The organism is Pseudomonas sp. DY-1 (assembly GCF_003626975.1).
GTDB lineage: Bacteria > Pseudomonadota > Gammaproteobacteria > Pseudomonadales > Pseudomonadaceae > Metapseudomonas.
Map to the genome: position 1 here is coordinate 3275786 of NZ_CP032616.1, position 221771 is coordinate 3497556.

Below are 221771 nucleotides of genomic sequence, written 5' to 3' on the forward strand. Positions count from 1 at the left end.
GGGGGTGCGAGCGGCGAATAGAACTGGATGCCTGAGGTGAAGAACACCTGTAGGGGCAAATTCATTCGCATCTACAGGCCGGAGGTCTGCCCTGCGAAGCCGGTGAGGGGCAGCGGAGCTGCCCTTGGCGATTGAAATCGCCCCTCCAAGCTATTCATCCGCCACACACTACCTACCAGTAGTTCTCCACCGCCACCTGCCCCGGCCGGCGGGTCAGGCTCAGGTTCATGTCGCGCTTTTTCAGCACCGCGCGAGTGTCGTCGATCATCTGCGGGTTACCGCAGAGCATCACGCGGGAGTGCTCCGGGGTGAGTTCCAGGCCGGCGGCGCGTTCCAGCTCGCCGTTCTCGATCAACGTAGTGATACGCCCATGCAGCGCGCCGGGCACTTCCTCGCGGGTCACCACAGGGATGTACAGCAGCTTGTCGGCCACGCCTTCCAGGTAATCGCGGTTCTTCAGGTCGTCAATCAGCGGCTGATAAGCCAGCTCCGCAGCCTGGCGCACGCTGTAGACGAGGATGATCCGTTCGAAACGCTGCCAGACCTCCAGGTCCTGGAGGATCGACAGGAACGGCGCCAGCCCAGTGCCGGTAGCCAGCAGCCAGAGGTCGCGACCATCGACGAAACGGTCGAGGGTGAGGAAGCCGAAGGACGTCTTGTCCACCATCAGGGTGTCGCCTACCGCGAGGCGCGACAGCTCGCTGGTGAATTCGCCCCCCGGTACGACGATGGAGAAGAACTCCAGGTGCTCGTCATGGGGCGCCGAAACCATGGAATAGGCGCGCCAGACGGTGCTGCCGTCGGCCTTGGTCACGCCCAGGCGGGCAAACTGCCCGGCTCTGAAGCGATACCCCGCGTCACGGGTCGTGCGCAGGGTGAACAGGCTGGGCGTCAGGGTCTCGACATCCAGCAGGGTCTGACGGGTGAACTTCTCTTCGCTGGCGGTCATACTCCGCTCCCACTCTTTCCGATTCGTTCAAAGGCCGCTTCAGTGTCTCGCAAAGCGGCCTTCAGAAACACCGCCGGTTCTTATGCCTATATTTGCTACGCCCTTTGCCCAGCTCGATCTCGTTCGCCAGCCCGAACAGCAGGACGACCCGCTGCAGGCCTTCGATGCCGCCGATGAGTACCTGCTCAACCACCTGCACGAACAGGGCATCGCCAGCGATACGCGCATCCTGGTACTGAATGACAGCTTCGGCGCGCTGGCCGCCAGCCTGGCCACCCACGCGCACGTCACCAGCAGCGGCGACTCCCACCTCGGCCACATCGCCCTGCAACGCAATCTGGCACGCAACGAACTGGATGCCGGGCGCGTGCGCTTCGTGGCCGCCAGTGAACTGGCCGAAGGCCCGTTCGACCGGGTACTGGTGCGCGTTCCCAAAACCCTGGCACTGCTGGAGGAACAACTGATCCGCCTGCATGGCCAACTCGCCCCCGGCGCCACGGTGGTAGCCGCGGGTATGGTCAAGCACCTGCCCCACGCCGCTGGCGACCTGCTGGAGAAATACATCGGCCCGATGCAGCCATCTCTGGCGGTGAAGAAGGCACGCCTGCTGATCGCCACGGCCGAACAGAAGCCGGCACCTGCTTCGCCCTACCCCACCCGCTACCAACTGGACCAGCCACGCCTGACGCTGATCAACCACGCCAACGTGTTCTGCCGCGAAGGCCTGGACATTGGCACCCGTGCCTTTCTTCCGCACCTGCCGCGCAGCCTGGCGGATATCCGTGCGGCAGACCTGGGCTGTGGCAATGGCGTTCTCGGCATCGTTTATGCGCTGGCCAACCCGCAGGCGCAGATGACCCTGGTGGACGAGTCCTACATGGCCGTGCAGTCGGCGAAGGAGAATTGGCGCGCGGCCCTGGGCGAACGCCCTGCGGATATCCGTGCAGGCGACGGTCTGGCAGAGCAGCCGGGGGACTCGCTGGACCTGGTGCTGTGCAATCCGCCGTTCCACCAGCAGCAGGTTGTAGGCGATTTCCTCGCCTGGCGCATGTTCGTGCAAGCGCGCAATGCACTGGTGAAAGGTGGCGAGCTATGGATCGTGGGCAACCGCCACCTGGGCTACCACGCCAAGCTCAAGCGTCTGTTCCGGGGCGTGGAGCAGGTGGCGGCGACACCGAAGTTCGTGGTGTTGAAGGCGAGCAAATAGCTGCACCAGGCCACTGAAACCCTGTAGGGGCGAATTCATTCGCCCCTACAAGTAATGAGAGAGCACGCCTAGTGCGTACTCAACCCCGCCGCCGTCATGAACATCCGCAGCACGTAGGCCACAGCGCCAAGCGCCAACACGCTGAGGGCCCAGATACCCACCAGCCAGCCGAGGCGCTGCCAAAGCGGTTTCTTCTCTGACTTATCCACAGGCCGCTCCTAGTGGTAGCCGTCTTCCTGGGTCACCTTGCCGCGGAACACGTAGTAGCTCCAGGCGGTGTACATCAGGATGAAGGGGATGATGAACAGCGCGCCCACCAACATGAACCCCTGGCTCTGCGGCGGTGCCGCTGCTTCCCAGATGGAAATGGACGGTGGGATTACGTTGGGCCAGAGGCTGATGCCCAGGCCGCTGTAGCCGAGGAAGATCAGCACCAGCGTCAGCACGAAGGGCGAGTGGTGGGCGTTGTTCGCCACGGCGCGCAGCAACGCCCAGGTGCACACCAGCACCAGGATCGGTACCGGCATGAACCAGAACAGGTTGGGCAGACTGAACCAGCGGGTAGCGATTTCCTCGTGGGCCAGCGGCGTCCAGATGCTGACGAGGCCGGTAATCGCCAGCATCACCAGCACCAGCGGTCGCGCCAGGTCGTGCATCTGCTGCTGCAAGCGGCCTTCGGTCTTCATGATCAGCCAGGTGCAGCCGAGCAACGCGTAAGCGGCGATCAGACCCAGGCCGCAGAACATCGGGAAAGGCGCCAGCCAGTCCAGCGAGCCACCGGCAAAGGTGCGGTTCACCACCGGGATGCCCTCGATGAACGCGCCCAGCGCAACACCCTGGAAGAACGTGGCGGCGATGGAACCGCCGATGAACGCCTTGTCCCACAGGTGGCGCTTGGCCGGCTTGGCCTTGAAGCGGAACTCGAAGGCCACGCCACGGAAGATCAACCCCAGCAGCATCAGGATCAGCGGCAGGTAGAGCGCCGAAAGCACCACCGAGTACGCCAGCGGGAAAGCGCCGAACAGGCCGGCGCCCCCCAGGATCAGCCACGTCTCGTTGCCGTCCCAGACCGGCGCGACGGTGTTCATCATCACGTCGCGCTCGCCGTCATCCTTGACGAAGGGGAAGAGGATGCCGATTCCGAGATCGAAACCATCCATCACCACGTACATCATCACGCCGAAGATGATGATGATCGCCCAGATCAGTGAAAGATCGACGCCCATGGTTCAGCTCCTTACCTCGGTAACATTGTCGTCATCGTCCATACCCTCTTCGGTCGCCGAGAGCGGGCGTGCAGGCGTGCGGTGCTGGCCGGGGCCGCCGATACCCTGTTCCTTGCCCTCGTGGGTGACCGGGCCCTTGCGCACCAGGCGCATCATGTAGCCCAGGCCCGCGCCGAAGAGCACGAAGTACACCACCACGAAGCTCACCAGGGTCAGGCTCATCTGCGTCACGCTGTGGTTGGACACCGCATCGGCCGTGCGCATCAAGCCATAGACCACCCAGGGCTGGCGGCCCATCTCGGTGGTGAACCAGCCGGCGAGGATCGCGATCAACCCGGACGGGCCCATCCACAAGCACAGGTAGAGGAACGGCCGGGACTGGAACAGCCCGCCGCGCCAGCGCAGCCACAGACTCCAGATGCCGGTGAGGATCATCAGCATGCCCAGGCCCGCCATGATGCGGAATGACCAGAACACCACAGTGGAGTTGGGCCGGTCTTCCTTGGGGAACTCCTTCAGCGCCGGTACCTGCTTGTCCAGGCTGTGGGTCAGGATCAGGCTGCCGAGATAGGGAACCTCGACCTTGAAGCGGGTTTCCTCACGCTCCATGTCCGGCCAGCCGAAGAGGATCAGCGGGGTGGCTTCGCCACTGCTGTTGTCCCAGTGGCCTTCCATCGCGGCGATCTTCGCCGGCTGGTGCTTGAGGGTATTGAGGCCGTGCAGGTCACCGATGAACGCCTGTACCGGGGCCACGATCAGCGCCATCCACATGGCCATGGAGAGCATCTTGCGGATCGCCGGGTTGTCGCGGCCGCGCAGCAGGTGCCAGGCCGCCGAGGCGCCGACGAAGAAGGCGGTGGCGAGGAAGGCGGCGGTGGCCATGTGCAGCAGGCGATAGGGGAAGGACGGGTTGAAGATCACCGCCAGCCAGTCCACCGGTACCACGCGGCCGTAGATGATCTCGAAGCCCTGCGGGGTCTGCATCCAGCTGTTGGAGGCGAGGATCCAGAAGGTGGAAATGATGGTGCCGATGGCCACCATCACCGTGGAGAAGAAGTGCAGGCTCGGACCCACGCGATTCCATCCGAACAGCATGACGCCGAGGAAGCCGGCCTCGAGGAAGAACGCGGTGAGCACCTCATAGGTCAGCAGCGGCCCGGTGACCGCGCCGGCGAAGTCGGAGAAGGCGCTCCAGTTGGTACCGAACTGGTAGGCCATGACCAGGCCCGAGACCACGCCCATGCCGAAGTTCACGGCGAATATCTTCGACCAGAAGTGATAGAGGTCGCGGTAGACCTCCTCGCGGGTCTTCAGCCACAACCCTTCCAGGACGGCGAGGTAGCTCGCCAGGCCGATGGTGATGGCCGGGAAGATGATGTGGAAGGACACGGTGAAGGCGAACTGCATTCGGGCGAGATCGAGAGCCTCCAATCCGAACATGGCGAATCCTCTAATCAGATTGATACGGGTACAGGTCCCGAACGACTCCATCGGATAGAGGAGCCGGGCCGGACCGAATTGTTCTTGTGGGGTCTGCTGCGACTGGATGCGGGCCAGGTCGGCCCTTCACAAACCCGCGCCGGGGGTTTTGACGCGGATCAAGCAATGCATAGAGAGTAGCCGGTCAAGGCATTTTGGAAGCTGTGGTTCGTTGCCGCGCGACAGGTTGCCGCGCGGCCGCGCGCCGCGTGGAGTGCGGGGGACTGTAGGTTGTGGCAGAGCGCAGCGAAGCCCAACGACGCGCTTGTTTCGGATTTGCTGGGTTTCGCTGCGCTCTACGCCAACCTACGGTAGAAGTGCCTCGGGGCTGTCCACATCCCGCAGCACCCCCGGATCGTCCACCCCAACCGCCACCCAGGCGGCCGCATGGGCACGCAGAACCCGGCGCGCCCCTTCATCGCCGGTCAAGGCGCAGAGTTCCGGCCAGAATTCCCGGCCGAACAGCACGGGATGACCACGCTCATCGTGATGGACAGGGAAAACGATACGGCCCGGCGCAGCCTTGCCCAGTAGCGCGCGGAGGCTGGATTCAGCGATCCAGGGCATGTCCCCGAGCAATACGGCGATGGCGTCGGCCTCGCCATTGGCAAGTGCCCGCGCACCGGCCGCGAGGCTGTGGCCCATGCCCCGCCCGGCATCTTCACAAAGGATGATGTTGCAGCCCTCCGGCAACCCCAACACCGTCGGGTCGTCCTCCGGGCGCAGCACCACTTGCACCTCGTCGAACACCGTCCTGGCCCGCTCAAGACTGGCTGCCAGCAGCGTGCGGCCGTCGGCCAGGGTGGCGCGACGCTTGTCGCTGCCAAAGCGGGTACCGAAGCCAGCGGCGAGGATCAGGGCGGGGACATTGGACATCCTTCATCTCCCGGGGCGATGGAACTGTAGGGGATTGGTGCGACTGACTTCGTTTGATCAAACCCTTTCCCGCGCAATCCCATTACGAACCCGCAGGATATCCGCGAGCACCGCCAGGGCGATTTCGGACGGGGTCTTGCTGCCCAGGTTGAGGCCGATGGGAGCAATGATGCGGTCGAGTTCCGCCTCGTTCAGGCCGCCGATCCGCCGCAGGCGCTCCATACGCTTGGCGCTGGTGGCCATCGAGCCCATCACGCCGATGTAGAAAGCCTCGGTGCGCACCGCTTCGATCATCGCCAGATCGTCGATCTTAGGATCGTGGGTCAGGGCGACCACGGCGGTATCGGCATGACAACCGCCCAGGCGGATGAACTCCGAGGGCAGTTCGCGGCGGATTTCCACGCCCGGCAGCTCGACGCCCTGCAGCGCCTCGTCACGCGGGTCGCAGAGCACCACTTCAAAGCCCAGGCTCTGGCCAAACTCGGCGCATACCTGGGCCACCGTGGAGTAACCCGCCAGCAGCAGGCGCTGGGCGGCACCGACGCGCAGGTGCAGCAGGTCGCCCAGGCGCTCCACCCGCGGGCCATGTTCGCGGTCCGGCAACAACCGACGCGCGCCCTCGGGCAGGGCGACCTCGCGGATCAAGCGGCGCTGGCCGGCCAAGGCCGTTTCCAGCTCTCGCAGGTGCGCCTGGACATCACAATCGGAGGGCAGGTTTTCCACCAGCACGTCGAGAATGCCGCCGCAGGGCAGACGGATCGACGAATGGGTATCGCTGCCGTCGCCATAACGCACCAGCTGAACTGGCTCGGCGAAGGCACCGGCGACCAGGCGTTCGAGGAAGTCATCCTCGACACAACCGCCCGACAGCGAGCCGATCCAGTGCCCGTCGGCGGTGGCCGCCAGCAGGGAACCCGGCGCGCGAGGCGCCGAGCCATAGGTCGCGAGGACCGTGCAGAGCCACACGCGCTGGCCAGAAGCGGACCACTCCAGCGCCTTGCGCACCACCAGCAGATCGAGGTGTTGCATCGTGGGAAATACCCTAATCAGTGAGACGACAGGACCTCGCCGCGCAGCTCCGACACCCGCTCAGGGCTCACCTTTCCCTCAAGTCCGCCCCAGGTCTGGCGCAGGTAATTGAGCAGGTCGCGCATCTGGCCGTCGTCGAGTTTATCCCTGAAGCCGGGCATTGGCTGCATCCGTTCGAAACCGGTGAACTGCTGTTCGCGAATGCCGTCGTCGATCACCCGTAGCAGGTTGCGGGAATCCGCCAGGCGCAGGGTGGTGTTGCCGTTCATGGCAACCGCCACGTGCGGCACGCCCTCTCCTGCCGCGCCATGGCAACCGGCACAGACGTTGAGGTAGTCCTGGCGACCGCGAGCGGCGCTTTCGCCCAGTTTCGCCTCGGCCACGGCGGCTATCTTGCGCGGCGCCGGCGGCTCTTCGCCCAGCAGGTAGGTGGCCATGGCGCGGTGATCATCCTGAGGCAGGTACTGAGTGCTGTGGTGCAGCACCGGGTACATCTCGTTGAATACCGAACCCTGATCGCTGATGCCGTGCTTGAGGAAGGTGGACAAGTCGTCCGTGGTCCAGCCGCGCTCGGCCAGGTCCTTGGCCAACAGGCTCGGTGCCTCGTAGCCGAGGATCACGCCGCCGGTCATGCGCAGGTCCTGCTGCAGGGCACCCAGCGCGTTACGCGGGGTATGGCACTCGCCGCAGTGGCCGAGCACTTCCACCAGGTACTGCCCGCGCTGCCACTCCTCGCCCTTGCCATCAGCCGCTTCGAGCTGCACCCGGTTCTTATAAAGCATGTTCCAGAAGGTCATGCCGAAGCGGACGTTGAACGGGAAGGCCAGGTCGGTCTTCGGGCTCGGTTTGGCAATGGGCTCCAGGCTCATCAGGTAGGCGTAGATGGCGTCGGAGTCTTCACGCTTGAGCAGGTGGTACGAGGTGTAGGGCATGGCGGGGTAGAGCTTGCCACCGTCCTTGCGCTCACCCTGGGTCACCGCCTTGAAGAACTCGTCGGCACTGTACTGACCGATGCCGTGCTCCTTGTCCGGCGTGATGTTGGTGCCGTAGATGGTGCCGAACGGCGACACCAGCGGCAGACCGCCCGCGTACTCGGCACCGCCTTCGATGCTGTGGCAGGCCACGCAGTCGGCGGCGCGGGCCAGGTACTTGCCGCGCTCGATCAGCGCCTTGTCCGCGGGCTGTTCAGCGGCAGGGGCAGTCAGGGGCAGCAGCAGCGCCGCGAGGAGAATTGCACGCATCCTTAACCCTCCTTGACCAGGCCGAGGCCTTCCACCACTTCGCGCGCGGCGTTGTAGTAGCGGACATAGCCGGTGCAACGGCAGATGTGGTTGCCCAGGGCGTGTTCGATCTCCCCTTCCAGTTCGCTGCGTTTGACCGGCTGGCGCTGGAGCTTTTCCACCAGCACGGTGGCAGCGTTGACGTAGCCGGGGGTGCAGTAGCTGCACTGGAAGGCGAACTGGTCGATGAACTTCTGCTGGATCGGGTTCAGCTCGGTGACTTCACCCTTGGCATCGCGCTTGGCGTGGCCTTCGATGGTGCGCACCTTCTTGCCATCGAAGAAATGCGCGCCAGTAATGCAGGTGCGGATCTCCTCGCTGGTGCCATCGGGCTTGTCGAGGATCGCCACGCAGGCGTGGCAGATACCCTGGCCGCAGCCCAGGCGCGAACCGGTCAGGTTCAGGTGTTCGTGGAGGAACTCGATCATCATCAGGTCGTCATCCACGGTGAACGGACCGATGGCCTGGCCGTTGAGGGTCATGCTGAGGGCGCGCTTAGCCATGGAGGGCCTCCTTGATGCGGGCGGGAGTCAGGGGAAGGTCGCGCAGGCGCTTGCCGGTGGCGTGTGCCACGGCGTTCACGATGGCTCCGACGACGGGGATCATCACCACTTCGGCGATGCCCTTGGCCGGATCGCTGGGCGACAGCGGCGGAAGGATTTCGGCGGTCTGCTTCCAGACCGCACAGTCCTTGGCGCGAGGCAGCTGGTAACGGTTGAAGTTCCAGGTGCCCTCACCGGGGCCGCCCTCGTACAACGGCATTTCTTCCAGCAATGCGTGACCAATGCCCATGGCGATACCGCCTTCGAGCTGGCCGCGCACCAGCTCCGGCACGATGACCCGGCCGCACTCGAGCCAGGAGTGATGATTGATCACTCGCGCTTCGCCACTGCCCTTGTTCACCTTCAATTCGACCAGGGTCGCCACCGGGCTGTAGTAGGTGACCATGGCGTTGTTCAACTGGGTTGGCGGATAGGTGATGGCGGTACGGTCCAGCAGGTGGTAGCCGTGGCTGGTCATCTTCGCCTTCTTCTCCTTGGCGGCACCGTCACCGTACTTAACGGCCACTGCGTCCAGCGGGAAGGTGTCGCGCTTGCCGTCGATCTCGAACTCGCCCTCGGCCCAGGCCCAGCGGTTGAAGCCGTGGACGCTGACACCCGTGACCAGGCCAAGTTCATGGGCCTTGTGCGCCAGCAACTCGAACGGAATGGGCGGCAGGCCATTGGCGGTCAGCTTGCCTTCGACCCAGTTGGCGTCTTCGCGGCGCACCACGTAAGGGTTGGCCAGGCCGCCGAACTCGCCACGGCCCCAAATGCTCAGCGCGGCCGGCCACAGGCCGTGGTTGAAGAGGATGCGTGCCGCTTCGCGGGTGCCGTGTCCTGAGTAGTAGGCCGAGTTGGTGGCCGAGGACGGCGAGGCCAGCTTGCCGACCCAGCGCGGGTTCTTCAGCGCGGCGTCCTGTTCGGACTGGCTTATCAGGTAGGGGTTGCCGCTGGTGGTCAGGTCCAGTTCGGCCCACTCGGTGACGCCGGTGCGGATTTCATGCGCCGGACGGCCCAGGTAGTCAGCCACCAGCAGCGCCTGGGAGGTGGCCATGCCGGTGCCCATGTCGATGGCGATCTGGCGCAGCGTCACGCGGCCATCGGCAGTGAACTCGATGCTGGCCATCGGCGCCTCGGAGCCGGTGCCGAAGTCCTTCTGGCAGATGGCGAAGCCGACGCCGTAGTAGTTGTCCGGGTCTTTCGCCTCTTCCTCGCGCTTGCGTGCATCGCGGTACTTCCAGACCTCGTGCTGCGCGACCTTGTCGAGGATTTCCTCCAGGCGCAAGGCACCGGCGGGAATGGCGCCCTGGGTGTTCTTCATGCCGGACTTAAAGACGTTCTTGCGGCGCAACTCAATGGGGTCGACGCCCAGGCGCGCGGCGATCTCGTCCACCATCATCTCGGTGGCGGCCATGGTCTGCAGGGTGCCGTAGCCGCGCATGGAGCCCGCTTCGACGCCACGTGAGTGATAGGCGGTGGCGGCCAGGTCGCTCTGCGGCAGGTAGTAGATGGACTGAGCGGCGGTGGCGCCCACGGCGGCTACCGAGGGGCTGTAGTTGATGCGGCCGCCGCCGTCGACGTCCATGTGGGCGCGGAAGATCTGGAACGACAGGTCGTCCTTCTTCACCGCCAACTGGTAGTGCATGTCGAAGGGGTGACGCTTGATGCCGCTCTGGAACTGCTCGTAGCGGTCATTGGCCAGGCGCACCGGCACGCCGTCGCCATAGATGGCGGCCAGGGCGGCGTAGAACACGAAGATGTTGTTGTCCTTGGAGCCGTAGCCCACGGTGTAGCCGGGGTGCATATTCAGTTTTTGCACCTTGAAGCGCGACGGCGCCAACATGTGCGCGGTCTGCTCGGCCACTTCGAAGGGGCACTGGGTGGCGACGACGAAATGCAGGGTGCCGGTAGCCGGGTCGTACCAGCCGTTGCCGTTGTCCGCTTCCAGGGCGGCCGGCTCGATGGACTGGGTCTTGAAGCGCTCGTCGAAGACCATCCAGCCTTCCGGCGGATTGGCCAGCTTCGACTGCATCTGCTCGGCGTGGTAGATGCCCTGGGCGGTCAGGTCGCCCGCCGGGTTGCCGGCGCCCCAGGTGGGTTTGCGCTCACGGATCAGCGGGAACAGCATGCTGTCCTTCAGGCTGGAGAAGGTGTCCGGCTCGAAAGGCGTGGCCCCGCCAACGCGCACGAAGCGGAAACTGCCGTAGGGGTCGCGCTGGTACAGCGGAGCCTGGGCGCCGTAGCGCACCACCTTCTCGTTGAACTTGAGGATGTTCTTCGCGCGGCGGTAGCGGTCGAAATCCTTCCAGATCAGCAGCGCGACCGGGTGGCCGATGAACATGGGCACTTGGCCTTCCGGCAGGAAGGGGTCCGGGCTGTGGCCTTCGGGGAAGGCGATGCCGTCGCGCGCCAGATCGGCGGCGGTCACCACGCGATCCGGTTTCAGCTCTTCGCCCAGCATCGACAGGTCGAAACCTTGATAGAGGTGATCGGCACGGGTGGCCTTGAGCAGCAGCGCGTGGCCTTGCTGCTGCGGCCAGCCCGGCATGTCCTTGGCGCGGATATCACGGGCGAACACCTTGCCGCCGCAGACCTTGCTGACACCGTCAATTCGCCCACGGGCCTGGCCACCCGCGGTGTACCAGGGCTCGGGCGTGCGGGTGACCTGTTCTTCGAACAGAGCGGCGAAGGCCTTGCTGCCCAAGGGTGCAAGGGTGATGCCGATGCCGGCGACGACGCTGCCTTGCAGGAAGGCGCGACGGGATAACTCAGGAGTGGACATGCCCGTTCCTCATCGACCGGCGTTGGCCGGCGCTTTTCTTTGTGCAAACACGGTTGTCGGCCCTTTCGGGGAGAAGGGTCGTAGATATGAGAGTAGTCGGAGGGATTAACCTGACTTGAAAGTCAAATTCTAACGAAATCACTGACAGAGACAAAGGGTAAATCTGTCTCTTTGGTCAGAAATTTCCGAAGAGCAGGCGCTGATCGAACGCTCTGTTCGGCAAATGCAACCGCATGTTTCCGCCGCCGTGCTAGGCTGCGCCATCGATAGCAGCCTAAGCTTTTTCCGGATATGTCTCAGGCCCTCCTCCTACGCCACCATCGTCCTTTCCTGGCTTTCTGGTTCGCCCGCGTCTGCACGGCAAGCGGTTTCCAGATGATCACAGTCGCCATCGGCTGGCATATCTACGAACTCACCGGCAACGTGCTCGACCTGGGCCTGGTGGGTCTGGTGGAGTTCCTGCCGCGCGTGCTGTTCATGCTGCACACCGGGCATGTGGCCGACCGCTTCGACCGTCGCCGCGTCGCCGCGATCTGCCAGGTTCTCCAGGCCCTGGTGGCAGGCGTGCTGGTATTCGCCAGCGCCACCGACAGCGCCAGCCGCGAACTGATCTTCCTGATGGCCTTCGTCCTCGGCGCCGCCCGGGCGTTCGAGATGCCGGCTACCCAGGCGTTGCTGCCGAACGTAGTGCCCAAGGAACTCTTCCCCCGCGCGGTGGCGGCCTCGGCTTCGGCCATGCAGGCGGCCACCATCGTCGCGCCGGCCCTTGGTGGCCTGCTCTACGCCTTCGGCAGCCTGTGGGTCTACGGTCCCACGGCGGTCCTCTATATAGCCGCCTGCGTCCTGATGCTGGGCCTCTCCAGCAGGCAGCAGCCGGCCAACAAGGCTCCGGCCAACCTGGAAAACCTGCTGGCGGGCATCCGTTTCATCCGCAGCCGCCCGGACATCCTCGGCGCCATTTCCCTGGACCTCTTCGCCGTGCTGCTGGGTGGTGCCACCGCCCTGCTCCCGGTGTTCGCCAAGGACATCCTGCTCACCGGCCCCTGGGGCCTGGGCCTGCTGCGTTCGGCACCGGCGGTCGGTGCATTGCTGATGTCCTTCTGGCTGGCGCGATTCCCCATCGAACGCAACGTGGGCCGGATCATGTTCACCTCGGTCGGGATCTTCGGCGTAGCGACCATCGCCTTCGGGCTATCCACCTCCTTCTGGTTCTCCCTGGCGGTGCTGGCGGTGCTCGGCGCGGCGGACATGATCAGCATGGTGATTCGCGGCGCCTTCGTGCAGCTGCATACCCCGGACGAGATGCGCGGCCGCGTCAGTGCGGTGAACGGGCTGTTCATCGGCGCTTCCAACCAGTTGGGTGAGTTCGAGTCCGGCGTTACCGCCGCCTGGTTCGGCACCGTTCCGGCGGTGGTCATGGGCGGCGTTGGCACACTGATCGTGACCGGGCTGTGGATGAAGCTGTTCCCCGGCCTGGCCAAGCGGGACAAGCTGCACTGACACCCCGAGTTCCGTAAACGGGCTGGGCGGTGCTCCGTCCCAGCTCACCAACGCATGCATGGATTAACGTCTGGAGAAGGTGAGTTTTCCGCCTTCCGGCTCCAGCAATCGCTTTAGTTGACACCGCAACGCACTCCCACGCTTCCGACACGACGACGCTTGTTTTCCAGCAATCATTCCGAACCGGTCTGATAGCGGGGGGGCCGGTGTGAGCGGCAACCTTCGGCGTTTGTTTCTGACGACGGAAGGTTCAACCGCATGCTCGCTGCAATCCGCCCCTTCTTCGATCACAGCCGCCACCAGCTCAAGGTCCGCAACCTCGACGCCACGCTCGACGTGCTCGCCTTCCAGGGCGAGGAGGCGCTCAGCGAGCCGTTCCGCTACCGCATCGAGTTCACCTCCAGCCAGCGCGATCTGCCGGTTGACCAGCTCCTGGGGCAGGACGCCGCGTTCAGCCTCTACCCGTCGCCCATGCCGCTCCCCATCATCGGCCTCAGCCCGCCGGTGAACCGGCCGCTGCGCACCTTGCATGGCGTCCTCACCGGCTTTCGGCGCCTGTCCGGCTCCAACGACGAAGCCCGCTACGAAGTGACGCTGCAGCCGCGCCTGGCGTTGCTCGGCCTGGGCCGGCAATACCGCATCTACCAGCACCAGAGCGTGCCGGAAATCGTCGAGGGCATCCTGCGCGGCCGGCATCTGCTTGAAGGGCAGGACTTCTTCTTCGACCTCAAGCGCGACTACCCCAAGCGCGAGCAAGTGCTGCAATACGCCGAGAGCGACCTGGCCTTCGTCGAGCGCCTGCTCGCCGACGTCGGCATCTGGTACCGCTTCACCACCGACGAGCGCCTGCACATCGACGTGGTGGAATTCCACGACGACCCGCGCAACTACCAGTTCGACGTCCGCCTGCCGTACCGGCCGCCCTCCGGTACCAGCAGCGGCGAGGACGCCGTGTGGCAGCTGCAGGCCAGCCATGGCCTGGTCGAGCAGCAGGTCAACATCCGTGCCTACGACCCGCGCGATGCCGGCGCCTACCTCGACGGCGAGGTCGACCAGACCCGCGGTGCCCGTACCACCTATGGCGAGGCCTACCACTACGGCGAGCCCTACACCGTGCTCGGTGACGCCCACAGCCAGGACGAGGACCTGCCGAGCGAAAGCGGCTACTTCTATGCGCGCCTGCGCCACGAACGCTACCTCAACCAGCGGACCCGCCTCGGCGGCCGCACCAGCAGCGCCACCCTGGCCCCCGGCCAGGTCCTGCGCATCGACGGCGGCGCGCCCGAGGCCTTCGCCCCGGGCGCCGTGATTACCCGGCTGACCACCCGTGCCGCGCGGGATCGCAGCTTCGACGCCCGCTTCGACGCCATGCCCTACTCGGAACGCGTCTGCTTCCGTCCGCCGCTGCGCACCAAGCCGGTGATCGCCGGCACCCTCCCGGCGCGCATCAGCAGCCCGCAGGCCAACGACCTGTACGGCCACATCGATCTCGACGGGCGCTACAAGGTTCACTTCCTCTTCGACCGCGACAGCTGGCCCGCCGGCCAGGAAAGCCTGTGGCTGCGCCTGGCGCGGCCCTACGCCGGCGACACCTACGGCCTGCACCTGCCGCTGCTGCAGGGCACCGAAGTGGCCGTGGCCTTCGAGCAGGGCGACCCGGACAAGCCCTACATCGCCCACGCCCTGCACGACAGCCAGCACCCCGACCCCGTCACCCTGCGCAACTACCAGCGCAACGTCCTGCGCACCCCGGCCAACAACAAGCTGCGCCTGGACGACCGCCGTGGCCAGGAACACATCAAGCTCAGCACCGAGCACAGCGGCAAGAGCCAGCTCAACCTCGGTCATCTGGTGGATGCGCAACGGCAGAAGCGCGGCGAAGGTTTTGAATTGCGCACCGACGGCTGGGGCGCGATTCGGGCGGGCAAGGGCGTCTTCATCAGCGCCGACGAGCAACCCCGCGCCCAGGGGCAGGTCCTGGCCATGCAGGAAGCCGTCACTCGCCTGCAGGAGGCCAGCGAGGAGATGCAGCAGCTGTCCCGCGATGCCGAGCACGCCCAGGCCGATCCGGCCGACGTAAACGCCCAGCTTGCCCTGCTGCGCGAGCGGCTTGACCAGTTGAAGGCCGCGGTGGCCCTGCTCAGCGCCCCGCAGGGCATCGCCCTGACCAGCGGCGAGCACCTGCAACTGGCTGCCCGGCACAACCTGATGCTCAACGCCGGCGGGGAGGCCGACATCAGCGTGGTCAAGCGCCTGTTCATTGGCGTGGGCGAGGGCCTGAGCCTGTTCGTGCGCAAGCTCGGTATGAAGCTGATCGCCAACCAGGGCGCGGTGCAGATCCAGGCACAGAACGACCGCCTGGAACTGCTCGCCCGGCATGGGCTGGACATCACCAGCACCGAAGACGAAATCCGCATCAGCGCCAAGCAGAAGATCACCCTCAATGCCGGCGGCAGCTACATCACCCTCGATCCGTGCGGCATCGAGTCCGGCACCCAGGGTGAGCACCTGATCAAGGCGGTGCATTTCGACTACCGAGGGCCCGCCAGCATGACCGCCGCCCACCCGCAGTATCCGAAGCTTGAGTCCGCGCCACGGCTACGCCTGCGCATGCCGCAAGTGCCCAATGCCCCGCAGGCCACCTGGGCCGGTATGCCCTACACGCTCTACGCCGACGACGCGGAGCTGCAGTGGGGCGTGATGGACGAGAGCGGCTACCTGGCCCTCGAGCACCAGGTGGTGACGCGGAACTACCGACTGGAGCTGGCCAACGGCCTGTCCTTCCAGTTGCCGGTACCCGCCGACTACCGCAACCCCGAGCAGGGCGAGCTGGCCAATCGCGGCCTGCACAACCACAGCGCCACCGCCGGGGACGATATCCAGCACACGGAGCATCGCCTCTGGTATTCGGCACTGCTCGCCAAACCCAAGGGCCAGGAAGGAGACGCCCCATGAGACCCGCCAACGCCCGTCACCCTGAAATCGTCGTGCCCATCGCGCTGCAGCACACCCACGAGGCGGTCTGCAGCGCCCCCTGGTTCGTCTGCGATACCGCGTACCGGCCCTGGCCGGCCAGCTACAAGCCCCTGATCAATGGCGAGGAGGCCTTTCGTGCGGTGCACCAGGCCATCGCCAATGCCGAGCGCTCGGTCGACATCATCTGCTGGGGCTTCCAGCCCTCGATGCACTTCATCCGCGACGGCAGCGACGACCGCTGCATCGGCGTAATGCTGGAAGAGAAGGCCCGGCAAGGCGTGCAGGTGCGCATCCTGGGGTGGGAGATGCCGCTCAATGCAGCCGGGGTGGTGGGTGAAGCCAACTTGCCCGGTAAGGGCGGCCTCGCCGACCGGGCAGGGCAGACCTCCAGCGATGAGCAGTACGCCTACGACCGCCAGTGGTTCAAGCAATACGCGGTCGCCGATAACAAGGCCGCCGGGTTGGCGGATGCCCATATCCCGCTGTTCGTCAGCCGTGACTTCAGCTGGTCCGAACGCGCGGAAATCGCCTATCAGCTCAAGCTCAAGCGCCTTGACCCGGAGCTGGCCAAACGCTCCGCCCTAACCATGCGCCACACGGTGACCCACCACCAGAAGTCCGTGCTGGTCGACTTCGAATTGCCGGAGCGGGCCATCGGTTTCGTCATGGGCCACAACATGCTCGACGAGTACTGGGACACCGACCACCACTCGGCCCTCTGGCGGCCGGATCCCAAACGGCCCGACGCGAAGACCCACGCCCCCAATCGCGGCCCTCGCGGCGCCTTGCCGCGCCAGGACATTTCCTGCCAGATCACCGGCCGGATCCTCAGGGACCTGCACCACAACTTCGCCACCGCCTGGGCCAAGGAAACCGGTGAGGACCTGCTGCATGCGCGCAATGCCAATGAACTGGCCAAGCAGTTACAACCGCGCCCGGAGCACGGCAACACGCTGATGGCCCAGCTCCTGCGCACCCAGGCGCAAGAAACGGAGGCCGTGCGCGACATCCAGGCCGGCTACCTGAAGGCCATCAACAACGCCACCCAGTTCATCTACATCGAGAACCAGTACTTCCGCTGGCCGCCCCTGGCCGAGGCGATCAAACAGGCGGCCCAGGACCAGACCCGCGCCGGGCGGGACCCGGGCAAACATGGCGCCCTGCACCTGTTCGTGATCACCAATGTCACGAAGGAGGGCCTCGGCGCCGGCACCGTCAACACCCAGCGCATGCTGGAAAGCCTGGGCCGGGCCGACACCATTCCAGCGGTCACCAAGCTGTTGCGCATCGAGAGGGTCAAACGGGACATGCCGCCCCAGCCCAGGCCCGATGGCGCCAATGACCGACACGGGCACCGAGAACTAGCCCAATGGCAAGCCGAGCTCGACCGGCAGGTCAAACAGATTGAAGACGACGATGTGATTCCTGAAGAGCGCCCCGGCCTGAAAGTGCACGTCTGCTCCCTGGTCGCGCCCGACTCGCCGGCCGGCCAACCCTGGGTGCCGGTGTACATCCACTCCAAGCTGATGATCGTCAACGACGTCCTCACCACCCATGGCTCGGCCAACATCAACACCCGCAGCATGCAGGTGGACAGCGAGCTGAACATCCTCCACGAGTGGCACAGCGTGACCCAGGCCATGCGCCGGCGGCTGTGGGATCTGCATACCGACGGGAGGGGTGCGCAGGATGATCCGGAACAGGCCTTCGATGCTTGGCAAGAACTCATCAAAGGAAATAGAGAGCGTCAATCGAAAGGATTAACCCCAGACACCCCTCTGGTGGAGTTCCTGTATGACAAGGCCATCCTGAGGAACCTCGACTGATGCGTTTCCTGCTCCTGCTCACGACCCTGCTGCTGGCCGCCTGTGGCAGCCATGGACCCAAACTGAAAAAGGACCCGACCGTGGACCCGCTCCCCCAGATCAAGGCCAACCTGGCCTTCACCTGCCAGCATGAACGCATCCCCGAACCCTCGGCCGACAGCGACCTGCTGTTCCTGTACGCCCGCTGGCTGCAGAAGAACAACCAGCTCAAGGAGGACCCGGCCGTGGACGCCGAGGTCGAGCGGCTCTACCGCATCGCCGCCGCGCACCAGCACTACAAGGCCACTATCAACCTGGTGAACGGTGCCTTTCGTAGTCATTTCCAGGTACGCGGTGCCGAGCGCCTGCGCTTGAGCCAGGAGCTGATCGACGCCGGCGTGGCCACCGGCTACTACTTCGTCGGTCTCTTCCTGCAGCGCGGCTCAGCCGGCTTGCGGGAGGACCCGGCCATGGCCCTGCGGTACTACCGCAAGGCCGCCGACGAGGGCAGCGCCCTGGGGCAGGCGCGGGTGGCCGATAAGCTGGCGCCCATCGATATCGCCCCGGACATCGCCCGGCAGATGCGCCGTTGTGCGGCCGAACAGGGCCATGGTGATGCCGCTACAGACCTAGGCGTTGATCTAGCAGGTGACGGACTCTATGAGGAGGCCCTGGAGGCTTATCAACTTGGGGCAGCAGCAGGTTACAGCACCTCGGCTTCATTTTTGATGAAAGGCTTCCGTGGTCCAAAGCCGGAAGATCGGTTGTATTACCTGGCCCAAGAAAAAGACCCCGAACGCGCTGAGCGCTACAAAACAATCTGGCGCATTCTTGCCAGATACTCCTACGCCCAACCCTCAGTCCCCGAAATCAACGACATCGTGCCCTTGCCGCCAGCCAAGCTGCCGCCCTGGGACGGCAAGCTCCAGTGGCTGGAGGAGCGCAAGGCCAATGTCCCGCCGCCCAAGCCCAGCGAAGCCCTGATTAGCCAACTGGCCAAGGACAAAAACCTCGACCCCGCCACCGGCCGGCCAACACCCGAGTCCCCCAACTTCGTCCACCTTCCTTCGCCGCCCATCTGCGTCAGCGGTGAGCCTTGCCCACGTGCGGGCTATTGGGAGGCGATGGATGTGCACTTCTTCTGGATCACCGTGAAGGACAAGGCGCGCCGCCACTTCCAGCAAGGCGAGATCCTGCCCACGCTGACGCTAGAGCGCCGCACGGCCCGCCTGTGGCCACTGCCAGAAAAAGTCACAGTGGGTCCGGAGCAGGTCAGGTGGAGGATGCTCGGTGAAGCCTAGGGTACTTCTGCTGGGAGCGCTGGGTCTGCTGTTGGCCGCCTGCGGCGGCCATGGACTCAAACTGAAAAAGGACCCGACCGTGGACCCGATCCCCCAGATCAAGGCCAACCTGGCCTTCACCTGCCAGCATGAACTCATCCCCGAACCCTCGGCCGACAGCGACCGGCTGTTCCAGTACGCCCGCTGGCTGCAGAAGAACAACCAGCTCAAGGAAGACCCGGCCGTGGGTGCCGAGGTCGAGCGCCTCTACCGCATCGCCGCTGCGCACCAGCACTACAAGGCCAACATCAACCTGCAAAACGGCAGCATGCGTGGCCACTTCAAGCTGCGCGGCGACGAACACCTGCGCTTGAGCCAGGAACTGATCGAGGCCGGCGTGGCCACCGGCTACTACTTCGTCGGTATCTTTCTGCAACAGGGTGCGGCCGGCCTGCGGGAGGACCCGGCCATGGCCCTACGGTACTACCGCAAGGCCGCCGACGAGGGCAGCGCACTGGGGCAGGCGCGGGTGGCCAAGAAGCTGGCCCCCATTAGAATCGCACCGGACATTGCCCGACAGATGCGCCGTTGTGCTGCCGAACAGGGCCATGGTGATGCCGCTACAGACCTAGGCGTTGATCTAGCAGGTGACGGACTCTATGAGGAGGCCCTGGAGGCTTATCAACTTGGGACAGCAGCAGGTTACAGCACCTCGGCTTCATTTTTGATGAAAGGCTTCCGTGGTCCAAAGCCGGAAGATCGGTTGTATTACCTGGCCCAAGAAAAAGACCCCGAACGCGCTGCACGTTACGAAAGAATCTGGAGCATCCTGGCAGATTACTCCTACGCCCAACCCTCAGTCCCCGAAATCAACGACATCGTGCCCTTGCCGCCAGCCAAGCTGCCGCCCTGGGACGGCACGCTCAAGTGGCTGGAAGCGCGCGAAGCCAACATTCCACCGCCCAAACCCAGCGCGGCGCTGATCCAACAACTGGCCAAGGCCCGGCAACTCGACCCCGCCACCGGCCGGCCGCTGCCGGGGTCACCCCACTTCATCAAGGCTGGTACCTGACGTAACTAGGCTTTGCCGCAGACGCTCAGCTGGGCTCGGAGAGCGTGGGGAATCATGTTTCAGCCCAACCTGCAGGCTCGCAGCCGCCTCTGCCCCCCATGTAGGCTGCGCCATATGAGCAGCCGGTGACTCCGAGCTACGAGCGCCCAACCTGGGCCTGAATCCTTGTAGGGGCGATTTCAATCGCCAAGCAGGCCGAAGGTCTGCTCTTCGAGGTCACGGGCAGAAGACCATCGTTGGGCTTCGCTGCGCTCTGCACCAACCTACGGGGCAGCTGCGCTGCCCTTGGCGAATGAATTCGCCCCTACAGATCCGCCACTCGGAGGCCTACATAGCGACGATGGTGGATGGAAGAGCGCCACCCACCCTACAAGGCGATCGGCCCTCGTAGGACGGGTTGAGCGAAGCGATACCCATCGGTCCGCCATCGCGAATGAATTCGCTCCCACAGGAAAAGTGCCAACTAGCCCGCCGTCAGGACACCAGCATCGCCTTGGCAATTTCATTGCGCTTGGCCTTGCCGCATAGCTGCTCCACCAACGTCAGGGCGAAGGCCAGGGCGCTACCGGGGCCTTGTGCGGTGATGCAATTGCCGTCCACCACCACCGGCTGGTCGACGAAGGTGCAGCCGGAAAGGCGGTCGCTGAAGCTCGGGTAACAGGTCATGCGCCGCTGGCGCAGGACGCCGAAGGGCTGCAGGGCCATCGCAGGAGAAGCACAGATGGCGGCGAAGAAGCGGCCGGCCTTCGCCTGCTCGCGGACCTTCTCGCCCAATGGTTCGTGTTCGCCAAGACGCTGCGCGCCCGGCATACCACCGGGCAGCACGATCAGGTCGTAATCCTGAGCCAGTACGTCGAGGAGCATGGTATCGGCGGTCAGACGCGTGCCACGGGCCAGCGTGATCATGCGGCGGGTTTCGATGCTGGCCACCACCGTCTTGATTTCGGCGCGCCGCAGCACGTCGATGAGAGTCACGGTCTCCAGGTCTTCTACGCCTTCGGCGACGGCGATCAGGGCCTGGAGTTGGGGTTGGGTATGCATGGCAATCTCCTGTTCCTGGAAACCGAAGCTGTCCGTCCGGTCATAAATTCACCGCTCACGGGTGAGCTGGTATGATGCGCGCCTTTTTTCAGACTGGCAGAGAAAAGTCCATGGCGCCCGCGTGTGCCGTGCATTTGTGCTTTGCTTTTCGCCAGCTGAATGACAACGACGCAGTGCGTCACGGGGAGCCCACACATGCTGGAAAAGCTGTTCCAACTCAAGGCGCACGACACCAACGTGCGCACCGAGATCCTGGCCGGTCTGACGACCTTCCTGACGATGGCCTACATCCTCTTCGTCAACCCGGCCATCCTCGGCGAGACCGGCATGGACAAGGGCGCGGTGTTCGTCGCCACTTGCCTGGCAGCAGCCATCGGCTCGACGGTGATGGGACTGATCGCCAACTATCCGATTGCCCTGGCTCCCGGCATGGGGCTGAACGCTTTCTTCACCTACACCGTGGTCCTGCACATGGGCCACACCTGGCAGGTAGCCCTGGGCGCGGTGTTCATTTCGGCGTGCATGTTCTTCCTGCTGTCGATCTTCCGAATCCGTGAATGGATCATCAACAGCATTCCGCTGGAACTGCGCTCGGCCATCGCTGCGGGGATCGGCCTGTTCCTGGCGCTGATCGCCCTGCAGAAGGCCGGCATCGTCGCGGCCCATCCGGTGACCATGCTGACCCTGGGTGACCTGACCAAGCCCGAGCCGATCCTCGCCGTGCTCGGTTTCTTCCTGATCGTTGCCCTGGAAGCCCGCAAGGTGACCGGCGCCGTGCTGATCGGCATCCTCGTGGTGACCATCGCCGGTATCGCCCTTGGCGTGTCCCAGTTCGGTGGCATCTTCTCCATGCCGCCGTCGCTGGCGCCTACCTTCCTCCAGCTGGACATCAAGGGCGCGCTGGAAATCGGTCTGGTGAGCGTGATCTTCGCCTTCCTCTTCGTCGATCTGTTCGACAACTCCGGTACCCTCATCGCCGTGGCCAAGAAAGCCGGCCTGATGCGGGCCGATGGCTACATGCCGAAGATGGGCCGCGCGCTGATCGCCGACTCCACCGCAGCCATGGGCGGTTCCCTGCTGGGTACCTCCACCACCACCAGCTACATCGAATCCGCTGCAGGCGTCAGTGCCGGCGGTCGTACCGGTCTCACCGCCCTGACGGTGGCGGTACTCTTCCTGCTGGCGCTGTTCCTCTCGCCGTTGGCGGGCAGCGTGCCGGCCTTCGCCACCGCCCCGGCGCTGTTCTTCGTTGCCGTGCTGATGGCCTCGGGCCTGGCTGAAATCGACTGGGACGACCTGACCACCGCCGCGCCGGTACTGATCACCACCCTGGCGATGCCGTTCACCTATTCCATTGCCGACGGCATCGCCTTCGGCTTCATTGCCTGGGCCGCGATCAAGACCCTGGCCGGCCGCTACAAGGAACTCAGCCCAGCGCTGGTGATCCTCGCCGTGCTCTTCGTTATCAAGATGGGTTTCTTCCACTGATGAGTCGTCCCCAGTTCGATCCGGCGGCCTACGCCGCCCAACTCACCGAGAAGACACAGCGCCTGAAGGCGCTGCTGGCGCCCTTTGACGCGCCGGAGCCGGAAGTCTTCGAATCCCCCCGCGAACACTACCGCCTGCGCGCCGAGTTCCGCCTTTGGCGCGAAACCGGCAACGAAACCCGCCATTACGCGATGTTCGAGGCCGGCGACAAGTTCACCCCGATACTGATCGAGGACTTCCCTATCGCCAGCCGCCGCATCAATGAGCTGATGCCGCGCCTCAAGGCGGGCTGGCAGGCGAGCCAGGTGCTGTCGTTCAAGCTGTTCCAGGTTGAGTTCCTCACCACCCTGGCCGGCGATGCGCTGATTACTCTCTGCTACCACCGTCCGCTGGACGAGGCCTGGCAAGCCGAGGCCGAGAAGCTCGCTGCCGATTTGGGCGTAAGCCTGGTGGGCCGTTCCAAGGGCAAGCGCATCGTCATCGGCCGCGACTATGTCGAGGAAGAACTGACCGTCGCCGGCCGGGCATTCCGCTATCGCCAACCGGAGGGTGCCTTCACCCAGCCGAACGGCGAGGTGAACCAGAAGATGCTCGGCTGGGCTTTCGATGTGCTGGGCGAGCGCCAGGACGACCTGCTGGAGCTGTACTGCGGCAACGGCAACTTCACGCTCCCGCTGGCCACTCGCGTGCGCAAGGTTCTGGCCACCGAGATCAGCAAGACCTCGGTGAACGCAGCCCTGGCCAATCTGGCCGATAACGCTGTGGATAACGTCACCCTGGTACGCCTGTCCGCCGAGGAATTGACCGAAGCATTGAACGAGGTCCGTCCATTCCGCCGTCTGGCCGGCATCGACCTCAAGGGCTATGAGTTCGGCAACGTCTTCGTCGATCCGCCCCGTGCCGGCATGGACCCGGACACCTGCGAACTGACCCGCCGCTTCGACCGCATCCTCTACATTTCCTGCAATCCGGAAACCCTGGCCGCGAACATCCAGCAGCTCAGCGACACCCACAAGGTGGTGCGTTGCGCGCTGTTCGACCAGTTCCCCTACACCCACCACATGGAATCGGGTGTGTTGCTGGAGCGGCGCTGAGTTTCCTGCCCACCCTCACCCCCTGCCCCTTTCCCAAGGGGAGAGGGGCAGGGGGTGAGGGCAGCAGAGCGCAACTTGGTGTTCCCGGAATCGTTGGGCTTCGCTGCGCTCTATAGCATCCTACAAGAGCGCTTACCTACGAGAAGGCACGCGCCAGATCGATCACCAGCGCCCGATAGCCCACGCTGCCCGGCTGGCGGCTGCTGACCTTGAGTTCCACCTGAACATCCTGGGTGCCGTACTTCACTTCGTTGAGCACGGTGGTGGTGAGTTTCTCCGGGGTCAGGAAGCCGACCGAGGCCGAGTAGATGAACTGGGTGTCCCTGTCAGCGCGGTATTCGACTACCGAGGTCACCGGGCTGTACCACTCGTCCCCGCGTTCCTTGCCGTACTCCCAGAGCTGCTCGACAGTGCCCTTCGCCTCGTCGATGCGGTACTCCACCGCGCGACTGTAGTTGCCGGCAAGCTTCGTTGGCGAAAAGTTGCGCCCCCAGCCATTGTCGAACACGCTCAGCGTGCCTTTGCCGGTGAGCCAGGCCGTGTGCTGGGTCCAGGACCAGTCGAAGCCTTCGGCGTAGAGCCCGCCCTCCTCTGCGAGCGCTTCACCCTTGGCGTTCACCGGGGTCAGCACCTTGGCCTTGAGGCGCTCCGGCCAGCCCTGGGGCGAGGCGAGAATCCATTTCACCTCCTTGTTGCGACCGATCTTCACCACGCCCTGATGGCGGGCGGAAATGATGATGCTGTCATCGCTGGCGTCGTAGTCGATGGCGTTGACGTGAGCCCAGTTGCGGCCAGTGCCGACACCGGGGGTATCGCCAAAGGGCAGGTCGCCTTCGAGCAGTTCGTTCGCGGCAGTACTCTCCTGCTTCTGAACGCCCTCGGGGAGCTGGATCGCGGCCTTGCCCAGGGTTTCCAGCAGCTCGCCACGATAGGGATCGAGGATCTGGTTAAGGTCCCAGAAGTCCAGCACGTCGCCGGCTTCGTTGACTTCGATGATGTGGTCGCGGATGGAGCGCACGCGCTTGTTGTCCGGACGGCGGTAGTCGCTGGTGCCGACGCGCAGCAGGTAGGTGCCGTTGGGGGTCTCACGGATTTCGTGGGAGAAGTCGGCGAACTTGTCCGGTAGAGCGCGTTGCCACACGCGACGCCCAAGCAGGTCGTACTTGGAATAGGTCTGGCCCTGCCCCCAGATCAGTTTGCCGTCGCGGGTCTGCTGGAAGCCCATGGTGCCGCCCAGACCGTCCCTGCGACCAGAATCGTGGATCTGCTCGATGTCCAGGTACCAGCGCACGTCGCCGTTACTGTCGGCGATCCAGTTGTTGCCCACCTGGTCCCACTCGGCGGCACCGCCCAGGGCATTCCACTTGAAGGCACGTCCGCCGGGAATCTCCCCCAGCAGGTGGTTGAACAGGTACAGGCGGTGTTCGAAGCCGGGCGCCACCTTGATCGGTTCCACCAGCGGCAGTGCGGCGGTCTGGTTGGCCACCACCGGTAGGCGCACGGCCGGCGCGTATACCTGATAGCGCTCGCGGATGCGTTCGCCATCCAGCTTGTAGGTCACTTCCACCTGGTTGACGTGGTCCGGGTAGAGGCCGAAGACCGGGATTCCGCCATAGGTCCACAGCGAGCGCTCGGAGACCTCATAGGCGATGTCTACGCCACGCTCGCCACGACCCAGCACGCGCACATGGGCCGCGCTGATGGCCTGGCCACCGTCGCGGATGATGGCGGTCAGCGGCGCCAGCTTGTAGGGGTTGACCACCACGTCGCCGAGCAGCGCGGTGCCACGCTCGGGGACCTTGGCGGTGATGCAGGCGCCTTCGGGGATGGCAGGGGTTTCGGTTTTGGCGTTCATCTTGTGTGTCCTTCAATGAGATCCTGCGGGGCGATTCGCGAATGAATTCGCTCCCACAGGAAGCAATGGCAATCAGGGGTTGGTGGATACGCGGAACTGGTCGATGGCGGGCGGCGTGACGGCCTGCTCGGAACGTGGCGTGCCCTCGGGTACCCAGTCGTAGGGCACCGGTAGCGCGCGGTAGATCCAGTTACTGCGCGCGTTGCCCACAGGGGCCTTGCCGAAGTACGGGCTGACGTACTCCCAGACGATCTCGCCTGCGGGGGTGACCTGGAACACCCGGCCGAACTTGCCTTCGTCGATCAGGGTGTTGCCGTTGGGCAGGCGCCGGGCGCTGCTGATGAAGGCGCTGAAGAAGGCCCAGCCCGGCTGGCCGCTGTCCGCGGCGCTGTACTGCCAGACGATCTCGCCCTTCACCGGGTCGATCTCCAGAACCCGCGAACCGCCTAGCAGGCTCAACGGTACGCGCGGGTAGCCGGCCTCGCCCTGGTTGTCGAACACCAGCAGGTTGCCGGCACCGGGCAGGCCTTCGGGAATGATGTGGGCGTCGTGCTGGCCGGAGAACTGGTCCACCGGGCGCGGCACCGTGGCCGGTGCGTAGGCATTGAGCTTCGGCAGGTTCGGGCCGAGGTGCCAGGCGACCTTGCCGGTGGCCTTGTCGATGATGGCGATGAAGTTGCCTTCGCGCGAATCGATCAGCAGGTTGTCCGGGTGGAAGCGCTTGTCGCCGGCGTCGAACCACTTGTTCGGCCCGACCACGCTGAGGTTGTTGATGTGCAGCACGTCAGGATTCTTGCTGGCGCGTACCAGCTTGAGCTGCTCAGCGGAGAAGCCGAACTCCTCCAGGTGCCGCGAGGCCATCCAGCTCCAGGCCACCTTGCCGGCCGGCGTGACCTCGTAGATCACGTCGTCGATCACCTGCGGCACGGTAAAGCCCTTCACCGCATGCAGCTGGTTGGCCAGCACCAGGGTGTTGCCGTTGGCCAACCGGCGCTGGTCATGGTGTTGATGGGCCGCCCCACCCGGCGCCTTGTCACCCCACTGCCAGACCACCTCGCCACTCCAGTCCAGCTCAGCCACCGTCTTGTTGCGCAGGCCATTGCCGGCGGAAGCCAACTTGCTCGGTTCCTTCACCTCTTCGAGCTGCACGAAGAGGTGGCCGCGCTTGCCGCCATTGTTCTTCGGGTCGATCAGCGCGGCGGGAAAGCCGGCGTTGTTCCAGTGCCGCACCTCGTTGCCATTCATGTCGATCAGGCGCGTCTGCTTATCCGGCGAGCTGAAGATCACATAGCCGTTCCAGGCCTTGGCCGGGTCATAAAGGGTCACGCCGGTGGGGTAGACGCTGGGGGCGCCGACAGCTTGGCCGGCGACCAGGGTGGCCGCGAGGCCGAGGGTCTTGAGTTTCATTGCAGGTTCCTTGTGCTCAGAAGTCGTAGCGGGCGGTGGCGCCCACGGTCCTAGGCGTACCCAATACGCCGGCGTAGCCACCGTTGGCGGAGTTCCACAGGCTGGTGAAGTAGGTCTTGTCACCGGCGTTCTTCACCCAGAGGGACAGGTCGAGGACGCCATCGCCCTGGTCCAGGCGCACGCCGCCGGAGAGGTTGACCACGGCGTAGCTGGGGATCTGGCCGAAGTCGGAGTCGTCGATGGTGCCCACGGCCTTGGAGCGGAAGGCGTAGCTCGCGGTGACATAAGGCTCGACGCGATCGGCCAGTTGCCACTTGTATTCGCCGTTCAGGTTGGCGATGTACTTGGAGGCTCCCACCACCTGGTGCCCGGTCAGGTCGCAAGTGGCGGCAGGGTTGGCCAGACTCACTTCCGGCGGGCACGGCGCGTCCTTGTAGTCGGTGTAGCGAACGTCGTTCCAGGAGCCGTTGAAGTTCAGGGTCAGGCCACGGACCGGCAGCGCGGTGGCCTCGAACTCCAGGCCACGGGAGCGTACGGAGCCGGCGTTGGCGAGGAATTGCACGCGGTTGACCTGGTCGTAGACATTGGCCTGGTAGCCATGTACCTCAGCCCAGAACAGGTTGGCGTTGAGCAGCAGGCGGTGGTCAAGCAGGGTGCTCTTGATGCCGAGTTCGGCGTTATTGACCCGCTCGGTGCCCACCAGCAGCGAGTCGGTGCCCAGGCGCGGTGCGGCGCCCACCGTCAGGTTGACGCCGCCGGACTTCTCACCGTGGGACAGCGAGGCGTAGCCCAGCACGTCGGGATTGAACTGATAGCTCAGGGACAGCAGGCCCGACGGACTGAAGCTGTACTGGTTGAGGTCACCGGAGTCGAAGGCGCCGACCCGGCCCTGGCGCGCGGCTGCGGCGGCACCGGTAGCGGCGGCGCCACCGACTGGCGCGTCGCGATCGACCCAGGCGCTCTTCTCTTCGTAGGTGCCGCGGATACCGACGGTGAAGTCCAGGCGCTCGGTCAGGTGCCAGGTGCCTTGGGCGAAGAGCGCGTAGCTGTCGGTGTCGATGTGGCCATCGCCCTCGCTGGTGACATTGGCCAGGGCGCCGGCGGGCGTGGAGTTCCAGATGTCCGCCTGGGGGCCGTAGAAGTTGAAGGAGTGGTTATCCAGATCCTGCTTGAAGTAGTAGGCGCCCAGTACATAGTCGAAGGCACCGCCGGTGGGCGAGGCCAGGCGGAATTCCTGGGAGTACTGCTTGTCACGCACCAAGACGCCGGCGTTGATCGACGCGGAGACGTTGAGACCGTCGTCATTGCGCGGGGTGAAATCCCACCAGCGGTAGGCAGTGATCGAAGTCAGGGTGAAGTCATTCGGCAGGGTCCAGTTGGCCTCCACCGAAGTGCCACCCTGGAACACCGTCACCTGCTGGTCGGAGTCGAAGTTGACCTTGCGGTCCTTGCCGGACACCAGCGTGGCACCGGCCTGCGCGGCAAGGCGTTCGTAACGGTTGACCCCGTTCACGGTCGGGCCGGTGCTGTAGAGGGTAAGGATGCCGTTGTTGGAGTCCTCCTCGTTGTACTCGCCAATCCAGCGCAGGTTGAAGGTTTCGCTCGGTTCGAACAGCAGCTGGCTGCGGAAGCCCTGGCGCTTGCCGCCGTTGAGGTCTTCACCGTTGAAGACGTTCTTCACATAGCCATCGTCTTCGGTGTGATAGGCGGTCAGACGGCCGGCCAGGGTTTCGGTCAAACCACCGGAAACACTGCCCAGGGTCTGCCAGTAACCGTCCTCGCCCACCGAGGCCTGGAGGCTGCGCTCGGTGGTGAAAGTGGGCTTGCGGGTGCTGATGTTGATTACCCCGGCGGTGGTGTTCTTGCCGAACAGGGTGCCTTGGGGGCCGCGCAGGACCTCGAGCTGCTCCACATCGAGCAAGTCGAACACCGCCATGCCGGGGCGGCCGAGATAGACGTTGTCCAGATAGACACCGACGCTGCCCTCCAGACCATCGCTGGCCGGATTGTTGCCCAAGCCTCGGATAGAAATGCTCGACTGGCGGGCATGCACGTAGGAGACGTTGGTGCTGGGCACCAGTTGCTGCAGGTCCTGCACACGGTAGACACGCTGGTGCTCCAGGGTCTCGCCACCGAGCACGCTGATGGGCGTGGGCACGCTCTGGGCGGTCTCCTCGCGGCGGCGGGCATTGACGGTGACGGTGCCGAGCTGGGTGTCCTGCTCGGCTTTCGCCCGGGTGCTGGTGGTTTCTTCGGCCTGGGCAGTCAGGGCCAGGCCGCCGCCGGCGAGCAATACCGCCAGGGCGAGGGGTTTCAGGGGGTGCGTCGACGTTCGCGTCGGACTCTGGATAAGTCGGGACATGCAGTGCTCCTAAGGTCGATGGCCTTGGCGAGCACTTCCGTTGTCGGAACCGAATCGCGATCGGGCGGCAAATCACATATATCTTTTAAGAATATAAATAGTTTTATTTCTTAGTTTTAGAAATAAGTAATTGCCTTTATAAGGATCGGGACCCCAAGCAGCAATTGCATTTCACCGAATCTTTCCATGTAGAAAATGCATATCGACCTTCGCCAACTCCGCCACTTCATCGCGCTAGCCGAGCACCGCAGCTTCATCGCTGCCGCGGCTGCGGTGAACCTGTCGCAATCTGCCTTCAGCCGCAGCATCCAGACGCTGGAACACAACGTCGGTTGCCGCCTGGTGGACCGCGCCAGCAAGGACCTGGACCCGACCCGGCAGGGTCTGCTGGTACTGGAACACGCTCGCCGCCTGGTGCATGGCGCGCACAATCTGGTCAACGAGATCAGCCAGTTCAATGGCCTTGCCGCAGGGCTGGTGCGCTTCGGCTGCGGCCCGGCACCGGCCGCCCAATTGATCCCTCGCGCCGTAGGGCGTTTCGTCAACGACTACCCCGGCGTTCGGGTGAAGTTCCAGGTGGATAGCTGGCAGGAGCTGAACCGCCGGCTGATCAGCGAAGAAATCGAATTTTTCGTTGCCGATACCCGCCATTTCGAGGCAGATCCTGATTACCGGGTACACAAGCTCAAACCCCAGCGCTGGCACTTCTGCTGCCGCGCCGGCCACCCCCTGACCGAGCACGAGGAGGTTCGCGTCGCGGATGTATTTCAGTACCCGCTGGCCACGACCTTCCGCCCGCCGAACATCCGCAAGGTGCTGGTGGACTACAGCGGCCGCCAGGATTTCACGCCCAATGTGGAATGCGAGCATGGCTACGCCCTGCTCAACGTAGTGCTGAACTCCAATGCCATCGGCATCGCCGGCCAGGGCAACCTGGCCCCGTACCTGGACGCCGCGGCACTGGTGCGACTGGACGTGGTCGACCTGCCCGAGGACCTGGAGGAATGCCACACGCGCTATGGCATCGTCAGCCGTGTGGGCTACGACCTGTCCGCCCATGCGCGGGCACTGGTAGAGCGGGTGATCGAATGCGACGAAATCCCAGGCGCAACACAGGGGCTTGTGTAGGAGCGAGCTTGCTCGCGAAAGATCGGGTTAAGGAGGTTCGCGAGCAAGCTCGCAACGCCAGGTCCCTAAGCGCCATCCAGCTTGCGCAGGGCGGCGAAGGCGAGCCCCGCGGACACCACCTCGAATAGCAGCGCGTACAGGTTGAAGGTCTGCCCGAGGCTACCGTCGAGCCAGAGTCCGCTGACCCGCCCCAACGCCAGGGCGACGTAGACCAGCACCAGCAGGTCCAGCGCGGCCCGCGCCAGTTGCAGGCGCAACTGCGCCAGCAGGAGGAACGCGGCAATGCCCAGCGGCAGGCAACCGTACCAGGCACGCACGTCGGTGACCGCCGACGGGTCCATCAGCAGCATGCCACTGAGGCTGGCCATTTCCTCCGGACGAATGAAGTAGGCCAGGCCGAAGACGGCAAGGATCAGGGCCTGCAGGCCCAACAGGATGCGGGTGAAGAGCATCGACGGGTCTCGCAACGCGGTCAGGAAAAAGCATAGGCGCTTGGGAATAGTCTGATACAGAGCTGTGCTTGGGAGCGGGAAGTCGCGGCGCTATCCTGCCTTTCTTTGTCTCCGGCCTGCCTGGCCGCAAGGAGTCCACATGCGTTCCCTTCTCCTGCTCACCACCCTGTTCGCTGGTATCGCCCAGGCCGCCGAGCCCATCGCCATGGACGTCTACCGCGACCCGAACTGCGGTTGCTGCAAGGCCTGGATCAGCCACCTGCGGGATAACGGCATCCAGGTCCGCGACCACGAAGAAACCAACATGGCTTCCGTGAAGATGCGCCTGGGCGTGCCCTACCAACTCGGTTCGTGTCACACCGGGGTGGTGGACGGCAAGTTCGTCGAAGGCCATGTGCCGGCCAGCGATGTGCTCAAGCTGCGCGAGCGGCCCGACCTGCTGGGCGCCGCCGTGCCCGGCATGCCCGTCGGTTCGCCCGGTATGGAAATGGGCGACCGGCAGGACGCCTACCAGGTGGTGGGTGTCTCCCAGGGCGGTAAGCTCAGCGTACTCAGCGAGTATCCTGCACACTGAAGCGCAGCATCTCGTCGACGGCCGCCTGATGCGGCCGTTTTCATTTTCTGGAGCCTGAAATGGAATATTGGCAAGTCGATGTGTTCGCCGAACGTGTATTGTCCGGAAACGGCCTGGCGGTTTTCCCTGATGCCAGCGAGCTCACCGCCACAGCGATGCAGGAGCTGACCCGCGAACTGCGGCAATTCGAATCCATCTTCCTCGCACCGCTGGATGCCCCCAATGCCTTCTCCGCCCGGGTGTTCACCGTGGAAGAGGAACTGCCATTCGCCGGCCACCCGATCCTCGGCGCCGCCGCCCTGTTGCACCACCTGCATGGCGGCAAGTCCGACGCCAGCTGGTTGCTGCACCTGCCGGAGAAGCAGGTGCGTATTGCCACGCGCCGCCAGAACAAGGGCTTCTACGCCGAGATGGACCAGGGGCCCGCAGTGTTCGGCAAGGTGCTGGATGAGGCCGCCGCCGATACCTTCGCGGCGGCTTTCAGCAGCGAGCGTGACCGCCGCTATCCCGCTCAGGTGGTCAGCAACGGGTTGCCCTATCTGCTGCTGCCGGTGACCTCCGGGGGGTTGGCCGCCGCGAAACAGCGCGAATCCCTGGACGACGCCCTGGCCGGCATTGGTGCCGCATTCGCCTTCCTGATGGACGTGGACGCCCGCGAAGGCCGCACCTGGGACCCGCTTGGCGTGGTGGAGGACATCGCCACCGGCAGCGCCGCTGGTCCGGTGGCGGCCTGGCGTGTAGCACAGGGGCTGGACCCCGCTGACAAGCCGTTCGCCCTGGCCCAGGGCCGCTTCCTTGGCCGCCCGAGCCGGCTCGACGTCTGCGTCACAGCGGCCGGTAACGTATTGGTGGGTGGCGAGGTCCAGCTGCTGGCCCATGCCCGTCTGCTGCCCACTCCGGCGGATCTGGGCTGACGACCGGGCTGGCGGTGACTGGCGCCAGCGTCAACACTGATTAACTCGCATACGAACGGAGAGCGATCATGCGCTGGCAACGTGCGCGACGCAGCGACAACGTGCAAGACGGCGGAAGCGCAGGTGGCGGCGGCATGCGCCTGGGCGGAGGCAGGGGCCTGGGCCTGGGCGGGATCGCCATCGTCGTCGTCGTGGCGCTGCTGATGGGTGAGGACCCGTTGCAGATCCTGGGTCAGATCACCCAACAGAACGCCTCGGTCAATCCCCAGCAGCAGTCGGCCAACCCTACCGGCACACCGGAGGAGCGCGAGTTCGTCCGTGCCATCCTCGGCGATACCGAAGACACCTGGCGCGCCATCTTCCAATCCGCCGGCCGCCAGTATCAGGATCCGACCCTCGTGCTGTTCAACGGCGGCGTGCAATCGGCCTGCGGCTTCGCCTCGTCGGCGGTTGGCCCGTTCTATTGTCCAGGGGACCGCAAGGTGTACCTGGACCTGGACTTCTTCGAGGAAATGGCCAGCCGCTTCAAGGCCGCCGGCGACTTCGCCCAGGCCTACGTCATCGCCCATGAAGTGGGCCATCACGTGCAGACCCTGTTGGGTGTGTCCGCCAAGGTCAACGCCGCCCGCCAACGCGGCGAGCGGGTGGAAGGCGACAACGGCCTGCTGGTGCGCCAGGAACTCCAGGCCGACTGCCTGGCCGGCGTCTGGGCCTTCCATGCCCAGCAACGCCTGAACTGGCTGGAGCCCGGCGACCTGGAAGAAGCCCTCAATGCCGCCAACGCCATCGGCGACGACCGCCTGCAACGCCAGGCTCGCGGCCAGGTGGTCCCGGACTCCTTCACCCACGGCACGTCGGAACAGCGGGTGCGCTGGTTCAAGATGGGATTCGAGAAGGGTGAAGTGGGCAAGTGCGATACGTTTTCGACGGCGAGGCTTTAGCGGATTGTCACTTACCCTCTCCCCGCCCTCTCCCGCAGGCGGGAGAGGGCCGGGGAGAGGGTCAGAGCTTACCGAACGCACGTGCTATCGCCTCAAGCACAGCGTCCGTATCCCCCAGCACTTCATGATTCCAGAATCGCAACACCTGATGGCCCTGCTCTGACAGCCAGCGATCGCGTTCGCCATCTCGGCCAGCCTGTTCCTGATGCTGGCCACCATCCAGTTCGATCACCAGCCGCTGCTCCAGGCAAACGAAGTCGACTATGTAGCGCCCCATTGGCATCGGTCGTTTGAACTCAGTCCGAACAACCGATGTCCACGCAGGTAGTACCAAAGGTGACGCTCAGCATCCGTCATGTTGCTGCGCAATTCCCTGGCAAATTTCTTGAGTTCCATTGAGCCTCCTTGCTCGCAATCACCTGCCCCTTACCCCCTCACCATCCCCAGCAACTCCCCACAATCCCGCGCAAACCAGTCCGCCAGTTCCGGCCATGGGTTATCCGGCAGGTTCACCAGCACGGTGCTCGTCCCCGCAGCGCGGCCGCTGTCGAGGTCGAAGCGGTAGTCGCCCACCATCACCAGTTCGCGCGGTTCGACCTGCCAGCGCTCGGCCAGGTGCAGCAGCCCGCCCGGGTGCGGCTTGGGCGGCGCCTCGCCGCGGCCGAGGATGTCGTCGGTGGCGAAACAATCGCCCAGTCCGATCGCCTGCAAGGTGAGGAGCGCCAGTTCGTGAGCGTTGCGGGTGAGGATGCCGAGCCGGCAGTCACGCCGGTGCAGTTCACGCACCAGTTCGACGGCGCCTGTAGCGGGTTTGGCGTTCAGCGCCAGTTCCCGCTCGTGCTCCAGCAACCAGGCGTGCTTGGCGGCGGCTTCGTCTTCGGGCAAGGCGGCCAGGTGGTGGAGGATGTCGTCCTCCGGGGGGATGTCCAGGGCCACGCGAATGGCAGCGAAGTCATGCACGGCGATAGTCAGGGTGCCGTCCATGTCGAACACCCAGTGGCGGTAGTGCGCCAGGCTCATCTGTCTCTCCAACGGCGGGTTTCACAGGGCCGAAGGGTACACCGGTCGGGACGTTCAGTAGTTGATGATCAGCGTGACGTTGTCGTTGTAGGTGCCGGCGGGAACGTTGGGCTGCGTGGGGTCGAGGGTGGTATCGAACTGGTAGTTCTGTTGCGCGCCGCTACCGGTCGCGGACTGGGTCTGCGAGGTGGTCCAGACCGTACTGGTTGAGGGGAAGTAGAGGTTGTAGTTGATCCGGTCGGTTCCGCTGGCCAGTCGCCGCCAGGGGGCCTGGTAGTTCTGCCCGCTGTCGAAACCGATGGTGTAGCCCTCGGTGTTGGTGCAGGTGACGCCGACGGTGGTCGTCGTCGTGCCGAACTGGCTGATCAGCGCATGATTGCCGAGGCTCACAGGTGGCGTGCTGTTGATGATGCAGGCCTTGCTGACCACCAGGGTCAGTTGGATGGACGCCACGGAACCTGTGCCCCAGTTGGTGGGTGCGGTGCAGATGTTCGCCGGGCAGTTCTGGGTGAGGCCCGGGCTACGCTGCCAGCCGCAGAGCACGAGGACGCCGTTCTCGCAGATCGCGTACTGCCAGTTCAGGTTCACTGTGGCCGTATAGGTGCCGGCGGGGACGTTGGGGCCAGCCGGCACCTGGAAGTACAGCGGCAGCCCTGTGGCGCCGGCCAGCAGGCCGAGGATGGTGAGGTCGCTTAGCTCCAGGGCGACATTGGGCTGCAGCTCGGTACCGCCGTTACGGGTGAACACCTTGAAGGGAATGCCATGGCCGGCGCCGTCGCTCAGCACCAGCGGCGTGGTCTGCAGGGTCACACGGATGTAGTTGTTGGCCAGCAGCACGATCACACTGGCGCACTTGAGCCCGGCGCCACCGATATTGCCCTGGGCGGTGGTGATCAGCGCCAGCGAGCTGACGTTGCCCAGACTGACTGCTGGGGCGGCCGTCACGGCACAGGTGGCGGCTGCCCGCCCCGCCCCCAACAGGCAGATCGACAACAGTATCCAGCGCAGCAGCTTCCGGCCCATTCCCTCTCCTTCTCAGCGACAGGTCAGCGGACCGACCAGCGCCAGCTCCTGGTTGGCATTCTCGAGTTCGAAGGCCACCTCGCAGTCCCCGCCGTCCGGCCGTACCACCCGCAACCGGTTGAACTCGCCGAGCCCCTCGAAATACACCAGACCGTCCCAACCCACATAGCTGCTGATGTCGCTGCCGATGAGTTCGGCCTTGCTGCCACGGGGCAACACCTCACCGCGACTGTCGATCAGCACGATGCTGGCCGCCGCTACCCGCTGCATCCCGAACTCCAGCAAGGCGCCACTACCCTGGTGCACGGCAATGTTCCGCGCCACTTCAGGCACCCGCACATTGGCCGGAAGGTTCAGCGGATCGATCTCGTACTGGCCCCGGTAATACGAAGGCACCCAGGGCACCAACAGGTGGCCGTCACCATCGGTGCGGCCGATGGGCTGATGCTCGAAGCTCACAGGCACGTCGGAGAAACCGCTGGTGCTGACCAGCACGAACGCATCATTGATGCGATTGGCGGCGAACAGTCCGTCATCCATGGCCACTACCGAACCACTCAGGTCGCCCCAGTGGGTGGTGCGGCCTTCATCCTCGTAGACCCCAGCCTGGAGCTGGTTGTAGCGATTGCGCCAGGTCAGGTCGGCCTGGCGGTACTGGCCGTTGCCCGTGGCATAGGCCAGGTTGTAGCCGACGCCGCCATCGGTGGGCGGCGTGCGCCCGAAGTTGACGCGCTGGCGATAGTCGCCCTGATTGTCCCGCTCGAGGGAGGCGCTGAAGGTGGAGTTGAGGTCGAACGGCACGATGAGTTGCAACAGCGCCGAATAGCCGGAATCACCGATTTCCCTATTGAGCGAGAGGTAGAGGCTGCTGTTGCCCCAGAGGCTGCGCGACCACGACAGGTTGAGCAGTCGGGTGCGCTCGCCGTCCATGCTCTCACTGGCGAAGTAGCCGATGCCAAAGCTGCCCAGCGCGGGTGGGTTGACGGAGAAGGTGAGCTGGTCGACCCGCCGTGCCAATGCGCTGTCCAGAAGGTCGTCCTCCAGTGCCCCTACGCGCCCGAGGTCGGCGTAGCCGGACGTGCGCTGCAGCCGCTGCATGCCAATGCCGAACAACGGTGAGTAGTAGCTGTAGCCCAGGCTGTACTGATGCCCGCGCTCGCTGTCGTACTCGCTCTGCGACCAGGAGGTGCCGAGGGTGCCCCAGCGCCCCACCGCGAAAGTCCCTCCCAGGCCTCCGAGACGCAGCTCCTCGCCGAACTCGGCGTGGCTCTCCAGGGTGAAGGCGTCGCTGATGCCGTAACGGAAGGTGCCGCTGGTTGCGCGGCTACCGTAGGAGAAGTTCTTCAGCCCGTAGTCTTCGCGCAAGCGGCCGATGGACAGCGAGTAGTCGTAGAGCCCGTTCTGCAACAGGCTGTTGGTCACGTAGAAGGGCACGGTGGTGGCGACCTGGCGGCCAAGGGCGTCAGTGGTGATCACGGTGGCGGTACCGGCACCACTGATATAGGGCACGTTGCTCAGGGTGAAGGGGCCGGTGTTGATCTGGTCGCTGCTGACCCGCGCGTTGTTGATGAACAGGTCCACCGAGGTGGGCACCTGGGCATCGCCGCTGAAGCGCGGCAACGGGTAGGTGACCAGGTCCGGACGCAGGCCGAAGTTGCGCGATACCTGCACACCGCCTAGTCGAACCGCGCTGTTCCAGGTCAGGGCGCCGGTGACCAGGTCGCCGGCCTGGTAGCTGGTCATGCGGGGCTGGTCGTTGTAGCGCCAGAAGCTGTCGAAGCGGCGGTAACCGTCGTCCTCGGTCGCAAAGTCATCGAAGGAATGGCGGTAGACCCCGGTATTGTCGAGCACGCCGAAACCGCCAAATGCGCGCTGCTCGAGGAGGCCGCTGAGGTAGTGCGCGCCGTCTTCGCTGTGGTTGTAGAAGAGGTCGTAGTTGAACAGCAGACCGAGGTCGCTCTGTGCCGGGGTCATGTCGTAGACGCTGGTCTGCCCCAGCTGCTGGCGCGGCAGCCAGTCACTGGGCAGGGTCAGTTCCAGTTGCTGCTGCGCTTCGTTGTAATGGCTGCCCAGGCCGGGAATCCCGTCCAGCGCAGTAGGTCCTTGGACGCCATCCGGAACTCGCACGCCGACGCTGCGCAATTCCTCCGCATCGACCAGGTAGCGGCCGCCTTGCACGGTCACCGGGATGATCCTCTGGGTCGGCATCTGGTTGACCTGAAGTTGCAGGTAGAGCTGATAGGACTGCTCCTGCGCCAGCACGAGTTCGGCCCCCAGCAGCAGCGCCAGCGCCGGAGCGCGCAAGCACCCGCCGCCGCTCCTGACGGACTGTCGCCTGCGCCGGATTGCCATGCTCCCACCCTGCCCCGGCCGGGGTCACAGGCCAGGAATCGGTTGGAGCTCGCGCCGCTCATTGATTCTCGCCTGCAGACCGAGGTCGTTGTCCGCCACACTTGCCGGAAGTTCCCAACGCATCCGCGCGCCCGGCAGTACATAACCGAGCAGGCCCTCGGCCAGGGTGGTGGTACGACCGCCCTGGCTGAGGCTCACCTCGGACAATCGCGCGTGGGCCGGCCCCTGGTTGTGCAGCAGCAGAAAGCGCCGCCCGCCCTCGCGCTGCACAGTGAAGCTCAGCCTCGGTTCCAGCGGCTGGATGCCGACCCTGGGCTTGTCAGCGCTGGCCGGCCCGGCGCCACTGCCGAACACGAACAGCGGCACCGAGTAACGCATCTGGAATTTCACCCCCAGGCGCACATCCGGCTCGGCGTCCGGCTGAAGCATCTCGTCCACCAGCACCCGGTAGGCCTGCTCGGTACCCGCTGGCGCCGGTTGCAGGCCTATCAGGCGAATCAGCTGGCGCTTGCCGGGGGCGATGTTGGCCACCGGCGGACTGCCCACCACGGTTTTCTGCGGGGTCAGTTGATCGTCATAGTCGGTCTGGCTCCAGGCCATCACCCGTACCTGCATGCTCACGGGTGCCTGTCCGCGATTCTCCAGCCAGAGCGCGGTCGCCTTCTGATCAGCCTCGATCACCGGATTGATCGGCCAGATCAAGATGGAACTGGCTGCCCGCGCCTCAGGAATGCCCGCCAGCAGACCGAGCAGCCCGAACACGACCAGAGCGCGGCCACCACGCTTCGCTGCTTGTCGAACATCCATGTTGTCCCCCCTCGTTCCGTCTAGTAGGTGATGGTCACCGTAACCGTGTCGGTGTAGATCCCGGCCGACGGCATCACTGCCGTGCTGAACAAGCGCGCATAGACCGGAAAGGTCTGGCTGGTGCCGCCTACGGGAAAGGTCAGGCTCATCGCGGTGGCGCCGTTACTGCCGTCACCCCAGACGGCGCTGTAGCCGGCGTCCTTGTACAACTGGTAGCGCAGGGTCTCGGCGCCCTTGGCCAGCAGGCGCCCGCTGCTGACATTGCTGGTGTTGGCCCCGGCGCTGAGGGCGATGGTCAACGCCAAACCCGGCGTGCATTGCAGGATGATCGAGCCGCCGCCCGGCGTGGTCACCTGGTTGACGTCGGCGGGCAGTGTGGCGAACTGGCCGAAGGACAACGAGCCGAAGCTGGTGACATCGCTGGCACCGCTCCCCAGGAGGCAACCCGAGCTGATCACGGCCTGGATCTGGAAGCTCTGCTGCACGGTGAGTTCATTGGTACCGGTATCCGCCGCCAGGGGTGGTGCCAGCGCCAGCAGGGCGAACAGGAAAATGCCACGCATCACCAGCTCACCGTGACGATGACAGTGTCGCTGTAGACACCGGCAGCGGGTGTCGCCTGGGCCGGCACCCGGCCATAGACGGGCAGGTACTGGTCGCTGCCGTTGCCGACACCGGTCACGCCGACGCTGTTGTCCCAGACGGTCAGGTAGTTGGCAGCGGTGTACAGGTTGTAGGCGACCTGCTCGGTGCCTGGCCCGGTCATGCGTCGGGCGCTGACGTTGCCGCTGCCACCGGCGCTGATCAGCACCCGGTAAGGCGTGCTGCTCAGGCAGTTCACCCGCAGCGCTCCGTTGCCGACAGTGCCGGCCATGTTGATCACGCTACTGAGAGAGAAATGGGTGCCGAAGTCCAGGGTGCCGAACTGCCCCAGGTTTCCGGGGTTGGTGCTACCGACGCTGCAGGCCGACAGTACCTCCGCGGCGAATCCGATGGTGGCGCTCTTGGTGGCGCCAAGGCCGCTGGCCGGCTCGGCCAACAGGACCATCAGCACCAGTTGGCTCAATCTGCTGTAGCGGGGGCAAACCATGGCTCGTTCCTGGCTTCTGGCTGGTCTTCCTTGATTGCCCGCAGGCAGGCGAAAGCGGTTTACCAGGTAACGGTGACCAGCACGGTATCGGTGTAAGTGCCGGACGTCGGCGTCGTCTGCGCGGGGACGCGGCCATAGACCACGATGTCCTGGTTGTTGCCGTTGCCGGTGCCCGAATAGGCGTTTGCACCGTTACTGCCATTCCCCCAGGGCGTGGTGCGGGCGGCGTCCTGGTAGAGGTTGTAAGTGATGAACTCGCTGGCGCCGCCGCTCATCCGCCGTTGATTGCCGGAGGGTGCGAGGCCGCTATTCAACGCAACGGTGTAGGCGGTGTTGTTGGCGCACTGGATGCCGAACGAGCTGCCGGCGCCGGCCCCCACGGACTGGCCTTCGACGATATTGGCCAGGCTTGGGTAGGTACCGAAGCTGATGCTGCCGAAGCTGTTGGTACTGCCGTTGTTGGAGCTGTTGTTCACCGTGCACCCGGCACCGATGGTGATCTGGATGCCCAGGTTGCCCTGGAGAGTCCCGGCGGCCTGGGCCTGGTGTATCGGAGTGAGCAGCAGCAGGAAGGGAAGCAGCCAGCGCAAGACTTTCATCGGACGACTCCTACGGTTCCTTGTCTTTACATGCACCTCTGTCTGGACCGTAGTTCAAAAACGATGTGGAGCAAAAAACCTCTACAAACGGTTCATGAGTGGCATTTGGCCGCCATGCTGCATAGTTCGTCTAAACGTCTGAATTCTCGGAATGTGCAGCGAAGGAGTAAGCAGGTGCCCCTCTACAGGTAGGCAAAACGCTTACAAAAAAATGAGATTTCCGCCATTAACTGGCTATAGAGCCATAGTTTGTGGAATTCGTACGGTTCTAGTTCGAGCAGAGATAAGGGCGGCCAGGTGACCGCCCGGAGACATCAGCGCCAGTCTTCGCGCAGGCGGGTCAGACCCTCCTGGGCCACCGAGGCAACCAGCTGGCCGGCGCGATTGAAGATGCTGCCACGGGAGAAGCCACGGGCATTGCCGGCCCAGGGGCTGTCCATGGAGTAGAGCAGCCAGTCATCTGCGCGCAGGTCGCGATGGAACCACAGGGCGTGGTCGAGGCTGGCCACCTGCATGAACTTCTGCCAAACCGACACGCCATGGGGGAGCATGGAAGTGGTCAGCAGGCCGAAGTCCGACGCGTAGGCGAGGATGTACTTGTGGATCGCAGGAATGTCCGGGAGGCTGCCATCGGCGCGGAACCAGACGTGCTTGACCGGCTCGCCACGACGCGGATTGAAGGGGTTTTCCGCGGTGACCGGGCGGATCTCGATGGGCTTGGCGCAGAGGAACTTGTCGCGCACGCGCTCGGACAGCAGGTGGGTGCTCTGGCGGGCAAGTTCCAGCTCGCTGGGCAGGTTCTCCGGCCCTGGCACGTCGGGCATGGTGAGCTGGTGGTCGAAGCCGCCCTCGTCCTGCTGGAAGGAAGCGCTGCAGGTGAAGATCTGCTGGCCCTTCTGGATGGCGGTCACGCGGCGGGTGCTGAAGCTACCGCCATCGCGCACCCGCTCTACCGAGTAGACCACCGGCAGGGAGGCGTCACCCGGACGCAGGAAGTAACCGTGCAGGGAATGCACATGGCGCTCGGATTCCACCGTCTGGCTGGCGGCAGAAAGCGACTGGCCGAGTACCTGGCCACCGAACAGCTGGCGGAAACCCAGGTCCTGGCTGACGCCACGGAACAGGTTTTCTTCGATGGATTCGAGGCTCAGCAGCGCGACCAGCTCGTCGAGCACCTGGGTCATGGAATTCTCCTCTGCAAGGCTGCCGCCCCGGTCATTGCCGAGGCGGTCTTCGTAGTTCGGGATAGGCCGGCAACGTCGTCAGGCGCTCGTCCCACTGCGCGCGGCCAATGGTGAAATGGTAAAGGCTTTGCCAACGACTGTCGGCCATTTCCAGCAATTCATGTACCGAATCATCGAAGTAGCAGCCGATGCCGGTTCCCGATAACCCGGCGGCCTCGGCTTCCAGGTAGAGCAACTGGCCGATCTGCCCGCACTCCCAGTAAAGCCTCGGGTAGAGCCAGGCGCCCTCTTCCAGGGCGGCGTCGAAGCGGGCGAGCATGGCCAGCGCAACGCATCCGTCGGAAGCGATGTCCTGGCCGCAGGAGAGGAAGCCCGCCAGGCCGCGGGCATCGCCATCAAGCAGGCGGTACAGCGGCAGTTCGTCATCGGCCCGTTCCCAAACGAAATCTTCGCGCATGCCTGCCGCCAGTTCCGCCTCGGGCACTGCGCCGCGTGCCAGCCAATAGAGACCGGGCGCCATGCCTTGCACGCGATGCACGAACAGCAGCAGGTCCACCCGAACCTCACCGAGGCTGGCGAAGGGAACCGGCGAGTTCGCTGGCATCAGCCGGCGCAGCCAGGCCAGCAGCAGTTCCGCCTGGACACCGCTGCGGCCGTCCAGGGATTGGGCGCTGCGCCGCCGGTGCAGCAGCGGACGCAGCGGCAGGCCAGGGTTATCCACAACAGCACGGGCCTCGACCTTGGGCCATTCCGCCAACGGCTGGCGCGGTGCGCGGCACAGGCCGTGGACCCGCTCCAGCTCAGGCCAATGGCGCTGCTCGCGAGACAGTCGATTGGGCGAGCCACGCAGCTCCAGCGCGGCGAGGCCGTCCTGCAGCGATTGCCCCAAGGCGAATTCGCACGCTTGGGCCGGGCCGATCCACAGCAGCACATCGGAGCATTCACGTTCGACAAAGCCGGGACGATCCAGCCCCAGCATGCCGTCAAGCGACTCTTCGGCAACGCCGCCCATGACCCGCACCTGCCAGCCCAAGGCCGACGCGGCGATCGCCAGAGCTGCCAGTGCGTGTCCCAGGTCGTGCTGGCAATAGCGGTAGGCGCGCTCGCCATACTTCCAGGCTTCGCGCCACGGAATGCTGGAAAGTCCCAGCAGGAAGCCACCTGGAGGCAACGCCGCTGACAGTTGTGTGGCCAGGGGTGCCGGCAGTTCGGCGCGGACTTCCAGTACATGAACGTCCGGTGCGTAGTGAGCAAGCAACCCAGCCTCCTCCACTGCGCCGGGTGGCAGCAGCAAGTAGGCCTCGGTGGGATGCAGGTTGCCCGAGGAGGGATTGACCCGCAGCGCCCACTTGCTGGCCCCAGCTTGCTTCCAGGCGGAAATCGCCAGGCTGTCGTAGAGCAGTTGGGAAATGCTGTCGAGGTTCAACGGTGCAGGCTCGCCGACCGGAGCTGCGAACACCACGTCGTAGGGCGGCGTTTCTTCCAGCGGGCGGTGAAACAGTTCGACCAGGCGCGCCCCACTGTAGCGACGGAAGGGAGCCGGCTGGGTCGCCCAATCGAGCTGCCCCGGACCGGGAGCGAAGCCATCCGGTCGATGCTTGCTGAGTGCGTGATAGCCGCGCACGGCGTCGTTCATCGCAACGCTTCCCACTCGGCGCGCCCCAGCCGGTAGAGCACATGACGGCGCAACGGGTGCCCCTCGGGCAAGAGCGGGTGCTCGAAGTCGCCATCCGGATCGTGCTGCATGCCGATGCGCTGCATCACCGCTTGCGAACGCAGGTTGCCGGGTACGGTGAAGGCCACGACCTCAGCCAGTTGCAAGGGCTCGAAAGCGAATGCCAGCGTCGCTTGCGCTGCCTCGCTGGCCAGGCCCTGCCTCCAGTAGCGATGCATCAGTCGCCAGCCAATCTCCACAGCCGGGGTGAAGTGTTCCTCGAAGTTCACGTTCTGCAGCCCCAGGACACCCACAAAGCCGCCGTCGCCACGATGCTCGATTACCCACTGGCCAAAGTTGTACCGCTGGAAATGCTGACGAATGCGCGCCGCCAGGGCATCGCTTTCTGCTCGATCCAGGCAGGCAGGGAAGTGACGCATCACCTCCGGGTCGGCGTTGAGCTCGGCGAAAGCCGGCAGGTCGTCGTCGCGCCAGCTACGCAAGCGCAGTCGTGGAGTGATGAGTTCGATCGGATGCACGGGCGCGTCTCTTGAGGTGGGCTCGAAGGCCCAATCATACTGCCGTACGTACCACCCCGAGTGCCTATCGATGTTCCTGCCGCTGGTCTACCACGACGACTACAGCCCGCCCTTCCCGGCGGAGCACCGCTTCCCCATGGAGAAGTTCCGCCTGCTCTATGAGCATCTGCTGGAAAGCGGCCTGACCACCGACGAGCGCCTGCACCGACCGGAGACCTGCCCGCCCGAAGTGCTGGCGCTGGCCCATTGCCCGTCGTACATCCAGCGGTTCCTCAATGGTGACCTGGGCCGCGAGGAACAACGTCGCCTCGGCCTGCCCTGGAGCGAACCGCTGGCGCGACGCACCGTGCGCGCGGTGGGCGGTTCGCTGCTGGCCGCCGACCTGGCCCTGAAGCATGGCCTTGCCTGTCACCTGGCCGGAGGCACCCATCACGCTCACTTCGACCATGCGGCGGGCTTCTGCATCTTCAACGACCTCGCGGTGATCAGCCGCTACCTGCTGGAGGCCGGCAAGGTGCAGCGAGTACTGATCTTCGACTGCGACGTACACCAGGGCGACGGCACCGCCCGGTTGCTGGCCGATACTCCGGAGGCCATTACCGTTTCCCTGCATTGCGAAAAGAACTTCCCGGCCCGCAAGGCCGATAGCGACTGGGACATTCCCCTGCCGATGGGCATGGGAGATGCTGACTATCTCCGGGTGGTGGAGGATGCGCTGAACTATCTGCTGCCGCTCTACCAGCCGGACATCGTGCTCTACGACGCGGGCGTGGACGTGCACAAGGACGATGCCCTCGGCTATCTGCAACTCACTGACGCTGGTGTGGCTCAGCGCGACGAGCAGGTGATCCGTCATTGCCTCGGCCGGGATATCCCCGTGGTGGGCTTGATCGGTGGCGGTTACAGCAAGGACCGCGCGGCGCTGGCAAGGCGGCATGGCATCCTGCACCACAGCGCGGATCGGGTGTGGCGGGAGATGGGCTTGGGAGGCTCGCCATCCTTGTTGTAGGAGCGAATTCATTCGCGAACGCAGGTCACCGGCCTGCCCGGTTGAACGTATCGGGGCAGTTCCACACCCATCGCGAATGAATTCGCCCCCACAACATGCCGTGTCCGCCCAGCCTTGTGCAGTAGAATGCGCCCCTTCCCAACTCCTTCTCTTCTATTCCCATGAACGACTCCTCCCCCTTCGTCGCCGTCATCGGCGGTGGCCCCGCTGGCCTGATGGCCGCCGAAGTGCTCGCCCAGGGTGGTGCGCGGGTGGAGCTGTTCGATGCCATGCCGTCGGTGGGGCGCAAGTTCCTGCTGGCCGGCGTGGGCGGGATGAACATCACCCATTCCGAACCCAGGGCGCCTTTCATCGGCCGTTACGGTGCGCGTCGAGAAGAGCTGGCGGCGCTGCTGGAAGAATTTGGCGCCGACGAGCTGCGCGCATGGATTCATGGCCTGGGCATCGAGACTTTCGTCGGCAGTTCCGGGCGGGTCTTCCCCACTGACATGAAGGCCGCTCCACTGTTGCGCGCCTGGCTCAAGCGCCTGCGCGAGCAGGGTGTGGTCATCCACACACGCAGCCGTTGGCTGGGTTGGAACGCCGACGGCGCCCTGCGCATTGCCACGCCCGATGGCGAGAAAGCCGTCAATGCCGATGGCTGCCTGCTCGCTCTGGGTGGCGGCAGCTGGGCGCGGCTGGGCTCGGACGGCGCGTGGGTTCCACTGCTGGAACAGCGGGGCGTGTCCGTTGCGCCGTTGCAGCCCTCCAATTGCGGCTTCGAAGTGGAAGGCTGGAGCCCGCTGCTCGAGGAGAAGTTCGCCGGGGCGCCGGTAAAGCCGGTGGCCATTCGCCTGGACGACGAGCCTCCGCGCCAAGGCGAATTCGTACTCACCAGCTACGGCGTCGAAGGCAGCCTGATCTATGCCTACTCTGCCGCCATCCGTGAGCGGATAAACGCGAGTGGCAGCGCCACCATTCATCTGGATCTGCTGCCCGGCCAGCCTGTGGACAAAGTCGCCAAGGCCCTCGCCCGTCCGCGCGGGTCGCGTTCCATGGCCAAGCACCTGCACAGCCAGTTGGGCATCGATGGCGCCCGCGCCGGCTTGCTGCGCGAGCTGGCGAGCAAGGACGACTTCCTCGATACCGCGCAGCTGGCGACGGTCATCAAAGCCCTGCCGCTGACGCTGGTGCGTCCGCGTCCGCTGGACGAAGCCATCAGCACCGCCGGCGGAATTCCCTTCGAGGCAATGGACAAGGGGTTGATGCTCAAACAGTTGCCGGGGGTCTTCTGCGCCGGGGAGATGCTCGATTGGGAAGCACCTACCGGCGGCTATCTGCTCACCGCCTGCTTCGCCAGCGGGCGGGTCGCTGCACAAGGCGTATTGCACTGGCTTTCACGCCCTGTCGCGCTGGAGTAGCATCGCTCGCCAGGCCCCGCCAGAGGGCCGCCTGCCACCGTGATGGCTCGTTTTCCAGCCACTGTCATGGAACGCCCAATGAGCACACTGGACACCATCGAGATCAAAGCCTTCGTTCCAGCGAAGGATTACGCACAGAGCAAGGATTTCTACCGTGAACTCGGCTTCGAAATGTGCAGCACTTCGGACGAGGTCAGCTACTTCCGATACGGCCACAGTGCCTTCCTCCTGCAGAACTTCTATAGCAAGGAGTTTGCGGAGAACCTGATGATGCATTTGCAAGTGAAGGACGTTGAATCCTGGTGGCAGCACGTGCAGACCTCGGGTGTGATCGAGCGCTACGGCCTGCGGGTGGTGCCACCCCAGGACCAGCCCTGGCGGATGCGCGATTTTGTCCTCATCGATCCCAGTGGCGTCCTTTGGCGCATCGGACAGAACATCTGATCGGAAGCTGGCCGCGAGGTGTCGGCTGGCACGCGGCCAGCGTCTATTCTTGCCCTGAGCCCAGCTTTCTTCATGCGGTGCCCCCAAGGTGATTCCCCTCCTCGTCTGCGACGACTCGATGATGGCGCGCAAGCAGTTGATTCGCGCGCTACCGCTGGACTGGCCGGTGCATATCACCCAGGCCAGTAACGGTGAAGAAGCTCTTGAGGCCATACGCCAGGGTCATGGCCAGATCGTCCTATTGGACCTGACCATGCCGGTGATGGATGGCTATCAGGTCCTCAGCCGGATTCGCGCTGAAGGTTTGAAAGCCAGGGTGGTGGTGGTCTCCGGCGACATCCAGGAAGAAGCCCAGCGCCGCGTCCACGAACTCGGTGCCCTGGCCTTCATCCGCAAGCCTGCCGATCCGGACGAACTGCGGGAAACCCTGATCCGCCTCGGCCTGCTGCGCCCGGCGCCATCCACGAGCCCGGTCACCGGCGTACCCGGACGCCACGATCCGGACCTGCGGGTGAACTTCCGCGACGCCCTGCGCGAGGTCAGCAACGTCGCCATGGGCCGCGCGGCCGCCTTGCTGGCGCGCGTGCTCGGGGTGTTCGTGCAACTGCCGGTGCCCAACGTCAACCTGTTCGAAGTCAGCGAACTGCACATGGCCCTGGCCGATGCCCAGCGCGGCGAGCGGCTGTCGGCGGTGTGCCAGGGCTTCATCGGCGAATCCATCGCCGGCGAGGCGCTGCTGTTGTTCCATGACGCCGAGAGCGCCGAGGTGGCGCGCCTGCTCGGCTGGCAGCCACAGGGCGAAAACGATGAGGCAGAGATGCAACTCGACCTCGCGAGCATCCTGATCGGCGCTTGCCTGGCCGGCATCGCCGAGCAGATCGACGTGCGTTTCTCCCAGGGCCATCCGCAACTGCTCGGCCGGCACAGCTCCATAGAACGCCTGTTCCAGCTCAACAACCGGCGCTGGCGCAAGACGCTGGCAGTGGAGATCAGCTACGCCATCGAAGATCACAACCTGCACTTCGATCTGCTGCTGCTCTTCACCGAAACCTCCATCGCGCGCCTGACCCAGAAGATCCACTACCTGATGGACTGATCCATGCCGGCACAAATCGATTTCAAGGAACTCCACTGGCTGCTGGACATCGTCCAGTGCCTGGATGTCGGCGTGGTGGTCCTGGACCGCCAGTACCGCATCGAGGTGTGGAACAGCTTCATGGAGAACCACTCCGGCCTCGGTCCCGACCGGGTACACGGCAAGAACATCTTCGAGCTGTTCCCGGAGATCGAGCGCAACTGGCTGCGCCGCAAGGTGGACAGCGTGCTGCAACTCGGTACGCGCGCCTTCAGCCTGTGGGAGCAGCGACCCTACCTGATCCGCTTCGAGAACTACCGGCCGATCACCGGCGAAGAAGATTTCATGTACCAGAACCTCACCATCCTGCCGCTGGCCGCTGCTGGCGGAAAGGTGGAGCGCGTTTGCCTGGTGATCACCGACATGACCGAGGTGGCGCGGTTGAAGCGGCAATTGGCGGAAAAGTGACGACGCGCCTGTGGGAGCGATTTCAATCGCGAAGCAGGCCACAGGCCTGCCAATCAGACTTGTAGGGACCGCTGCGCGTCCCTTTCGCGAATAAATTCGCTCCCACAATGATCTCCCGTCGCCCTATTTGATGTACCACCCCCACGGCTCGGTACTTCTGTACTCGGTGACCTGTTTTACCTCCAGGTAGTTGTCCAGGCCCCAGCGGCCCAGCTCGCGGCCGATGCCACTCTGTTTCATGCCGCCCCAGGGTGCCTGGGTGAAGGTCGGCTGCGAGCAGTTGACCCAGACAATGCCGGCGCGCAGGCCATTGGCCACCCGCGCGGCGCGGTCGAGGTCGGCGCTCATCACGGCGGCGGCCAGGCCGAAGCGGCTGTCATTGGCCATGCGCAGGGCATCGGCCTCGGTCTTGAAGCGCTTCACGCAAAGCACCGGACCGAAGATTTCCTCGCGCCAGATGCGGCTGTTGTCCGCCGGCTCGTCGAACACCGCCGGCTCGACGAAGTAGCCATGGGACAGATGCGCCGGGCGCTTGCCCCCGGTGAGCAGACTGGCCTCCTGCCGGCCCTGTTCGATCATGCCCATGACCTTCTGGTACTGCCCGGCGCTGACCAGAGGCCCAAGCAGCACGCCACGTTCCAGGCCGGGGCCGATGGTGATGCGCCGCGTCTCTTCCACCAGGCGTTCGATCAGACGGTTGGCGACGCCCTCCTGCACCAGCAGCCGCGAGGTGGCACTGCACACCTGCCCCTGGTTCCAGAAGATGCCGAACATGATCCATTCCACGGCGGCTTCCACATCGGCGTCATCGAAGACGATGAACGCCGACTTCCCGCCCAGTTCGAGGCTGATGTTCTTGATGTCGGCTGCCGCCGCCGACATGATCTTCGCCCCCGTCGGTACGCTGCCGGTAAAGGCCAGCTTGTCCACGCCGGGGTGCTGGCTGAGCGGGCCACCAGCCTCGCCGCCCAGTCCCGTCACCACGTTGAGCACACCGGAAGGCAGGCCTATGCGCTCGGCGGCGCCAGCCAGTTCCAGCGCGGTCAGCGGCGTCAGCTCGGACGGTTTGAGTACGCAGGTGGCGCCCGCTGCGAGAGCCGGGGCGACCTTCCAGGAGGCCATCAGCAGCGGGTAATTCCAGGGGATGATCTGCCCCGCAACCCCCACCGGCTCATGGCGGATACGGCAACTGAAGCGATCATCCGGCAGCGCCAACGGCTCGTCCTGGCGGGCGTCCAGCTCCCGCGCCAGTTCGGCGTAGTAGCGGAAGCAGCCGATGGCGTCGGCGATGTCCCATTGCGCTTCCGGCAGGGGCTTGCCGTTGTCGCGCACCTCCAGTACTGCCAAGGCGTCCTGGCGACCTTCCAGCTCGCTGGCCAGGGCATCAAGCCAATCGGCGCGCTCGGCCCCGCTGCTTTGGCCCCAGCCACGGTTGAAGGCCTGGCGGGCGGCGTGCACGGCGTGGTCGACATCTTCCTCGGTGGCCGCCGGCACCCGCTGGATCAGGTCGCCGCTGCTGGGGTCCAGCACTTCGAAATATCCGCCCAGGTCGGGACGGACCCATTGCCCGTTGATGTACAACTGGTCACGCATGGCTCTGCTCCATGGGCGCTCAGGCGCCGCTGTGGCGGTTCTGCAGGTAGCGGGAGGTGAACAGCAGCGCCAGGGAGACGCAGATGATCACCGTCGAAATGGCATTGATCTCCGGTGTGATGCCCCGGCGGATCGACGAGAAGATGTAGATCGGCAAGGTGGTTTCCGACCCGGCGACGAAGAAGGCGACGATGAAGTCGTCAAAGCTGAAGGTGAACGCGAGCAGGAAGCCGGCCAGGATGGCCGGGGCGATCTGCGGCAAGGTCACCCGGCGGAAGGTTTCCAGGGGCGGTGCATAGAGGTCGGCGGAGGCTTCCAGCAAAGCCCTGTCCAGAGACTCCACGCGGGTGCGGACGATCACGATCACCAGCGCCATGGTGAATAGTGAGTGCGCGGCGATCACCGTGAAAAACCCCATGCGCAAGCGCGGCAGCCCGGCGCCCAGCAGCAGGTCGAGCAGCGGGTTGACCACTTCGAACAGGCTGATGAACGCAATCAGGGTGGCGATGCCGATGACGATGCCGGGAATGATGATCGCGCAGTAGGTCATGGCGTCGAAGAACAGCCGCACGCGTTTGCCCGCCCGCTCCAGGCCGAATACCGCAAGGGTGCCGAACAGCGTGGCGATCAGCGCCGAGCAGAAGGCGATCAGCGCGCTGGTGCCGAGGGCTTCCATGATGAAGGGGTTACTGAACGCGCGGCCGAACCACTGTACCGAGCAGCACTCGAAGGACAGCCCACTGCGCCCGGCATTGAAGGAGAACAACACGATCAGCGCGATGGGCGCGTAGAGGAACAGGTAGAGCGAGGTGGAATAGCTGCGCAGCCACATCAGAGCATCCCCTCAGTGCCGCGCTTGCCGTAGCGCGCCACCAGTTTCAGGTAGAGGGCGATGATCACCAGCATCATCGCCACCAGGGTCATGGCCACCGCACTGCCGAACGGCCAGTTGCGTGATTGCAGGAAGAGATCCACCAGGGCGTTGCCGACGAAGAACACCTTGCCGCCGCCGAGGATCGCCGGGATCAGGAACTCGCCCATGAGCAGGATGAACACCAGCATGCTGCCGGTAATGACACCGGGCGCCGAGAGCGGCAGGGTTATCCGGCGGAACGTCTCGAAGGCCCCCGCGCCGAGGTCCGACGACGCCTCCAGCAGGCGCTTGTCCAGCTTCTCCAGGCTGACGTAGATGGGGAACACCATCAGCGGCAGGTAGCCGTAGACGATGCCGATCAGCACCGCGGTCGGGGTGTTGATCAGCCGCACATCCTCCAGCCCGACCATCGCCAGCAGCGCCGGGATGCCCTTGCCGCCGAGAATGAAGATCCAGGCGTAGGTACGGATCAGGAAGCTGGTCCAGAACGGTACGATCACCAGGGTCAGCAACAACGACCGGCTGCGCTGCACCTTCACCGCCAGGAAATAGGCCAGCGGGTAGGCCGCCACCAGGCACACCAGGGTACCCAGGGGCGCCAGCACCAGCGTGTTGTAGAAAGCCTTCGCCCGCGAGCCAAGGTTCAGGTAGTTCTCCAGGGTCAGGGCCGCGCTGTAGCCCCCCACGGGGCTGCGTTCACCGAGGCTGAAGACCAGGATGATCACCAGTGGCATCAGAAGCAGCAGCAGGAACCACAGCGTGGACGGCAACAGCAGGAGCAGCGTGACACGCCGGCCGAGGCTGCGGCTTTCCACCGGCGCGGCCTGGCCCGCATCGGCCAGCGCGGGGGCGCTGAGAGCGACGTTCATGGAAGATTCCTTGCGATTCATTACTGCGGTTTTCGTAGGAGCGAGCTTGCTCGCGAATGCTCGCAGCGAGGTTCGCGGGCAAGCTCGCTCCTACCAGTCAGGCTGCCTTGAAGCGCGCCATCAGTTCCGCCCGCGCCGGGCTGGTCAGGGTGGCTGCGGCGCCGAACTCCAGCGCGCTGAGCAGATCGGCTGCCGGATACATGATCGGGTCGTCGAGCATGTCCTTGGGCAGCAGCGCATCTACACGCTTGTCACCGGTGGGATAACCGTGGGCCTCGACTTCCAGCTTGTTCACCCGCGGGTCGAGCAGGAAGTTGATCAACGCGTAGGCCGCATCCGGCCGCTCGGCACTCTTCGGAATGGCGAAGAAATCGCTCCACAGCTCGCCACCCTCGCGACCCAGTACGTAGGTCATCTGCGGCATGTCGCGATGCAGTTGCGAGGCGTCGCCGGTCCAGCACATGGACATCCAGGCATCGCCATTGCGCATGGACGGCTGGTAGTCGGAGTTGATCGCGAAGAGGTGCGGCTTGACCTCCAGCAGCAACTTCTCGGCTTCGGCCAGCTCCTTCGGATCCAGAGAATTGAAGCTGTAGCCGAAGGACTTCAACGCATTGCCGATCACCGTGAGCTGGTAGTCGTGGACCATCACCCGGCCAGTGGCGTCCCCTTTTGTCAGCGCCCAGAACTCCTTCCAGGTCGTGGGCCTGGCCTTGATCTTGTCGCCGTCATAGACGAAGCCGGTGGTGCCCCAGTTCTTCGGTACCGCGTAGGTCTTGCCGTTGATGACGCCCTGTTCCATGAAGCGCTTTTCATACGAAGCCGGATCGAAATTGGGCAGGCGCGACAGGTCCAGCGGCTCGATCAGGCCCAATTCAGCGTAGGTGCTGATGGTGTAGTTGGTGGGCACGAAGACGTCCCAGCCGCTGCCGCCCGCCTGGAGCTTGGCGAGCATCTCTTCGTTAGAGCCGAACACGTTCATCTGTACCTGGGCGCCGGTCTGTTCGGCGAAGGCGGCGAAGTTGTTGGCGTTGTGATAGTTCGGCCAGGTGGCCAGGACCACGCGGTCGCCAAGGGCGCCCTTTTCGGCGGCGAAGGCGCGGTTGCTGGTGAGCAGACCCGGCATATTGGCGGCCATCACCGCCATGGCTACGCCAAGCCCCGTACGGCCGAGGAACTCGCGACGGCTGATGGAACCGTTCTGCCAACTACGCAGTTGCTTGATGAAGTCTTTCCGATCCATTGCTGCTACCTGCCTGTAAGGGTTGGTTGTTCTTGTCCGTACCGTACTGCGTTATCACAACGTCATGGCCAGGCCACTGGCCTGGTCCCAGCCGATCCGCACTGGCGATCCGTGCTCGAAGGCCGAGCGCTCGTGCTGGCCATGGCGCTGCACGCGCACGCAGACGATGCCGAAAGGCTCGGTGCGCACGCGGTATTCAGTGAGGTTGCCGAGGTAGATGCGGTCCACCACCTGGCCCGGCAGGCTGATCTCGCGGGGTAGCGCGACCTCGCTGGCGCCAATGGCGATCAACTCCGGGCGCACCGCGATGCAGCCGGGCTCGGCCGCCTTGAGGGCGGGGCCAGTGGGCGTCTGCGGGCTGGCCAGTTGCAGGCCGTGGGTGGTTTCCAGAAGCACGCGGCCATTGTCGATGCGCCGCACCGTGCCATCGAACAGGTTGGATTCGCCGATGAAGTCCGCTACGTAGCGACTCGCCGGGGTTTCATAGAGTTGCTCGGGGCTGGCGCTCTGGAGGATCTGGCCGTCCTGCATGACGCTGATGCTGTCGCTCATGGACAACGCCTCTTCCTGGTCGTGGGTGACCAGCACGAAGGTAATGCCCACTTCGCGCTGCAGGCGCAGCAGTTCGGACTGCATTTCCTTGCGCAGCTTGCGATCGAGCGCGGCCAGAGGTTCGTCCAGCAACAGCACGGTGGGCTTGTTCACCAGCGCACGGGCCAAGGCCACCCGCTGCTGCTGGCCGCCGGAAAGCTCGTGCGGCTTGCGCTGGCCAAAGCCGGACAGCCGCACCATTTCCAAGGCTTCGTCCGCCAGGCGGCGTTGCTCGGCACGGCCTGGGCGTGGCTGGTGGTAGCGCAGGCCATAGGCGATGTTCTCCGCCACCGACAGGTGCGGGAACAGCGCATAACTCTGGAACACCATGTTCACCGGCCGCTGGTGCGCCGGGACTCCCGCAACCGAATGCCCGGCCAGCAGTACCTCGCCCTCGCTGGGTTGTTCGAAGCCGGCGATCATCCGCAGGGTGGTGGTCTTGCCGCAGCCAGAGCTGCCGAGGAAAGAATGGAAAGCACCACGCCGCACCTTGAAGTTCAGGCCGTTGACCGCCGTGACCGCGCCATAGCGCTTGACCACATTGCGGAACTCGATATCGCAGAACTCGCTTGCATCGCTCACGACCGGCCCCTTTTTGCAGGTGTTCTTGGCATATGGCCACACGCTAGCAATGGCGATTCCGGGCTGTATATATCCCTCGGGGGATAGACGCTCATTCCACAGAAACTGTGGAATCCATTGTGGATAAGTTATGGATGGTGGGCTGCAGGCCACAGGGGGCTAGGCCTTGAGCCTTGCGATCTTTTTTTGATCAGCCTCTCTTTGTCGGGGCGATTTCAAGCGCCAAGCAGGCCGAAGGCTTGCCCTATGGATTCCAACGGGGCAACAGCGTTGCCCTTGGCGAATGAATTCGCCCCCACAGGGGCAGCTTCATCGTCCCCCGCTGCTCACAATTTCTGTGCAAATCGTTGTGGATAACTCGTGGGCATCCGCGTCGGATGCCGATGTCTGCTGGGCCAGACCAGACTGGCTGGTTATTGATCAGTCGCTTGTTAATCACCAATGGCGATAAGGCTAGACCGCCTTCTGTAACGGCTCGGGCTCATCACGCTGGCCACCCAACTCCCGCACAAACAAGCCCAGCAACTCCGACTGGCTGCCTATACCGAGCTTGGCGTAGATGTTCTTGCGGTGGATTTTCACCGTGCCGGGGCTGATTGCCAGGTGCTCGGCTACCGATGCACTGGAGTGGCCACGCAAAAGCATCTGCACCACTTCCTGCTCCCGCGCCGTCAGCACATGGGCGCCGAACTGATCGAAGGCTTCGCGGATCTTGTAGTCCAGGTCCTGGACCGGGCGCGGCGCGTGGGCACGGGCCTGCTCCCAGGCTTCGTTCACCACCTGTTCCACCACTGGCTGGGCGCAATCCAGCAACTGCATTTCATCGCGGCTGTAGGCCGGGCTGCAGGTGCTGCGCATCAGCGAGAATACCGCCTTGGCACCATCGGCCAGGTCGATGAAGAAGGCGATCTCTTCGGTCAGGCCGGTCTGCTGGTAATAGGTGACGTAGTACTCACCGAGGTAGAAGTGGTCCGGGGCGAACTGGCGCAAGCGCCAGAGGCCGGGGGCCTGGTTTCGGGTGCAGGCGAGATAGAAGGGGTCGAGCAGGTAGGGACCGACCTGGTAATCCTCGACGTACACATGGCGCTTGTCCGGCGGAAAGGTATCGAACAGGGCCAGCGGCCTGTGGTTGCCTTCATAGACGAAGAGCACGAAATGGTCGACATGGCAGACCTGCTGCAGCCACTGGCTGAGGCCAAGCAGACGGGCCCGCCCGGCGGGCTGGGCAAGCAGATGGGCAACACCGGTGGTCCAGTGTTTGAGTTCCTTGTGGCGCATGTGGGAAATGCCTGAGGTTGGGCTGCGCTTCAATCACTATAGGCGTTCAGCATTTCGCACAGAAATGCAGGAAGTGCGCCAATATCCTGAAAGCTCGCCAGCCCCTCTGGCACGGGGGTGTCGGTCACCTGCCCTGCCCCGTTCCGGTTCCCGTTGCCCCATCAGGCGTCACCCATCACCACAGTACGGTGACGCCTGGAGCCGGATTCAGCCCTTCTTCGCCTTACCGAATCCCGGCGCCTTGCGCACGGATTTCACCTTGGGCTTCTCGCTGTCGACCCAGCGGCCCAGTGCTGCACCCTTGCCCGGCTTGCCGGCGACGGCCTGGGATTCCTTCGGCTTCTTGGGTTTCTTCGGCTTCTTGATCACCTGGCCAGTAGCGTCAGTCATGGGCACCCGGTGATCAGGGTAGAAGTCTGGTTCGTCACGACGCTGGATGGTCTGGCGGATCAGCACCTCGATAGCCGCCAGCAGTTGCACCTCATCGGCGCAGACCAGCGAAACCGCCTCACCAGTGGCACCGGCGCGGCCGGTACGGCCGATACGGTGTACGTAATCCTCAGCAACGATGGGCAGGTCGAAATTGACCACCAGCGGCAAGTCGTCGATATCCAGGCCACGAGCAGCCACATCGGTGGCGACCAGGATTTGTACTTCGCCGGCCTTGAAGCGCTGCAGCGCGCGCAGGCGCGACGGCTGTGGCTTGTCGCCGTGGATGGAATCGGCACTGACGCCACTGGCCTGGAGTTCGTCCACCAGTTGGTCGACACCCTTGCGGGTCTTGACGAAGACCAGCACCTGGCCCCAGCCGCGATCTGCCAGCAGGTGCAGGAACAGCTCGCTCTTGCGCTTCTTGTCCACCGGGATCAGCCACTGGCGCACGCTTTTCGCAGCCGCATTGCGCGGACTGACCTCGATGGACAGCGGGTCACGCAGCAGTTCGCGGGCCATCTGGCGAATGGCATCGGAGAAAGTGGCGGAGAACAGCAGGGTTTGCCGGCGTTTCGGCAGCGCAGTGAAGAGCTCGTCCAGTTCACGGGCGAAACCCAGGTCAAGCATGCGGTCGGCCTCGTCCAGCACCAGCACCTGGAGCTGGTTGAACTTCACGGCGTTCTGCCGATAAAGGTCAAGCAACCGGCCAGGGGTGGCGACCAGGACGTCGATACCCTTGCGCAGCTTCATCATCTGCGGATTGATGCTCACGCCACCGTAGACCGCGTAGTTGCGCAGCGGCAGGTGCTGGCCGTAGACGTGGAAGCTTTCGTTGACCTGCTCGGCCAGCTCACGGGTGGGCACCAGCACCAGGGCGCGAACCGAGTTGCTGGCCACTTCCGGGCCTTCCAGGGTCAACTTCTGCAACAGCGGCAGGGCGAAGCCGGCAGTCTTGCCAGTGCCGGTCTGGGCCGCGGCCATCAGGTCACGACCTTTGAGGACGGCGGGAATCGCCTCGGCCTGCACCGGCGACGGGGTCTGGTAGCCAAGCGCCTCGGTGGCGCGCAGCAGGGGTTCGATCAGGCCGAGGGAAGCGAAGGTCATTGGGGCAGCCATAGTGTGCGGAAAAGGCGCAATTCTATCAGGCTGCCCACGATTTCCGGGATCAACTGGTCTGCTGTTCCAGCCCTTCTGCCTTCTGCGCCTTCATGTCCTTGCGCTCACGCCATTGCGGCAGGCCGATCAGCACCACGGCGCCGATGATCACCAGCATGGCCAGGCCCTCTTCCGCACCGAAGGTCTCGCCCGCAAAGCCGATTCCCAGCAGCACCGCCACCACCGGGTTGACGTAGGCGTAGCTGGTGGCCGCGGCCGGGCGCACGTTCTTCAGCAGGTAGAGGTAGGAACTGAAGGCGATGATGGAGCCGAACACGATCAGGTAGGCCAATGCCCCCCAACCGGCGAGCGTCGGCGCGGCGGCCATGCGCTCACCGCTCAGCAGGCTGCCGGCCAGCAACGCGACGCCACCGGCGAGCATTTCCGCCGCGCTGGCCATGGGGCCGGCAGGCAACTTGAGGTTCTTGCTCCACATGGAGCCGAAGGACCAGGCCGCCGCCGCGAAGATGATCAAGACTGCGCCCAGAGGACTTGCCTGAAGGTTGGAGCCGAGATTGAGCAGGCCGATACCGATCAACCCGAGGAGGATGCCAGCCCATTCCAGGCGGGTGGTGCGTTGTCCCCAGATCAACCCGAACAGCAGGGCGAACAACGGCACCGTGGCCACTGCCAGGGCCGCGACACCGGATGCCACGCCAAGGTCTTCGGCCAGGGTGACTCCACCGTTTCCGCAACTGAGCAGCAGGAAACCGATGGCGGCAGCGGACTTCCACTCCTGCCAGGTCGGGTTGGGCACGCCGCGCCAGCGCAGGAAGCCGTACATCAGCGCGCCTGCGACCACGAAGCGGACACCGGCCATCAGCATGGGCGGCCAGGATTCCACGCCGATCCGAATCGCCAGGTAAGTGGAACCCCAGATCAGGTAGAGAGCGATGAAGGCTCCTATGAGCAGGAGCGGAAAGCGGCGCGCAGGCATGATCGGAACTCGACACAGGCGGGGATGAGGTGTCTATTCTAAGTAAGGTAAGGATGGCGAAATAAGGACGAAAACCTTATTCATGGCGCCATACCCCTTGGAAAGAACTGTTTTCATCAGCTTCTACCGTTGATTCGACAGAAGCAGATTTCGGAGGTCCCTGTGGACAAGTACGACCGCTTGCTGATTGCAGCACTTATCGAGAATGGCCGTGCGTCGTTCGCCGACCTCGCACGCCGGGTCAACCTTTCACCACCCGCAGTGGCCGACCGGGTGGCCAAGCTGGAAGCCGGTGGGCTGATTACCGGTTACCACGCCAGCGTGGACCTGGCGAAGCTGGGCCTGCCCATCGAGTGCGTGATCGAATTGCGCATCACCGACCGTGACTACAAGCGAACCCAGGAAGCTCTGGAGAATATCCCGCAGCTGAACCTCTGCCACCGCGTCACCGGCGATGCCTGTCTGCTGATCAAGGCTGCCGTGGCATCGATGCCGGAATTGCAGGATCTGATCGACCAGATCGGCAAGTTCGGCGCGACCAAGACTTCGCTGATCCTCTCGACGCCCTTCGAGCAGCGGATTCCTGGCGTGCTTCAGGAGCGCGGCAAGGTGGAAACCCTGCGCACGGTAAAAGGCTGAGTCGTGCTTGTAGGTTGGTCCGAGCTCCGCAAGGCCCAACGATTCCGGGTCGACCCAGCCGTTGGGCTTCGCTCTGCACCAACCTACGGGTTGACTACCCCTCCCGATGCCGCCTCAGGGCTTCAGGAATCTTCGCCGCTGGCACCTTCTGCAAGCTGCAGAACAACTGGTGCGACACTGCGTTGATCCCATGCTTTTCCCGCAGGCGCCCAGCCAGATGCAAAGTGAGGTTCGCGGCCATTTCGGCGTCGGCCAATGCCCGGTGCGCCTTGCCGGTGTCAGGCAGATTCGCCCAGGCGTTCAAGGTGCCGAGCTTGTGGTTGGGTGCCTCGGGCAACAGGCGGCGAGCGAGCAGCAAGGAACAGGCGAACGCCTGGCGACGGGAGCGACCAATGCGCGCCAGTTCGAAGTCCCAGAACTTCTGATCGAAAGACGCGTTGTGCGCCAGCAGTGGCAGGTCGCCGATGAAGTCGGCTGCTTCGCCCATCACCTGCTCCGCCGGTGGCGCTTCGCGCACCATGGCGTTGGTGATGCCGGTGAGGCCCTGGATAAACGGAGGAATCGGTACGCCTGCGTTCATCAGGCTCTGGTAGCGATCGACGATGCGACCGCCCTCAAGGATGACGACGCCAATCTCGGTGGCGCGGCAGTCGTTGCCCGGCGTGATGCCGGTGGTTTCGAAGTCGATGACAGCTATGGGGTCCACAAGATGTTCCAGGTTGGAGGCGGTTCAGTTGCGCTTCAGCAGGAGGTCTTCGATGGGCTGGTAGCGGCTGGCTGCACGAATCAGCGATTGCGCGGTCAGGCCGGGCACCCCATACACCAGGGTTTCCACACCATGGGCCTGGGCCACCCGCTCCAGTAGCAGGTCGAAGTCGCCGTCCCCCGAGGCCAGCACTATCAGGTCAACCCGAGGCGCGGCGTCGAGCACATCGATGGTGATGCCGACGTCCCAGTCACCCTTGGCCGATCCGTCGCTGCGCTGGATGAACGGTTTGAGCTTCACGTTGAAGCCCAGATTGCGAAGGATCTGCTGGAACTGCTGCTGCTTCGGGTCCCCGCGGTCGATGGCGTAAGCGTTGGCTTCGACGATATCGCCTTCGGCACTGACACTCTGCCAGAAGGCGCCATAGTGGAAGTGGCAACCATAGGCATGGCGCACCGTGTAATAGAGGTTCTGCACGTCGGCGAATACGGCGATTTTCTTCAATGCAGCTCCTCGCCGCTGGCTGGCGGCGACTCGATGGGGGTAGATTGCGGCCAGTATGCCAGCCTCAGGGAACGGAAAGTGGATACGACCTTGCAGAACACTCCCGGTGCCCTGCTGATCATCGATCAGCAGCAAGGTATCCGCAGCCTGGACAAGCCGCGCAACAACCCCGATGCCGAAGTCCGCATCGCCGCCCTGCTGGCACGCTGGCGTGACGCCGGGTGGCCGCTGGTACATATCCGCCATATATCGAGAGAGTCGGCTTCGGTGTTTGCTCCCGGGCAATCCGGCGCCCTGTTCCAGCCGGAGTTCATGCCTCGGGAGCGCGAGCAGGTGCTGGAGAAGAATGTTCCCGATGCCTTCATCAACAGCGGCCTGGAGCACTGGCTGCGAGTGCGCGGCATCGATGGGCTGGTGATTGTCGGTGTAGCCAGCGAGAACTCGGTGGAAGCTACGGCTCGCAGCGCCGGCAACCTGGGCTTTGCCACTACCGTGGTAGCGGACGCCTGCTACACCTTCGCCAAGACCGACTTTGCCGGCCGCCCGCGCAGCGCCGACGAAGTCCACGACATGGCCATGGCCAATCTGCAAGGCGAGTACGCCCGGGTGCTGTACACGGACGAACTACTCGCGAACTCGCCAACACCCTGAGGACGGACGTCTATAGTTTCAACTAACCCCGCAAGCATCGAGAACGGGGAAGACGCCGCGACCCACCGCATGGGTCTGTTGCAGGGAGCAAGGCGCTCGCCATGGCAGGCGGCGCTGTCTGGCAGTCACTCCAGCCGCAGGCCGTGTTCCAGGGCTATTGTGCAATGCGAGTTCATGGATGCTGCCTGCTTGCCCTGCTGCTCCTGTCCACCCCCAGCCATGCCGAGGCGCGCCTGGTATTCAGTGCGTTTCCCGATCAAGGCCTGCCGCTGTTCCAGATCTGCAAGCGCATCCTCGTGGAAGCCTACGGCGAACTCGGCATCAGCATCGAGACCCGCGCCGCGCCGGCCGCACGCGCCCTGCAGTATGCCGAGCGTGGACTGAACGACGGCGAGTTGTGCCGTACCAGACTGGTAGCCGAACAGCGTAGTGACCTGCTGCTGATCCGCACGCCCCTGTTCGAGTCCTATGCGGTCGCCTTCGCCAATCGCCCGTTACAGCTGCGCGGCTGGTCCAGTCTCAAGCCCTACCTCGTGGGTTTCGAGCGCGGCAAGGCGGCCCTGGAACTGCGACTCAAGGGGGTGCGGATGTCACCCTCCAACGGGGTGGAGAACGGCATGCGCAAGCTGGCCGGTGGTCGGGTGGACGTGCATGTGGAGGACTACTACTCAGGCATGTGCATCCTGCGCCAGAGCGGCATGCGCGGTATCCAGCCGTTGCATCCGGTGCTGGAGCGTTTCTCCATGCACCACTACCTGAACCCACGCCATCGCGATCTGGCGCCACGCCTGGAGGAAGTGCTGCGGCACATGGCGCAGAGGGGTCGCCTGCAGGAGATCGAGCGACAGGTCCTGCATGAAGCAGGACTGGATGACCTCAGCCCACCCTGAGCGATTATCATGGCGCTCCCGTTTCTCGCCTCCCGGATTTCCGATGTCGCTCCACGCCCGCAATCTGGCCCTGCTCGACGAACATGCCATCCGTTACCGAGAAGTCGTTCACGAACCCGTACTCGACTATCCGACCGCGCATGCGGTGCGCGAACGCTTCGGCCTCCTCGGGGTGGAAAGCAAGAGCCTGTTCCTGCGCCTGAAGAATGGCGGCTACGCAATGCTGGTGACCATGGAAGGTGCGCGCGCCGATTGGGCCCAGCTCAAGACGCTGCTGGGCGCTCGGCCGAGCATCGCCAGCGACGACGAGTTGGTGGCAATGACTGGCTGCGTGCCCCAGTGCGCTTGCCCCCTGGGCCACGCCGGGGAAATCGCGCTGGTGTTCGACGAGGCGATCTTCCGGCACGACTACCTGATCTATTCGCCCGGCCCACCGGAGTACACCCTGGAAGTGCCCACCGCCGACCTCGCCCGTCTGTTGCCGCAATTACCGAACCGGGTGCTGCGCTATCGTTCTGAGTGAGACGGCCTTTGGAGGCTGCCCTGGCTTGGGCTAAAGTGCCCAAGACCAACTGCCGCAAGATGTGAATGCCCGCTGATGAATCCGTTCGAGCTGCTGCGCGCCTCCTGGTATTTCTTCTCCCGAAACGTCGGCGAAATCGCCTTGCTCTGCCTGCCTGCCATCCTCACCGAGGCGATTGCGCAGCAGGGTCTGATCGCGTGGCTCGGCCCGGATAAGTCCCAGGGTGCCTCGATCATCGTCAGCATGCTGTTCTATCCGCTGTACGTCGGTGCGCTGATCATCTTCGTCGACAGCCGCAGCCACCGCATCCGCCTGAAACCCCGGCAGGTTCTGGAGATGGCCATTTTCCGCTGGCCGTCCTTCGCGGTACTGGCTGCCATCAGCACCCTGCTGATCATGGTCGGCGCCTGGATGCTGATCATTCCCGGACTCTACGTGATGATCAAACTGGCCTTTGCCGAGTACCTGTTGGTGCTCGAGGGCAAGTCCCCGCTGGATGCCATCAAGGAGAGCTTCACCCTGACCGGTGGGCATTTCTGGACCATCCTCGCCTGCGTGCTGCTGGTGATGGGGCCGATCTGGCTGGTGGACTGGTTCGCCTATCGTGAGCTCGGAGAAAATCCCGACCCGGTCGGCACGGTGATCCTGGAAACCTTCAATAGCTTCTTCCAGCTGTTCGTCAGCGTTGCCCTGTACCGGATGTTCACCCTCGTGACGGAACGAGCGGTCGAGCAGTGATTCCCTATAGGGAAATCTTCTGAAAACACCCCACACGCATCGCGCAGAGTAGTTTTTCAACGGACTGCTAGGCTTTTCAGGCCACTCAAGGAGGATCCCTTCATGGCTGAGAATCCCAGCATCCTGTCCCACATCTCGTTGGGCACCAACGACTTCGACCGCGCTGTCGCCTTCTACGACAAGGTGCTGCCCACCCTGGGCTGCAAGCGCATCATGGAACACCCCGGCGCCGTGGCGTACGGTCGCGAGTACCCGGAGTTCTGGGTGCAGTCACCCATCGACGGCCGACCGGCCAGTGTCGGCAACGGCACCCACATCGGCTTCTTCGCTCCCAGTAAGGAAGCGGTGCTGGCCTTCTTCGAAGCGGCACTGGATGCCGGCGCCACAGGCGACGGCCAGCCCGGACCGCGCCCGGAGTATGGCGAGCCCTACTACGGCTGCTTCGTCCGCGACCTGGACGGCCACAAGATCGAAGCGGCGTTCTGGGACATGGAGCTGGATCCGGGCTACGAGATTTACGTCGAGCCCCACGCTCACTGAGCGCCGGGGCGATAGCGTCGCGCGGCGTCCAGCACCCAACCCTCGTCGATCATCTGCCCAAGTGCCTGGGCAATGGCCGCGCGCTGGGCCTGCAGCGGACGCTGGCGCGAGAAACCGAGAAAGAGTTCGGTCCGGGCCGGAGGCCGATAGGCGAGTTTGACGATACGTCCGGCCAGTGCCGGATCCCGCAGTAATTCGTAGTCCACCTGGCAGTCGGTGCCAATCACCAGCGGCAACCGCTTGTGGCGCAGCATGTCCAGTAATTGCCCTTCATTACCGACCCCGACCTTGCGCAGTGCCTGGTCGGAGTCGAAGGGTTCGAAATAGGCCGAGCCCCGCACGAAACCGATGTCGTACTGCCCCAACTGCGGATAGCCGGAGACCCGCTGGGCCAGCTCGGGGCGGCTGTAGAAGCGCGGCGCGCAGGTGAAGTAGGGGCGCTCCAGGTAGTCGATATAGCGCACGCGCTCGGCCGTACGGGCGAGCCCGGTCATCAGATCCGCCGAGCCCTTTTCCAGCGCGGCCAGCCCTCGCGACCAGGGCGCACGCTGCACCTCGAAGCGCAGCCCGGTGCGGCGCTCGAGTTCGGCCAACAGGTCCATATCCAGGCCACGCAGCTGACCCCCTTCGCTGGCGATGCGAAAGGGCGGCCAGACGTCGGTCATCACACGCAGCGGGGGATGGTCGTCGGCAGCGACCAGGCCAGGCAGCAACAGCAAGCTTGCGAGCCAGAAGCGAAAACGCCCCGCTTTGTAAATCAAGGCCAGGAATGACCAGAGGACTGCGCCCAGCTGCATGCCGGCTCCCGGATCAGTCTTGAAGTTCGTTATGGGTGCCATCACAGCAAGGTGGCGATTGGCTATGTTTGCAGCCACAGAAATACAGGGTTTCGCTGACATCTGCATGGAATTTGAGTGGCGCCAGGCCTGTGCCTTTGTGAGACCCGTCACAGAATGGCTGTTGCTGGCTGCGGCCGCAGCGACACCAGAAGTAGTCCTTGCCTGCCACCACCTCGACCTCATAGGGGCCCTTCTGGGCGATCCTCACTTCGCTGCTCATGGCATTTCTCCGGGGCGCGCCTCGGCTTGGGCCGCAGCGGCGGCTCGGTTATGCTCGCCCTCTTCCAGCATAGATGCCAGCCCCCGACGATGCCCCGAGTCCTGCGTTTCGCCCTGCTCAGCCTGTCGATCTTCGCCATCGGCTTGGTCGCCCTGATCTATGCGCTGACCTGGCATCCCGCAGCCCGCGAACCGGCCATCCTGGCCTGCCAGGCCGAAGCACCACAACTGCAACCCGGGCAGGCGCTCAAGGTGATGACCTGGAACCTGCAGTACCTGGCCGGCAAGCGCTATGTCTTCTACTACGACCTGCCCGATGGCAATGGCCCGGACGAGCGCCCCACTCCGGAAGACCTCGCATACAGCCTTGACGAGGTCGTCCGGGTGATACGCGAAGAGCAGCCGGATATCGTCAATCTCCAGGAGCTGCACGAAGGCGCTCGCGCCACCGACTACCAGGACCAACTGACCCTGCTCCAGGAGCGCCTGACCGACCTCTACCCGTGTGCCAGCCAGGCCTTCTACTGGAAAGCGGCATTCGTGCCTCACCCGCATATCCTCGGCAGCGTCGGCATGAAGCTGGCCACCCTCAGCCGTTTCCGCATCGAGAGCGCCGAACGCCTGCAACTGCCGCTGGAAGAAAACGACCCGGTCAGTCGCCAGTTCGACAAGAAACGAGCGCTGCTGGTGAGCTATCTACCGATTCGTGGTGGTGGACGCCTGGCCGCGATCAACACCCACCTGGATGCATTGGCCGCGGACCAGGAAACCCTCAAGCGCCAGGTAGCCATGACCCGCGGTCTGCTCGATCAACTGCAGAGCGAAGGAATGCCCTGGGTATTGGCGGGCGACTTCAACCAGCTACCACCCGGGCAGTACGAGCAGCTGTCCGCAGCCCAACGTAGCCGTTACGCCCACGACAGCGAGCTGAAAGCGCTGTGGAGCCGCTACCCGATGATCCCCAGCATCGAAGAAACCAGCAGCGCGCAGCAGGCCCAGTGGTTCACGCACTACCCCAACGATCCACGGGTGAAAGGACCGGACCGCACGCTGGATTACGTGTTCCACAGTGCCAACCTGACCCGCATCGAAGCGCGGGTGCGCCAGCAAGACACCCTGCGCATCTCCGATCACCTGCCGCTGACGGCAAGGTTCTTCCTGCCATCGGGGCATTGAGGATCGACTCGGCATGACGCTGCACGCGTTGGAGCGCGCTTGCTCGCGAACCTCCTGTGCAAATCTTCACGAGCAAGCTCGCTCCTACTCAAAGCCTCGATTCGTATCCGTTTCGAGTGCCCCAACCAGCCAATCGCAGAAACTGCGGGTGAGCGGGTCGCCTTCGCTATCGCGATGCACCAGCCAGCTCCAGTTCGGTCCACGTACCGTCTGCTCCACCAACGGCACCAGCAGGTCCTGATCTCGCGCGCGTCCGGCCAGCAGCTGGCTGACCAGAGCAATTCCCAATCCTTGGCTGGCTGCGTCCAGAAGCAGGCCGGGATCGGAGAAGTTAAGTCCCTGGCTTTGCTGGCCGACTTCAGCGCCGCCCTGCACTTCCCAGTGGCTCCAGTCCATCTCGCGCTCGCCGTGCAGGGTGGTGCGTTCAGCCACTGCCAGATCCAGAAGTCCAGGGTGGCAGGCGGGATACAGGCGATCCTCCAGCAGCACGCGAAAACTGCACTCGGCCTGTGCGCTCAGGTCGTCACGTACGGCAATGTCGATGGTCTGGGTCGCCATGTCCGGTGTTTCATCGGTGGTCAGCAGCCAGAGGTCGACTTGCGGATGGCGCTGGTGGAAGTCCGCCAGCCTCGGTACCAGCCAGTGGCGGGCGAACGCCGGTGTGGTGTTGACCACCAGTTGATTGGGCTTGCGGTACTGGTCCAGGCGGCGAATACCCACGGCCAACTGCTGCAACAGTGACTGGGTAGTGCTCAGCAGGTCGAAGCCGGCGTCGGTCAGTGCGACGCTGCGGCCGCTGCGGAAGAACAGCGGCTGTTCGAGAAAACTTTCCAGGCTGCGAATCTGTTGGCTGATGGCGGACTGGGTGAGGTGCAGTTCTTCGGCTGCCTTATGGAAGCTGCCCAGGCGCGCGGCCGCCTCAAAGCCACGCAGGGCATTCAGGGGGGGCCAGTGTTTGAGCATCATCAATAAGCCTTGCTAATCAGTAATCAGCAAAATCTATCGTTTGTTCGCGCGTTTTTACAGGCCTAGCATGCAAGCCATCACCGCATTCGCGGTTCATCAGTGATAACAAAATCTTAACTGAAGGCTCTTGTATGCAATTCACCGATTTGCAGAACGGCTGGGTCATGCCCGCCGAATGGGTACCGCACGCCGCCACCTGGATGGCCTTTCCCCATAACCAGGCACTGTGGGAGAACGGCTGGGGCGTAACCCTCGCAGAAGTCCAGGTCGACTTCGCCCGTGTGGCTAACGCAATTGCCCGCTTCGAACCTGTGAGGATGGTGGTGGACCCTTCCGCCGTGGCGCGGGCGAAGGAGCTCTGCGGGCCGAACGTCGAACTGATCGAGCTGGCGATCAACGACAGCTGGTGCCGTGATTCCGGCCCCAGCTTCGTCTGCCATCCGCGACTGGGCACGTCCGGCGTCAACTGGCGCTTCAACGCCTGGGGCGGCAAGTCCGCCTTCGATCTGGACGAAAGCCTCGCCCGACGCATCCTCGGCCACCTGGGCCTGGAATGCTTCGATACCGTTCTGACCAACGAAGGCGGTGCCATCCACGTCGACGGCCAGGGCACGCTGATCACCACCGAATCCGTGCTGCTCAATGGCAACCGCAACCCAGGCATGAGCAAGGTGGAGATGGAAGAAATCTTCGCTCGCCTGCTGGGCGTGAAGAAAACCATCTGGCTGCCGGGCGACCCCGAGTACATCACTGGTGACATGACCGATGGCCATGTCGATGGTGTGTGCGCCTTCGCTCGTCCGGGTGCGCTACTGGTAGATGCCACCCGCGATCAGTCCTCGGACTACGCCCGGGTGGCACGCGAAAACCGCCGTGCCCTGGAGCTTTCCACTGACGCTCAGGGGCGTCGCTTCGAAATGCTCGAACTCTTTGAAGCCAGCGATGCGGTGGACCAGGACGCCGAGGTGTTCTGCGCCTCCTACACCAATTTCTACATCGCCAATGGCGCGATCATCATGCCCGCCTATGGCATTGCCGCCGACGACGAAGCAGCCGCGACCCTGCGCCTGGCCTTCCCGGGACACGAAGTGGTTCCGGTGCAGATCAACCAACTGGCCCATGGCGGTGGCGGCGTGCACTGCATCACCCAACAACAGCCGGCCTGGCCGCTGAAGGGGTAATGCGATGACCATGCTCACCGTCGCCACCACCCAGTTCGCCTGTAGCTGGGACCTGGAAAGCAATCTCGACCAGGCCGAGAAACTCGTGCGGGAAGCTGCTGCCAAGGGGGCGCAGCTGATCCTCCTGCAGGAGCTGTTCGCCACTCCGTACTTCTGCATCGAGCAGGACCACAAGCACCTCGCCCTGGCACAGGAATATGGCCACAGCCCCGTGCTCGAGCGCTTCGCCGACCTCGCTCGCGAACTGGGAGTGGTGCTGCCGCTGAGCTGGTTCGAGCGCGCCGGCAACGCCTGTTTCAATTCCCTGGCGGTGGCCGATGCCGACGGCCAACTGCTCGGCGTGTACCGCAAGACCCACATCCCCAACGCCATCGGCTACCAGGAGAAGGAGTACTTCAGCCCCGGCGATACCGGCTTCCGCGTCTGGGATACCGCGTTCGGCCGCATCGGCGTCGGCATCTGCTGGGACCAGTGGTTCCCCGAGACCGCGCGCTGCCTGGCGCTGATGGGTGCCGAAGTGCTGCTCTATCCCACTGCCATCGGCTCGGAGCCGGGAGCTGCCGGACTGGACTCCCGCGACCACTGGCAACTGGCCCAGCGCGGTCATGCCGCTGCCAACATCCTCCCGGTGATCGCCGCCAACCGCGTTGGCGAAGAAGTGGCGACGACTGATCCGGAACTGCGGATGCGTTTCTATGGTTCGTCCTTCATTACCGATCACAAGGGCAAGCTGCTGGCAGAGGCCGACCGCGACAGCAGTGGTGTGCTGGTGCAGCGGCTGGACCTCGCCGCCATGCGCGAGGAGCGCCTGAACTGGGGCATCTACCGGGATCGCCGCCCGGAAATGTACGGCCCGCTGCTGGGGCTGGACGGTCGTCAAACCCACGAACGCTGGCAGCGCCAGGGAGCCTGAAGATGAACGTCATCAAGAAGCTGTTGATCGTCTCGCTGGGCCTTGGCCTGGGCTGCGCGCAACTTTCCGCCCAAGCGGAGGAGAAGGTCTTGCGTCTGTACAACTGGGCGGACTATTTCGCCCCGGACACCATCAGCGACTTCACACGGGAGACTGGTATCCAGGTCATCTACGACGTGATGGACAGCAGCGAAACGCTGGAAGCCAAGATGATGTCCGGCAACAGCGGCTACGACCTGATCTTCCCCGGTGACACCGTGGCCGAGCGCCTGATGCGCGCCGGAGCCCTGCAGAAGCTGGACAAGAGCAAGCTCGAGCACCTGGATGACGTCGAGCCCGGCCTGCGCACGCTGCAGACCCGCTACCCGTACTCGCGCCACGCGACGGTTCCCTACACCTGGGGCACCATCGGCATTACCTACAACCAGGAGATGATCGACAAGCGCCTGGCCGGTGCACCGGTCAACAGCCTGGACCTGATCTTCAAGCCCGAGCTTGCAGCGAAGTTCGCAGACTGCGGCATTTCGATGATCGACTCGCCCGACGAGGTGCTGGCCGTGGTGCTCAACTACCTCGGCCACGACCCCCGCAGCGCAAGACCGAACGAACTGGCCGACGCGGTCGCGCTGCTCAAGGGCATCAAACCCTACATCCGCAAGTTCCAGTCGCAGCCGGTCACCCAGCTGGTCAACGGCGATATCTGCCTGTCGCTCGGCTACAGCGGCGACATGACCCAAGCCCAGCGCACGGCGGACGAAGCCCGCAAGCCGACCCACTTCCAGTACCGCATCCCGCAGGAAGGCACCACGGTCTGGATGGACACCATGGCTATCCCCGCCGACGCCCGCCACCCGGAATACGCCTATGCGCTGATCAACTTCATCATGCGTCCCGAGAACATGGCAGCGATCAGCAATGCCACCGGGTACCCGACCTCCAGTGCCAAGGCCAGGCCGATGGTGGCTGCCGACATGCGCAACAACCCGGACATTTATGTCGATGAAGCCACCTACGCCCGACTGATCCCCGGCAAGGACATCCCGCAGCGCGACATGCGGGCACGAATGCGCGCCTGGACCACGTTCAAGACCGCCATTCACGACTGATCCAACACGCACCGCGGCGACAACGGGCCCACCCCATCCAACAGAGGAAAATCCATGTCTACACGTCGTGACTTCATCAAGCAGCTGATGACTGCCAGCGGAATCGGCGCAGTTGCTTCCCTAGGCCTAGGATTCGGCGCGGCCCGTGTGCCCGCGGCACTGGCCGGCAGCTGGTACATGCCCGACGAACAAGGCCCGCAGGAGCGGGTGATCGTGGCGTTCGCCGCTTCTTCCCGCGTCTGGGAGGGCTGGGAGACCGCAGTCAACAACACCATCGCCCTGTTGGCCAAGACCATCGCCAGGTACCAGCCGGTGACAGTGCTGTGCCGCGCCAATCAGCTGTCGCAGGCCAAGAGCAAATGCGGCACCACCAACATCGAATTCCTGACCATGCCGCTGGATGATGTCTGGGTGCGCGATTACGGCGGCTGCTTCGTGGTCGATGGAGCCGGCGGCCTGGGCCTGGTGGACTTCAACTTCAACGGCTGGGGCGCCAAGCAGACTGCGGCCAACGACACCCGCGTGGCCGACACCCTCAGCTATGAGATGGAAGCCAGCTACATCCGCAGCGCACTGGTCGGCGAAGGCGGCGGCATCGAGGTGGACGGCCATGGCACCGCAATCATGACCGAAAGCTGCTGGGTCAACAGCAACCGCAACCCGGGGATGAGCCGGGGGCAGATCGAAGCCGAGCTGAAGGCCAACCTCGGCCTGCGCAAGATCATCTGGCTGCCAGGCATCAAGGACAAGGACATCACCGACGCCCACGTCGACTTCTATGCGCGCTTCGTCAAACCCGGCGTGGTGATTGCCAACCTGGACAACGACCCCAAGTCCTACGACTACGCGGTGACCCGCAAGCACCTGGAAATCCTCAACGCTGCCACGGATGCCGATGGCCGCAAGCTGGTGATCCATACCCTGCCGCCGCCCCTGAAGGTGCGCAGCAACCAGTACACCAGCAACAACCCGGATTTCGCGCCGGGCTACATCAACTTCCTGCCCGTCAACGGCGCAGTAATCGCCCCGCAGTTCGGTGACGCGGCGGCGGACAAGTACTGCAAGGACCTGCTAACCAAGCTCTATCCGGGCCGCGTCGTGGAGCAGATCAACATCGACCCGATCGCCGCCGGCGGTGGCGGCATTCATTGCGTGACCAAGAACCTTCCACTCATTTGAGCTCAGGTCGAGATCCTATAGGGCGGCACCCTGCCGCCCTTCTCCTCTGCCTCGGATAAGGACAGGTCGTAGCGCTACGACTTGCGCGGCTTGGCCCGAGCGGTTGGCTCTGCCACAAGGGGGTCATCCGGCCAGTAGTGTTTCGGGTACCGCCCTTTCAGGTCTTTTTTCACATCCGCATAGGTATTGCGCCAGAAGCTGCCCAGGTCCTGGGTGACCTGTACCGGCCGCTGGGCCGGTGAGAGCAGGTGCAGCTTCACCGCCAGACGCCCCCCGGCGATTCGAGGGGTGTCAGCCAGCCCGAACAGTTCCTGCAGGCGCACCGCCAACACGGGCGGGAACTCGTGATAGTCCAGGCGAATGCTCGACTGCGAGGGCACTTGCAGGGTGCGCGGCGCCAGCTCATCCAGGCGCTGCGGCAGCGGCCAGGGCAACAGCCCCTGGAGGATGCCGGACAGTTCCAGGTTGGCGAAATGCGATAGCCGCGAGACCTTGCCCAAATAGGGCAGCAGCCAGTTTTCCAGTGTCGCCAGTAGCGCCGCGTCACTGACATCCGGCCACTCGCTCTTACCCTTGTCTTCCAGGTCAAGCCGACGCAGCAGGTTCACCCGCGCCTGCCATTGGCGGAGCTCAGGCGTCCACGGCAGGAGCTCCAGACCCTTGCGACGCACCAGCCCGAGCAGGGCGCGCGAACGCGCCTCGCCGTCAAGTTCGGTCAGTGCTTCACGGGCCAGCACCAGCTCGCCGACCCGGACCTGCCGTTCGGCACGCAACACACCTTCGCGCTCGTCCCAGTCCAGCAGGTCCTGGCGGCTCACTTGTTCGCTCAGGGCTCCGTCAAACAGTGCCGGGTCGAGGTCGGCCGCCAGGTAAATGCGTTCTTCGCGCTGCCCCTGGCGACTGCCTAGGTCGGCAATCACCAACCACGGCTCCTTCATCAAGGCGTCCGGCTCGCCGAAGGTGGCAGCACGCCCATTGGCGAGACGGTAATCAGCGCCCCCGGAACGGCGTTGCTGGGCGATCCGGTCCGGATAGGCGAATGCCAGCAGGCAGCCGAGCCAACGCGAATGCTCCGGGTCGTTCACCGGCTCGCTGGCCGGGCCACGCAGGTAGGAGCGGAATTGCCGCGCCAGCTGACGGGCGCGCTGGACGCCGCCGCGAGAGCCGCGAGCCGTGCGCTCTTCGCCTGCCAGCAGCGCGAGGCGGCTATGCAGGTCGGCACCGCCGCCGCGCAGGATGTCGCGCTCCCCTAGTAGCGCGGCGAGGTCGCAGGCCAAAGCACCAAGCCCCAGCGCCTGTCCACGCAACAGCAAGTGGGCAATGCGCGGATGGGCCGGCAGCTCGGCCATGGCCTGGCCGTGCCGGGTCAGGCCACCGCCTTCGTCCAGGGCGCCCAGGCGTTGCAGCAGGTCGCGACCTTGGGCGTAAGCGGCAGCGGGAGGTGGATCGAGCCAGGCCAATTCGTTGGGATCGGCAATGCCCCAGCGCGCCAATTGCAGAGCCAGACCCGCGAGGTCGGCCTGGAGGATTTCCGCACTGCCGTGGGCAGCCAGCTGTTCATGCTGAGCCTCGGACCAGAGCCTGTAACAGGCACCCGCTTGCAAACGGCCCGCCCGGCCGGCGCGCTGGGTTGCCGAGGCCCGAGAGATGCGCTGGGTATCCAGCCGGGTCATGCCGCTGGCGGGGTCGAAGCGCGGCACCCGCTCCAACCCGGCGTCCACTACGACGCGTACGCCGTCGATGGTCAGGCTGGTTTCGGCGATGTTGGTGGCCAGCACTATCTTGCGCTTGCCAGCCGGAGCCGGCTCGATGGCCGCACGCTGGGCGGCCAGATCCAAATCGCCATGTAGCGGACAGAGCAGGATGTCGGGGCGGCCGTCGAGGCGCTCTCCCAACTGCTCTGCAACACGACGTATCTCCGCCTGGCCGGGGAGGAACACCAACAGGCTGCCGGGTTCGTCGGCAAGTGCCTGGAGCACGGCCTGCACCACCTTGGGTTCAAGCGCATCGCCCGGTTGACTGGCGCGCCCCCAGCGCTGCTCCACCGGGAACATGCGACCTTCGCTGCGCACCACCGGCGCCTCGTCGAGCAGACGCGACAAACGCTCGCCTTCCAGCGTGGCGGACATCAGCAGCACCTTCAGCGCCGGCTCGTCGCGCAGCAAGGCGCGGCCGTTCAGGCAGAGGGCCAGAGCCAGATCGGCATCGAGGCTTCGCTCGTGGAACTCGTCGAAAATCACCAGCCCAACGCCCTCGAGCGCCGGGTCTTCCTGGAGGCGGCGAGCCAGGATGCCCTCGGTCACCACTTCGATGCGTGTGCGCGGGCCGACCTTCGATTCCAGGCGGATGCGGTAGCCAACGGTTTCCCCTACCGACTCCCCCAGTTCGCTGGCCAGGCGCTCGGCGGCCGCCCGGGCGGCCAGGCGACGCGGTTCCAGCATCAGGATGCTCTGTCCGGCGAGCCACGGTTCGTCCAGCAGCGCCAACGGCACGCGGGTGGTCTTGCCAGCGCCGGGCGGCGCCTCCAGCACAGCTTCGTGGCGAGATTGCAGGGCGGCCCGCAGGTCGGGCAGGACGGCATCGATGGGTAGGGGATTCATGGGTACTCCAGGCAGGCGCAAAGTATACCGGCGAACTGCCAGTTCGTTGCCGGGGTCTTAGATGAACCAGGCGGTTTTGAAACGAACGCCTTGGTATAGTTGCGATCTTTCGACCAGGAGATGCATATGCGCATTGCTTCCCGTTGGATCGGCGGCGCCGTCGCCGCTGCTCTGTTCACCCAGCTCACCGCCTGCGGCACGCTCTTCTATCCGGATCGTCGTGGCCAGATCGAAGGCAAGATCGACCCCGTGGTCGCCGCGCTGGATGCTATCGGCATTCTTTTCTATGTGATCCCCGGCCTGATCGCCTTCGCCGTCGATTTCGCCACCGGCGCGATCTACCTGCCCGATGGCCAGACCGCACAAGTCGCCCCTGAAACCCTGCGCGAGGCCATCGGCGCCGATGGCAAGGTCGACCCGGTGCGCCTGAAGTCGATCATCGCCCGTGAAACCGGCCATGACCTGCCGCTGGACAACCCGCAACTGCTGCAGCGCAGCGGCAACCTGCAGCAGTTGGCTGCATACGGTCTGCACCCGGCGGCCTGAAATGGGCGAGCTGGCGCGGCATTTCCAACATCTGCTGGCTTACCACGCCTGGGCGTACCAACGTCTGCTGGATAGCCTGCGGCAAGTGGATGACGCGGCGTACCGCGCCCCGTGCGGGCTGTTCTTTGGCAGCCTGCACGGCACCCTGAATCATCTGGCTGCAGTGGACCGCATCTGGCTGGCAAGGGTTCGCCAGGAACCCCAGCCCTATGATCGACTGGATGTGGAAGTGGCCAGCGGCCGTGACGAACTCGCCACCTGCCTGGCGGCAGGCGTCCAGGCCTGGCAGGCACAACTGGTCGGCCTGGATGACGCGACCCTGTTGCGCCCGCTGGATTACCGCAACATGCGCGGCGATCCACAGCAGCGTTCGCTGAGCGATATCGTCACCCACCTGGTCAACCATGGCACCCATCACCGGGGCCAGGCCTCCGCCGCAATCTCGGCAATGGGCCTGGAGACGCCAGCCATGGACTTCATCTACTTCAAGCCGGAGTCGGCATGACCTCATCCCGCCAGCACGCGCAGTTGCTGCGCCTGGCCACTCGCGCCTCACTCGTTGTCGCCATCACCCTGGTCATTGCCAAAGCCATTGCCTGGGCCATGAGTGGCTCGGTCAGCTTGCTGGCCGGCCTCACCGACTCTCTGATGGACAGCGCAGCGTCATTGCTCAACCTGCTGGCGGTGCATTACGCACTGAAGCCGGCAGACGACGATCACCGCTACGGGCATGGCAAGGCCGAGGCCCTGGCAGGCCTGGCCCAGGCGCTGTTCATCAGCGTCAGCGCCGTACTGGTGGCCGCCCAGGCGTATGAACGGCTGAACGACCCGGAACCGCTCGGCGCGCAGGCGCTCGGCATAGGCGTGATGATCCTGTCGCTGGCGCTTACCGCCGGCTTGCTGATGCTCCAGCGCCGGGTGATCCGCGCCACCGGTTCCTCTGCGATCCGTGCCGACTCGCTGCACTATCGCTCCGACCTGCTGCTCAACGGCAGCATCCTCCTCGCACTCATCCTGGCGAGCTTCGGCTGGCAGCGGGCCGACGGGCTGTTCGGCATGGGTATTGCCGGATACATCCTCTGGAGCGCGATCGGCATCGCCCGGGAATCGATCTCGGTATTGATGGACGAGGAGCTGACGCCCGCCATCAGCGCCGACATGCACCGGCTTGCCTGCTCCGTCCCGGGTGTACTCGGCGCTCATGACCTGCGCACGCGAATCTCCGGCAACCATTGGTACGTGCAATTGCACCTGGAACTACCGGGCGAACTGACGCTATCCCGCGCCCATGTACTCTGCGAGGAGGCGGCGCAGGCCATCACCGACCAGTACCCGCGCGCCGAAGTGCTGGTGCACGCCGACCCCAGTGAAGTGGTGAAACACGACTAGAGTAATTACTCTAAAACTTCTAGACTCGCTCGCTCCATAACAAGAACGAGGAGTCCGCAATGCCCCTGTCCCTTTCCGCCACCACCCTGCTCGGCCTGGTCGCCTGGAGTCTGCTGCTGGTTTTCCTGATGGTGAACCAGCGTGGCCTGCTGGTGCTGACCGGGCGGATGAGGGTCAACGCCTTCGCCGCTGATGGCAGCAACACCCCCGGCGCCTTCGGGCAGCGCCTGGTGCGCGCCCATGCCAACACCCTGGAAAACCTGCCGATGCAGGCCGCGCTGTTGCTCTATGCCATCACCACCGAGCAGACCGCCGTCACCGATCCACTCGCCGGTTTGTTGCTGGGCGCCCGCTTGTTCCAGAGCCTCGTGCACCTCATCAGCACCAGCGCGCTGTTCGTCTGGCTGAGATTTGCCGGGTTCTTCGTGCAGCTGGCAATCATGGCCTGGTGGCTGCTAAAGCTGGCCGGGGTGATCTGACGCCTCAGGAAGCTAATAAAAAAGGGGGCCCCGTACAGCGGGCCCCCTTCGGGAAATTCGTCCTGTGCTGGCGATTTTGTCGCCGCTTTCATCGCCTGCCTGATTGGGCAGTGCGGACCCGGGGGCCTGCTCGATCCGGTTGGGTCGGCGGCGCCGACACACCTGATTGGGCGGGTCGGGTGGACTTGCTGTCCGGGCCGTGAAACTGAGAGAAATATTACGGCGACGAACGCGACGAATGATTGCGAATATTGCTCACAAAAGTACTGCTTGCGCAATTAATCACCAAAGAAGCAATATTCACAGCAATCAGAACAAAGAGATGGCTCTGCAATGGAAAAACTCGATCGATACGACCTCAAGATCCTCGCCGAATTGCAGCGCGACGCGCGCATCTCGAATCAAGAGCTGGCCGAACGGATCGGACTGTCACCTTCCCCCTGCTCTCGGCGGGTAAAGCAGCTGGAGGACGACGGCTACATCGTCCGCCAGGTCGCGCTGCTTGACCGCAAGAAGCTCGGCCTCAGCCTCACCGCCTATGTGTTGATCGGCATGGATCGCCACACACCGGAACGCTTCGAGCATTTCCAGGAAGTCATCCGTCAGTGTCCCGAGGTGCTGGAGTGCAGCCTGGTGACCGGAATGGAGGCGGACTACCAGCTGAAAGTGGTGGTACCAGACATGGACCATTACCAGCAATTCCTGCTGGGCCAGTTGACCCGGATCGAAGGCGTGACCAGCGTGCGTTCGAGCTTCGTGCTCAATCAGGTGTTGAGCAGCACCGAGCTGCCCCTGGGTCATCTGCGCGGCTGAACGGACCTCGCGCGACGGACGGCTTGGCGTATAATCGCCGCGCTTTGCTGCACCCCTCGCGTGGCCCCGCCTCACAAGAGCCTTCCGGCTCACGGAATCACAAGTGCACCGCCCCGCTTTCCGCCCGGCCCTCGGCCCTGCGGGTGCAGCCTGTATTCAGCCCAAGAGGTGTGAGATGAGTCCGGAGAAGTTCGAAGAATTGATGATGACAGCGATGATCGCCGTTCTGGTGGCCTTCATGGCCTTCATCGTCTGGGACCTGGCCAAGAAGTCCAAGGCGGGTCGCTTCGGCACCATGATCCTGTTTCTTGCCCTCGGCCTTGGCGTGCTGGGCTTTGTCATCAAGACGCTGGTGATCGGCAGTATCGAAGGTCTTTGAGCAGCCCGAAAACCCAGGCGGTGCCGACTTAGAGCATCGCCGGCACGTCCCGGTATTCTCCTGGCTCCAGCCCATCGAGGCTCCAGGGACCAATGCGTACCCGCACCAGCCGCAACGTAGGCAAGCCAACTGCAGCGGTCATGCGCCGCACCTGACGGTTACGTCCTTCACGAATCACCAGTTCCAGCCAGGTGGTAGGTACGCTCTTGCGAAAACGCACCGGCGGATTGCGCTCCCACAGCGCAGGCTCTTCGATCTGCCGGGCCTCGGCGGGCAGGGTCGGACCGTCATTCAGCTCCACGCCTTCACGCAGCCGTTTCAGTTGCTCGTCACTGGGCTCCCCCTCCACCTGCACCCAATAGGTCTTGGCGAGTTTGTGCTTCGGATCGGCGATTCGCGCCTGCAGCTGGCCATCGTTGGTCAGCAGCAGGAGGCCTTCGCTGTCGCGGTCGAGGCGACCGGCGGGGTAGATGCCGGGGATCGGGATGTAGTCCTTGAGGGTCGCGCGGCCGTCGCCGTCGCTGAACTGAGTCAGCACGTCGAAGGGCTTGTTGAACAGCACCAGGCGCGGCTCCACCGGGGGCGACTTGGCCACACGACGGGGCGCAGCAGGGCGACGGGAAGCAGGGCGAGAGGGACGAGTTGGGCGCGACATGCCTGGAAACGGGTTGGCGGTCTGGGAATGGGAGAGGCATGCTAGGTTGACTGCCTCCCCGCCGCAAGAGAGAACGCCATGCCGCGTGCCCTGCGCCCCACCTGGCTGATCAACCTGATGACCCTCGCAGGCTATCACCGCTCGCCCTATCGCGGTCCGGCGACGACCAACTTTGACGGCCGTCGATTCCGCAACCTCGAACCCAAGCCGCACAAGGACCTGCGGTCCTTCCTGCGCTGGCAGTTCAGTCGCGAGAAGCAGGCGGACTGGCTCGACCAGCCCGGCCCGGCCGTGCCGCCCGAGGTTCCCGCGCGCGTGCAAGGCAACGAACTCCGGGTCACCTACATCAATCACGCCACCCTGCTGCTGCAACATCGCGGACTGAACATCCTCACGGACCCGGTCTGGTCGCAGCGGGTCAGCCCGTTCAGCTTCGTCGGCCCCAAACGCCATCACCCGCCGGGCCTGCAACTGGACCAGTTACCGCCCATCGACCTGATCCTGGTCAGCCACAACCATTACGACCACCTTGACCTGGAAAGCCTGCGCGGGCTGGTAGAGCGCTTTCCGCAGGCCACCGTCGTCAGCGGCCTGGGCAATGGGATGCTGATCCGGGAGGCCGGCTTCAAACAGGTGGTCGAACTGGACTGGTGGCAGGAGATGCCGCTGGCCGGCGACCTGAAGCTCCACTCGGTGCCGGTCCAGCATTGGTCGGCGCGGACCCGTAGCGATACCAACGAAACGCTGTGGATGGGCTTCGTCATCGAGTCGCCCGACGGTCCGTTCCTGTTCCCCGGTGATACCGGTCTGGGGCCAGAATTCCGCCTCATTCGCGAACGCTTCGGGCCGATGCGCTTCGCCGCGCTGCCCATCGGAGCCTACGCACCGCGCTGGTTCATGCGCGACAACCACATGAACCCGGACGATGCGGTCCAGGCGCACCAGCAACTGGAATCCCGCAACAGCCTGGCCATCCACTTCGGCACCTTCAACCTGACCGATGAAGGCCAGTTCGCCCCACCCCGCGACCTCGGCAAGGCCCTGGCCGATTGGAAGGTGGAAGCAGAGGTGTTCCGCGTGCCGACGCCGGGGTATCAGTGGCTGATTCCCCCCATGAGCCATGAATGAAAAAGGGCCACGAGATGCGGCCCTTTTGCTTGTCGATCTTTAGCGGAACGGCGGCTCGTCGAAGCTGCGCAGCTTGCGCGAGTGCAGTGAGTTGAGCTGGGTACGCAGCAGGTCGAGTGCGGCAATGCCGATGCGCAGGTGCTGGCTGACGGCGCGCTGGTAGAAGGCGCTGGCCGAACCGGGCAGCTTGATCTCGCTATGCAGCGGTTTGTCGGAAACGCACAGCAAGGTTCCGTAAGGCACCCGCAGGCGGTAGCCCTGGGCCGCAACCGTGCCGCTTTCCATGTCCACGGCAACCGCCCGTGACAGGTTGATCAGCGGCCGTTCCTGGGCCCAACGCAGCTCCCAGTTGCGGTCGTCGTAGGTGAGTACGGTGCCGGTACGCAGGCGGCGCTTGAGGTCTTCGCCGCGCTCGCCAGTGACCTGCGCCGCCGCCTCCTGCAACGCCTGCTGCACTTCGGCCAGCGCCGGCAACGGGATGTTGGGCGGCAGCACGCGGTCGAGAATGCCGTCGCGACGCATGTAGGCATGGGCCAGCACATAGTCACCGATGGTCTGCGACTGCCGCAGCCCGCCACAGTGGCCGATCATTAGCCAGCAGTGCGGACGCAGTACGGCCAGGTGGTCGGTGATGTTCTTAGCGTTGGACGGACCGACGCCGATATTCACCAGGGTTACGCCATGGCCGTCGTTGGCGATGAGGTGGTAGGCCGGCATCTGGTAACGGTGCCAGACCACGCCGTCGACGATGGCCTGCATCTCGCCTTCGTCCATGTCGCGCTCCACCACCACATTGCCCGGCAGGACCATGCGCACGAAGCGTGGATCCTCTCGCAGCTGGTCGATGCCATGACGGATGAACTGGTCGACGTAGCGGTGATAGTTGGTCAGCAGGATCCACGGCTGAACGTGCCGCCAATCGCTGCCGGTGTAATGCACCAGTCGGCGAAGGGAGAAGTCCACCCGCGCTGCGTCGAACAGGGCCAGCGGCAGCGGATCGGTGTTCTCCCAATCGTAGAGTCCGTCGGCCACGCCATCGGTAGCGGCAGAAAGGTCCGTACTGGGGAAGACCCGCGCCAGTTCGGCGGCGGTCACACCGGACCCTGCCAGCTCATCACCATGCTCCACTACATAGGGATACGGGATGTTCTGCTGGCTGGTACCCACTTCCACCTGCACGGTGAAGTCGTGCATCAGCGGTCGCAGTTGTTCAAGGAGATAGGTGCGGAAGGCGTCCGGGTGGGTGACGGTGACACTGTAGTTGCCCGGTACCTGGATCTTGGCGAAGGCGCGGGTCGTGGAAGGGACTTCGCCCTGGCAGCGGTACGTGATGCGCAGCAACGGATAGCGGAACGACGCACGCTGCGCGGCATTCGGCTCGACGCGTTCCTTGATGTAGTGTTTCAACGCCTGACTAAGGGCACCAGTGGCCTGCCTGTGCAGCTCGGAGAGGCGGTCAACGGCTTCCTCGGCGGTTTCGGCAATCACAAAATCGTTCGGTTCGAGGCTCACGGTCGGCATCCTGTCTATTCGCTCTGGACCTATCTTGCCTGCTTGGACAGATAAAGGCATAGAACGATTCGGCAGGATGCCGCGCCGCAGCCGCCACCCGCTGCAAGAGCGGATGGCCAAGCCGCAGATCACGCCAGGTGAGGCGTCGATCGAGCTACCAGGGCCTCGACGTCGGCACCGCGAGGCAACGTGCCATAGACACGCCCATGCTCGCCCAGACGACTACCGATGAAGGCATCGGCAACCGTGGCATTGCCGGCTTCCAGGAGCAGCTTGGCCTGCAAGGCCACGGCCACGTCTTCGGTCAGCTGGCGGGCCCGATACTGGATGTCAGCGGTGTCGGCAAAGCCCTTCTTCAGCTTGCCGATGAAGGACGCCAGGCGCGCATCGCCATGACCATTCCCCAGTTCGGCGAAGAGTGCATCGAGCACGCCCGGCTCCTTGGACAGGGCACGCAGCACGTCCAGGCACTGCACGTTGCCGGAGCCTTCCCAGGTCGAGTTCACCGGCGCTTCGCGGTACAAACGCGGCAGGATGGTGTCCTCCACGTAGCCTGCACCACCCAGGCACTCGGCGGCCTCGTTGATCATCGCGGGCGCCCGTTTGCAGATCCAGTACTTGCCCACGGCGGTCACCAGTCGGGCGAACTTGTCTTCCTGCTCGTCGTGGACCTTGTCCAGGGCGCGCCCCATGCGCATGGTCAGGGCCAGCGCGGCTTCGCTTTCCAGGGCCAGGTCGGCCAACACGTTCTGCATAAGTGGCTGCTCGGCCAGCACGCGGCCACCGACCTTGCGGTAGGCGCAGTGGTGCGCGGCCTGGGTCAGTGCCTGACGCATCAGGGCGCTGGAACCGATCATGCAGTCGAAGCGGGTCAGGGACACCATCTCGATGATGGTCGGCACGCCACGCCCCTCCTCGCCCACCATCCAGGCCAGGGCACCACGGTACTCCACCTCGCTGGAGGCGTTGGACCAGTTACCCAGCTTGTTCTTCAGCCGCTGGATGTAGAACTCGTTGCGGCTGCCGTCCGGCCGGTGGCGCGGCAGCAGGAAGCAGGACAGGCCCTTGTCGGTGTAGGCCAGGGTAAGGAAGGCATCACACATGGGTGCCGAGCAGAACCACTTGTGGCCCACGAGTTCGTATGCCTGGCCAGGCCCGGGGATGCCCACGGGATGGGCGCGGGTCGTGTTGGCACGAACGTCGGTGCCCCCCTGTTTCTCGGTCATGGCCATGCCGATGGTGACGCCGGCCTTCTGCTCCATGGGCAAGTTGCGCGGGTCGTACTCACGGGAAAGGATCTTCGGCAGCCACTGCTCGGCGATTTCCGGCTGCAGTCGCAGCGCGGGCACACTGGCGAAGGTCATGGTCAACGGGCAGCCGGTGCCGGCTTCGGCCTGGCTGTGAAGGTAACTCAAGCCGGCACGGGCAACCTGGGCGCCGGCGCGCGGGTCGGTCCAGGGCATCGAGGGGATGCCATGCTCGATGGAGGCGCGCATCAGCTCGTGGTAGGCCGGGTGGAACTCCACCAGGTCCACACGGTGCCCGTAGCGATCATGGCTCTTGAACACCGGTTTGTTCTCGTTGGCGAGGAATCCCGCGCTCATCAGCGGACCTCCGGCCAGGGCGCCATAGGCATCGAGGCGCTCTTCGGCCCAGCCACCCTGGTAGCGGCGGACCCACTCCTGCAGCGGCAGGTCGACGCGATAGAGGTTGGCGCCATCCAGCGGCGGTACCTGGTTGAAGACTTCGTGGGTTTCGGCGAATTCGTGCAGGCTCATCGCAGGTTCTCCTGGACAGGTTGGCTGGCGCCCAGGGCGCGCAGGCAGAAGGTAACGAGGTTGGCGCAGACGGTCTCGAGATCGTCCGAATCATGACCGGCGTCGCGCATCGCGCGCCCCGGGGGCGACAACGGACCAACCAGTGATTCGGCGATGGCGCCAACCAGGCAGGCTGCAGTGAGAGGAATCGAGGGCACCTGGAATTCACCACGCGCCAGGCCTTCCTCCAACAATTGGCAGAACAGATCGGCATAGGCCTCGCGATAGAGCAGGCGCTGTTCGTCCACTTCGGGGTCCACCGGTTCAGCGATCAGCGCGAAAGCCAGTCGCCGGCTATGCCAGGCTCGCGCAGCGAACTGGCGCAGCCCGTGCGCCAACCGATCCGCGGCCGAGCCTTCGCCACGCAGCACCACGGCGAGGCTGTCCACTTCCACCTGGCTCGCCTGGGCGAAGACCTCTGCGGCCAGCTCGCCCTTGTTGGAGAAGTGCCGGTAAAGGCTGCCGGTGGCAATGCCCACGTCCTCGGCCAGCGCCTGCATGGTCAATGCCGCAAAACCGCCCTCCACCACCCGCGCATGGGCGCAGGCCAGGATGCGGCCGCGTAGCGCCTGGTCACGGTCGATTCGGGATGTGGTGGTGCGATAGGCCATGATCTGAATCCTGATTCACTTCTTTCAGTGAATCAGGATTCAGACCTTGCAGGAAGTGGGAGAAATGCCGCGATTGGTGACATAAATGCCGTGCTCTTGCCGAGTCAACCGAGCGACTTTGCAGTCTCGACCGGCTTGCATAGCAGCCAGTCGTGGAGCAGAGAGCGCAGTTCCTCGAACTTGACCGGTTTGGCCATGTAGTCGCTCATCCCGGCGGCCAGGCAGCGCTCGCGGTCGCCACTGTGACTGTGCGCGGTAATCGCCAGCACTGGCAGGTCGGTGCACCCCGGCATGGCGCGCAGGGCCCGGCAGGTGGCGAAGCCATCCATCACCGGCATCTGGCAGTCCAACAGCACGGCATCGACGGATTCACGGCGAATCTGTTCCAGCGCTTCGGCGCCGTTGTCCGCGGTGAGCACACGATAGCCAAGCTTGAGCAGCATGCCGCGGGTCACCAACTGGTTGATGGCGTTGTCCTCCACCACCAGTACGGTGCACTGCTCCGGCCTGCGCAGCGGCTGGCCGCCAGGGCGTCGCGCAGGCAGGACCTGGCTCTGAGCCGGCAATGAAAGGTTCAGTTCCAGGCTGAAGGTGCTGCCGCGTCCGGGTTGAGACTGATGAGAAAGCTTGCCGCCGAGGAGCGTCACCAGTTGCTGGCTCAGGGCGAGGCCGATTCCGAGTCCGCCGTACTCACGGGTCAAGGAGCCATCGAGTTGGTAGAAACGCCGGTAGATCAGGCCATCCGGCGGGGTGGAAAAACCGATGCCGGTATCCATGACGTCGATGTGCAATGCCAGATCGCCGTCGGCCGACTCATGACCGCTGACTCGCAAACCAACGCTACCGCGGCTGGTGAACTTGATGGCGTTGTCCAACAGATAGCCCAGGGCCTGGCCAAGCTTGCCGGCGTCGCCTTCGAGGGTATCCGGGAGCCGGTGATCGAGATCCAGCTCGAAGACCAGCCCTTTTTCCACCGCGCGCAGGCCGTACTGCACCCGCAGGCTGTCCATCAGCCCGCGCAGGCTGAACGGTTCGCGTCGCGGGTAGAGCTTGCCGGCCTGCAGTTCGGTCATGGCGAGGATGTCGTTGACCAAGCGCATCATGTCCCGCGCCGAGCCGGAAGCGGTGCGTTGATACTGCTCGAGTTCTTCGTGCAACGGCAGCGTCTGCATCAGCTCCAGGGAGCCGATGACGCCATTCATCGGCGTGCGCAGCTCATGGGTGACCGTGGCGAGGAACTCATCCTTCAATCGGTTGCTGTTGGCCAGTTCCTGGTTCAGCGCCTCCAGCTTGCGGCCGGCGTCCTGGAGGATGCGCGTGCGTTCTTCTTTCATGGCATTGATACGGTCGGCCAGGGCGAGGGACAGCAGCCCCACTTCCAGCGCCGAACCAATTTGGCTGGCGTACATGGTGAAGAAGGCGTTGGGCAGATAACCCAGCACCATGAGGGTGTTGATGGCGCCGCCGAGGAGGAACGCACTCCAGGCGATGATGAAATAGCGCGCTACGCGCATACCGCGCAGCCAGGCCAGCACGCCGGCAGAGAAGATCACCACGGTGAAGATCAGCGCCAGGGATGTGGCCAGACGCAGGGCCAGGCCGTAGCTGGCGGTCAGCGCCAGGACCATCGCAAGTCCGCCCAGGGCCATCAGCGCGAGCAGCGCCCGGTCGACCCAGGGACTGTGGTCAGCCGTGTGCAGGAAGCTGCGCGCGAACTGGCAGCCGAACAGCGCCGCCGAACCAATCAGGAAGGGGGTCGCCGCATTGGCCCACCAGGGATTGTCCGGCCAGAAGTACTGGATGCCCGCACCATTGACGGATATCTGGTAGAGCCCGAACGAGCCTATATAAAGGATGTAATAGAGGTAGCTGGTGTCGCGAACGCTGAGATAGATGAACAGGTTGTAGAAGAGCATCACCAGCAGCACGCCGTAGATGATGCCGAGCACATAGATACGTTCCGGCTGCTCTTCGACGAAGGCCTGGGGCGACCAGAGCGTCAACGGTGCCTGGATAGAGCCTTCGCTCTGCAGGCGCATGTAAATGCGTCTGGGTTGGTCAGGTTTCAGGGGAATGCTGAAGACGTAGTTGTTCTGCCTGATCTGCCGGCTATCGAACGGCAGCGCGTCACCGGTGCGCTGGGCGAGACGGTAGCCGCCCTGGTCGTCCGGAAGGTAGAGGTCCAGGTGGTCCAGCGGCGGATAGGCCAGCTCCAGCAACCAGTTCTGTTGGTCACGCCCCGCATGCGGTCGGTAGTCCAGGTCGATACGCAACCAGAAGACCGAGTGTGAATACCCGGCATTGAGCACAGGCTTCTCATGGCGGCGGAAGCTGCTGTCCAGAGCGGGGGACGTGATGTCGTCAATCTTGGCATCGCCACGAACGTCTTCGAACACGTCCATGTGCTGGCCCAGCGGGAGACTGCGCAACTGCTCGTCGAATTGCACGGCATTGGCCAGGCCGGCGAACAGGCAAAGGCAGAGGAAAAAGAGGATACGCATGCAGCCCCGCAATGGCCTACTGACCGCGTCCGGGAGCCCCACCTCCTTATCCGACGCGCCACCCTGGGCCAGGTTGTTCGAAAAGTGCACTCTAGCACAGCGCAAGGCGGCTGAAAGCTGCACATTGCCATCACAGTCAGACAGCTCTATCTCGGTACTTTCAGCTGCACCAACAAAGCCATACGCGCACTCCCTGAGGCATAGCGCCGCCGGTGCGGCCCGGCGAAGTGTTTAGTGGTAAGCTCGCCGACCATGAAAACGACCAACTCTCGCCCCGTAGTCCTCTGCCTTTCCGGCCACGACCCAAGTGGTGGCGCCGGCCTTCAGGCGGATATCGAAGCCCTGATCGCACAGGGCTGTCACGCCGCCCCGGCGGTGACAGCCCTGACCGTGCAGGATACCGTCAACGTTTCCGACTTCCGCGTCCTCGACCGCGAATGGGTGCTGGCCCAGGCCAATGCCGTGATCGCCGACCTGCCGGTGGCTGCCGTCAAGCTGGGCATGCTCGGCTCGGTGCAGATGGTCGAGACGGTCCTGGAGATCATGCAGTCCCTGCCGGGCATACCGCTGGTCTGCGACCCGGTACTGCGTGCCGGCGGTGGCGGCGCCCTGGGCAAGGACGAAGTGGGTTACGCGATCCGCGAGCGCCTGCTCCCGATAGCAGCCATCGCCACTCCGAACCTGCCGGAAGCGCGCATCCTCGCCGAGCTGCCCGAAGGCACCCCGGACGAGTGCGCCGAGAAACTCCTGCCTTTCTGCCGCAACCTGCTGATCACAGGCGGCCACGGCGACGAGACCGAAGTGCACAACCGCCTCTACACCCAGGACGGCCGGTGCCTTACCTATACCTGCCAGCGCTTGCCCGGCAGCTACCACGGTTCGGGCTGCACCTTGGCGAGCGCCCTGTCCGGTCGCCTTGCCCTGGGCGAGGAACTGTCCAGCGCGGTACGCAGCGCCCTCGACTACACTTGGCGCACCTTGCGCGACGCAGAACAACCCGGCCACGGCCAGTACGTGCCACGCCGCCTGCCGCTGGACTTCTGCCAATGAAACTGCGCGGCCTCTATGCCATCACCGACAGCCAGCTGCTGGCCGGCGGCAAGTTGCTGCCCTACGTCGAAGCGGCCCTGAAGGGCGGCGCCAAGCTGCTTCAATACCGCGACAAGTCCAGCGACGAGACTCGACGCCTGCGCGAAGCCGAAGCCCTTGGCGAGTTGTGCACCCGCTACGGCGCCCAACTGATCATCAACGATGACGCCGAACTGGCCGCACGCCTGGGTGTCGGCCTGCACCTTGGCCAGGGCGACGGCTCCCTGGCCGCAGCCCGCGCGCTGCTGGGTCGTCAGGCCATCATCGGCGGCACGTGCCACGCCAGTCTCGACCTGGCAGCAACCGCAGTGAGAGAAGGCGCCAGCTATATCGCCTTCGGCCGCTTCTACAATTCCCAGACCAAGCCGGGCGCACCCGCCGCCACCCTGGACCTGCTGGACCAGGCGCGGCAGCGCTTCCAGGCTCCGATCGTCGCCATTGGCGGCGTGACCCTGGAAAATGCCCCCGAGCTGATCACCCGCGGCGCCAGCATGGTTGCGGTGATCCACGCGCTGTTCGGTGCCGATTCCGCCACCGAGGTGGAACGCCGAGCACGTGCCTTCAGCGCCCTGTTCGACGCCGCCTGACCCCGAATTCGCTTGAAAGAGAGACCTGCCATGTCCCGTTCCGAAACCCTGTTCGCCAACGCCCAGAAACACATCCCCGGCGGCGTCAACTCGCCGGTCCGCGCCTTCAAGAGCGTCGGCGGTACGCCGCTGTTCTTCAAGCACGCGGAAGGCGCCTACGTGACGGACGAGGATGACAAGCGCTACGTGGACTACGTCGGTTCCTGGGGCCCGATGATCCTTGGCCACAGCCACCCGGACGTGCTGGGTGCGGTACGCAAGCAACTGGAGCACGGCCTGTCCTACGGCGCGCCGACTGCGCTGGAAGTGGAAATGGCCGACCTCGTCTGCTCCCTCGTGCCGTCCATGGAGATGGTGCGCATGGTCAGCTCCGGCACTGAAGCCACAATGAGCGCCATTCGCCTGGCCCGTGGCTTCACCGGCCGCGACAGCATCATCAAGTTCGAAGGCTGCTACCACGGCCACTCCGACTCCCTGTTGGTGAAAGCCGGTTCCGGCGCCCTGACCCTGGGCGTACCGAGTTCCCCCGGCGTGCCCGCGGCATTCGCCCAGCACACCCTGACCCTGCCGTTCAACGACATCGACGCCGTTGAGAAGACCCTCGCCGACGTGGGCAACGAAGTCGCCTGCATCATCGTCGAGCCGGTTGCCGGCAACATGAACTGCGTACCGCCGGCGCCGGGCTTCCTCGAAGGCCTGCGCAGCCTGTGCGACAAGCACAGCGTGGTGCTGATCTTCGACGAAGTGATGACCGGCTTCCGCGTCGCCCTCGGCGGCGCCCAGGCCCACTACGGCATCACTCCGGACCTGTCCACCTTCGGCAAGATCATCGGTGGCGGCATGCCGGTCGGCTGCTTTGGCGGCAAGCGCGAGATCATGTCTCACATCGCCCCGCTGGGCCCGGTCTACCAGGCCGGCACGCTGTCCGGAAACCCACTGGCCATGGCCGCCGGCCTGACCACCCTGAAGCTGATCAGCCGCCCCGGCTTCCACGCTGAGCTGACCGACTACACCACCCGCATGCTCGACGGTCTGCAGCAGCGCGCCGATGCTGCCGGCATTCCCTTCGTCACCACCCAGGCAGGCGGCATGTTCGGCCTCTACTTCAGTGGCGCTGACGATATCGTCACCTTCCAGGACGTGATGACCAGCGATGCCGAGCGCTTCAAGCGCTTCTTCCACCTGATGCTGGATGGCGGCGTCTACCTGGCACCGAGCGCCTTTGAAGCGGGCTTCACCTCCATTGCCCACGGTGACAAGGAACTGGCCATTACCCTGGACGCCGCTGAGCGCGCCTTCGCCAAACTGAAACAGGCCTGATGCAATACAGCACCGCCCTTTCCGACGGCGTACTCGCCTTCGCTTGCCTGTCCAGCGTCATTGCGCTGAGCCAGCTGGGCAAGGGGTTCGCCGAGACGGAGCGGCCGGCTTGGTTCTGCGCCCTGCTCGGGTTGCTGATCCCGGCCGCAGCAGCCCTATGCGGGGTGGTGCGCTTCTCCGTCGATCCGTCCTGGCGCGAGGCTCACAGCCTGCTCAGCCAGGCTGGGACCTTCCTCGCCTTACCGCTGGTCGCACTGGCGATCTTCGCCTTGTCCCGCAGCGCGACCTGGAGCCGGGCCTTCTGGGGGCGCCTGGTGATCGGTCTGTGCGTGGTGTTCGAACTGGCCCGGAGAGCTGGGTTGCTTGCCGAGTATCGTCTGCTGCTCAGTTTCGCGGCTTTCGCCCTGATCCTTCTAGCGGGCCTTGGCAGGCTGCCGCAGCGGGCCTCGCCAGCGCTGGCAGCGCTCGCCATCGTCGGTTTGTTCCTGGTAGCCGGATTGCTGGTGGGGACCGAAGGCTTCATGGGTTCTTTACGCCGGGTCGACCTGTTCCACGCCCTGCTCACGCCCGCCTATCCGCTGATGACGTGGTTGCTCCTGCAGTTTCGCGACACAGTGCCAAGCGCAAACAAAGTAAAGGCTTTGTAAGATCGCCCTCGCTTATTTCATAATGTGACCGTTGGCGCGTTTCTCGCCGGCCGGGCATGATGCCCGCACTGCTTCCGAGGCACTGTGATCCCCATGAACCGCACCGGCCGCACCCTGATCTTGGGCTGCCTGTTGCTTTTCCAACCACTGCTGGCCAATGCCGGCGGTAACTCCCTGCTGATCCCAGCCACCGGGCGCTGCAATCTGAACAGCCTGCCGGAAAACCTTTCGGAAGCCATTTCCGCCTGCCAGCAGGCCGCCAAGGGCGGCGACGCCGAAGCGCAGTACGAGCTCGGCGAGTTCTATTACGACGGCAAACGCACCCCGCGCGACCTCGCCCAGTCCCTGCAGTGGTTCGAACAGGCTTCCCTCAAGGGGCACGCACAAGCCCAACTGCGTCTGGGCAACATGTTCTTCCGGGGAGAAGGGGTACCGGCCAACAATGTGCAGGCCTACATCGTGCTCAAGATGGCAGCGGTGAACGGTTCGGACGAAGCCATGGACAGTGCCGACCTGGTGGCCGCGCAGATGCGTACTGACGAGCTGGAAATCGCGACGCAGGTGCTGGGACAGATCTTCCGCAACTACCTGCTGGAACTACAGGCCGCTGACGGCGGCTCGCCCTTCTCGCCTCTTCCCTGAGCCCGGAGCTGAGGCAGCAATCAGGACTATCCGCCCTACTTCTCCGGCATTGGCATGGGGAATGGCATCACGTTGCCACCCCCTTTCGCCTCGCTGATCTTCGGCGTGCCAAGGCGCTCCACTTCGTCGATTCGGATGATCGAGTGCATCGGCAGGAAACTGCGGACCACGCCTTCGAACTGGGCCTTGAGCTTCTCCTCGCTGGGATCGACCACCACCTGGGTGCGCTCGCCGAAGACGAACTCCTCCACTTCCAGGAATCCCCATAGATCGCTCTGGTAGATCTGCTTGGCGTACATCTCGTACACCTGGCCCTGGTTCAGGAAGATCACCTTGTAGATGGGGGCGGGCTTGCTCATGAGAAGTCGGCGGGTCGTCGCGGGGGAATTTCGGGGGCGCAGATCATAGCATAGCCGCCAAGCAGCCGGCGCTAGGAACACAAGGGGCATGGCGATTATAATGCTCGGTTCTTCGAACCACCTGATTCAAAAGCGCATGGCCAAGAAGCTCTACATCGAAACCCACGGCTGCCAGATGAACGAGTACGACAGTTCGCGCATGGTCGATCTGCTCGGCGAACATCAGGCGCTGGAAGTCACCGAACACGCCGAAGAAGCCGACGTGATTCTGCTCAACACCTGCTCGATCCGCGAGAAGGCGCAGGAGAAGGTGTTCTCGAAACTTGGCCAGTGGCGTGAGTTGAAGCGGCAGAACCCGGAGCTGGTCATCGGCGTGGGTGGCTGCGTAGCCAGCCAGGAAGGTGCCGCCATCCGTGAGCGCGCACCCTATGTGGACGTCGTGTTTGGCCCGCAAACGTTGCACCGATTGCCGGAAATGATCGACGCCGCACGCGTCACCCGCAAACCCCAGGTGGACATCAGCTTCCCGGAAATCGAGAAGTTCGACCGACTGCCCGAACCCCGCGTCGATGGCCCCAGTGCGTTCGTCTCGATCATGGAAGGCTGCAGCAAGTACTGCACTTTCTGTGTGGTGCCCTACACCCGCGGCGAGGAAGTCAGCCGTCCGTTTGACGACGTACTGGCCGAAGTCATCCACCTGGCAGAGAACGGCGTGCGTGAAATAACCCTGCTGGGCCAGAACGTCAACGGCTACCGCGGTCTGACTCATGATGGCCGCATCGCCGACTTCGCCGAGCTGATCCGTGTGGTGGCCGCCGTCGATGGTATCGAGCGCATTCGCTACACCACTTCGCACCCGCTGGAGTTCTCCGACGCGCTGATCCAGGCCCACGCAGAAGTGCCGGAACTGGTGAAGTTTGTCCACTTGCCAGTGCAGGCGGGCTCCGATCGCATCCTCGCGGCCATGAAGCGCAATCACACCACACTGGAATACAAGTCACGCATCCGCAAGCTGAAGGCGGCGGTGCCGGACATCTGCATCAGCTCGGACTTCATCGTTGGTTTCCCCGGCGAGACCGACAAGGATTTCGAGGCCACCATGAAGCTGGTGGAAGAAGTCGGCTTCGACTTCTCCTTCTCCTTCATCTACAGCTCGCGCCCCGGCACCCCCGCAGCCGATCTGCTAGACGACACACCGGAAGACGTGAAGAAACAGCGCCTGCAGATCCTGCAGACGCGCATTCACCAGCAGGGCTACGAAATCAGCCGACGAATGGTCGGCAACGTCCAGCGCATCCTCGTCAGCGACTTCTCCAAGAAGGACCCGGGCATGCTCCAGGGCCGCACGGAGAACAATCGCATCGTCAACTTCCGCAGCGCCAACCCGCGCCTGATCGGCCAGTTCGTCGATGTCCACATCGACGATGCCCTGCCCCATTCCCTGCGCGGCAGCCTGCTCGAAGAAAGCCCGCACTGATAGACCGTGGGGCCCGTGCTTTTCCAGCCGGGCCCTCGGGGTTATTCTGCATGTCATCCCACTCCTACCGCCCAAGGGCGAACACACGACATTGAACGCCTCCCTGGATCTGCACCGCTTCACCCTGGAACCTTTTGAAGCCCGCCGCTTCGCCAATCTGTGCGGCCAATTCGACGAGCACCTGCGCTTGATCGAACAACGCATGGACATCGAAATCCGCAATCGCGGTAACCAGTTCGAACTGGTCGGCGACCCTCAACGCACCCGCGCTACGGAAAATCTCCTGCGCCGCCTCTATCGCGAAACCGAGGCCATCGAGCTGTCGCCCGACATGGTGCACCTCTTCCTGCGCGAAACCGGCATGGAAGAGGCGGCCAATCCCAAGACCGAGGCTGTGAGCCTGCGCACCCGCAAGGGCAACATTCGTCCACGCGGCGCCAACCAGCAGCGCTACGTGAAGTCGATCCTCGATCACGACATCAACTTCGGCATCGGACCGGCCGGTACCGGCAAGACCTACCTGGCCGTGGCCTGCGCCGTGGACGCCCTGGAGCGCGAGCAAATCCGCCGTATCCTGCTGGTGCGTCCGGCGGTCGAGGCTGGCGAGAAGCTCGGCTTCCTCCCCGGCGACCTTTCCCAGAAGATCGACCCTTATCTGCGCCCACTCTACGACGCCCTTTACGAGATGCTCGGCTTCGACCACGTGGCCAAGCTGATCGAGAAGCAGGTGATCGAGGTCGCACCGTTGGCCTACATGCGCGGTCGCACCCTTAACAACAGCTTCATCATTCTCGACGAGAGTCAGAACACTACCCTCGAGCAGATGAAGATGTTCCTGACCCGTATTGGTTTCGGCTCCACCGCTGTCATCACTGGTGACATCACCCAGATCGACCTGCCGCGCGGCACGAAGTCCGGCCTGACCCATGTGATCGATGTGCTGCGTGACGTGCCGGGAATCAGCTTCACCCACTTCAAGTCCCAGGACGTGGTGCGCCATCCGCTGGTCCAGCGCATCGTGGAAGCCTATGACCGCTTCGACAGCCGTCAGCAGCCTGCCAAGACCAAACCAGCCGACAACGATCCGGGCGCTATAGACGACAATGCTTGAACTCGACCTGCAACTCGCAAGCGAGGCCCAGGGCCTGCCGAGCGAGGTGGATTTCCGTCGCTGGTGCGAACTGGCCCTGCGCCAACGCAGCGCCGATTCCGAACTGACCATCCGACTGGTGGACGAGCCCGAGGGGCGCGAACTCAATCGCACCTGGCGCCACAAGGACTACGCTACCAACGTACTCTCCTTCCCTGCGGACGTGCCGGACGAGTTGCTGGATATCCCGCTGCTCGGCGACCTGGTCATCTGCGCGCCAGTGGTGGCCCGGGAAGCCTCCGAACAGGGCAAGGCCCTGGAGGCTCACTGGGCGCACCTGGTGATCCACGGCTGCCTGCACCTGCTCGGCTACGATCACATCGAGGATGAGGAAGCCGAGGAAATGGAAGCACTGGAACGGGAATTGCTGGCTGAACTTGGCCACCCCGACCCTTACCGCGATGACGAAGACCAATAAGAAGCACCGAGCAAAGGACATATGAGCGAAGATCGATCGAGCAACGGGCACAGGTCCTGGCTGGAAAAGCTGACCCAGGCCTTTGCCCATGAACCCAAAAGCCGCCAGGAACTCCTCGAGCTGCTGCGCGAGGCCCACCAGAACAAGCTGCTCGACAGCGAAGCGCTGTCGATCGTCGAAGGGGCCATCCAGGTCGCCGACCTGCAAGTACGCGACATCATGGTGCCGCGCTCGCAAATGATCAGCATCAAGGCCAACCAGACGCCGAAGGAGTTCCTCCCGGCGATCATCGACGCCGCCCACTCCCGCTACCCGGTCATCGGCGAAAGCCTCGATGACGTCATGGGCATTCTCCTGGCCAAGGACCTGCTACCGCTGATCCTCCTGGACAACGGCCAGCCGTTCAACATCAAGGATCTGCTGCGCCCGGCCACCTTCGTGCCCGAATCCAAGCGCCTCAACGTGCTGCTGCGCGAATTCCGCGCCAATCACAACCACATGGCGGTGGTCATCGACGAGTACGGTGGCGTGGCGGGCTTGGTGACGATCGAGGACGTGCTGGAGCAGATCGTCGGCGACATCGAGGACGAGCACGATGTCGAGGAAGACAGCTATATCAAGCCACTGCCCAGCGGCGACTTCATCGTCAAGGCCCTGACCCCGGTGGATGCCTTCAACGAGTTCTTCGAAACCGACTTCTCCGAGGACGAGTTCGATACCGTTGGCGGCCTGGTCATGGGCGCCTTCGGCCACTTGCCCAAGCGCAACGAAACCACCGAGATCGGTGAGTTCCGCTTCCGCGTGCTCAACGCCGACAGCCGCCGCATCCATCTGCTGCGCCTCTCTCCGCTGTCCCATTGATTCGCGCACGCCCCTCCACAGCGGAGGGGCGCCCGTGGATAATCGCGCCCCGAGCCGGCAACAAAAGGCTCGCTCTGGATTTCTTCCAGCTCCCCATCCGCCCAAGGACCGAGCATGAACTGGATCACCCGCCCCGGCTGGCCGGGCAACCTGCTGGCCCTGGCCGCTGGCGCCCTTACGCCCCTGGCTTTCGCCCCCTTCGATATCTGGCCCCTTGAACTGTTGTCGCTCGCCCTCTTCTACCTGGGTTTGCGCGACCTGGCGCCCAAGGCCGCGTTCTGGCGCGGCTGGTGGTACGGCCTCGGCCTGTTCCTGAGCGGCACCAGTTGGATCTACGTCAGCATTCACGACTACGGTGCGGCCTCTGTACCCCTGGCTGCGTTCCTCACCGTCGGCTTCAGTGCCGGCGTAGCGCTGTTCTTCGCCCTGCCCGCGGCAATCTGGGCGCGCTGGCTGCGCCGCAGCGAGGCCGCCCTCGCCGATACCCTGGCCTTCGCCGCGCTCTGGCTGGTCCAGGAAGCGTTTCGTGGCTGGTTCCTCACCGGCTTCCCGTGGCTCTATGCCGGCTACAGCCAACTGGACGGCCCGCTGTCGGGGCTGGCACCGATCGGCGGCGTCTGGCTGGTGTCCTTCGCCCTGGCATTGACCGCTGCCCTGCTGGTGAACCTGGCTCGCCTGCGCAGCCGTCCGGCGTTCCTGGGCACCGGCATCGCCCTGCTGCTCGCTCCATGGGTAATCGGCCTGGCACTCAAGGGCCACGCCTGGACCCAGCCCGCCGGCGCGCCGCTGAAGGTCGCGGCCATGCAGGGCAACATCGAACAGAACCTGAAGTGGGACCCGGAGCAGCTCAACGCCCAGCTGGCGCTTTATCGCGACATGACCTTCAGCTCGCAGAAGGCCGACCTGATCATCTGGCCGGAAACCGCAGTACCGGTGCTCAAGGAGTTCGTCGACGGTTATCTCGGCGTGATGAACCGTTTCGCCAATGATCGGCAATCCGCGCTCATCACCGGCGTCCCGATCCGCCAGAACAATGATCGCGGCGAGAAACGCTACTACAACGGCATCACCGTGGTCGGCCAAGGTGAAGGTACCTACCTCAAGCAGAAGCTGGTGCCCTTCGGCGAGTACGTGCCACTGCAGGACGTGCTGCGCGGACTGATCGCCTTCTTTGACCTGCCGATGTCCGACTTCGCCCGCGGCGACTCCGATCAGGGCCCGCTGATGGCCAAGGGATACCGCATCGCACCTTACATCTGCTACGAAGTGGTCTATCCCGAGTTCGCCGCCGGCCTGGCCGCGCAGAGCGACATCCTGCTGACCGTCAGCAACGACACCTGGTTCGGCACCTCCATCGGCCCGCTGCAGCATCTGCAGATGGCGCAGATGCGCGCCCTGGAAGCAGGACGCTGGATGATCCGTGCGACGAACAACGGCGTGACCGTGCTGATCGACCCCTTCGGCCAGATCACTGAAGGCATCCCGCAGTTCCAGCAAGGCGTTCTCTACGGGGAAGTCCTGCCCATGCACGGCCTGACTCCCTACCTGCAGTGGCGCGCCTGGCCGCTGGTGATTCTCTGCGGCCTGCTCTTCGCCTGGGCGCTGATGGCCAGTCGGATCGCCAAGACGGTGTAACCCCCATGTAGGAGCGAGCTTGCTCGCGATCGTTCGCGAGCAAGCTCGCTCCTACAGGAAAACGGTCCGGCGATTAGTTGTAGGCCAACGGGTAGGCCAGCAACCCCACGGCCTCGTTGAGCAGCATCCCGCTCTGCCAGACCGCCTTGCTTTCCGGTAGCCAACCGCCCAACGGACGGCCATTGGGTACCCCCAGATAGCCTACAGGCGCCGCCACCACCTCGAAGCCGGCGCGTTCGAAACACCAGCGCGCCCGCGGCATATGCGCAGCCTGGGTAACCAATAGCACTCGGCTGATCCCGTCGGCCCGGAGCAGCTTCGCGCTGTGGGTGGCGTTTTCCCAGGTGGTACGGCTCTCCCCTTCCTGCCAGCGCACTTCCAGCCCGAAGTCGCGCCGCAAGGTTTCGGCCATGATCCATGCCTCGCTTGGAGGCTCTCCATAGTGCAGGCCGCCACTGGTCAACAGCGGCAAGCCACTTGCGCGAGCCAGGCGAGCGGCGTAGCGCAATCTTTCCAGGGCCATCGGGGCCGGCTGGTCCGCCCCCCAGGCAGGATCATCACGCTCGCGCCCGCCCCCCAGCACGACGATCGCGTCCACTTTCCCGGACAATTGCGCCCAATCGGATTCGGCCAGTGGCGCTTCGCGCTCGAGCACCTTGGCCGACCACTCGACCATGATCGGCAGACTCATCAGCCAAAGCCCGCCAAAGCCCGTGACGAAGCAGGCCAGTGACAGACGCGGCATTCGCCGTCGCAACCACCAGGCAAACAGAAGCAATAGGAGAAGGCCGCCAGGGGGCAGCAGGAATTGCTTGATGATGTAACGAATCGGCATGGGCACCTCCAGGGTGCCCGGAGACTAGCGGGGATTGGATGTCCGGAAAAGCTGCGAACCGCAGGACATGCAAGCCTGCACACCCTGGCCGCGTTGCCAGATGGCGGGCGTACCGCACATCGCGCAGCAAAGCTGCTGGCGGCGCTTGAACATGGGTTTGGGTTTGAGGGCGAAGCTCTTGGGCGGCCCATTCTCGCCACGCGGCGATCGACCGGGTAGTTGCTCGATGGCCGCCAGCTCCTCGGCAGCCGCGTGCCAGCCTCGCAGCCAGCGCATATCCCGATCCAGGTAAGCGCGGATGAGCTCCATTTCGGCAGGTGTCAGTCCCTTTAGCTCAAGCTCAAGCGGTTCCTCGTCGCGCAGACGAACCGCCGTATCTGCTTCATCCAGCGCCAGGGCCAGCCGGTGCAACAACCGCTCGTAGGGCCCGTTCCCTGCTTCCGTCCGCCGCAACTCACCCATCCCAACACCTCGAAACACGTAAACACTTGCCTTGCTTATGAAAAGCTTAGCGTTCGGTTCCTTGCTGCAAGGTGCCCGCGACAAACGGCGCCGGCATTGGCGACGGACGTCCACCCGTGCATTCAGGGTTTCCCTCGGTCGGCGGGGGTCATGTATGCTACGGCGCTTGAATTTCCTTTTCCTCCAGGGTCCGGCACCGCGGCCACGGCCAGCGCAACCGGCCCCAGGGAACTCCATCCTCCAGCGCCAGTAGCCATGCACGAACAGTATCAGCCCCGCGAAATCGAAGCCGCCGCGCAAGCCCACTGGGACGCGCATAAATCCTTTGAAGTGAGTGAGCAGCCCGGCAAGGACACCTTCTATTGCCTGTCGATGTTCCCCTACCCGAGCGGCAAGCTACACATGGGGCACGTGCGCAACTACACCATTGGTGACGTGATCGCCCGCTACCAGCGCATGCTGGGCAAGAACGTGCTGCAGCCCATGGGCTGGGACGCCTTCGGTATGCCGGCGGAAAACGCCGCGATGAAGAACAACGTCGCGCCGGCAAAGTGGACCTACGAGAACATCGACTACATGAAGACCCAGCTGAAGAGCCTGGGCCTCGCCATCGACTGGTCCCGTGAAGTCACCACCTGCAAGCCTGACTACTATCGCTGGGAACAATGGCTGTTCACCAAGCTGTTCGAAAAAGGCGTGATCTACCGCAAGAACGGTACCGTCAACTGGGACCCGGCAGACCAGACGGTCCTCGCCAACGAGCAGGTCATCGACGGTCGCGGCTGGCGCTCCGGTGCGCTGGTAGAGAAGCGCGAGATCCCGATGTACTACTTCAAGATCACCGCGTACGCGGATGAACTCTTGAGCAGCCTCGACGACCTGGATGGCTGGCCCGAGCAGGTCAAGACCATGCAGCGCAACTGGATCGGCAAGTCCCGCGGCATGGAAGTCAGCTTCCCCTACGACCAGGCCAGCATTGGCCAGGCCGGCGCAATGAAAGTCTTCACCACCCGTCCGGATACCCTGCTGGGCGCCACCTACGTGGCCGTTGCAGCCGAGCACCCGCTGGCGACCCTCGCCGTGCAGAAGCTGCCGGCCGCCCAGGCCGCTGAACTGCAAGCCTTCATCGATGAGTGCAAGCGCGGCGGCGTTGCCGAAGCCGACATCGCCACCCAGGAGAAGAAGGGCCTGCCCACGCCCCTGTTCGTCGAGCATCCGCTGACTGGCGAGAAGCTCCCGGTCTGGGTTGCCAACTACGTCCTGATGAACTACGGCGAAGGCGCCGTGATGGCCGTACCGGCCCACGATGAGCGCGATTTCGCCTTCGCGCACAAGTACAACCTGCCGATCAAATCGGTAGTTCGCACATCTTCCGGCGACGAAAACCCGGCCCCGTGGCAAGACGCCTATGGCGAGCATGGCCAACTGATCAACTCCGGCGAGTTCGACGGCCTGGACTACCAAGGCGCCTTCGACGCCATCGAAGTTGCCCTGCAGAAGAAAGGCCTGGGCCAGGCCCGCACCCAGTTCCGCCTGCGCGACTGGGGCATCAGCCGTCAGCGCTACTGGGGCTGCCCGATCCCGATCATCCATTGCCCGAGCTGTGGCGACGTTCCAGTGCCGGAAGACCAACTGCCGGTCGTCCTTCCCGAAGACGTGGTACCGGACGGCGCTGGCAGCCCGCTGGCGAAGATGCCCGAGTTCTACGCGTGCAGCTGCCCCAAATGCGGCACTGCGGCCAAGCGCGAAACGGACACCATGGACACCTTCGTGGAAAGCTCCTGGTACTTCGCCCGCTATGCCTCCCCGAACTACGACAAAGGCATGGTCGACCCGGCCGCAGCCAACCACTGGCTGCCGGTGGACCAGTACATCGGCGGCATCGAACACGCCATCCTGCACCTGCTCTACGCACGCTTCTTCCACAAGCTGATGCGTGACCAAGGCCTGGTCAGCTCCGACGAGCCGTTCAAGAACCTGCTCACCCAGGGCATGGTCGTCGCAGAAACCTACTATCGCGTTGCAGCCAATGGCGGCAAGGACTGGTTTAACCCGGCTGATGTCGAAGTCGAGCGCGACGCCAAGGCCAAGATCATCGGCGCCCGCTTGAAAACCGACGGCCTGCCGGTGGAAATCGGCGGCACCGAGAAGATGTCCAAGTCGAAGAACAACGGCGTGGACCCGCAGGCAATGATCGATGCTTACGGCGCCGACACCTGCCGCCTGTTCATGATGTTCGCCTCGCCGCCGGACATGAGCCTGGAATGGTCCGACTCCGGCGTCGAAGGCGCCAGCCGCTTCCTGCGTCGCGTCTGGCGACTGGCCCAGTCCCACGTCGCTGCCGGCCTGCCGTCCGCGCTGGATCGCAGCGTCCTGAACGATGAGCAGAAAGGCGTGCATCGCGCCATCCACCTGGCCATCAAGCAGGCCAGCCAGGATATTGGCCAGCACCACAAATTCAACACCGCCATCGCCGCCGTGATGACCCTGATGAACGTCCTGGAAAAGGCTCCCCAGGCCAGCGCCGAAGACCGCGCCCTGCTGCAGGAGGGCCTGGAAACCATCGCCCTGCTGCTGGCGCCCATCACTCCGCATATCAGCCACGAGCTCTGGCGCGAACTGGGCCACACCGGTGCAGTCATCGACGCCGCCTGGCCAACCGTGGACGAAGCCGCCCTGGTGCAGGACAGCCTGCAACTGGTGGTACAGGTCAACGGCAAGCTGCGCGGCCATATCGAAGTGCCGGCAGACGCCAGCCGCGAAGCGGTTGAAGCCGCCGCGCGCGCCAACGAGAACGTGCTGCGCTTCACCGACGGCCTCACCATCCGCAAGGTCATCGTGGTGCCTGGCAAACTGGTCAATATCGTCGCCAACTGATCGAAGCCGGCGCCCTCCTCCGGGAGTGGTGCCGGACTGCTCGCAAGGGGAAAGCAAGAAATGAAGAAACGGAATCTGCTGGTCCTGGGCCTTACCGTGCTGCTGAGTGCGTGCGGTTTTCAACTGCGCGGCACAGGCGACGCCAAGTTCGCCCTGGACGAACTGGACGTAACCGCTCGCAACCAATACGGCCAGACCATCAAGGAAATGCGTGAGGCGCTGGAAAACAACGGCGTGAACGTCCACGCCGGTGCTCCCTACACTCTGGTGCTGGCCCGCGAAGACGAGACCCAGCGCACCGCCACCTACACCTCTGGCGCGCGCAGTGCAGAGTACGAACTGACCAAGACCCTGCAGTACGAAATTCGCGGCAACAACGACCTGCTGCTGATGAACGACAAGCTGACCGTACAAAAGTACTACGTATTCGACAGCAACAACCTGATCGGCTCCGACCAGGAAGCCGCCCAGCTGCGTGTGGAAATGCGCCAGGAAATGATTCAGCAGATGCTCATGCGCCTGCAGTTGATCACCCCGGCTCAACTCGACCAGCTGCAGCAGACTGCAGAAGCCAAGGCCCAGGCCGAAGCGGAAGCAATGGAAGCCGCACGCCAGGCCGAGAAGGCCCGGCAACCGCAGCAATCTCCGCTGCAACTGCCCATCCAGTGAGTAAATGGGGCCGCATAGCGGCCCCAGTCATTTGCGCCTATGAAACTCAATCCCGCACAACTGGGCAAACACCTGCAGGGCCAACTGGCGCCTGTTTACGTCGTCAGCGGCGATGAGCCGCTGCTCTGCCAGGAGGCCTGCGACGCGATCCGCGCCAGCGTCCGTGCGCAGGATTTCAGCGAGCGCCAGGTGTTCAACGCCGAGGCGAACTTTGACTGGGGCCTGCTGCTCGAAGCCGGCGCCAGCCTGTCGCTGTTCGCCGAGAAACGCCTGCTGGAATTGCGCCTTCCCTCAGGCAAGCCGGGAGACAAGGGCGCTTCTGCGCTTCTGGAATACCTCTCCCGCCCGCCGGAAGACACCGTGCTGCTGCTCAGTCTGCCCAAACTCGACGGCAGCACTCAGAAGACCAAATGGGCCAAGGCCCTGATCGACGGCCCCGACGCCCAGTTCATCCAGATCTGGCCTATCGAGGCCCACAACCTGCCGCAGTGGATACGCCAACGCCTATCCCAGGCCGGTCTGGCCGCCAACCAGGAAGCGGTCGACCTGATCGCCGCACGGGTAGAGGGCAACCTGTTGGCCGCCGCCCAGGAGATCGAAAAACTCAAACTGTTGGCCGACGGTGGCCAGGTGGATGCCGCCACGGTCCAGGCCGCGGTAGCTGACAGCGCCCGTTTCGATGTTTTTGGCCTGATCGACGCAGCCCTCAACGGCGAGCCCGCCCACACCCTACGTTCGCTGGAAGGCCTGCGCGGCGAAGGCGTAGAGCCTCCGGTGATACTCTGGGCGCTCGCGCGGGAACTGCGCCTGCTGGGTGGACTGGCCCAGCAATACAGCCAGGGCGTGCCGCTGGAGAAAGCCTTTGCCGCTGCCCGGCCGCCGGTCTGGGATAAGCGCCGCCCATTGGTCACCCGCGCCCTGCAACGTCACCCGGCATCACGCTGGAACCAGTTGCTGCAGGATGCCCAACGCATCGACGCGCAGATCAAGGGGCAGGCTCCGGGCGATCCCTGGAACGGTCTCGCTCGACTTGCTCTGCTGCTGGCCGGCCAACGCCTGCCGCTGGCGGCCGAATAGCTGGACATTTTCTGACCAGCAGCCGATGATGCGCGCGCCCGCACTGATGCGTGCCCCATCGAGGATCGGCCATGGCCAAGAAACGCAAGCCAGGCGCACCTGACCGCGCCAAATCCCTGGTAGCCCAGCCACTCTTCCGCTGCCGCCAGGAAAAGCCCATGAAAGGCAAAGGAAGTTACCGCCGCGAAGCCTCCCAGGATTGGGAGGCTTCGTCGCTTATAGCGGTCTGAAAAGGCTCGGACATGTTAAGGTCGCGGCTTGATTCGTCTGCCTCGAGACTTGCGTATGTTCGATGCCCCCGTCCCCGGCCTGATGTTCCGCAGCCTGGCCGTGGCTTCTGCCCTCACCCTGCTCAGCTCCTGCGCCGATGCACCGGCCCAGAAATCCGCTACTACGCCCCTGCCCCAGGCGAGCCAGCCTGCCAGCAAACCCGCCGCAACGCCCGCACAGATTCCGGTGCAAATGCCCGCCATCAGCTTCAACGCGTGGCGCGACGGCTTCCGCCGCCAGGCCTTGGCCCAAGGCATTGATGCCAGCACCTTCGACCGAGCCTTTGCCGGTATTACCCCGGACCCGAGCGTAATCACCGCTGACCGCAGCCAGCCCGAATTCACACGGCCGGTCTGGGAGTATCTGGAAGGCGCCATCTCTCCCTATCGCGTGCGCAAGGGACAGGCACTGATTACCGAGCACGCTGCGACGCTGGACGCCATCGAGCAACGATTCGGCGTGGATCGCGAGCCATTGGTGGCCATCTGGGGCATGGAAAGCAGCTTTGGCCAGTTCATGGGCGACAAGTCGGTGATCCGCTCCCTGGCCACCCTGGCCTACGAAGGCCGTCGTCCCGAATTCGCCCACGCGCAACTGCTGGCTGCCCTGCAGATCCTCCAACACGGCGACATTCAGCCCGGCAGCATGCTTGGGTCCTGGGCCGGCGCCATGGGTCAGACCCAGTTCATCCCGACAACCTACAACAGCCATGCGGTGGACTTCGATGGTGATGGTCGCCGCGACATCTGGAGTTCCTCGGCCGATGCCCTGGCCTCCGCCGCCCACTACCTCCAGGCCTCAGGCTGGCACAAAGGCCAACCCGCAGCACTGCAGGTTCAATTGCCGCAGGGCTTCGACTACGCCCACGCGGACGGAGACATCCGTAAACCCGTGGCGCAATGGCAAGCGATGGGCGTGCAAGTCGGCCCGCAAGGCGCGGGCCTCGGCAACGACAGCGCTTCTTTGCTTTTGCCAGCCGGCCACCGCGGACCGGCCTTCCTCGTGCTGGATAACTTCCGCGCCATCCTCAAGTACAACAATTCCTCGTCCTACGCCCTGGCGGTCAGCCTGCTGGGCGAGCGCTTCGATGGCCGTGGCCAGCTCACTGGTAGTTGGCCTCGCGACGAGCGTCCGCTGAGCCGCAGCGAACGAGTGGAGTTGCAGGAGTCCCTGGCCGGTGCCGGCTTCAACCCGGGTGCTGCGGACGGCATCATTGGCGCCAATACCCGCAAGGCGATCCGCGGCTACCAGCAACGCCTGGGCTGGCCGGCAGACGGCTACCCAAACCTGGATCTGCTCAAGCAGTTACGTGAAGGGCGCTGAGGCGCCCAGCCCTTTTTCGCGATAGCACGCGCTCCCGTCTCCAGACGGCTGCGAGCTCGTGCAAACGCCTTTGTGATAAACTGCGCCACCCCTTTTTGCCCCTGCGGCAGCCAACGGAGCCACCAGCGGAGCCAGATTTCCGATGTCCGATACAGACTCGTCCAAACACGTCGCCAGCGGCGAAAAGTTCCGTACTGCTCAGGGCATCACCGCAATCAAGGATGGCCAGAAGCGTCGCGCCTCGGCCGAACCCCAGGTGTTCGAGCCCAAGCCCAAGTGGTTGCGGGTAAAGGCACCGGGCGGCAGCCGCTTCGAGGCGGTCAAGCGCAATGTTGGCGAACATCGCCTCAGCACCGTGTGCCAGGAATCGCATTGCCCGAACATGGGTGAGTGCTGGTCCAACGGCACAGCCACCATCATGCTGATGGGCTCGGTATGCACTCGCGCCTGCCGATTCTGTGCCGTGGACACTGGCAATCCGAATGGCTGGCTGGATCTGGAAGAACCGCAGAACACTGCCAAGTCGGTCGAGCTTATGGCGCTGCGCTACATCGTGCTGACCTCGGTGGACCGCGATGATCTCGATGACGGCGGCGCCAGCCATTACACTGCCTGTGTGCGCGCCATCAAGGAGCGTACGCCGAAGGTGGTCGTGGAAGCCCTGACCCCCGACTTCAATGGCGACTCCAAGGCCATCGAACGAGTGGTGGACTCTGGCTTGGAGGTATTCGCGCAGAACGTCGAGACCGTCAAGCGCCTGACCCACGTGGTGCGCGACCCGCGTGCCGGCTACGAGAAAACCCTGCGCGTACTGGAGCATGCCAAGCGCCATCGTCCGGACGTGCTGACCAAGACCAGCCTGATGCTCGGGCTTGGTGAGACGGACGAAGAAGTCATCGAGACCATGGATGACCTGCGTGCAATTGGCGTGGACATCCTGACCCTCGGGCAATACCTGCAACCCACTCGCAACCACCTGCCGGTCAAGCGTTGGGTCAGCCCCGAGGAATTCAACCGCTTCCGCGATATCGGCCTGGAGAAGGGTTTCATGGAAGTCGCAGCCGGTCCGCTGGTGCGCTCCAGCTACAGGGCCGACCGGGTGTTCGAGAAGAACAACCTGGGCTTGGCTGCACCGGTACCGGTACCGGGCCAGGCCTTGGACCCGAGTATCATTCCCGCGCTCAATCTGGGCTGAGCAGGAACTGCCCAGCCCGGCGATGCGTTCAGCGAGGTTGAATAAACGAAAAGGCCCCCTCTCCCGATGGGAGAAGGGGCCTTCTTTCTTCCGGGAAGTGCCTCTACTGCGTGTAACCCAGCCGCCGGCGCAGTGCCTGCTCAAGGTGCTGTGCCACCTCATCGAGCTGCGGCGGCGTCTCGATCAGGTCCTTGAGCTGCACCATCTTCAACCCGGCGTAACCGCAAGGGTTGATCCGCCAGAAGGGCGACAGGTCCATGTCTACGTTAAGCGCCAGGCCGTGGAAGGAGCAGCCGCGGCTGACACGCAGCCCCAGTGAGGCGATCTTGTCGCCGTTGACATAGACGCCAGGGGCATCAGCCTTAGGCGCTGCCTCGACACCGTAGATCGCCATTACATCGACCAGGCTCTGCTCAAGAGCCGTCACCAGCTCGCGCACACCCAGCCCCAGCCTACGCAGATCCAGCATCACGTAAGCCACCAGTTGGCCGGGGCCATGGTAGGTAACCTGACCGCCGCGCTCGACCTGGATCACCGGGATGTCGCCCGTCTCCAGCAGATGCTCAGCCTTGCCGGCCTGGCCCTGGGTGAACACCTGGGGATGCTGCAGCAGCCAGATTTCGTCGGGAGTTCGCTCGTCACGCTCGGTAGTCAGACGGCGCATCGCTTCCAAGGTCGGCAGGTAGTCCACCAACCCCAGATATCGCACGATGAGTTCGGCAGAAGTCACTAGAGGACCATATGCACGCGGCCAGTGGCACGCAGGTCGACATGGATCGCCTGCAACTGGTCTACGCCAGTGGCGGTGATCAACACTTGCACCGAGAGGAATCGCCCATTACGGCTATCGCGAATCACCAAGGTGGCAGCGTCGAAGTCAGGAGCGTGGCGCTGGATGATTTCGATCACCAGGTCGGCAAAGCCTTCCCCAGAGTCGCCGATCACCTTGATAGGGTAGCGCTCGCAGGGAAACTCGATTTTCGGGGGTTGTACGTCAGGAGTATCGGTCATGGCGGCGGCGGACTCGTGGTCCGCGATGCGGACGCCCCGTCCCCCTTCAGGGTGAGAGGCGTCGGCTCAGAAGGTCAGTTGAACAGGCCGTAGAAGAACAGGCGGATGCTATCCCACAGGCGGCGGAAGAAGCCACCTTCCTCAACGGTTTCCAGGGCGATCAAATCGGCACTGTGGACAACCTGGTCTTCCATCTTGACCTCCACCTTGCCGATTACATCACCCTGCTTGATGGGGGCGACCAGTTGCGGATTCAAGGTCATGCTGGCCTGCAGTTTCTTGATCTGGCCCTTCGGCAGGGTCAGGGTCAGGTCCTGGGCCAGGCCAGCCTTGGCTTCGCGGACGGCGCCTTTCCACACCTGGGCTTTCGCCAGCTCGGCACCCTTCTGGTAGAAGGTCTGGGTTTCGAAGAAGCGGAAGCCGTAGGTCAGCAGCTTCTGGGTTTCGGCTGCACGGGCCTGCTCGCTGTTGGTGCCGAACACCACGGCGATCAGGCGCATGTTGTCACGTACGGCGGAAGCCACCAGGCAGTAGCCGGCCTCGTCAGTGTGGCCGGTCTTCAGGCCGTCGACGGTCTTGTCACGCCACAGAAGCAGGTTGCGGTTGGGTTGCTTGATGTTGTTCCAGAAGAATTCCTTCTGGGAGTAGATGGCGTAGTGGACAGGATCTTCGTAGATGATCGCGCGGGCCAAGGTCGCCATATCGTGAGCAGTGGAGTAGTGCTCAGGGTTGGGCAGACCGGTGGCGTTCATGAAGTGGCTGTTGCTCATGCCGAGCTTCTCGGCAGTGGTGTTCATCATGTCGGCAAAAGCGTCTTCGCTGCCGGCGATATGCTCGGCTACGGCCACGCTGGCGTCGTTGCCAGACTGGATGATGATGCCGTGCAGCAGGTCACTCAGGGTTACCTGGGTGTTCACCTGGACGAACATGCGCGAGCCGCCGGTGCGCCAGGCGTGCTCACTGATGGTGACAGGGTCGGACTCGCCAATCTGGCCCTTGCGGATCTCCAGGGTGGCGATGTAGGCGGTCATCAGCTTGGTCAGACTCGCCGGAGGCAGGCGCTGGTCGCCGTTGTTCTCGACCAGGACCTGACCACTCTGGGCGTCCATCAGCACATAGGATTTGGCGGCCAGTTGCGGCGGCGACGGGATGATCTGCTGGGCCGCCATGGAGACCGGCGCGACGATGAGCAGGGCTGCGGGCAGAAGTAAGCGTTTGGCAAAGCTGAAGATGTTCATCCGTCTCTCTGAGAAGTAGCTAATGGTCTAACAGGCCCTTGCGGGCAAAAGAAGAAGCCGTCAGTCCGGCTTCACCAGGGTGGGTTGGCCGAGGTTGGCCAGGCGCACGGAGTTCTGCACGTCTTGTGCTTCACCCTGAGTTCCGATCGGCCCCAGGCGTACCCGGTGCAGTATCTGCTGGTTGCGCACGACCGAGCTGATGAAGACTGGCGCACTCACCGTCTCGCTCAGCTTGGCCTTGAGGAGTTCCGCAGCGTCCGGATTGGCGAAGGCGCCCACCTGGAGATACAGGCCAGACGCTGCGAGTGAATCGTTTTTTTTTGCGTCGATCTGCACGGGCAGGACGGCGGCGGCATGCTGCTGCGGCGGCGGGGTGTACTGCTCGATTGGCGCGCTGGCAATCTGGGCGACAGGCTGGGGCTGGACCTGTGGTTTCGCCTGAGCGGCCATCTTCGGCTGGGCGAGGACCATGGGCACCGGGCGACCTTGGGCAGCCCACCACTCATGAGGATCAATGCCCTCGACCTTGACGCGGGCGGTGCCGGTTTCGGCATAGCCGAGCTTCTTCGCCGCAGCGAAGGACAGGTCGATGATGCGGTCGGAGTAGAACGGACCACGGTCGTTGACCCGCAGAATCACACTGCGGCCGTTATCGAGGTTGGTCACCCGGACATAGCTTGGCAACGGCAAGGTCTTGTGTGCGGCGGTCATGCCGTATAGATCATAGGCCTCGCCGTTGGCAGTGGCCTGACCGTGGAACTTGGTGCCGTACCAGGACGCCGTGCCAACCGCCTGATAACGACGCGCGTCGTTCATCGGGTAGTAGGTCTTGCCCAGCACGGTATAAGGGTTGGCCTTGATCGAGCCGTAATGCGGCATGGGCACGGCATCGGGAATGCGCGAGACGTCGACGTCCCACCATGGCGCGCCGTCCCTGTGTGGACGCGCGTAATCGCCGGGACCGGAAATCTGCCCGCCGGGTTGGACCGGTTCCGGCGCTCGGCTGCTCGAGCAGCTAGCCAGCAACAATGCTACGGCGCCATAGACGGCGACTCTTATCGGTTGTGGCATCGGTTAACGCCCGCCCCTTGCGTTGACCAGCAGTTCGGATAGCTGATGCACTGCCATGGAGTACATCACGCTGCGATTGTAGCGGGTAATGACGTAGAAGTTCGGAAGTCCCATCCAGTACTCCGCCCCCTCGTCACCCTCCAGCTTGAAAGCCGTAACCGGCACATCATCGCGCAGTGCGTCGCTGCTTGCCCAGCCCAGCGCCCTAAGATCGCCGACGTTCTTCACCGGGTCCAGCCCCTGGGTCAACCCTTCGTCGATTCGATCCCCACGAACCTTGGCGCGGGTGACCACCGGTGCACCAGCGACCCAGCCGTGGCGCTTGAAATAGCTGGCAACGCTGCCGATGGCATCCACCGGGTTATTCCAGATATCGATGTGGCCGTCGCCGTCGAAGTCCACGGCGTAGGCGCGGAAGCTGCTCGGCATGAACTGTGGCAAGCCCATGGCGCCAGCGTAGGAGCCCTTGAGCATCAGCGGATCGACCTGCTCTTCGCGAGCCAGCAGGAGAAACTCCTTGAGCTGCTTGCGGAAGAAGTCGGCACGCGGTGGGTAATCGAAGCCGAGGGTGGACAGCGCGTCGATCACGCGGAAGTTGCCGGTATTGCCACCATAGAAAGTCTCGACGCCGATGATCGCGACGATGACCTGGGCCGGTACGCCGTATTCCTTCTCGGCACGAGCCAGGGCCTCGGCATGCTGGCTCCAGAAGGTCACGCCTTTCTGGATTCGCGCCGGGGTGATGAAGATCGGGCGGTATTCCTTCCAAGGCTTGACCCGCTCGGCAGGCCGGGAGATGGCGTCGAGGATGGACTGCTTGCGCTCCACTTCACGGAACAGCTCCACCAGTTGCTCACCGGCGAAACCGTAGTCACGGGTCATCTCGGCGACGAACTCGGCCACCTGCGGCGATCCCTCGTAGTCCCCGGAAAATGCAGGTGCGGCTGCCCCCAGCAGTCCCACCAGGGCGGCCCCGGAGGCTGCCAACTGCATCCATTTGCGCAGTGCTTTCAAATCATTCACTCGTTTCAAACCTGGGCGATCCATTTGCGATGGGTATGAATCGCCATCAACACCCCAAACCCTGACAGCAGCGTCACCAGATGGGTTCCGCCGTAGCTAATGAAGGGCAGGGGCACCCCCACGACCGGCAGCAGTCCACTGACCATGCCGATGTTGACGAACACGTATACGAAGAAGGTCATGGTAAGACTGCCTGCCAGCAGCTTGCCGAACAGGGTCTGCGCCTGGGCGGTGATCACCAGGCCACGGCCAATCAGGAGCAGGTAGACCAGAAGCAGCAGGCAGGCGCCCACAAGGCCGAACTCTTCGCCGAGGACTGCAATGATAAAGTCCGTGTGACTTTCGGGCAAAAAATCCAGGTGCGACTGGGTGCCCAGCAGCCAGCCCTTGCCGAACACTCCACCCGATCCGATGGCGGCCTTGGACTGGATGATGTTCCAACCAGTACCCAGCGGATCGCTCTCCGGATCGAGGAAGGTCAGTACGCGCTGTTTCTGGTAATCGTGCAGGACGAAGTACCACATGGCCACCGCCACTGGCACCACCGCAGCCACAGCCCCGACGATCCAGCGCCATTGCAGACCGGCCATGAACAGCACGAAGGCGCCAGAAGCCAGGATCAGCAAGGCGGTGCCGAGGTCGGGTTGCTTCAGGATCAGCACGAAGGGCATCAGGATCAGCACCAGACTGATGGCGATGTGCTTGAGCTTCGGCGGCAGGTTGTGCCGCGACAGGTACCAGGCGATGGTCGCCGGCATGATGATCTTCATGAATTCCGAGGGCTGGAAGCGGATCACGCCGGGAATGTTGATCCATCGAGTGGCCCCCATCGCCGTGTGCCCCATGATTTCCACCACCACCAGCAACGCTACGCCGATCACATAGGCCAGGGGCACCCAACGTGCCATGAAGCGTGGTTCGAACTGGGCGATGACGATCATCGCGCCGATACCCAGACCGAAGGAGCTGGCCTGCTTCATCAGCAAGTCCCAATGCTTGCCGCTTGCCGAATAGAGGACGAACAGGCTACCGGCCGCCAGCATCAGGATGATCAGCAGCAGCCAGCCATCAATGTGCAGACGCTGCAGGAGCGTGGCGCGGCGCTTGAGCACGTCCTCCTGGGAGATGGTGCGGTCGAAGTTGCTGTTCATCGAATGGCGCTCTGCTGTTCAGCCAGCGGCTGCGGTGGTCTGAACTCGGGTTTCAACTGGCCATCCTCACCGAGGAGCCAGGCATCCATCACCTGCTTGACCACAGGTGCGGCAACGCCGGAACCGGACTCACCGTTCTCCACCATCACCGCCACGGCGATCTTCGGATCCTCGGCCGGGGCAAATGCGACGAACAGGGCATGGTCGCGATGGCGTTCCTGCACCTTGGAGCGGTCGTACTTCTCGCCCTGCTTGATGGCCACCACCTGGGCGGTACCGGACTTGCCGGCGATACGGTAGACGGAGGAAGCGCCGACCTTGTGCGCCGTACCTCGGGCACCGTGGACCACCTGTTCCATGCCGTTGCGGCCTGCATCCCAGTATTTCGGATCGCGCAGGATGATATCCGGCATCGGATTCGGGTCGATCGGCGGTTGCCCCTCGATGGTCTTGGCCAGGTGCGGACGAATCCATTTTCCCCGGTTGGCCATGAGCGCCACGGCTTGCGCAAGCTGAAGCGGCGTGGACTGCATGTAACCCTGGCCAATGCCGAGAATGAGGGTTTCACCCGGATACCAGGCCTGGCGATAGCGCGCACGTTTCCAGTCACGCGACGGCATCAGGCCCGGAGACTCCTCGAACATATCGAGGGCCACGCGCTGCCCGAAGCCGAAGCGGCTCATGTAGTCATGAAGGCGATCGATGCCCATTTTATGAGCAAGATCGTAGAAGTAGGTGTCATTTGACCGCATGATCGCGGTTTCCATGTTCACCCAGCCGTCACCGCTGCGGTTCCAGTTCCGGTATTTGTGGTCGTAGTTCGGCAGTTGGTAGAAGCCCGGATCGAACACACGCGAGGCCGGAGTAACCACGCCCGCGTCCAGGCCGGACACAGCCACCATCGGCTTGATGGTCGACCCTGGCGGATACAGGCCGCGCAGCACACGGTTGTAGAGCGGCCGGTCGATGGAATCACGCAATTCGGCATAGGCCTTGAAGCTGATGCCGGTGACGAAAGGGTTGGGGTCGAAGCTCGGCTGGCTGACCATGGCCAGCACGTCACCGCTGGAAGGCTCGATCGCGACGATGGCGCCACGCCGACCGGCCAAAGCTTGTTCGGCCGCTTCCTGCAGACGCACATCGAGGGTCAGGACCAAGTCCTTGCCGGGCTTCGGGTCAGTTCGCTTGAGCACGCGCAACACGCGGCCACGGGCGTTGGTCTCGACTTCCTCGTAGCCCACCTCTCCGTGCAACTGGTCTTCGTAGAAGCGCTCGATGCCGGTCTTGCCGATGTGGTGCGTACCGCTGTAGTTCACCGGATCGAGCTGCTTGAGCTCCTTCTCGTTGATCCGCCCGACATAGCCCACGGAGTGCGCGAAATGCGCGCCCTGCGGGTAATGGCGCACCAACTGCGCAACAACATCCACGCCGGGCAGGCGGAATTGGTTCACCGCCACGCGAGCGATCTGTTCTTCAGTCAGCTCGAACAGGATGGGAACCGGCTCGAAGGGCCGCCGCCCCTGCCGCATGCGCTTCTCGAACAGTGCGCGATCATCTGGCGTCAGCTGCAGCACCTCGACTATCACATCGAGGGTCTTCTCCCAGTCGGCAGCCCGCTCACGAGTGACGCTGAGACTGAAGCTGGGCCGGTTGTCGGCGATGATCACGCCATTGCGGTCGAAGATCAGCCCGCGCGTGGGCGGAATCGGCTGCACATGGACGCGATTGTTCTCGGACAGCGTCGAGTGGTACTCGTACTGGATCACCTGCAGGTAATAGAGACGGGCAATCAGTACGCAGGTCAGCAGCACCACCGCCACCGCGCCCACGACCACGCGCTGACGCACCAAACGGGCGTCTCTTTCATGGTCCTTCAGGCGAATCGGTTGCGGCATGGACTGGGCTTACTTGTGATAGGGGTGGCCGGACAGCACGGTCCAGGCACGATAGATCTGTTCGCCGATGAGGATGCGAACCAGCGGATGCGGCAACGTCAGCGGCGACAACGACCAACGCTGCTCGCTGCGCGCGCAAACCTCCGGGGCCAGCCCTTCCGGGCCACCGACCATGAGGTTGACGGTGCGCGAATCGAGGCGCCAGCGGTCCAGTTCAGCGGCCAGTTGCTCGGTGCTCCAGGGCCGACCTTGGACTTCCAGGGTAACGATGCGTTCCCCCGGTTGAACCTTGGCCAGCATGGCCTCGCCCTCCTGGCGGATCATTCGCGCCACGTCGGCATTCTTGCCACGCGTGGTCAGCGGGATCTCCACCAGTTCCAGGCTGAGCTCGGAAGGCAGGCGCTTGACGTACTCGTGCCAGCCCTCTTCCACCCAGCGCGGCATCCGCGTGCCAACGGCGATCAGACGTAGACGCAAAGGACGCCCCGCTTACTCGTGGCTGTGATGGGCGCGGCTCTGCTCGGCGCCCTGCCACAGGCGCTCCAGGTCGTAGAACTGCCGGGTGGCGACCTGCATCACATGCACCACGACATCGCCCAGGTCCAGCAGGGCCCACTCGCCGCCGTCCAGGCCTTCGCTGCCCAGGGGACGCACGCCTTGCTCCTTGACCTTCTCCAGCACGTTTTCGGCCAGGGACTTGACGTGACGGCCGGAGGTACCGCTGGCGATCACCATGAAATCAGTGATGCTGGTCTTGCCACGCACGTCGATAGTGGTGATTTCCTGACCTTTCAGGTCTTCCAGGGCCGCGATTGCGACCTTGACGAGTTCTTCGTTTTGCATCGGGTTCAACTACCTCAGTGAATCAGTTCGTCGCACGGTAAAGGTCGTGCGCATGGATATAGGCCAATACGGCGTCGGGCACGAGATAGCGCACCGAGCGCCCCTCCCCCAGCAATTGGCGAATCTGGGTGGCGGAAATTGCCAAGGGGGTCTGCCAGACAAAAGCTATCTGCCCGGCTGCCCCCTGCAGGGATTGAGGATCGACAGCGCTACGCGCCGCCAACAGGTCACGCAGGTCTTCCGGGGCCTCGCTGTCGGCATCCGGTCGTTGCAGGACCAGGATGTGGCAATGGTCGAGCAGCTCGCTCCAGCGATGCCAGCTCGGCAGTCCACAGAAAGCATCCCAGCCGACCAGCAGGAACAGCTGGTCATCGGTGCCCAACTCGGCACGCAGGGACTCCAGCGTCTCGATCGTCCAGGATGGGCGCTCGCGCTTGAGCTCACGATCATCCACCACCAGCGGCGCGACACCGCCCACCGCCAGTTGCACCATTTCCAGTCGCTGGGTCGCGGACACCCGCGGGCTGTCGCGGTGCGGCGGCCGAGCACTGGGAATCAGACGCAGCTCATCGAAGCCGAACTGCTCGGCCACCTCTACGGCGCTGCGCAGATGACCGATGTGCACAGGATCGAAAGTGCCGCCGAAGAGACCGATGCGCTTACCCATCAGGTGCGTACGTGACCGTCGCCGAAGACCACGTACTTCTCGCTGGTCAGACCTTCCAGACCGACCGGCCCGCGGGCGTGCAGCTTGTCGGTGGAAATGCCGATCTCCGCGCCCAGGCCGTACTCGAAGCCATCGGCGAATCGGGTCGAGGCGTTGACCATCACCGAAGCGGAGTCCACCTCGGTGAGGAAGCGCCGGGCATCACTGAAGTTCTCGGTGATGATGGCGTCGGTGTGCTGCGAGCCGTAGGCATTGATGTGCTGGATGGCCTGGTCGAGGCCGTCGACGATACGGATCGAAAGGATTGGCGCGTTGTACTCGGTGCGCCAGTCTTCTTCGGTCGCCTCCAGCACGTCATTGCCCAGCAAGGCACGAGTGGCCGTGTCGCCACGCAGCTCCACGCCCTTGTCGCGGTAGATGGCGGCCAGCGGTGGCAACACGCGGGCGGCAATGCCCTCGTGAACCAGCAGGGTTTCCATCGTATTGCACGGCGCGTAGCGCTGGGTCTTGGCGTTGTCGGCCACGCGAATCGCCTTGTCCAGGTCGGCGGCAATGTCGATGTAGACGTGGCAGATGCCGTCCAGGTGCTTGATCACAGGCACCTTGGCCTCACGGCTTATGCGCTCGATCAGGCCCTTGCCGCCGCGCGGGACGATCACGTCCACGAACTCCGGCATGCTGATCAGCGCGCCCACGGCAGCACGGTCGGTGGTTTCCACCACTTGAACCAGCTCGCTCGGCAGACCGGCTTCGGCCAGCCCCTTCTGAATGCAGATGGCGATTGCCTGGTTGGAATGGATGGCCTCGGAACCGCCGCGCAGGATGGTGGCGTTGCCGGATTTCAGGCAAAGGCTGGCGGCATCGATGGTCACGTTCGGCCGCGACTCGTAGATGATCCCGATCACACCCAGCGGCACGCGCATCTTGCCCACCTGGATACCGGACGGCAGATAGCGCATGTCACGGATCTCGCCGATGGGGTCCGGCAAGGTGGCGACCTGGCGCAAGCCCTCGATCATGTCGTCGATGCGTGCCGGGGTCAGCGCCAGGCGATCGAGCATGGCTGGCTCGAGACCGTTGGCCCGGCCGTTGGCCAGGTCCTGCTCGTTGGCGGCGGACAGCTCGGCACGGGCTGCATCCAGGGCATCGGCGGCAGCCAGCAGGGCGCGGTTCTTCTGCGCGGTGCTGGCACGGGCGGCCACGCGCGAGGCAGCGCGCGCGGCGCGGCCAAGGCGGGTCATGTAATCGAGAACGGACTCGGTCATGGTCTCGGGTTCTGGCGAAAGGAAAGCGGCTGATTATAGCGGCCACGCTCGCCCGCGCCCAGCGGCGCCGGGCGGATGGTAGACAGGCCATTCCATGGGGCTTGCCGGTAACGACACAAGCCTCGGCCCAGGCGGGCTGCGGACGGGACGGTGACACCCGGCCAGCGCGCCCACCCGAAGGTTGGGTAAACAAAAGTGTCTCCGCTGTTTACCTTCCAATCGCAGTCGTCGCACAAGAACAAGAAGCGCCCCGGCGCCGGAGAACCCGCCATGCGTTACCAGACCGACTTCGTCCCGCAGTACCTGAACGATGCGCCACGCATCCTCCAGATCGGCCCCTGGACACTGCATTACCAGGCTTTCTCCGAGCACGCCCAAGACGGTCGCGAGCCGATCCTGATGCTCGGCGGCGCCTTTCAGAGCTTCCGCTCCTTTGTCGCCGAGGTGCAGGAACTGCTGCCCCACCATCCGGTGATCCTGCTTGATCTCCCGAGCCAGGGCGGCAACCTGCAACTGGCGCCCGAGCTTTCGCTCGAACAACTGGCCGACCTGATCTCTGCCTTCGCCGACGAACTCCGGCTACCACCACTGATGCCAATCGGCCTGTCCTACGGCTCCGCCCTGGCAGCCCTGTTCGCCGTGCGCCATCCCCGGCATTGCGCGCGCCTACTGCTGGCTGGAATCACAGCATTCGGCCGCCCCGGTGCCCGGCGACTGCTGGAAGAAGGCCTGGATTTACTTGCCGAAGGCCAGGTCCAGCGCTTCGCCCAGGGTGCCCTGACCGGCCTGATCAACCCACTGCGCCTGGAAGAAACCGGTATCTCACTGGTCTTCCGCAAGGCACTTTTGCGACAGATGCAGCGTCTTTCCCCGCAAGAACTTGAACGATACCGGCAGAATAGCCAGCGCCTGCTTACATTCCCCGGATTCGAACGCCACCCGGCGTGCCCAACCCTGGTGCTGGCCGGTGAATTCGATCACTTCACCCAACCCTGGGAGCACGCAGGCTTTGCCGCCGCCTGCGCCGACGCCGACTGCGCCCTTATCCACAATGGCGATCACCTCGCCCAGTTCGAACAGCGCGAAGCCTGCGCCAGCTTCTATCGTCCGTTCCTGCTAGGTAGCGCCCTGCCCTTTGCCAGTTCCGGCGCCACGCGCCTGGCCCGCAATCGCCTGGAGCGCCTGGAGCGACGCCAGGAACCGCGAGTGGCCCCGTTGAACCGGCGCGGCCGGTTGCTGCACGACGAAGGGGGCGACTGGCCAGTAGAGATTAACGAACTGGGGTTCTTCGGTGGCCTGGTGGCCGGCAATCTGCCGAGCGCACTGCCCTCGCGTGGATGGCGCCTGCAGGCTGGTGATTTGCCGGAACTGGATGTATTGCCCCTGCGCCATGAAGGCGACGCCCTCGCCCTGGTCTTCCCGCACACCGACGCAGCGGCCAGCGAGGCGCTGGCAGCCCAGGTTGTGCACGCGGAGCCGCGAGCCGTGGCTTATGCCTGATCAACAACTGCCACGTCATCGCGGGAGCGAATTCATTCGCGAATAAATTCGCCCCCACATCAAAAACCCATCGTCACGTACGCGCCTCCACCACCCTCACCAATGCCGGCCAGGCATCCTGCGGAGTCGTCGCCAGCTCTTTCGGGTCATGCACCCGAGTTTCGTTAAAACCGCAAGCCTCGAAGCCGCTGGTTATGGCGGCATCGTCCCGATAATGGAGGTAGTAGCGGCCACGGGTCAGCCGGCCAACAAGATCGATCCCCCAGCGCAGCTGGCGATAACGCGGATGCTCGCGCAGGTCAGGATAGAGATCGGTGAGGTAGGTGGCAGACGGAAACTGCTTCAGCTCGCCCGCCAGGCGGCACCAGAAGGCTTCTATCACCGGCAGATCGAAGTAATTCACCAAGCCTTCGGTGATCACCAGCACCGGCTCTTCATGATCCAGCCCGGAAAACAGCGCCTGCAGGTCATTCACACCCTGCTCGGCAAGGATATCCACAGGGCGCACCTGGTGCCGCGCATCCAGCCAGCCCTCTTCATGGAGCAGCAGACGCTTGCGTGCAGCCATGGGCGGCAGGTCGGCCTCCAGGTATCGCAGCTCCGGATAGCGGGAGCAGAAACGCCGCCCCCGGGGCGACAGGCCGCAGGCAATCTCCACCACCTGGCGCACACCGCGCCGCTCGATAGCTTCGTGCAGCAGGGCGTCGATCAATAGATGGCGTTGCAGCAGGAAGCGCTCGACATCCAGCCCAAAAGCCACTCGCGCGCCCCAGCTCACCGGCGCCAGAGCCGCGTGGGCGAAGCGTCCGAAAGGCGTAACGAAGGGTTCTTCGGCAAGCTGGTGGCGATACCAGACGTAACCGGTGTAATGCGCACTGGGCGTGATGTGCGCACTGTCGAGACGGGCAGCTCGGGACATGGCAACGGGCTCTTGTTATTTTGCGTGACGATTCCGACGCTGGCGTTCAGCTTCGGCTCAGCATGCTTCCGTATAATCGCGAGCCTATTCCGACCCGTAACCCTGCGACAGCCCCATGTCCTGCGATCCCATCCTTAGTTTGCCCTGGCCTGGCGCCCGCCCGCTGACCGACGCCTTTTTCGACCGCGATGCCCAACGGGTGGCCCGCGAGCTGCTGGGCAAGGTGATACGCCATCGGGCAGGCGATCGCTGGCTATCCGCCCGCATCATCGAGACCGAGGCCTACTATCTGGTGGACAAGGGCAGCCACGCGTCCCTTGGCTACACGCACAAGCGTCGTGCCCTGTTTCTCGATGGCGGGCACATCTATATGTATTACTCCCGCGGCGGCGACTCACTGAACTTCAGCGCCCATGGCGCCGGCAACGCGGTGCTGATCAAGTCCGGATACCCCTGGGTAGACGCCATATCCCCCGACGATGCCCTGGCTGCCATGCAACGCAACAACCCCGACGCCCAGGGCCTGCCCCGCCCCGCCGAGCGCCTCTGCGCCGGCCAGACGCTGCTGTGCAAATCCCTTGGCCTGAAGGTGCCCGACTGGGACGGCCAGCGCTTCGACTGGCAGCGTCTGTTCGTTGAAGACGTCGACCAACGTCCCGCCTGCATCATCCAGAGCGCGCGCCTGGGAATCCCCCACGGCCGCGACGAGCACCTGCCCTATCGCTTCGTCGATGCCGCCTACGCTCGCCATTGCACGCGCAACCCGCTGCGCCGCGGGCAGGTCGAAGGACGCGACTACACGCTGATCGAGGACACACACGCATGAGCCAATGGTTCGACCAGGTCACCGCCTGGCTTGGCGCCAACCCGGAATGGTTGGGACTGGCCATTTTCCTGATCGCCTGCATCGAATGCCTGGCCATCGCCGGCATCGTCGTCCCTGGCGTCGCACTGCTGTTCGCAGTCGGTGTGATGGCGGGCAGCGGCGCCCTGGAACTCTGGGAAACCCTGCTCCTGGCCTACACGGGCGGCCTGGTGGGCGACATGATCTCCTACGGCCTGGGTCGACGCTTCCACCAGAACATTCGCCGCCTGCCACTGCTGCGCGACCATCCCGAATGGATCAGCGGCGCGGAGAGCTACTTCCAGCGCTACGGCATCGCCAGCCTGCTGGTGGGCCGCTACATTGGCCCGCTGCGCCCCATGCTGCCGATGGTCGCAGGCATGCTCGACATGCCTTTCCCGCGCTTCGTCGCCGTGAGCATGCTGGCGGCAGCCGGATGGGCCGTGGCCTACCTGGTTCCTGGCTGGGCCACCGGCGCGGCATTGCGCCTGCCGCTGCCGGAAGGTTTCTGGAGTGAGGCCGGGGTCGTGATAGTCGCGATCATCGCCATGCTCGGCCTTATCGTTCACAGCACGCTACGCGAGAAACGCTCGGCTAACCCGCTGGCAGCCGGCCTGTGTCTGGCGGCCCTGGGCGCACTATTGATCGGCTGGCCGCACCTGCAGGCGCTGGACCAGGGACTGATGGCACTGGTTCAGGAACAGCGCGGAGCCAGCCTCGATCATTTGATGGTGCTGGTCACCCGCGTTGGCGACTTCAACACCCAGTTGCTCGCCGGTGCCATGCTCGGCGCCCTCCTGTTGCTGCTGCGCCAGTGGCGCCCAGCCTGCTTCGCCATTGGCACCCTGTTGATCACTGGGCTGGCCAACACCGGCCTCAAACACTTCTTCGCGCGGGCACGGCCCGAGGTACTCGTCGAACCGCTAACCACGTTCAGCTTCCCCAGCGGCCATAGCTCGGCGGCCTTCGCGTTCTTCCTGGTACTGGGGATTCTCGCCGGTCGCGGCCAGCCGGGGCGCCTGCGCCTGACCTGGCTGCTGCTGGCCTGCCTGTCGGCGCTACCCATCGCCCTGTCGCGGGTCTACCTCGGTGTGCACTGGCCCACGGACGTCATCGCCGGCGCCCTACTGGCTGGCGGCATCTCGGCAGCCGGCCTTGCGCTGATGCAGCGTGCAGCGCCATTGACGGCCATGAGCCCAAGGGTGTGGGTACTGATCCTGCCGGCCTGCCTGGCCCTGCTCGGAGGCATCGCCACCTGGGCCCTGCCGGAAGCGCTGGCGCGATACCGCTACTAGTGGCTGTCCCAATCAGGCATGGCGGGGTTCCTTCAGGCGATGGACTCGCCCTGCATCTGATCGAGCAGGCCCTGAAGAAAATCCAGGCGCTCATCGGGATCACCCAGGGTCAGCAGGTGAATCTTTTCCTTGATGTGGAACGGCAGCAGGTAGGAAAGCTGATTGGCCAGCGCCTGTTGCCCTTCCACTACGCCGCCCATGCCCAGGCCCTGGACCATCGGGTGCTCGGCCAGGGCATTGAGCAGCGCCGCCAGGTCGGCGTGCTCCGCGCGCAGCGGGCGCTCGGGCTCCTCGGCCAGCCATTCGACTTCGGCGAGCGTCAGCTGATCGCGCAGCACTTCCGCCTTGCTGACATGAAAGCGCCGCCCGCCCTGCACGCGAATACCTAGCAGACCGTTGGGGCGCTGTTGCCAGTCGCGGATCACCGCCTCACAACCGACAGCGGCGAACCGACTGGCCGCCTCACCCACTTCCTGGCCTTCGAGAATGCAGACAACGCCGAAGCCTTCACTCTGCTTCATGCAGCGCCCCAGCATGTCCAGATAGCGCGCCTCGAATATCTGCAAGTCCAGCGTGCAGCCCGGAAACAGCACGGTGTTGAGCGGAAACAACGGCAACTTCATGCGTCGACCTCAAGCAATCATGGCAACAGCGAGCGGCAACAGGACCGCCGTGGCGACCCCCATGAGGCTCATCGCCAGGGCGGCAAAGGCACCACACTCCTCGCCTTCCTGCAAAGCCCGCGCGGTACCAACCGCGTGGGCGGTGAGCCCCAGGGCAATGCCCTGCGCCGCGGGGTGACGCACACCACAACGGCGCAGCAACTCCGGCCCGAGAATGGCGCCGAGAACACCGGTAATCAGCACGAACACCGCCGCCAGGGCCGCCACCCCGCCAAGCTGCTCGGCCACGAGCATGGCGATGGGCGAGGTCACCGACTTCGGCAGCAACGTCATCAGCACCATGCGCTCAGTGCCGAACCACCAGCCCAGCACAGCTACCGACAGCGTAGCGAAGAGCCCACCGAACACCAGCGTCAGCAAGGTCGGCCAGAACAGCTGGCGAATGCGCCGCAGGTTGAGAAAGAGCGGCACAGCCAAAGCAACCGTGGCCGGACCGAGGAAGACCGTCAGGAGCTGGGTGCTCTGGCGATACTCCTGATAGCTGATGCCGAAGGCCAGCAGCACACCGATCAGCAGCAGCATGGACAGCAGCACCGGTTGCAGGAATACCCAGCGGGTCTTCTCGTACGCCGCCACGGCCAATTGATAGGCCGCCAGGGTCATGCCGAAGCCGAACAACGGGTGATGCACCACCGCCTGAACGGCGGCTTGCCAGTCGAGGCTCATATGTCCTCCCGGCGATTTGCCTGGCGATCGATGAGCTTCTGCATCAGCCAGCCACAGAAAAGGAAGGCAGCCAGCAGCGACAGCACCAGCGCACCGACGATGGCCCAGAAGTCCGCCCAGATTGCCTGCGCATAGACCATCACGCCCACCGCCGGCGGCACCAGCAGCAGCGGCAGGTAGCGCAACAGGCTGCTGGCGGCCAGGCTCAGCGGCTCGCTCACCTCCCCACGCACCAGCAGATAGAGGAACAGCAGCACCAGGCCAATGATGGGCCCGGGAAGCATCGACAGGAACAGGGCATTGAGCCCGCTACCGATCAGCTGGAACAGCACCAGCCAGGTCAGTCCGCGCAACAGCATGAAATTCTCCACCGGTCAGGTCCGGCCAGGCAGGGCCTCGGCCGGGGGCATTATAGGCTTGCCGGCTGTCCCGCTATAACCCGCCATTCGCAGGGGGCATGGCGTCTTGACCCGCCGGGGCCGGCATGATGATCTAAGCGCTGCACGCAAGAAGGGGCCCACCCCGAATCATAAGAATTACAACACTGCATCCACGGAGGATGACGTATGGCGTTCGTACCAGTAGCGGAACTGAAGAACTACGTTGGCAAGGAACTCGGCCACTCGGAATGGGTGACGATCGACCAGAATCGCATTAACCAGTTCGCCGAATGCACCGGCGACCACCAGTTCATCCACGTCGACCCGGAGCGCGCCAAGCAGACCCCCTTCGGCTCCACCATCGCCCACGGTTTCCTCAGCCTGTCGCTGATTCCCAAGCTGATCGAAGGCCTGCTGATCATGCCCGAAGGCCTGAAAATGGTCGTCAACTACGGCCTCGACAGCGTGCGTTTCATCCAGCCGGTGAAAGTCGACGCCCGCGTGCGCCTGGCGGTGAAAGTGTCTGACATTACAGAGAAGAACCCGGGCCAGTGGCTGATCAAGGCTCTCTGCACCCTGGAGATCGAAGGCCAGCAGAAGCCCGCCTACGTCGCTGAGTCCATCAGCCTCTGCTTCGTCTGAGCCCTTCCTCGTCACCAAAAAAGCCCGCAATCGCGGGCTTTTTTGCGCCACACTGAAAGGCAGATGCAAGGAAAAGGACACCCGATGAAGCCGCTTCTGCCCCTCAGCCTCGCCATCCTGCTTGCAGCCTGCGGCGAGGGCGAACCCCTCACGCCGCCGGATGCCCGCCTGCCGGACGGTTCCCGCTACCGCGGCGAACTGGTCGACGGCCTGCTGCAGGGACCGGGCCGCCTGGACTACAACAACGGCACCAGGTTCGAAGGCCAGTTCAAGGATGGTCAGCCCGAGGGCCAGGGCGAATGGCACGGCCCCAACGGCCTGGTCTACGTCGGCGAATTCAAGTCGGGCCTGTTCCATGGCCGGGGCCGCCTCGCCTACGGCAATGGCACAACCTACGAAGGCGGCTTCGCCCACAACCAGTTCGACGGCGAAGGCACCCTGCGCCAGGGCGAGGTCACCTATCGCGGCCAGTTCCGCAACGACAAGTACCAGGGCTTCGGCATCCTCGAATGGTCCGACGGAAGCAATTACCAGGGACACTTCAAAGCCGGCCAGCCGGATGGCGAAGGCGTTCGTACCGATGAAGCGGGCAATCGTTTCAGCGGGCGATTCAAGCGTGGCCAACTGGAGGGCCAAGGGGCCTATCAGGGGCAGGACGGTTCCAGTTACATCGGCGAGTTCCGCAACAGCCTGTTCGACGGCAAGGGGCGCTTCACCAGCGGTGACGGCGATGTCTGGAGCGGCACCTTCAAGGAGGGCAACCTCGTTGGTGAGGGCGAATTCACCGGGGCCGATGGCAGCCACTACGAGGGCCACTTCCGGCACTGGCGCTACCAAGGCGAGGGCAAGCTGTCGCTGGCCGACGGCAGTCGCTACCAGGGGCACTTCAACGACGGTCTCTACGGTGGCACCGGCAGCCTGACACTGCCCGATGGAAAGCGTGAAACCGGCATCTGGCAGGAGGGCACGCGCATCCGCGACGAAAAGGGCAAGGCCCTGCCCGATCCACTGGAAATCGGCCTGCTGGCCCAGGGGCACCTGCTCGAACAAGCAATCGATGCCCTGCCGGTGTCCACCCCGGAAGTGGAGCTTTACTCCATCAGCCTCGCCGGTGACGGCCGCCAGAGCGTTTTCCTGCGCGAAGCAGACTACGTCTCCAGGCTACTGGCCGAGCGTTTTGGCGCCCACGGCCAGATCACCCTGGTCAACCACCGCGAACATATGACCGACCGTCCCCTGGCCACCCGGGAAAGTCTGTCCCGCGCCATCCGGGCCGTTGCCAGGCGCAGCGGACCAGAAGACCTGGTGTTCATCTACCTCACCAGCCACGGCTCGCCGACCCATGAACTGGCCCTGGAGCAACCCGGCCTTCAGTTGGGCCACCTGCCCGCGCAGGAGCTTGCAGACCTGCTCGTTCCTCTCAAGGACAGATACAAGGTACTGGTGATCTCCGCCTGCTACTCCGGCGGATTCATTCCTCCCCTGAAGGACGACAGGACCCTGATCATGACTGCGGCCCGTACCGATCGCGTATCCTTCGGATGCTCCGAGGAGAACGACTTCACCTACTTCGGCCGCGCGCTATTCGCCGACGCCTTCAGCGAGACAGACGACCTGGAGCGGGCCTTTGGCATCGCCAGGGAGAAAGTCGCCGAGCGCGAGAAGGCCGACGACTTCGAAGCCTCGGAACCGCAGATCTGGGCGCCCAAGTCCGTCACCGCGCGCTGGCGTGCGCTTCGTGAGCACCAGGCGGAGCAGGCACTGACCGCGCAAAGCGCCACGAACCCCGACAAAACCGCTCGTAGCCACTAAGCTCAGCTTGTATCAGCGGAGAAACAACATGCATCTGACGCCCCAGCACATACTGCTCGCCGGCGCCACTGGATTGACCGGCGAGCATTTGCTCGACCGCCTGCTCAACGAACCCACGGTTGCTCGCGTCCTGGCCCCCACACGGCGCCCGCTGGCCGGACACCCACACCTGCTGAACCCCGTCGGCCCGCTGGCCGATCTGTTGCCGCAGCTGCAGGGACAGGTGGACGTCGCCTTCTGCTGCCTGGGCAGCACCATCCGCCAGGCCGGAACCCAGGAAATCTTCCGCTCCGTGGACCTGGACCTGGTCCTGGCCTTCGCCCAGCGCGCCCGCGAACTGGGTGCCCGGCACTTCATCGTGATCAGCGCCCTCGGAGCCAATCGCGCGTCCTCGATCTTCTACAACAAGGTCAAGGGCGAGATGGAGGAAGCTCTCAAGGCCATGGACTGGCCGCAACTGACCATCGCCCGCCCATCCCTGTTGATAGGGCCGCGCAGCGAGTTCCGTTTCGGCGAACGCCTGGCCGCGACCTTCATGCGCTGGCTGCCCGGCAAGTACCGTGGCATCGATGTCTGCACCCTGGCCCGCGCGCTCTGGCGCCTGGCGCTGGAAGAGGAAGACGGTATTCGCATCATCGAGTCGGACGATCTGCGTCGCCTCGGTCGCTGACAACGGCGGGAGCACGCCCGCCGTTGGCCGAAATCCCCGCGCCCTTGCGATTCGCCCCCTGCTAAGGTGAACGACGTCTTTTGCCGGAGACAGCCAGCATGGGCTTCTACGATCGCCACATCCTGCCCCACCTGATCGACTTCGCCTGCGGCATGGGGCACGTGATGAAGACCCGTTCCCTGGTCGTGCCCCAGGCCGAGGGCCAGGTGCTGGAGATCGGCATCGGGACCGGCCTGAATCTCGCTTTCTACGATCCCACCCGCGTCAGTCGCGTCACCGGCGTCGACCCCGCTGCGCAGATGCAGGCACTGGCACGCAGGCGCGCTGACGCCATCGCGATCCCGGTAGAGACCATCGCCCTGGAACTCGGCGAGATCCAGGCCGCCGACGCCAGCTTCGACAGCATCGTCTGCACCTTCACCCTCTGCACCATTCCGGACGCAATTGCCGCCCTGCGTGAAATGCGCCGCGTGCTCAAGCCTGGCGGGCGCCTGCACTTCGCCGAGCACGGCCTGGCGCCGGACCTCGCCGTGGTGCGCTGGCAGCACCGCCTCACCCCGTTATGGAAACCGCTGGCCGGCGGCTGTCACCTCGACCGTGACATCCCGCGCCTGATCGAATCCGGTGGTTTCAACATCGGCGAGCTGCACAGTGGCTACCTGCCCGGCCCAAAACCCATGACGTTCGTCCACCGTGGATGGGCGGATTGACGCCGTCCTGCCGAAGTACAAGGATTCGTCCTTCACCCCAGAGGGATCGCTTATGAGTCTCGAATCGGTCCGTGCCTTCTTCGCCGGGAAGGCGCCCGAAATCGACATTATCGAACTGCAGACCAGCACCGCCACCGTGGCCCTGGCGGCGGAAGCCCATGGCGTTGAGCCCGGCCGAATCGCCAAGACCCTGGCCTTTCGCATAGGCGAGGACGCCGTGCTGGTGGTGGCACGCGGCGACGCACGCATCGACAACCGCAAGTTCAAGGAAACCTTTGGCGCCAAGGCCAAGATGCTGGATGCCGAAACGGTGGAAGCCCTGACCAGCCATCCAGTGGGCGGAGTTTGTCCGTTCGGTCTGGCCACACCGCTAGCCGTCTATTGCGACCGGTCCCTGCAGGCCTTCGATGAAGTGGTGCCAGCGGCGGGCGCCGTGCACAGCGCAGTGCGCATAACCCCGGCCTACATGGCCGAGTTGGTGGAAGCGAAATGGGTGGACGTCTGCCAGGAGCCGGCTTGAGTCACGAGCGGCCATCACTTCTTGTAGGGGTGAATTCATTCGCCAAGGGATGCGCAGCATCCCCCCGCAAACCCGAGGGCCGAGCCTACGCCCCGGTTGGCGAATGAATTCGCCCCTACAGGTTCAATACCCGCCGGTAACGCCCAGCGTCACACCCAATTCCGCCGCTACCGCAAAGGGCAGCAGCAGCGTATCCAGCAAGGCGCTGGCGGGCAGGTCGAGCGCTGGGTAGGCCGGCGGCTCGACGCCGAAGCGATCCGTGGGGCAGCAGCCGCCATTGAGCGAATACCAGTCCAGACGGGTGCCGGAATAGATGATCGGCGCCCCCGGCTTGGCGGCGTTGAGGGTCGCGACGCTGGCGCAGCCCTGCATCAGGACGAATGCCAGCAAGGGTGCCGCAAGGCGACTAGTCATCGACGCCCTGATGGTGTTCGCCCCAACGCGGCAGCATGTCCTGGGGAATGTCCAGCAGGTTGAGGATGCGCGCCACCACGAAGTCCACCAGGTCATCGATGGTCTGCGGCTGGTGATAGAAACCCGGCGAGGCAGGCACGATCACCGCGCCAAGGTTGGACAGCTTGAGCATGTTTTCCAGGTGGATACTGGAATAAGGCGCCTCGCGCGGCACCAGGACCAGTTGGCGGCGCTCCTTCAGGGTCACGTCGGCGGCACGCTCGATCAAGTTGTTGCAAGCGCCAGTAGCGATGGCCGAGAGCGTCCCGGTGGAACAGGGCACCACCACCATCGCTGCTGGTGCGCCGGAACCGGACGCCACCGGGGACATCCAGTCTTCCTTGCCGTAGCAACGAATCTGTCCCGGTGCGGCACCGGTGTACTCGCTGAGGAATGCCTGCATGGCCTGGGGCTTGGCCGGCAAGGTGACGTCGGTTTCAGTGGCCATCACCAGCTGCGCTGCCTTGGAAATCAGGAAATGCACCTCGCGGTCTTCCTGGATCAGGCAGTCCAGCAGGCGCAGGCCGTACTGCGCGCCAGAGGCGCCGGTCATTGCCAGCGTGATGCGGGAAGGTCCGTTCATGGCCTCACTCCGCCAGGGCCGAGGCCAGCTTGCCGTGCAGGCCGCCGAAACCACCGTTGCTCATGATCACTACCTGGGTGCCGGGTGCGGCAATGGCCTTCACGCCCTCGATGATGGACTCCAGGGATTCACACACCTGGGTCGGCACGCTGGAGCCGGCAACGGTGGCCGCAAGGTCCCAGCCGAGGTTCGGCGGTGCGTACCAGAACACCTGGTCGGCCAGCTTCACCGAGTCGGGCAGGCCGTCGCGGTGGGCGCCGAGCTTCATGGAGTTGGAACGCGGCTCGATCACCGCGACCACTGGAGCATCGCCAACGCGCTTGCGCAGGCCGTCGAGGGTGGTGGCGATAGCGGTCGGGTGGTGGGCAAAGTCGTCGTAGATGGTTACGCCCTTCACTTCCGCCACCTTCTCCATGCGCCGCTTGACGCTCTTGAAGACGGACAGCGCAGCGACTCCCAGCTCCGGCACCACGCCGACATGGCGGGCCGCAGCCAGCGTCGCGAGCGCATTGGCGACGTTGTGTTGGCCGGTCAGTTCCCAGTCCACGGTGCCGGCGACCTGGCCTTCGAACAGCACTTCGAAACGCGAGCCGTCTTCGGCCAGCAAGCGTGCCTGCCATTGGCCGCCTTCACCGGTGGTCTGCACCGGGGTCCAGCAGCCCATGTCCAGCACGCGCTTGAGGGCGCTTTCGGAAGTCGGATGAATGACCAGCCCCTCGCCAGGGATGGTACGCACCAGGTGATGGAACTGACGCTCGATGGCCGCGAGATCGGGGAAGATGTCAGCGTGATCGAATTCGAGATTGTTGAGGATGGCGGTGCGCGGGCGGTAGTGGACGAACTTGGAGCGCTTGTCGAAGAAGGCGCTGTCGTACTCGTCGGCCTCGACAACGAAGAAGGGTGTGCCGCCCAGGCGCGCGGAAACGCCGAAGTTCTGCGGAACGCCGCCGATCAGGAAGCCCGGGCTCATGCCGGCATGCTCCAGTACCCAGGCCAGCATGCTGGTGGTGGTGGTCTTGCCGTGGGTACCGGCGACCGCGAGCACCCAGCGCCCCTGCAACACATGGTCGGCCAGCCACTGCGGGCCAGAGACGTAGGGCAGGCCCTTGTTCAGTACGTACTCCACGGCCGGGTTGCCGCGGGACAGGGCATTGCCGACCACGACCAGGTCCGGAGCGGGTTCCAGATGGGCGGGCTCGTACCCCTGCATCAGCTCGATTCCCTGGGCCTCCAGCTGGGTGCTCATGGGCGGGTAGACGTTGGCGTCGGAGCCGGTGACACGATGGCCAAGTTCCTTGGCCAGCACCGCCAGCGAACCCATGAAGGTGCCGCAGATGCCGAGGATGTGGATATGCATGGATGACCTCTGAAACGGGCCGCCCCGGCCCGGAAAAAACTTGTCGCAGGTTAGCACAGCGGCCTCCCCTGGGGCCTAGGAGGCTGGTGTATGGGCGAATGAATTCGCCGAGCAGGCCGACGGTCTGCCATGCGCTCCCTTCGGACCGCTACGCGATCCTTGGCGAATGAATTCGCCCCTACAAGGATGAAGCGAACCGGCTAGCCGCGATTCGACCGCACGATGTCGAAAAAGGTCTCGATGATGCGCCGCGAACCCTGCTCGCGCAGGCACACCAGCGTCTCCGTCATGCGCTGCAGGCAGTCGCGGATCGGCAGCACATGCACGTTGGCACTGGCCCCCACCTCGGCCGCCGAAACAAGGCCCACGCCAAGGCCCGCAGCGACCATCTCGAAGGTAGCCTCGCGACCCTCAACCTCGATGGCCGGACGGATGGCGATGCCTGCTCGGCGCATCTCTTCCTCGAGTATTTGCCGGGTCATGGAGCCACGCTCGCGCAACACCATCGGCATGTCCTCCAGGTCGGCAAGGACGATCGACTCACGCGCAGCCCATGGGTGCGAGTGGGCCACGAACGCCACCAGCGGATCAGCACTGAGCACATGTGTGATCAGGCTGTCGTCTTCGACAACGCGACCAAGCAGGGCAAAGTCCGCCTTGTACTCCTGCAGCCGGCGCAGGCATTCGTCGCTGTTTCCCGTGACCAGGCTGACGCGGATGCCCGGGTAACGCTCGCAGAAGCGCGCTATGTGCCCCAGCAGGTGCACGGGCGAATCCACCGCCAGGGTCAGGCTGCCTGTCTCCAATGCGCGTGAGGTGGAAAGCAGTTCCTGCGCTTCGGCTTCGGCTGCGAATAGCCGCTGGGTGATGGTCAGCAGACGTTCGCCGAGGTCGGTCAATTGCACCGAGCGCTTGTTGCGGTGGAACAGCAGGATGCCGAAACGTTCCTCCAGCTTGCGCACCTGGTCGGAAACCGCCGGTTGGCTGAGGAACAGGGCCTCGGCCGCACGGGTGAAATTGCCCTGCACCGCCACGGCGTGGAAGGCCTTGAGCTGTGCCTGGGAAACCGCCATTCGCCTGCTCCTCGATAAATAAGCTCAACTTATATTTGAAATACTATAAATCGATTTTTTTTATTTTTATGGAATTGGTTTTATCTCTCCATCGCAACGCGCCCTCACCAGAACAACGCTGGAGACGACCATGACCAAAGCCGAATTCCCCACCAACGCCCAACCGCTGGCAGCCCCCGCCCTCGGCGAGCCCTACCTGCTGACTCCCGGTCCGCTGACCACTTCCAAGGCCACCAAGGAAGCCATGCTGCGTGACTGGGGCTCGTGGGATGGCGCCTTTAACCTGGTAACCGCAGAAGTGCGCCAGGAACTGCTCTCCATGGCTGGCGTGCAGGACGACAGCTTCGCCTGCGTTCCCCTGCAGGGCAGCGGCAGCTTCTCGGTAGAAGCCGCCCTGGCCACTGCCATCCCCCGCGATGGCAAGTGCCTGATCCTGATGAACGGCGCCTACGGCCAGCGTGCCGCCAAGACCCTCGACTACCTCGGCCGCGCCTACATCACCCTGGACAAGGGTGACTACCTGCCGCCGCAACCGGATGAAGTCGACGCCCTGCTGCAGGCCAACCCGGACGTTACCAACGTCTTCCTGGTCCACTGCGAAACCAGCTCCGGCATCCTCAACCCGCTGCGCGAAGTCGCCGACGTGGTGAAGGCACACGGCAAGAGCCTGATCGTCGACGCCATGAGCTCCTTTGGCGCGGTGCCGCTGACCGTCAATGAAGTCGCCTTCGACGTGCTGGTGTCTTCCGCCAACAAATGCATCGAGGGCATCCCCGGCTTCGGCTTCGTGATCATCCGCCGCTCGGTGCTGGAAGCCGCCAAGGGCCGCGCCCATTCCCTCGCCCTGGATATCTATGAGCAATGGCTCTACATGGAGCGCACCGGCCAGTGGCGCTTCACCCCGCCGACCCACAGCGTGGTGGCCTTCCGCGCGGCGTTGGAACAGCACGCTGCCGAAGGAGGCGTAGCTGGCCGACTGGCGCGCTATAGCCGCAACCGCGACGTGCTGGTCGCCGGCATGCGCGAAATCGGATTCAAGACCCTGCTGGACGACCAGTGGCTGTCGCCGATCATCACCACCTTCTTCAGCCCGGAACACCCGAACTTCGAGTTCAAGCGCTTCTACGAGGAGCTGAAGGCCCGCAGTTTCATCATCTACCCCGGCAAGCTGACCGTCGCCGAGAGCTTCCGCATCGGCTGCATCGGGCAGATCGACGAACACATCGTCCGCCAACTGCTGCGCGCCATCGCCGACACCCTCGAGGCGATGGGCGTGGACATGAAATGACCCGCAGTTGAAACGGCCACCCACGTCGAAGGGCTGGCCCATTCCAGGTCACCCACCGTCCTGAGACGGTTCCCGCTGCGGGTAGCGGGGCCGTGGTGCGGTGACCTTTTTCTGAAACATATCCGTAGTAAACCAGCCGCTCGGCCGCGCCGGGCAGGAGCCAAGACTAACGCCGAATCCCATTCACCAGCCTGACGCCACGACCGCTGCCATCTGACCAAGGTCGTGCGTTTAGACAGCCCAGCAGCAAAACAACAACAACCTCCCTATTTGCACTGTCCGGCATACCCACACGGGGTCAGAAAACCATGAACAACAACGCAGGTGCCTTGCACAGCGGCTGGAAGTCCCTCCAGCGCTGGCGTGTCCAGATATTCCTCATCACCTGGCTGGCCTACGCCGCCTTCTACTTCACCCGGAAAGCCTTCTCCGTCGCCAAGCTCGGCATTGGCGAAGACCCAAGTTTCGAACTCGACAAATCCGCGATGGCCAACCTCGATGCCCTCTACCTGGCCGCCTACGCCGTGGGCCAGTTCACCTGGGGCATCTTCGCCGACCGCTTCGGCCCACGCGTGGTGGTACTCGGCGGCCTGGTGATTTCGGCCGTGGTGGCCGTTGTCATGGGCACTTTCGCCACCCTGCCGATCTTCGCTACCTGCATGGTGGTCCAGGGTCTGGCGCAGTCCACCGGCTGGTCGGGCCTGTGCAAGAACATCGGCAGCTTCTTCGCCACCGGCGAACGCGGCCGCGTCCTGGGTTACTGGAGCACCTGCTACGCCTTCGGCGGCCTGGTCGCCACTCCCTTCGCCGGCTGGTGGGCCTACGAAGTGTTCCATGACTGGCGCATGGCGTTCATCTCCAGTGCCCTGGTGGTGGGCGTGGTCGCGGTGCTGTTCTACTTCCTGCAGCGCAACAAACCGGAAGACGTCGGCCACGCGCCGGTGGAAGTGGAAATCGCCACCAGCGGGCCGCGTGAAGGCCACTGGAGCGCCCTGCGCAAGGTGCTGAAGAACCGCACCGTGCTTGTCCTCGGCCTCGCCTACTTCCTGTTGAAGCCGGCGCGCTACGCCATCCTGCTGTGGGGTCCGGTCATCGTCTACGAGCGTATGCCCGCCATCGGCAAGGTCGCCTCGGCCATCGTCCCCACCGCCTTCGAACTGGCTGGCCTGGTAGGCCCGATCCTGATCGGCCTCGCGTCGGACAAGCTCTTCGGTGCCCGCCGCATGCCAGCCTGCGTGTTCAGCCTGATCGCCCTCACCGTGTGCCTGGCGCTGTTCGTCCCGGCCATGCAGAGCGGCAGCCTGTACCTGGTGGTCGGCCTGCTGTTCATGATGGGCATGACCCTCTACGGACCGGATTCGATGATCAGCAGCTCCGCCGCCATCGACTTCGGCACCCAGGAAGCAGCCGGCACCGCCGCGGGCTTCGTCAACGGTTGCGGCTCGGTGGGCGCCATCCTCGGAGGCCTGCTGCCGGGCTACTTCGACACCAGCACCGTATTCGTGGTGTTCACCGCCGCGGCACTGCTGGCCAGCCTGATGCTGGTGCCTTTCTGGAACAGCCGCCCGCAAACCCTGAACGCGCCGGAAAGCTTCCCGGCAACCGGTCAACCGGCCCTGGTCGGGGCCAAGACCTGAATTCCCTTAGCCAACCTGCAATCCGCTGGAGTCATCACCATGCATTACAAGCAACCCACCCAACTGCAAGCCGTCATCCTCGACTGGGCCGGCACCGTCGTCGACTTCGGTTCCTTCGCGCCGACCCAGATCTTCGTCGAGGCCTTCGCCGAATTCGGTGTCGCGGTCTCCCTGGAAGAAGCCCGCGGCCCGATGGGTATGGGTAAGTGGGACCACATCCGCACCCTCTGCGACATCCCGGCCATCGCCGAACGCTACCGCGCCGCCTTCGGCCGCCTGCCCACGGACGATGACGTCACCGCCATCTACGAGCGCTTCATGCCGCTGCAGATCGAGAAGATCGGCCTGCACTCCGCGCTGATCCCCGGCGCCCTCGACGCCATCGCCACCCTGCGCGAAAAGGGCCTGAAGATCGGCACCTGCTCCGGCTACCCGGCGGTAGTGATGGCCAAGGTGGTGGAGCTGGCCCGCGAGAACGGCTACACGCCGGACTACGTGGTGGCCACCGACGAAGTGCCCAACGGCCGCCCGCACCCGGCGCAGTCCCTGGCCAACGTCATCGCCCTCGGCATCAACGACGTCGCCGCCTGCGTGAAGGTGGACGACACCTGGCCGGGCATCCTCGAAGGCCGCAGCGCCGGCATGTGGACCGTGGCGCTGACCTGCTCGGGCAACGCCCTGGGCCTGACGTACGAGCAGTTCAAGGCGCTGCCGAAGGACAAGCTGGACCAGGAGCGCGCGCGCATCGGCCAGATGTTCGAAGGCTCCCGCCCACACTACCTGATCGACACCATCGCCGACCTGCCGGCGGTGATCGACGACATCAACAAGCGCCTGGCCCGTGGCGAGATGCCCCAGGCCAACTGATTGGAAGCGGGGTCAGCCGTCGGCCCCTCCCCCGGCGGACAAGGATGCCCGCACCTCTCGTGAAAAGGCCCAGCCCCATTTAAGGGCCGGGCTTTTTGGCGCGTGGGAAGCCGAATCCTGTGGTGGGAAATTTGTTCGCGAGGGATGCATCGAGTCCTGAACAACCAATCAGGACTGGTGCCAAGTTTTGGACATTTTCAAGTGCCATTCGCAATGGATTACAACAAACCCTGTCAAACAAGCTACTGTGCAGCAACCAGATTTGGATTTATTTTTATGCACCCCAGTCATGCACTTCCATACGAAACCGACGCTAATCACACTAAAAATCGCTTATCTCTTCTTCAAGACTAATAAAAAAATTAAGCTTCAAGTCGCGCACAGGAGGAAGAGTTGTAACACTAAGGATAAATTCTAGTTTTTTACCAACAAACGAAAAACCCTCAAAACCAGCATATGCGTAGTCTCTATCAAATTTTTCCACCTTATAGCCGCAACATGCCTTTTGCCTAGCGACAACCCACTCAGCCTCAGGATCAAGCTTCTGCACAAATAAACATACCCCCATACACCCTCATATATCTAAACACCTTCCCACCGATACGAGAAAAACCAGATTCCGCAACCAATTTGTAGTTCGACTCAACATAACTTTCAGCGCCACTCCTGCAGGTCACAAACAATAATACGAGCATAATCCCACACTTCATTTAACCCTCCCCCTCAAATACGAAACCCTTCTATTTAACCTATCCACGGGAACTCCAGGCCAGTTATTATAGTTATAAACTCCTCTGGAAAAATTCAAATAATCGTTATCCACAAATGGCTTTTGTATAATTCGCCTAGTCGCACCCGTGTAGTCACCTCTATATATTAGATCAACAACAACATCTCTAACCTTCCAGTTTGTCTCTTCCCAGCACAAAACTCCATATACCTCTCGGGTATCTTTCTTACTTGAAATCTCCACAACCCTCTCTTTCATGTATGTATATACAGGCAAAAATAGGTCGTGCTGCTTTCTTGTTATTCTTTGCTTGCAAACATTAGCAGGAGCACTATTCAAATAGATCCTCGCCGCCTCTCCCTTAAGCCCCTCAGCCCCCATCAACCAAGACAACAAAGGTTCCTGTATTCCAGCCGCTCGCAAATCAGCAGCGGGAGTTGGCCGCTGCCCAAGATCATACCCCCGTCCAATCGTCACTCCCGACACTCCACCAGGCCAATGGGCAACACGACTAAAGTATCTATACAAGGGGTGCGTTCCATCTTCTATGTCATTACCTTCAACATCAAAAGTTAGCTGACCATATGGAACCTTAAGCCATCCAATATCATTCTCATCAACCATTTCCGAAAGACTTGTCATTACTCCAACCGGGTGCAAATGATAAATCCTCCCTACTTCTGGAAGTTCAACCTTGATCGCCACCTCCTTCCACCAACTCAACTGTTTGATTCGCTCTTTTTCCACCACCCAGTTCAGAATTGGTGCGGAAGTGGTGTGCCCCAACACTTTATCCAGCGCATCCCACTTTCTTTCCTGGTAATACCATTCACTTTCGTAATGAATAACCAGTTGAGAAATAGACTGGGCATGCGCCGGTATACGCAGTGCCGCCTGCAACACTTCGGCGGTCATTCTGCCGTCGCGGTTGGTATCGATGATCTCGTAGAGGCGGGATCTGACTGGCCCCCTATCAGACTTGTCGGCCCTGGCGCGGCTGGATTCGATAGCCTCGTCAGCCAACGAAGCGGACATCGACTGAAGGAAATATGCCAAGGCATTGTGCGGTGGGTCGTCGTTGTAGATGACGTCAAAGCCCTCCCAGGACCACGTACTGAGCCAAGGCGAAACCCCAAGTTCTTCACGCACTCAGCTGTCGGGTAATGCGGCTCGATAGGGACAACCAAGCCCTTCCACGGCAACACTGATCCAGTTCGATCAGGAACAACTCCTCGCGGGTTTGCTTGTACTTGCCTGCGTACTCGGCATCAGCGATGGTCATCTGTTTAATCGGAAAGCTCGGCGGGTGCACTTCAGGTATTTTCCAAAATCTGAATGTCTTCTTCAGAGCTTCCCCCGGAAGCACGCCCTGTCGATGGAAATCAGAATTCCTCCCTCATGCACTCAAGTAAGTTTTTATTTTTTTTTGTTAACGGAAACTTAAGACCATCAACATCCGCATGCGCTCCACATATCCCAAGACCTAATGCCGTAGGATCTACCCCTTGAGACCTTATTATAATATCGTCCCCATTTCTGACCAAGCGTATTGCACCTTCGCCTGTACCCCTAAACAGCTCTCCGGCCACAAATTGCATATCAAATGAAAATGAGCACACGTGCTGACTGGCTTGAGTACTGTATAAACTCACCCTATATCCAAAAATAGATTTACCTATGCTTAAGTAATCATGAAACTCATCAGAACAAGATGCACCATCAATTGGAGAAGTGCATAAATAGCTTTCATTTTCATAGCACCCACTCCAGTCGCCGCTCCAAAGCACCTCCCCCTCTTCCCTGCTACTTACCGAAGAATTATCATTTTCTTCAGAAGAACATACAGATACGGCAGTAATCATTAGCAAAATAACGGACAAATGTTTCATTTAGCCTTCCTGCCAGTTAAGTACTTGGCACGCCCTCTTCCTGCCTCATACTGCGTAAGCTCAGGGGTCTCGCGTATGTAGGCAGCAAGCTTCTCAGAGTTATTTTCTGATATATATGGAATTTGCCTATCCCATATACGCCCTTGTTGATAAGTTAAGTCTACCGCTATGTCCTGAATACGTGAATCAAGAGAATCCCAAGAAGCTTCTCCAGCACCTACGGCATTGGAATACCGCTCCATTGCTGCAGACAGATACCCTGGATAAACCACAGCTTCAAATAGTACGCGCTGCGCCTCTCTAGAAATAGCTCCAAACGCATCCCTATTTGTGCTTACAAAGTCTCTTGCTACTTGCCCGTACAAACCTGCTCCAGTAGAAAAACGCTTGGCAGCAACTGGCTCAACCCCCGCGACAATAAGATCTGCATAGACTGATGCTGAGGTACGATGACGCATGTCATAACCGCGCCCCAAAGTTACTCCAGATGCCCCACCCGGCCAATGCAAGCGCCTACTAAAGTAGAAGCTTGCTGGATCGTCATTTCCTTCAGCATCAAAAGTCACTTGACCTGTTTCAACTACCAAATCGTTAGCACGCGGCATCATATTTAACTGAGTTAATAGTCTGATTGGATGTAAGTGACAAACCCTCCCACTTTTTGGAAATATTCCTTTCGCAGCCACTTCTCCCCACCAAGCAAGTTTCTTGACTCGTTCTTTCTCCGCAATCCAATTAAGCATTGGTGCCGAGAACGTGTGCCCCAACACTTTATCCAGCGCATCCCACTTTCTTTCCTGGTAATACCATTCACTTTCGTAATGAATAACCAGTTGAGAAACAGACTGAGCATGCGCCGGTATACGCAGTGCCGCCTGCAACTCTTTGGCGGTCATTCTGCCGTCGCGGTTGGTATCGATGATCTCGTAGAGGCGGGATCTGACTGGCCCCCTATCAGACTTGTCGGCCCTGGCGCGGTTGGATTCGATAGCCTCGTCAGTCTCGGTCCTCAGCAGTTCGATCTTCTGCTCAGACGACAGACCATCGAGGATGACGCGAAGCACAAGAAAATCTGCGCTGCGTGGCGTGCCGGGGTGAGCTTGGTTTTGCGGCGACGTCTTGTTGTAGCAGGGCTGGTGAGTAATTACCGGCGTGTCTTTGGTGAGCTTCAGCCATGTTTTGTTTTTGGCCGATAGATGTTCTGCCCACGCCCGGCTCGCGCCTCCCCTATTTACCTCAAAATTTCACTGCACAAGCAGCAAAAGCATACAGACTACATATTTTGAACCTTCATCCTGAAGAAGCACGAGTCAAAATCTTCTTCATATAGGATTTTTGCCAAGGCACAATTTTCCCTAAAATATGCATCTCCCTCCGCCCCAAAAGAAGCGCTCATTACTGCCTCATAAACACTTGACATTCGCCCCTTATCTCCCATAATCGCCAACTCTGAAATCCTTTTTATTTCCCCCCCACCCCAACCGGTTTCTATATAAACAAGCTCTAAAAATCTAAAATAAGTCATGGAAGAAACACAACTATCCCTCTCTATTCCGGCCTCCTCCCCAGGATAAACGGAATAGTAAATATGCTTGCACCGTGAATCCCTGAATTTAACCCATAGGCGTTGACCATCAACAAGCTGTTTCCTATAAATAAAATTCTCATCTCCCAGCACTTCCTTATAGCGGTCATTGAGTAATTTATCGACTGCCACATAGGACCTATTTATGCATTTCAATATTTCACTAGTAGCAATGCTTGATGGCAGGCAGCGCTCATTTGAAAGTACTCTCCCCGAAAACACCGACCCGAATATGAAAAACACTATTGCCAGCAGTTGCATTTCAAACCTCTCTCAAATAATTTTGCCTCTTGTTCCCTGCGAACGATCACCCCGCCAAGACCAGGCTTCCCCTCCCAGAGCCTTTTCATCGACCGAATTCTTCCCGGAACGCGCTCTTCTTGGCCAGTCGCTAGGTCCTCAGCTATCTGCTTCATCTCTACACGCGACGCGGGATTGGGGTTATAGAAATCGCTCCCTCTATTGATGACCAGCGACAGTATTGATCCTTGGCAATGGGGGTGAAGCTTAGTCAGCTCAGGGTATGCATCAAGAACAAGCCTTGCGTAGCGCTTCTTCATTTTCACAGCAAGGACACCAGCTTTTTCTTTAGATATTGAAATATCAGAAACAGAGCACAAAGCAGTACGAGCACTTTCGCCTTTTCTACCCACCACAGCCAAAAGTCTTTCGAGGCTTTGTGGTGTGTATATCTCACCCAATTCATCCCGCACTTGCCCCACTGTCTGCTGACCTAAATCGTAGCCATACCCTACAGTCACTCCACTTATCCCGGCCGGCACATACGGATATTCCTCGTACCCTTCCATTTCCAAAATAAAATCAAACGACTCCTTCGAGACTATTAGGATTCCAACAGGAGTTTCCATGCTATAAGAGTCTACAATGCATTCTTGAGGGCAAATGCCACTACCAAAAGCCATAAGCTCTATAGGATGCAAGTGGTACACCCCACCCTCTTTTGGAAGTTTTACCTTCTCTGCAACACCCTCCCACCAACTCAACTGTTTGATTCGCTCTTTTTCCACCACCCAGTTCAGAATTGGTGCGGAAGTGGTGTGCCCCAACACTTTATCTAGTGCATCCCACTTTCTTTCCTGGTAATACCATTCACTTTCGTAATGAATAACCAGTTGAGAAATAGACTGGGCATGCGCCGGTATACGCAGTGCCGCCTGCAACTCTTCGGCGGTCATTCTGCCGTCGCGGTTGGTATCGATGATCTCGTAGAGGCGGGATCTGACTGGCCCCCTATCCGACTTGTCGGCCCTGGCGCGGTTGGATTCGATAGCCTCGTCAGCCAACGAAGCGGACATCGACTGAAGGAAATATGCCAAGGCATTGTGCGGTGGGTCGTCGTTGTAGATGACGTCAAAGCCCTCCCAGGACCACGGGCTGACCCAGGGCGTAACTCCCACCTCTTCACGCACCCAGCCGTCCAGCAGGTTGCCTTGGTCGTCATTGAGCAGTCCGTCCAGGCGATACCAGTTGAAGGCGTTGCGGTCATCGGTTCTCGGTAGTTCGATCTTTTGTTCAGACGCCAGGCCATCGAGGATGACGCGAGGCACGAGCAGATCTGCGCCGCTTGGCGTGCCGGGGTGAGCCTGGCTCGGCGGCGACGTTTTGCAGTACTGGGACTGGTGGGTAATGACCAGCGTGCCCTTGGCGAGCTTCAGCCATGTTTTCTCTTTAGACGGCAGGTGTTCTGCCCACGCGCGGCAGGCGGCGAAGAACGTCGCCACGTCGTCTGCGGTGAAGACTTCCAGATGAAGCTTCTTTTGCGGCGCGGTTTCGGTGCCTTCCTGGTAGGGGCCAAGGTGCCCAATCAGTTCGCTGGCTTTGATTGGAACGGGCTGATCAAGCACCACGGCGCTGTTGCTGACCTGGGGCACCCGCTCACTTTCCAGTGAGTCGAGGTGCACGTATTGCGCAACGCTCTCCAGCTTACGGAAGTCACCATCGCCGCTGATGGTCACTTCGCTGCCCCTGGGCAGCCCACCGATCTTATGGGACCGGGCGTGAGGTGCTGCACGTACGGTGAGGTGATCCTGTTGTGTGTCGACTCGATAGACGCCACCGCCGATGTCCTTCAGCAGGTCGAAGAACACATAGCCCTGCATGGTGCCGTCCGAAGCTATAAGGTCGCTCGGGCCCCGAACGTTCTCCAGCTTGCGGTAGTTGCCCTCACCACTGACCGTGACCGTCGCTCCGCATGGCAAGAGGTCAATGACCGCGCCTCTGTGCGCCATGCTTCGCACGTTCAGGCCTCGCTGGCCGGGGCGACCGGCACGAGTATCGTTGGCCGTCTGCTTTACACGGCGTTCCGCTCCTTCAGGCCAGAACGCTGGTCGTGCCAGGCTGGGATCGCTCTTGTAGCTCTCCCAATCGTGCAGGTGCATGTAGAGGCTGTAGAACACCAGACTGGGCGGTGTGTCCAGATTGCCCTCAATGGTGGGTGCCTCCAGCCGATGGCGCACCAGCACAAAACCCGACGCAAATGGGGCCTGGACAGTGACCCCAGGAGCGGGGAAGTACGTAGTCGTCGGAGTTCGCTCGGGAATGCGGTAGGCAACGACTTCGCCATCGGCCAGGCAACGTACCTCGGACTGCCCACCAGTTCCCACCGTACCGGCAGTGCCGGAATCAAAGTGCACCCCACCATGCCACATGCCATTGCGGCCCAACGGGAAATAGCCCGCCTGCGCTTTGGCCAGGTTGGTCAGTTGGACAAGCGGGTTGGATTTATCACCAAAGGGATGGCTCCAGCTTTTAAGTGCGGGCAATCGCGGCGCCGCGTGCACAGATGCCGCGTCTGGTAGCTGCGGGGAAGGCGTTGGCGTTTGTGAAGGCGTGCGATGGTGGCGGACAGGAGGCGGTCCCTTACGCCAGCGGTGATACCCATCCTTGAGGCCATCGTAAACATCCAGCAGATAGTTGAGCATACGCGATACGTTCCTTGTGACTGGCTGACCACTGTTTGGTATTGGGGATATCGCCAGATCATCCCGAGAAGCTCGCGACCTGCTGATGCTTCCGGGGATATCCATCGAGCGGCGGCAATTCAGGGGTTTTCAGGGGCTTGGTCGCAGGCCCCCGATAGTCGAAATGCACCGCCTTGATCAGGTGCTCACCCTGGGTGCCGGACTCGATGCCGCACGGATCGAGGGTGATGTAGCTGCCGCCGGCATTGAGGGTGATCTTCTGCATGGCGCTGATGCGGATTTCGTCTTCGGTGCTGGTGATGTCCAGCCCATGCCGGGCGAGCAGTTCCAAGCGGTCGTTCTGTGCCTGGATCTGCACCGCGCCCTGGTTGGCGATCAGCTTCATACCGAGCTTGCGCACGAACAGGCTCAGGCCCTCGCCCACGCCAATGAACAGACGCTTGACCACGCTGATGTCGGCCTCCCCGCCGGCGTTGAGCATCAGGTTGTGCCGGGCCGCCAGTTGCAGGTGCTCGCCGCTGGTCAGAACGATGCCCTGTGGGGCGCTGAGCAGGGCCACTGCGGCCTGCAACTGGTCAAGCCGCTCGCGCAGCAGGGCAAGCTGGGCGTTTACGTCGGCCGGATCGGCCTGGGCGTGCTCGGCATCGCGGGACAGCTGCTGCATCTCCTCGCTGGCCTCCTGCAGGCGAGTGACGGCTTCCTGCATGGCCAGGACCTGCCCCTGGGCGCGGGGTTGTTCGTCGGCGCTGATGAAGACGCCCTTGCCCGCCCGAATCGCGCCCCAGCCGTCGGTGCGCAATTCAAAACCTTCGCCGCGCTTCTGCCGTTGCGCATCCACCAGATGACCGAGGTTGAGCTGGCTCTTGCCGCTGTGCTCGGTGCTGAGCTTGATGTGTTCCTGGCCACGGCGGTCGTCCAGGCGCAGCTTGTTGTTGGCCGGGGTGCGCAGGACGTTGCGCTGGTAGTTGCGCAGGGTGACGGGGTCGGGGTGCTGGCTGTCGTGCAGGGCGTGGGCGATGTAGGGCTTGTCCGGGTCGCCCTGCTCGAAGGCCACGGCCACTTCGGTGCCCTGCAGCAGCGGCAGGTGCAGGCCGTAGGTGTCGCCGGCGTAGGGCCGCGCCAGGCGCAGCCACAGGCTTTCCTGGCCGGCGGGCCAGCTGTCGCGGTCGAAGAGGAAGTGAACCTTGTAGCGCCCGTCGAGATCGATGTGGCCGTACAGGTCGTTGGCCTGCGGGCTGCTGATGCGCGCCGGGAGGGTGCCGGCGATCACCGGCTTGGTGCGCAGCGGCGGACGGAAGCAGACGCGTTCCGAGTAGGGCATGGCGTCGAAGCGGGCGTCGAAGCTGCGATCCCGCGCGGCACGGGTGGTCAGCCGGGTAATCACGGCGCCCGGGGCGAAGGCCTCGGGCGCGCCGCCGTCGATGCGCAGGACCTGGCCGGGGGCCAGGGTGGCGCTGCTGGTGCGGCCGCCGAGGCGGGTCCGCTGGTTGAGGTAGCGTTCGTGGCGCAGGCGCGCATAGAAGTAGCCGCTTTCGCTCGGCAGGTCCTCGTCCTGGCTGTGGGCGTCACCGAGCACGGTGTAGGGCTCGCCGTAGTGGTAGGCCTCGCCATAGGTGGTACGGGCACCGCGGGTCTGGTCGACCTCGCCGTCGAGGTAGGCGCCGGCATCGCGCGGGTCGTAGGCACGGATGTTGACCTGCTGCTCGACCAGGCCATGGCTGGCCTGCAGCTGCCACACGGCGTCCTCGCCGCTGCTGGTACCGGAGGGCGGCCGGTACGGCAGGCGGACGTCGAACTGGTAGTTGCGCGGGTCGTCGTGGAATTCCACCACGTCGATGTGCAGGCGCTCGTCGGTGGTGAAGCGGTACCAGATGCCGACGTCGGCGAGCAGGCGCTCGACGAAGGCCAGGTCGCTCTCGGCGTATTGCAGCACTTGCTCGCGCTTGGGGTAGTCGCGCTTGAGGTCGAAGAAGAAGTCCTGCCCTTCAAGCAGATGCCGGCCGCGCAGGATGCCCTCGACGATTTCCGGCACGCTCTGGTGCTGGTAGATGCGGTATTGCCGGCCCAGGCCGAGCAACGCCAGGCGCGGCTGCAGCGTCACTTCGTAGCGGGCTTCGTCGTTGGAGCCGGACAGGCGCCGAAAGCCGGTGAGGACGCCATGCAAGGTGCGCAGCGGCCGGTTCACCGGCGGGCTGAGGCCGATGATGGGGAGCGGCATGGGCGACGGGTAGAGGCTGAACGCGGCGTCCTGCCCCAGGAGCTGGTCAACCGGCAGATCGCGCTGGCTGGAGGTGAACTCGATGCGGTAGCGGAACGGCTCGCTGAGCGCCTCCTCGCCCTGGAAGGCGAGCACGTCGAGCGTGGCGTCGAGGTTGCGGACCTTGAGCTGGTGGCGGCTGTGATCGAAGAAGGGGCGGATTGCAGCGAGCATGCGGTTGAACCTTCCGTCGTCAGAAACAAACGCCGAAGGTTGCCGCTCACACCGGCCCGCCGCTATCAGACCGGTTCGGAAAGATCGCGGGGAAAATGGGGTTTTCGTGCAGGGAGAATGGTCAGTGGGAGGTAGGGATTTCCGCGGGTCGTCTGAACACTGGCAGCGAAGCGCCTGGCCCGTGCCCGCCACGCTGGGAGCGAATCAGCAGGCCGGCCCTACGGCCCGGTCAGCGATTGAAATCGCCCCCACAGGGGAAAACAGCCCGCCCTCTACCCCCGCGTCGCAATCGCGTGCTTGCGCAGCTTGCGATAGAGGGTGTTGCGGCTGATGCCGAGTTGCTCGGCGGTGCGGGTCATGTGCCAGCGCTGGCTATCCAGCGCATTGAGCAATGCGCTGCGTTCGGCGTCGTCCAGCGGGCTCGCTACCGGCTCGGGCACGGTCGCTGAGGGTGCCGCGCGCAATACCTCGCGAGGCAGGTCGGCAATTCGAATGATGCCGTCCTCGCACAGCGCCGCAAGGGTACGCAGCACGTTGCGCATCTGCCGCACATTGCCCGGCCAGTGGTAGTCGAGCAAGGCCTGGCGAGACTCTTCGGTAAGCACGATACGCATCCCTCGAGCCTCTTCCGCCAGCAGGTAATGCAAGAGCTCCGGCTTGTCACTGCGATCACGCAGGGGCGGCAGGTCGAGGACCAGGCCGTTCAGGCGATAGAACAGGTCCTCACGGAAGCCCCCGCTGCGCACTCGTTCCTCCAGCTCGCGGTGGGTGGCGCTGATGATGCGCACATCAACCGACAGCGGCTCGCCGCCGATGGGTACGACCTGGCGCTCCTCCAGCACCCGCAGCAGGCGGGTCTGCAGTGCCAGCGGCATATCGCCGATTTCATCGAGGAACAGGGTGCCGCCATCGGCCTGCTGCAGCTTGCCGCGCATGCCTTCCTTGCGGGCGCCGGTGAAGCTGCCGCCGCGATAGCCGAACAGTTCACTCTCGATCAGGGTTTCCGGAATGGCCGCGCAGTTCAGCGCAACGAAGGGTCGCTCGGCACGGGAACTGGCCTGGTGCAGCGCACGGGCGAAGGCTTCCTTGCCGGAGCCGGTTTCGCCGTTGATCAACAGCGGTACGTCGCGCTCGTACACGCGCAGCGCGCGACGGAAATCGTTCTGCAGCGCCGCGTCCCCGAGGCAGATGCCCGGGCGTGTCGGTTTTGGCGGTTCCAGTGGAATGGGTTGTGCAATGGTGCGTGGCTGACCGCGCAGGGCGGCGAACAGGGACCGACCATTGCGTGTGCGCAACGGCCAGCTGGTCACTGGCTGTGGGGTGGCGCGGCCGAGCAGATCGTCGAGACGGCAATCGAAGAAGGCCTCCACCGACTGATCGATCAAGCGTTCGCGGGGCAGCCCCAGCAGGTTGATCGCGCTCTGGTTCACCGCGCTGATCCGCCCTTCCCCATCGAATGCCAGCAAGCCTTCGCTGAACAGTCCGACGTACTCGGCCTGCAAATGGAAGCGCAGCAGCCATTTGCCTTCGAAGCGACGCAAGAAATAGCAGCTCTCGATCATCTTCGCCGAGAGGTTGACCAGCGCCATGGTGTGGAACTGGCTCTGGCGCGAGACATCGTGCCGAGCGGATGACACGTCCAGCACTGCCATCAACTCACCCTGTGGGTCGAACACCGGGCTGGCAGAACAGGTGAGGCCGGTATGGCGGCTGCGGAAATGTTCGTCCTGGTGGATGGTCAGTGCCTGGCGCTCCACCACGCAGGTGCCGATGCCATTGGTGCCCTCGCTGGACTCGCTCCAGTCGGCGCCGAGCCAGAGCCCGGCACGCTCGAAGGCGGGTCTTTCGGCATGGGCAGTAACGCAGTTGAGGATCACCCCGCGGGCGTCGGTCAGCAGCACCGCATGGCCGGCCCCGGAGAGCTGTCGGTAGAGGTTGTTCATCTCGCCATTGGCCACCTCGAGCACCTGCTGCATACGCTCGCGGCATTCGAGCATGCGCCCGTGCTCCAGCACCGTGGGTGCCACCGGCTGGGCCGGATCGAGGTGGTAGTCCTCCAGGCAGCGCAGCCAGGAGCGAGCAATCGAAGGGTCGGCAGCCGGCCCGCTGGCCTGTGCCTTCCCTTGTGCCAGGGTCATCACCTGCTGGGCGTGACGGCTGAGAGAATTCTGCATTGTTGTTGTTCTCCTGCGCGCTTCCGGGAGGCAGCCCGGGCCGTGGAACGGCATTCGCGTCGACGCAGCATCCTCCAGCATCGATGCCTTTGCAATGGCCCCCTGACCCGCTGGTCACCTGCTGTGCCAGATGCGTGACAAAGTGTCACCCTCAACTGTGGCAGGCATGTCACAAGCGCCCACCTTCGCCCTATAGGTGCGGCGCAAGAACCGCTCTGGGACGGTGCTTTCCACGCCATGGCCCAGCACTTGCTCTGTGGAAGACATACGCCACCCTGCGTTATCTCCAACAAAACAAGAGACAGGAGAAACACCATGCGTTACGCCCAACCCGGTACCCCCGGCGCTGTCGTTTCCTTCAAGTCCCGCTACGGCAACTACATCGGTGGCGAGTTCGTCGCCCCGGTCAAAGGCCAGTACTTCACCAATACCTCGCCGGTGAATGGCCAGCCGATCGCCGAATTCCCCCGCTCTACTGCCGAAGACGTCGAGAAGGCCCTGGATGCTGCCCACGCCGCGGCCGATGCCTGGGGTCGCACCTCTGTGCAGGACCGTTCGAACGTCCTGCTGAAGATCGCCGACCGCATCGAGCAGAACCTGGAAGTCCTGGCCGTCACCGAAACCTGGGACAACGGCAAGGCCGTGCGTGAAACCTTGAATGCTGACATCCCGCTGGCTGTCGACCACTTCCGCTACTTCGCCGGCTGCATCCGCGCCCAGGAAGGCGGCGCGGCCGAGATCAACGAGAACACCGTCGCCTATCACATCCACGAACCGCTGGGCGTGGTCGGCCAGATCATCCCGTGGAACTTCCCGCTGCTGATGGCCGCCTGGAAGCTGGCCCCGGCCCTGGCCGCCGGCAACTGCGTGGTACTGAAACCCGCCGAGCAAACACCGCTGGGCATTACCGTGCTGATGGAGCTCATCGGCGACCTGCTGCCAGCCGGTGTGCTCAACGTGGTGCAAGGCTTCGGCAAGGAAGCGGGCGAGGCCCTGGCCACCAGCAAGCGCATCGCCAAGATCGCCTTCACCGGCTCCACCCCGGTGGGTTCGCACATCCTCAAGTGCGCCGCCGAGAACATCATCCCCTCCACCGTGGAGCTGGGTGGCAAGAGCCCGAACATCTACTTCGAAGACATCATGCAGGCCGAGCCGGCCTTCATCGAAAAGGCCGCCGAAGGCCTGGTCCTGGCCTTCTTCAACCAGGGTGAAGTCTGCACTTGCCCGTCCCGCGCCCTGGTGCAGGAATCCATCTACCCGGCGTTCATGGCCGAGGTGATGAAGAAGGTCAAAGCCATCAAGCGTGGCGACCCGCTGGACACCGACACCATGGTCGGCGCCCAGGCTTCGCAACAGCAGTTCGAGAAGATCCTCTCCTACCTCGACATCGCCCAGCAGGAAGGCGCGGAAGTGCTCACTGGCGGCGCGGTGGAAAAACTGGAAGGCAACCTGTCCACCGGTTACTACATCCAGCCGACGCTGCTGAAAGGCCACAACAAGATGCGTGTGTTCCAGGAGGAAATCTTCGGCCCGGTGGTGGGCGTCACCACCTTCAAGGACGAAGCCGAAGCCCTGGCGATCGCCAACGACACCGAGTTCGGCCTGGGTGCCGGTCTCTGGACCCGCGACATCAACCGCGCCTACCGCATGGGCCGTGGCATCAAGGCTGGCCGCGTGTGGACCAACTGCTACCACCTGTACCCGGCACACGCCGCGTTCGGTGGCTACAAGAAGTCCGGCGTTGGCCGTGAAACCCACAAGATGATGCTCGACCACTACCAGCAGACCAAGAACCTGCTGGTGAGCTACGACATCAATCCGCTGGGCTTCTTCTGATCCTCGGCAAGTAACCAAAAAACGCGGCCCCGGCCGCGTTTTTTTATGGGCGCCTCACAGAGCTTCCCTGTAGGGACGAATTCATTCGCCAAACAGGTCGAAGGTCTGCCGTTCGAACTCCGCGCAAAGATTCGCCCTCACCCCTAGCCCTCGCCCTGAAGAGAAGAGGGGTGACTCATGCCTGCTCCGCCCTGCCCCAATGACCAGCGCCTGTGGGAGCGAATTTATTCGCGAATGAGTTCGCCCCCACACAAGGCAGCCCCAAGCACCGACCTCAGCGCTCATCCCCGCGCCACTGCCTCGGGCTCACGCCGAACCAGCGGCGGAAGGCGCGGGAGAAGGCGCTGGTTTCGGAGTAGCCGAGCAAGGGGGCCAGCTCGGAGATGGGCCGCTGCCGTTGACGCAGGTAATGCAGCGCCAGCTCGCGGCGGGTCTGTTCCACCAGTTGGCTGAAGCTGAGGCCGTCTTCGCGCAGGCGACGCTGCAGACCCGCCGGGGTCAGTTCCAGACATTCGGCGATCTGTTCCAGGCAGGGTTCACCCAACGCCAGGGCCAGGCGAATTTGCGTGCTGGCTTCTTCCAGCAGGTTCGGCCCAGCGCCCTGCTCACCCAACCTGCGAATCACGTCCTGGAACAGGAACAACAGATTGGGATCTCGCTCGGGCATCAGCCTGCCCTGCACATCGCCCTTGGGTACCAGCAGGAAATTGCAGGGCCGGCCGAACTGCACGGGCGCACCGAATGCCTCGGCATGTTCCTGCCAGCCCTCGGGACGTTCATGTTCGAAGGCCACCGCGCGCGGCGACCAGTCACGGCCCAGCGCATGCCGGACCAGGTTGAGCGCCATGCCCATGGTCAGTTCGGCGTCCTGGCGGCGGTCGAGAATCGCGCCATGGCGGACCTGGTAATCGAAGCGATAGCACTCACCACAATCCACCAGGCGGATCAGGGTGCTGTGCTGGTGATAGGGGAAGGCCGCGGCGAAGTTCTTCAATGCCTCTTCCAAGGTGTTCGAGAACAGCCCGACATAGCCCAGCAAGCCCAGGTCGCGGGGCTGGAATTGCTGGCCATAGCGCAGGCCGAAGTTGTCGCAACCGGACTGTCGTGCGGCCTCTTCCAGCACCTGGCAGTAGTTGGTCAGGGCCAGGCTCAGTGTCGGGTGCCGCAACTGCTCCGGGTCGATACCGGCGCGGCCGAAGATGCGGTCCAGGTCTCCGCCCTGCCCGGTGATGAAGCGGTCGAGACCGCTGGCGGCAGCCGAGAGCACACCGACATTGCTCGTGGTGGATGCTTGCAGGCTGGCACTGGAAAACAGGGACGGATTCATCACGGTCCACCGAATCTTTTTTGAACGGACATTCAAGCAAAACCCATGCCCTCGCCCCGGCTTCCTGCCAACGCCGCCACAGGCCCTCCAGCTGGGCGTTTGCGGGCCATTTCCGGGCATTTTCCATAGACCCGCCCCGTGCTGGGGCACGACGCGTGGGGCGATGGGTAACAGTGCCACACGACTTGACCGCAGAGGCCGCACACGACCTTCCACGGTCAAGTCCTGGGGAGGGTCGCTGGATAAGATCGAGCCTGGTCATCCACCAACGACGCCCCCACGGGCGAGGAGTCCTGATGAGCACAACACAACTAAAACCAACGCTCGGCACCTTGCATCTCTGGGGTATCGCCGTCGGCCTGGTGATCTCCGGTGAATACTTCGGCTGGAGCTACGGCTGGGGCACTGCCGGCACCCTCGGTTTCCTGGTCACCGCGCTGCTGGTGGCCACCATGTACACCTGCTTCATCTTCAGTTTCACCGAACTGACCACCGCCATTCCCCACGCAGGCGGCCCCTTCGCGTATAGCCGCCGCGCCTTCGGCGAGAAGGGCGGACTGATCGCCGGGATCGCCACCCTGATCGAATTCGTCTTCGCCCCGCCAGCCATCGCCATGGCCATCGGCGCCTACCTCAACGTGCAGTACCCCGAGCTGGACCCGAAGCACGCAGCCGTTGGGGCGTACCTCATCTTCATGACCCTGAACATTCTCGGCGTCAGCATCGCCGCCACCTTCGAGCTGGTGGTCACCGTATTGGCCGTGGCCGAGTTGCTGGTGTTCATGGGCGTCGTCGCACCGGGCTTCAGCTTCAGCAACTTCGTGGTCAACGGCTGGGCAGGCACCAATGAGTTCGGCAGCCACGCCATCTCCGGCATCTTCGCCGCCATTCCCTTCGCCATCTGGTTCTTCCTCGCCATCGAGGGCGCGGCCATGGCGGCGGAGGAAGCCAAGGACCCGAAACGCACCATCCCGCGCGCTTACATTGCCGGCATCCTGACCCTGGTGTTCCTTGCCATCGGCGTGATGATCATGGCCGGCGGCGTGGGTGACTGGCGTGAGCTTTCCAACATCAACGACCCACTACCCCAGGCCATGAAGGCCGTGGTCGGAAACGATTCCACCTGGATGCACATGCTGGTGTGGATCGGCCTGTTCGGCCTGGTGGCCAGCTTCCACGGCATCATCCTCGGCTACTCCCGGCAGTTCTTCGCCCTGGCGCGTGCTGGCTACCTGCCGCGCGGCCTGGCCAAGCTGTCGCGCTTCCAGACCCCGCACCGCGCCATCATCGCCGGTGGCGTGGTGGGTATCGCAGCCATCTACAGCGACGGCCTGGTGAACCTGCAGGGCATGACGCTGACCGCCGCGATGATCACCATGAGCGTGTTCGGCGCCATCGTGATGTACATCATCAGCATGCTCAGCCTGTTCAAGCTGCGCGTCAGTGAGCCCAATCTGGAACGTACCTTCCGTGCGCCGGGCTATCCGGTGGTACCGGCGATCGCCCTGGTGCTGGCCGTGGTCTGCCTGTTGGCGATGGCGTGGTTCAATACCTTGATCGGATTCATCTTCCTTGGCTTCATGGCGGCGGGGTATATCTACTTCCAGTTCACCGCCCACCATCGCGCCAGCGCACCGGTCGATGCCCTGCTGAACCGCGCCTGATCCTCCCGCGCCCCAGTGCAAGAAGACTGGGGCGCCTCACCAAGGAGAGCTTCGAGTGAGTAGTTTTTCCCACAGCGTCGGCGGAGAGACCTGGCGTTTCGAGAGCCTCCGGGAAGTCATGGCCAAGGCCAGCCCGGCCCGCTCCGGTGACTACCTGGCCGGCGTAGCCGCTGCCAGCGACGGCGAGCGCGTCGCTGCGCAGATGGCCCTGGCGGACATCCCCTTGAAACACTTCCTCGACGAGGCGCTGATTCCCTATGAAGAAGACGAAGTAACCCGGCTGATCATCGACAGCCACGACCGCGTCGCCTTCGAACCGGTCAGCCACCTCACCGTCGGCGGTTTCCGCGACTGGCTGCTCAGCGAGCATGCCGACGAGTCCAGCCTCCGCGTCCTGGCCAAGGGACTGACGCCGGAGATGGCCGCCGCCGTGTCGAAGATCATGCGTGTGCAGGATCTGGTGCTGGTGGCGCAAAAGATTCGTGTCGTGACGCGCTTTCGCAACACCATGGGCCTGCGCGGCCGACTCTCCACCCGCCTGCAACCCAACCACCCGACCGACGAACCCGCGGGGATCGCCGCGAGCATTCTCGACGGCCTGCTCTATGGCAACGGCGATGCCATGCTCGGCATCAATCCGGCCACCGACAGCATCTCCTCCATCTGCGCCATGCTGGAAATGCTCGACGCGATCATCCAACGCTACGAGATTCCCACCCAGGCCTGCGTGCTGACCCACGTCACCACCTCCATTGCCGCCATCGAGCGTGGCGTACCGCTGGACCTGGTGTTCCAGTCCATCGCCGGTACCGAGGCGGCCAACGCCAGCTTCGGCATTAGCCTGAAAATCCTCCAGGAAGGCTACGAGGCGGGCCTTTCGCAGAAGCGCGGCACCCTGGGCAACAACCTGATGTACTTCGAAACCGGTCAAGGCAGCGCACTGTCGGCCAACGCCCACCACGGCGTCGACCAGCAGACCTGCGAGGCACGGGCCTATGCGGTGGCCCGCCACTTCAATCCATTCCTGGTGAACACGGTGGTCGGCTTCATCGGCCCGGAATACCTCTACAACGGCAAGCAGATCATCCGCGCCGGCCTGGAAGACCATTTCTGCGCCAAGCTGCTCGGCGTGCCCATGGGCTGCGATATCTGCTACACCAACCACGCCGAAGCCGACCAGGACGACATGGACACCCTGCTGACGCTACTTGGTGTCGCCGGCATCAACTTCATCATGGGCATCCCGGGCTCCGATGATGTGATGCTCAACTACCAGACCACGTCCTTCCACGACGCGCTCTACGCCCGCCAGAGCCTGGGCCTGAAGCCGGCCCCTGAGTTCGAGTTGTGGCTAGAGCGCATGGGCATCCTGGTGCAGAGCGACGGTCGGGTGATCCTCGGCGACCAGCTTCCGCCGGCCTTCCGCCAGGCCATTGCGCGACTGGCCTGAACTCAAGGAGCAATGGATGAAGACGCCTCGCCCCCATTCCGGCCACACCGCCAACCCCTGGGAAGAACTGCGCCGCCTGACTCCGGCACGCATCGCGCTGGGTCGCGCCGGCATCAGCCTGCCCACCCATGCGCAACTGAATTTCCAGTACGCCCACGCCCAGGCACGAGACGCGGTACACCTGCCCTTCGACCATGACGGACTTGTCGCCCGGCTGGATGAGCGCGGACGCGCCACGCTGCTGCTGCACAGCGCCGCCAAGGACCGCGACACCTATCTGCAGCGACCGGACCTCGGTCGGCGCCTGGACGCGGCCTCACGCGAGAAACTACAGGAGCATGCACGGACTAATCCCGGTGGCTATGACCTCGCGGTAGTGGTCGCCGACGGCCTCTCCGCCCTCGCCGTGCAACGCCATAGCCTGCCCTTCCTCGAACGCATGGAAGAACAGGCGCTAGCGGAAGGCTGGTCGCTCTCGCCCGTGGTGCTGGTTCAGCAGGGCCGGGTGGCAGTGGCGGACGAGGTGGGCGAACTGCTCAACGCGAAGATGGTGGTGATCCTGATCGGCGAACGCCCTGGTCTCAGCTCGCCCGACAGCCTCGGGCTGTACTTCACCTGGGCACCCAAAGTCGGCCTGACCGATGCCTACCGGAACTGCATTTCCAACGTGCGTCTGGAAGGCCTGTCGTACGGCATGGCCGCCCACCGCCTACTCTACCTGATGCGCGAGGCCTGCCGTCGCCAATTGTCCGGAGTGAACCTGAAGGACGAGGCCGAGGTGCCCTCGCTGGCTGGCGAACCGGACAGCGCCCTGGCGGGCAATTTCCTCCTGGCCACCGATCACCACTGACGCGCCGCGTCGCAACCGCTCTGCACCACTGGTCGCCGCGCCGCGCGTGGCTCCCGTTCGTCGGCTAGACACAAATCAAGCCGTCCCAGAAGTCGGCAGCCACGAACACCATCAGGAGCAACGCGATGCAAGCGACCCAACTGAGCGCCCTGGCGCTAGCGGTTTCCGCTGTACTCGGCCTTCCTGCCATAGCGAGTGAACAGTCCGAAGCCAAGGGTTTCATCGAAGACGCCGACGCAACCCTGCTGCTGCGCAACGCCTACTTCAACCGCGACTTCAAGGATGGCGCCAGGGATGCCAGAAGTTGGGGCCAGGCCTTCATCGGCACCTTCGAATCGGGCTTCACCCAGGGCACGATCGGCTTCGGTGTCGACGCCTACGGCCTTCTCGGCGTGAAACTGGACAGTGGTCGCGGCCGCAACTATGCCGCCTTCTTCGACACCGACAGCGATGGCCATCCGGTAGACGACCTATCCGAGGCCGGTGGCGTGGTGAAACTGCGTTTCTCCAGCACCGTGCTCAAGTACGGCAACCAGTTCCCCACCCTGCCGGTTCTGGCCCATGACGACAGCCGCCTGCTGCCCCAGGCGTTCACCGGCACCCTGCTCACCAGCAAGGAGATCGAGGGCCTGGAACTGAACGTCGGCCGCTTCACCGGGGACAGCCCCATGGGCGACCCGGCCCGCGACCCCAATCACCTGAAGAGCATCGACGTTATCGGCGGCAGCTACCTCGTGAGCGACAACTTCAGCCTGGCGCTCTACCACTCCGACGTGGAAGACATGTTCAAGAAGTACTACGCCAACCTGAACTACAACATTCCCTTTACCGATGAACAGGCGCTGAACTTCGACTTCAACATCTACCGCACCAAGTACGACGATGGCTCCGTTGCTGCGCTCGCACTCGGCGGCGACGGTGAGGACGACAAGAACACCCTGTGGAGCCTGGCGGCCAAGTACAGCATCGGCGCCCACGCTTTCATCCTCGCCCACCAGCGCAACACCGGCGATACCGGCTACGCCTATGATTTTGGCGACGGCGGCAGCACCATCTACGTGGCCAACTCCTACTACTCGGACTTCAACCTGGAGGACGAGCAGTCCTGGCAGGTCAGCTACGAATTGGACTTCGGTGGCTACGGCGTCCCCGGTCTGACCTACAAGATTGCCTATGTGCGCGGCACCGACATCGTTGCCGGTGGCGAGAACGACGGCACCGAGCGCGAGCTGTTCAACCAGTTCAAGTACGTGGTGCAGGACGGCCCGGCCAAGGACCTGTCTTTCAAGCTGCGCAACTCTATCTACCGTGCCGATAACGACGTGGGCCCGGACCTCAATGAAGTTCGCGCCTTCATCGAATACCCGCTCAATATTCTCTGAAGTCTCTGACGGCCCGGCTCAATCGCCCTGGGCGGTGGCCTTGAGTCCGGCCAGCACCAGCTTCTGATACAGCTGCTCGCGCAGGCCCGCCGGCGCGAGCAACCCCATCCGATCAAGATGCCCGACGTAGCTGGCCGGATCCGGCAGGTCGAACAGCGCGGCCCTGCCCAGGTCGATGATTTCCCCCAGTTTCAGCTTGCGCTTCAGCCAACGCAGGGCGCGCAACAGGTCCTGCGCCACCGGGGTGAAGTCGCAGCCCAGCGGATATTCGGGGAACAGCTGGGGAAACGCCGTGCGCAGCTTTTCCAGCCGCCCCGGCGTGTTCTGCCGCCAGGCCGGTTCCAGGACGAAATCTTCGGGCAACTTGCCGGCCAGTTGCGCATCGGCGATCAGCCCGTCCTGGAAGCGTGAGTCGGCGATGCGCACCAAGGCGGCGATCACCTCCGAGTCGTTCTTGCCGCGCAGGTCGGCAATGCCGTACTCGGTAACCACCAAGTCCCGAAGGTGACGAGGAATCGTTGCGTGGCCGTACTCCCAGACGATGTTGGAACTGACCTCACCACCCGACTCACGCCAGCTGCGAAGCATCAGGATGGAGCGACCGCCTTCGAGCTCATGGGCCTGGGCGACGAAATCGTATTGGCCGCCGACACCACTGATCACCCGGCCATCCTCCAACTGGTCGGCGGCACTGGCACCGAGCAGCGTGACGGTGAAACAGCTGTTGATGAAGCGCGCATCACGACGCTGCAGGCGCTTGAGGGGCTCGTCGCCAAGGAGCCGGTTGATCTGGCTGATCGGCCCCATGGCAATACGCGCGCGACGTGCCTCACTCAGTTCGCGAAGGCGCTGATAGAAAGCCTGCGGCCCCAGGAAGAAGCCACCGTGCACCAGGATTCCCCGGCCAGCCTTGCCCCAGTAGGGCCTCAGGTCGGGGTTGTGGATATCGCATGCGCTGCTGCGGCAATCCGGAAGGCGCAGCCGTCCTTCCTCGAAACGGATGCCTTCGTCGAGCAGGCCATGAGACTTCAGCCAGGCCAGCCCCTCGGCATCCAGGCCTCGTGGCAATCGTTCGGCCAGGGCGTCGAAGTCGACTATCACACCGTCGCCATCCAGTACTCCGGCGTCAGCCAGGCGCTGTAATTCGATGTCGTCATACACGGGGCGGCGCAGGATGCCTGCTTCCATCAGCACCAGCAGGCCGAACAGGAACATTTCGCTGTTGGCGTAGAGCCCCCGGGTGAATGGCGCAAGCCCCCCTTCGCGCTTGATCAGGTCTGCCCAGCGACCGGGCACATCCATGGCGCCCAGCAGAGCCTGGTAGCGGGTGTTGTCGGCATGGCGCGCGAGCAGCGCAGCTGTCAGCCCATCAGCCATCGCGCCAATTCCCATCTGCAGGGTGCCGCCGTCCCGCACCAGGGTGCTGACATTCAGGCCAATGGCGTGGTCCTGGGTGCTGACCGGCATGTTTGGCGTGGAGAACAGGCGGCTGCGCTCGACCCTTTCCAGCACCAGGTCGAAGCAGGCCGCGTCCACCTCCGCCGGCCCTGTCATGTAGGGCAGCTCGGCATGTTCCTGGGCGACCATGACGATGACCTCGCCTCGGGCGCGGCGCTGGAGCAGGCCAGGGAGCAGGTCGAGCGTAACGTCGGGATTGCAGCTGAGGCTGAAGCGGCCGGGGTTTTGCGTCCTTGAGGCCACCATCTGGGCGATCAGATTGATGCCCTTGCGCTGCAGATCGGCAGCCACTTGGCTGTAGTTGAGGCTGACGTAGTGTTGCTGGGCCTGCGGATTGTCCAGTTGACTGCCAGGTTGCAGGTAGAACTCCTCGATGCGCACATTTGGCGGCAACTCACCGCAACGCAGATCGCTGAGGTAATCGAGTTCCACATAGTCGGCGAAAACCCGGCGCAGGAAGGGCCCGCTGAAGCGCTGCTCCAGTTCGCTGCCGGGCTGCGGCTTGGCCAGGGACAAGGCGGTATGGATGATCAGTTGCCGCTCCGGCAGGGCCTTGATCCGCTGGTAGAGCGCATTGACAAAGCGGTTCGGCTTGCCGAGCCCAAGCGGCAGGCCCAATCGAACGGGGCCATCGATGCGTTCAAGCACCTCGTCGACGGCCTGATCCAGAGCGCAACGGAGCATGGCGTCCTCCTTGGCATACAGCGATTAAGGTTGGACTCCGCCAGCGTCAGGATTGCTCACGCTTTCCCAACCATTCAAACGCTTGCTTGGATTGCGTTTTCCACAATTTCTGGTGCAGCATCGACGACGTTGGCTGGCACAGCATCTGCATCGCCAATCACGCCCATCCACAGATACCGAGGCCCATCATGCGCATCGTCCAAGCCACCCTGGAGCACCTGGACCTGCTTACGCCGCTGTTCGTGAAGTACCGTGAGTTCTACGGTGAACTGCCATTCCCGGAGTCCTCGAGAAAGTTCCTGGAGAAACGCCTGAGCCGCAAGGAATCGGTGATCTACCTGGCCTTTCCGGATGACGATGACACTCGTCTGATGGGCTTCTGTCAGCTCTATCCGAGCTTCTCCTCCCTGTCCCTGAAGCGCGTCTGGATCCTCAACGACATCTATGTCGCCGAGGATGCCCGCCGCCAACTGGTAGCCGACCGCCTGCTGCAGACTGCGAAGAAGATGGCGCGGGAAACCAACGCCGTGCGGATGCGCGTCTCCAGCAGCGTCGACAACGAAGTCGCACACAAGGTGTACGAGTCCATCGGCTTCCGCGAAGACACCGAGTTCAAGAACTACATCCTGCCAATCAACAGCGACTGAACCCGCTGCATGGGCCCGGTCAGCAAGCCGGGCCCCTCCCCACTAACCAAGCCCCAGCCAGAGCCCCAGTAGCAGCGGGAGCCCGAGTAGCAGCGCCAGCGCCACTTGCCGTGACCTGCCCAGCCTGGGAGAGGACCGTTGCCTGAGCGCCTGCGCCAACAGGCGCTCCAGGGCCAACTGGAACTCCGACAGGGCTTCGTAACGCACGCGAGGCTGTGGCGCCAACGCCTTGGCCAGCACCCCGTCCCAGCCTTCAGGTAGCCCGGGTACCCGACCCGCCAGCGGCATGTAGCGGCTGGCCTGGCCACCTTCGGGGCGCGCCGTTTCAGGCCATTGTCCACTGAGCAGCCAATAGGCCAGCGCCGCCAGGGCGAACTGGTCGGCACTGCCATCCAGGGCGCGGCCATGGCGTAGCTCCGGGGCCAAGGGGACGGCCTGGGGCGGCGCCGTCTGCTGTGGCACGCCTGGCAGGATGGCGGCGAACTCGGGCAAGAGCAGCAAGCGGCCGCGCTCGTCGAGCAGTATCTGCCTGGGATTCAGCCAGAGCCCCTGCATGCCGCGCCGCTGCAGCGAGCGAACCGCCTCGATCAACTGCACCAGAATGGCCAGGGTCGCGGCGGCATCCAGAGGTGGTCGCCCTTCCCGACGTCGCGCGAGGCTCTGCGCACCTGCCGGCGGCAAGGCGAAAAGCAGAAAGGCGTGCTGACGGTCCTGCCGCGGCGAAAGTACCTGCGGCAAGGTCTCCACAGGGCTACGGCGCAACACCCATTCCCGCTGCCAGAAGGCCTCATCGGCATCCACTTCAGACAGCCAGAACAACGCCTCGCGGCTTTCCTCCCGCGCCCGGAACAACCTCCCTGGCGGCCCATAGTCGCAGGGGGCGAGCAAGGTCCAGCCATCCATCACGGTTCCCGGCACCACGCCTTGCACCTTCGGCCAGCGGACTCCAGGCGCCGATGGCGGCAGGCAATGAGGCTCGCCGGGCAACACCAGCGCAGCGGCGCCGGGGGCGCTTAATAGGGGTTCCAGCAGCCCGCCCAGTTGAGCGGACTGCAAGTTGTCACTGGATTCACGCAGGGGGCTCAGATCAGCCACTTCCAGTAGCGGCTGGGGCGCCATCAGCAGAGGCTGGCCAGGTGTCAGTGGCAGGCTGTGCTGGATCACCGCGAGCTCAGCCTGCGCTCCCAAGGGGTTGTTCCGCCCAGTCAGTTCCTGGACTAGTTGCCCCTGGAAACGCACCAGTCCGACCGCCCCGGCCTGCAGGAAGTGCGCCTCGCCGTCCTGCACCAGCAGTAGACCAGCGCTCAGTTCCGGGACCCGTTCACCGGCCTGGCGCCGACGAAAAAGCTGGAGATTGAGTGCCGCGAGCACCTGGCGCGCCGCCTGGGTCTCGCTCCAGCCATCCGGCGTGCAGGCGTAGTCGACGAACAGGGCGTCCAGGTATTGCCCGAGCAGGCGCACCACGTTGGTGCACGAACATCCCCAGAGCAGGGCTACCAGCATCAGCGGCGGACGCCCCTTCCGCCCGGCTACCCAAGTTGCACGGGCGCGGGCCGCCTGGGTCGGCAGGTCCCGGCCGTGTCCCTGGGCCAGGCTGACGGCGGGGTGTTCCAGCAACTGCAAGGGCATGGGCGCGCATCCTGGTCCGGGAAAACAATGGAAACAGTTGCAGCCTTCATGCCGTTCACCATTCGGATAACAGCTCGCCGTGGCCGGGAAACTTCCCCTTATAATGCGGCGACTACCTCGCTTTCTCGCCGCAGTCACTCACAAGGCGCCTCATGGATTTCAACCCGATCGACCTCATCCTCCATCTGGACCAATACCTGAATCTGCTGGTCAGCAACTACGGCACCTGGATCTACGCCATCCTCTTTCTGGTCATCTTCTGCGAGACGGGTCTGGTGGTAACGCCCTTCCTGCCCGGCGACTCCCTGCTGTTCATCGCCGGCGCGGTCAGTGCTGGCGGCGCCATGGACCCGTGGCTACTGGGCGGCCTGCTGATGATCGCGGCCATAAGCGGCGACAGCCTCAACTACCTGGTCGGGCGCACGGCCGGCGAACGCCTTTTCAGTAATCCGAATTCGAAGATTTTCCGCCGCGACTACCTGCAGCGCACCCATGATTTCTACGACCGTCATGGCGGCAAGACCGTGACCCTGGCGCGCTTCCTGCCCATCGTGCGCACCTTCGCCCCCTTCGTTGCCGGCGTAGGCCGCATGCCCTACCCGCGCTTTCTTGGCTTCAGCGTGCTGGGCACCATCCTCTGGGTGGGCGGCCTGGTGACCCTCGGCTATTTCTTCGGCAACGTACCTTTCATCAAGCAGAATCTCTCGCTGATGATCATCGTCATCATCGGCATTTCACTGCTGCCAATGATGATCGGCTTTGCCCGCAGCCACTTTCGCGCCGCCAGCAAGGGCGCCGAGCACTCGAGCTGACCGACGCACCATGTGGTCCTATCGCGGCTGGCGCCGCCAGCGCATCCTCGCCCGCAATCCGGTCACGCCGCAGCAGTGGGAGATCGTGCGCCAGCGCCTGCCGATACTCGATGGCCTGGACGAAACGGAAGACCAGCGTCTGCGCGAACGCAGCGTGATCTTCCTGCATGAAAAGCGCATCACCGCCCTGCCCGGCGTCGAACTGTCCCCCGAGGACCGCCTGACACTCGCCACCCTGGCGCAACTCCCTCTGCTGCATCTGCCAGACCTCGATTGGTACCGGGGCTTTCACGAGCTGGTGCTCTATCCCGACGACTTCGTCAGCCCCCAGCGCCATCGCGACGCAGCTGGCGTGGAGCACGAATACGATGACGAGCGCAGCGGCGAATCCTGGCAGTACGGGCCGGTCATCCTCGCCTGGCCTGGTGTGCAATCGAGCGGCGGCTGGGATGGCTACAACCTGGTGATCCACGAACTGGCACACAAGCTCGACATGCTCAACGGCGCGCCGAACGGCCTGCCCCCACTGCACCGCGACATGCGCCAATCCGACTGGGCACTGGCCATGCAGTCCGCCTATGACGCGCTGAATGCCCAACTCGACCGCGATCCCGAATCCGAAACGCCCATCGACCCATACGCCGCCGAAGACCCGGCAGAGTTCTTCGCAGTCGCCAGCGAGTATTTTTTCACCGCACCGGACCTTCTGGACCAGGCCTTCCCCGCCGTCTACCGCCAGCTCCAGGCGTTCTACCGCCAGGACCCGCTGCGGCGCCTGAAGCACCTCCAGGACATCCACCCGGACTATCGCGACGCGACCAATGGATGAGTACAACGGCGTGGCATCGGCCCTGGAATATGCCTATAATCGCGCCCACTTTTTTGGCCCACCCCCAGGGAGTTGACCATGAGCTACAGCAAGATCCCGGCAGGCAAAGACCTGCCGAACGACATCTACGTCGCCATCGAAATCCCGGCCAACCACGCGCCGATCAAGTACGAGATCGACAAGGACAGCGACTGCCTGTTCGTCGACCGTTTCATGGCCACCCCGATGTTCTACCCGGCCAACTACGGCTACATCCCGAACACCCTGGCTGACGACGGCGATCCCCTGGACGTGCTGGTCGTCACCCCCTACCCGGTCGCTCCGGGTTCCGTCATCCGCGCCCGTCCGGTCGGCGTTCTGCACATGACCGACGAAGCCGGTGGCGATGCCAAACTGCTGGCCGTTCCCCACGACAAACTGAGCGTTCTCTACAAGGACGTGAAGGAATACACCGACCTGCCGGCCCTGCTGCTGGAGCAGATCAAGCACTTCTTCGAGAACTACAAGGACCTCGAAAAAGGCAAGTGGGTGAAAGTAGAAGGCTGGGGCAACGCTGACGCTGCCCGTGCTGAAATCACTAAAGCGGTTGCGGCCTACCAAAAGTAATTTTGCTGGGGATTTCAGGGGATTACGCTCAGATATTGCAGCACCCTTTCCCCGCCAAAATCCCCCAAAGGCCCCCTCTGTGGTACAGAAAGTGGTACAAAAAAGCCCGGCTCATGCCGGGCTTTTTTGTGCTCGCAGAGTGGTCTCCCCAAACTTGCGCAGGAAGCAGCATGCCTTACGACATCCATTACATCGTTGTGGATTCCGCAACCGGAACAAATTGGCCGAGCTGGGTCGCCATTGCTATCTCGATCCTGGCCCTATTTGCCACCTTGTGGCAGGCACACCTTGCCAGGGCTCACAACAAACTCTCGGTTCGCCCGCAACTCGAAGGCCACAGCCACTGGGAGGACAATTTCTACAGCTTAGAAGTACGAAACGATGGCCTAGGCCCTGCAATAATTACGGAGGCCCGGGTTTACCGCCACGGTAGCCAAGTGGAAGGGGAAGGCCCGCCCTTAATCGTAAAAGCCTTCACCGGCGTACCTGGATGCCAATTGGTGGCCCATGAGTTCTTCTACACTCCATACGTCCTGCCAGCTGGACAATCAGTCGAAATATGTAAGGTGATGTGCGACCCAAGGATTCTGGACATTGAGGGATTTCTCGGTGGGCTGTTGCACCTCCAGATCGATTATGAGTCTGCCTACAAAGAGAAATGCCCGATGTACCAAACTCGGCGCCCGCCACTTCCTGTGACTGCTCAGTAGACCCTTGGCTCCAGGTAACTACTTATTCACATTCCCTGGAACAAGCCGCCAAGGTCGGACACCTGCCAACTGGTGATCACCAACTCACCCGTTACCTGAGCCTGTCGCTGACGCTGATTGGTGTTCGTGTAGCGAATGTCGGTCCGTTCTAGGTGAAATCCCTCGAACACCCGCCTGATGTCCGGGTGGTCATTGATGCTAACCATCACCCTCCCCTTACAGCGCCGCATGAAGTCGGCCATACGCTCATAGTTCTCGAACGGGAAGTCCACCCCATAACCCTCGGTCTGCCAGTAGGGCGGGTCCATGTAGAGAAAGGTGTGCGGACGGTCGTAGCGTTCGGCGCACTCTAGCCAGGGCAGGTTTTCAACGTAGGTCCCAGCCAGCCGCTGCCAGGCGGCCGAGAGGTTCTCCTCGATCCGCAGCAGGTTAATGGCCGGGCCGGTGGTGGCCGTGCCGAACGTCTGCCCGGACACCTTGCCGCCGAAGGCATGGTGCTGCAGGTAGAAGAAGCGCGCCGCGCGCTGGATGTCGGTCAGGGTCTCGGGGCGGGTCATCTTCTGCCACTCGAAGATCTGGCGGCTGGAGAGGGCCCACTTGAACTGGCGTACGAACTCCTCAAGGTGGTTCTGCACCACCCGGTACAGGCACACCAGGTCGCCGTTGATGTCGTTCAGCACCTCAGTGGGCGCCGGCATCGGGCGGAGGAAGAAGAGTGCCGCGCCGCCGGCAAATACCTCGACGTAACACTCATGGGGCGGGAACAGGGGGATAAGGCGGTCGGCCAGGCGGCGCTTACCGCCCATCCAGGGAACGATCGGATTGGTCATTTTGTGCAAACCTTTACTGTATGAATATCCAGTTGCTAGACTCGCCGCGCTTCGTGCACGAGGCGGGGAGCCTTGGCTGGGCTTGCAGGTACGGTCTGCGGGTTCAGCGACCGGCCCGGGTGCTGGAACACTGGGGCCGGTTGCTCCTCATTGGTGAGTCGTGATGAAAGTTCAGGAGACAACCATGCGCCGCTACATCAGCCTTCAGTCCCTGATCCTTGTGAAAAGCCGCGAGCACGACTGGGTGCTCACCCCTTCAACGGCCGAGGACTTGGCCGGATTCGGTCTCCGGCTGCTAGTTGCCGAGCTGGGTACCGAAGGCGCCAGGCAGTTCCTCCGCAAGAAGTTCGCGGAGTACCGCCCGGATTATCGCGGTGTCGGACGAGACGACCGGCCGCCGGAGAGAGACAAGCAGAAAGCGGATGGCGGCTATGCCCGTTACTGATTCCAACGGGCCTCCAGCGACCGTTTCAACGCAATGGTGCTGGGCTTGGTGATCCGCGCCGCCTCACGATACAGATCGACCGCCCCCTGCACCGCCGCCAGTTCCTCTCGTGTTGCGCCCAGCACCTGCATGGCCACGTAGAGCAGGCCGTCACAACGCGCCCGGGTGATTCCTGACGGCTTGCCGTCCACTGTTAGCGACAGGTACTCGCACAGTTGGTCATGGGTGGCGTAGGCCTGGCCCAGCTTGCCCAGTGGCGGCAGCAAGGGGTGAGCCAGCCGAGGGATGGAGCCACCATCGGTCAAGGTGCCGGCCTGAACATCGACCCACTGCCGGTCACTGAGCATCAAGCGGAATCCCGTCAGTATCCGGTAATACTCGCCACGCAGCACCGAGCTGGCCTGTGGGTCGTAGCGCAGATCGAGGGGCCGCGTGAAGTAAGGGAAGGCCGTCATGCCGACACCTCCACTCCCAGCACCTGACGCGCCCGCGCCCAGATCTCGCGGCGCTCAGCCAGGCCATTGGTGCCGCCGTTGATGATGCGGGTGATGCGGCTGAACTCGCCGGCATCGGCCAGGGCGTTCAGCTCCTTGCTGAACCAGAACCAGCCGGCGGACTGCACCGCCCAGTCCGGCTCCTCCAGCAGTTGGGGCTCACGTACCAGGCGGTCGTCCCCGAACAGGGCAATGCTGGCCATGGTGTAGTTGTACTTCCCGGTGATCTGGATCAGCCCCCGCCCCCGGTAGAACTGGCCATCCCCGTCCGCTTCCGGCGAGTTGCCCAGCCGCTCGGCCAGTGGGCCCGTGTCGTACTTCGCCAGGTACTTGGTGCCACCCAGCTCGCGTACGTACTGCAGGTGCCCCGACTCGTGGCCGACCTGGGCCAGGAATGCCGCCATGCGCTTGGGGGTGTTGATCGCCCAACGCCGCACTGCGCCATTGATCGCAGGCGTGAACAGCGCCGCCCGCTGACTGCCGGCGTTCGGCAGGATCTGGAGCAGCTGCTCCTTGGTGATTTCCATGCGTCCTCCAGATATGAAAAACCCCGCCGAGGCGGGGTTGATGGGATGTAATGGTCATTCGGCCGGGGGCTCTGGCGGCGGGTCGGCCTGAACCAGATCGCGCTTGGTGGCGACGTGCAGGTAGGCGCTGGCCAGCGCCACATACAACTGCTGGTAGGTCATGCTGCCCAGGGCTTCTCCGGTTTCGGGGTGGAGCAGGTCAAAGGCCTCAGCTGCGTTCTCCGGGGTGAACGGCTCCACCAGGTTGCCCAGCGGGCGATGAATCTCCTCACCGTCCGCGACGATCACCTTCTCTTCGGCGAAAGTCACCGAGGGCGTGCCAAGCGCGGGGCGCGGGTTGTCGATACCGATGTACTTGCAGCGCACCCAACTGCTGAACTGGCCTGTTTGTTCGTTGTAGTCGGGCATGGTTATTCCTCGTAGTCGATAACGACAGCGAATGACTTGGACAGGATGTTCTCGCTGTTGGTGGCATGAAGAACGACCTGAACTCCCGTCGAGGTCAGTTGCACGTCGTACTGATAGCCAGCCGAGGCCACCCAGCCCGGCAGGATGGCGTTGGTGCCGGAATGGAACACTAGGACGCTGACCCGGATCACCTTTGAGGAGGTGACACCGTGATTGACTGAGACGGACCCACCTTCAGTAGCCGCAGTGGTGCCGGTCAGCTTCTTCTGCTTGATTGCGGGTGCGGTATCGCCGAGCTGGGTGTAATCGTTGAAGGTCTGCTTGGCCGTCCACGTGTTGGGCAGTGCAAGCTGGGCCAGTTCCCGCCAGGCACCCCAGGCCGCCGAGGCGAAGCTGCGCAGAGAAATCCGCGAGGCCGAAGCGTTGTTGGTGGTGATGCCTAGCTCTGTGGCCACCGTCGCCGACTGGAGGTGGATCACATGATGGGTAGTGGCCGATGGCAGGTTGCTGTACGGACTGGTATTGACGTTGAAGAACCCGCTGCCTGCCGGGATGGCGTTGGCATCCGCGTATCCACCCGCTGCGTTCCCGCCCATGCCCCACGAGCCGTTGATCAGCATGGCCCCGGCAGTCAGATCCACTGTCGACGACGGTTTCGGAGTGTTCTGCGCGTGCCAGATTTCATAGGCGTTGTTGCCCAGCGACCAGCCACCCCACTTCAGCTTGTTGTCGGTGTCGACGCCGAAATACGAGGCATGGATGCCGTTACGGTGGAGCACCAAGAATGCACCGTTGGTGCCGTTGCCGAACACCTGCAAGGTGCCCTTGTGACTGGTGCTGTCGCCAATAACCCCGGTCGAGGGGGCGAAGACGTTGCCGGTCAGCGTGCCGCCCGCCAGGGGCAGCTTGGTGCTGTCGGCCACGGTGATGTTGGCGGAGCCGTCGAATGCTACGCCGTTGATCGTCACCGAAGCGGCCAGCTTGGTCGCGGTGGCAGCGTTCTTGCTGACGCTGATCGGCCAGTTGTTGGCGAAGTCCGTGGAGTCGACAGTCAGCAGCAGGCCACTGGCGGACCAGCCGATCTTGACGCTGTTACCCAATTGCCCTGCGCCTGTGCCTTGCTGCACAGGGGTGTATCCCAAGGCGTTCTGCTTGCCGTTGACCTGCGCCTGGAGCTTGCCGAGTGCCACCAGCACGGTGTCGGTCGCGGCAATGGCGGCACTGGTGGCGGTGGATAGGCCAGTGAGCAGCGCACCCCGAACGGCCTGCGCCACCCGTTCGGCGGTCCAGGCACGGCGCGCGGTGGCCACGCCGGCTTCCGCCTCGGCTTGGCTGACGGTGCTGGCGGTCCATTCGCGCGCATCGGTCAGGCGTGCGTCACTGGTGCCGACCTTGCCATTCAGCGCGGTCTGCTGCGCGGTGCTTACCGGTTTGCCCGCGTCGGACGTGTTGTTCACCTGGTCCAGGCCAAGGCTGGCCTTGGTCGGCAGGTTCAGCGGATAACTGACGATGGTGCCGGAGTGGTTGGTGGCGTAGAGGTCGTATCCACTCCCCACGCGCACCAGGTAGATCGAGTCGGCCTCCAGCACGCCAGGCAGGCTGGAAACCACCTTGTGCAGCTTCAGGTCGGCCATTTGCTCACCAGTTGGTGGTGTTCCATTCGGCGGGGATGGCGGCGCCGTTGTAGCGCAGGGCGCCCGCCAATTCACTGAACTTGTCCAGGGTCGTCTTGTTCGCATGGCTGTGGGCCTGACCCACTGCGCTGTCGATCTGCGCGGGCGTGGACGTCGGGCGCCCCTGGATCGCGTCCCAGGTGAGGGTCACGTCCATGGATTCGTACTCGGCCACCTTCAGCCAACTGGTGGTGGCCGGGTTCCAGGCGTAGAGCGCGGCGCCTGCGTCGACGGTGGGATCGCCCGTCGCATCCTGCACCAAGACGAACACCGCACCCTCCAGGCTCGGCTCCAAGGCATCGCGGGCGGCGATATCGACCACGAACAGCACCGGCGCCCCGCTGCTTGGCAGGCTGCTGAGCGCCTCGGTGATCAGCGCATTGATCATCGCGCTGTTGCCGATGGACTTGGCTTCACCGGCGCTGTTGGTCAGGTAGGACTCGGCATAGTTGCCGTTCTCGACGTAGTAGAAAGCGTTGGCCACCAGGCTGCCGGGCAGCGTGGCGACTTTGTAGAAGGCGATCTGAGCCATGGGGGCACCTGTTCAGGGGATGGGTTACCAGTCGTTGGCCTGCCACTCGCCGGCACCGACGCCGGGAGGTCCTGGCGGCCCCTGCTCGCCAGCGGCGACGAGGATGGTTTCGGGTTGCTGCAGGGTGACGACGTACTCGTCACCGCCCTCGATCAGCATCGGGGTGGTGGCGGCCTCGACCACCAGGGTCCAGGCCTCGACGTGTTGGGTTGTCTGGGTCATAGGTTCACCTACGGCGATAGCTCGACCGGCCCCTCCGCCCAGCGCAACACGGCACCGTCGGCGAAGGTCAGCTCCACCTCATGGAACGCTGCTGCCGCGCTGAGCTGAGCGGTCTGCTCGGAGGTGACCTCGCGCCGCAGGGTGCCGGTCGGGTCCAGCTCCAGGCCGTCGCCGACCGTCAGCGCCAGCAGCACAACGCCGCCCGGCTTGTCGCGGATCTGCATGCGGGCGCTGCAGCCGGTGAGGTCCACCGGCGGCTGATAGACCAACTGGCCGCCCACAGGCTTCTGGCCCACCGCCGACAGGGCGTTGATCTCCAGGGTGTCGGCGTCCACACGAGTGGCCTGCCAGGGCCGGCCTTTGTGCGGCTCGCGGTTGACCTCTGGCCACTGCTGCACGCTGCGCACCCACACCGGCCAGTCGCCGGCCAGGCCGTGGTCGTCGACCTGCAGGCGAACCGGGGCGACCGCCTGAATGGCCTGGATGGTCTTGTAAACGAACAGCGGCTGGCTCAGCCGCAGGGTGTCGCGGAAGGTCGCGCCCTGAATCAGGCGCAGGGGTACACAGGCCGGCTGCATGGCTGGCTACTCCTTGATGTCTGGTGGTTACAGCGCCTTGATGAACGCTCTGCGGTCACCGGAGGGCAGCGCGAAGTGCGTGGCCATGTCGAAGTCCGGGGTGTAGGTGGCCAGGTAGCCGCCACTGCCGCCGACCAACGCCCGACCGCTGGCGGCCAACACACGCTTGGGAGTTGGCGCGCTTTCGCTGGCGTAGATCCAGGCGAGGCTCTCCCAGTGCTCGCCATCCAGCGAGGTCAATACCCTCGGATGGCCGGCGACCAGGACGAAGACGCCCTCGCCGAACGTCAGTTGCACGGCGCCTTCCGGGGCGGCACCCGCCACGTCCCAGGCCAACCCATCGCGCGACCTGTAGACCCGGCTGGCGTCCACCGCGACGAAGACGCCGTTGCCGAACGCCAGGGCAAGCGGGCTCCCGACCGCACCTACATGCGTGGTCCAGGTAATGGCGTCCGCACTGGTCATGATGGTCGAACCGCTCGTGGTCAGCACCCAGCGCCCGCCACCGTAGGCGATCAGCGCCGTGCCACCGCCACCAACCGTGCCGACCGTCCAGCTCACGCCGTCCGCGCTGCTGGCACAGAAGTTGTTGTAGATGATGGCGTAGCGCCCACCGCCGTAAGCCGTCACACCCGCAGAGTAGGACTCCAGACCGCTGATGGTGGCCACGCTCCAGGTCTCACCATCGGCGCTGGTGATCACCTTGCCAGCGCTGCAGCCCACGACGAACAGGCCATTGCCGTAGACCGCAGACAGCGGCGCGACACTGAGCGGCAATTCCACCCGCGTCCAGGTCGCCGCATCGGCACTGACGACCAGGTCGCCGCCAGCCGAGATGGCCACGTACTTCCCGACACCGAAGGCCAGTGCGCCGATGTCGGACGTGCCGGCCGGATTGATCTTGCGCGACCAGCTACCGCCCTCTGGGCGGAACAACAGCTGAGTGCCGCTGCCGCCAACGACCTCCAACACGCCGTCGTCGAAGAACGACCTCACGTCCGCACCGCCCGGAAGCGGGTTGTCGAATGCCGTCCAGGTCACCCCGTCGGTGGATTCCAGCACCGAGGGACCGGAGAGCAGCACCCGTCCGCCGCTCGCCACGAAGGCATCGTTGACCACGTGGCCGGGGTTGTTGCTCGCCCAGGTACTGCCATCGCTGCTGGTGTACGCCAGCGACGTGTCGTAGGTGACGAAGCCGCTGGCGACCGCCCCGACGGCGTTGAGCGTGGCGCTGGTCCCGGAGGTGCCCAGGGTCCAGGTCAGGCCGTCGGCGCTGTAGGCCACCTTGCCCGAGGCCCCAACCACGACGAAGCGGCTATTGCCGTAGGCGATGCCGAGGATGTTGCTGGTTCCGAACTGGCTGGTCCTCAGGGTCCAGGTGATGCCGTCCGGGCTAGTGGCCAGTTTGCCGGAGTCGGCAACCGCCACGAACAACCCGCCACCAAAGGCCACATTGCGAAGCGCGGAAGAGGCGAACGGCGAGGTGGCGAGGGTCCAGCTCAGGCCGTTGGCGCTGTAGGCGATCCGCCCGGAGCTGCCCACCGCGACAAACACCCCGGCGCCGAAGGCCAGGCCGTTGACCGACACGCTGACATTCGCCGCATCGATCACGCTACTGGCTGCCCAGGTTGCGCCACCATCGACGCTGCGCACCAACTGGCTGGAGGCGCTGAAGCTGATCAGGTAGATGCCGTTGCCGCTGCTGATGGCCCCTGGCGTACCAGTGGCATCCGGCCGCACGACGGACGAGCGGCGCAGGCGGGCCAGCCGGTCGCCGAGCAGCGCGTGCAGTGCCGGGTAGGAACCCTTCGCCTGCGCACTGCCATCCACCGCCAGCCAGTCGGCACCAAGGTCGCGGGCCGAGGTGAGGCAGTCCCCGATCTGCGCACCGCCGGCCTGCCCCAAGCTGGCAAGCGCACCCGCCGTGAGGCGAACGCTGATGGGTGTGCCTGCCGGCCAGTCCCGCGCGCCGGAGCCTTCCTGATCCCGTTCGATGGTCAGTGTGCCGGCGGCGTTGGCGGTGGCTTTGACGATCTCCCAGCCGACCTCCTGGCCACTGCCGTCGATCTCAGCCAGGGTCAGCAGGTAGTGATCGCCGGCACCGAGACCGACCAGTTCAGCGGCAGCGGCGGACGGAATTTCCATCGCCGTAGCGGCCGCCGTCAGCGACGCCACCAAGGACGTCGACCAGTTATTAAGGAATCGCTGCATGTTGTCTCCCAATCAGACCCAGCAAACAGGTGAGGTTTCCAGCCAGAGGGCCGCCCCGGTATGGGGGTCCCAGGCGCCGTAGCGCCGGGCAGTGGTTCCCGTCGTGACCGCGCCACTGGCCGTGCCCGTCGGTGTGGCCGGCGGGTGGTAGGCGCGCGCCGAAGGTCGGTCAGCACACAGGCCGATGACCTGCGGTGAATAGCGAATAACGTCCAGGTGTCCGTTGAAGGTGGTGGCATTGGCCTCCACCAGCGCGATGGTCGGCGCGGCGTAGACCAGGATTTCGTCGAACGGCAGCGTCACCCAGTTATGGGCGGCTGCGTCATCGCTGACACTCTCGGGGTAGTCGATGCCGTCGGTGGTCACCGTCCGCGCCCAACTCATGCTGCCCAAGTCGGTACCGTCCAGCGTCTCGCTGGCCGTACCCGTCCAGGCCCCGAGCAGCTGGCTGCGCACTTCGCCGCCGACTTCGATGGAGGCCGCCCAGTTGGCGCTGCCGGTGCTTTCCAGGCCGTCCGCAGTCGGCGCCGGAATATCCACGTTGCCGTCCCACTCAATGACGAAGTCCACGTCACGGCGGAACCCATCGACGTCGTACCAGATGCTCAGGGTGCGGCGGATATCCAAGGTCACCGCCCCGCTATAGACCTTGCAGGAGCGACCACCCCACTCGCTGAAGTTGCCCTCACCCGGTCCCGGCGGCGTGGTCGCGAGCTGGAACCGCCATTCCGGGGTATAGCTCGGCGGGCCGTTGTAGTAGCCGGCCAGGTAGTCGGGACCGAGGTCCATTGCCACCGTGGCCTGGGAGACCGCTGAGCGTGCCTTTACCACGCTGCAACTGACCGTGGCCGTAGCTCCCGGTCCGCTGAGGGTCAGTTCGAGGAATGCATAAGGCCAACGGATCTGTGTTTCCGCAGTGCCCAACCGCCGCTCGTGGACCATCAGGACGGCCGCCGAGCCATCCGCGCGGATCGACTCCAGACGCAGACGTCCCGAGGTCGGAGCCGTGGCGCCATCGATTCCCCAGCCTGAGCTGATCGGATAGGTATGGCTCTCCGCGTCCCGGCCGAACTCACCGAAGCGGCTCAGGGTCAGGGTTGCCGACCAGGGAGTGCTGAAGCTGCGCACGGTGTTCTCGTCGAGATTGGTGCAGCGCACCAGCCACCGCGCGCCGTCCGGGTCGATGTAGATCCACCCGTCCAGCGGCTTTCCTCCCAAGGCCCGGCGGTCGCCGGAGAGGATGGCGGTGTTGCGCCATTGGCGCCCCGCTGCCTCATCGGCAGCCAGTTCCTCGGCACTGCGGACCACCTCGGGCACACCCGGTACCTTCACCCGGTGCGCATCCCCCCAGGTATCCGGGATGTCAGTCAGGACACCACTGATGAGGTCTTGATGCACCGAGGGCTGCGGCCAGACCCGGGTCGAACCATTCGGCAGGGTCAGCACCCCGGCGCGCACCGGGCCATGCCACGGGTTGCCCCAGAGCTTGGCCTGGAAGAGGCCCAGACCCTTGTGCTGCAGGATCATGGTTCGGGCTCCGGGTCAGGCTCTGGGTCGGCGTAGATAAAGTCGATGGATCGACCACTGGCGTCCACCATCGTCAACTTCTTGATCGGTTCCAGTTCCATGGTGAACAGACCGTCGCTGCTGGTGATAGTCATCGCCGGGTGGTACTCGCGGAGCGGTACGCCGGTCTCCGACGCCGGCTCGGTCAGCGGACTGTCGACGCCGCCACCACCGCCCCCAAATGTCGGTTTGTTGGGGTCCCAGGTGCCGCGCCCCTTGGTTGCTGGGCGCAGCCCCCGCCGCTCCAGCGTGACCAGTTCGCGGATCTGCCGGCGCTGGGTTTCCAGCGAGTTGAGATCGCGGCGCAGGGTGGACGTGCGGGCAGCCGTGATCCCCGCGCGGGTGGCTGCACGTTCTTGGGCAAGGGTCATGGGTTACAGCTCCAGCAGGTCGTCCGGGATGGCCAGCTGATAGGTCCGGGCCTGGCTGGCCGCGTACTCGTCGCGGTGGTCTTCGGGAATCTCCGGCGCCGTCAGGTCGAAGCGGCGCGGGAACGCCTCAAGCTCGGGGTTGATGTCCAGATCGTCGACCGTGTAGTTGCCGGCGAAGCCGTCCAGCTCCTCGTCGTAGATCGGACTGATGTTCCGCGAGCCCAATTGGGTCGGCAGGATAATCAGTGACGGCGGTGTGCCTGGTGGTGTACTGGGCGGAGGGGCTGGCGGCGTCAGCGGATCAGTCACGTCGCCGCCGCCCTGGCTCACGGCCAACTGGATGCTGGTCAGCGCCGACCCACTGTCGAGGTCCCACTCGTCCAGCAGGTTGAACACCTTCGCCCGGCACTGCACCGGCTGCCCAAGAATCTCATCCTGCACATGCAGGGTGTGCTCCAGGCGAAAGCCCAGGGTGTCGGAGGTCGGTAGCTGGAACGCAAAACGGTTGCCACGGTGGGCGCCAAGGATGGTCGTGGCGGCCATGGCCAGGCTGCAGGACAGCGCCTCGGTCCGTCGCTCTTCTTCTCGCAGGTCTACCACCCAGTCACCCAGGGCGTCCTCGGTCGCGTCCGGTTCGTGCTCGGTGAACTCGGCACTTTCGAACTCCGCTTCCCGATCACTCTCAGTCTCCAGCGCAACCCGCTCGCGGCTGATCACCTCGCCAGCCTGGGCCACGCTGGCGGTGGCCTCCACCCGCAGGGTGTACTGCTCGGTCACCCGCTGGCTCCAGCGCATGGCGCTGGTCCAGGTGGCGCTGAGCAGCAGGTCCGGGTAGGGGTTGGTCCAGCCGAACGGCGGATCGCACAGAACCCCATCCCCCGTGGCGGGCACCAAGCCCCAGGTCGCGGTGCTGAGGATGGCCTGGTAGCCCGCGCCACTGCTGGCGTCCTCCACCATGCCGATGTCCGGCACTTCGGTGTTGTCCTCGCGGCCCCAGGTCAGGCAGAAGCCATCGATGATGGACACCCCCTCAACCGCCGGATGCTCCCAGATGAAGTCCTGGTGCCGCTCGCGCAAACGGATGAAGCGGTAGTCAGCCGCCACCTCCACCACGTTGATGCGGTCGTTGAGCTCCACCGGCACCCAGTCCAGCGTGCCATCCAGCACGGCGCCGGCCGGAATGACAAAAGCCGCTGCACCGGCCGCCCAGGGCGTCACCTGCAAAGCGCCTTCGACGCTCCGCTGCAAACTGGCAGCCTGGGTGCTCATCCGCTCCAGGGCATAGTCCCAGCGCAACCGGCCTTCGACCGGCTCGAACACGTCGGCCGACCACAGTCCACCCACCAGGGCATCGATGGCCGCCACATCCATAGCCTCGACTGCCTCCTGCAGGCGGTCGCTGCACTCGCAGGCCAGCACCCGGGTCTGCAGGTTGAACTGCGGACGGATCACCTGGCCCTTGAAGCGCAAGGTGTCAGTCCAGACACCATCGCGACGGTCGCGGTAGTAGAGCTCAACGCTCTGCCCGACGTAACTGCCGGGGTTCACCGGGCCGACATCAAGCAGCAAGCTGAAGTCGGCAATTGCCCTGGCGCCCTCCTCCCGCTCGATGCGAACCTGCCCTGTCAGGAGGTCACTGGCGTCCACCCCATTGAGCAGCAGACGCACATCCCAGACCACCGACAGCACAGGGGTGACGGTGACCGGACCGGGCAAACTCCCGCCCACCGACTCGCCGTTCAGTTCGACGGCGTTCAGTTCAGCGCCATTCAGCTCCATCAGACTTCCTCGGCCGTGAAGGACCAGTCGTGGGTGTTGTCCTCGGCCTGCATGCCGCGATCTGGTTTCGGGCAGAACACGGTGTAGACCGGCATCCAGTGGATGCGGTAGGAGGTTGCGCCGGCCACCGCCGTCAGGGTGTAGGCCATGCCGACCATGCTGATCGGTGCCCGAACCAGCTCGCCGTCCACCCAGGCGAACGCCCAAGGCGGAACGTCTGGGCGAGGCTGAGTTGGTAGCGTCCCGACCAGCGCCGGGGTTTCCAGTTCCAGAGGCTTGGTGCAACGCAACTCAAGGGGCTGGGTGAAGTCGAGACCATCGAAACCCGGGCCCATCCAGCCTTGGCCCGAAATGGTGATGGCCTCTTTAACCCAGTGCTGCATGCGCACGGCACGCCCCTTGGAACGACGCCGCGTTACAACCCCACCGACAGCCGAATAGCTCTGCCGGGGCGGACCACTAAACGTACGGATGGGGATGCCCCCCAGCTCTACATAGATCATGGGTTGCTCCTCCCTGCTTTACGGGCCGCCAGCCGCAGCAGCTCCTCCGCAGAGGATCTGCGGGCCAGCACCTCAATGGATCTGGGGCCGTCCTCAATACGGAAACGCCCCCAGTCATTGTCGAACGGGCTAACCTGCGCGGACTGCGCCACATCCGCCAGCGCCTGCCCGCCGACTTCCGGCACACTCAGCCCAGCCATGCGGCTGGCCAAGTTGCGCGAGGCCAAGGCAGTCAGCACCTTCTCCCCACCGTCGAAGCCCACGAGCTCAGGTCCGTTCTCGCCCACCCAATGGATGCCAGGTGTGGCGCTATTGGTCCCACTGGCGTAACCGGATACCGGGAAGGTCACCTGGTCACCGCCCTGCAGGGCCATGGCGTTCATCTCGGCCGTCGGCTGGATTCGCGCCGGGATGATCAAGGTCTGGCCCAACGCAGCAGCCAGCTCCTCCATCTGCCCCTTGACCTTGGTGATCTCTTCCTCAGAGAGGTTGATGGTGATGTTGACGTTCTTCAGCTGGTCGGCCTGCGCCTGCAGCTGCGCCAGGCTTTCGCGGATCGAGGCGAGCTTCTGCTCGGCCTTGCTCTGCTCCAGCTCACTGGCAGCCAATTCGATGGCCTGCAGCTCCTTGGCAAAGCCGGTGAAACCGTAGGTACTCTGCCCAGCAGCGGCCAGATCCTGCAGCATCTTCAGCGCGGCCTGCGCCTGCTGCTGGGCCGCCTCGGCATCCCCGGCCCGCAACGCATCACGGGCGCCCACCTTGAGGGCATTGGCGGCACCGAAACTGGCCTGGCTGTCCCCGCCGGCATTGAAGCCGGCAATCGCCTCCTTGTAGCGCTGCTGGATTGCCAGGCGCTCCTTGCCGAACTTCTCCAGGTCGGCCAGGGCTTTCTTCTCGGCCGACTGCTGCTGCTTGATGGCAGCCTCAGCATCGGCCACCACCTGGTCGCGGATACCCTTCAGCGACTTGCGATAGCTAGCCTCCTGGGCCAACCGCGCGGCAGCGATCTTGTCAGCCTCGCTGACCTCCTCCTTGGCCGCATCGCGCAAGCGCTCCAGCTGCTGGGTCACCTGGCCAATCTGGCCGTCGAAGTAGGCGGCATCCTTGTTGCCGAACAGCAGGCGGCTGGTGAGGCCTAGCTCGCCATCCTGGGCGATCTCGTCGCGGGCCTGCTGCATGCGCTGCAGCACCACCTCCAGGGCGGTGATCTTGGCGTCCGCTGCCAAGCCCTCGGTCAGTTTCTCCAACCCCTGCAGGCCTTCCTTGTTGAATGCCTTCAAGGCATCGGTGGCGGTATCCGCCACGCCGCCCAGAAACTTGAAGCGATTGACCAGACCCTGAGTGAAGCCAGTCGCGGAGTCGATCTGGCCGGCGAAGCGGGTGGCCGAGTTACCCAGGGTGGTCAGCGAACCGCCAACCGTCTCAGGGATCTGCTCGGCTTCCTTCTGTAGCTTCGGCAGCTGCCCGATCAGGGCATCGGCCACCACCTCAGCGGTGAGCCTGCCTTCACCGGCAAGCTCCTTCAACGCACCGACTGGTACCCCCAGGCTGTCTGCCAGGGCCTGCATCAGCCGGGGCGCCTGCTCAGCCACGCTGTTGAACTCATCGCCGCGCAGCGCACCAGAGCCAAGGGCCTGGGCGAACTGGACGATGGCCGCTTCGGAATCGGCAGCCGAAGCACCGGAGACCCGGAAGGCAGTGGCCACCGCCTCGGTCACCTGCAGGATCTCCTCCTGAGAACGTCCAGCCTCTCGCAACGGCCGAGAGATCCGCGAGTACAAAGTGACCAACGACTGCAACGGTGCCTGCGTCTTCTGCGCCAGGTTGAACAGCTCCTCCTGGGCGCGGTTGAACTCAGCTTGCGAGCCGGTGGCCAGCTTGAGCTGGGCGTCCATCTGTTTTACGGCATCGGCCGCCGAACTGAACACCTTCACCCCCTCCGCCACCAGGCCGCCGACAAAGGCAGTACGGATGCCATCGGCCAGCCGGCCGACGCGCTCGCCCAGGTCCTCGACATCCTTGCCGGCCTCGCGGAACGCCTTGCGGCTGTTGTTCTTGCCCTCGATGACAAACTGGGTCGTGATTTTTCCGGCCATCAGCTCAGACTCTTCAGGACTTTGCGGTACTGCTCGGACTTCGCCCGGGCAGCGCGGAGGAGCAGCAGCTGAGTGCGCTGGGTGGACTTCTGCTCATCGGCCAGGGCCGACATGAACAGCTCGGCCTGGTCCAGGGTGAAGTCGCGCACCTGATCCAGGCTGAATCCGGCACTCACGAACCGCTGGACGATTGCGCCCCAGCCAACGCCTTTGCCACCTCGACCAGGGCTGCGTCGAAAAAACTCGCGTTCACCTTCACCACTAGGGTGAACAGCTGCAGGGACGAAGCCGCAGGCAGGCGCCAGATCCGCCAGCGGCTGAGGCTGGTGGTCAGGCGCAGGGCGCGGCGCAGATCCTTGGCGTGCAGCTCGGCGAACTCCGCGAGGGCGGCAGGATCACGGCTGCCAATCAATTTCAGCAGCGGCGTGACGCTCTTGCCGAAGGCTTCCAGGTCGCCCAGGCGTACCGGGTGGATCACCACCCGGCGCCCGTCGACCAGCCCCGCCATCGGCTCGGGGAAGATGACGGAGAGATCAGCCATTAGTCGACCACCTCATTTTCCCAGACGAAGAAGGCCGACTCGTCCGGCACGAAGAAATTGGGGTCCTGGGACAGGGTGAAGCTCACCCCGATAGCCGCGAAGTCATCGCGGTTGATCAGGGGCAGGCTGCCACTCAGGGCGATACGGGCGCGGCGGAAGGTGACCCGGCGGCCGTCCAGCTGACCGGCCTCGTTCATCGTTTCGACGAACACCTCCCAGTATTCTCGGCCCTTCATGAAGGCCTGGATCAGGTCGGTCTTGCAGCGCTCATAGGTCACCTTGACCGACAGGCTCTTGTTGCCGTCCTCGTCCGCCGCGGCAGCGGCGATATCAGTCGCCAGCGCGCCACCCGGCAGCACGCGGATACCACCCGGAGTCTTCACGTAGTCGACGTTCGCGACATAGGTTTCGGTGCCGGCGTTGTCGGTCACTTCGGTGATGGTCAACGGCAGATACTTCAGCATGGTGGTGCGGCCGATCATGACCACCGCCACCTCGTCGTCGACCTCGGCCGATTCAACGGTCACCCGGCGAGCAGCCAGCAGCGCCGCCAGCGTCTCGGGCTTCAGCTCCAGCAGTTCGCCCTCCAGAGTGCCGCCGGCGGGGCGACTCACACCATCCAGCTCAGAGTTGGCCAGGGTGCGCGGGTCGGCCACCGTCAACTCGTTCAGCTCGGGGGTGAACTCGACCTGCCGATACGCGCCCAGCTCGAAGGGTGGCAGCGTGGAGCCGAAGCGGCGGATATGAACGCGGCCATAGGCCAACTGGGTAAAGGGATTGCTCGACATAGGTTCTCCTGGGCTCGGCCCGCTGTTACGCGTAGTTCTCGACGTAGGTGGTTTGGATGGTGATCACGATGCGCCGCGCCTGAGCGCCTTGTTCCAGGCGCGGGATCTCGGCGGTATCACCGATGAGCTGCCCAGGTATTGGCCGGTCGAATTCACCACCGGCCCAGCCGAGGGCGCGGAGCACGTCCTGGTGGAAGCGCTCCAGATCGGCCAGCGCCGCCGAGCGAGGGAACACACCCTCAATCACATAGGCCCGGCTGCGGCTGACCTTGGTCAGCACGCGCTCGCGGGTTTCGTCTTCGCCCCAGCTCAGCATCGCCATGGGCTTGGACTTGTCGTCCGACACCTCCTCGGTGTGGACGGCCTTTAGGTCGGTGGCATAGCCGTTGGCGGGGCAAATGAGCCCCAGCCGGGCTTCAATGGCCTGGCTCAGTTGAACGCTCTTGGACATGGCGGACCCGGAAATGAAAAGGCCCGCAGAGCGGGCCGGGTTGAACGGTGCAGGATCAGCGTTTCGCGATGGCCTTCTGCTCGGCCTGGCGCACCCGCTTCTCGAAATCCTGCTGCGCGTAGGTGTTGATCATTCGCACGCGCTTCAGGGTGGTCAGGCGCTTGAAGTAGTACGCCACCGATGGCCCCAGCGCCGGCTGCGGGCTGTGATAGCCGTAGCGGTAGGTCTTGCGCTGGTCGTGCTTGGGCGGCTTCTTCAGGTTGCGGGCCCGCTCCGAGCGGGTGCTCAGTGGCTCCTTCTTCTTGCTGCCAGGGTTCACGAAGCCGGCGGCAAGCTTTCGACCGCCATCAACATCCGGCACGTAGATTCGCGCACGGGTGCCGGACAACTCCCGGTAACCCCAGCCCCTACGGCTGCGCACCTCGATGCCCGAGCCGGAGGGGATGATCCGGGCATTAAGGCGCCGGGTGCCCGCCAGTTTGATTTTCAGTTTCTTATTCAACCAGGAACGCTGCGGGAACACCGACCGCAGTTCCTTGAGGTAGATGCCCCGCCGCGCCCAGCGCACCGTCGTGTTCAACGTACCGCGCAGGATCGGGTCGACCGATTTGCCCACAGCATCCAGCCGCGCCTTGGCAAGTTTCACGCCCTCCAGCCCGATCTGAACCCTCATTGCGCCTCCAGCCAGAGACTGCGCACCACGCCGTCGTCGCTGCCATCGACGTAGCCGATGACGTTGTACACACAGCCGCCGATCACCAACTGCTCACCGAGCTGAACCCGGCCAGTCTCGACCAGAGCGACCTCGGCCTGCAGGCGGTAGTCGGTGAGACGGTCGTTCTCGTCCACGAAGGGCGAGATGTGACGCAGGAAGATCCGCGCCGGCCTGGGCGATCCGTCATCGGGGCGATACTCGCCGGGCTCCCCCATCAGTTCGGTGGCGGTCATGACCACTTCGGCCTGCTGGCCGATAACGTCACGCACGCCATCGAGAATCAGTAGCCGGCCCTCGGTGCGCAGGTAGCGGCCCTGGAGCAGCCGCTCATCCCACCAGGCACGTACTTCCACCTTGGCCGGGCTACGCAATCCAGCGGCCAAGGGCGCGTCTACCGCATCCTTGGCGCGGATGCCCACCCACAACCAGTCGAGGTATTGCGCCTGCAGGTCCGGCCCAAGGGCCAGGAGATCAGCAGGCGTTTCCAGGCGTCCGGCTCTCATCCGACATTCATCCAACGGTAGGGCCGCCAAAGAAACTCAGTTGCCTTGGGCAGCGCGGTGGCAATGGTGCCGATCACAACGTCCTCCCGGTTCACGTACCAATGACCGACCAGCAGGAGCATGCCCTGCTGAATGGCCTTGGTGGGGTGGAGGGCATTGCCGACCGGGTCCGGTAGTGGGACTTCAGGATCAACCAGCACCCGGTTGGTCTGATCGTTGAACGCCTGGGCGGCGGCATCGACCAGCACCTGGATGTAGTCGTCCTCGTGAGAGTGGCGCACCCGCAGATGCGCCTTGACGGTGATCGGGTCGATCATCACTTCTTACCTGCTTTCTCCCCCTTCGGGGCGGCGGCGTCTTCCTCGGCCTTCTTGGCAGTGGCAGCAGCGGCTTCTTCCTCAGCCTTCTTGGCAGCAGCGGCGGCAGCGGCGTCCTCCTCGGCTTTCTTGGCAGCAGCGGCGGCAGCGGCGTCCTCCTCGGCCTTCTTGGCAGCAGCGGCGGCAGCGGCGTCCTCCTCGGCTTTCTTGGCAGCAGCGGCGGCAGCGGCGTCCTCCTCGGCCTTCTTGGCAGCGGCGGCAGCGGCACGAGCCTCGCTGTCGTCGATGATCCCCAACGACTCGGCCACCTCCAGCGCGCGGCCGTCCAGGTCGTGCTCGCCGGGTTCGTAGTCCTTCACCTGGATGCCATCCGGGGAGAACTTGAACAGGTCGATCAGCTTGACCACGGGCATGGTCCATACCTCCTAACGACAGAGGCCCAACGAAGTGGGCCTCTGGATGAATGGAACCGCTTAGGCGGCGATCTTGAGCAACTTGATAGCCAAGCTGTCCATCACACCACCACCGACACGCTTGGTGGTGTAGAAGTGTACGAACGGCTTGTTGGTGAACGGGTCGCGCAGGACGCGGGTACCGCGCACGTCGGCAATCGTGTAGCCGCGCTTGAAGTCACCGAAGGCCAACGGGATCGAGTCGGCCGCGATGTCCGGCATCGCCTCGTCTTCCTCGTAGCGATAGCCCAGCAGGATGCCCGGCTCGCCGGCCTCCAGCCCCGGACGCCAGAGGTAGTTGCCCTCGTTGTCCTTCAGCTTGCGCAGGGCGGCCAGGGTCAGGCCATTGCCGAGGAAGACTGCGTTGCGGCGGTAACCGCGCTTCAGGCTGTGGATCAGGTCGATCAGGCGATCCGGGTTGCTCAGCGCCGCAGCCGCGCCGGAGGTAACGAACTGCAGGGTGCCGAACGGGCGGGTGCCGACCTTGTCGGTAACCGCCGAGTTGGCATAGGCCAGGAAACCCTTGGGTTTGTTGGTGCCGTTTCCGGTGATGAAAGAGCCGCCTTCCTGCTCGTCGAACTCCCAGGAAAGCTCGTCCGCCAGCCAGGCCTCGACATCAAAGAAGATGTCGTCCAGCGCCTTCTGAGTGACCGCAGGGTTGGCGTAGATCTCACCGAAGAACGGCGCGATCTGGGCCAGCTTCGGGGCGGCCGTTTCGGGGCGAGCGTCGGTCTCCCCTACCCAACCGGAGGCTGCGCCGCCGGTGTTCACCAGGCGCTTGTACTCCTCGGAGCCGACGCTGATCACGTTGGCCAGGGTGCGCATGACGCTGAGATCGCGCTCCAGCTGGGCAATATTGCGGTCCAGTTCCTCCGGCACGGCGAAACCGCCGTCCTCGCCGGTACCGAGGTTGATGGCCTTGACTTCCAGATCGCGCAGGCCGTCCTCGCGGCCTTTGCGCAGGTAGCCGTCGAAGGCCTTCTTGTGTTCCTCGACGTCGGCGTCATCGGCATCCGAGCGGCCGATTCGGTTCTTCTTCTTAAGGGTTTCCTCGGTGTTCTTTTTGAAGGCTTCCAGGTCGCTGAGCTTCTTGTTCAGCTCATCAACCTTGCCTTCCAACAAGGGGTCACCCTGGCCTTTCGAGAGCTTTTCCAGACGCTCGTCGTTGGACTTCTTGAACTCGTGGAACGCTTCACCGAGCTGTTTGATGCCGGTGCGCAGCTCGGCAACGCTGTCGCCGCCATCGTTGCGACGGTGCATGGAGCGCAGGCTCGGGACGCTGGCCTTGGTTACGGCCTGGGCAATGGGGGTCTGTTGCATAGGGATCAGCCTCGCAGGAGTGCAGTAAGTTGGTTGATGTCGTCGAGCAGGCCACCCACGCCAGCGTCACGCTGGTTGATGCCCTTGTAGCCTTCAGCCATCAGGGCCTTGGCTTCGCTGCGAGAAAGGCCGGCGTCACGCAGGAACTTCTCGAATTGACGCGGCCCCTGGAGGGCGTGCTTGACCGTCTCCACACGGGCCGCGTCGTTGGCAGGGAAGGTCACAAGGGACACTTCCCACAGATCTACTTTCTTCAAGCGGAACACGCCGCTGCCGTTGTCCCACTCGGCTCCGCCGGGCGGGATGCTGTAGCCGATGGACAGGCCAGTCAGGCTGCCCGCCTTCAGGTGTGCATAGGCGCGCTTGGCCAGGGGGTCGTCCTCGATCAGCAGGCGGCCCTCCAGGTAGAGGCCGTGATCGTCCTCCTCCATCTTGGTGTACACGCCCAGCGGTTCGTCGAACTTGTGCTGCCAGAGCATGGCGGGCAGACCGCCCTTCTTCGCCCATTCGTTGAGCGATTCGCGGAAAGCGCCGCGATGCACCACGTCGGAGTAGCTGTCGACCATGTCGAAGACCGAGCCATACCCGGCGAAGGTGCCGTCCTCGCCCACCGACTTCACCTTGAAGTGCGCGGCGAGCTGCTTGTTACCGGTCGCGTTTTTGATCTTCATCGGCGGGCCGTCCATTGATGTTCATGTTCGAGGGGGTGAGGTAGATGTCCCCGCCTTCGCGAGGGTTGCGGTCCTCCAGCTCCAGCACGTCGTTGGGGCTAAAGGCACCGATGAAGACCATGTCCTTGTAGAACTGCCGGCGCGCGTTCATGTCGCCACGCAGCAGCGCGGTGACGTTGAACTTGGCGTAATGGTTTTCCTCGTCCTGCTCGTTCAGCAGGCTCACGCGGATACGGTTCTCGATCCGATTGACGATCGGCAGCAGGGCGTCGGTGACGTACTCGAGCCCTTGGTGTTCGATGTTGTTGTTCGTCGAGCGGTCGAGGATCGCGATCTTGTGGGGCGGCACCCTCACCATCCCGCAGATCTGGTTGTCGGTGTGCTTGCGGTTCTCCAGCCACTGGGCGTCGGTGTTGGTCATAGTGACCGACACCCACTTCAGGCCACCCTCAAGAATCGCCACCTTGTGGGAGTTATCCAGGCCCTGGTGCTTCTCGTTCCAGGTATCCCTGACACGGTTGAACACTTCGTCGGTCAGTATCTGGTCAGTCTGCAGGGCGCCGCCCGGGTTGGCCCCGTTCACAAACAGCTTGGCGCCGTGGCGCTCGGCGGCGATGCCGAGCCCCAGACACTCGCGGGCATACTCCAGGGCGCCGACTCCCTTGATACCGTCCAGACTCATCGCCCGGACGTGGAAGATCTCGTCCTGGCCGAGGATATTCCGCTTGCCGTTGGCGAAGGTCACGTCATAGACCAGGGTCCAGTCTTCGCGCAGCTTCGGTTTAACCGCCGTCGGGCTAAGCGGCAGCAGCTCGACCACTTCCCCGTTGACCACGTTCTTCCAGGCATAGAAGTTGCCCCGGAGGATCATGTGGGCGGTGCACATCTCCCAGAACTCAGACGCGGTCATGTAGTCATTCGGGCGTCGGCTGATCAGCCGATGCACCTTGTGACTACGCGCCACGTCAGAGCCACGGGTGGGGCGCTCCTTGTAGAGCTTCACCGGCAGCTTGCCGACATCCTCTGACAGCACCTTGAGGCAGGCGAAAAAGGCCGCATAGCGCAAGGCGGTGGTGGCGTTGATACTGACGCCAGAGACCGCCGTAGCGCCGGCCGCGATCATTTCCAGTAGCTCGCGCGAACCCATCTGGTCGGCGCTTTTCCGCCGCAGCGGATTCCAGCTCTTGAGCCATTTCACGTTGTTCTGATGCCTCCTGTTGCGTAGGCGGCGTTGACGCCTTCTGGCTCTTCGGCGATGGCGCCCATGAAGCGGTTAAGGGCGTTGAGCAGTGCCGCGATGCCGTCAATGCGCTCGCGACTCTTGCCCTTGTGGGGCCGGTAGTTGCCGTTACTGTCGCGCAGGAGCGCGACGTTCTCGGCGCACCAGCGCAGCACCGGGTGACCGCCGTGTTGCAGTAGTTTGCTCAGCAGTAGGCCCTCCAGGCGCTTGGTCGGCGCGCTGAGGTTGCCCAGGTTCTGCCCGATCTTGACCATCACCCGGCCGTCGCTGGTCAGCTGAGTCACCAGGTGCGAGGCGTTCCAAGGGTCGTAGCCGACTTCCTTCAACTCGAAGCGCTCGGCACATTCGTTGATCACGGCACGCACACGCTCGTAATCGACAACGTTTCCCGGAGTAGCCTGCAGGAACCCCTCTGCCGCCCACTTCGGATAAGGCACCCGGTCGACCTTGGCGCGCTTCTCGATGTTGTCGGCCGGCACGAAGAAGTACGGCACGACGTAGACGTGCGGGTCTTCAGGGGTCGGCTCAAACACCAGCACAAAGGCCGTGAGGTCGGTTTCCGTCGAGAGGTCCAGCCCGCCATAGCAGACCCGGCCATTCAACTTGTCGATATCGAAAGCCGGATTGCAGGGGTCCCAGATCTCGACCACATCCAGCCAGCGGTCGTCCTGCTTGCACCAAACGTTGAAATGCTTGGTCAGCACGTTGACCTGCTGAGCAATCACCTGCTTGGCGAGCTGGACCTGGTCCCTCAGGTAGGCCAGCCGGACGGAGATGCCCAGGTTCGGGTTAGCCTTGATCCAGAGGCGTTCGTCGGTCCAGTCGTCGCCCTCGTCCAGGGTGTAGATCACGCCACCCACGCTATCGTTGGCGGCGCGACCTTCGAGGATGTCGACGAGGATCTGCCGCTGCTCGAAGCAAATTCCCTGCTGGTTGAAGCCAGCGGTGGTGATCGCGGTGAGCATCGGCTCACGCCGCGCGCCCATCGCCGACACAAGCACGTCCCACAGCTCGCGGGTCCTGTGCGCATGCAGTTCGTCGACAATGGCGCCGTGAGGGTCAAGGCCGTCCAGGGTCTTGGCGTCGGCGCCCAAGGGGACGAACTCGTTGGCGGTGCCCTGCACGAACAGGCGGTTGCGGTGGTTCTTGAACAGCCGTTTCAGGGCTGGCGAGAACTCGCGCATCAGCTCGGCGTCGCCGTGCGTGATCTTGGCCTGCTCCAGCTTGGTCGCGGCCGTGTAGACCTTGGCACCCGGTTCGCCATCGAAGGCCGCCAAGTGCAGGCCAATGCCGCTGAGCTTGGTGCTCTTACCGTTTTTGCGGGCGACCTCCTCATACCACTGACGGAACCGACGGGTGCCATCCGCCCGGCGCCAGCCGAACTGGACGGCCAGCCAGAACATCTGCCAGGGCTCCAACGTGATCGGCTGGCCCGTCAGCTCGCCACGAATGTGGCGGAGGAACCGAGGGAAAAAGTCGATGATGTAAGCAGCACGGGCCGCGTCGAACCACAGCCCGCGCCTTTGCGCCTTCTTCAGGTCGGTGTAATGCCGCTTCACCGCCAGGAAGGTGTAACGCCCCACGGTGATCTTGCCGCGCAACACGTCGACGCCGTAGGCGTCCCAAGGGTACTGCTCCTTGGGGATTAGCTTGGTCGCCCCTGCATAAAGCTTCGGATCTCGTCGAGGAAGAGGTCGCCTTGCTCGGCGCCTTTTTCCAGCGCCTTGACCTTCGCGAAGGTCGGGATTGTCAGACAGCAGGACGGAAGCCATCGGAGCAGCTCCTTTTCCTGCTTGTCGACGTAGTGCACCAACTGGTGCGGTTGCTCATAGCCGTTCGGGGTTTTGACCATGATCGAGCCGCCGCTCTCGTCCAGGAACTTGTCCAGGTCCTCGATGGCGGTCAGCCAGCGGCGGTACTTCTTGACGATCACGGAGATGGCGATGCCTGCCGTCATGTGCAGCAGGCCAGCCTTGCGGAGCTGGTCGCAGATGTAGTCCCACACCTGTTGCTCCTCTGGAGAAAATGCAATCGGGCAATCCGGCGAGGCCACCTCCGCCTTCGACGGGGCCAGCGCATCCTCGCTGCCCGAGCTGACCACTTGAATCGGTGGGTTCGTGCTCATGGGCTCCTCATGGGGTCCAGTTTGACCCCCCCCCCTATCTGAAATTCCGCCGTGGGGAGAAACAGCGATCCCCCCGTCGTTCGGGAGGAGCGGACGCCGAAGGATTGAGTACCCCCTACCCCCTCGACCAACGCGCCAGCCGGGTCCGAAGCGTCATCCGATCCGAGGCCACCGAGCAGGTGGAGCGTCAACCCGCTCTGCCGTTCCGCCGTACTTCTCACGGACCTTCTCCCCGATTCGGTTGTGGCATGGCCAGCACAGAGCACGCAGGTTCTCATCGACCAAACCAAGGTCAGGCCGCTCCCGATACGGGATAATGTGGTCGACCAGTTGGGATTGCTCAACCAACCCGATCTGCTCGCACTCCTCGCACAGTGGATGCCGAGCCCTGTACTCCTCGGACTTCTTCTTCCAGGTGTTGGTCCAGTAGAACTTGTCCGATGCTGGCCGGCGCTTGTTGTACTCACGGTGTGCCAGTTTCTGCTGCTCTGCGCGGCGCTCTTCCCACTCAGCATGGTGCTCAGCACACCGAGACTTGCCAGGGTTCGCCAACCGGAAGCATCCCGAAAACGAACAGACCGACCTGGGCGCGATAGGCATCAGCCCTCACCCTGCTGGGTCGGAGCCGAGACCTCGGCCACTCCCGCCCGCTTGGCCAGCCAGCGCTCGAACAGCGCGCTGGCCACGTCGGCGCCGAGGGTGGCGATCACGCACATGATCGCGGCAGCCACCAGCAGGTGAGCGCCGGATGCCCAGGCGATCAGGCCAGCGGCCAAGCCGAACGCTACCGAGGCGCCGGCCCGCAGGATCACGCGGTAGAACAGGGCCATGCCGCGCAGGCCAGCCTTGTCGGCCCGCCACATCTCGCCGCTGAATCCCGCGACCACCGCGATGACCAGGAACGCCCAGATGGGCAGCTCGGCCATTGCCTGCTGTTGCTCCTGCGTCATCGCATCACCTCGAAGAAAAAGCCCGCTGCCTTGCGGGCGAAGGGCCGACGTTCAGCCGACCAGCGTGATAGGTGCCGCCTTGCGGCGGCAGGTGCTGCTGACCAGGGCGGGGAACCCCACAGCACCAGGGAGACGGAAACGAAAACCCCGGCGCGGTGGCCGGGGTTTTGGGGGAGGCTTGCTGCTCGCGCACCTCTACGAAGTTAGCGACTTTATACCCCCTGATTCTCATGGCAGCTAGGGGGAGGAACTGCCATAGGCGCAATGTGTACCTAATGTGCCCGCAATGCGTACCCAATGCGTACCTAATAAGTTACCGCTGGCTATTTGCGCCGCAGGCGCATTCCCCACTTGCCCCACTGCTCTATCAGGTTGGACACCGCTACACCCCGCATCCTTACTGACTGTTCCCCACCTCCCCACCTAAAAGTAAAAATATCTATCTTGTGGGAGCGCGCACACGCTTGCGCGTGTAGACACGCGCCACGTCTGCACATACGTGCCCTTGGGAAAGGTGGGGAGGTTGGACGCAACCAGCAATGCCGCGCCTTTCGCGCTGCCCCACATACGAATCAACGTATGGCAGGTGGGGTACAAACGAAAAGCGCGCCTCATGCGGCGCGCCTCCTGATCAGCTGGTCCTCTATCGACACGTGCGCGTCGTGAAGCCTTCGGTAGTACTGGGGCCTACTACAGCCACATGCTTCCCACTTCTGGCACTCGCGACTGTCGTAGTTGGTGTAATGCTCGATCACAACCTGGTGTTCCTTAACCGGTAGATGCTTGTTGACGATCAGCTCGATCTCCGCTGCTCGGTCCAACAACACCCGTGAGCCCCGCGTACAGCGGATCAGCTCTCCCTTGTTGGCAATCAGGGTAGCAATCATGCTGCCGCCTCCGCCACCGAAATCACCACCAGGTTCCGGCCCATGCAGCTCGGCCGCCCAGAGACGCAGCGCCTCGTCGATATAGTCGATCATAGGGCCGGCTCCCGATCCGCCAATGCCATCTGGCCTGGACTCTTCCAGCTCTCTGGCCGCATGTAGGCATAAGGCCGGACACCCCCACGACCGGCTGGCGCCAGGCGGCGCCTGCGCCACTTGAGCCGGTGCATGATCTGACCGAGCCGGGTCTGCTCAGGCCGCCCCCAATGACCAGGCTCGATGTTCAGCGCCTTCTCCAACAGAACGTCACCGCTCACACTCTCGCAAGGGTTCGTCTGCAGGTAGCTCACGATGCGGGGCTCCCAGAAGTCACCCTGGAAGCGCACGTCCTGCTCGGCCTCGAACATCACCTTTTCATCATCCTGCGGCCACCAGGGCTCACCAGCCAGGTACAGCTGCAGCGCCTCGGCAAGCAGCTGATCCCGCACCGCTCGCAACCCAGCCAGATCCACCTTCATGCACAGCACCGGCCAGTAGCGCCGGTTGCCAGTCGGATCGCGCAGGTACTCGTCCTGGTTCGTCGTGCCGGCGAACACGCATTGACGTGGCAACCGGATGTTGCGCCGCCCGTAGCTGGGCCGGAACGTGTCGACGGAGGCACCGAAGAACGACTTGGCCTTGGTGCTCTCCACCTTGTTCAGCGCATCCAGCTCGGCCAGCTCGACGATCCACATGCCCTGGATCTGCTGATAGGCATCCTTGTTGCCCAGGTCGATGGGCGTGTCCATGTACCACTCACCGCCCAGCACCCCGAGCGCCGACGACTTATTCAAGCCCTGCTCACCTTCGAGGATGATCACGCAGTCCGCCTTTGCGCCCGGCACCATCACCCGCGCAACCGCCGAGATCAGATAGCGCATGCCCACCGCGCCGGGGTACTCATCATTCCCCGCCAGCGGCACACCGCCCAGGTAATCGCGCACCCACGTGCTGAGCCGGGGCTTGCCATCCCACTTCAGGCCCTGCAGATAGTCGCGCACCGGGTGGAACTGGTTCTGGTGAGCAACCACGGCCACCGCCTCCAGCACCGCCATCGACTTCACCAGCAGCCCGTACTGTTCCGCCAACCAGATGGCCGTGCGCGTGTCGTCGAGGTCTGACCACTCCCCAGCACGACCGCCATAAGGCGTGGCCCTGCGCTTCACGGTTCGGCCAGCGAAGACATCCTCACCGATCACGCCTTTCCAGCGGTCATCGTTCTCCAGAATCAGCGAGATATTGGCCGGATGGGGCAGCAGAGCCCCCTGTTTCGTCCGATGCAACCCCGCCAGCCAGTCCGCGTCAGCACTCGGCCGCACAACCGCCATCACCTGGCGGCGCACCGCATCCATGCCCTCGGCCAGGTGCAAGTCGTTGAAGTCAGTCCACTTGTCGTCGCGCTCCCCGCTGAACACTGGGAACACCACCCGACCGCCAACCACAGCAGCCGCGTGCTCGGCCTTCTCAATGCCAGGGTTCCAGGGCTCCTGCTTGTGATTCGTCGTCTTCCAGTCGTCATCGGCGCAGAACAGGAACTGCCGACCGGGGAAGCGCTCGCGCAACGCCTCGGCTACCGGCATCAAGTTGCCCGCTGTGAAGGCTGCGCAGGTGCAGAGCCCGGTCGCCAAATGCACGCTGGCCGCCGTGGCATAGCCCTCACAGATCAGCACCGCCTCACCCGGCTCCGGGTGTGGGCCAAGCAGATGGAAGGCCCCGACCGGGTCAAGGCCCGGCGGCCAAAAGCGCTTGCTCAGCCCGTCCTCGTCCGGCTGGCCGAACAGCACCTGCAAGCCGACTACCTGATCATGCACGTTGATCATCGGCACCAGGGCAGTGTCGGGCTTGCGGCCGAACTTCAGCCCAACAGCCGGCACCGCCTTGCGATCCAAGTACGCACAGCGCCCACGTTCGGGCAGCGTCTCCCACATCCGCGCAGCACGGCGGCGCGCCCGGGCTGCCCGGCCGGCGCGCTTCGCCTCTTCCTTCTGCTTGGTCGCTTCCACGCGGGCCTTGATGACCTTGCGATCCTCCTCGGTCATCCGCCCGCCTACAGGCTTGAGCTTCTGGAATGAACCCTTCTCACCTTCGCGCCACGAGCCAAACGCCCCGGCGTAGAAGGTGCGGCCCTCGTTCACATGCTCATAGACCACGTAGAAGCCGGTTTTCGTCCTGCCCTTGTCGCCCTCGGCACGGCAGCGCACACGCTTGCCGATGATCAACGGCATGTCAGGGTCCAAACCGCCGGCCTGCAGCTGAGCAAGCACGTCGTCGAGCAGTTCGTGACGATCAGCCATAGATCACCGCCCTTGTCCGGTCATGCCGGCCCTGACACTCGATGCAGCGAGTGCAGCCTCGTCCGACCAGAGCCAGACGACGCCCCTCGGGGATCTCTTCCCCGCAATCCTCGCAATCCTCTGCCACTGCCCCGCCTTGGGCAGGCTGGCGCGCCGCGATCTGCTGCTCCAGCTGGAGCAGCATTGCGTCGTTGGCCATATCCACAATGTCACTCATGGGTGCTGTCCTCCGCGTGCTTCTTGCGTACGGCGGCGCCCAGCTTGAACACGGCCTGCACCAGGCGCTCGGCGTATGCCTCGAACTTGGCCAGCTCGTCGACATCGATCCTGTCGTCGTTGTCCAGGCTCGCACTGAGGTGCATGGTCAGCTCACCCTCATTCCTCAGCATCTCACTGATGCCGCTCAGCAAGGCCTTGGGCGTGTCGGTCTCGCGCAGGTCAGAAATGTCGATACCGACCCAGCCAATCGGGTACAGGATCGATTCGATGATGCGACCGTCACGGGTCGCATCAAGGATCAGCTCCAGGTCGCGGATGTTCGGGGTGTGCGTGGTGTTGGTGAGGCTCAGCTTGTGATTGAAGGTGGTGGGGTTGATATCCCCATCAATGGCCGCGATGGCAGTGGCGCCACCGGGATAGTCGCGGGCCGCGTGATGCAGGGCCTGCGGAAGGGTCAGAATCGTTCGTTTGGCGCGCTCGGCATATCCGATCCGGGCTCGGGTCATGGCAGTTGCTCCCTAAGTCTGCCAGTGACCGCGCCGCACCTGATTGCTACAGTTGCGGCGTGGTCACCTACAGGTGGTCATGTGCAGATGGCGGCTCTGTGGTGGAAAGGCCATCTGCTCCCCAGTAGGCGAGGCGCTCGCTCCGCGAACGCCCCGCCGAAAAAGCCAGCTGCTCTGTGGTGGAGAGGCTGGCAACCCAGAGCCTCCGTGCTCTGGTTCGGGGAAGCGGGTCAGCTCGGCTTGGTGTACTTGGTGTGCTCGAAGCCGATCTGCCCCGCAACCCCACCCCCGGTGGTGACGAGGGCTAATCGACTATGCAGCTGTCGCCTGCTCTGTTCCTGATCCAGGAATAGGGAAGATTTCGGGAAGGTCAGGCCGAATCTCGTGGGGTAGAACGGCGCCACCCACAGCCCTGGATACTGCGGGGACTCGCTCGACCGGAACTCGGCCAGATCGAATCCACTTCCAGACGTGAGCCTGCTTCACTGTGCCGCCGCACCGGCGGGCCAGTTCAGACTGGTTGTTGTTGCAGATCTCCAAGATCCGCACCAGGGCAGGTGTCGAAGGTCCGGTGGTCTCCATTTCTAGCGTCTCTGTGGTGGTTGAGTCTCAAAATTACAACCTTAGCTATTGCAAGTCAACGCTTTGGCTTTTTGCCCCGCTACAACCAAGGGTTTAGGATTCATGGCATGGAAAAGCTAACCACCGACAACCTGGACTCTCTCGCTGCTCGCATGAAGCATGCGATGACTGAGCGCAAAATCACCCAAGAAGCGCTCGCTGAGCTAGCGGGTGTTTCGCAGAACACAATCCACAAGCTCACCACCGGGAAATCCCAAAGCACGCGAAAACTGGTCGAGATTGCCCAGGCTCTGGGCGTATCACCGACTTGGCTCAGTACCGGCGAAGCCACACTGGCCGCAGCTGTCGCTCCACGGGATGGCGGCCCCCTGATTCTTGAGCCACTTGTCCCCTGGGACGATTCGACGCCAATGGAAGAGGACGAAGTAGAGTTGCCTCTATACAAGGAAGTAGAGATTGCGGCCGGCGCAGGGCGCACGGCAGTACGACCAGTCGAAGGCAGGAAGCTGCGCTTCTCTTACGCCACGCTTCGATCCTCTGGAGTGGACCCCAAGACAGCCATATGCGCCCCGATAAAGGGCAACAGCATGGAGCCGCTAATTATGGATGGCTCCACTATTGGGATTGATACCGCAACCAAGAGCGTCATCGACAGCGAGATCTACGCCATCGAGCACGACGGAATGCTGCGCGTAAAGTTCCTCTATCGCCTACCCGGCGGAGGGCTCAGGCTGCGCAGCTTCAATAGGGAAGAGTACCCGGACGAGGAGTACACCCCAGGCCAGATCGAAGAGCAGAACCTGACGATCATTGGCTGGGTGTTCTGGTGGTCAACCGTCCGACATCGCCGAGCCCCAACCCTGGTCCGCTGAAAACAACCGACCCCGCAATTGCGGGGTTTTCTTTGCCTTCGCTATACCGCCCAGAACAATTTACAACCTTAGCTATTGAAGCGGAGTAACAACCAAAGCTATATTCTCCTCGTCTCTCCACCACAGAGCCGAGGTAAACCATGCACACCACCGCAACACTGCACGTCCACCCGGCGTGCGCCTCAAACCGCAAGCTGATCGAGCGCCTGCAGGCTGATACCGGCCTGCTCGTCGTCATCAATGGCGGCAAGCCCAAGCTGCAGAAGCGCGCTGCGCCTGTCACCTCCCACAACCCCTGGGGAGGTGATGCAGCATGAAACCCACCAGCGAAGAACTGATCCTGCAGGTCGTCAGCACCTGCATCTTGATCGGCACCCAAGGTAATTGGATTCCCCAGCTATCGCTGATGCCGACCTACCATTCACTGAGCGTTTACATCTATCCGCAGGGATACTTCGACCTGCCAGAAGTGGAGCAGGAGCGGATTGAAACGGCTCGCTTCAGCGCTTACTACACTGGCCGTGGCAGCGACCTACAGGGCGAAGCCAAGCAAGAAAACGGGCGACAGCAGCTGATAGACCTGCTCGCCTGGCTGCAGGACTTCCTCTCCCTCACCGGGGAGGACGCAGCATGAGCCGCTTCTCCCTCAGCGATCAGGATCTGGTGCGCCTTGCTGGCCAGCTCAGCCTCAACGGCACCTTCAACCACAACGCCCGGTCTGCCTACAGCGACCAGGTGCTGCCCTTCAAGCTGAAGGTGGAACAAGGCGGCGCTATCGTCTCCGCCACCGTCCTGGTGGGCGGTGAACGCCACACCCTCAGCCTTGAAGCGGCTGACCGCACCAAGCACCACACCCTGGCCGACTTCATCGACGCTATCGCCAACGGCACCGTGGACAGTGCCGAGCCGGCCCCGCCCCGCATCATGCGGCAGGTCGACGAACCCGAGCCGCTGATCACCTCCGAGCAAGCCGAGCAGTTGCACCACCTAGTCCGCTACGGCGGGGCCATGGATCTGGAGGTGGGTCTGGAACACCCCATCCGCGTGGCCCTCCACCGCACTTACAACTCCCCAGGCTTGACCGCCATCCTCTCGCTCGGCTGGAGCAAGCCGCGCACCTCCTGCTTCACGATTCGGGGTCACCACACCGAACTGTACAAGCGTGTCATGCAGTCCGCTGAGCACCTGGCGTCCGCCGGGCGCCCGCAGACCAAGGCAGCGTGAGGTGACTGCCATGGCGAACACGCTCAAGTACACAGCTGAACGCCTCGGCATCGGCCATCGCAAGCTGATGGAAAGGATGCGAGAGAAAGGACTGCTCACTCCCCACAACCTGCCTGCCCACCCAGACCGCGACAAAGAGTTCCTTGTCACGCGGGAAAGCAAGTGGTTCGACCCAAAACACGGCCATCAGTACCCGCGCACCACCCGCGTAACCGATGCCGGCATCCCCTGGCTAGCACAGCAACTCGGCATCGAGCGACCGATGCCAGCACTCAAGCCGGACCCACGCGATGCCGCGTGATTCCGGCCCCTGGCCGCGCCACTACGCAGCTCACATCGTGAGCCTGCCCACCCTGGCCGAACGCCGTGCGGCGTTCGACAAGGTGCCGAAGGAGTGGCGCGAGCTGGTGAAGAAGCAAGTGGAGATCGCCTGGAACCATCCAAGTAGGAAAGAACCCCATGGACAGCAAACTGATCGATGAAACCCTGCTCCAGGTGCTGCAGCTACCCGAGGCCAAGAGAACCCCGGAGCGCATCCTGAGCCACCTGACCCTCGCAGCCACGGCCGCAGATGCCAAGCTGCACGGCGCCTCCCCGCTCCAGCTGGAGCACATGAAGCTCGCCGCCGCTGTCGGCCATCTGGCCGGCGAACTGGGCGAAGGCTTCACCTACCGCACCAACTTGCGCCTCGGCCCGGACCTGGAAGGCCTGGAGCTGTGCGCAACCATCGAAGCACGCACCGTCGGCGCCGAGGGCCCCCGCTGGGTCGCCTTCGGAGGATCGGCCGAGCGCGTGCTGGCAACCCTTCGCCGCGACATGGAGCAGCACGGCAAGACCATCGAACAGCGCTCCCCTCGCCGCAGACGCAACGACAATCCGTTGCGCCATCTGCCGAGGGAGCGCCGCGCATGAGCCCTCAACACGACAACCAGCAGCGCCTCAACCTCCTCGCCCAGCCCCGCCCCATGACGGTGGACATGCTCTTTCGCATGTTCGGGACGGTGCTGATCCCGCTGGAGGACGTGCGCACAAGGATGTTCCGCAACCTCAACGAGAAACGCTTTCGCGCCATCGTCGGCACCCATCGCCTGCCCATCCCCGTCACCACCGTGGATGCCAGCACCAAGGCGCCGCCGTACTTCGATATCCACCACCTCGCCGCGTACATCGAACAGCGCGCCAACCTCGCCGACGAGGACTTGGTGCGCACGCTGAACCGCTCGGAAGTGCCGGAACTGGAAGCCGAGGAAGACTGATCCACCCACCGCTGCCACCACCAGCGGAACACCACACCAAGGAGCACACCATGGAACTGACCACCGAACAGATCTACGCCCTTGCCGTAATCCTGCTCGTGATGACCGCTCTGATCGCGGCTGCCTACTGCACCGGCCTGAAGACGGGCAAAAGCGCTGGGTTCGAGCAAGGCCGAACCACCGCAACCAAATACTGGAAACCCTTCTGCCGCAACCTCCGCAAGGACCTGCTCAATGTCGAGGCTCAGCTGGACAGCCGCAATCGTGAGGCGCGAGCCCTACGCCTCAACATCGAACAGGAGACCTCAGACCACAAGGCGGTCGAGCGCGCCCTGCGCGAGGAGCTGACCGAGGCCCGCGCCTACGCCCTGACCTGGGACGACCAGCAGACGCTGATCAAGGCCACCCGCCAGCTCGGCCTCGCTGCCCAGCAGTTCGCCCGCTCCGGCAGCAGCAAGAACAATAGCGCGGCCATCCACCGTGACGCCCTGTCGGCCTTGGCAGCCAAAGTGCAGGCCGCCATCGACAGCGGCCACGTCCACCCGGACACCGAGCTGATCGAGTGGCTGGACCGCGAGGCTACGGTCTACGGGCACGGCGAGGAGTACGTGCAGATGCACTTCCAGCTTGCAGCAGATCCGACCGGCTATAGCCACATCCGCGACGTGCTCAAGCTGGCCAAGCAGCAGAGCGAGGAGATCGAGCAGAACCACGCCGCCATCCTGCAGGAGGCCGCAGCATGACCTGGATTCTCACCCGCAGCGGCAAGCGCTTCGACCTGCTAGAGCCCAAAGCCAAGATGGTCGACCCCGCCGACATCGCCTACAGCCTTGGCCAGCTCTGCCGCTTCAACGGCCACACCGCCAAGCACTACAGCGTTGCCCAGCACTCGTACATCGTCGCGGACCTGGTGCCGGCCGAATACCAGCTGCAGGCCCTGCTCCACGATGCGGCCGAGGCCTACGTCGGCGACATGGCCAGCCCGCTGAAGAAGATGCTGCCGGAGTTCCGCCAGATCGAGCTGCGGATCTGGCACGCCATCTGCGCCCACTTCCACATCGAGCCCGAGCTGCCAGCCTGCGTCCACGACGCCGACCTGATCGCCCTGGCCACCGAGCGCCGCGACCTGATGCCTGCCCACCGTGACGCGTGGGAATGCCTCGCCGGCACCCAGCCCATCGCAGCCCGGATCACGCCGTGGAGCGCGGCCGAGGCGACGATCCACTACCACAACCGGCTCCATGAGTTGTTGAACACCACTCACCGGCGGAGGGCTGCCGCATGACCCTCGCCACCCACTGCACCCAAGCCCCGGCCGCGCGAAAGCGCGGCGGCGGCCTCGCTCACATGCCCCAGGATTGCGCTGTGGCCACCGGCCGCCAGCAGATGCCCGAGGGTGGCGAGATAAACAGCCTCTGCCGCGCAGCGGCAGGCATCATCCCTACCCTATCCAGCGCCCGCGCAAGGGTCGGACACCCCACAACAGGCGTGCGCCGTGCCGCGCAAATGGGGACAACGCTCCGCTCCCCTTTTCGCCCGCACGCGCAGCTTGTTGAGGGGTATGCGCACCCTGCCTGTACGCAGAAAACCCCGAGATCAAGGGTGATGAGCCGCCCACACCTTATCGCCAACCGTAGTGCTATAGCGCTCCAGGGCCGCCTGCATGTCGAGAACGGCCTGATCGCAAACCTCAGCCAAGTTTTTTGCACCTTCAGCAACTGTCGGAATGCCGGCGAGGTGGCGCTCCACCTCCTCAATCAGAAGACTCATGCGGCGCTTGTGCTCAATCCAGTGATCTGCAAACCCAAGGTCGGCAAAGGACGGGTAGGCGAACTTGCAGACCTCAGCGTAAGCGTCCTTCAGACGCCCAAAGTAAAGTCGCACGTTGTGATGGTTTGCAGCATCGGCCTCCAAGCAACCCGCAATCGCATGGACAGCATGACTGGCGTAAGCGGACATGTTGAAAGCTTTAAACATGTAGTGGTACTCCCGGCGCTGCCGCTCTCGCTCATTACCTCTACCCTGTCGGTGACTGATCCAAATAGCCGCCAGGATTGCCCCGATGCTCCCAAAGGCTTGAACCCAAGCCGCCACATCATTGGGCAACCAGCCATGGCGAACCCAGTAGGCCACGGATCCCACCAGCAGCCACATGCAGGCCGCTCCAAACATCAGCCACCACAACGCTCCCAGACTGCGCTCGCGAAGCTCAGAACCCCTCATGCAATCAAACCTCTCCTTGTAAAGGAGTTGAGCTTGCCGGTTGTCGCATGCCACGTCCACGGGGGTGCTGCATGAGCGCCTTCCAGCCCCACCTCCACGCCCTCGCCAGCCAGCAGGCACTCCCTTTCGTCCATGAGCTGTACGTTGACCTCTTCGCAGGGGCCGGCGGTGCCAGCAGCGGGGGTGCACGGGTCTACCGTGACCCGGACATCGCCATCAACCACAACCCCATTGCCATTGCAGTCCACCGGGCGAACCACCCCAATACCCGGCACTACATCACCGACGTGTTCGAGGTCGACCCGCTGGAAGCCACTGGCGGGCAACCCGTCGGCATCCTCTGGGCATCTCCGGACTGCCGCCACTTCAGCAAGGCCAAAGGCGCCGCACCCCGCAGCCGCCGAGTCCGTTCGCTGGCGTGGGTGGTCGTGCGCTGGGTGCATGCCACCAAGCCGCGTCTGTTCTTCCTGGAGAATGTCGAGGAGTTCCAGGACTGGGGCCCGCTGGACGACAACGGCAAGCCGATCAAGGCGCTGGCCGGCCGCACCTTCAAGGCCTTCATCGCCTGCCTGTCCACCGGCATCGACCCGAACCACCCGGACCTGCCCGAGATCCTTGAAGCTATCGGACAGTGGGTGCCCGAGGCCGCACTGGTACGAGGCCTGGGCGCAAACGTGGAGTGGCGTGAGCGCCGGGCGTCCAATGCCGGTGCCCCGACCATCCGCAAGCGCCTCTTCATGGTCGGCCGCACCGATGGACGCCCGATCATCTGGACCCAGCCGAAGCGCCACGAGAAGCCGAAGAAGGGCCAGCTGCCATGGCGGCCAGCGGCCGAGTGCATCGACTTCAGCGATCTGGGCAAGTCGATCATCGACGAGCGCCTGGTGGCCAACACCAACCGTCGCGTGGCCAAGGGCTTCTGGCGGCATACCGTCATGAGCGACAACCCGTTCTTTATCCCGCTCAGCGACCAGTCGCTGGCCGCCGCGAACCTGACCGAGTTCGCCAACGCCAGCAATCAACGCACCTTCAACGCCCTGGAACCACTCCGCACCCAGGTCGCCCAGGTGAAGGGCGGGCACTTCGCCCTGTCGGCAGCCCACCTCACCCACCTGACGCACCACGGGGACCGCAGCGGCTATCCAGTGACCGAGCCGACCCGCACCATCACCGGGGCGAACCGGGGCGAGCAGGCCCTGGTAACGGCCGCCATGGTCACCCTGCGCAAGGGTTCCGTCGGCACTGCCCTGCCCCAGCCGCTGAACGCCATCACCACCAACTCGGGGCATCACGCACTCGCTGCGTGCCACTTCGAGCAGGCCAACGGGGGCTTCTACAACGGAGACGGCCGGTCGGCCAACGACCCGACCAGCACCATCTGCGGGAAGAGCAACCAGCGCCTGGCCAGCGCCTACCTGGTGAAGTACTTCAGCACCGGAGGCAACACCCGGGCGCTGACGGAACCGACCAGCACCGCCACGACCAAGGATCGGATGGCCCTAGTGACTGTGGTCCAGGTGCCGGCGCTGAACCTGCCGCCGGAGCTGCTGGAGAAAGCCAGGAAGTGCGCCGCCTTCCTGCACAAGTACCTGCCGGAGCACTTCCCCCAGCTGGTCGACCTGGTGCTGCTGGGCGACTACGTGCTGGTGGACTTCACCCTGCGCATGCTCAAGCCGCAGGAGCTGAAGCTCGCTCAGGGCTTCGACTCGGACTACATCATCGACCGAGGACTGTTCGAGGACCCGGAGACCGGTGCCTTGGAGTGGAAGGAGATCAAGGTCACCGACCAGATCAAGCTGATCGGAAACAGCGTCTGCCCGGACGAAGCCGAAGACCTCATTGCCGCCAACGCGGCCGACATCATCGACCTGTATCAGAGGATGGCCGCATGACTGCAACCGCCGAAGAACTGGGCGCGTATCCGGTGGACAAGGTGCTGGAGGCCAAGCTGGCCGAGCTGGTCGGCACCACTCAGAAGGCCCTGGAGCGCAAGCGCGAACGCAAGATCATCCCCGAAGGCGTCTGGCGGAAGCTGGACGGCCGCATCATCTACAGCATCAGCAGGTACAACGCATGGCTAGAAGGCCTCTGGATCTCCCCGCCGGCATCGAACTCGTCGGAGAGCGAATCCGCATCCGCTTCAACTGGAAGAAGGTCCGCCGCTGCGAAACCCTCCCCTACCCCCAGACGCCCAAGGGGATCGCAGCGGCAGCTGGTCTACGTGATCAAGTAGTCCAGCTGGAGCGGATGGGGATGCTCACGGACGAGAAGTACCTGGAGCTGTTCCCCAACACCAGCTATGTGCTCCACCAGCTGGTGCCTACGTTTGGCGAGTTCTCCCAGCTCTGGCTCAACAGCCGCGAGCTGGTGAAGAACACCCGCAACAACTATCGCCGGGCGCTCAACAGCTACTGGATGCCGAAGCTGGCCACCGTGCCTATGCCCGACATCAGCTCGCTGATGCTGCGCAAGATCGTCCAGGACATCGACTGGCCGTCGACGACAGACCGGCGCTTCGCGGTGAACACGCTCAGCGGGATTTGCAAGGCGGCGCTGGCCGATGGGGTTATCGGGCACAACCCGGCTAACGCCATTCCGAAGGTGAAGGTGCAGAAAAAGGAGATCGATCCTTACAGCCAGGCCGAAGCCGACCAGGTAATTGCCCATCTGTACGCCACCCTGAAGGGGAAGCTGCGGATCTACGCGACCTATTTCGAGCTGGCCTTTTGGACAGGCATGCGGCCGTGCGAAATGATGGCGTTGCGCTGGGATGCGGTGGATCTGGAGAGGAGGCGGCTGCGGGTGAGCCGGGTGATGGTGGACGGCGAGATCCACGAGCGGGTGAAAACCAAGTACGCGCGGGATGTGCTGTTGAACGACCGGGCGATGAATGCCCTGGAGGAGGCGCGACGGTTGAAGGTGGAGGGTGGATCGCCCTTCGTCTTCCCGCCGGCGGATGGAAGGAGCGAGTTCATCCGGTCGGAGAACACGCCGAAGGAACACTTGAACACCGGACTTAAGGCCCTAGGTATTCGGCGTCGGCGCCAGTACGCCGCGCGCCACACGTACGCCACTATCTGCTTGATGGCCGGGATGACTCCGGCGTTTGTGGCGAAGCAACTCGGACATAGCGTCCAGGTGCTGCTCGATACGTATGCGCGCTGGATCGACTCGGATTCGGACTTTCTCGAACTGGAAAAACTCAAGGCTTGAAGGTACGGGGCGCATGAGCGCCTCACCTTCCAGGCTATGACATGCGCTTGTTTACGTAGCCGGTCATGGCGCTTGAGAGCAACGCGGCTCCAAGGAGCGTCTGAAGCTTGTCCAGCTTCTCCGGAGACAGCCACTGACATTGCGCTGGCAGGATCATGTGGAGCACAAAAACCGCCACCCCAAGCATGGTGCACCCCAATATGCCCCAAAGCAGGATGATCGCGGCGAGGTTTGCATGATCTCGGAATTTTTGGTGGCGGCCGTGTTCCTGCTTCTTACCATCCTTGTCGAGATCGTCGTTCGCCTCAAATGCAACGGCCTCGCTACGAGCGAGGCCGTCAGAGTATTGAGAGTTATCCGGCTCAAATGCAGCCATGCCGAACCCTATAGCGAAGAGTGGGTAGGCTGCGCCAGGAGATGGCGGTAAAAGTTCTCAATCAGATCATTGGAGATCGTCGAGTTCTGCCCGAACCGCTCCCACGTGATCGACCAAGGAGTCCCTGGCTTGTGCGTGGCAGCGGAAAGAACCACTGCATCGTGAGGACCGTAGGTGTTTACGACGTGGTCCATGACGGCACGTTCTGCATCCGAGAAATGATGGGGACGAGCACCAGCCACCATTGTCACGGGAGCACTCTTAAAACCGCGAACCGAGTTGTATACCGAGCGGATGACGGGACCATAGCGCCATGCTTCGACGGTTTCCTCAAGCAGAGGCACGCCATGGCGCCCAAGCATGACACCGTGAGCAATGTAGACCAGCTTGATGAGCTGCATCGGTGTTACAGCCGGGTCGCGAGTCTCTTGGCAGCGGCTCAGGATGTACTGCGCTGCCGCCAATGATTTAACGAAGCTCATTGCACCTCCTCACTACCAAAACGTTGTACAAAATGGCGCTGGATTCTGCACCACCCTAGCTTTCTGTCAAGCACTTTTCCTGCTAATTATACTGTATACGCATACAGCACTCAAGAAGACTGTCTTTTACACACTAGCATCTAATCGGTAAGCTTCGCGTCCACGTTTGCTGTGGCCGTCCTACCCGAGCACGTCTGTTTATAGATGTTCAAGATGGCTATCAAGGTACAGATTTGGTACAGTGCGCGCCCTCAGCAGTGCTAAGCACCTGATCTGCAAACGAAATTATTAGCGGTTGCGGCCTACCAAAAGTAAGCCCCGACCACTCATGAAAAGCCGGCCACAAGCCGGCTTTTTTATTGCCTGGGAAAAAGGCCGTTCAACTCCCTCACGCAGTTTCTTCTCTAGGGAACTCAACCCCGACGTCGAAACGACAGTTTCAAGGGTGGCAGCGCCATCTTCAGGATGTAGCCCCAGAGGCCGAACACCAACGGCCCACCGGCCAGCGAAAGCGCACGCGTGGCGAGCGTTGCGCCCTCCTCCATTGCGCCGCTGATGAGGACCAGTCCCAACCCCAGCAGCGCCATCATGAACAGGAGTCTGGCGAGGTAGACCTTGACGGTCAGCAGCATCCAGACCCACTTCATGCGCCGCCGTCGGACTGGGGCCTTGCTTGCTTCCGGTACGTCCATCACCGCCTCACATCCCTGCCGAACGCGACATACCGGCGAAGTGCCGCCCGCCTGGCCACGCAAACCTGACGGAATGCTCGGGTTAGAATGCCGCCCCCGCTCATTCCAGAACCGCCCCGCCATGAACCTCGACGCTATCGCCACCCTCGAACAGCAACTGACCGCCGCCCTGGAGAATCCGCCGGACGAGATCCGCCGCGTCTTCCACGGCCGTGGACGGCGCTGGGTGGGGTTGGAGCATGTCACGGTCGACTGGCTACAGGGGATCGTGCTGGTGTCGTTGTTTCGCGAGGTGGGCGAAGACGAACTCGCTGCGCTGCGGGCCATGTTGCTCGGTCTCACCCGGTCGCCAGCCTGGCAACGCAGCGGCGCCCGAACGCTGCTGATGCAGCATCGCTACCTGCTGGAAAGCACCGTGGAGCTGCTGTGGGGCGAGGCGGTGGATGAGTGCGTGGTCAGCGAAGCGGGTCTGCGCTTCAAGCTGGACCTGGGCAAGAAGCAGAACAATGGTCTGTTCCTCGACATGCGCTACGGCCGTGACTGGGTCCGTGCCAACGCTCGGGGCAAGCGGGTGCTGAACCTCTTCGCTTACACCTGCGGCTTCTCGGTGGCGGCCATCGAGGGTGGTGCCGAGCATGTGGTCAATCTCGATATGGCCAGCTCGGCCCTCAGCCGCGGGCGGGATAATCACCGGCTCAATGGACATGACCTCGGTCGCGTGAGCTTCCTCGGTCATGAGCTGTTCAAGTCCTGGGGCAAGGTGAAGAAAACCGGGCCTTACGACCTGGTGATCATCGACCCGCCGTCCTTCCAGAAAGGCAGCTTCGCCCTGACCCGCGACTACCAGAAGATCCTGCGCCGCCTGCCAGAACTGCTGACCGAGAACGGGGTAGTGCTGGCCTGCGTGAATGATCCGGCCATCGGGCCGGATTTCCTCATCCAGGGGATGGCGGCGGAAGCGCCGGAACTGCGGTTTGTGGAGCGGCTGCAGAATCCACCGGAGTTCGAGGATATCGATGCGGATGCGGGGTTGAAGGCGTTGGTGTTTCAGCGGGGGTAATTGCTGGGGCCAAACGGGGCTCCGCCTCCCTCTCCCCCGGCCCCCGCTCTGCGCCCCGGCCTGATCGCTTCGCGCTCCGGCGTTCATCGGCACCGGAAGCAATGCTTCCGAGAGCGTGCCTCTTCACCCCTGAAGAGGAGAGGGGTGACTCGAGCCGGCGTGGCCCTGCCCAAGGCACACTCCCTGTAAGGGTGAATTCATTCGCGAAGCAGGACGCAGTCCTGCCATGACACGTGGCCCAATACCGAATGGGGGCTTCGCAGCCCTCACCCCAACCCTCTCCCGGAGGGAGAGGGGGCTGTCCGTGCCACGGAACGTGCAACCTGTAGGGGCGGCAGGACGCAGGCCTGCCCACGTGAACAGGCGCTAGAACGGCACCGTCAGCTTCAGCCAATAGGCATCGCCTTCCGCGCGGTTGCGCACCTGCATCTCCTGTTCCCACTTGGCGGTGAGGAACCAGCCATCCTTGTTGCTGTACATGATCGATGGGCCGATTGAGAAGGCACGGCCCTTGTTGTCATCGATGCGCTCGCCATCCTGGCGGTCGTCAGTGGTCTGGCGATAGTAGTAGCCGCCCACGCCGAGTACCCAGCCATTGCCCATGCCCCAGCCAACGGAATAGTCGAAGTGGAATTCCTGGCCGGAGCGGTAGTCGGTGGCAGGGTTTTCCCGATTGAAGTCGTACATCAGTTTCACACTTGCGTTGAGCCCGGCGGGGTCGACATATGAAATCGCCCATACCGGCTCGACGGTCCAGTAGTTACGTCCGATGTTGGCCAGGTCCCCGCGGTCGTACTCACCTGTGGGTGCGATGAAGTCGAGGGCGAAGATGCTGTGCAATTTGTCGCTGTGGTGAAAGCCGAGGGCGGGGCCGAAGATGATGTCGCCAAGGCCCTTCTTGTGCTGGGACTGGCCATTCACATCCACCTTGAGGTCGACGAAGGGCACCAGCGCGGCGAAGGCCAGGTTGCCGCCGAACAGCTGCTGCTCGCTCACCCAGATCAGGCGCGGCGCGACGACGTTGGCGCGCACGCGGAAATCCACCGGCAGGCTGCGGCCATCGTTACCGCGCAGGGTGTCGGCTTCGTAATGAGTGGAGAACACCTGGCCGTAAAAGCCCGGTGGCGGCATGGCGCCGGACATGTAGTTTTCGGCGCCCATAGGATAGGTGGAGCCTCCACCTTCGGTGGCATGGGCGACGTGGCCGAAGGTGGCAAGGATGCAGCAGGAAAGGACACGCAGTTTGGCGCTCATCAGCAATACCTTCTTGTTTTTATGGGCGTGAGCCGCCGTCCGCGCACAAGGCGCGGAGCGACGGATAAAGCGGAGTCAGATGCGCTTGAACAGGGCTGAGCGGGTGCTCTCGCCGGCGCCATCGGCGGCAGTCAGGAAGCGCTCCATGAATATGTCGCGCTCGAACAACCGTCCCTGCATCAGCGCGGTGATGGCTGCGTCGATCATCGGCGGCGGCCCACAGAGGTAAGCCTTGTTGCCGGTGAAGCGGCCGTCGAAATGCTTCTTCGCCGCGTCATGCACGTAACCGCGGAAGCCGGTCCAATCAGTGTCTTCCGCCGCCTGACTGAGGGACGGTACGTAAGTGAAGTTCTCGTGCTCTTCGGCAAGGCGCTCGAAGAGTTCACGGTTGTAGAGTTCGGCACGGGTACGGGCGCCCTGGAACAGCGTCATGCGCCGTGTGTCCCCCTGCTCCAGCAAATCGAGAATCATCGATTGCGGGCTGGACAGCCCCGAGCCACCGGCGATGAAGATCAGGTCGCCGGCCTGGGACCCGCGCACGAAGAACTGGCCATAGGGGCCGGAGAGTTCGAGCGCATCACCCACCTTCAGGCCGTCATGGATGAAGCCGGTTGCCTGGCCACCCTCCACCAGGCGGACGTGCAGTTCCACCTCGTCGGCACGGCTCGGCGGGTTGGCCAGCGAGAAGGCGCGGGTGCCGTCGATACCCGGAATCTGCAGGTTGATGTACTGCCCGGCCTGGAACGCCATGGGACGGTCCAGCTTCAGGCGCAAGCCCTTGATGGTAGGCGAGAGGTCGTCCAGCGCGATCACCGTCGCGCGGTAATCCTGCACGGCGTGGCCGGCGAAATCCGGGTCGACGTCGATGTCAGCCTCGATCACCAGGTCACTTTGCGGAATCGCGCAGCAGGCCAACACCTTGCCCTCGTCGCGTTCCATGTCCATCAGGGCGAAGGGCGACGCGGCGCCAACATCCACTTCGCCTTCCAGCACCTGCAGCTTGCAGGTGGCGCAGGTGCCATGGCCACAGGCGAAAGGCAGCCAGACGCCCTGGCGCAGGGCGGCCTGGAGGATGGTCTGGCCTTCCTCGACTTCGATTTGCTCGCCGGTGGGTTCGATAGTGACCTGATAACTCATGGCGACCTCCTCAGTTGAAGCTGCCGTTGAGGCCATCCAGGCCAGGGGTGAAAAGACGCAGCAAGCTCTTGTGGCCAATGCCATTGGCGGCCAGCCCAGTCGTCAGGTCGGGTTGGAACTCCGTGTCATCGAGACGCCAGCTGGCCTTGGCGAAGTCCACCTTCGCCGCATCCGGGTGCGCAGCGATGGCCGGCTTGACCACCTGCTCGATGAAGTCGGCGAAAGGCATGTCCGGCGGCAGCGGCAAGGTGAAAGGGGCGCAGAACATCAAGTGGCGTTCCCAGCAGAGATACACCAGTTGCAGGCCGTTGAAGTTTTCCTGGCGGTCCAGGGATTGCGCCGCATAGGCGCCGATGGCAGTCACGGGCATGACGCTGTCCTTCTTGTAATGGGGTGGAAGGCGGGCGCGCAGCACCCGCCACGGGACTCAACCGGCCTTGGGGAGGTCGGCGGGCTTGTCGCCCTGCCACTCTCGCCAGCGCTGGTGCTCCGGCGAGTCCTGGTAGTCGAAGTTGTCCTGGCCGAAGGCGATGTTGTAGTAGTCGCGCACCACCGCCTCGACATCTGCGCCGCCGCAGTTGCCCTGGAGAATCTGGTGCACCGGAAGCCAGGCCTGGACGTACTTCTCCGGCTCGTACTGGAAGATGTCGCAGCAGCCGTCGGAGCAGAAATGGAAGCGCTCGCCGCCATGCACGACACTGCGATGGCTTAGCGTCGTATCCGCATCCGGCTCGGTGAAGGCCAGCGGGATCTGGCAGATCTGGCAGAGCATCGGCAGCGTGTTGTTGTAGAAGCGTTCTCCGCGCGCCTGCATCTCGCGCCATTGCTCATAGCGCGGACGGTAGATGCGGTCGAAGGTGTCCGGGTACTTGGCCGAGAGCCAGCCCAGTTCCTCGTCCGTGGGAATCCAGGTGTGGAAGTTGGTGGCCTGGCTGTACTGGTAGAAGATCGACCAGGCCTGGTGGCTGATGTGCTCCTTGCCGATGGTGGTCTGCTCGACGTACTTCGGCGGGCGGATGCCGTAGCGTTCCAGATCCTTGAACAGCGCGCCGCCGGCCTGTTCGTAGTACACCTCCCAGGCCTCGGCCCAGGACATGACTTTGTTCGGCAGCATGTAGTCCATCATCATCCCCACCAGCGTCAGCAGGCGGTAACCGCGCCAGAACCACTTGTCGATCCAGCGCTGGATGATCGGCACGTTGTCCTCGTGCTGCTCCAGCAGGAACTTGATCACTTCCAGGCCGAGGGTCATGTGCCGGGCCTCATCGGATTGCGCCGAGAAGCCGAAGGTGACGGTGGCCATGTCGCCGTTGTAGGCGGCACCGGACATGAAGGGCACGAACAGCAGGTTGGTCAGTACGTACTCGAACGAGAACGAGATGGCCGTGAGGAACTCGAACGGGCCAGCCGTGCGGGCGTCCTCGAAGAAGGACTTGGGCACCGAGAGGAACCACACCCGATCGTGCATGTGGGCGAAGTCATGCAGGCCGTTGAAGTGTTTGTTGTAGTGACTCATGGCGTGAATCTGGGTCTGCACGTGGCGCAGTTCGTCGATCGCCTGCATCTGGCAGGCAACCCGCGCCCCGGCCCCGCCGAAATGCCGGCCGACTCGGGCGAAGCCCTGGTAGGCCTGGTACTCCAGCGGAGTCACGCCGCAGAGGAACAGCTTCAGCGCATTGACGTAGCGCGCGTCGGACAGGTTGGTATGGCCATTGTTCTGGGAGAAGGCATCGAAGATCGCGTAGAGCTTCTTCTCCTTCTCGGCCTGGTACTTCCAGTAGGCGTCCATGGTCAGGCGGAAGGGGTCCTCCCACTTGTCCCAATCTGTGATCTTGATGCCCTCGAAGCGCTCATAGGGGTAGATATCGTCCTTGCTCTGGTAGCTCGGCTCCCAGGCCAGGTCGCGGGTCAGGCAGCGGTACTTGTCTTTCTGGTTCAGGCGTTTGGCGGCCATGGTGGCTCTCCCGATTCTTGTCGTTGTGCGCGGGTCAGTTCCAGTGCAGGGCGAAGCGGTCTTCGTCTTCCTCGACGTTGCCGCCGAGGGTGATGACGTCGATGAGCATTTCCTGCACGTCCCACTCGCGGCCGAGCTTTTCCTCCACCGTGGCGCGATTGATCTCCAGGCGCTGTTCGGCCTGGACACGGATCATGGCCGGCTGGTGCTGGATCTCGGCGTGGGGGTTGTCCTGGACGATGGCCTCGACGATGTAGCGGGCGTTGTCGTTGTCCTGGAAGGCGATGTAGACGAGGGAAGTCATTGCGCGGCTCCTACAAGGCCGATTTTCTTCAGGCGGGCGGCGAACTCGCCGGCCACGGTGTCGAGGGCGACGCTACCGGGGCCGATGTTTGCCAGCGGCGCCAGGGCTTCCAGGGCGCGGGCCTGCCACTGACCGATCCAGCCTTCGACGAGCTGGCGGTTATCAACGCTTTCGCTGGCGACTGTTTTCACCAAGGCATCGACCCAGCGCTGGGTCTCGGCGAACCAGAGGCGCATGAACTCGGTGAGCATCCCTACCTGGCCGGCACCCTGGGCGCAGAGCTGTTCATCGAACTTGTGGAACAGGAGCGGGTAAAGCAGGCCATCACTGACCAGGTTCTGCGCCAGGGTCAGCTCGAACCAGTCACGCACTACCATCGTGTCTTCCACGTAGCGACGCAGGCCCTGCCAGGCCGGATCCTGCATCCACTGCTGCTTGGCCTCGGCGAGCAGGTCGGTGCCACCGTCATCGAGCATCAGGCCGATGCGCGACAGGTACTGGGCGATACCGAGTCGGTCCATGGCCTGGAACATGTGCAGCTGGGTCAGGCTGGTGCCGAAACCGTCGGCGGCGATGCCGCTGTTGTTCATGTTGGCGCCGAGCTCCGCATGGCGCAGGGGCAGCAGCAGGCGGGCGATCTGATCGCGGCTGGCGGCATCCAGACCAGCCAGCAGGTTGCGCTTCTCGCAGAAGGCGTAATCGTGCTCGGCGTTCTCCTGCATCCTGGCGCGAGTCTGCACGTAGGCGCCGTAGTAGAACTGGCGTGGGTCGCTGACGGCGTACCAGTCAGCCATGCGAATGGCGGTGCGGGTGGCGTCGTTGAGCAGCTTGTCCGGCTGCCACAGTGGGCGGTAATGGAAGTTGGTGGCGGCCTCGATGTCGAAGCTGGCCTCCTGGTAGCGGCTGGCAGGCTTGTCGCCGAAACGCCGGCGGGTGTGGCTGAAGGTCTGGCGGATCGGCTCGGCCGTTGCCGTCTTGATCTCGATGCTCATGCAGGGCGTCCTGTACTTGTTGTTGTGGGGAGTCGGCGCGTCGTGGTCAGGCCATCAGTCGGCCTGATCGCGGCTCTCGCCGTAGCGCCACTTCTCCATGTCGGCGTCGATGGCTTCGGCCATCTCCGCATCCATGTGCTGAACCCGGTTCTGCTCGCAGAAGCTGGTGAAGGCTGCGCGTGGCAGAACCAGTTCGACGAAGAGGTCGGGATAGCCGATGGCGAAGTCGAACTCGACGAAGACGGCGTCGGGTTCGCTGCGCACCCGGACGTAACGCGGCAGTTGATCGAAGCGAGTCTGTTGCTGGCTCATGCAAGGCAACTCCATGGGCGGGTTGCCAGGGGCAGAGCAACGGCTGTGCCAGGGCCTTGAAAAACCCACAGAAATAAACACAAGGCATTGTTATTAATGGATTTTTTACGAGTTCTTCGAGAACAGGACGAATCGGGAACCACGGCTCTCGTCCGATGGCTTTTCACCATTTGCTCAATCGCCGGAGTGCCCTTGAGCAAATCACCAATCGACCTTCCCCCACGCGCACAGGCGATTGACTTTTCACCGGCTTTCAGGCCGCTTAGAAAAAGAGCACGGCCACACCTTGCGTCCTCCGGCCGTCCGGTCGAACCCTTTTAACCGCCTGCCTGAGCGGTGGTTCGCCGGCTTCCCCGTACAAGAACAATCTGGGGTGCAACACGATGAAAGTTGATTACAAGGCGTCGGAGCACAGCCCGACGCTGAAGGACCTGACCGACCGCATCCGCTTCCTCGACAACGAGGGCAAGATCTGGCTCGACGAGCAGCGCATGCTCCTGCTCCAGGCCGCCGCCATGGGCTCCTTCCGCCGCGAGCTGGTGGACATGCTCGGCGTCGAGCGCGCCAAGGGATTTTTCCTGCGCCTGGGTTATCAGTCCGGCCTGAAGGACGCCGAACTGGCGCGCAAGCTGCGCCCCGATGCCGACGCGGTGGAGATGTTCCTCACCGGCCCGCAGCTGCACTCGCTCAAGGGCATGGTCAAGGTCAACCCGCTGGAGATGAACATCGATATCGAGAACGGCCAGTTCTACGCCGACCTCGAATGGCAGAACTCCTACGAGGTGGAGAACTGCCGCGCCGAAGGCATGTCATCCGACCAGCCGGTGTGCTGGACCTTGCTCGGCTACGCCATCAGTTACTCGTCGTTCTTTCTCGGTCGCCAGGTGCTCTACAAGGAAGTCAGCTGCCGTGGCTGCGGCGACTCGCGCTGCCGCATCATCGGCAAGCCGGTGGAGGAATGGGAGGACGCCGAGGAGTTCATGCGCTACTTCCAGTGCGACCCCATCATCGAAGAACTCCAGGCCCTGCAAGTACAGGTGGCCAACATGCGCCAGCGCCTGCAGCAGGACGCCGGGCAGTTCTACGGCATCGGCAAGGCTCCGCTCTACCGCAGGGCTTGCACGCTGATCGACAAGGCTGCGCCAGGCAAGGCTTCGGTCCTGCTGCTGGGCGATACGGGAGTCGGCAAGGAGGTCATGGCGCGCAGCCTGCACTTGCGCAGCGAACGCGCCAGCGGCCCCTTCGTGGCCCTGAACTGCGCCGCGATCCCGCCGGACCTGATCGAGGCCGAGCTGTTCGGTGTCGAGCGTGGCGCCTATACCGGTGCCCAGCACTCGCGCATGGGCCGCTTCGAACGCGCCAATGGCGGCACCCTGTTCCTCGACGAAGTGGTGGAACTCACGCCGCGCGCCCAGGCCAGCCTGCTACGCGTGTTGCAGGAGGAGGAACTGGAACGGGTCGGCGACTCGCAAACTCGCAAGGTTGATGTGCGCGTGGTCGCCGCCACCCACGAGGACCTGGCCAAAGCAGTCAAGGATGGACGCTTCCGCGCCGACCTCTACTATCGGTTGAACGTCTATCCGGTGTTCATTCCGTCGCTGCGCGAGCGCAAGGAAGACATTCCGCTGCTGGTGGATCACTTTCTATCGCGGCTGCATACCGCCTACGGCAAGACCACCCTGGGACTTTCCGACCGGGCCCTGGAGGCCTGTATGCGCTATGACTGGCCAGGCAACATCCGCGAGCTGGAAAACCTGGTCGAGCGTGGCGTGATCACCACCGACGCCAATCAGAGCATCAGCGCGGATGCGCTCTTCCCGCACCTTTCTCACGAGGCCCATAGCATCGGCCTTTCCAGCGATGGTGAGCTGGTGGAAGCGACGCCGAGCGTCGAGCCGGATTGGGTTGAGCGCCTGATCGACAGCGGCGTCACCCTGGACACGGTCGAAGAGGCGCTGATGCAGGGGGCGATGAAGCGCGCCCAGAACAATGTCTCGGAAGCCGCACGCCTGCTCGGCATGACCCGCCCGGCCCTGGCCTACCGCTTGAAGAAGCTGCCGGCGGAAGACGCGATTGAGCAAATGAGCAAACGCCCGCGCCCGGGTTGACGACCTGATCAAGCCGGGTGCCTTGCGCACGGCATCCGGCTCTTTTTAATTTATTTGCAATCAAATACTTATCGACCATCACCAAACTGGCACCGCCCTTGCTCAAGGGTTCTGGCCCACAACAAAAACATGAGGCCCAACCGTGAGCAACAAACTGTCCAGCACCGAAAGCGTCCAGAAGTTCTTCCAGGAAGTGAGCGGCTTCAACAACGATCGGGGCAGCCCGCGCATGAAGCAACTGGTGAACCGCATCCTGGTCGACTCCATCAAGATCATCGAAGACCTGGAAGTCACCACCGAAGAGTTCTGGAAAGCGGTGGACTACTTCAACCGCATGGGCGCCCGCGGCGAAGCCGGCCTGCTGGTAGCCGGCCTTGGCCTGGAGCACTACCTGGACCTGCTGCTGGATGCCCAGGACGAGCAGGCCGGCCTGTCCGGCGGCACCCCGCGCACCATCGAAGGTCCGCTGTACGTGGCTGGCGCGCCGCTGTCCGAAGGCGAAACGCGCATGGACGACGGCACCGATGCCGGCACCGTGATGTTCCTCCAAGGGCAGGTGAAGGATGCCGAGGGCAAGCCGATTGCCGGCGCCGTGGTCGACCTGTGGCACGCCAACACCAAGGGCACCTACTCCTACTTCGACACCACCCAGTCGGACTACAACCTGCGTCGCCGCATCGTCACCGATGCCGATGGCCGCTACCGCGCCCGCAGCATCGTGCCGTCCGGCTACGGCTGCCCGCCGGATGGCGCCACCCAGGAAGTGCTGAACCACCTGGGCCGCCACGGCAATCGTCCGGCACACATCCACTTCTTCATCTCCGCACCGGGCCATCGCCACCTGACCACCCAGATCAACCTGTCGGGCGACGAATACCTGTGGGACGACTTCGCCTATGCCACCCGCGACGGGCTGGTGGGCGAGGTGCGCTTCGGCGAAAACCGCCATGGCGTGGTAGGTCGGGTTGCCGAAATCGACTTCGACTTCCAGCTGCAGAAGGCCCCTAGCCCGGAGCAGGAAGCCATCCGCGATCGCGTTCGCGCCGAAGGCTGAGTCGGGGGAGGCTGGTTCTCACGCTACTTGAGCCGGTCGTTATGGGCCGGCCTTGGGTGCCGAGCGGGTTTCCCTCACCCCCGGCCCCACTCCCACAGGCAGAAGGGTGACTCGCGCCGGGTACTCCCTGCCAATCCTTCAGGCGAGAACGATCGCCGATCGGCGTGGCATTCCCTACTCCATCCACTAGAGTTCCAGCAGCGCTTTCGCGTTTCCGCCCAAGGAGGGCTCCATGCGTCTGACCTGTGCCGCTGTTTCTCTGCTCCTGCTCGCCGGTTGCTCGTCCTACCGGGCCGAGCCGGAACACATCATCCCAGTCCCGGCCGACCGTTTGCTGGCGTTCCAGGACCCGGTAGAAGGCGGTGGACAGATCGTGGTGAACCGCGACATGGGCGGATTGGGCAGCGGCTGCTACATCGCCGTGCATGTGGATCGCCAGTTGGCGGCGCGCATCGGTATCGGCGAGGTTGCCAGCTTCCAGGTGCCGCCCGGTGATCGAATTGTCGGCATCGGCATCGACGAAACCGACGACACCCTCTGCTCCAAAGGTCGTCTGCGTCGAGAGAAGGCCGCCCATGTGGAGACCGGCCAAAGCGAGCATTTCCGCATCGTCAGCGACAACCGTGAAGGTTTCGCCCTGCTGGCGGACGATCCGAAAGCACAATGAAAGAGGCCGGAATCGGGGCTGTATAACCCGGTTCCGGCCTGACGCTAAAGCGTGGATCTCTGCCTTGTCACCTTCCGCAGTTACTGCCCGGGAAGGCTTGTGGAGTGGGCTTCCTTGCGCTTACCGCCCCCGCCCCATACGAGTTGTTGAAAGCATACTGCTACCGCGAAAACACGCGTCTCCACTTATCAGCGATTCGGCTCACTGGTCGGCGGCCAATCAGGCAGGAGACCGTTCGCCCGTCCTTTGCCACCGTTCATTCTCGAGAGTAACCTGCCGGCTTTTGCGCGCCTGCTCATGAGCCACCACGATTTCTTCCTCCTATTGGTCGCCGGCTTCGCGGCGGGGGGCATGAATGCCCTTGCCGGCGGCGGAACGTTTTTCTCCTTCCCCGCCCTGCTCGCGGCCGGCCTGCCCCCTGTCACCGCCAACGCTACCAACGCCGTGGCCCTGTGGCCCGCCAGCCTGGCCGCCAGCTGGGCGGCACGCGAACAACTGCGTCCGCTGGGTCGCTACGTGGTGCCGCTGGTGCTGGTGTCCCTTCTGGGCGGACTGGGCGGCGGCCTGCTGTTGCTGGCCGGTGGCGACGAGACATTCCGCCGGCTGATTCCCTGGCTGCTGCTGGCCGCCACCCTGTTGTTCGCTGCCAGTCCCTGGCTGAGCAGGCTGATCAACCGCCAGCACGCAGCCGGCGGGCTTCCGCCCCACGGCCTTGCCAGCCACCTGTCTCACAGCCTGGTTGCCATCTACGGCGGCTACTTCGGCGCCGGCATGGGCATCCTGCAACTGGCGGCCTTTTCCATCGAAGGCCATCCGCTGCTGCGCGCCAACGCGTTGAAGAACCTGCTGTCGAGCACTATCTACAGCGTGGCGGTGGTGACCTTCGTGGCGGCAGGCAGGGTCAGTTGGACCGAACTCGCCGTGCTGCTCGGTGCCGCCAGTTGTGGCGGTTATGCAGGCGGCGCGCTGGCCCGGCGGCTGCCGACCAGCTGGTTGCGCTGGCTGGTGATCGCCGTAGGGACGGGGATGACGGTGTATTACTTCTTCACCGCCTGAGTGTGGGAGCGAATTCATTCGCGAATAAATTCGCTCCCACTGGACGCCGAACCTCCCTTGGTGGGCTGAAGCCCACCCTACGGACTTCATCGAACGCGCTCTTGTAGGGGGGAATTCATTCGCCCCTACAGGTTCCTCACCAAGCCCCAGCAACCATCCGCCCCCTTCATTTGCCCGCAAGGTGCGCCTCTGCTAGTGTCGCGCCCGATTCGACTGCCGCGAGACAGCAACATGGCCCGCAAGAAAGCCTCCCCCGATTTCGAACAGTCCCTCGCCGAACTGCAGACCCTGGTGGAACGCCTGGAAAGTGGCGAGCTCTCGCTGGAGGACTCCCTCAGCGCCTTCGAGCAAGGCATCCGCCTGACCCGTGAATGCCAGTCCGCGCTGAACCAGGCCGAACAGAAGGTGCAGATCCTGCTGGAACGCGACGGCCAGCTGGAGGAAGCGCCCTTCGACGCGGACGAGCAAGCATGATTTCCGGCTACCAGACCCGCTGCCAGGAGAGAGTCGATGCAACCCTCGCCGAGCTGTTCATCGCTCCGCTCGCGCCGCTCGAACGTCTCTACCAGGCTATGCGCTACAGCGTGATGAACGGCGGCAAACGCGTGCGCCCGCTGCTGGTCTACGCAGCTTGCGAAGCCTTGGGCGGCGACGTGGCGCGGGCCGATGGTGCGGCCTGCGCGGTGGAGCTGATCCACGCCTATTCCCTGGTTCATGACGATCTGCCGGCGATGGACGACGACGACCTGCGTCGTGGCCAGCCCACCACCCATATCGCCTTCGACGAAGCCAGCGCCATTCTCGCCGGCGACGGTTTGCAGGCACTGGCCTTCGAAGTGCTGGCCGATGCCCAGCGCAACCCGCACGATGCTGAAACCCGCCTGGCGATGATCGCCAGCCTCGTCCAGGCCGCTGGTCCCGCCGGGATGGTTGGCGGCCAGGCCATCGATCTGGGTTCTGTAGGGCTGAAACTCGACCAGGCTGCATTGGAAACCATGCACCGTCACAAGACCGGTGCGCTGATCGAAGCCAGCGTGCGCCTCGGTGCCCTGGCCAGTGGCCGTGCCGACCCTGCGACACTGGCAGCGCTGCGCATTTACTCCCGCGCAATCGGCCTGGCCTTCCAGGTGCAGGACGACATTCTCGACGTGGAAAGCGATACCGCCACCCTGGGCAAGACCCAGGGCAAGGACGAGGCCCACGACAAGCCCACCTACCCTGCCCTGCTCGGCCTCGACAATGCCAAGGCCTATGCCCTGGATTTGCGTGACCAGGCCCTGCGGGCCATCGCCTCGCTCGGTGACAGCGCCGAGCCGCTGCGCGCCCTGGCGCGCTATATCGTCGAACGGCGCAGCTGATCGCGCCGTCCGACATTAACCTCGGTTTTATCAGGCGACCGGCTCGGCTGCAGCGCCCTGTGGCGTGCGACCTGCTTCGAGCAGCCCCATGCGTACCAGTATCCAGGGCATCGCTGCCGCTACGAACATGCCCATCACCAGCCCGCGCAGCCCCTGCCAGAGTTGCGGGTCCAGCGGCCAGGCACCACCGGCCAGCTTCAGCGCTTTCTGCAGCACGATGAAACTCACCGCACCGATGCCTGCGGCCAGCAGGCGGCGCCAGACGGCAACCTCGGCGGAAAACGCCAACTGGCGATAGCCGCACAACACGCCGATGATCAGCCCCGCCAGCAGCGGCACATAGCTGGGCGCAACCCCAGGCCAGGTCTGCCAGGCGCCAAGGAACACCAGCAGGATCAGCGCCAGGTGCCAAAGCCCGTGGGCCTCGCGCCACCAGTTCCATTGCCGAACCTGCGCGAACAGCAGCAGGGTAGCAATGCCCAGCAGCGAGCCACCCAGCACGTCCTCCACATCATGAGCACCGAGGTAGAGCCGGCTGAAAATGATCCCCGTCACCACCCCGGCGCTGACCACCCAGGCCCAGGCGCGACGCAGCTCGAAGGCCAACCAGAACCAGATCACCACGGCGATCTGCGCGTGACCGCTAGGCAGGCCGAAGCTGTCGCCCACCTCATGGTCCATGCGCAGGGTCATGTCCGGACGCGGGTCCTGCCAGTAATCCTTGAGCCAGGCGTTGATCAGTGCGGTCACGGCCACCAGCACCAGCAGCCGCAAGAAGACCCCGCGGTTCCAGGCCCAATAGCCCAGCGGCAGGAAGAACAGGATGAACTTCTCGTAACCCAGCAGAGTAAAGAAGCGCATCACCGGGGTCAGCGTGTCGCTGCGTAGGGGCAGCACCCAGTCCAGGCTGTGCAGCAACTCGTTCATCGACGGTCCTTGTGGAGTAAATGGAGGCGCCACAGATACTGCAGGGCATCGGGCTGCCACAAGGGCCGATTCGGACATTCCATATCACCGGATCATCAGCCGCCATGAGTGGCGGGTATTCGTCGCGGCACAGTTGGCTGCGGCGATTGGCCCTCGCTGCCTAAGATCACTGGATTGCACGCCAAGGACCCTAGTCGTGACCACAGCCATCCAGTCCCTGCTGATCGCCAACCGTGGCGAAATCGCCATCCGCATCGCCCGCGCCGCCGCCGAACTGGGCATCCGCAGCGTCGCGGTGTACGCCGAGGACGATGACCAGTCCCTGCACCTGCGCAAGACCGACCTCGCAGTGCCGCTCGTGGGCCGCGGCGCAGCGGCCTACCTGGATGCCACTCAATTGGTGAAAGTGGCGCTCGAGAATGGCTGCGACGCCGTGCACCCCGGCTACGGATTCCTCAGCGAGAACGCCGATTTCGCCCGCCAGTGTGAAGCCGTCGGCATCCGTTTCATCGGGCCTTCGGCCGAGGCCCTGGAACTGTTCGGCGACAAGGCCCGCGCCCGTGAGTTGGCCGCGCGCTGCGGCCTTCCGCTGGCCACCGGAAGCAATCACGCCACTACCCAGGAAGAAGCCGGCGCGCTGCTGGAAAGCGGCCCGATCATGCTCAAGGCCCTGGCCGGTGGTGGCGGGCGCGGTATGCGCGCGGTACGCGACAAGGCGGAGCTGGCACAAGCCTTCGAGCGCTGCCAGTCCGAGGCCCGCGCCGCCTTCGGCAATGGCGACCTGTACGTCGAGCGACTGATCGAGAACGCCCGGCACATCGAAGTGCAGGTGCTGGGCGACGGCGAGCAGGTGACGCATTTGTGGGAGCGCGATTGCAGCCTGCAACGACGTCACCAGAAGGTGGTCGAGATCGCCCCTGCGCCCGACCTGGATGTGGACCTGCGCCAGCGCATCCTCGATGCGGCGCTGACCCTGGCCACCGCCGTGGGCTATCGCGGTATCGGCACATTCGAGTTCCTGGTGGACGCAGCCCGTGGCAATTTCGTGTTCATGGAAGCCAACCCGCGCGTCCAGGTCGAACACTGCATCACCGAGGCCATCACAGGCATCGACCTGGTCCAGGCGCAGATCCGTCTCGCCGCCGGCGCCAGCCTGGCCGAACTGGGCCTTCTTGCGCCCATTGCCTCACGCGGCTTCGCTGTCCAGTTGCGGATCAATCTGGAGAGCATGCAGGCCGACGGCAGTGCCCGCCCTGCTGGCGGACTGATCAGCGCCTTTGATCCACCCAGCGGCCCCGGCATCCGTGTCGACGGCTATGGCTACGCTGGTTACGCCACCAACCCCAGCTACGACTCGCTGCTGGCCAAGCTGATCATCCAGGGCGACGACCTGCCCGCCGCCCTGCGCCGCGCCTATCGCGCACTGTGTGAATTCCGCCTCGAGGGGGTGACGAGCAACATCCACTTCCTGCAAAACCTGCTATGTCGTGCAGAACTGGCAAATGGCGTCGACACCCGCTTCATCGAGCGGGAAATCGGTCAACTCCTGGCCCCGCAACAAGCTGCCCATCCACACCTGTTCGTCAGCGGCGCGAAAACCGCCAGCAATGGCCCGACCGGGCAACCCGACGCACCGGCCGGCTGTGTGCCGCTGAACGCGCCCAGCCAGGGTGTGCTGGTCAGCCTCGATGTGCAGGTGGGCGACGCCGTTGCCGCCGGGCAGGCGGTGGCGGTGCTGGAGGCGATGAAGATGGAGTTCGTGGTCAAGGCGGTCCAGGGCGGCATCGTCCGGGCACTGGCCGTGGCACCGGGCGACAGCCTGTTCGAAGGCGCTCCGCTGCTGTTCCTGGAACCTGCGGAAGTGGTCGGTGATGCGGTGCTGAGCGAGGAGAGCCTCGACCTTGCCCATATCCGCGCGGATCTTGCCGAAGTGCTGGAACGCCATGCAGTCACCACCGATGAACGTCGCCCGCAGGCCGTGGCCCGGCGGCGCAAGACCGGTCAGCGCACGACACGAGAGAACCTTGACGACCTGCTGGATGCAGGCAGCTTCATCGAGTACGGCGCATTGGCGCTGGCGGCCCAGCGTCGGCGACGGTCGCTGGAGGAGCTGATAGAGCAGAGCCCGGCCGACGGGCTGGTGGCTGGTATCGGCACGGTCAACGCCACCCGGTTCAGCAGCGAGGCCGCCCGTTGCATGACCATCGCCTACGACTACACAGTGTTCGCCGGTACGCAGGGGGTGATGAACCACAAGAAGACCGACCGCATGCTGGGCCTGGCCGAGCAATGGCGGCTGCCGCTGGTGCTGTTCGCGGAAGGCGGCGGTGGCCGGCCGGGGGATTCGGACTTCGTCGGTGTGGCGGGGCTGGACTGCCACACCTTCGTGGGCATGGCGCGACTGTCCGGCCTGGTGCCGTTGGTGGGTGTGGTTTCCGGCCGCTGCTTTGCCGGCAATGCTGCGCTGCTCGGTTGCTGCGATGTGATCATTGCGACAAAGAACGCCAGCATCGGCATGGCCGGCCCGGCCATGATCGAAGGCGGCGGCCTGGGCAGCTTCGCGCCGGAGGAAGTCGGCCCCAGCAGCGTCCAGGGCCCCAACGGGGTAATCGACGTGCTGGTGGAGGATGAGGCCGAAGCGGTTCGAGTAGCCCGGCAGTACCTGTCTTATTTCCAGGGCGACCTGGTCGACTGGCAATGCGCCGACCAGCGCCTGTTGCGCCAGGCCATTCCGGAGAATCGCCTGCGGGTCTACGACGTACGCGCACTGATTGAAACCCTGGCCGACCAGGACTCGGTACTGGAGCTGCGCCGACCGTTCGCGCCCGGCCTGATCACGGCCTTCATCCGCATCGAAGGCAAGGCGTTCGGCCTGCTGGCTAACAACCCGATGCATCTGGGCGGCGCCATCGACGCCCAGGCCGGCGACAAAGCCGCGCGTTTCATGCAGCTTTGCGATGCCTTCGACATCCCCATGCTCTCGCTATGCGACACCCCCGGCTTCATGGTCGGTCCGGAATCGGAGAAGCAGGCCACGGTGCGCCATGTCTCGCGCATGTTCGTCGCCGCTGCCGGGCTCTCGGTGCCCTACTTCACCGTAGTGCTGCGCAAGGGCTACGGCCTGGGCGCCCAAGCCATGGCGGCGGGCAGCTTCCATTCGCCAATCTTCACCATCGCCTGGCCCAGCGGCGAATTTGGCGCCATGGGCCTGGAAGGCGCAGTCCGTCTGGGCTACGCCAAGGAGCTGGCAGCCGTGGAAGACCCGACCGAGCGCCAACTGCTGTTCGACAAGATGGTTGCCAAGGCCTACCAGAACGGCAAGGCGATCAACATGGCCAGCTTCCTGGAGATCGACGCCGTGATCGACCCGCAGGAAACCCGCTCCTGGTTGCTGCGCGGGTTGAACGCCGCTCCCAGACCGGCGCCCCGCTCTGGCAAGAAACGCCCCTTCGTCGACACCTGGTAAGAAACGGAGCCTGTCATGCCGCCACTCGAACATCGCCTGCTGCCGGTCAATGGCATAATCCTGAGCCTTTACATGGCCGGCCCCGCCGCGGGACGACCGGTGTGGCTGCTGCATGGTTTCCCCGAATGCTGGTTCTCCTGGCGCCAGCAAATAACGCCGCTGGTGGAAGCCGGCTATCGGGTGCTGGTACCTGAAATGCGTGGCTATGGGGAGAGCAGTGCCCCTGAAGCGATCGAAGATTACGCACTGCTGACCCTTTGCGCAGACATCCAGGCCGCCATGGACAGCCTCGAGCAGACCGATGCCTGCGTGATCGGCCATGACTGGGGCGCGCCGGTGGCCTGGCACCTGGCGCTACTGGAGCCGCGCCGCATCCGTGCCATGGGCGCCATGTCGGTGCCCTTCGGTGGGCGTCCCAAGCGTCCGGCCATCGAGATCATGCGCGAGGCCAATGCCGGTCGCTTCAACTACATCCTCTACTTCCAGGAGCCTGGTGTGGCCGAGGCTGAACTGGATGCCGACCTCGACCGCAGTCTTCGCCTCCTGCTAAGCGACCTGGGCGACGCGGTGCTGCGCGACCGGCCCGCCGGCGCCGGCCTGCTGGATGGCCTCAGCGAGTCGCCCGCCCTCCCCGGCTGGTGCGATGCCGAGGAATTCGCCGTCTACCGCCGCACCCTGACCCGACAGGGCTTTCGCGGGCCGCTCAACTGGTACCGCAACTTCACCCGCAACTGGGAGCAGACCGAATTCCTGGCAAGCAGGCAGGTCGAGCAGCCCGCGCTGTTTCTCGTCGGCGACCTCGACCCGGTCGCACAACTGGAGGCTTACACGCTCAAGCGCATGGCCAGCCTGGTGCCGCGCCTGGAGCAGACCCGGTTACCCGATTGCGGCCACTGGTTACAGAACGAGCGCCCTGACCTGGTGAATCCGTTGCTGCTGGACTTCCTGTCCCGCCATTACCCGGCGTAGCAGATCGCACAGGCTGCTACGAACTGACTGACAGCGTGTTTGGGCAGTTACCAACGCATCAGGTAAACTTGCCCATCTTTTTTTTCCTATAACGATTCGCCTGATGCCCACGACGTTCCACGAGATTCCCCGCGAACGCCCCGTCACGCCCCTGCTCGACCGCGCGGCGACGCCGGATCAACTGCGCCGGCTTGGTGAGGCGGAGCTGGAAACCCTGGCCGACGAACTGCGCCAGTACCTGCTCTATACCGTCGGCAAGACCGGCGGACACTTCGGTGCCGGCCTGGGCGTGGTGGAACTGACCATCGCCCTGCACTACGTCTACGACACACCCGACGACCGGCTGGTCTGGGACGTGGGCCACCAGGCCTATCCGCACAAGATCCTCACCGGGCGCCGCGAGCAGATGGGCACCCTGCGCCAGAAGGACGGCGTCGCCGCCTTCCCACGCCGCGTGGAGAGCGAGTACGACACCTTCGGCGTCGGCCACTCCAGCACCTCCATCAGCGCCGCCCTGGGCATGGCTATCGCCGCCCGCATGCAGGGTTCAAACCGCAAGTCGATCGCCGTGATCGGCGACGGCGCGCTGACCGCAGGCATGGCCTTCGAGGCGCTCAACCATGCGTCGGATGTCCAGGCAGACATGCTGGTGATCCTCAACGACAACGACATGTCGATCTCGCGCAACGTCGGCGGCCTGTCGAACTACCTGGCGAAGATCCTCTCCAGCCGTACCTACGCCAGCATGCGCGAAGGCAGCAAGAAGGTGCTCTCGCGCCTGCCCGGCGCCTGGGAAATCGCTCGCCGCACCGAGGAATATGCCAAGGGCATGCTGGTTCCCGGCACCCTGTTCGAGGAGCTCGGCTGGAATTACATCGGCCCCATCGACGGCCATGACCTGCCCACCCTGGTTGCGACCCTGCGCAACATGCGCGACCTCAAGGGCCCGCAGTTCCTCCATGTGGTGACCAAGAAGGGCAAAGGCTTCGCCCCGGCGGAAGTCGACCCCATTGGCTACCACGCCATTACCAAGCTGGAGCCGATCAAGGCCCCGGCCGCACCGAAGAAACCTTCCGGCCCGAAATACTCCAGCGTGTTCGGCCAGTGGCTGTGCGACATGGCCGGGCAGGACCCGCGCCTGGTGGGCATCACCCCGGCGATGAAGGAAGGCTCCGACCTGGTGGCCTTCAGCGAGCGCTTCCCGGATCGTTACTTCGACGTGGCCATCGCCGAGCAGCACGCTGTGACCCTGGCGGCCGGCATGGCCTGCGACGGCGCCAAGCCGGTGGTGGCCATCTATTCCACCTTCCTCCAGCGCGGCTACGACCAGTTGATCCACGACGTGGCGGTGCAGAATCTCGATGTGCTGTTCGCCATCGACCGCGCCGGCCTGGTAGGTGAAGACGGCCCGACCCACGCGGGCAGCTTCGACCTCTCTTACCTGCGCTGCATCCCCGGCATGCTGGTGATGACGCCGAGTGACGAGAACGAACTGCGCCTGCTGCTGACCACCGGCTACCACTTCGAAGGCCCGGCAGCGGTGCGCTACCCGCGCGGCAGCGGCCCGAACGCACCGATCGATGCGACCCTGGCGCCGGTGGAAATCGGCAAGGGCGTGGTCCGTCGCAAGGGTTCGAAGGTCGCGATGCTGGTGTTCGGCGTGCAACTGGCCGACGCCCTGCAAGTGGCCGAAGGCCTCGATGCCACAGTGGTCGATATGCGTTTCGTCAAACCCCTGGACGAAGCGCTGGTGCGTGAACTGGCCGGTAGCCACGAACTGCTGGTGACTATCGAGGAGAACAGCGTGATGGGTGGCGCTGGCGCCGCCGTCAGTGAGTTCCTCGCCCGCGAGAACCTGCTCAAGCCGGTGCTGCACCTGGGGCTGCCCGACTACTACGTCGAACACGCCAAACCGGCGGAAATGCTCGCCGAGTGCGGGCTGGATGCGGCGGGTATCGAGGCGTCGGTGCGCGCTCGCCTGGCGTTGCTGGGGCTCTGATCGTCACCTGAAACTGTGGGGGCGATTCATTCGCGAATGAATGCGCTCCCACAAGCAATCCATGGTCCGGATGCAATCCGGGAGTGGCGTACAAGTCTTCCCGGATATCACTGGGTTACACGCCTGTAGAGTGCGCCGCGCGCACCAAGCCTCCGTCGGTGCACATGGCACCCTACCTTGCAGTCTCCAGCAAGCGGCACAGCTTCCTGGTCGCCTCCAGCATCTGGAAGCTCGGGCGCTCCAACCCCCGGTCCGGCACGGGCCAGACCCGCTGGTTCTTCACCGCAGCCAGTTGCGGCCAGGACGCCCAGGCGCTGGCCTGGCCCGGCTCGCTCACCAGGATCACCGCCGGGTCACGCTGCAGAACCGCTTCGACGCCCACTTGCGGTGCCGGCAATGACAGGTCGGCGAAAACGTTTTCCGCTCCACAGACCTTCAGGGCATCGCTGACGATCTGCTGCCCGCCCAGGGTGTACAGCGGCTTGTCCCACACCTGATAGAAGACCTTCAGCGGCACGTCGCGTTGATGACGCTGGCGCAGTTCCGCCAACCCAGCCTCGAAACGCGCTGCCAGTTGGCGACCCTGATCCGCGCGTCCGACTCGCTCGCCAATTGAGATGAAAGACTGCGCCAGTTGGCCCAGGTCCCTGGGTTCGACCACCAGTTGGGGAATGGAAAGCCGCTTCAGCTGCTCGCGACCGGCAGCTCCGACACTGTCGGGCCACAGCAACACCAGGTCAGGCTTGAGGCTGAGCAAGCTTTCTGCCTGGAGCTGGCCGTAGCGTCCCACGGACGGCAGGCCGGAGAGGTCGGCCGGCCGCTCGCCACCGTCGAGCACGCCCACCAGCAGATCGCCGGCGCCGAGGTCGAGCATGGTTTCAGTCAGGGAAGGTGCCAGGCTGACTACCCGCAACTGCGCCGCAGCGGGTAGCGCCAGGCACAGCAGCAGGAAGGCGAGCAGTCGGCGCATCAGCCGAGCTGGCGGGGGATTCGGTAGAGGTAGAGCATCACCAGGCTGCTCATGGCCAGGAGAACCAAGGCCACGGCGTTGAGGCCGAATGGCACTGCCAGCGCGGCTATCCACGCCGGAAGGCCGGCAGCGACGAATGCCTTGCGGCGTTGGCGCGCCAGTTCCTGCCAGGCTCCTGGCTCTTCGGCCCGGCCAAGGGCGGCTTCGGTCGCCACCAGGGCACGCTTGTAGGCGGAAAACATCGGCAGGCTGAGGAACATGGATGCCAGGGCGACGATAAAGAGCGGCATCTGCAAGACCGGCAGTGCCGGCTCGCCATCACCGAACAGGTAGCCCATGACCAGCAACGGCACCAGGGTGTAGCCCACCTGGCGCCACCAGGCCAGGGCCAACTGGCGGCGGACTTCCTTGCGGGTCACGACTCGGCTTCCGCCTGGTGCAGGTTGCCGAGCATGTGCCCGAGCTTGCCCGCCTTGGTCGCCAGGTACTTGCGGTTGTGCTTGTTCAGGCCGGTCTGCAGCGGGACGCGCTCAGCCACGTTGAGGCCGTAGCTTTCCAATGCCTTGACCTTGCGCGGGTTGTTGGTCATCAGCTTGATGGCGCTGACGCCCAAGTGTTCCAGCATCGGCTGGCACATGGCGTAGTCGCGCTGATCGGCGCCGAAACCAAGGCGTTCATTGGCTTCCACGGTGTCGGCACCGGCGTCCTGTAGCTCGTAGGCGCGAATCTTGTTCAGAAGGCCAATGCCACGACCTTCCTGGCGCAGGTAAAGGAGCACGCCGCAACCGGCTTCAGCGATGGCACTCAGGGCCGCTTCCAACTGGAAGCCGCAATCGCAGCGCAGGCTGAACAGGGCATCGCCGGTCAGGCACTCGGAGTGCAGACGGCCCAGGACAGGTTCGCCATTGGCCACATCACCCAGAGTCAGCGCTACATGCTCCTTGCCACTGGCCTCATCGAGGAAGCCGTGCATGGTGAACACGCCGAACGGAGTGGGTAGCTGGGAGGCGGCGACGAATACGACAGACACCGTGAAACTCCTGGAAATTTGCAAGGCCGGCATTGTAACAGCAGCGCTAGTTGGCCGGTCAGTTTGAATAGTTGGGGATAAGTATCGGTTGGCTCGAAGGAAGCGAGTCAGAACTTGGATTCCAGCATCAGCACCCCCTGCTCCTCGCGCCAGCGCACGCGATTCAGGAAGCTCATGCCGAGCAGCACATCCACTGGCGCCTCACCCTCGACCACCGCGCCTTCCACGCCGAGCACTTCGATGCTCCCGACCTTGATGCGATCGAGAGTCACCCGCCAGGCGTTGACTGTGCCAGCGGCGGTGCTGGCCTTCATCGGCTGGCCCTTGACCCGGTAGTCGATACCCAGGCGGCGTGCCTGGTTCTCGTTCATGGCAACGCTGGTGGCGCCGGTGTCCACCAGGAACTGCACCGGATGACCCTCGATGGAACCGGCCACCTGGTAGTGGCCGTTATTGCCGCGGGCAATGCTCAACTGGGTTTTCTGGGGCGCCGGCGGGCTGCCGGAGCCTGCAGGGCCGATGGACGTGCCGGACGGATTGTATTCACGCGAAAGGCTGTAACTTCGCTCGACCCCATCGACCCGCAGCACCGCGCCCTTGCTGTCGGCGCTGATGACCTGGACACCGCCAGGGCCGGTCTGTCCGACCTTCACCAGCTTGCGCTGGCCATCGACGTTGAGTACCGCAGCGCCGGGGAAAAGCCCGACTACCTGAAC

The 221771-nt window shown here is 63.8% G+C and carries 223 protein-coding genes and 2 pseudogenes (2 of these 225 running past the window's edge); 97 read left to right on the top strand and 128 right to left on the bottom strand.

Annotated elements, in window-relative coordinates; genetic code table 11:
- Positions 1-35, top strand: partial view of a cbb3-type cytochrome c oxidase subunit 3 gene (locus D6Z43_RS15435; RefSeq protein WP_120653030.1) — the end only. The gene continues 211 nt to the left of window position 1, outside the view; 35 of the gene's 246 nt are visible here — the last part of the coding sequence; the start codon falls outside the window, past its left edge; it ends in the stop codon at positions 33-35.
- Positions 36-172: 137 nt separating this feature from the next.
- On the opposite strand, the gene D6Z43_RS15440 is transcribed toward D6Z43_RS15435, so the two are convergent.
- The gene (locus D6Z43_RS15440; RefSeq protein WP_120653031.1) at positions 173-949 is read right to left on the bottom strand and encodes a ferredoxin--NADP reductase; all 777 of its coding nucleotides are present in this window, start codon (positions 947-949) and stop codon (positions 173-175) included.
- 82 nt (positions 950-1031) lie between these two features.
- On the opposite strand from D6Z43_RS15440, the gene D6Z43_RS15445 reads away from it, so the two are divergent.
- Positions 1032-2156 (top strand): class I SAM-dependent methyltransferase, encoded by a 1125-nt coding sequence (locus D6Z43_RS15445; RefSeq protein WP_120653032.1) that lies wholly within the window; start codon positions 1032-1034, stop codon positions 2154-2156.
- A gap of 68 nt (positions 2157-2224) precedes the next feature.
- On the opposite strand, the gene D6Z43_RS15450 is transcribed toward D6Z43_RS15445, so the two are convergent.
- The 8 genes from D6Z43_RS15450 to D6Z43_RS15485 form a co-directional block, all read right to left on the bottom strand.
- The gene (locus tag D6Z43_RS15450; protein ID WP_120653033.1) at positions 2225-2365 is read right to left on the bottom strand and encodes a DUF2474 domain-containing protein; all 141 of its coding nucleotides are present in this window, start codon (positions 2363-2365) and stop codon (positions 2225-2227) included.
- Between the two features lie 9 nt (positions 2366-2374).
- Positions 2375-3382, bottom strand: a complete 1008-nt coding sequence (gene cydB / locus D6Z43_RS15455) for a cytochrome d ubiquinol oxidase subunit II (RefSeq protein ID WP_120653034.1) — start codon at positions 3380-3382, stop codon at positions 2375-2377.
- 3 nt (positions 3383-3385) lie between these two features.
- Positions 3386-4822 carry a cytochrome ubiquinol oxidase subunit I gene (locus D6Z43_RS15460; protein ID WP_120653035.1) on the bottom strand — a complete coding sequence of 479 codons (1437 nt, stop codon included), beginning with the start codon at positions 4820-4822 and terminating at the stop codon, positions 3386-3388.
- 345 nt (positions 4823-5167) lie between these two features.
- Positions 5168-5737, bottom strand: a complete 570-nt coding sequence (locus D6Z43_RS15465; RefSeq protein ID WP_120653036.1) for an NTP transferase domain-containing protein — start codon at positions 5735-5737, stop codon at positions 5168-5170.
- Between the two features lie 57 nt (positions 5738-5794).
- The gene (locus tag D6Z43_RS15470) at positions 5795-6766 is read right to left on the bottom strand and encodes an XdhC family protein (protein ID WP_120653037.1); all 972 of its coding nucleotides are present in this window, start codon (positions 6764-6766) and stop codon (positions 5795-5797) included.
- 17 nt (positions 6767-6783) lie between these two features.
- Positions 6784-8007, bottom strand: coding sequence for a cytochrome c (locus D6Z43_RS15475; protein ID WP_120653038.1), 1224 nt, complete (start codon positions 8005-8007; stop codon positions 6784-6786).
- A 2-nt stretch (positions 8008-8009) separates the two neighbouring features.
- Positions 8010-8549: a (2Fe-2S)-binding protein gene (locus D6Z43_RS15480; RefSeq protein WP_120653039.1), complete on the bottom strand. Its 540-nt coding sequence runs from the start codon at positions 8547-8549 to the stop codon at positions 8010-8012.
- Entirely contained in the window at positions 8542-11370 is a 2829-nt protein-coding gene (locus D6Z43_RS15485; RefSeq protein ID WP_120653040.1) for a xanthine dehydrogenase family protein molybdopterin-binding subunit, read from the bottom strand. Before D6Z43_RS15485 ends, D6Z43_RS15480 begins: the two co-directional genes overlap by 8 nt.
- Positions 11371-11661: 291 nt before the next feature.
- Between D6Z43_RS15485 and D6Z43_RS15490 the strand changes: the two genes are divergently transcribed.
- From D6Z43_RS15490 to D6Z43_RS15510, 5 genes are all read left to right on the top strand, one after another.
- A complete protein-coding gene (locus tag D6Z43_RS15490; protein WP_120653041.1) occupies positions 11662-12870 on the top strand; it encodes an MFS transporter in 1209 nt (402 codons plus the stop codon).
- A gap of 258 nt (positions 12871-13128) precedes the next feature.
- Positions 13129-15825 carry a type VI secretion system Vgr family protein gene (locus D6Z43_RS15495; protein ID WP_120653042.1) on the top strand — a complete coding sequence of 899 codons (2697 nt, stop codon included), beginning with the start codon at positions 13129-13131 and terminating at the stop codon, positions 15823-15825.
- A complete protein-coding gene (locus tag D6Z43_RS15500) occupies positions 15822-17672 on the top strand; it encodes a phosphatidylserine/phosphatidylglycerophosphate/cardiolipin synthase family protein (RefSeq protein WP_120653043.1) in 1851 nt (616 codons plus the stop codon). Before D6Z43_RS15495 ends, D6Z43_RS15500 begins: the two co-directional genes overlap by 4 nt.
- Positions 17672-18952, top strand: coding sequence for a sel1 repeat family protein (locus D6Z43_RS15505; RefSeq protein ID WP_120653044.1), 1281 nt, complete (start codon positions 17672-17674; stop codon positions 18950-18952). Before D6Z43_RS15500 ends, D6Z43_RS15505 begins: the two co-directional genes overlap by 1 nt.
- Positions 18942-20003, top strand: a complete 1062-nt coding sequence (locus D6Z43_RS15510) for a sel1 repeat family protein (RefSeq protein WP_256660865.1) — start codon at positions 18942-18944, stop codon at positions 20001-20003. The genes D6Z43_RS15505 and D6Z43_RS15510 overlap by 11 nt, the downstream gene beginning before the upstream one ends.
- Positions 20004-20477: 474 nt before the next feature.
- Here D6Z43_RS15510 and D6Z43_RS15515 read toward each other — a convergent pair whose 3' ends face one another.
- Positions 20478-21044: a DJ-1 family glyoxalase III gene (locus D6Z43_RS15515; RefSeq protein WP_120653045.1), complete on the bottom strand. Its 567-nt coding sequence runs from the start codon at positions 21042-21044 to the stop codon at positions 20478-20480.
- 195 nt (positions 21045-21239) lie between these two features.
- Between D6Z43_RS15515 and D6Z43_RS15520 the strand changes: the two genes are divergently transcribed.
- Positions 21240-22532: an NCS2 family permease gene (locus D6Z43_RS15520; protein ID WP_120653046.1), complete on the top strand. Its 1293-nt coding sequence runs from the start codon at positions 21240-21242 to the stop codon at positions 22530-22532.
- Entirely contained in the window at positions 22532-23626 is a 1095-nt protein-coding gene (gene trmA, locus D6Z43_RS15525) for a tRNA (uridine(54)-C5)-methyltransferase TrmA (protein ID WP_120653047.1), read from the top strand. Before D6Z43_RS15520 ends, trmA begins: the two co-directional genes overlap by 1 nt.
- Before the next feature lie 136 nt (positions 23627-23762).
- On the opposite strand, the gene D6Z43_RS15530 is transcribed toward trmA, so the two are convergent.
- The 3 genes from D6Z43_RS15530 to D6Z43_RS15540 form a co-directional block, all read right to left on the bottom strand.
- Entirely contained in the window at positions 23763-25481 is a 1719-nt protein-coding gene (locus D6Z43_RS15530) for an aryl-sulfate sulfotransferase (RefSeq protein ID WP_120653048.1), read from the bottom strand.
- Between the two features lie 72 nt (positions 25482-25553).
- Positions 25554-26888, bottom strand: a complete 1335-nt coding sequence (locus D6Z43_RS15535) for an aryl-sulfate sulfotransferase (RefSeq protein ID WP_120653049.1) — start codon at positions 26886-26888, stop codon at positions 25554-25556.
- 16 nt (positions 26889-26904) lie between these two features.
- Positions 26905-29250 carry a TonB-dependent receptor gene (locus D6Z43_RS15540; protein WP_120653050.1) on the bottom strand — a complete coding sequence of 782 codons (2346 nt, stop codon included), beginning with the start codon at positions 29248-29250 and terminating at the stop codon, positions 26905-26907.
- Positions 29251-29445: 195 nt separating this feature from the next.
- Here D6Z43_RS15540 and D6Z43_RS15545 point away from each other — a divergent pair, with 195 nt between their 5' ends.
- Positions 29446-30378: a LysR family transcriptional regulator gene (locus D6Z43_RS15545; protein ID WP_120653051.1), complete on the top strand. Its 933-nt coding sequence runs from the start codon at positions 29446-29448 to the stop codon at positions 30376-30378.
- A gap of 65 nt (positions 30379-30443) precedes the next feature.
- Here D6Z43_RS15545 and D6Z43_RS15550 read toward each other — a convergent pair whose 3' ends face one another.
- The gene (locus D6Z43_RS15550) at positions 30444-30830 is read right to left on the bottom strand and encodes a DUF4345 domain-containing protein (protein ID WP_120653052.1); all 387 of its coding nucleotides are present in this window, start codon (positions 30828-30830) and stop codon (positions 30444-30446) included.
- Positions 30831-30969: 139 nt separating this feature from the next.
- On the opposite strand from D6Z43_RS15550, the gene D6Z43_RS15555 reads away from it, so the two are divergent.
- The 3 genes from D6Z43_RS15555 to D6Z43_RS15565 all read left to right on the top strand — a co-directional run bounded on the left by D6Z43_RS15555 (position 30970) and on the right by D6Z43_RS15565 (position 33259).
- On the top strand, positions 30970-31404 hold the full coding sequence (locus tag D6Z43_RS15555; RefSeq protein WP_120653053.1) for a DUF411 domain-containing protein: 435 nt from the start codon (positions 30970-30972) through the stop codon (positions 31402-31404).
- Positions 31405-31463: 59 nt separating this feature from the next.
- Positions 31464-32318, top strand: a complete 855-nt coding sequence (locus D6Z43_RS15560; RefSeq protein WP_120653054.1) for a PhzF family phenazine biosynthesis protein — start codon at positions 31464-31466, stop codon at positions 32316-32318.
- 68 nt (positions 32319-32386) lie between these two features.
- The gene (locus tag D6Z43_RS15565; RefSeq protein WP_120653055.1) at positions 32387-33259 is read left to right on the top strand and encodes a neutral zinc metallopeptidase; all 873 of its coding nucleotides are present in this window, start codon (positions 32387-32389) and stop codon (positions 33257-33259) included.
- A gap of 61 nt (positions 33260-33320) precedes the next feature.
- On the opposite strand, the pseudogene D6Z43_RS28795 reads toward D6Z43_RS15565, so the two are convergent.
- The 11 genes and pseudogenes from D6Z43_RS28795 to D6Z43_RS15620 all read right to left on the bottom strand — a co-directional run bounded on the left by D6Z43_RS28795 (position 33321) and on the right by D6Z43_RS15620 (position 43527).
- Positions 33321-33655, bottom strand: a pseudogene (locus D6Z43_RS28795) (endonuclease domain-containing protein).
- Between the two features lie 30 nt (positions 33656-33685).
- Entirely contained in the window at positions 33686-34279 is a 594-nt protein-coding gene (locus tag D6Z43_RS15575) for an HAD family hydrolase (RefSeq protein WP_120653056.1), read from the bottom strand.
- A gap of 54 nt (positions 34280-34333) precedes the next feature.
- Positions 34334-35302, bottom strand: a complete 969-nt coding sequence (locus D6Z43_RS15580) for a spore coat protein U domain-containing protein (protein WP_120653057.1) — start codon at positions 35300-35302, stop codon at positions 34334-34336.
- A 12-nt stretch (positions 35303-35314) separates the two neighbouring features.
- Positions 35315-37606, bottom strand: coding sequence for a fimbria/pilus outer membrane usher protein (locus D6Z43_RS15585; protein ID WP_305955661.1), 2292 nt, complete (start codon positions 37604-37606; stop codon positions 35315-35317).
- Positions 37607-37678: 72 nt separating this feature from the next.
- Positions 37679-38461 (bottom strand): molecular chaperone, encoded by a 783-nt coding sequence (locus tag D6Z43_RS15590; RefSeq protein ID WP_120653059.1) that lies wholly within the window; start codon positions 38459-38461, stop codon positions 37679-37681.
- A gap of 20 nt (positions 38462-38481) precedes the next feature.
- On the bottom strand, positions 38482-39024 hold the full coding sequence (locus D6Z43_RS15595; protein ID WP_120653060.1) for a spore coat U domain-containing protein: 543 nt from the start codon (positions 39022-39024) through the stop codon (positions 38482-38484).
- The gene (locus D6Z43_RS15600) at positions 39024-39551 is read right to left on the bottom strand and encodes a spore coat U domain-containing protein (RefSeq protein ID WP_256660866.1); all 528 of its coding nucleotides are present in this window, start codon (positions 39549-39551) and stop codon (positions 39024-39026) included. Before D6Z43_RS15600 ends, D6Z43_RS15595 begins: the two co-directional genes overlap by 1 nt.
- Positions 39552-39610: 59 nt before the next feature.
- Positions 39611-40150 (bottom strand): spore coat U domain-containing protein, encoded by a 540-nt coding sequence (locus tag D6Z43_RS15605; RefSeq protein WP_120653061.1) that lies wholly within the window; start codon positions 40148-40150, stop codon positions 39611-39613.
- 314 nt (positions 40151-40464) lie between these two features.
- Positions 40465-41334 (bottom strand): acyl-CoA thioesterase II, encoded by an 870-nt coding sequence (tesB, locus tag D6Z43_RS15610; protein ID WP_120653062.1) that lies wholly within the window; start codon positions 41332-41334, stop codon positions 40465-40467.
- Between the two features lie 31 nt (positions 41335-41365).
- On the bottom strand, positions 41366-42970 hold the full coding sequence (locus tag D6Z43_RS15615) for a nitroreductase family protein (protein ID WP_120653063.1): 1605 nt from the start codon (positions 42968-42970) through the stop codon (positions 41366-41368).
- Positions 42967-43527: a GNAT family N-acetyltransferase gene (locus D6Z43_RS15620; RefSeq protein ID WP_120653064.1), complete on the bottom strand. Its 561-nt coding sequence runs from the start codon at positions 43525-43527 to the stop codon at positions 42967-42969. Before D6Z43_RS15620 ends, D6Z43_RS15615 begins: the two co-directional genes overlap by 4 nt.
- Before the next feature lie 70 nt (positions 43528-43597).
- Between D6Z43_RS15620 and D6Z43_RS15625 the strand changes: the two genes are divergently transcribed.
- The 5 genes from D6Z43_RS15625 (at position 43598) to D6Z43_RS15645 (ending at position 47923) form a co-directional block, all read left to right on the top strand.
- Positions 43598-44536: a histone deacetylase gene (locus D6Z43_RS15625; RefSeq protein WP_120653065.1), complete on the top strand. Its 939-nt coding sequence runs from the start codon at positions 43598-43600 to the stop codon at positions 44534-44536.
- Positions 44537-44697: 161 nt separating this feature from the next.
- Positions 44698-45936, top strand: a complete 1239-nt coding sequence (locus tag D6Z43_RS15630; RefSeq protein ID WP_120653066.1) for a TIGR03862 family flavoprotein — start codon at positions 44698-44700, stop codon at positions 45934-45936.
- A 78-nt stretch (positions 45937-46014) separates the two neighbouring features.
- Positions 46015-46380, top strand: coding sequence for a VOC family protein (locus D6Z43_RS15635; RefSeq protein ID WP_120653067.1), 366 nt, complete (start codon positions 46015-46017; stop codon positions 46378-46380).
- Positions 46381-46501: 121 nt separating this feature from the next.
- The gene (locus tag D6Z43_RS15640; RefSeq protein WP_371924424.1) at positions 46502-47476 is read left to right on the top strand and encodes a response regulator; all 975 of its coding nucleotides are present in this window, start codon (positions 46502-46504) and stop codon (positions 47474-47476) included.
- A gap of 3 nt (positions 47477-47479) precedes the next feature.
- The gene (locus D6Z43_RS15645) at positions 47480-47923 is read left to right on the top strand and encodes a PAS domain-containing protein (protein ID WP_120653069.1); all 444 of its coding nucleotides are present in this window, start codon (positions 47480-47482) and stop codon (positions 47921-47923) included.
- A gap of 123 nt (positions 47924-48046) precedes the next feature.
- Here D6Z43_RS15645 and D6Z43_RS15650 read toward each other — a convergent pair whose 3' ends face one another.
- From D6Z43_RS15650 to yedA, 8 genes are all read right to left on the bottom strand, one after another.
- A complete protein-coding gene (locus D6Z43_RS15650; protein ID WP_120653070.1) occupies positions 48047-49516 on the bottom strand; it encodes an aldehyde dehydrogenase family protein in 1470 nt (489 codons plus the stop codon).
- 19 nt (positions 49517-49535) lie between these two features.
- Positions 49536-50348, bottom strand: a complete 813-nt coding sequence (locus D6Z43_RS15655; RefSeq protein WP_120653071.1) for an ABC transporter permease — start codon at positions 50346-50348, stop codon at positions 49536-49538.
- Positions 50348-51259 (bottom strand): ABC transporter permease, encoded by a 912-nt coding sequence (locus D6Z43_RS15660; RefSeq protein ID WP_120653072.1) that lies wholly within the window; start codon positions 51257-51259, stop codon positions 50348-50350. Before D6Z43_RS15660 ends, D6Z43_RS15655 begins: the two co-directional genes overlap by 1 nt.
- A 97-nt stretch (positions 51260-51356) precedes the next feature.
- Positions 51357-52502, bottom strand: a complete 1146-nt coding sequence (locus D6Z43_RS15665; RefSeq protein WP_120653073.1) for a PotD/PotF family extracellular solute-binding protein — start codon at positions 52500-52502, stop codon at positions 51357-51359.
- 54 nt (positions 52503-52556) lie between these two features.
- Positions 52557-53675, bottom strand: coding sequence for an ABC transporter ATP-binding protein (locus tag D6Z43_RS15670; RefSeq protein ID WP_120655280.1), 1119 nt, complete (start codon positions 53673-53675; stop codon positions 52557-52559).
- Positions 53676-54128: 453 nt separating this feature from the next.
- The gene (locus tag D6Z43_RS15675; protein WP_120653074.1) at positions 54129-54953 is read right to left on the bottom strand and encodes a response regulator transcription factor; all 825 of its coding nucleotides are present in this window, start codon (positions 54951-54953) and stop codon (positions 54129-54131) included.
- A 207-nt stretch (positions 54954-55160) separates the two neighbouring features.
- Positions 55161-56489, bottom strand: coding sequence for a DEAD/DEAH box helicase (locus tag D6Z43_RS15680; RefSeq protein WP_120653075.1), 1329 nt, complete (start codon positions 56487-56489; stop codon positions 55161-55163).
- Between the two features lie 61 nt (positions 56490-56550).
- Positions 56551-57477, bottom strand: coding sequence for a drug/metabolite exporter YedA (yedA, locus tag D6Z43_RS15685; RefSeq protein ID WP_120653076.1), 927 nt, complete (start codon positions 57475-57477; stop codon positions 56551-56553).
- A gap of 162 nt (positions 57478-57639) precedes the next feature.
- On the opposite strand from yedA, the gene D6Z43_RS15690 reads away from it, so the two are divergent.
- Positions 57640-58116 carry an Lrp/AsnC family transcriptional regulator gene (locus D6Z43_RS15690; protein WP_120653077.1) on the top strand — a complete coding sequence of 159 codons (477 nt, stop codon included), beginning with the start codon at positions 57640-57642 and terminating at the stop codon, positions 58114-58116.
- A gap of 94 nt (positions 58117-58210) precedes the next feature.
- Here D6Z43_RS15690 and D6Z43_RS15695 read toward each other — a convergent pair whose 3' ends face one another.
- Entirely contained in the window at positions 58211-58822 is a 612-nt protein-coding gene (locus D6Z43_RS15695) for a PolC-type DNA polymerase III (RefSeq protein WP_120653078.1), read from the bottom strand.
- Between the two features lie 24 nt (positions 58823-58846).
- Positions 58847-59326 (bottom strand): NYN domain-containing protein, encoded by a 480-nt coding sequence (locus D6Z43_RS15700; RefSeq protein ID WP_120653079.1) that lies wholly within the window; start codon positions 59324-59326, stop codon positions 58847-58849.
- 90 nt (positions 59327-59416) lie between these two features.
- On the opposite strand from D6Z43_RS15700, the gene D6Z43_RS15705 reads away from it, so the two are divergent.
- From D6Z43_RS15705 to D6Z43_RS15725, 5 genes are all read left to right on the top strand, one after another.
- On the top strand, positions 59417-59977 hold the full coding sequence (locus D6Z43_RS15705) for a cysteine hydrolase family protein (protein WP_256661041.1): 561 nt from the start codon (positions 59417-59419) through the stop codon (positions 59975-59977).
- A 101-nt stretch (positions 59978-60078) separates the two neighbouring features.
- On the top strand, positions 60079-60867 hold the full coding sequence (locus D6Z43_RS15710; RefSeq protein WP_256660867.1) for an ABC transporter substrate-binding protein: 789 nt from the start codon (positions 60079-60081) through the stop codon (positions 60865-60867).
- Between the two features lie 43 nt (positions 60868-60910).
- On the top strand, positions 60911-61390 hold the full coding sequence (locus tag D6Z43_RS15715; RefSeq protein ID WP_120653081.1) for a YbaK/EbsC family protein: 480 nt from the start codon (positions 60911-60913) through the stop codon (positions 61388-61390).
- Positions 61391-61465: 75 nt separating this feature from the next.
- Entirely contained in the window at positions 61466-62128 is a 663-nt protein-coding gene (locus tag D6Z43_RS15720) for a YciC family protein (RefSeq protein WP_120653082.1), read from the top strand.
- Positions 62129-62230: 102 nt separating this feature from the next.
- Complete coding sequence (locus D6Z43_RS15725; RefSeq protein ID WP_120653083.1) at positions 62231-62668, top strand: VOC family protein; 438 nt, start codon at positions 62231-62233, stop codon at positions 62666-62668.
- On the opposite strand, the gene D6Z43_RS15730 is transcribed toward D6Z43_RS15725, so the two are convergent.
- A complete protein-coding gene (locus D6Z43_RS15730) occupies positions 62662-63465 on the bottom strand; it encodes an ABC transporter substrate-binding protein (RefSeq protein ID WP_120653084.1) in 804 nt (267 codons plus the stop codon). The two genes, D6Z43_RS15725 and D6Z43_RS15730, sit on opposite strands and share 7 nt — an antisense overlap.
- Positions 63466-63478: 13 nt before the next feature.
- Complete coding sequence (locus tag D6Z43_RS15735; RefSeq protein ID WP_120653085.1) at positions 63479-63727, bottom strand: CDGSH iron-sulfur domain-containing protein; 249 nt, start codon at positions 63725-63727, stop codon at positions 63479-63481.
- Between the two features lie 89 nt (positions 63728-63816).
- On the opposite strand from D6Z43_RS15735, the gene D6Z43_RS15740 reads away from it, so the two are divergent.
- Positions 63817-64902, top strand: a complete 1086-nt coding sequence (locus D6Z43_RS15740; RefSeq protein ID WP_120653086.1) for an endonuclease/exonuclease/phosphatase family protein — start codon at positions 63817-63819, stop codon at positions 64900-64902.
- 84 nt (positions 64903-64986) lie between these two features.
- On the opposite strand, the gene D6Z43_RS15745 is transcribed toward D6Z43_RS15740, so the two are convergent.
- Positions 64987-65865: a LysR substrate-binding domain-containing protein gene (locus D6Z43_RS15745; RefSeq protein ID WP_120655282.1), complete on the bottom strand. Its 879-nt coding sequence runs from the start codon at positions 65863-65865 to the stop codon at positions 64987-64989.
- A 134-nt stretch (positions 65866-65999) separates the two neighbouring features.
- Between D6Z43_RS15745 and D6Z43_RS15750 the strand changes: the two genes are divergently transcribed.
- Genes D6Z43_RS15750 through D6Z43_RS15765 form a run of 4 tightly spaced genes read left to right on the top strand, consistent with a single transcriptional unit; the run spans position 66000 to position 70247 of the window.
- A complete protein-coding gene (locus D6Z43_RS15750) occupies positions 66000-67049 on the top strand; it encodes an agmatine/peptidylarginine deiminase (protein ID WP_120653087.1) in 1050 nt (349 codons plus the stop codon).
- 4 nt (positions 67050-67053) lie between these two features.
- The gene (aguB, locus tag D6Z43_RS15755; protein ID WP_120653088.1) at positions 67054-67962 is read left to right on the top strand and encodes an N-carbamoylputrescine amidase; all 909 of its coding nucleotides are present in this window, start codon (positions 67054-67056) and stop codon (positions 67960-67962) included.
- Between the two features lie 2 nt (positions 67963-67964).
- Positions 67965-69068 carry an extracellular solute-binding protein gene (locus tag D6Z43_RS15760; protein ID WP_120653089.1) on the top strand — a complete coding sequence of 368 codons (1104 nt, stop codon included), beginning with the start codon at positions 67965-67967 and terminating at the stop codon, positions 69066-69068.
- Between the two features lie 54 nt (positions 69069-69122).
- Entirely contained in the window at positions 69123-70247 is a 1125-nt protein-coding gene (locus D6Z43_RS15765) for an agmatine/peptidylarginine deiminase (protein ID WP_120653090.1), read from the top strand.
- Between the two features lie 74 nt (positions 70248-70321).
- Here D6Z43_RS15765 and hrpB read toward each other — a convergent pair whose 3' ends face one another.
- Positions 70322-72847 carry an ATP-dependent helicase HrpB gene (gene hrpB / locus D6Z43_RS15770; protein WP_120653091.1) on the bottom strand — a complete coding sequence of 842 codons (2526 nt, stop codon included), beginning with the start codon at positions 72845-72847 and terminating at the stop codon, positions 70322-70324.
- Positions 72848-72973: 126 nt separating this feature from the next.
- Here hrpB and D6Z43_RS15775 point away from each other — a divergent pair, with 126 nt between their 5' ends.
- The 6 genes from D6Z43_RS15775 to D6Z43_RS15800 all read left to right on the top strand — a co-directional run bounded on the left by D6Z43_RS15775 (position 72974) and on the right by D6Z43_RS15800 (position 76453).
- Entirely contained in the window at positions 72974-73393 is a 420-nt protein-coding gene (locus D6Z43_RS15775; protein ID WP_120653092.1) for a polyribonucleotide nucleotidyltransferase, read from the top strand.
- Between the two features lies 1 nt (position 73394).
- Positions 73395-73898 (top strand): DinB family protein, encoded by a 504-nt coding sequence (locus tag D6Z43_RS15780; protein WP_120653093.1) that lies wholly within the window; start codon positions 73395-73397, stop codon positions 73896-73898.
- Complete coding sequence (locus tag D6Z43_RS15785) at positions 73895-74782, top strand: cation diffusion facilitator family transporter (RefSeq protein ID WP_120653094.1); 888 nt, start codon at positions 73895-73897, stop codon at positions 74780-74782. Before D6Z43_RS15780 ends, D6Z43_RS15785 begins: the two co-directional genes overlap by 4 nt.
- Positions 74783-74841: 59 nt before the next feature.
- Positions 74842-75261, top strand: coding sequence for an MAPEG family protein (locus D6Z43_RS15790; RefSeq protein WP_120653095.1), 420 nt, complete (start codon positions 74842-74844; stop codon positions 75259-75261).
- 333 nt (positions 75262-75594) lie between these two features.
- Complete coding sequence (locus D6Z43_RS15795; protein ID WP_016490763.1) at positions 75595-76074, top strand: Lrp/AsnC family transcriptional regulator; 480 nt, start codon at positions 75595-75597, stop codon at positions 76072-76074.
- 175 nt (positions 76075-76249) lie between these two features.
- The gene (locus D6Z43_RS15800) at positions 76250-76453 is read left to right on the top strand and encodes a DUF2788 domain-containing protein (protein WP_077525185.1); all 204 of its coding nucleotides are present in this window, start codon (positions 76250-76252) and stop codon (positions 76451-76453) included.
- Positions 76454-76481: 28 nt separating this feature from the next.
- Here D6Z43_RS15800 and D6Z43_RS15805 read toward each other — a convergent pair whose 3' ends face one another.
- Positions 76482-77048, bottom strand: a complete 567-nt coding sequence (locus D6Z43_RS15805; protein WP_162945841.1) for a pseudouridine synthase — start codon at positions 77046-77048, stop codon at positions 76482-76484.
- A 138-nt stretch (positions 77049-77186) separates the two neighbouring features.
- Here D6Z43_RS15805 and D6Z43_RS15810 point away from each other — a divergent pair, with 138 nt between their 5' ends.
- Entirely contained in the window at positions 77187-78236 is a 1050-nt protein-coding gene (locus D6Z43_RS15810) for an MBL fold metallo-hydrolase (protein ID WP_120653097.1), read from the top strand.
- A 39-nt stretch (positions 78237-78275) separates the two neighbouring features.
- Here D6Z43_RS15810 and amn read toward each other — a convergent pair whose 3' ends face one another.
- The 4 genes from amn to D6Z43_RS15830 all read right to left on the bottom strand — a co-directional run bounded on the left by amn (position 78276) and on the right by D6Z43_RS15830 (position 84677).
- A complete protein-coding gene (amn, locus tag D6Z43_RS15815) occupies positions 78276-79757 on the bottom strand; it encodes an AMP nucleosidase (protein WP_120653098.1) in 1482 nt (493 codons plus the stop codon).
- 119 nt (positions 79758-79876) lie between these two features.
- The gene (locus tag D6Z43_RS15820; RefSeq protein WP_120653099.1) at positions 79877-81526 is read right to left on the bottom strand and encodes an acyl-CoA dehydrogenase family protein; all 1650 of its coding nucleotides are present in this window, start codon (positions 81524-81526) and stop codon (positions 79877-79879) included.
- Entirely contained in the window at positions 81523-82176 is a 654-nt protein-coding gene (locus D6Z43_RS15825) for a TetR/AcrR family transcriptional regulator (RefSeq protein WP_120653100.1), read from the bottom strand. The genes D6Z43_RS15820 and D6Z43_RS15825 overlap by 4 nt, the downstream gene beginning before the upstream one ends.
- A 104-nt stretch (positions 82177-82280) precedes the next feature.
- The gene (locus tag D6Z43_RS15830; RefSeq protein WP_120653101.1) at positions 82281-84677 is read right to left on the bottom strand and encodes a hybrid sensor histidine kinase/response regulator; all 2397 of its coding nucleotides are present in this window, start codon (positions 84675-84677) and stop codon (positions 82281-82283) included.
- A gap of 252 nt (positions 84678-84929) precedes the next feature.
- Here D6Z43_RS15830 and D6Z43_RS15835 point away from each other — a divergent pair, with 252 nt between their 5' ends.
- The 5 genes from D6Z43_RS15835 to D6Z43_RS15855 all read left to right on the top strand — a co-directional run bounded on the left by D6Z43_RS15835 (position 84930) and on the right by D6Z43_RS15855 (position 88962).
- Positions 84930-85727 (top strand): hydroxymethylpyrimidine/phosphomethylpyrimidine kinase, encoded by a 798-nt coding sequence (locus tag D6Z43_RS15835; protein WP_120653102.1) that lies wholly within the window; start codon positions 84930-84932, stop codon positions 85725-85727.
- Entirely contained in the window at positions 85724-86353 is a 630-nt protein-coding gene (gene thiE, locus D6Z43_RS15840) for a thiamine phosphate synthase (RefSeq protein ID WP_120653103.1), read from the top strand. The genes D6Z43_RS15835 and thiE overlap by 4 nt, the downstream gene beginning before the upstream one ends.
- A gap of 30 nt (positions 86354-86383) precedes the next feature.
- Positions 86384-87673 carry a glutamate-1-semialdehyde 2,1-aminomutase gene (hemL, locus tag D6Z43_RS15845; protein ID WP_120653104.1) on the top strand — a complete coding sequence of 430 codons (1290 nt, stop codon included), beginning with the start codon at positions 86384-86386 and terminating at the stop codon, positions 87671-87673.
- On the top strand, positions 87673-88320 hold the full coding sequence (locus tag D6Z43_RS15850; protein WP_120653105.1) for a hypothetical protein: 648 nt from the start codon (positions 87673-87675) through the stop codon (positions 88318-88320). The genes hemL and D6Z43_RS15850 overlap by 1 nt, the downstream gene beginning before the upstream one ends.
- Before the next feature lie 93 nt (positions 88321-88413).
- A complete protein-coding gene (locus D6Z43_RS15855; protein ID WP_120653106.1) occupies positions 88414-88962 on the top strand; it encodes a tetratricopeptide repeat protein in 549 nt (182 codons plus the stop codon).
- Between the two features lie 35 nt (positions 88963-88997).
- On the opposite strand, the gene D6Z43_RS15860 is transcribed toward D6Z43_RS15855, so the two are convergent.
- A complete protein-coding gene (locus tag D6Z43_RS15860) occupies positions 88998-89321 on the bottom strand; it encodes a DUF1820 family protein (RefSeq protein ID WP_120653107.1) in 324 nt (107 codons plus the stop codon).
- Positions 89322-89457: 136 nt separating this feature from the next.
- Here D6Z43_RS15860 and miaB point away from each other — a divergent pair, with 136 nt between their 5' ends.
- The 5 genes from miaB to lnt all read left to right on the top strand — a co-directional run bounded on the left by miaB (position 89458) and on the right by lnt (position 94862).
- Positions 89458-90798 (top strand): tRNA (N6-isopentenyl adenosine(37)-C2)-methylthiotransferase MiaB, encoded by a 1341-nt coding sequence (gene miaB / locus D6Z43_RS15865; protein ID WP_120655283.1) that lies wholly within the window; start codon positions 89458-89460, stop codon positions 90796-90798.
- A gap of 91 nt (positions 90799-90889) precedes the next feature.
- Entirely contained in the window at positions 90890-91909 is a 1020-nt protein-coding gene (locus D6Z43_RS15870; RefSeq protein ID WP_120653108.1) for a PhoH family protein, read from the top strand.
- Positions 91902-92366 carry an rRNA maturation RNase YbeY gene (gene ybeY, locus D6Z43_RS15875; protein WP_120653109.1) on the top strand — a complete coding sequence of 155 codons (465 nt, stop codon included), beginning with the start codon at positions 91902-91904 and terminating at the stop codon, positions 92364-92366. Before D6Z43_RS15870 ends, ybeY begins: the two co-directional genes overlap by 8 nt.
- Before the next feature lie 21 nt (positions 92367-92387).
- A complete protein-coding gene (locus tag D6Z43_RS15880) occupies positions 92388-93227 on the top strand; it encodes an HlyC/CorC family transporter (RefSeq protein WP_120653110.1) in 840 nt (279 codons plus the stop codon).
- A 114-nt stretch (positions 93228-93341) separates the two neighbouring features.
- Entirely contained in the window at positions 93342-94862 is a 1521-nt protein-coding gene (lnt, locus tag D6Z43_RS15885) for an apolipoprotein N-acyltransferase (protein WP_120653111.1), read from the top strand.
- A 73-nt stretch (positions 94863-94935) separates the two neighbouring features.
- Here lnt and D6Z43_RS15890 read toward each other — a convergent pair whose 3' ends face one another.
- On the bottom strand, positions 94936-95697 hold the full coding sequence (locus D6Z43_RS15890; protein WP_120653112.1) for a YdcF family protein: 762 nt from the start codon (positions 95695-95697) through the stop codon (positions 94936-94938).
- Between the two features lie 24 nt (positions 95698-95721).
- Entirely contained in the window at positions 95722-96159 is a 438-nt protein-coding gene (locus tag D6Z43_RS15895; protein WP_120653113.1) for a hypothetical protein, read from the bottom strand.
- Between the two features lie 255 nt (positions 96160-96414).
- On the opposite strand from D6Z43_RS15895, the gene leuS reads away from it, so the two are divergent.
- The 6 genes from leuS (at position 96415) to lipA (ending at position 103570) form a co-directional block, all read left to right on the top strand.
- Entirely contained in the window at positions 96415-99036 is a 2622-nt protein-coding gene (leuS, locus tag D6Z43_RS15900; protein WP_120653114.1) for a leucine--tRNA ligase, read from the top strand.
- Positions 99037-99096: 60 nt separating this feature from the next.
- On the top strand, positions 99097-99705 hold the full coding sequence (gene lptE, locus D6Z43_RS15905; protein WP_120653115.1) for an LPS assembly lipoprotein LptE: 609 nt from the start codon (positions 99097-99099) through the stop codon (positions 99703-99705).
- Positions 99706-99744: 39 nt separating this feature from the next.
- Positions 99745-100782 (top strand): DNA polymerase III subunit delta, encoded by a 1038-nt coding sequence (gene holA, locus D6Z43_RS15910; RefSeq protein ID WP_120653116.1) that lies wholly within the window; start codon positions 99745-99747, stop codon positions 100780-100782.
- Positions 100783-100853: 71 nt separating this feature from the next.
- On the top strand, positions 100854-101012 hold the full coding sequence (arfA, locus tag D6Z43_RS15915; protein ID WP_120653117.1) for an alternative ribosome rescue factor ArfA: 159 nt from the start codon (positions 100854-100856) through the stop codon (positions 101010-101012).
- A 55-nt stretch (positions 101013-101067) separates the two neighbouring features.
- The gene (locus D6Z43_RS15920; protein ID WP_120653118.1) at positions 101068-102375 is read left to right on the top strand and encodes a lytic murein transglycosylase; all 1308 of its coding nucleotides are present in this window, start codon (positions 101068-101070) and stop codon (positions 102373-102375) included.
- 142 nt (positions 102376-102517) lie between these two features.
- Positions 102518-103570, top strand: a complete 1053-nt coding sequence (gene lipA / locus D6Z43_RS15925; RefSeq protein ID WP_120653119.1) for a lipoyl synthase — start codon at positions 102518-102520, stop codon at positions 103568-103570.
- Positions 103571-103673: 103 nt separating this feature from the next.
- On the opposite strand, the gene lipB is transcribed toward lipA, so the two are convergent.
- The 11 genes from lipB to D6Z43_RS15980 all read right to left on the bottom strand — a co-directional run bounded on the left by lipB (position 103674) and on the right by D6Z43_RS15980 (position 113734).
- Positions 103674-104300, bottom strand: a complete 627-nt coding sequence (lipB, locus tag D6Z43_RS15930) for a lipoyl(octanoyl) transferase LipB (RefSeq protein ID WP_120653120.1) — start codon at positions 104298-104300, stop codon at positions 103674-103676.
- Positions 104300-104581, bottom strand: coding sequence for a DUF493 domain-containing protein (locus D6Z43_RS15935; RefSeq protein ID WP_120653121.1), 282 nt, complete (start codon positions 104579-104581; stop codon positions 104300-104302). The genes lipB and D6Z43_RS15935 overlap by 1 nt, the downstream gene beginning before the upstream one ends.
- A 74-nt stretch (positions 104582-104655) precedes the next feature.
- The gene (locus D6Z43_RS15940; protein WP_120653122.1) at positions 104656-105819 is read right to left on the bottom strand and encodes a D-alanyl-D-alanine carboxypeptidase family protein; all 1164 of its coding nucleotides are present in this window, start codon (positions 105817-105819) and stop codon (positions 104656-104658) included.
- Positions 105820-105879: 60 nt separating this feature from the next.
- Positions 105880-106890, bottom strand: coding sequence for a septal ring lytic transglycosylase RlpA family protein (locus tag D6Z43_RS15945; RefSeq protein WP_120653123.1), 1011 nt, complete (start codon positions 106888-106890; stop codon positions 105880-105882).
- 3 nt (positions 106891-106893) lie between these two features.
- On the bottom strand, positions 106894-107883 hold the full coding sequence (gene mltB / locus D6Z43_RS15950; protein ID WP_162945903.1) for a lytic murein transglycosylase B: 990 nt from the start codon (positions 107881-107883) through the stop codon (positions 106894-106896).
- Positions 107884-107918: 35 nt separating this feature from the next.
- Entirely contained in the window at positions 107919-109064 is a 1146-nt protein-coding gene (gene rodA, locus D6Z43_RS15955; protein ID WP_120653125.1) for a rod shape-determining protein RodA, read from the bottom strand.
- Positions 109061-110959 (bottom strand): penicillin-binding protein 2, encoded by a 1899-nt coding sequence (gene mrdA / locus D6Z43_RS15960; RefSeq protein WP_120653126.1) that lies wholly within the window; start codon positions 110957-110959, stop codon positions 109061-109063. The genes rodA and mrdA overlap by 4 nt, the downstream gene beginning before the upstream one ends.
- Positions 110960-110968: 9 nt before the next feature.
- Positions 110969-111436, bottom strand: coding sequence for a 23S rRNA (pseudouridine(1915)-N(3))-methyltransferase RlmH (gene rlmH, locus D6Z43_RS15965; RefSeq protein ID WP_044872302.1), 468 nt, complete (start codon positions 111434-111436; stop codon positions 110969-110971).
- Positions 111437-111448: 12 nt separating this feature from the next.
- Positions 111449-111802, bottom strand: a complete 354-nt coding sequence (gene rsfS / locus D6Z43_RS15970) for a ribosome silencing factor (protein WP_120653127.1) — start codon at positions 111800-111802, stop codon at positions 111449-111451.
- Positions 111803-111824: 22 nt separating this feature from the next.
- Positions 111825-112469 carry a nicotinate-nucleotide adenylyltransferase gene (gene nadD, locus D6Z43_RS15975; protein WP_120653128.1) on the bottom strand — a complete coding sequence of 215 codons (645 nt, stop codon included), beginning with the start codon at positions 112467-112469 and terminating at the stop codon, positions 111825-111827.
- Complete coding sequence (locus tag D6Z43_RS15980) at positions 112469-113734, bottom strand: glutamate-5-semialdehyde dehydrogenase (RefSeq protein WP_120653129.1); 1266 nt, start codon at positions 113732-113734, stop codon at positions 112469-112471. The genes nadD and D6Z43_RS15980 overlap by 1 nt, the downstream gene beginning before the upstream one ends.
- A 270-nt stretch (positions 113735-114004) precedes the next feature.
- Here D6Z43_RS15980 and D6Z43_RS15985 point away from each other — a divergent pair, with 270 nt between their 5' ends.
- Complete coding sequence (locus tag D6Z43_RS15985; RefSeq protein ID WP_120653130.1) at positions 114005-115234, top strand: alpha/beta fold hydrolase; 1230 nt, start codon at positions 114005-114007, stop codon at positions 115232-115234.
- 73 nt (positions 115235-115307) lie between these two features.
- On the opposite strand, the gene D6Z43_RS15990 is transcribed toward D6Z43_RS15985, so the two are convergent.
- Positions 115308-116153: a class I SAM-dependent methyltransferase gene (locus D6Z43_RS15990; RefSeq protein ID WP_120653131.1), complete on the bottom strand. Its 846-nt coding sequence runs from the start codon at positions 116151-116153 to the stop codon at positions 115308-115310.
- 115 nt (positions 116154-116268) lie between these two features.
- Here D6Z43_RS15990 and D6Z43_RS15995 point away from each other — a divergent pair, with 115 nt between their 5' ends.
- Positions 116269-116979: a DNA-3-methyladenine glycosylase gene (locus tag D6Z43_RS15995; protein ID WP_120653132.1), complete on the top strand. Its 711-nt coding sequence runs from the start codon at positions 116269-116271 to the stop codon at positions 116977-116979.
- Entirely contained in the window at positions 116976-118292 is a 1317-nt protein-coding gene (locus D6Z43_RS16000; protein ID WP_120653133.1) for a bifunctional DedA family/phosphatase PAP2 family protein, read from the top strand. The genes D6Z43_RS15995 and D6Z43_RS16000 overlap by 4 nt, the downstream gene beginning before the upstream one ends.
- Before the next feature lie 32 nt (positions 118293-118324).
- On the opposite strand, the gene D6Z43_RS16005 is transcribed toward D6Z43_RS16000, so the two are convergent.
- Genes D6Z43_RS16005 through D6Z43_RS16015 form a run of 3 tightly spaced genes read right to left on the bottom strand, consistent with a single transcriptional unit; the run spans position 118325 to position 120000 of the window.
- Positions 118325-118915: an LON peptidase substrate-binding domain-containing protein gene (locus D6Z43_RS16005; protein WP_120653134.1), complete on the bottom strand. Its 591-nt coding sequence runs from the start codon at positions 118913-118915 to the stop codon at positions 118325-118327.
- A gap of 9 nt (positions 118916-118924) precedes the next feature.
- Positions 118925-119641: an LrgB family protein gene (locus D6Z43_RS16010; protein ID WP_120653135.1), complete on the bottom strand. Its 717-nt coding sequence runs from the start codon at positions 119639-119641 to the stop codon at positions 118925-118927.
- Entirely contained in the window at positions 119638-120000 is a 363-nt protein-coding gene (locus D6Z43_RS16015) for a CidA/LrgA family protein (RefSeq protein ID WP_120653136.1), read from the bottom strand. Before D6Z43_RS16015 ends, D6Z43_RS16010 begins: the two co-directional genes overlap by 4 nt.
- 207 nt (positions 120001-120207) lie before the next feature.
- On the opposite strand from D6Z43_RS16015, the gene D6Z43_RS16020 reads away from it, so the two are divergent.
- The 5 genes from D6Z43_RS16020 to D6Z43_RS16040 all read left to right on the top strand — a co-directional run bounded on the left by D6Z43_RS16020 (position 120208) and on the right by D6Z43_RS16040 (position 124375).
- Complete coding sequence (locus D6Z43_RS16020; protein ID WP_120653137.1) at positions 120208-120663, top strand: MaoC family dehydratase; 456 nt, start codon at positions 120208-120210, stop codon at positions 120661-120663.
- A gap of 84 nt (positions 120664-120747) precedes the next feature.
- A complete protein-coding gene (locus D6Z43_RS16025; RefSeq protein WP_120653138.1) occupies positions 120748-122475 on the top strand; it encodes a C13 family peptidase in 1728 nt (575 codons plus the stop codon).
- A 28-nt stretch (positions 122476-122503) separates the two neighbouring features.
- Complete coding sequence (locus tag D6Z43_RS16030) at positions 122504-123145, top strand: oxidoreductase (RefSeq protein WP_120653139.1); 642 nt, start codon at positions 122504-122506, stop codon at positions 123143-123145.
- A gap of 98 nt (positions 123146-123243) precedes the next feature.
- Positions 123244-123855: a class I SAM-dependent methyltransferase gene (locus tag D6Z43_RS16035; protein WP_120653140.1), complete on the top strand. Its 612-nt coding sequence runs from the start codon at positions 123244-123246 to the stop codon at positions 123853-123855.
- A 52-nt stretch (positions 123856-123907) separates the two neighbouring features.
- Complete coding sequence (locus D6Z43_RS16040) at positions 123908-124375, top strand: YbaK/EbsC family protein (RefSeq protein ID WP_120653141.1); 468 nt, start codon at positions 123908-123910, stop codon at positions 124373-124375.
- A 123-nt stretch (positions 124376-124498) separates the two neighbouring features.
- On the opposite strand, the gene D6Z43_RS16045 is transcribed toward D6Z43_RS16040, so the two are convergent.
- The 4 genes from D6Z43_RS16045 to D6Z43_RS16060 all read right to left on the bottom strand — a co-directional run bounded on the left by D6Z43_RS16045 (position 124499) and on the right by D6Z43_RS16060 (position 127841).
- A complete protein-coding gene (locus D6Z43_RS16045; RefSeq protein ID WP_120653142.1) occupies positions 124499-124789 on the bottom strand; it encodes a YceK/YidQ family lipoprotein in 291 nt (96 codons plus the stop codon).
- Positions 124782-125411 (bottom strand): flavin prenyltransferase UbiX, encoded by a 630-nt coding sequence (ubiX, locus tag D6Z43_RS16050; protein WP_120653143.1) that lies wholly within the window; start codon positions 125409-125411, stop codon positions 124782-124784. The genes D6Z43_RS16045 and ubiX overlap by 8 nt, the downstream gene beginning before the upstream one ends.
- A gap of 4 nt (positions 125412-125415) precedes the next feature.
- Positions 125416-126768 carry a UDP-N-acetylmuramate:L-alanyl-gamma-D-glutamyl-meso-diaminopimelate ligase gene (mpl, locus tag D6Z43_RS16055; protein WP_120653144.1) on the bottom strand — a complete coding sequence of 451 codons (1353 nt, stop codon included), beginning with the start codon at positions 126766-126768 and terminating at the stop codon, positions 125416-125418.
- A 200-nt stretch (positions 126769-126968) separates the two neighbouring features.
- Positions 126969-127841, bottom strand: coding sequence for a LysR substrate-binding domain-containing protein (locus D6Z43_RS16060; RefSeq protein ID WP_120653145.1), 873 nt, complete (start codon positions 127839-127841; stop codon positions 126969-126971).
- 130 nt (positions 127842-127971) lie between these two features.
- On the opposite strand from D6Z43_RS16060, the gene D6Z43_RS16065 reads away from it, so the two are divergent.
- The 3 genes from D6Z43_RS16065 to phnX all read left to right on the top strand — a co-directional run bounded on the left by D6Z43_RS16065 (position 127972) and on the right by phnX (position 131633).
- Positions 127972-129129 carry a 2-aminoethylphosphonate--pyruvate transaminase gene (locus D6Z43_RS16065; RefSeq protein WP_120653146.1) on the top strand — a complete coding sequence of 386 codons (1158 nt, stop codon included), beginning with the start codon at positions 127972-127974 and terminating at the stop codon, positions 129127-129129.
- Between the two features lie 308 nt (positions 129130-129437).
- Positions 129438-130766 (top strand): MFS transporter, encoded by a 1329-nt coding sequence (locus tag D6Z43_RS16070; protein ID WP_120653147.1) that lies wholly within the window; start codon positions 129438-129440, stop codon positions 130764-130766.
- Between the two features lie 39 nt (positions 130767-130805).
- Entirely contained in the window at positions 130806-131633 is an 828-nt protein-coding gene (phnX, locus tag D6Z43_RS16075) for a phosphonoacetaldehyde hydrolase (protein ID WP_120653148.1), read from the top strand.
- A gap of 322 nt (positions 131634-131955) precedes the next feature.
- Here the strand turns inward: phnX and D6Z43_RS27930 are convergent, their stop codons facing one another.
- The 9 genes and pseudogenes from D6Z43_RS27930 to D6Z43_RS16105 all read right to left on the bottom strand — a co-directional run bounded on the left by D6Z43_RS27930 (position 131956) and on the right by D6Z43_RS16105 (position 143384).
- Complete coding sequence (locus D6Z43_RS27930) at positions 131956-132183, bottom strand: hypothetical protein (RefSeq protein ID WP_162945842.1); 228 nt, start codon at positions 132181-132183, stop codon at positions 131956-131958.
- 156 nt (positions 132184-132339) lie between these two features.
- Entirely contained in the window at positions 132340-133512 is a 1173-nt protein-coding gene (locus D6Z43_RS16080; RefSeq protein ID WP_256660868.1) for a pesticin C-terminus-like muramidase, read from the bottom strand.
- Positions 133512-133654: pseudogene (locus tag D6Z43_RS16085) on the bottom strand (IS5/IS1182 family transposase); the annotation flags it as partial. The pseudogene D6Z43_RS16085 and the gene D6Z43_RS16080, both read right to left, overlap by 1 nt.
- 91 nt (positions 133655-133745) lie before the next feature.
- Positions 133746-134252 carry a hypothetical protein gene (locus D6Z43_RS27935; RefSeq protein ID WP_162945844.1) on the bottom strand — a complete coding sequence of 169 codons (507 nt, stop codon included), beginning with the start codon at positions 134250-134252 and terminating at the stop codon, positions 133746-133748.
- Positions 134249-135148, bottom strand: a complete 900-nt coding sequence (locus D6Z43_RS27940; RefSeq protein ID WP_162945845.1) for a hypothetical protein — start codon at positions 135146-135148, stop codon at positions 134249-134251. The genes D6Z43_RS27935 and D6Z43_RS27940 overlap by 4 nt, the downstream gene beginning before the upstream one ends.
- Positions 135149-135525: 377 nt before the next feature.
- On the bottom strand, positions 135526-136098 hold the full coding sequence (locus D6Z43_RS16090) for a lysozyme inhibitor LprI family protein (protein WP_120653150.1): 573 nt from the start codon (positions 136096-136098) through the stop codon (positions 135526-135528).
- Positions 136080-138779, bottom strand: coding sequence for a hypothetical protein (locus D6Z43_RS16095; RefSeq protein WP_162945846.1), 2700 nt, complete (start codon positions 138777-138779; stop codon positions 136080-136082). Before D6Z43_RS16095 ends, D6Z43_RS16090 begins: the two co-directional genes overlap by 19 nt.
- Before the next feature lie 58 nt (positions 138780-138837).
- Positions 138838-141210 carry a type VI secretion system Vgr family protein gene (locus tag D6Z43_RS16100; protein ID WP_120653152.1) on the bottom strand — a complete coding sequence of 791 codons (2373 nt, stop codon included), beginning with the start codon at positions 141208-141210 and terminating at the stop codon, positions 138838-138840.
- 272 nt (positions 141211-141482) lie between these two features.
- Entirely contained in the window at positions 141483-143384 is a 1902-nt protein-coding gene (locus D6Z43_RS16105) for a sigma-54-dependent Fis family transcriptional regulator (protein WP_120653153.1), read from the bottom strand.
- 315 nt (positions 143385-143699) lie between these two features.
- Here D6Z43_RS16105 and D6Z43_RS16110 point away from each other — a divergent pair, with 315 nt between their 5' ends.
- Positions 143700-145220 (top strand): aldehyde dehydrogenase family protein, encoded by a 1521-nt coding sequence (locus tag D6Z43_RS16110; protein WP_120653154.1) that lies wholly within the window; start codon positions 143700-143702, stop codon positions 145218-145220.
- Between the two features lie 274 nt (positions 145221-145494).
- Here the strand turns inward: D6Z43_RS16110 and D6Z43_RS16115 are convergent, their stop codons facing one another.
- Positions 145495-146547: an AraC family transcriptional regulator gene (locus D6Z43_RS16115; protein ID WP_120653155.1), complete on the bottom strand. Its 1053-nt coding sequence runs from the start codon at positions 146545-146547 to the stop codon at positions 145495-145497.
- A gap of 293 nt (positions 146548-146840) precedes the next feature.
- On the opposite strand from D6Z43_RS16115, the gene eat reads away from it, so the two are divergent.
- The 4 genes from eat to D6Z43_RS16135 all read left to right on the top strand — a co-directional run bounded on the left by eat (position 146841) and on the right by D6Z43_RS16135 (position 151893).
- Complete coding sequence (gene eat, locus D6Z43_RS16120) at positions 146841-148211, top strand: ethanolamine permease (RefSeq protein WP_174235606.1); 1371 nt, start codon at positions 146841-146843, stop codon at positions 148209-148211.
- A 55-nt stretch (positions 148212-148266) separates the two neighbouring features.
- Complete coding sequence (locus tag D6Z43_RS16125; protein ID WP_120653157.1) at positions 148267-149661, top strand: ethanolamine ammonia-lyase subunit EutB; 1395 nt, start codon at positions 148267-148269, stop codon at positions 149659-149661.
- 16 nt (positions 149662-149677) lie between these two features.
- On the top strand, positions 149678-150511 hold the full coding sequence (eutC, locus tag D6Z43_RS16130) for an ethanolamine ammonia-lyase subunit EutC (RefSeq protein WP_120653158.1): 834 nt from the start codon (positions 149678-149680) through the stop codon (positions 150509-150511).
- A gap of 125 nt (positions 150512-150636) precedes the next feature.
- The gene (locus D6Z43_RS16135) at positions 150637-151893 is read left to right on the top strand and encodes an OprD family porin (RefSeq protein WP_120653159.1); all 1257 of its coding nucleotides are present in this window, start codon (positions 150637-150639) and stop codon (positions 151891-151893) included.
- Positions 151894-151911: 18 nt separating this feature from the next.
- Here the strand turns inward: D6Z43_RS16135 and D6Z43_RS16140 are convergent, their stop codons facing one another.
- Positions 151912-154035, bottom strand: a complete 2124-nt coding sequence (locus D6Z43_RS16140; protein WP_120653160.1) for an acetyl-CoA hydrolase/transferase C-terminal domain-containing protein — start codon at positions 154033-154035, stop codon at positions 151912-151914.
- Positions 154036-154223: 188 nt separating this feature from the next.
- Between D6Z43_RS16140 and D6Z43_RS16145 the strand changes: the two genes are divergently transcribed.
- A complete protein-coding gene (locus D6Z43_RS16145) occupies positions 154224-154682 on the top strand; it encodes an N-acetyltransferase (RefSeq protein WP_120655284.1) in 459 nt (152 codons plus the stop codon).
- A 42-nt stretch (positions 154683-154724) separates the two neighbouring features.
- Here D6Z43_RS16145 and D6Z43_RS16150 read toward each other — a convergent pair whose 3' ends face one another.
- A complete protein-coding gene (locus tag D6Z43_RS16150) occupies positions 154725-156311 on the bottom strand; it encodes a protein kinase (RefSeq protein ID WP_120653161.1) in 1587 nt (528 codons plus the stop codon).
- 152 nt (positions 156312-156463) lie between these two features.
- Here D6Z43_RS16150 and D6Z43_RS16155 point away from each other — a divergent pair, with 152 nt between their 5' ends.
- The 4 genes from D6Z43_RS16155 to D6Z43_RS16170 all read left to right on the top strand — a co-directional run bounded on the left by D6Z43_RS16155 (position 156464) and on the right by D6Z43_RS16170 (position 159268).
- Complete coding sequence (locus D6Z43_RS16155) at positions 156464-157123, top strand: DedA family protein (protein WP_120653162.1); 660 nt, start codon at positions 156464-156466, stop codon at positions 157121-157123.
- A gap of 10 nt (positions 157124-157133) precedes the next feature.
- Positions 157134-157952, top strand: coding sequence for a zinc-dependent peptidase (locus D6Z43_RS16160; RefSeq protein WP_120653163.1), 819 nt, complete (start codon positions 157134-157136; stop codon positions 157950-157952).
- 78 nt (positions 157953-158030) lie between these two features.
- Positions 158031-158558: an inorganic diphosphatase gene (gene ppa / locus D6Z43_RS16165; protein ID WP_016490694.1), complete on the top strand. Its 528-nt coding sequence runs from the start codon at positions 158031-158033 to the stop codon at positions 158556-158558.
- Positions 158559-158728: 170 nt separating this feature from the next.
- Positions 158729-159268 carry a hypothetical protein gene (locus tag D6Z43_RS16170; RefSeq protein ID WP_120653164.1) on the top strand — a complete coding sequence of 180 codons (540 nt, stop codon included), beginning with the start codon at positions 158729-158731 and terminating at the stop codon, positions 159266-159268.
- 26 nt (positions 159269-159294) lie between these two features.
- Here the strand turns inward: D6Z43_RS16170 and D6Z43_RS16175 are convergent, their stop codons facing one another.
- Complete coding sequence (locus tag D6Z43_RS16175) at positions 159295-160098, bottom strand: DNA adenine methylase (protein WP_120653165.1); 804 nt, start codon at positions 160096-160098, stop codon at positions 159295-159297.
- A gap of 184 nt (positions 160099-160282) precedes the next feature.
- On the opposite strand from D6Z43_RS16175, the gene D6Z43_RS16180 reads away from it, so the two are divergent.
- Positions 160283-160543 (top strand): hypothetical protein, encoded by a 261-nt coding sequence (locus tag D6Z43_RS16180; protein ID WP_120653166.1) that lies wholly within the window; start codon positions 160283-160285, stop codon positions 160541-160543.
- Here D6Z43_RS16180 and D6Z43_RS16185 read toward each other — a convergent pair.
- From D6Z43_RS16185 to D6Z43_RS28805, 33 genes are all read right to left on the bottom strand, one after another.
- Positions 160537-160998 (bottom strand): DUF1353 domain-containing protein, encoded by a 462-nt coding sequence (locus D6Z43_RS16185; protein WP_120653167.1) that lies wholly within the window; start codon positions 160996-160998, stop codon positions 160537-160539. The genes D6Z43_RS16180 and D6Z43_RS16185 overlap by 7 nt on opposite strands.
- The gene (locus tag D6Z43_RS16190; RefSeq protein WP_120653168.1) at positions 160995-161564 is read right to left on the bottom strand and encodes a glycoside hydrolase family 19 protein; all 570 of its coding nucleotides are present in this window, start codon (positions 161562-161564) and stop codon (positions 160995-160997) included. The genes D6Z43_RS16185 and D6Z43_RS16190 overlap by 4 nt, the downstream gene beginning before the upstream one ends.
- A gap of 54 nt (positions 161565-161618) precedes the next feature.
- Positions 161619-161972, bottom strand: a complete 354-nt coding sequence (locus D6Z43_RS16195; protein ID WP_120653169.1) for a hypothetical protein — start codon at positions 161970-161972, stop codon at positions 161619-161621.
- A 2-nt stretch (positions 161973-161974) separates the two neighbouring features.
- Positions 161975-163606, bottom strand: coding sequence for a hypothetical protein (locus D6Z43_RS28110; protein WP_178083595.1), 1632 nt, complete (start codon positions 163604-163606; stop codon positions 161975-161977).
- A gap of 4 nt (positions 163607-163610) precedes the next feature.
- Positions 163611-164177, bottom strand: a complete 567-nt coding sequence (locus D6Z43_RS16205) for a hypothetical protein (RefSeq protein WP_120653170.1) — start codon at positions 164175-164177, stop codon at positions 163611-163613.
- A gap of 24 nt (positions 164178-164201) precedes the next feature.
- Positions 164202-164399, bottom strand: coding sequence for a hypothetical protein (locus tag D6Z43_RS16210; RefSeq protein ID WP_120653171.1), 198 nt, complete (start codon positions 164397-164399; stop codon positions 164202-164204).
- 8 nt (positions 164400-164407) lie between these two features.
- The gene (locus D6Z43_RS16215) at positions 164408-164977 is read right to left on the bottom strand and encodes a hypothetical protein (RefSeq protein WP_120653172.1); all 570 of its coding nucleotides are present in this window, start codon (positions 164975-164977) and stop codon (positions 164408-164410) included.
- A gap of 27 nt (positions 164978-165004) precedes the next feature.
- Positions 165005-167188 (bottom strand): hypothetical protein, encoded by a 2184-nt coding sequence (locus D6Z43_RS16220; protein WP_162945847.1) that lies wholly within the window; start codon positions 167186-167188, stop codon positions 165005-165007.
- 12 nt (positions 167189-167200) lie between these two features.
- Positions 167201-168715, bottom strand: coding sequence for a hypothetical protein (locus tag D6Z43_RS16225; protein ID WP_120653174.1), 1515 nt, complete (start codon positions 168713-168715; stop codon positions 167201-167203).
- A complete protein-coding gene (locus D6Z43_RS16230) occupies positions 168712-169125 on the bottom strand; it encodes a hypothetical protein (protein WP_120653175.1) in 414 nt (137 codons plus the stop codon). The genes D6Z43_RS16225 and D6Z43_RS16230 overlap by 4 nt, the downstream gene beginning before the upstream one ends.
- A gap of 3 nt (positions 169126-169128) precedes the next feature.
- Positions 169129-170904 (bottom strand): hypothetical protein, encoded by a 1776-nt coding sequence (locus D6Z43_RS16235; RefSeq protein ID WP_120653176.1) that lies wholly within the window; start codon positions 170902-170904, stop codon positions 169129-169131.
- A complete protein-coding gene (locus D6Z43_RS16240) occupies positions 170904-171407 on the bottom strand; it encodes a hypothetical protein (protein WP_120653177.1) in 504 nt (167 codons plus the stop codon). Before D6Z43_RS16240 ends, D6Z43_RS16235 begins: the two co-directional genes overlap by 1 nt.
- Positions 171404-173503 (bottom strand): tape measure protein, encoded by a 2100-nt coding sequence (locus tag D6Z43_RS16245; RefSeq protein ID WP_120653178.1) that lies wholly within the window; start codon positions 173501-173503, stop codon positions 171404-171406. Before D6Z43_RS16245 ends, D6Z43_RS16240 begins: the two co-directional genes overlap by 4 nt.
- Positions 173503-173679, bottom strand: coding sequence for a hypothetical protein (locus tag D6Z43_RS27945; RefSeq protein ID WP_162945848.1), 177 nt, complete (start codon positions 173677-173679; stop codon positions 173503-173505). Before D6Z43_RS27945 ends, D6Z43_RS16245 begins: the two co-directional genes overlap by 1 nt.
- Positions 173676-174044 (bottom strand): hypothetical protein, encoded by a 369-nt coding sequence (locus D6Z43_RS16250; protein ID WP_120653179.1) that lies wholly within the window; start codon positions 174042-174044, stop codon positions 173676-173678. The genes D6Z43_RS27945 and D6Z43_RS16250 overlap by 4 nt, the downstream gene beginning before the upstream one ends.
- Positions 174044-174832 carry a hypothetical protein gene (locus tag D6Z43_RS16255; protein WP_120653180.1) on the bottom strand — a complete coding sequence of 263 codons (789 nt, stop codon included), beginning with the start codon at positions 174830-174832 and terminating at the stop codon, positions 174044-174046. Before D6Z43_RS16255 ends, D6Z43_RS16250 begins: the two co-directional genes overlap by 1 nt.
- Positions 174833-174857: 25 nt before the next feature.
- The gene (locus D6Z43_RS16260; RefSeq protein WP_120653181.1) at positions 174858-175283 is read right to left on the bottom strand and encodes a hypothetical protein; all 426 of its coding nucleotides are present in this window, start codon (positions 175281-175283) and stop codon (positions 174858-174860) included.
- 55 nt (positions 175284-175338) lie between these two features.
- Positions 175339-175956 carry a hypothetical protein gene (locus D6Z43_RS16265; protein WP_120653182.1) on the bottom strand — a complete coding sequence of 206 codons (618 nt, stop codon included), beginning with the start codon at positions 175954-175956 and terminating at the stop codon, positions 175339-175341.
- Complete coding sequence (locus D6Z43_RS16270; protein WP_120653183.1) at positions 175953-176501, bottom strand: hypothetical protein; 549 nt, start codon at positions 176499-176501, stop codon at positions 175953-175955. The genes D6Z43_RS16265 and D6Z43_RS16270 overlap by 4 nt, the downstream gene beginning before the upstream one ends.
- Complete coding sequence (locus tag D6Z43_RS16275; RefSeq protein WP_120653184.1) at positions 176498-176818, bottom strand: head-tail connector protein; 321 nt, start codon at positions 176816-176818, stop codon at positions 176498-176500. Before D6Z43_RS16275 ends, D6Z43_RS16270 begins: the two co-directional genes overlap by 4 nt.
- Positions 176818-177231, bottom strand: a complete 414-nt coding sequence (locus D6Z43_RS28115; RefSeq protein ID WP_178083605.1) for a hypothetical protein — start codon at positions 177229-177231, stop codon at positions 176818-176820. The genes D6Z43_RS16275 and D6Z43_RS28115 overlap by 1 nt, the downstream gene beginning before the upstream one ends.
- A 60-nt stretch (positions 177232-177291) precedes the next feature.
- A complete protein-coding gene (locus D6Z43_RS16285) occupies positions 177292-178590 on the bottom strand; it encodes a phage major capsid protein (RefSeq protein ID WP_256660869.1) in 1299 nt (432 codons plus the stop codon).
- A gap of 5 nt (positions 178591-178595) precedes the next feature.
- On the bottom strand, positions 178596-179261 hold the full coding sequence (locus tag D6Z43_RS16290; protein WP_120655286.1) for an HK97 family phage prohead protease: 666 nt from the start codon (positions 179259-179261) through the stop codon (positions 178596-178598).
- Positions 179236-180459, bottom strand: a complete 1224-nt coding sequence (locus D6Z43_RS16295) for a phage portal protein (RefSeq protein WP_120653185.1) — start codon at positions 180457-180459, stop codon at positions 179236-179238. Before D6Z43_RS16295 ends, D6Z43_RS16290 begins: the two co-directional genes overlap by 26 nt.
- Complete coding sequence (locus tag D6Z43_RS16300; protein ID WP_162945849.1) at positions 180456-182105, bottom strand: terminase large subunit; 1650 nt, start codon at positions 182103-182105, stop codon at positions 180456-180458. The genes D6Z43_RS16295 and D6Z43_RS16300 overlap by 4 nt, the downstream gene beginning before the upstream one ends.
- A 41-nt stretch (positions 182106-182146) precedes the next feature.
- Complete coding sequence (locus tag D6Z43_RS16305) at positions 182147-182626, bottom strand: P27 family phage terminase small subunit (RefSeq protein ID WP_120653187.1); 480 nt, start codon at positions 182624-182626, stop codon at positions 182147-182149.
- Positions 182627-182779: 153 nt separating this feature from the next.
- Entirely contained in the window at positions 182780-183226 is a 447-nt protein-coding gene (locus tag D6Z43_RS28800) for an HNH endonuclease signature motif containing protein (protein WP_120653188.1), read from the bottom strand.
- Positions 183226-183576, bottom strand: a complete 351-nt coding sequence (locus D6Z43_RS16315) for a phage holin family protein (RefSeq protein ID WP_120653189.1) — start codon at positions 183574-183576, stop codon at positions 183226-183228. Before D6Z43_RS16315 ends, D6Z43_RS28800 begins: the two co-directional genes overlap by 1 nt.
- A 611-nt stretch (positions 183577-184187) precedes the next feature.
- Positions 184188-184556 carry a hypothetical protein gene (locus D6Z43_RS16320; RefSeq protein WP_120653190.1) on the bottom strand — a complete coding sequence of 123 codons (369 nt, stop codon included), beginning with the start codon at positions 184554-184556 and terminating at the stop codon, positions 184188-184190.
- On the bottom strand, positions 184553-186793 hold the full coding sequence (locus D6Z43_RS16325) for a VapE domain-containing protein (RefSeq protein ID WP_256660870.1): 2241 nt from the start codon (positions 186791-186793) through the stop codon (positions 184553-184555). Before D6Z43_RS16325 ends, D6Z43_RS16320 begins: the two co-directional genes overlap by 4 nt.
- The gene (locus D6Z43_RS16330) at positions 186786-187010 is read right to left on the bottom strand and encodes a TraR/DksA C4-type zinc finger protein (RefSeq protein ID WP_120653191.1); all 225 of its coding nucleotides are present in this window, start codon (positions 187008-187010) and stop codon (positions 186786-186788) included. The genes D6Z43_RS16325 and D6Z43_RS16330 overlap by 8 nt, the downstream gene beginning before the upstream one ends.
- Entirely contained in the window at positions 187003-187518 is a 516-nt protein-coding gene (locus tag D6Z43_RS16335; protein ID WP_120653192.1) for a phage regulatory CII family protein, read from the bottom strand. The genes D6Z43_RS16330 and D6Z43_RS16335 overlap by 8 nt, the downstream gene beginning before the upstream one ends.
- A 312-nt stretch (positions 187519-187830) precedes the next feature.
- Positions 187831-188100 carry a YdaS family helix-turn-helix protein gene (locus tag D6Z43_RS28805; RefSeq protein WP_120653193.1) on the bottom strand — a complete coding sequence of 90 codons (270 nt, stop codon included), beginning with the start codon at positions 188098-188100 and terminating at the stop codon, positions 187831-187833.
- Between the two features lie 107 nt (positions 188101-188207).
- On the opposite strand from D6Z43_RS28805, the gene D6Z43_RS16345 reads away from it, so the two are divergent.
- From D6Z43_RS16345 to D6Z43_RS16385, 10 genes are all read left to right on the top strand, one after another.
- On the top strand, positions 188208-188972 hold the full coding sequence (locus D6Z43_RS16345) for a helix-turn-helix transcriptional regulator (protein ID WP_120653194.1): 765 nt from the start codon (positions 188208-188210) through the stop codon (positions 188970-188972).
- A gap of 140 nt (positions 188973-189112) precedes the next feature.
- The gene (locus D6Z43_RS27950) at positions 189113-189289 is read left to right on the top strand and encodes a hypothetical protein (protein WP_162945850.1); all 177 of its coding nucleotides are present in this window, start codon (positions 189113-189115) and stop codon (positions 189287-189289) included.
- Entirely contained in the window at positions 189286-189606 is a 321-nt protein-coding gene (locus D6Z43_RS16350; protein WP_120653195.1) for a hypothetical protein, read from the top strand. Before D6Z43_RS27950 ends, D6Z43_RS16350 begins: the two co-directional genes overlap by 4 nt.
- A complete protein-coding gene (locus D6Z43_RS16355; RefSeq protein ID WP_120653196.1) occupies positions 189603-190196 on the top strand; it encodes a hypothetical protein in 594 nt (197 codons plus the stop codon). The genes D6Z43_RS16350 and D6Z43_RS16355 overlap by 4 nt, the downstream gene beginning before the upstream one ends.
- A gap of 10 nt (positions 190197-190206) precedes the next feature.
- Entirely contained in the window at positions 190207-190497 is a 291-nt protein-coding gene (locus D6Z43_RS16360; RefSeq protein ID WP_120655288.1) for a phage antirepressor KilAC domain-containing protein, read from the top strand.
- Positions 190487-190678: a hypothetical protein gene (locus tag D6Z43_RS16365; protein ID WP_120653197.1), complete on the top strand. Its 192-nt coding sequence runs from the start codon at positions 190487-190489 to the stop codon at positions 190676-190678. Before D6Z43_RS16360 ends, D6Z43_RS16365 begins: the two co-directional genes overlap by 11 nt.
- Positions 190656-191108: a hypothetical protein gene (locus tag D6Z43_RS16370; protein ID WP_120653198.1), complete on the top strand. Its 453-nt coding sequence runs from the start codon at positions 190656-190658 to the stop codon at positions 191106-191108. The genes D6Z43_RS16365 and D6Z43_RS16370 overlap by 23 nt, the downstream gene beginning before the upstream one ends.
- Positions 191105-191452 (top strand): pyocin activator PrtN family protein, encoded by a 348-nt coding sequence (locus D6Z43_RS16375; RefSeq protein WP_120653199.1) that lies wholly within the window; start codon positions 191105-191107, stop codon positions 191450-191452. The genes D6Z43_RS16370 and D6Z43_RS16375 overlap by 4 nt, the downstream gene beginning before the upstream one ends.
- A gap of 50 nt (positions 191453-191502) precedes the next feature.
- Entirely contained in the window at positions 191503-192195 is a 693-nt protein-coding gene (locus D6Z43_RS16380; RefSeq protein WP_120653200.1) for a hypothetical protein, read from the top strand.
- Positions 192192-192737, top strand: a complete 546-nt coding sequence (locus D6Z43_RS16385; protein ID WP_120653201.1) for a phosphohydrolase — start codon at positions 192192-192194, stop codon at positions 192735-192737. Before D6Z43_RS16380 ends, D6Z43_RS16385 begins: the two co-directional genes overlap by 4 nt.
- Positions 192738-193048: 311 nt before the next feature.
- Here D6Z43_RS16385 and D6Z43_RS16390 read toward each other — a convergent pair whose 3' ends face one another.
- Positions 193049-193606: a hypothetical protein gene (locus D6Z43_RS16390; RefSeq protein WP_162945851.1), complete on the bottom strand. Its 558-nt coding sequence runs from the start codon at positions 193604-193606 to the stop codon at positions 193049-193051.
- Between the two features lie 140 nt (positions 193607-193746).
- Between D6Z43_RS16390 and D6Z43_RS16395 the strand changes: the two genes are divergently transcribed.
- Genes D6Z43_RS16395 through D6Z43_RS16400 form a run of 3 tightly spaced genes read left to right on the top strand, consistent with a single transcriptional unit; the run spans position 193747 to position 196888 of the window.
- Positions 193747-195567 carry a DNA cytosine methyltransferase gene (locus tag D6Z43_RS16395; protein ID WP_120653203.1) on the top strand — a complete coding sequence of 607 codons (1821 nt, stop codon included), beginning with the start codon at positions 193747-193749 and terminating at the stop codon, positions 195565-195567.
- Complete coding sequence (locus D6Z43_RS28395; RefSeq protein WP_256660871.1) at positions 195564-195908, top strand: hypothetical protein; 345 nt, start codon at positions 195564-195566, stop codon at positions 195906-195908. The genes D6Z43_RS16395 and D6Z43_RS28395 overlap by 4 nt, the downstream gene beginning before the upstream one ends.
- A 20-nt stretch (positions 195909-195928) precedes the next feature.
- On the top strand, positions 195929-196888 hold the full coding sequence (locus tag D6Z43_RS16400; protein ID WP_371924226.1) for a tyrosine-type recombinase/integrase: 960 nt from the start codon (positions 195929-195931) through the stop codon (positions 196886-196888).
- Positions 196889-196922: 34 nt separating this feature from the next.
- Here D6Z43_RS16400 and D6Z43_RS16405 read toward each other — a convergent pair whose 3' ends face one another.
- The 3 genes from D6Z43_RS16405 to D6Z43_RS16415 all read right to left on the bottom strand — a co-directional run bounded on the left by D6Z43_RS16405 (position 196923) and on the right by D6Z43_RS16415 (position 198378).
- Complete coding sequence (locus tag D6Z43_RS16405) at positions 196923-197264, bottom strand: hypothetical protein (RefSeq protein ID WP_120653205.1); 342 nt, start codon at positions 197262-197264, stop codon at positions 196923-196925.
- An 8-nt stretch (positions 197265-197272) separates the two neighbouring features.
- Positions 197273-197746 carry a Panacea domain-containing protein gene (locus D6Z43_RS16410; RefSeq protein WP_120653206.1) on the bottom strand — a complete coding sequence of 158 codons (474 nt, stop codon included), beginning with the start codon at positions 197744-197746 and terminating at the stop codon, positions 197273-197275.
- Between the two features lie 413 nt (positions 197747-198159).
- A complete protein-coding gene (locus D6Z43_RS16415; protein WP_153919656.1) occupies positions 198160-198378 on the bottom strand; it encodes a hypothetical protein in 219 nt (72 codons plus the stop codon).
- A gap of 181 nt (positions 198379-198559) precedes the next feature.
- On the opposite strand from D6Z43_RS16415, the gene D6Z43_RS16420 reads away from it, so the two are divergent.
- Positions 198560-199498 (top strand): class I SAM-dependent methyltransferase, encoded by a 939-nt coding sequence (locus D6Z43_RS16420; RefSeq protein WP_120653208.1) that lies wholly within the window; start codon positions 198560-198562, stop codon positions 199496-199498.
- A 366-nt stretch (positions 199499-199864) separates the two neighbouring features.
- On the opposite strand, the gene D6Z43_RS16425 is transcribed toward D6Z43_RS16420, so the two are convergent.
- The 7 genes from D6Z43_RS16425 to D6Z43_RS16455 form a co-directional block, all read right to left on the bottom strand.
- Complete coding sequence (locus D6Z43_RS16425; RefSeq protein WP_120653209.1) at positions 199865-200752, bottom strand: transporter; 888 nt, start codon at positions 200750-200752, stop codon at positions 199865-199867.
- A gap of 75 nt (positions 200753-200827) precedes the next feature.
- Positions 200828-201889 carry an NADH:ubiquinone reductase (Na(+)-transporting) subunit F gene (locus tag D6Z43_RS16430; RefSeq protein ID WP_120653210.1) on the bottom strand — a complete coding sequence of 354 codons (1062 nt, stop codon included), beginning with the start codon at positions 201887-201889 and terminating at the stop codon, positions 200828-200830.
- Between the two features lie 10 nt (positions 201890-201899).
- Positions 201900-202259 (bottom strand): phenol hydroxylase subunit P4, encoded by a 360-nt coding sequence (locus tag D6Z43_RS16435; RefSeq protein ID WP_120653211.1) that lies wholly within the window; start codon positions 202257-202259, stop codon positions 201900-201902.
- 57 nt (positions 202260-202316) lie between these two features.
- Complete coding sequence (locus D6Z43_RS16440) at positions 202317-203843, bottom strand: aromatic/alkene/methane monooxygenase hydroxylase/oxygenase subunit alpha (RefSeq protein WP_120653212.1); 1527 nt, start codon at positions 203841-203843, stop codon at positions 202317-202319.
- Between the two features lie 34 nt (positions 203844-203877).
- Complete coding sequence (locus tag D6Z43_RS16445) at positions 203878-204147, bottom strand: MmoB/DmpM family protein (RefSeq protein WP_077524328.1); 270 nt, start codon at positions 204145-204147, stop codon at positions 203878-203880.
- Positions 204144-205139 carry an aromatic/alkene monooxygenase hydroxylase subunit beta gene (locus D6Z43_RS16450; RefSeq protein WP_120653213.1) on the bottom strand — a complete coding sequence of 332 codons (996 nt, stop codon included), beginning with the start codon at positions 205137-205139 and terminating at the stop codon, positions 204144-204146. Before D6Z43_RS16450 ends, D6Z43_RS16445 begins: the two co-directional genes overlap by 4 nt.
- 54 nt (positions 205140-205193) lie before the next feature.
- The gene (locus D6Z43_RS16455; protein ID WP_120653214.1) at positions 205194-205451 is read right to left on the bottom strand and encodes a phenol hydroxylase subunit; all 258 of its coding nucleotides are present in this window, start codon (positions 205449-205451) and stop codon (positions 205194-205196) included.
- A 383-nt stretch (positions 205452-205834) separates the two neighbouring features.
- Between D6Z43_RS16455 and D6Z43_RS16460 the strand changes: the two genes are divergently transcribed.
- The 6 genes from D6Z43_RS16460 to ispA all read left to right on the top strand — a co-directional run bounded on the left by D6Z43_RS16460 (position 205835) and on the right by ispA (position 211694).
- Positions 205835-207559, top strand: coding sequence for a sigma-54-dependent Fis family transcriptional regulator (locus D6Z43_RS16460; protein WP_120653215.1), 1725 nt, complete (start codon positions 205835-205837; stop codon positions 207557-207559).
- Between the two features lie 142 nt (positions 207560-207701).
- On the top strand, positions 207702-208613 hold the full coding sequence (gene catA / locus D6Z43_RS16465) for a catechol 1,2-dioxygenase (protein ID WP_120653216.1): 912 nt from the start codon (positions 207702-207704) through the stop codon (positions 208611-208613).
- A 232-nt stretch (positions 208614-208845) separates the two neighbouring features.
- The gene (locus D6Z43_RS16470) at positions 208846-209280 is read left to right on the top strand and encodes a 3-isopropylmalate dehydratase (RefSeq protein WP_120653217.1); all 435 of its coding nucleotides are present in this window, start codon (positions 208846-208848) and stop codon (positions 209278-209280) included.
- A 297-nt stretch (positions 209281-209577) separates the two neighbouring features.
- Positions 209578-210336 (top strand): sulfite exporter TauE/SafE family protein, encoded by a 759-nt coding sequence (locus tag D6Z43_RS16475; RefSeq protein WP_120655289.1) that lies wholly within the window; start codon positions 209578-209580, stop codon positions 210334-210336.
- Between the two features lie 231 nt (positions 210337-210567).
- A complete protein-coding gene (locus tag D6Z43_RS16480) occupies positions 210568-210810 on the top strand; it encodes an exodeoxyribonuclease VII small subunit (RefSeq protein ID WP_120653218.1) in 243 nt (80 codons plus the stop codon).
- Positions 210807-211694, top strand: a complete 888-nt coding sequence (gene ispA, locus D6Z43_RS16485; protein WP_120653219.1) for a (2E,6E)-farnesyl diphosphate synthase — start codon at positions 210807-210809, stop codon at positions 211692-211694. The genes D6Z43_RS16480 and ispA overlap by 4 nt, the downstream gene beginning before the upstream one ends.
- Before the next feature lie 30 nt (positions 211695-211724).
- On the opposite strand, the gene D6Z43_RS16490 is transcribed toward ispA, so the two are convergent.
- Positions 211725-212621: a phosphatase PAP2 family protein gene (locus D6Z43_RS16490; protein ID WP_162945852.1), complete on the bottom strand. Its 897-nt coding sequence runs from the start codon at positions 212619-212621 to the stop codon at positions 211725-211727.
- A gap of 196 nt (positions 212622-212817) precedes the next feature.
- On the opposite strand from D6Z43_RS16490, the gene D6Z43_RS16495 reads away from it, so the two are divergent.
- The 3 genes from D6Z43_RS16495 to dxs all read left to right on the top strand — a co-directional run bounded on the left by D6Z43_RS16495 (position 212818) and on the right by dxs (position 219055).
- Complete coding sequence (locus D6Z43_RS16495; protein WP_120653221.1) at positions 212818-216087, top strand: carboxyl transferase domain-containing protein; 3270 nt, start codon at positions 212818-212820, stop codon at positions 216085-216087.
- 15 nt (positions 216088-216102) lie between these two features.
- A complete protein-coding gene (locus D6Z43_RS16500; RefSeq protein ID WP_120653222.1) occupies positions 216103-217056 on the top strand; it encodes an alpha/beta fold hydrolase in 954 nt (317 codons plus the stop codon).
- Positions 217057-217159: 103 nt separating this feature from the next.
- Positions 217160-219055 carry a 1-deoxy-D-xylulose-5-phosphate synthase gene (gene dxs / locus D6Z43_RS16505; RefSeq protein WP_120653223.1) on the top strand — a complete coding sequence of 632 codons (1896 nt, stop codon included), beginning with the start codon at positions 217160-217162 and terminating at the stop codon, positions 219053-219055.
- A 172-nt stretch (positions 219056-219227) separates the two neighbouring features.
- Here the strand turns inward: dxs and D6Z43_RS16510 are convergent, their stop codons facing one another.
- The 4 genes from D6Z43_RS16510 to D6Z43_RS16525 form a co-directional block, all read right to left on the bottom strand.
- Positions 219228-220025 (bottom strand): cobalamin-binding protein, encoded by a 798-nt coding sequence (locus tag D6Z43_RS16510; protein ID WP_120653224.1) that lies wholly within the window; start codon positions 220023-220025, stop codon positions 219228-219230.
- Complete coding sequence (locus D6Z43_RS16515; protein ID WP_120653225.1) at positions 220025-220444, bottom strand: MFS transporter; 420 nt, start codon at positions 220442-220444, stop codon at positions 220025-220027. The genes D6Z43_RS16510 and D6Z43_RS16515 overlap by 1 nt, the downstream gene beginning before the upstream one ends.
- Positions 220441-221055: a GTP cyclohydrolase II gene (ribA, locus tag D6Z43_RS16520; RefSeq protein ID WP_120653226.1), complete on the bottom strand. Its 615-nt coding sequence runs from the start codon at positions 221053-221055 to the stop codon at positions 220441-220443. Before ribA ends, D6Z43_RS16515 begins: the two co-directional genes overlap by 4 nt.
- A gap of 107 nt (positions 221056-221162) precedes the next feature.
- Positions 221163-221771: the 3' portion of a TIGR02281 family clan AA aspartic protease gene (locus D6Z43_RS16525; RefSeq protein ID WP_120653227.1), read on the bottom strand. The gene runs 72 nt beyond the window's last position; 609 of the gene's 681 nt are visible here — the last part of the coding sequence; the start codon falls outside the window, past its right edge — the gene reads right to left on this strand; it ends in the stop codon at positions 221163-221165.

Excerpts from the sequence above, each read along its gene's own strand:
- D6Z43_RS16180 (WP_120653166.1), top strand. The coding sequence starts at position 160,283 with ATGCGCCGCTACATCAGCCTTCAGTCCCTGATCCTTGTGAAAAGCCGC.
- D6Z43_RS16070 (WP_120653147.1), top strand. The coding sequence starts at position 129,438 with ATGAACAACAACGCAGGTGCCTTGCACAGCGGCTGGAAGTCCCTCCAG.
- D6Z43_RS28115 (WP_178083605.1), bottom strand. The coding sequence starts at position 177,231 with ATGCCCGTGGTCAAGCTGATCGACCTGTTCAAGTTCTCCCCGGATGGC.
- D6Z43_RS15825 (WP_120653100.1), bottom strand. The coding sequence starts at position 82,176 with ATGGCCTATCGCACCACCACATCCCGAATCGACCGTGACCAGGCGCTA.
- hemL (WP_120653104.1), top strand. The coding sequence starts at position 86,384 with ATGTCCCGTTCCGAAACCCTGTTCGCCAACGCCCAGAAACACATCCCC.
- D6Z43_RS16190 (WP_120653168.1), bottom strand. The coding sequence starts at position 161,564 with ATGGAAATCACCAAGGAGCAGCTGCTCCAGATCCTGCCGAACGCCGGC.
- D6Z43_RS16105 (WP_120653153.1), bottom strand. The coding sequence starts at position 143,384 with ATGCAGAATTCTCTCAGCCGTCACGCCCAGCAGGTGATGACCCTGGCA.
- D6Z43_RS15935 (WP_120653121.1), bottom strand. The coding sequence starts at position 104,581 with ATGACCGATACTCCTGACGTACAACCCCCGAAAATCGAGTTTCCCTGC.
- D6Z43_RS16275 (WP_120653184.1), bottom strand. The coding sequence starts at position 176,818 with ATGATCGACCCGATCACCGTCAAGGCGCATCTGCGGGTGCGCCACTCT.
- D6Z43_RS15630 (WP_120653066.1), top strand. The coding sequence starts at position 44,698 with ATGAACGACTCCTCCCCCTTCGTCGCCGTCATCGGCGGTGGCCCCGCT.
- D6Z43_RS16365 (WP_120653197.1), top strand. The coding sequence starts at position 190,487 with ATGCCGCGTGATTCCGGCCCCTGGCCGCGCCACTACGCAGCTCACATC.
- D6Z43_RS15860 (WP_120653107.1), bottom strand. The coding sequence starts at position 89,321 with ATGAGCAAGCCCGCCCCCATCTACAAGGTGATCTTCCTGAACCAGGGC.
- D6Z43_RS28805 (WP_120653193.1), bottom strand. The coding sequence starts at position 188,100 with ATGGAGACCACCGGACCTTCGACACCTGCCCTGGTGCGGATCTTGGAG.
- D6Z43_RS15605 (WP_120653061.1), bottom strand. The coding sequence starts at position 40,150 with ATGAAAGTCTTGCGCTGGCTGCTTCCCTTCCTGCTGCTGCTCACTCCG.
- D6Z43_RS16350 (WP_120653195.1), top strand. The coding sequence starts at position 189,286 with ATGAAACCCACCAGCGAAGAACTGATCCTGCAGGTCGTCAGCACCTGC.
- D6Z43_RS15445 (WP_120653032.1), top strand. The coding sequence starts at position 1,032 with ATGCCTATATTTGCTACGCCCTTTGCCCAGCTCGATCTCGTTCGCCAG.
- D6Z43_RS16440 (WP_120653212.1), bottom strand. The coding sequence starts at position 203,843 with ATGGCCGCCAAACGCCTGAACCAGAAAGACAAGTACCGCTGCCTGACC.
- D6Z43_RS16395 (WP_120653203.1), top strand. The coding sequence starts at position 193,747 with ATGAGCGCCTTCCAGCCCCACCTCCACGCCCTCGCCAGCCAGCAGGCA.
- ispA (WP_120653219.1), top strand. The coding sequence starts at position 210,807 with ATGATTTCCGGCTACCAGACCCGCTGCCAGGAGAGAGTCGATGCAACC.
- D6Z43_RS15750 (WP_120653087.1), top strand. The coding sequence starts at position 66,000 with ATGCAATTCACCGATTTGCAGAACGGCTGGGTCATGCCCGCCGAATGG.
- D6Z43_RS15490 (WP_120653041.1), top strand. The coding sequence starts at position 11,662 with ATGTCTCAGGCCCTCCTCCTACGCCACCATCGTCCTTTCCTGGCTTTC.
- D6Z43_RS15945 (WP_120653123.1), bottom strand. The coding sequence starts at position 106,890 with ATGCCACAACCGATAAGAGTCGCCGTCTATGGCGCCGTAGCATTGTTG.
- ubiX (WP_120653143.1), bottom strand. The coding sequence starts at position 125,411 with ATGAACGGACCTTCCCGCATCACGCTGGCAATGACCGGCGCCTCTGGC.
- D6Z43_RS15855 (WP_120653106.1), top strand. The coding sequence starts at position 88,414 with ATGAACCGCACCGGCCGCACCCTGATCTTGGGCTGCCTGTTGCTTTTC.
- D6Z43_RS15505 (WP_120653044.1), top strand. The coding sequence starts at position 17,672 with ATGCGTTTCCTGCTCCTGCTCACGACCCTGCTGCTGGCCGCCTGTGGC.
- D6Z43_RS15530 (WP_120653048.1), bottom strand. The coding sequence starts at position 25,481 with ATGAACGCCAAAACCGAAACCCCTGCCATCCCCGAAGGCGCCTGCATC.
- D6Z43_RS16250 (WP_120653179.1), bottom strand. The coding sequence starts at position 174,044 with ATGGCTGATCTCTCCGTCATCTTCCCCGAGCCGATGGCGGGGCTGGTC.
- D6Z43_RS15500 (WP_120653043.1), top strand. The coding sequence starts at position 15,822 with ATGAGACCCGCCAACGCCCGTCACCCTGAAATCGTCGTGCCCATCGCG.
- D6Z43_RS15940 (WP_120653122.1), bottom strand. The coding sequence starts at position 105,819 with ATGAACATCTTCAGCTTTGCCAAACGCTTACTTCTGCCCGCAGCCCTG.
- arfA (WP_120653117.1), top strand. The coding sequence starts at position 100,854 with ATGGCCAAGAAACGCAAGCCAGGCGCACCTGACCGCGCCAAATCCCTG.
- D6Z43_RS16490 (WP_162945852.1), bottom strand. The coding sequence starts at position 212,621 with ATGAACGAGTTGCTGCACAGCCTGGACTGGGTGCTGCCCCTACGCAGC.
- D6Z43_RS16235 (WP_120653176.1), bottom strand. The coding sequence starts at position 170,904 with ATGGAGCTGAATGGCGCTGAACTGAACGCCGTCGAACTGAACGGCGAG.
- D6Z43_RS15600 (WP_256660866.1), bottom strand. The coding sequence starts at position 39,551 with ATGGTTTGCCCCCGCTACAGCAGATTGAGCCAACTGGTGCTGATGGTC.
- D6Z43_RS15495 (WP_120653042.1), top strand. The coding sequence starts at position 13,129 with ATGCTCGCTGCAATCCGCCCCTTCTTCGATCACAGCCGCCACCAGCTC.
- lnt (WP_120653111.1), top strand. The coding sequence starts at position 93,342 with ATGAACTGGATCACCCGCCCCGGCTGGCCGGGCAACCTGCTGGCCCTG.
- D6Z43_RS16345 (WP_120653194.1), top strand. The coding sequence starts at position 188,208 with ATGGAAAAGCTAACCACCGACAACCTGGACTCTCTCGCTGCTCGCATG.
- hrpB (WP_120653091.1), bottom strand. The coding sequence starts at position 72,847 with ATGAATCCCCTACCCATCGATGCCGTCCTGCCCGACCTGCGGGCCGCC.
- lipA (WP_120653119.1), top strand. The coding sequence starts at position 102,518 with ATGTCCGATACAGACTCGTCCAAACACGTCGCCAGCGGCGAAAAGTTC.
- D6Z43_RS16325 (WP_256660870.1), bottom strand. The coding sequence starts at position 186,793 with ATGGCTGATCGTCACGAACTGCTCGACGACGTGCTTGCTCAGCTGCAG.
- D6Z43_RS15740 (WP_120653086.1), top strand. The coding sequence starts at position 63,817 with ATGCCCCGAGTCCTGCGTTTCGCCCTGCTCAGCCTGTCGATCTTCGCC.
- D6Z43_RS15890 (WP_120653112.1), bottom strand. The coding sequence starts at position 95,697 with ATGCCGATTCGTTACATCATCAAGCAATTCCTGCTGCCCCCTGGCGGC.
- cydB (WP_120653034.1), bottom strand. The coding sequence starts at position 3,382 with ATGGGCGTCGATCTTTCACTGATCTGGGCGATCATCATCATCTTCGGC.
- D6Z43_RS16000 (WP_120653133.1), top strand. The coding sequence starts at position 116,976 with ATGAGCCAATGGTTCGACCAGGTCACCGCCTGGCTTGGCGCCAACCCG.
- D6Z43_RS16330 (WP_120653191.1), bottom strand. The coding sequence starts at position 187,010 with ATGAGTGACATTGTGGATATGGCCAACGACGCAATGCTGCTCCAGCTG.
- D6Z43_RS16135 (WP_120653159.1), top strand. The coding sequence starts at position 150,637 with ATGCAAGCGACCCAACTGAGCGCCCTGGCGCTAGCGGTTTCCGCTGTA.
- D6Z43_RS16385 (WP_120653201.1), top strand. The coding sequence starts at position 192,192 with ATGACCTGGATTCTCACCCGCAGCGGCAAGCGCTTCGACCTGCTAGAG.
- D6Z43_RS15800 (WP_077525185.1), top strand. The coding sequence starts at position 76,250 with ATGAGTCCGGAGAAGTTCGAAGAATTGATGATGACAGCGATGATCGCC.
- D6Z43_RS15485 (WP_120653040.1), bottom strand. The coding sequence starts at position 11,370 with ATGTCCACTCCTGAGTTATCCCGTCGCGCCTTCCTGCAAGGCAGCGTC.
- D6Z43_RS16420 (WP_120653208.1), top strand. The coding sequence starts at position 198,560 with ATGAACCTCGACGCTATCGCCACCCTCGAACAGCAACTGACCGCCGCC.
- D6Z43_RS16030 (WP_120653139.1), top strand. The coding sequence starts at position 122,504 with ATGCATCTGACGCCCCAGCACATACTGCTCGCCGGCGCCACTGGATTG.
- D6Z43_RS16335 (WP_120653192.1), bottom strand. The coding sequence starts at position 187,518 with ATGACCCGAGCCCGGATCGGATATGCCGAGCGCGCCAAACGAACGATT.
- D6Z43_RS16410 (WP_120653206.1), bottom strand. The coding sequence starts at position 197,746 with ATGAGCTTCGTTAAATCATTGGCGGCAGCGCAGTACATCCTGAGCCGC.
- D6Z43_RS16390 (WP_162945851.1), bottom strand. The coding sequence starts at position 193,606 with ATGTGGCTGCTGGTGGGATCCGTGGCCTACTGGGTTCGCCATGGCTGG.
- D6Z43_RS16145 (WP_120655284.1), top strand. The coding sequence starts at position 154,224 with ATGCGCATCGTCCAAGCCACCCTGGAGCACCTGGACCTGCTTACGCCG.
- D6Z43_RS16025 (WP_120653138.1), top strand. The coding sequence starts at position 120,748 with ATGAAGCCGCTTCTGCCCCTCAGCCTCGCCATCCTGCTTGCAGCCTGC.
- D6Z43_RS16245 (WP_120653178.1), bottom strand. The coding sequence starts at position 173,503 with ATGGCCGGAAAAATCACGACCCAGTTTGTCATCGAGGGCAAGAACAAC.
- D6Z43_RS15535 (WP_120653049.1), bottom strand. The coding sequence starts at position 26,888 with ATGAAACTCAAGACCCTCGGCCTCGCGGCCACCCTGGTCGCCGGCCAA.
- D6Z43_RS16475 (WP_120655289.1), top strand. The coding sequence starts at position 209,578 with ATGAGCCACCACGATTTCTTCCTCCTATTGGTCGCCGGCTTCGCGGCG.
- D6Z43_RS15735 (WP_120653085.1), bottom strand. The coding sequence starts at position 63,727 with ATGAGCAGCGAAGTGAGGATCGCCCAGAAGGGCCCCTATGAGGTCGAG.
- D6Z43_RS16435 (WP_120653211.1), bottom strand. The coding sequence starts at position 202,259 with ATGCCCGTGACTGCCATCGGCGCCTATGCGGCGCAATCCCTGGACCGC.
- D6Z43_RS15715 (WP_120653081.1), top strand. The coding sequence starts at position 60,911 with ATGTCGCTCCACGCCCGCAATCTGGCCCTGCTCGACGAACATGCCATC.
- D6Z43_RS15760 (WP_120653089.1), top strand. The coding sequence starts at position 67,965 with ATGAACGTCATCAAGAAGCTGTTGATCGTCTCGCTGGGCCTTGGCCTG.
- D6Z43_RS16095 (WP_162945846.1), bottom strand. The coding sequence starts at position 138,779 with ATGCTCAACTATCTGCTGGATGTTTACGATGGCCTCAAGGATGGGTAT.
- D6Z43_RS16020 (WP_120653137.1), top strand. The coding sequence starts at position 120,208 with ATGGCGTTCGTACCAGTAGCGGAACTGAAGAACTACGTTGGCAAGGAA.
- D6Z43_RS16480 (WP_120653218.1), top strand. The coding sequence starts at position 210,568 with ATGGCCCGCAAGAAAGCCTCCCCCGATTTCGAACAGTCCCTCGCCGAA.
- D6Z43_RS16355 (WP_120653196.1), top strand. The coding sequence starts at position 189,603 with ATGAGCCGCTTCTCCCTCAGCGATCAGGATCTGGTGCGCCTTGCTGGC.
- D6Z43_RS16315 (WP_120653189.1), bottom strand. The coding sequence starts at position 183,576 with ATGACGCAGGAGCAACAGCAGGCAATGGCCGAGCTGCCCATCTGGGCG.
- D6Z43_RS15820 (WP_120653099.1), bottom strand. The coding sequence starts at position 81,526 with ATGAGCCTGCACGAATTCGCCGAAACCCACGAAGTCTTCAACCAGGTA.
- D6Z43_RS16010 (WP_120653135.1), bottom strand. The coding sequence starts at position 119,641 with ATGAGCCTCGACTGGCAAGCCGCCGTTCAGGCGGTGGTGCATCACCCG.
- D6Z43_RS15995 (WP_120653132.1), top strand. The coding sequence starts at position 116,269 with ATGTCCTGCGATCCCATCCTTAGTTTGCCCTGGCCTGGCGCCCGCCCG.
- D6Z43_RS15675 (WP_120653074.1), bottom strand. The coding sequence starts at position 54,953 with ATGCGCCACAAGGAACTCAAACACTGGACCACCGGTGTTGCCCATCTG.
- D6Z43_RS15560 (WP_120653054.1), top strand. The coding sequence starts at position 31,464 with ATGGAATATTGGCAAGTCGATGTGTTCGCCGAACGTGTATTGTCCGGA.
- ppa (WP_016490694.1), top strand. The coding sequence starts at position 158,031 with ATGAGCTACAGCAAGATCCCGGCAGGCAAAGACCTGCCGAACGACATC.
- D6Z43_RS15615 (WP_120653063.1), bottom strand. The coding sequence starts at position 42,970 with ATGAACGACGCCGTGCGCGGCTATCACGCACTCAGCAAGCATCGACCG.
- D6Z43_RS15985 (WP_120653130.1), top strand. The coding sequence starts at position 114,005 with ATGCGTTACCAGACCGACTTCGTCCCGCAGTACCTGAACGATGCGCCA.
- D6Z43_RS16035 (WP_120653140.1), top strand. The coding sequence starts at position 123,244 with ATGGGCTTCTACGATCGCCACATCCTGCCCCACCTGATCGACTTCGCC.
- D6Z43_RS16210 (WP_120653171.1), bottom strand. The coding sequence starts at position 164,399 with ATGACCCAGACAACCCAACACGTCGAGGCCTGGACCCTGGTGGTCGAG.
- D6Z43_RS15520 (WP_120653046.1), top strand. The coding sequence starts at position 21,240 with ATGCTGGAAAAGCTGTTCCAACTCAAGGCGCACGACACCAACGTGCGC.
- D6Z43_RS16400 (WP_371924226.1), top strand. The coding sequence starts at position 195,929 with ATGCTCACGGACGAGAAGTACCTGGAGCTGTTCCCCAACACCAGCTAT.
- D6Z43_RS15895 (WP_120653113.1), bottom strand. The coding sequence starts at position 96,159 with ATGGGTGAGTTGCGGCGGACGGAAGCAGGGAACGGGCCCTACGAGCGG.
- D6Z43_RS15680 (WP_120653075.1), bottom strand. The coding sequence starts at position 56,489 with ATGACCTTCGCTTCCCTCGGCCTGATCGAACCCCTGCTGCGCGCCACC.
- D6Z43_RS16040 (WP_120653141.1), top strand. The coding sequence starts at position 123,908 with ATGAGTCTCGAATCGGTCCGTGCCTTCTTCGCCGGGAAGGCGCCCGAA.
- phnX (WP_120653148.1), top strand. The coding sequence starts at position 130,806 with ATGCATTACAAGCAACCCACCCAACTGCAAGCCGTCATCCTCGACTGG.
- D6Z43_RS16115 (WP_120653155.1), bottom strand. The coding sequence starts at position 146,547 with ATGAATCCGTCCCTGTTTTCCAGTGCCAGCCTGCAAGCATCCACCACG.
- D6Z43_RS16110 (WP_120653154.1), top strand. The coding sequence starts at position 143,700 with ATGCGTTACGCCCAACCCGGTACCCCCGGCGCTGTCGTTTCCTTCAAG.
- holA (WP_120653116.1), top strand. The coding sequence starts at position 99,745 with ATGAAACTCAATCCCGCACAACTGGGCAAACACCTGCAGGGCCAACTG.
- D6Z43_RS15720 (WP_120653082.1), top strand. The coding sequence starts at position 61,466 with ATGAATCCGTTCGAGCTGCTGCGCGCCTCCTGGTATTTCTTCTCCCGA.
- D6Z43_RS16230 (WP_120653175.1), bottom strand. The coding sequence starts at position 169,125 with ATGACCCTTGCCCAAGAACGTGCAGCCACCCGCGCGGGGATCACGGCT.
- D6Z43_RS16185 (WP_120653167.1), bottom strand. The coding sequence starts at position 160,998 with ATGACGGCCTTCCCTTACTTCACGCGGCCCCTCGATCTGCGCTACGAC.
- D6Z43_RS15795 (WP_016490763.1), top strand. The coding sequence starts at position 75,595 with ATGGAAAAACTCGATCGATACGACCTCAAGATCCTCGCCGAATTGCAG.
- D6Z43_RS15555 (WP_120653053.1), top strand. The coding sequence starts at position 30,970 with ATGCGTTCCCTTCTCCTGCTCACCACCCTGTTCGCTGGTATCGCCCAG.
- D6Z43_RS15480 (WP_120653039.1), bottom strand. The coding sequence starts at position 8,549 with ATGGCTAAGCGCGCCCTCAGCATGACCCTCAACGGCCAGGCCATCGGT.
- mltB (WP_162945903.1), bottom strand. The coding sequence starts at position 107,883 with ATGCAGTTGGCAGCCTCCGGGGCCGCCCTGGTGGGACTGCTGGGGGCA.
- leuS (WP_120653114.1), top strand. The coding sequence starts at position 96,415 with ATGCACGAACAGTATCAGCCCCGCGAAATCGAAGCCGCCGCGCAAGCC.
- D6Z43_RS15665 (WP_120653073.1), bottom strand. The coding sequence starts at position 52,502 with ATGGATCGGAAAGACTTCATCAAGCAACTGCGTAGTTGGCAGAACGGT.
- D6Z43_RS28395 (WP_256660871.1), top strand. The coding sequence starts at position 195,564 with ATGACTGCAACCGCCGAAGAACTGGGCGCGTATCCGGTGGACAAGGTG.
- D6Z43_RS15765 (WP_120653090.1), top strand. The coding sequence starts at position 69,123 with ATGTCTACACGTCGTGACTTCATCAAGCAGCTGATGACTGCCAGCGGA.
- D6Z43_RS27940 (WP_162945845.1), bottom strand. The coding sequence starts at position 135,148 with ATGACCGCCAAAGAGTTGCAGGCGGCACTGCGTATACCGGCGCATGCT.
- yedA (WP_120653076.1), bottom strand. The coding sequence starts at position 57,477 with ATGCCTGCGCGCCGCTTTCCGCTCCTGCTCATAGGAGCCTTCATCGCT.
- D6Z43_RS15730 (WP_120653084.1), bottom strand. The coding sequence starts at position 63,465 with ATGCAGCTGGGCGCAGTCCTCTGGTCATTCCTGGCCTTGATTTACAAA.
- D6Z43_RS16360 (WP_120655288.1), top strand. The coding sequence starts at position 190,207 with ATGGCGAACACGCTCAAGTACACAGCTGAACGCCTCGGCATCGGCCAT.
- ybeY (WP_120653109.1), top strand. The coding sequence starts at position 91,902 with ATGCTTGAACTCGACCTGCAACTCGCAAGCGAGGCCCAGGGCCTGCCG.
- D6Z43_RS16150 (WP_120653161.1), bottom strand. The coding sequence starts at position 156,311 with ATGCCCTTGCAGTTGCTGGAACACCCCGCCGTCAGCCTGGCCCAGGGA.
- D6Z43_RS15590 (WP_120653059.1), bottom strand. The coding sequence starts at position 38,461 with ATGGATGTTCGACAAGCAGCGAAGCGTGGTGGCCGCGCTCTGGTCGTG.
- D6Z43_RS16220 (WP_162945847.1), bottom strand. The coding sequence starts at position 167,188 with ATGCAGCGATTCCTTAATAACTGGTCGACGTCCTTGGTGGCGTCGCTG.
- D6Z43_RS16455 (WP_120653214.1), bottom strand. The coding sequence starts at position 205,451 with ATGAGCCAGCAACAGACTCGCTTCGATCAACTGCCGCGTTACGTCCGG.
- D6Z43_RS15645 (WP_120653069.1), top strand. The coding sequence starts at position 47,480 with ATGCCGGCACAAATCGATTTCAAGGAACTCCACTGGCTGCTGGACATC.
- D6Z43_RS16460 (WP_120653215.1), top strand. The coding sequence starts at position 205,835 with ATGAAAGTTGATTACAAGGCGTCGGAGCACAGCCCGACGCTGAAGGAC.
- D6Z43_RS15745 (WP_120655282.1), bottom strand. The coding sequence starts at position 65,865 with ATGCTCAAACACTGGCCCCCCCTGAATGCCCTGCGTGGCTTTGAGGCG.
- D6Z43_RS15440 (WP_120653031.1), bottom strand. The coding sequence starts at position 949 with ATGACCGCCAGCGAAGAGAAGTTCACCCGTCAGACCCTGCTGGATGTC.
- D6Z43_RS16265 (WP_120653182.1), bottom strand. The coding sequence starts at position 175,956 with ATGAGGGTTCAGATCGGGCTGGAGGGCGTGAAACTTGCCAAGGCGCGG.
- D6Z43_RS16160 (WP_120653163.1), top strand. The coding sequence starts at position 157,134 with ATGTGGTCCTATCGCGGCTGGCGCCGCCAGCGCATCCTCGCCCGCAAT.
- D6Z43_RS15565 (WP_120653055.1), top strand. The coding sequence starts at position 32,387 with ATGCGCTGGCAACGTGCGCGACGCAGCGACAACGTGCAAGACGGCGGA.
- D6Z43_RS16225 (WP_120653174.1), bottom strand. The coding sequence starts at position 168,715 with ATGATCCTGCAGCACAAGGGTCTGGGCCTCTTCCAGGCCAAGCTCTGG.
- D6Z43_RS15635 (WP_120653067.1), top strand. The coding sequence starts at position 46,015 with ATGAGCACACTGGACACCATCGAGATCAAAGCCTTCGTTCCAGCGAAG.
- lptE (WP_120653115.1), top strand. The coding sequence starts at position 99,097 with ATGAAGAAACGGAATCTGCTGGTCCTGGGCCTTACCGTGCTGCTGAGT.
- D6Z43_RS15980 (WP_120653129.1), bottom strand. The coding sequence starts at position 113,734 with ATGACCGAGTCCGTTCTCGATTACATGACCCGCCTTGGCCGCGCCGCG.
- D6Z43_RS15575 (WP_120653056.1), bottom strand. The coding sequence starts at position 34,279 with ATGAGCCTGGCGCACTACCGCCACTGGGTGTTCGACATGGACGGCACC.
- D6Z43_RS15920 (WP_120653118.1), top strand. The coding sequence starts at position 101,068 with ATGTTCGATGCCCCCGTCCCCGGCCTGATGTTCCGCAGCCTGGCCGTG.
- D6Z43_RS15550 (WP_120653052.1), bottom strand. The coding sequence starts at position 30,830 with ATGCTCTTCACCCGCATCCTGTTGGGCCTGCAGGCCCTGATCCTTGCC.
- D6Z43_RS28800 (WP_120653188.1), bottom strand. The coding sequence starts at position 183,226 with ATGCCTATCGCGCCCAGGTCGGTCTGTTCGTTTTCGGGATGCTTCCGG.
- D6Z43_RS16450 (WP_120653213.1), bottom strand. The coding sequence starts at position 205,139 with ATGAGCATCGAGATCAAGACGGCAACGGCCGAGCCGATCCGCCAGACC.
- D6Z43_RS16415 (WP_153919656.1), bottom strand. The coding sequence starts at position 198,378 with ATGCTGCTGACCGTCAAGGTCTACCTCGCCAGACTCCTGTTCATGATG.
- D6Z43_RS16175 (WP_120653165.1), bottom strand. The coding sequence starts at position 160,098 with ATGACCAATCCGATCGTTCCCTGGATGGGCGGTAAGCGCCGCCTGGCC.
- D6Z43_RS16500 (WP_120653222.1), top strand. The coding sequence starts at position 216,103 with ATGCCGCCACTCGAACATCGCCTGCTGCCGGTCAATGGCATAATCCTG.
- D6Z43_RS15545 (WP_120653051.1), top strand. The coding sequence starts at position 29,446 with ATGCATATCGACCTTCGCCAACTCCGCCACTTCATCGCGCTAGCCGAG.
- D6Z43_RS16445 (WP_077524328.1), bottom strand. The coding sequence starts at position 204,147 with ATGACTTCCCTCGTCTACATCGCCTTCCAGGACAACGACAACGCCCGC.
- D6Z43_RS15625 (WP_120653065.1), top strand. The coding sequence starts at position 43,598 with ATGTTCCTGCCGCTGGTCTACCACGACGACTACAGCCCGCCCTTCCCG.
- D6Z43_RS16205 (WP_120653170.1), bottom strand. The coding sequence starts at position 164,177 with ATGGCTCAGATCGCCTTCTACAAAGTCGCCACGCTGCCCGGCAGCCTG.
- D6Z43_RS16510 (WP_120653224.1), bottom strand. The coding sequence starts at position 220,025 with ATGCGCCGACTGCTCGCCTTCCTGCTGCTGTGCCTGGCGCTACCCGCT.
- D6Z43_RS16430 (WP_120653210.1), bottom strand. The coding sequence starts at position 201,889 with ATGAGTTATCAGGTCACTATCGAACCCACCGGCGAGCAAATCGAAGTC.
- D6Z43_RS16170 (WP_120653164.1), top strand. The coding sequence starts at position 158,729 with ATGCCTTACGACATCCATTACATCGTTGTGGATTCCGCAACCGGAACA.
- D6Z43_RS16005 (WP_120653134.1), bottom strand. The coding sequence starts at position 118,915 with ATGAAGTTGCCGTTGTTTCCGCTCAACACCGTGCTGTTTCCGGGCTGC.
- mrdA (WP_120653126.1), bottom strand. The coding sequence starts at position 110,959 with ATGCCGCAACCGATTCGCCTGAAGGACCATGAAAGAGACGCCCGTTTG.
- eutC (WP_120653158.1), top strand. The coding sequence starts at position 149,678 with ATGAAGACGCCTCGCCCCCATTCCGGCCACACCGCCAACCCCTGGGAA.
- D6Z43_RS15640 (WP_371924424.1), top strand. The coding sequence starts at position 46,502 with ATGGCGCGCAAGCAGTTGATTCGCGCGCTACCGCTGGACTGGCCGGTG.
- D6Z43_RS16240 (WP_120653177.1), bottom strand. The coding sequence starts at position 171,407 with ATGATCTATGTAGAGCTGGGGGGCATCCCCATCCGTACGTTTAGTGGT.
- D6Z43_RS15580 (WP_120653057.1), bottom strand. The coding sequence starts at position 35,302 with ATGGGCCGGAAGCTGCTGCGCTGGATACTGTTGTCGATCTGCCTGTTG.
- mpl (WP_120653144.1), bottom strand. The coding sequence starts at position 126,768 with ATGCATATCCACATCCTCGGCATCTGCGGCACCTTCATGGGTTCGCTG.
- D6Z43_RS15835 (WP_120653102.1), top strand. The coding sequence starts at position 84,930 with ATGAAAACGACCAACTCTCGCCCCGTAGTCCTCTGCCTTTCCGGCCAC.
- D6Z43_RS16195 (WP_120653169.1), bottom strand. The coding sequence starts at position 161,972 with ATGCCCGACTACAACGAACAAACAGGCCAGTTCAGCAGTTGGGTGCGC.
- D6Z43_RS16285 (WP_256660869.1), bottom strand. The coding sequence starts at position 178,590 with ATGCAACAGACCCCCATTGCCCAGGCCGTAACCAAGGCCAGCGTCCCG.
- D6Z43_RS15650 (WP_120653070.1), bottom strand. The coding sequence starts at position 49,516 with ATGCGTGACCAGTTGTACATCAACGGGCAATGGGTCCGTCCCGACCTG.
- D6Z43_RS16270 (WP_120653183.1), bottom strand. The coding sequence starts at position 176,501 with ATGAGAGCCGGACGCCTGGAAACGCCTGCTGATCTCCTGGCCCTTGGG.
- D6Z43_RS16155 (WP_120653162.1), top strand. The coding sequence starts at position 156,464 with ATGGATTTCAACCCGATCGACCTCATCCTCCATCTGGACCAATACCTG.
- D6Z43_RS16090 (WP_120653150.1), bottom strand. The coding sequence starts at position 136,098 with ATGCAACTGCTGGCAATAGTGTTTTTCATATTCGGGTCGGTGTTTTCG.
- D6Z43_RS15660 (WP_120653072.1), bottom strand. The coding sequence starts at position 51,259 with ATGAACGTCGCTCTCAGCGCCCCCGCGCTGGCCGATGCGGGCCAGGCC.
- D6Z43_RS15790 (WP_120653095.1), top strand. The coding sequence starts at position 74,842 with ATGCCCCTGTCCCTTTCCGCCACCACCCTGCTCGGCCTGGTCGCCTGG.
- D6Z43_RS16100 (WP_120653152.1), bottom strand. The coding sequence starts at position 141,210 with ATGCTCGCTGCAATCCGCCCCTTCTTCGATCACAGCCGCCACCAGCTC.
- trmA (WP_120653047.1), top strand. The coding sequence starts at position 22,532 with ATGAGTCGTCCCCAGTTCGATCCGGCGGCCTACGCCGCCCAACTCACC.
- D6Z43_RS15595 (WP_120653060.1), bottom strand. The coding sequence starts at position 39,024 with ATGCGTGGCATTTTCCTGTTCGCCCTGCTGGCGCTGGCACCACCCCTG.
- thiE (WP_120653103.1), top strand. The coding sequence starts at position 85,724 with ATGAAACTGCGCGGCCTCTATGCCATCACCGACAGCCAGCTGCTGGCC.
- D6Z43_RS16370 (WP_120653198.1), top strand. The coding sequence starts at position 190,656 with ATGGACAGCAAACTGATCGATGAAACCCTGCTCCAGGTGCTGCAGCTA.
- D6Z43_RS16380 (WP_120653200.1), top strand. The coding sequence starts at position 191,503 with ATGGAACTGACCACCGAACAGATCTACGCCCTTGCCGTAATCCTGCTC.
- amn (WP_120653098.1), bottom strand. The coding sequence starts at position 79,757 with ATGCCGACCGTGAGCCTCGAACCGAACGATTTTGTGATTGCCGAAACC.
- D6Z43_RS16255 (WP_120653180.1), bottom strand. The coding sequence starts at position 174,832 with ATGTCGAGCAATCCCTTTACCCAGTTGGCCTATGGCCGCGTTCATATC.
- D6Z43_RS16305 (WP_120653187.1), bottom strand. The coding sequence starts at position 182,626 with ATGAGCACGAACCCACCGATTCAAGTGGTCAGCTCGGGCAGCGAGGAT.
- tesB (WP_120653062.1), bottom strand. The coding sequence starts at position 41,334 with ATGACCCAGGTGCTCGACGAGCTGGTCGCGCTGCTGAGCCTCGAATCC.
- D6Z43_RS15850 (WP_120653105.1), top strand. The coding sequence starts at position 87,673 with ATGCAATACAGCACCGCCCTTTCCGACGGCGTACTCGCCTTCGCTTGC.
- D6Z43_RS15460 (WP_120653035.1), bottom strand. The coding sequence starts at position 4,822 with ATGTTCGGATTGGAGGCTCTCGATCTCGCCCGAATGCAGTTCGCCTTC.
- D6Z43_RS15470 (WP_120653037.1), bottom strand. The coding sequence starts at position 6,766 with ATGCAACACCTCGATCTGCTGGTGGTGCGCAAGGCGCTGGAGTGGTCC.
- D6Z43_RS16425 (WP_120653209.1), bottom strand. The coding sequence starts at position 200,752 with ATGAGCGCCAAACTGCGTGTCCTTTCCTGCTGCATCCTTGCCACCTTC.
- nadD (WP_120653128.1), bottom strand. The coding sequence starts at position 112,469 with ATGGGTAAGCGCATCGGTCTCTTCGGCGGCACTTTCGATCCTGTGCAC.
- rsfS (WP_120653127.1), bottom strand. The coding sequence starts at position 111,802 with ATGCAAAACGAAGAACTCGTCAAGGTCGCAATCGCGGCCCTGGAAGAC.
- D6Z43_RS15810 (WP_120653097.1), top strand. The coding sequence starts at position 77,187 with ATGCCGCGTGCCCTGCGCCCCACCTGGCTGATCAACCTGATGACCCTC.
- D6Z43_RS27935 (WP_162945844.1), bottom strand. The coding sequence starts at position 134,252 with ATGAAACATTTGTCCGTTATTTTGCTAATGATTACTGCCGTATCTGTA.
- aguB (WP_120653088.1), top strand. The coding sequence starts at position 67,054 with ATGACCATGCTCACCGTCGCCACCACCCAGTTCGCCTGTAGCTGGGAC.
- D6Z43_RS15990 (WP_120653131.1), bottom strand. The coding sequence starts at position 116,153 with ATGTCCCGAGCTGCCCGTCTCGACAGTGCGCACATCACGCCCAGTGCG.
- D6Z43_RS16015 (WP_120653136.1), bottom strand. The coding sequence starts at position 120,000 with ATGCTGTTGCGCGGACTGACCTGGCTGGTGCTGTTCCAGCTGATCGGT.
- D6Z43_RS16215 (WP_120653172.1), bottom strand. The coding sequence starts at position 164,977 with ATGCAGCCGGCCTGTGTACCCCTGCGCCTGATTCAGGGCGCGACCTTC.
- D6Z43_RS15775 (WP_120653092.1), top strand. The coding sequence starts at position 72,974 with ATGCGCATTGCTTCCCGTTGGATCGGCGGCGCCGTCGCCGCTGCTCTG.
- D6Z43_RS15710 (WP_256660867.1), top strand. The coding sequence starts at position 60,079 with ATGGCAGGCGGCGCTGTCTGGCAGTCACTCCAGCCGCAGGCCGTGTTC.
- D6Z43_RS16320 (WP_120653190.1), bottom strand. The coding sequence starts at position 184,556 with ATGATCGACTATATCGACGAGGCGCTGCGTCTCTGGGCGGCCGAGCTG.
- D6Z43_RS16405 (WP_120653205.1), bottom strand. The coding sequence starts at position 197,264 with ATGGCTGCATTTGAGCCGGATAACTCTCAATACTCTGACGGCCTCGCT.
- D6Z43_RS15830 (WP_120653101.1), bottom strand. The coding sequence starts at position 84,677 with ATGCGTATCCTCTTTTTCCTCTGCCTTTGCCTGTTCGCCGGCCTGGCC.
- D6Z43_RS15515 (WP_120653045.1), bottom strand. The coding sequence starts at position 21,044 with ATGCATACCCAACCCCAACTCCAGGCCCTGATCGCCGTCGCCGAAGGC.
- D6Z43_RS28110 (WP_178083595.1), bottom strand. The coding sequence starts at position 163,606 with ATGGCCGACCTGAAGCTGCACAAGGTGGTTTCCAGCCTGCCTGGCGTG.
- D6Z43_RS16045 (WP_120653142.1), bottom strand. The coding sequence starts at position 124,789 with ATGACTAGTCGCCTTGCGGCACCCTTGCTGGCATTCGTCCTGATGCAG.
- D6Z43_RS16060 (WP_120653145.1), bottom strand. The coding sequence starts at position 127,841 with ATGGCGGTTTCCCAGGCACAGCTCAAGGCCTTCCACGCCGTGGCGGTG.
- D6Z43_RS15780 (WP_120653093.1), top strand. The coding sequence starts at position 73,395 with ATGGGCGAGCTGGCGCGGCATTTCCAACATCTGCTGGCTTACCACGCC.
- D6Z43_RS15475 (WP_120653038.1), bottom strand. The coding sequence starts at position 8,007 with ATGCGTGCAATTCTCCTCGCGGCGCTGCTGCTGCCCCTGACTGCCCCT.
- D6Z43_RS15465 (WP_120653036.1), bottom strand. The coding sequence starts at position 5,737 with ATGTCCAATGTCCCCGCCCTGATCCTCGCCGCTGGCTTCGGTACCCGC.
- D6Z43_RS16065 (WP_120653146.1), top strand. The coding sequence starts at position 127,972 with ATGACCAAAGCCGAATTCCCCACCAACGCCCAACCGCTGGCAGCCCCC.
- D6Z43_RS15880 (WP_120653110.1), top strand. The coding sequence starts at position 92,388 with ATGAGCGAAGATCGATCGAGCAACGGGCACAGGTCCTGGCTGGAAAAG.
- D6Z43_RS15655 (WP_120653071.1), bottom strand. The coding sequence starts at position 50,348 with ATGTGGCTGCGCAGCTATTCCACCTCGCTCTACCTGTTCCTCTACGCG.
- D6Z43_RS16140 (WP_120653160.1), bottom strand. The coding sequence starts at position 154,035 with ATGCTCCGTTGCGCTCTGGATCAGGCCGTCGACGAGGTGCTTGAACGC.
- D6Z43_RS15785 (WP_120653094.1), top strand. The coding sequence starts at position 73,895 with ATGACCTCATCCCGCCAGCACGCGCAGTTGCTGCGCCTGGCCACTCGC.
- rodA (WP_120653125.1), bottom strand. The coding sequence starts at position 109,064 with ATGAACAGCAACTTCGACCGCACCATCTCCCAGGAGGACGTGCTCAAG.
- D6Z43_RS15540 (WP_120653050.1), bottom strand. The coding sequence starts at position 29,250 with ATGTCCCGACTTATCCAGAGTCCGACGCGAACGTCGACGCACCCCCTG.
- dxs (WP_120653223.1), top strand. The coding sequence starts at position 217,160 with ATGCCCACGACGTTCCACGAGATTCCCCGCGAACGCCCCGTCACGCCC.
- D6Z43_RS27950 (WP_162945850.1), top strand. The coding sequence starts at position 189,113 with ATGCACACCACCGCAACACTGCACGTCCACCCGGCGTGCGCCTCAAAC.
- D6Z43_RS16470 (WP_120653217.1), top strand. The coding sequence starts at position 208,846 with ATGCGTCTGACCTGTGCCGCTGTTTCTCTGCTCCTGCTCGCCGGTTGC.
- miaB (WP_120655283.1), top strand. The coding sequence starts at position 89,458 with ATGGCCAAGAAGCTCTACATCGAAACCCACGGCTGCCAGATGAACGAG.
- D6Z43_RS16290 (WP_120655286.1), bottom strand. The coding sequence starts at position 179,261 with ATGAAGATCAAAAACGCGACCGGTAACAAGCAGCTCGCCGCGCACTTC.
- D6Z43_RS15725 (WP_120653083.1), top strand. The coding sequence starts at position 62,231 with ATGGCTGAGAATCCCAGCATCCTGTCCCACATCTCGTTGGGCACCAAC.
- D6Z43_RS16375 (WP_120653199.1), top strand. The coding sequence starts at position 191,105 with ATGAGCCCTCAACACGACAACCAGCAGCGCCTCAACCTCCTCGCCCAG.
- D6Z43_RS16260 (WP_120653181.1), bottom strand. The coding sequence starts at position 175,283 with ATGTCCAAGAGCGTTCAACTGAGCCAGGCCATTGAAGCCCGGCTGGGG.